This is a genomic window from Paenibacillus sp. JDR-2 (assembly GCF_000023585.1).
In the GTDB taxonomy this organism is placed as follows: Bacteria; Bacillota; Bacilli; order Paenibacillales; family Paenibacillaceae; genus Pristimantibacillus.
This window is the reverse complement of the sequence record NC_012914.1, coordinates 6893088-7123773: the sequence shown is the minus strand read 5'-3', so window position 1 is coordinate 7123773 and position 230686 is coordinate 6893088. Positions and strand designations below refer to the sequence as shown.

Sequence of the window (230686 nt, the reverse complement as noted above, 5' to 3'; positions counted from 1 at the left end):
CGGAAACGGCAGTATATGGTACGGTTATTTACGCGATTTCCCAGAAAGAAAGAAACGGGAGTTTGTCAATTGGCTATTCGACGTTCGTAACGGTCTCGACGTTTTACTTGGTTGCAGTGGTTGTCATTATTGTTCTGTTCTCCCTGCTATTCGATGTTTCGGTAAGGTCTTACATCTTGATTCATATAATAGCGCTTGCCGTAGCCGGAGTCGCCGCGGGATTGGCGGCGCTAGCCGCCGGCAAGTCGGTGGAGGATGATAACATCACTGTCCAGACTCAGCACATGCAAAATATGCAGTATGCATTGCGCGATGCCGTGCGGCAAATGCGGGGCAGGGAAGAAGCAGAGCTGCAGCGCGACCTGGAGCGGCTGGAAGAAAAAGTCCGCTTTAGTGATCCAGTCTCCCATCCTACCATGCTAGATGATGACCGCCGGCTGGTGACCGAAGCGGAGCGGCTGGCAGCTGACATTCGCAGCTATGCGGAACTGTCCGAGCGGGTGGAGACTGACTCGTTCAGCCGTCGAATCCGCGATCTTTCGGATTTGCTGAAAGATCGCAACGAGAGGCTAATTCAACGAAAATAACGAGCGGAGGTTTGCTTGTGCACAAGTCGGTAAATGTTAAAATTCATGGTGCGATCATATTATTCAGTTTCTTGATTTTTTTCCCGGTGGGAATCATCTTGCTTATTATTCGATACGCTCTTCATGCGAAGTACAATTATTTGAGGGAAAAGGACGACAGGCTGGCGGGACACTCTTTTTTAACGCTGTTCGGGCTCGTGATGCTGATGTGTATGTTGGCGGGCGTAAGCGGTGACGGTTTACTCGTCTCCTTTATTGGATTTTTTATTTTCCTTGGAATACCTGCTATCCTCTTTTATGCTGTCGCATCTTCACGCAAAAAGAAAATGGATAAATTGTATATGGCGTACTATCATCTAGTCATCGAGCAAGGGAACACTTCGATTGCTGTTTTGTCCCAATCGACCGGTGTACCGGTTCAAAAAGTAAGTGAGGATATCCGCTATATGATCGTCACCGACCGGCTTCCGGGGGCTAGTATGACTAGCATGGGGGATATTACACTATCCAAAACCAGCATGACAGACAGTTGGAACACCGTAGAGGCGGGTGTGAAGACAAATAGAACGAATAATAACGGGGATATCGTGTTGCCCGGCATGACGATAAAGAGTATGGCTAGTGGTGGGGATATCGAGTTACCCGGCATGACGATAAAGGGTATGGCAAATGGCGGAGGCATTGTGCTACCCGGCATGACGATAAACAGTTCGACTACCAGCAGTGAGATTGAGATAAATATAGAAATAGGCGATGATGGCATTGGCACCGCCCAGCAGGCTGCGGCTGCAAAAGCATCTGACGATGGGCCTAAAAGCGTAGTCTGCTCCGGCTGCGGCGCTAACGTAAACCTATACCCAGGCAAGTCACAGGAATGCGAATTTTGCGGAAACGTTATAAACGGCAGTTAAGGTGGATTGCCCATAACTCGCTTAACTGCCGATAAAGAGCCGCCAATAGTCAGCGTGAGAGACAGAAGCAAACAAGGCTGAGCCGAGGTAATCCGGTTCAGCCTTGTTTGCTTGTCTTCCAGACGAGAGGCAAATAAATAGTGTCCACAATCTCGAGAATAGCTTCGTCAGTCAGCGGTGTATGAGTAGTGAGCAGCTCGTACCGCACAAGGTCGACGGGAAGGGTGATCACGCGTTCCGGCAGCCCTTCAAGAATGACCTCGCCCCGCTTTTCGGCGTTTTTCAAGATATTCGTCATGGCGATGGACAGCGGATCCTCCGCTCTTGGCGATAGCGTCATTTTGGCATGGAACTCGTCTCCGTGCAAATCAACCATCAGGCCGTGAATGGTCTCGGCTCCAATCAGCTGCATGGGCTTAATAATCCGATCCATTAAAGAAAGAACATCATCCCGCAAGCTGCCCGTATCGGGAGTGTCGAGCGAGGGCTTTGGCATATGCTTGATCATTGCGGCGATGACCAGCTTCGCCTTATTCGGCCACCTGCGGTAAACGGCGGTCTTATTTGTTTTGGCCCGGGTCGCAACGGCCTCCATCGTCATCTTGGAGTAGCCGGTTTCCCGCAGCTCCTCCCAGGCAGCGGTCAATATGGCGTTCTCCAGAACGTCCCCGCGCCTCCGCGATCCCCCCGCTTGTTGTTCCTCGTTGTTCTTTTTGCGATCTTGCCGCGAATCCGTCATATCTTGTTCCAACTCCCGCGTTGTGTTAGGACAACGTCCTTCTAGACTCTTGTAAATAGTATATTGCATTTTCGCTAGAATTATAATATTGTATTGAAATAAGGTACGGTACGTACCGTACCCTAAATTGCGAAGAGGTGAACAGCCATGGCCAAAAGCCAAGCGAAGGCAGTCAAAGCTCCAAAGGAAAAGATTGATCCCGGCATTTTAAAAATCGCGCTTATTCTTGTTCTTGGAGCTATTGTTCCCTTGCTGGACTCAACCATGATTAACGTGGCGATCAATACGCTTACGGTCGATTTGCACAGCACGGTATCGACCACACAATGGGTGATTACGGGATATGTGCTCACGATGGGATTGGCGGTGCCGGTATCGGGATGGGCCATACAGCGGTTCGGCGGGAAGAACTTATATCTGTTCTCGCTGGTGGTGTTTCTTGTCTCGTCACTGCTATGCTCGCTGGCCTGGAACACCGAAAGCTTGATCGGTTTCCGGTTATTGCAAGGAGCTGGAGCGGGATTGCTCGTCCCTACGATAACGAACGTGCTTGTTCAATCGGCAGGAGGACGCGGGCTCGGAAGGCTGATCGCGCTTATTAGTATCCCAACGCTGATCGGTCCGATTCTTGGTCCGGTCATTGGCGGGCTAATTATGGACAACATGAGCTGGCGCTGGATCTTCTATGTAAACATACCGGTTATGCTGGTTGCGCTCTGGCTGTCCTGGCGGCACATTCCCAAGAGCGAAGCAGCCGCAGGAAGACCGAAATTTGATTTTCTTGGACTTTTGCTATTGTCTCCGGCATTCGCGGCTCTCATCTATGGGATTTCACAGATTAGCTCCGAGGGGCTTTCATCGGCAGGGGCCATGATTCCGCTGGCGGCCGGGGTTGTATTGACGGCTGCCTACATCGTATATGCGTTGCGCACGAAACAAGCTCCATTGCTTGATTTGCATCTTTTCCGTTCCCGGCATTTCCTGGCATCCAACATCATTTTGTTCTTCTCGGGTATGGTCATGAACGGTGCCTTGCTGCTGCTCCCGCTCTATTACGAGCAGGTCCGCGGCGAAAGCGTACTAACGACGGGGCTTCTCTTGATTCCTCAGGGGATTGGGATGCTGCTTACGAGGAGCTGGATTGGAAAACTGGCCGACCGCGCAGGCTCCAGAAACATTGTGCTTGTCAGCTTGGCGGTCACGCTGGCGTCCAGCATTCCGTTCGCTTTTGCGGGAACGGATACGAGCCATATCGTGCTGAGCGTGGCACAGCTTGTACGCGGGGCGGCGATGAACGGCATTTTTATTCCGATTATGGTCTCCGCTTATGAAGGACTGCAGAGGGAGCAAATTCCGCATGCCAGCATCTCGACGCGGATCTTCCAGACGATTGGGGGAGCATTCGGTTCCGCAGTCCTGGCAACGGTTATCGGACACCAGCTAAAAAGCGGTGCCGGCGGGAGCCTTGCCGCCCTTGCCGATGCTTATCAGGTCGCTTTCTGGTGGTCGGTCGGTTTTGCGGCCGTTTCCTTCCTCCCGGCCTTATTATTGTCTAACCGCAAGAAACAACAAGAGACGTAAGCCGAATTCCGCTCACGAAGGAAACTTTACAGGCAGAAGCTTTCTATAAAACATTTTTTGGTATAATATCTGATAGATTAGGAATCCTGTTAATAGGAAAATTTCGCGAGAGAAGAGGAATAGGAATGTCCTACACCGTTGATTTTAAAAATGTGTCTACCGTTGGCTTGGAGTCTTCGCCTGTAGTAGAAACGCTAGCTGGTCTTCGTGCGAACGAAGCTCGATATTTCATGAACAAATACAAGCATGAATTTACGGTTGTACCCGCGAGCGAGAGTCAAGAAGCTCTGGATTACGTGAACCGAATCTTGAAAGAGCGTAATATCGAATTCTCGGCAAAACCGCTCGAAACGTCGCAGTTCCAAGTGGAGAATATCAAATTTACCTACGTCTTCTATGAGGACGGACTGGCTCTCAACGTTATGTACACGGTAGATGATGCGAAGAAGCGGGCCGTTGGCTTCAAGCTTTCCGAAGGGATGGAAGTGCCGCAGGAGCTGGAAGGGAAGTTCAAGTTCGCCAGACAGAAATCCAAGCTGGCCGGTACGATCCGCGGTTCGTTTTTTGTCATTAAAGGCGAATACTAAGAAAGTTTTTGGTAAAATAAATGGACGGGCGGAGCTTAGTTGCCTAAAGCATCCTCCGCCCAATACCAACAGGCCACTCTTTTTATAAGGGGTGGCTTTTTGTCGTTCATAATCTAATTAAATGTTGTCAACAGTATGATTGACAAAACCTCGTTTTCCTTTTGTTGTTCTGGAAGCGGGCTTGAATTACGATGATAGTAATCCGGCGGCACTGCCGGACCGGTAAAAAAGAAAGCGATTTTATAGAGGAGGAACCCAAATATGCAGCAAGTGCAAAACAGTTCTCCAACCGGAGGTATCCGGGTGGGAGTCCAGAAATTTGGACGTTTTCTCAGCGGTATGGTCATGCCCAATATTGGTGCTTTTATAGCATGGGGGATCATTACGGCGTTGTTCATCCCTACGGGTTGGCTGCCTAACGAAACCCTTGCAAAGCTAGTTGATCCGATTATCAAGTATCTGCTTCCGCTTCTGATCGGTTATACGGGCGGTACGATGATTCATAAGCAGCGCGGCGGCGTTATTGGCGCTCTGATGACAATGGGCATCATCGTTGGTACGGACATCCCGATGTTCCTCGGGGCTATGATTTGCGGTCCGCTGGCCGCATGGGTATTGAAGCAATTCGATAAATCAATCGAGGGGAAAATCAAATCCGGCTTCGAAATGCTGGTGAACAACTTCTCGCTTGGCATTATCGGCGCAATTCTTACGCTGATTTCTTATTCCGGCGTTGGTCCGGTTATCGAACAGTTAACCAAAATTCTATCTAACGGTGTGGAGTTCCTGGTTAACCATAACCTGATCCCGCTGGCTAACATTATTATTGAACCTGCAAAAATTCTGTTCCTTAACAATGCCATTAACCATGGCGTTCTGAGTCCAATTGCATTAGAAGAAGCGTCCCGGACGGGGCAATCGATTCTCTTCATGCTGGAGTCCAACCCGGGTCCAGGCCTTGGTATTCTGCTTGCTTATATGATTGCCGGCCGCGGCTCGGCGAAGCAATCGGCTTCCGGCGCAGCGATTATTCACTTCTTCGGCGGTATTCATGAGATTTACTTCCCGTACATTCTGATGAATCCGCGACTGATTCTGGCGGTTATTGCCGGGGGCGTTACAGGTACATTCACCTTCTCGCTGTTTGGTGCGGGTCTTGTTGCTCCTCCTTCGCCGGGCAGTATCTTTGCTTACATTGCCATGGCTCCAAAGGGCGGCCTTCTTGCAGCTTTGAGCGGTATCGTAACCGCTGCTATTGTTTCGTTTGTTATTGCGGCTTTGCTGCTTAAGACAACGAAGAAAGAAGCCGAGGACGGAGACGATCTCGAACAAGCTTCGGCAAGAATGAAGGAAATGAAGGCGGCAGGCAATACGGCGGGTGCGGCAACAGCAGTTGCGGCTCCGCAAGCTGTTGAACATGCTGAAGCAGCAAGCGATACGGTCAAAGCGAAAGAGGACGTTCATAAAATCGTCTTCTCCTGCGACGCGGGCATGGGTTCCAGTGCAATGGGCGCATCCATTCTTCGCAAGAAGATGAAAGCCGCCGGTTCGGACGTTACCGTCATTAATACGGCAATCAGCGATATTCCCGGCGATGCCGATATTGTTATTACGCATAAAACGCTGACGGACCGCGCTAAAATTCAGGCGCCAAAAGCCGAGCATATTTCAATAGATAATTTCTTGAAAAGTCCGGAGTATGACAAACTCGTAGACCGGCTTTCGTAAGAAACCTTTCTCATCAAGGCTGCCAGCGCTGGAGATTATTTTCCGGCGTTGGGGCCATTCTATCGTTATAGGAAGGGTTGTGTGAATGCGTATATCCAGCCGGTCCCGCCGAATTCTAGAGCTGCTGCTGCGGAACGATCACGATCTGACGGCGGCGCAAATAGCAGAAGAGATTCAGGTGAGTTCCAGAACCGTACACCGAGAGCTGGCAGCGGTAGAGGAGATCCTGCGTGCCGAAGGCGCAAGGCTGCTTAAGAAATCAGGCTCCGGCATACGGCTTCAGGGTGAGCAAGCGGCGCTTGACCGATTAGCCCAGCTCGTATCCGTGTCGGAGGAGATCGAGTTCTCGCCGGAGGAAAGACAGATTTATTTACTTTGCCTCCTTCTCGAGAGCGAGGAGCCAGTTAAGCTGTTTACTCTGGCGCATGAATTCAAGGTGACGATTCCTACCGTAGCCAATGATCTGGACGATCTTGACCAATGGGTACAGAGGTTTGAAGTTACCTTGACCCGGAGAAGAGGTTACGGGATAGAGCTTACCGGCCAGGAAGAGCACCTTCGGGAGATGATCCGCCAGATCATCAGGGACCGGTTCGAAGATACGGAGTTGATTTCCAGCCGCAACGAGCTTCCGGCCCATTCCCTTGACCGGCGGCTGCTTGCGATTGTTGGTCAATCGGAAATGGAAGCTGTTGAGAAAATCCTATGGAGCTGGGAAGAATACGGGGGCAGCCGCTTAAGCGAGAGTGCTTATACCGATCTGCTGATCAGGCTGTCTATTGCGCTGCGGCGAATCAGAGCGGGCAAGACGGTTGAAGCTTCATCCGTTGAGGCATTACGTCAGGAATCCGATGCGGTATATCTGACGGAGAGGTTAGCTGCTTTGACGGAACGAACTTTTCCGCCGTCAGAGACAGCTTATATCGGCAGGCTGCTGCGTTCAGTCCAGAGCGACGATCTATCCGTGCTCCCTGCGGATGACCTGGTCTTAACCGATACGGTGCGTTCCCTGATTGAGTATGCGCAGCACGCAATGGGAGCCGATTACAATAAGGACCGCTCTCTGCGCGACGGACTATTCCTCCATTTGAAGGATGCGTTGCAGAGGCTGAATGAAGGCACGAATATCCGAAATCCGCTTCTTGATCAGATCAAGAAGGATTATGCGTCTTTATTCAACGTCGTTCGCAAAGCGGCAAATCGCGTCTTTACCGATATGGTTGTGCCGGATGAAGAAGTCGGATTCCTCGTTATGCATTTTGGAGCATCGCTGGAACGGCTGAAGCAGCTGCGGCAAAATGTCCGCGCCATTCTCGTCTGCTCAAGCGGCATCGGCTCCTCCAAGCTGCTGCAGATCAGGCTCCAGAAGGAGCTTCCGGAAATTCATATCGTTGACCGCGTATCGTGGTACGAGGCATCAAGGACGGAGAAGGACAAATACGATCTGATCATTTCCACGGTAGATCTGCCTCTAAACGGTGAGCAATATATCAAGGTCAGTCCTCTCCTGACGCAGGCAGAGACGGACCGGTTGAGAGTTTTCGTCCAGACGGGCTTAATCCAGAAGAGGGACGGCGCACTGACCAAGGAAGAGAAAGCGGTAAGCGAGGCCTCTACCTTCGAGCAGCTAGTCAGCCTAAAGACGACGCTCGATGAGATGGTAAGTCTGATCAGGCGCTTTGAGGTTATTCAGATTAAGGAGAAGAGCGGGGTCTTGCCGGTTATTCTGGAAGAAGCCTGCACGCGGGAAGAGGCTAAAGGCGTGCTAACGAATTCCGGTCTAGTGGCTGAGCGGCTAATGCAGCGTGAACAGAGCGGCAGTCAGATGATACCGGGAACCGCGGTAGCGTTATTTCATACCCGCGGCGAAGAGATAACAAGGCCATCGCTCTCGTTATACCGATTAGAAGACCCACTTACTTTGGAGATGGCATCGCCATCCCGTTTAAGCCACTTTTTATTAATGCTGGCGCCCCGGACCTTAACGAAGGAAGCGCTCGAGGTACTAAGCGAAATAAGCGCCATGCTGCTCGATACGGTCATGATTGATTTGCTCGAAGCGGGCAATGAAGCGGAAATTAGAGATTATTTAACCATACATCTTAGAATGTTTTTCAATATAAAAGCGGAAGCGAGTGACGTACAATGAGTATTTTGTCTACGGATAAGGTGAAATTGAATGCAGCAGTAAAGGATAAATTCGAAGCGGTTCGTCTGGCTGGAGAACTGCTGGTTAATGCCGGTCATGCTGATCCAAGCTATGTGGAAAGCATGGTTGAACGCGAGCAGTCCCTATCTACTTACATGGGCGGCGGCCTTGCTATCCCTCACGGAACAAACGAATCGAAGGGCTCCATCAAATCGACGGGTCTGTCCATCGTTCAAATTCCGGCTGGCGTTGATTTCGGCGAAGGAAATACCGCGCATTTGGTCATCGGAATCGCGGCGGTTGGCGACGATCATCTGGACATTCTGACGAATGTAGCGATGGTTTGCTCCGACGACGACAATCTGGAACGGATCTTGAAGGCTTCCACTGCCGAAGAGATGATCGAGATCTTCGAAAGCGGGATGGAATAATGAAGGCTTTACATTTTGGAGCGGGCAACATCGGACGCGGCTTTATCGGACTCCTTCTTTCGCAATCGGGCTATGAAGTTATTTTCTCCGACGTCAACCAGGCGCTTGTTACGGAGCTTCAGAAGCGCGGAGCCTACTCGGTAACGCTGGCAAACGAAGCCAAGGATCAACTGCAGGTGACGGGCGTAACCGCTATTGACGGAACAAAAATAGACGATGTTACGGCAGCGGTGGCGGAGGCCGATCTAGTGACTACAGCCGTAGGGGTCAACATCCTGAGGCATATTGCGGCGGGCATCGCCCGCGGGATCGAGAAGCGGATCGAATCCGGGGGAGGCCCGCTGCATATTATCGCCTGCGAGAATGCTATCGGCGGCAGCACCCAGCTGAAAGAGCATGTATTCGGACATCTCGATGAAGAGACAAAGGCGAAGGCATCGAAGCTTATTGCTTTTCCCGATGCGGCCGTCGACCGGATTGTTCCGATTCAGCATAATGAGGATCCTCTTGAGGTAACGGTTGAGCCGTTTTACGAGTGGGTCGTAGACGAAACCGCGATGTTCGAAGGGTACAAACCGGTTGCGGGTGTTCATTACGTAAGCAATCTTATGCCTTATATCGAGCGCAAATTATTCACGGTGAACACGGGGCATTGCGCCGCAGCTTACCTGGGAAGCCTTCGGGGATACGAGACAATCCAGCAGGCGATGGCTGATGAAGCAATCGTTGGTGAAGTGAAGGCGACCTTGAGGGAGACGGGGGCCGTACTTGTTGCGCAATATGGCTTTGACCAAGCAGAACATGACCGATATATCGAGAAGATTATCGGACGGTTCCGCAACGACCAGTTGACCGACGAGGTTACCCGCGTTGGACGGTCGCCGATCCGCAAGCTGTCGCCCAATGACCGTCTTGTGAAGCCGGCTTTGCAAGCCCATGAGCAAGGAATCAAGCCCGTTCAGTTAGTAAAAGTAATGGCGGCGGCGCTTAACTTCGTTAACGCCGATGATCCGGAAGCTGTCGAGCTGCAGCAATCGATTAAAGATAAGGGTATCGGACAAACCGTGTCGCATTATACTTCGATTCCGGAAGGACATCCGGTATACGGGCTGATCATTGAAAGCTACGAAGCTGTTGCAAATCAGCGTTAAGAACAACGTTTGAGAAAAACAAACATTAGTGAGGTATGCAGTATGGCTAATATAATTACCGGTGTTGCCGCATCTCCCGGAGTTGCTATAGCAAAGGCGTTTCGGTTCAACCATTCACCATATATCCCGCAGCAGCAGACGATTACGGATGTTGAGGCGGAAGCCGGCCGTTTCCGGCAGGCAATCGAGAAATCCAAAGGCGAGATCGAAGAGATCCGCGTAAAAACCGAGCAAAGATTAGGCGCGCAAAAAGCGGAAATTTTCGAAGCGCATCTTTTTCTGCTGGAGGATCCGGATCTTGTGGATTCGGTGCTCGACAAAATCGCAGACGAGAAGCTTAATGCGGAATATGCTTTGCACGAAGTGACGACAGCCGTTGTCGAGATGCTTCTTGAGCTGGACAATGAGATGGTCCGCGAGCGCGCAGCCGACGTCAAGGATGTCTCCGGGCGGGTAATGAGTCACCTGATCGGCAAGCCGTATGCTTCGCTGTCCGGCATTTCCGAGGAGACCATCATCCTGGCAGAGGATCTGACGCCATCGGATACCGCACAGCTGGACCTGACCTATATCCGCGGCTTTGTAACGGAGATTGGAAGCCGTACTTCGCATTCCGCTATTATGGCAAGATCGCTTGAGATTCCCGCGATAGTAGGCGCGGGCCCTTCGGCAGCAGCTGTTGCGGATGGCGTCCTGGTTATTATGGATGCGACGGAAGGTAAGGTGATTGTGGATCCTTCGGAAGAAGTACTGGCCGAGTATCAGGAGAAAAAGAAGCAATACGATGAGCGCAGAGTACGGCTGAAGCGTCTTGCACAGCAGCCGTCGGTAACGGCCGATGGCGAGCATCTCGAGCTTGCAGCAAACATTGGCAGCATTGAAGACCTGGAGAAAGTGCTGGAAAACGGCGCCGACGGCGTGGGGCTGTTCCGCACGGAGTTTCTCTATATGGGGCGCAACTCGTTCCCTACGGAAGAAGAGCAGTTCCAAATTTACAAGCATGTGCTTGAGAAATTAGACGGCAAACGCGTCGTTATTCGTACGCTGGATATCGGCGGAGACAAGGAGCTTCCTTATCTGGAGCTGCCGAAGGAAAGCAACCCTTTCCTGGGACTGCGTGCGCTTCGTTTATGCCTCAAGCGGGAAGACTTGTTCCGTACCCAGCTCCGGGCATTACTCCGGGCAAGCGTGCATGGCAAGCTGAACATCATGTTCCCGATGATTGCTGTGCTGAGCGAGCTTCGCGAAGCAAAGCGTATTCTTGAGGAAGAACGCGCGAAGCTGGAGCAGGAAGGGGTTCAGGTGTCGGGCTCGATCGAAGTGGGCATGATGATCGAAATTCCGGCTGCCGCGATTGGAGCCGATATTTTTGCCAAGGAAGTAGATTTCTTCAGCATCGGTACAAACGACCTGATCCAATACACAATGGCAGCCGACCGTATGAACGAATCGGTGGCTTATCTGTATCAGCCGTATCATCCTTCTATCCTGAGACTTGTGAACATGGTCATCAAGGCGGCTGAACGGGCTGGCATTTGGGCCGGCATGTGCGGCGAAATGGCGGGCGACCAGACGGCCATCCCTCTCCTTCTCGGAATGGGATTAGACGAGTTCAGCATGAGTGCGGGCTCCATATTGCCTGCCCGCGAGCTGATTGGGCAACTGTCCAAGCCGGAATGGGCAGTTCTGGCGGTTGAAGCCCTTGCCATGAGCACGCAGGAAGAAGTGCAACAATTCGTTAAGCAAAGGAGACCACAATAATGCTATCGCAAACCTATACCGTTATCCATCCATCCGGGTTCCATGCCCGTCCTTCAAAGCTTTTTGTTCAGGCGGCATCGGAGTTCCCTTGCAATGTGAATCTGATCAAAGGAACTAAGAAAGTAAATGGCAAAAGCTCGCTTGGCCTGTTGACCCTAGGTCTGGCAAAAGGCGACGAGGTAACGCTGGAAGTGGACGGCGAGCGCGAGGAAGAGGCGCTTAACGCTCTGGGCGCTATGCTGACCAAGATTTACGAAGAATAGATGCAAATAGAAGAAGGCCCGCTGCAGCTGCAGCGGGCCTTCTTCTATTTTATGGATGCCTTACTCCATGACAAGGCCGCCGGTAACGGGCGTGTAGGTGCCCGTCAGGAACCGGGCGCCATCCCCGGCGAGAAAAGCAATAACCTCCGCCACATCCTCCGGCTCGGCAATCCGGCCAAGCGGGGTAAAGCTGCCTATCACGCGGCTTTCTTCTTCCGATATCATGAAGGCTTCATCGAACCTGACGAATCCGGGTGCCACAACATTGGCGGAGATCCCGTAGGGGCCAAACTCTTGCGCAATATACCGGGCAAAGGTATCCAGGCCTCCCTTAGCTGTACCAAAGGCGATATATTGCGGGGTAGGATCTTTTCCTTCCGTGCTGGACAGGTAAATGATTCGGCCGGATTGCTGCTCCGTCATTACTTTTATTACAGCCTTCGTTGGCTCAAAGACGGCTTTTAATTCGCCGGTCAACTGACTTTCGAAGGATTCCCAAGAGAGCTCGGCAAAGCTGGCCGCTTCGGCTGATTGACTTGCGGCGCATACGAGTACATCGATTTGTCCAAAGGTATGAATGACGGTCTGGGCAAGCTGTTCCATTTGCTCCTTGCTGCGTGCATCAGCCGGAATGGCTATGGCCTCGCCGCCATTATCCCTGATTTCGGAGACCACCGCGGTTAAATCCCTTTCGAAATCACTTACTGCAATCTTCGCCCCTTGTTTGGCGAGCTGCATGCAAGCCGCTCTCCCGATCCCCTGGGCACCACCTGTAACAACCGCTACTTTTCCTTGCAAAGACATGATGAGCAAGCCTCCTTCAGAGTGACTTATTCCTGCTCCAACCCGCCGTACTGACGCGCGATAGCCAGAGCGGTCTGTTTAATCTTTGCCGCAACCGAGGCGGGCTCGAGCACGATAACATCGGTCATATAATGAAGAATGTTACGGATCAGCCAGTGCTCGCTCGAGTAGGTCATCCGCACAATAAGCTGTCCGTCCGGCAGCCGTTCGATATTTTTCTCGTCGAAATGGTCCATTACGGATAGGGCAGCCGCCGCTTTAAACCGCAGGACGGCAGGGATTCCCTCGCTTTCGTCTCTTCTCCGGGCTGAATTCCACCGGTCGTTCAGCTGTTCCAGCGATTCTGTCCGTCTAGTAAAGGTGCCGGCTTGAATACTCAATTGCCGGATACGCGTCAGCTTGAAGATGCGGTAATCCTCGCGCAAGCGGCAATAGCCGTGAAGATACCAGGCATAGTTCTTCAGAACAAGGGCCATAGGCTCGATCTCGCGCTCCTGCTCGCCGCCGGTTCTGCTCGTATAGTGAAACCGGATCAGCTTACGGTCATTAACAGCTTGACGGAGCTGGTCATACCGCGCTTGATCCTCTTCGCTGTTCTTCCAAGGGGTGAAATCCACTTGAATACGGTCTCCTTCACCTGTACGGCCTTGCTCGGCCTGTGCCACCATGGCGCCAACCTTGCTAAGGAGGAGATCCATATTCGAGCGGTCATAAGCGTTTGTTGATTCCAGTCCGCGCAGCGCCGTGAAGAGAGCGGTCAGCTCATCAAAGGACAAGAGCTGCCGGTCCAGCCGGAAGCTGTCCATGATCTCGTAACCGCCCTCCATGCCGGTGTAGGAGACAATGGGAATGCCAGCCTGACCAAGCGAATCGAGATCGCGATAGATGGTACGCAAGGAAACCTCCAGCTGCTCCGCCAGCTCCTGCGCCTGTACCCGCTTTCGATTAAGCAACAAAATCGTAATGGCCATTAACCGTTCCAGCTTCATCGTTATCTCTCCCAAACCGGCATGCTGCAGCATGCCGTTATATGATTAGTGTGCGGCCGCGAATTCTTCGCCTTCGGCAGCCGCCTCCATTTTATCCTTCGACATCAGGAATGCCGCAACTAACGCTAATGCTGCAGGGATCAGGCTCCAGGCAAAGGTCGCGCCAATAGAGCTCGACAGCCCTGCCGTTATCGTATCCAGAAGCTGAGGATCGACGGTCTGCCGGAATGCCGGATTTAGCAAGGAATGCGGATCGTTTAAATTCAAGCCAGGGGGAACCGTGCCGTTACTAAGCAATTCGGTAAGCTTTGAGAGCATGCTGTGGCTTTGAATAATCCCGAAGATCGTAATGCCAAGCGACATGCCAAGGGAACGGTTGAAATTCAAGGTCGAGCTTGCCGCGCCGCGCTGCGCGGCAGGGAACGAATGAAGCACCGAGCTGCTTAATACCGAGAAGGAAGCACCAATTCCAAGACCAATCAAAATCATGATTCCCGTGATGAAAAGTCGAGAAGATTCTACCGTAATTTGCGATAGCAGAGCAAGGCCTATGAACAGGATGGACAGCGTTCCTATCATAATCGTCCGGTACTGCAGCTTCGTCATGAGGAAGCCGCCTAACGTTGCGGTGACAACCGAACCAACCATCATGGGCAATAGGGTTAGACCGGAGTTAGAGGCGGAGCCGCCAATGACGCCCTGCACGTAGATCGGGATAAAAATTGCTGCCGTCATATAAGCCGCGCCGCTAAGCATAGCGACCAGATTGCTTGTGGTGTACAGTCTGCTGCGGAATAAGCCAAACGAGATGATAGGTTCGGCCGCTTTTCTCTCGACCAGTACAAGCAGGAAGGCAAGAACGGCAAACCCGGCAAACAGACCGATAATTTGCGGAGAATCCCAGGCATAGGTTTTGCCGCCAAGCTCCAGCGCGAAGATAAAGCAGACAACAGCTCCTACGAGAAGGATGGATCCGGCCCAGTCAATACGCTGCCTCGAATGAGCTGCCGATTCCTTGTAGAACAAGGCAATCATCAGCAGGGCAATGAAGCCAAGCGGAAGGTTAATGTAGAAGATCCACGACCAGTTGAGGTGATCCGTAATATAGCCGCCAAGCAAAGGGCCAACTACGCTGGATAAGCCGAATACCGCTCCAAACGCTCCCATCATTTTGCCGCGGTCCTTCGGGGACACCACATCGAACAAAATCGTAAACGCAATGGATACCATCGCACCGGCTCCAACTCCTTGGACAGCCCGGTAAATGCTTAACTCAATAATCGAATGGGCCATGCCGCAGAGCGCCGAGCCGATCATAAACACGATAATCCCAAAGATGAAAAACCGCTTGCGGCCGTACATATCGGAAAGCTTGCCGAAGATCGGCATACAGGCCATTTCCGCGACCATATAGGCGGTAGTGACCCAGACGAACTTATCGAGTCCTCCCATCTCTCCTACGATTGTGCCAATCGCCGTTGACACAACCGTGTTGTCCATGGATGCCATCAGAATGGCCAGCAGCAGTCCTCCAATGATGGCGCCTAGTTTATTCGTCATTCCATACCATTCCTTTCTTCTTCCTGAATTGATTGCTGAACAATCATCTGAGATCATCATAAGCTACCCTTGTTGACAACAGTGTGTCAGGGAAGAAAGGCTTCTTAGTTAATTATTTTAAAAAGTTGGGCAGCAAAAAATAGCAGGCGCCTCTTGGGCACCTGCTATTGGTTTAAGGAATCTTTTTAGTTCATTTTAAGAATAGGCTTAATGACCTCGCCTGTCTTGGACGCGGCAAACGCATCGTTGATTTGGTCGAAATCAAAGTATTTCACAAGCTTATCGAACGGGAATTGTCCGTTCTTATAGTACGAAATAAGCTTTGGAATAAACGTATGAGGAACGGAATCGCCTTCGGTTACGCCCATAATTTTACGGCCAAAGCCCGTAATCTCCATAAACGGCACTTCAATATTCGCCATTGCCGCCAGACTGACCATTTCGCCCAGCTGCGCCAAGGAGCGAATCGCCTGCAGCACGACAGGTCCTACGCCGGTTGTTTCCACGACATAATTAACGCCAGTGCCCGTAATGCGCATTAATTCCTCTTGGGCATTCACTTCTTTGCCGTTAATGACATGCGTGGCACCAAGCTCTTGCGCCAGCTTCAAGCGCTGCTCGTGCACGTCCACGACGATAATTTTCTCGCAGCCTGCAATTTTTGCGGCCATTACCGCGCTTAAGCCTACTCCGCCCGCGCCAAACACCGCAATGCTTGAACCAAAGGTTGGCCGCAGCACGTTTAATACGGAGCCTGCTCCCGTTTGAATGCCGCAGCCAAGCGGGCCAAGAAGAGCCAGTTCGACATCTTTGTCGACCTTCACCAGATTGCGTTCATGCACGATGGCAAAGGTGCCGAACGAGGATTGTCCGAAGAAGTTGGACACCTCGGCGCCGTGATGATGCAAGCGGGAAGTTCCGTCCTCCATTTTTCCGCCCATGTTCAGCGGCATAAATTGATAGCAGTAAGCGGGATGACCCTCTTTGCAGTTCTTGCACTCCCCGCAGGAAGCGAATGACATGACGACATGATCGCCTTGCGCAAAGCCTTTGACATTGTCGCCGACGGCTTCAACAATGCCCGAGCCTTCATGGCCCAGCACGGCCGGGAACGGCGTCATGCCCGTATCGCGGACCGTTGCGTCCGTATGGCAAACTCCGGAAGCTACGATTTTGATAAGCACTTCATTTGCTTTTGGCGCGGCTAATTCGATTTCTTCAAGTTCAAACGGCGAGCCGATTTCTTTGGTCAATGCGGCTTTAATCTTCATGGTTGAAACCCCTTTCAGATGATCTACTTCAATTATAAGTAGATTCTCCGAAGCGCCACAGTTAGAGAAAAGTATAAAACGACCCTGCTCAAAAGGATAAAATTGATTGTTTGACTATCCTTTAGTATAGTTTTGGGCATAGGACTAAAGGGGGACTGGGCATGGATGCAAGCCTGGATAAAGAGCTGTTGTATATTCAATCGATGGACTCGGTAAACGAGAAGCTGTCGGAGTTGTTAAAAGCGTTTCGGAACCATTTCCCTTGCCAGCTTGTCCATTTGTTCCGGTATTCGATATTCGACCAACGTATGGACGGAATCTTCACTTGCGAGCAGGGAATGATTAAAGCGATATCGCATTGGCATGACGATGTACGGACGATTCCCGTCCTTTATGATGCGCTTCAACTGAAGAGGGTTGCGTATTTGGATGGAGAAGCCTTTCAAATCCGGCTGTCGTCGAAATATACGCTGAATGAGCCTGTAGAAAATATGCTTGTATTGCCCATACTCGTGAACAACGTCATTATTGCCTTTATGTGCGCCATTAATATTCAGTTTGAATATAACGACGAAATGAACCGCTATGTCCAGGGCTATGGGGAGCAGATGAAGCAATTGCTCCATCTCAAGCATTCGCCGGCTGCGCGTGCAGCCTATGCGCTTAGCGAAAAAGAGCTGCGCGTGATGCAATACATTGCGGACGGTTTCACGACGAAAGAAATCGCTCCTTTTCTTAACATTGCCGAATCCACTGTAAAGTATTTCATAAATAACGTCATGCTGAAAACATCCAGCCGCAACCGGACGGAGGCGGTAGCCAATTTGTATCGGGCAAATCTTTTATTATAAGGAAAAGGCGCTACAACAGCAGCGCCCTGTGAATTTTAACGACAGCTTTCTTAATTGGCGAACCGTCGCCCATGCCCGGACGATGAACGTCATCAGGGAAAAAGACGGCGTACATACCCGGCTTCATTGCCAACAATTGCTCGTCGGCTTGAGGGGCGTATAACGCATAGTCGTCCGCTTCGTCATAAGGCTGGGATGGAATCATACCCTCTCGCAGCGGCGACCATCCGATCTGCTCGGAACCTTCGATTAAATAATGAATATCGAGGTATTGCTCATGCTTTTCCGCAACCTGCTCCTCTTGGCTCTTCGTATCGAAGGACATGAAGTTGATATAAAGCTGGTCACCTCGCAGCTCCAGCCTGCCCTCCGGCCATTCCTTCTTCTCGCTCCATTGGCGCAAAGCCCGCAGGGCTTCGTCAATTACGGCATAGCCGCCGGAACTATAATCATTCTCCCCGGATAATAAACCAAGTATCATAATGGCCTGTTCCCCTTTCTGCCTTTCAGAACAGCTTGACGGCAACCGCCGCCGACGTGTTCTCCTTGTTTACGATGGATGCTTCATAGGTGCGTTTAAAATATTCGACATACAGCACGTCAAGCAAATAGAGCTGCGCGATCTTTGCCGATAAGGAGCCGCCCTGCAGCGGTCCTTCGTTGGCCCCGCACAACAAAGTGATGTCCGAATAGGAGGTCAACGGCGATTTGACGAAGCGGGTAATGACAATAATCGCCGCTCCCCGTTCTTTGGCTTTTTTTGCGACCTCAATGGAATCCTTGGTTGAACCGGAATAGGAAATAATAATCGCGACATCCCTCTCGCCCATTAGAGCAGCCGACATCGCCTGCTGATGCGAATCAACGGAGCAGCCGGTCTTGTTCGTAATGCGCATGAACTTGTTGTTCGCTTCCATCGCTGTCATTAAGGACGAGCCAACTCCGTAGAAAATAAACCGGTCGGACCGGATAAGCAGATCAATCGCCCGGTTGATGCTGTCCAGCTGAATAAGCTTGAACGTTTCATTTAGTGCATTGATGTTGCTCTGAAGCGTCTTGGAGACGGCGTCCTCCAGCGTATCCTGTATTTTTACCTGGCCGGAGAGCTGCGGAATTTCATTATCCGCGGAGATGCTGTGGGCGAGCGCAATCTTGAACTGCTGATAGCCTTTAAAGCCCAAGGCTTTGCAAAACCGAAAGATGCTGGCCTCCCCTACGCCGCAGCCCTCGGCCAGATCCGTAATCGACATATAGACGACGGCATCGGCATGCTCCAAAATATAATCGGCTGTTTTTTTCTCCGTGGCCGTAAACCGGTTGTAGTGAGAGTGAATCGTTGAGGTAATGCTGATCTCCCGCAAATCGTCCCCCCTAGCTTAGAAACAAGGATGCCGCCCCAAGCAAGCCGGCTTTGTTGCCCAGCGCAGCCGGACGGATGGAAACTCCCGCGAAGCTGCTCATAATCAGCGATTTGGTTCTCGCTTCTACGCGTTCTACTAGCGGCAGCTGCTCCATAACGCCGCCGCCAACAACGATAGCCGCCGGGTTAAAGATATGAATCAAGGAAGCGAGGCCAAGGCTGACCTCGTCAATCCATCTATTCAAGATCCCGCCCAGCTGCTCATTGCCCTGTTGAATCAACTCGAATAACGTTCTGCCGTTGACGCAGGACGGATCGGCCTGCCGCGCCTCGTTTACCAGGGCGGTTGTGGAGGCGAAGCTTTCATAGTAGGACGACGGATGCGTGAACATATGGCCGAACTCCGCCGCAACCCCATTCGCTCCTTTATAGAGCCGGTTGTTAATGACAATAGCGCCGCCTATGCCGGTTCCAAAGGTAAGACATAAGAAATCTGCAATGTCTTTGCCGGCGCCGTAACGGGCTTCGCCAAGCGCCGCCGCGTTTACGTCGTTTTCCACCTTTACCGGCACGTCAAAACGTTCGCCAACGATCTTGCTTATCTGCATGCCGGTGTAATCCGGAATATTCGCATTGGCGTAGACGATAGAGCCTTCCTCGGCGTTTACTTGTCCGGCCGTACTGATTGCGATGCGGTCATAACCCGAGTATGAAGACATCTGCTCCATCAGCCGCTTAATGACATGAGGCCCGCCCCGGGCACTCTCCGTGGAATACTCCGTGAACCGCTCAATGTTCCCGTGCTCATCGCAAAGACCAAGCTTTGTTTGGGTGCCGCCGATATCCGCCGATAGAATCCGCATGAGACCTACTCCAGCGCTTTCAGAAAACGTTTCGTAATGTCCATCGGCCTTGTAATAGCCGAGCCAACAACGGCGGAATACGCGCCAAGGTCAAACATGGCTCGCAGCTCCTCCGGCGTCGAAATACCGCCTTCGGCAATGACGGGTACGTCCAAGGTTTGCACCAGCTTGGTAATCAGTCCGAAGTCAGGAAGCACTTGGCCCTTCGTTGCTTCCGTGTAACCGCTTAACGTTGTGCCCACGCAATCGAAGCCAAGCCGGACGGCTTGCAGCGCTTCCTCGCAGGTCGAGCAGTCCGCCATAAACAGCTGGTTCGGATACTTCGCTCGGATGCGGGGGAACAGCTCGTCGATCGTCGATCCGTCCGGTCTTACTCGGTCCGTAGCGTCCATGGCGATAAGCTCAACGCCTTCCTCGCAGAGAGCATCCACTTCTGCCATTGTTGGCGTAATGAAGACGGGACAATCCCCGTATACCTGCTTAATAATGCCGATAATCGGCAGGTTAACCCGCGTCTTGATCTCGCGGATGTCCTCCACGCTGTTCGCCCGGATGCCAGCCGCTCCGCCAAGCGAAGCGGCATAGGCCATTTTCCCCATAATAAACGGGCTGTGCAGCGGTTCTTCGGGAAGCGCCTGACAGGAGACGACCAGCTTTCCTTGTATTCGCTCAAACAAGTTATTCATGCCAATGACCTCTCTCTTCTCTCAATGTATGAAGCTATTCCTTAATGGCACCGGCCGTAGCTCCGGAAGTGAAGTAGCGCTGGAACAAAATAAAGATAATCAGCATGGGAACCGCCGCAACGGTTGCTCCCGCCATTTTGTAAGCAAAGTTCGGATTGAGGTCCTGCATCAGGGTCGCGGTCCCAACCATCAGGGTCTTCATGGTCTTCTCCTGGCCGATCACAAGCTGCCACAGGTAATCGTTCCAAATCTGCACGAAGTTCAAAATAAACAAGGCACCGATGCCCGGCTTGACGATAGGCAGCATGATTTGCAGGAATACCCGCCACTCCCCGGCACCGTCGATTTTGGCCGCTTCCCGCAGCGCATCCGGCGTACTGTCGAAAAAGCCCTTCAGCAGGAATACCCCAAATGCGCCGGCTACGTTAGGCCAGATCATACCGTGGAAGCTGTTGACCATGCCGAAATCCTGCACAATCCGGAATAGGGGGACAATCATAATTTCTTTTGGAATCATCAGGCTCGAAATAAACACGATAAAGATGATCTGCCGGCCTTTGAAATGGATCTTCGAGAACGCGTAAGCCGCCATCGAGCCAACGGCAATGACGAGAATCGTCGTGGCTCCGGCAACAAAGATACTGTTGAACGTCCATCTTAAAGCGGGCTGGTTCCGAAAAATATCGAAGTAGTTGGCGAAGGTAATGGAAGCGGGCCACCAGTCCGGCGGCATCTTCACCACATCGGAGCTGTTTTTCAAGGAGCTGGTGAACAGCCAATATAGAGGGAACAAGCTGATTACCGCAAAGAAGGTAACCAGAATATTCGACACCAGATCAAAGGGCTGCAGTTTATTTGCTTTCTTCGGTTGCGACATCATGATTTCAACTCCTCGCTTCTACTTCTGTTTGAGCATGGCCTTTAATTGAGGGATCGACAGCAGCAAGGTGATGGCGAACATGATAACGCCAACTGCGGAAGCTATGCCAAGCTGGTTGTATTTGAACGCGTTATTGTACAAGTAATACATGAGGGTGACGGAACCGTTGTTAGGCCCGCCGCCTGTGAGAAGCTGAATAACGACGAAGATCTTCAGCACGGCAATAATGTTGATGATCGTAATGTAGATCGTGGTCGGTTGAACCGAAGGGATCAGGATTTTCGTTATAACCTGCCATCTGCTTGCCCCGTCCACCTCGGCGGCTTCGAAGAGGTCCTTGGATACCCCGATCATGGAAGCGATATAAAGAATAATCGACTGACCAACGTTGCCGGCGAACGTCACGAAGATAATAACGGGCATTACCGTTTGCGTATTGCCGAGCAGATTGACCGTACCCAGCCCTGCTTCTTTTGCAAAATAGGAGATGAGGCCGTTAGCCGGATTAAGCAGGAAACTCCACACCATACTCATGACGACCATGGAGACCATGACCGGTATATAGTAACTTCCCCGGATGAAGGAAACGTACTTGGCATTTTTATCGAAGATGGCGGATGCCACAAACAAGGCAAAGCCTACGGTTAACAGAACGATAAATACAACAAACACGACCGTATTCACGAGCGCTTTGAAAAAGACGGGATCATTAAACAAAGCTGCGTAATTGTCGAAGCCTACAAAGCTTTCATTCTGGTAATTGATTTTATAAAAGCTGAGCCGGATGCCTTCCAGTATCGGATACACGAGAAAAGCAAGGAAAATGAGCATTTGCGGTAAAATAAACAAATAGCCGGTAAGGTTCTCTTTCACAAAACTGTTCCGAATGCGCATGGTGGCTGCCTTTCCGATTAGCGGCTCTTCTTGCTTTCCCGAAGACGAAGAGCCGCTGATCCTGTTTATTTGTCTAACCTAGCTATTTCTTATAAATGACCGAGTTTTCTTTGTTGGATTGAATAACCTTATTCCCGTTAGCTACATAGTCTTTAATGGCTTGCTCAGGCGTTTTTGCCCCCATGTACAAAGCCTGCAGCTCCGGATAAAGCGCCTCGCGCAATTGGCTGTAGCCCGGAACGTTGCCGCTGAAGTTGAAAATGTATTTGGAGTTCGCATCGTAGGCCGCAAAGAAAGGATTCTCGCCGCTCAGCTCTTTAATGACCGATGCGCGCACCGGAATGCCGTTTTTCGACGATTTCACGAGCTCCGGATCGCTGGAGAAGAACTTCACGAAGTCTTTGGCCACTTCGGTTTTCTTCGGATCTTTGGATTGGAATACGCTTGCGCCAACGACGTAAGTGAAGGTCAGCGGATCGCCGCTTTCCGAAGGAATATTCGCCAGTCTGACATCGAACTTAGGAGAAGTGCCGCTTGCCATGTTGGCTTTAATGCCGTTGAACAGAACCGGGTTCGTAAAGCTGATGGCGAGCTGCTGGTTTTGGAACATGGCGTTTGCGTCATTGGAGGAGACGGATTCAGCACCCGGGTTTGTATACTTGGCGTCGTAGATTTTCTTCAGCCATGCCGCCGATTTAACGCCGTTCTCGCCAAGCACGATATTGCCGTCCTTATCGAAGAAGTCCAAACCAAACATTCTCAGGTAAGACAGGTTCCAGGTATCTCCCTGGTTGTTGACCGCAAACAGCGCCATCGGGTATGCGTTGGAGTATTTATCTTTAGGAAGCTTGGTCTTGAGGCCTTCAAGAATTTGCTCGTATTCGGCAAGCGTCCAGGTCTTGATCTCGTTCTCCCCGCCGACGTATTGCTCGAGTCCGGCTGCCTTGAACATATCCGCGTTGTAGACGAGCGTTCCCGGATTGTTCTGGAACGGGTAGAAGTAAATATCGTCGCCAAACGTCACCATATCCCAGTAGTTCTGGGCGATATCGCTCTTCGCATTGTCGTCGATGATGTCGGTAAGCGGCTCAAGCGCGCCGCGGTGCACGTAGTCGCCCATGGCGAATGTGCTTTCGAAGAAGACGTTTGGAGCGGTTCCGCCGTTAAGATTGACATTCAGCAGCTGGTCGCGCTGATCGCCGGCGATGACCTCCACTTTAATGTCCGCGTCATATTTGTCGTATTGCTCGGTAAATTTCTTGGCCGCGTATTTCAGGAAGCTGTCGTAATCGGCGCCTTGCTCGGTTGCATCCAGCACGCCTTTCCATTGCGGAGTCAGCCATACGTTAATCGCGACCTTTTCTTTACCTTTCGAATTACCGCCGCCGTTTGCGCTTGAACCTTCGTTTTTGGCATTGCCGGAGCATCCCGCGAGCAAAGCCATAATCGTTACCGCGGTAATGCCCATGGACCATTTCTTCATCTTTAACCGCTCCCTTTTCGTGTTAGGATCTGATCTGGCAGTGGACTTTTCTAGCGAACAAAATTGGCAATGGCCTTATCGATGCTGGCGACAATCTGCCGGATCTTCTCTCCGTCATCGCCGCTGAGGTTCTCGAGCGGAGCCCGAACGCCGCCAATGTCTACCCCTCTTGCGCGAAGCACTTCCTTGATGCCGGCATACATCGAGCCGTTTAAGGAACAAAGCGCAATGATGAGGTCGTTGATCGCGCTTTGAAGACGCGTAGCTTCTTCCAGCTTGCCTTCCTGCAGCAATACGTTGGCCTCCAGGAACAACTCCGGCATAGCGGCATAAGTGCCGCCGATTCCGCCTTGCGCTCCCATCATGCGGCCGGCCACGAATTGCTCGTCCGGACCGTTAAAGACGATAACGCGGTCACCGCCGACGGATTTAAACCGCTCGATGTCGAGCGCCGGCATAGACGAGTTCTTTACTCCGATAACCTTGTCGCTTGCAAGCAGCTCGCGGAATACGGCAGGCGTTAACTGGTAGCCCGTTGTCTGCGGAATGTTATAGATGATGAACGGAAGCGGGGTTGCATCCATAATGTCGTTCCAATAACGAATGACCGCGCTGTCCGGCAGCTTGAAATAAATCGGCGGTATAGCGGAAAGAGCGTCATAACCAAGCTCTGCGGCATGCTTCGCCAACTCGATGCTGTCTCTGGTGGACGGTGCTCCAACGTGAGCGATAAGCGTCATCTTGCCCTTCAGGCTTTCCGCCGCGTAAGCGAGTACCGCTTTTCTCTCTTCGATACTTTGATAAATGCACTCGCCAGAGCTTCCTCCTACGTACACGCCTTGTACCTTCTTGGCTAACAAATAGGACGCAAGTTGTCCGGTCCGATCCTTTGAGATGTTTCCGTCATTGTCGTAACAAGCGTAAAAAGCTGGAATGATGCCATGAAATTTTTGCAGGCTCACGGTTAGTCCCCCTATTGTTCTTGAAGTAATTGGAGGATTATTTTCTCTCCTTGGGAACGGATGAAAATAATTTTCTCCCTTTTGGAACACAGCGTTCCGATCGTTGGTTTGAACTGCGGTAAGGACTGCCGGCTGTCCTTAGCTAACGTTTTAACACAAAAAATCAGCTTTGCCTGCGGTTTCGGGCGATGAGGTAAAAAATGAACCTTGGGGTGTAAAAAGAGAGGTATCCCTGTGGGAAGCGCTTCCAAAATGGCGGAAAAGAAAAAGTCCCGCCGCTTGGACGAGACTTTCAGAGGTTTTAGTTAACGCGGGGAGTCAGGAATCGCTTTGGCGGCAGGGAACCGAAGGGTCACCTTCGTACCTTGCCCAGGCTGGCTTTCAATCGCGAGTCCATATCCGTCACCGTAATAATAGCGGATGCGGTCCTGCACGTTTTTGACGCCGATATGCGTGCTGCCAAGCGTATCCTCGGCCGCTTCGTTCAAGCGTTGACGGAGCTTTGCGAACTCCTCTTCCTTCATGCCGGCACCGTTATCCGTGACTTCAATATGCAGGGCTTGTCCGGAAACAAAGGCGGCTATTTGAAGACTGCCCTGGCTGCTTTTGCGCTCCAAGCCGTGAACGATGGCGTTCTCCACAATCGGCTGCAGCGAGAAATGCAGAACCGGAAGCGTTTCGGCGCCGGGTTCGATTTTTTCCGAATAGCTGATCTTGTCGCCAAAGCGCATTTGCTGCACCTTCACGTATAGCCGGGTATGCTCCAGCTCCTCCTTCAGGCTTACGATATCTTTGCCTGTCTGAATATGAATGCGGAACAGCCGGCCAAGTAGGCCCACCATATCCGCAATATCCCGCTGCCCCGCAATGATAGCCTTCATCTGGATCGACTCAAGCGCGTTGGCCAGAAAATGCGGGTTAATCTGGCTCTTGAGCGCTCCGTATTGCGCTACCTTCTGCTGGGCAAGAGTCATGGACGACCGTTCGATATGCTCCTGCAGATCCTCCACCATTTTGCGGATACCCTTATAGAGCACGCCGAACTCATCCTGCCGCTGCGTGCTGAGGTCGACGTCGAACTTCCCAAGCCCAACCGCCCTGACCTGCTTGCTGAGCTGAATAATCGGCTTAGTGACGCGTTTGGACAGCATAATCATGAACAGCAGCGCCGTAACGAGGGAGCATAAAGCGCCCCACAGCAATATTTTGCGGAACATGGCCGCATCCTTTGTCATGTTATGCTCATCCATGTACTGAATAACCTTCCAGCCGGAGAAAGGCGAAGTAATAAAGTTCAGGTAAGAAGGGACGCCGTTCATGGCGGAGTAATAGTTCCCCGTGTACGTCTGCAGCTTCGCTTGACTGCCCGGCTGCCCAAGATCCTTCAGCAGCTGCTCCTGATTAGGGTCCGAGGAGTAGACGATACCGCCCTCGTCATCGAGAATAAGAAAATTCCGGTTCGTATTCTCGGACAAGCTTAAGATCTCGCGAAGGGAATCAAGCCGGATATCGACCAGGATGACGGCCAGGTTGGATCTGGTTCCCGTCTTGTTGATGACCCTGGCGATCGAAATGACCGATTCGGAAGAATTCGTCCGCAGAAAAGGGGTATGCGCGCCAAACAAAACCGCCTTGCCTTGCGAATGGAGCGTTTTCTTATACCAGTCCTGGTTGAATACATCGTCCGTGTTATAGTCGGATTGATTAAAGTCCGCCGAATAGAAGATCCGGCCGCCGGCAAATACCTGCACGCTATCGACGTTCTTGACCGTAAGCTCAATACGGCTGATAAATTGTTCTATGACGCTGCCGTATTTGATGCTGATATCGCTTGGATCCGTATTCTTGTTCTCCGACCAATGGACAAGCGAGCTTTGCAGCTGGCTGTCGAGCTGGGCGGTAAGCGTGCCGGTCTCAATGCTTTGCAGGTATTGATCGATATTGAAGGACAAATTGTTCAGAATAAGGTTGGCGCTGTTCTGATATTCGTTTTTTACCGTTTGAAGCGAGAACAGGTACACGATGCCCGACATGATCGTCAACGGTAGGGTAATAATGCAAATCATAAGAATGAAAATCTGATGATTGACGCGCAATTGTCTGAATCCGCCCAAGCTTCTCACCGCCTTTACGACCTAAATATAACACTGTTTATAACATTTGCTACTGCAATGATAATATAGACGAGATGACGTAAAAAAAGGGGAATGTCATGTAAAATCCGGGGGATTCTCCCCATTTTTCAAATAAATTATGCTTAAACGGCAGGAGACGGGCAAGCTGCAGCTGCTTGTCTCTAATCAGGAGCAGGGGGAATAGATATGGCAGCACCGAAGAAGAAGGCAACGATTATAATGACAATCTTGTTAGCTATGCTTACGGCAGCCTGCAGTTCCAACAACAACGCACCGGGCAACAAGACATCAAGCGAACCGCAGACAACCGCATCGGGCGGCAGTGAGGCAACGCCGGAAGCCAAGCCCGTAGAGATTACATGGTGGAACTTTCCCAACTTCCAGGCTTTAGACGGAGAGGTTGGCAAGTACGAGAAAGAAATGATTGCCGCATTCAACCAGAAACACCCGGAAATCAAAGTGAATCTTGAAATGATTACGTTTGACGGAGGGCCGGAGAAGCTGAACGTGGCGATTGCCTCCAACTCCGCTCCCGATGTCATTTATGACGCACCCGGACGAATTATCGACTGGGGTAAAAAAGGGCTGCTCGCACCGCTCGACGACATGATATCAGGCGAGGTGCGCAGCGATATTCCGGAAGCGTTCTGGAAGCAGTCCATGGTAGGCGACAAAACGGTTATGTACCCGATTAACACGGCTCCGTTCATGATGGCCGTAAACAAAACGGTATTCGAGAAAATAGGCGCCCTGGATTTGCTTCCGCTGGACCGCAAGGACCGCGTATGGAGCTTTGACGAGTATAAGGCTGCGCTGCAAGCGGTGAAAGAAAAGGCTCCCGACGTTATTCCGTCCGTCTTCTTCGCCAAGAGCCAAGCCGGCGACCAAGGCACAAGGGCGTATATTGCGAACCTGGGTCTTTCCTCTTTCCTGAAGGATGATCTCTCCGCCATTGCCATCAATACGGACCAAGCCGGCGCGGCGCTGGATTGGATCGCTCAAGCACAGAAGGATAAGCTTGTCATTTCGGGCTCCGCGGCGCTTGCGGCATCCGATGTCAACGATTTGTTCCTGCAAGGCAAGGTGGCATTCTCCATCAACTACTCCGCCGTGTTGAAAGCGCAAAACTCGACGATCAAAAAAGCGGAGTTTGAAGAAGCGTTGCTGCCGTTCCCGACGCTGGACGGATCGGCGCCTAAGCTGGAGCCTTACTTGGGAGGCATGGCGATCTTCAACAACGGAGATGATGCCAGAATTCAAGCGGCAAAAACGTTTATCGATTTTGTAGCCAATGATGAAGTATACGGCAAGAAAAACCTGATTCAGACCGGCGGCTTGTCCGTGCGCAATTCGATTACGGGCCTGTACGACGATGAGGAATATGCTTACTCGGAGCTCGCCCGCCAGTTCATCACGGCACCTCCAACCATCGCGGACGGTTATGCGGAGATTCGCACGTACTGGTTCCCGGCGCTGCAAAGCGTTCTGTTAGGCCAGCAGACCGGCAAAGAGGCGCTGGACAGCTTCGCGAAAAGCGCCGATGAAGCGATTGCGAAAGCCAAAGCCCAGTTGAAATAAGAAGGCGTGCTACTGAGCAGCGCACAGGCTTAACGACATAGAAGCCAAGCTTGCCCCGGCTTATATGCGCTTGTGCGCTGCTCTTTTGTTACCAGAAAGGAAAGGAGAGACTCATCATGCTTTTAACGGCTCTAAGATCCAAACGCTTGTTATGGCGCGAATGGCTGGCCAGCTATTTATTCCTGCTTCCCGCACTTGCCTTCTTCCTGCTGTTCGTCGCTTATCCGATGCTCAGAGGCGCTTATATCAGCTTGTTCGACTACAGCCTGAATCGATTCGAATTTATCGGCCTCCGCAATTATGCCGATCTGTTCCGCGATAAGACTTTTTTGAAATCGATGAAGAACACGATCCTTATCGTTCTTATTACCGTTCCGGCGGTTATTGCCTTTTCGATTTTCGTATCCAACACGATTTACCGGAAGAGCGAGCTGGCGAGATCCTTCTTCCGAGGCGTGTTCTACTTGCCGGCGGTGTCCTCGGTTGTCAGTATCACCGTGGTATGGGCCTCTATCTATGATCCGAATTACGGCATTCTGAACTATGTAACCAGCTTGTTTGGAGCGGAGCCCATTGCCTGGCTGGGCGATCTCCGGACGGCATTATTCGCGATAATCGCGGTGCTTGTGACGACCTCCGTCGGCCAGCCGATTATTTTGTACGTAGCCGCTTTGGGGAATATCCCAACCTCCTACATCGAAGCCGCTCAAATTGACCGGGCTACTCCTGGACAAATATTCCGGAAGATCATATGGCCGATGCTGATGCCAACGAATCTGTACATTATCGTCATTACGACGATTAATACGTTCCAGACCTTTGCGATTGTCCAGCTCCTTACCGCTGGGGGGCCGCTTAACGCTACTTCGACCGTCATGTACGGCGTGTACGAGAAAGCGTTTATGCTGGGATCGTTTGGCGTAGCAGCCGCGATGGGCATGATTCTGGCGGTTGTCATTGGCATCATTTCGCTCATTCAGTTCAAATTTTTGGGCAGCGACGTTGAGTACTAGGAGGTAAGCTCATGAATGCATACATGCCGTTTCGAAAAAAACCAAAAAAGCTGATCTCGAATATCATGCTTCTTGCGGTGGCTCTGTTTTTTATTTTTCCCTTCTATTGGATCGTCACCGGCGCCTTCAAGGTGCAAAACGTGGCAGTGGCTATTCCGCCGGAATGGTTCCCGCACGCTCCAACGCTCGATAATTTCACGGTTCTGTTCAAAAATCCCGTCTGGCGCTGGACCTTCAACAGCTTCTTTGTTGCCGCGGCTGAGATGGCGGGCGTATGCCTCGTAGCCTCCATGGCCGGTTACGTGCTGGCAAAAAAGCAGTTTCCCGGACGGAAAATCATTTTTACGCTGTTTGTCGCAGCCATGGCTTTGCCTAAGCAGGTTATTCTGGTTCCGCTATTTACGATGATTGCCGACTTCGGTTGGATCGACCATTATAAAGCGTTAATTCTGCCCGCAATTGGCTGGCCCTTTGGCATCTTTCTCGTTAAACAATTCGCGCAGACCTTGCCCGGAGAGCTGCTCGAGGCGGCCAAGGTAGACGGCTGCACCGAGCTTAGGCTTTATTACAGCATCGTGCTTCCGCTGCTCAAGCCCGCGCTTGGGGCGCTTGCGATCTTTACCTTCATCAATGCCTGGAATGATTATTTCAGCCAGCTCATTATGATCCGGTCTACCCCTATGATGACGCTGCCGCTCGGCGTCGCAACGCTGAAGGGTGAATATACGACGCCGTACGGCGTGCTGATGGCAGGCGCGGCCTTCGCCTCGCTTCCGATGATTGTAATCTTCCTGTTGTTCCAGAAAGCCTTCACGCAAGGCATTACGATGGGGGCCGTAAAAGGGTAAAAGTAACTTAGAGCATGATTTGATGCAGCAATCCTCCATACATTGGACTTCCTCCAGTGCAAGTGGGCTATCCCTTTGTCACCTAGTGACGAATGGATAGCCCACTTTTTTTAATGCATGATACCGAGCTGCCTCCGATAGTCGGTTGGCGTTGTGCCCGCCACAAGCCGGAACATTTTCACGAAATGCTTGTAGCTCTTGTAACCGCACATCGTGCATACATCGGTCACAAGCCGATTAGTGTCGCGAAGCAGCTTCTTGGCGTAATCAATGCGAATTTCGGTGACAAAGCTCAAATAGTTCTGATTCAGCTTCGACTTGAACAGCCGGCTTAAATAAGAGGGGTTATAGAAGAAATGATCGGCCACCATCTGCAAGCTGAGCTCCTGATCAATGTTCTTCTCGATAAACCCTTTTATTTGGTTGAACACCGCATTTTCCTGGGATGACTGGTGAGTCTGTTTAGAGTAAACATCGTTCAGATGAACGACCCATAACGCCAGGTATTCGAACAGGCTCTTGAGGGTCCTGTAGTCATGGACAAAAGACAAATCAAGAAGCTTCTCGCTGGATACTCCCTGGACCGGTATGCCCTCTTTGTGGGCAAAGCGCAGGGTGACGTTAATAATCTCCTGCAGGAATACGAGCCATTGTTCCGCCTGAATATGGGGCAGAGCCTTCTCCGATTGCTCGCATAACCTGTCCATCAGCTCGCCGGCAGCAACGGAGTCTCCTTGCTCCAGGCAGGCCTGCAGCTTCTTGCGGTCATCCGGGTGAAGCGAGACGAAGCGGTCGCCGCCTGCCGGGGCTTCATCAGCCGGCAAATGGTCGGCTGATATCAACCATTGTCCGGGTGAAGCAAAACGTTGGAGCAGGCTCAGTCCGGCAGATTTGAGCGCTGCTCCTGCTTTTGCCAGATCGGACGTTGCAGGCCCTACGGAGAGATAAAGCCGAGTATCGGGATGGATTGGATTCAGGGAAGAGGATAACCGCCTGCTAAGAAGCTGGTCTGCCCCTGAAGGATCGGATAGTCCTGCGAGTACCAACAGAACATAGAGCCTGCCTCTGCTCATGTAGCCCATAAGCCGATGCCCCGGGGAAATCTCGGCAGCTGCCTTGCCTATAAGCTGCTCCGCTGTCTGGCGCCATTTGCGCTCCTGTTGCAGTCCGCTGCGGCCAAAACAGCTTGCCGCAAGCGTCACGTAAGTCAACTCTGACTGCTCATTAAATCCAAGCAGTTGTCTCCAGCCCGGTATATCGGATAGGCTTCCGTCCATAAGCTGCTTCACAGCCTGACCGTATTGCCATTTCGTTAGCTCGGCGGCTTTTGCCTCGAATTCCCGCTTCTTCCGCCGCTCTTCCCGCTTCTGCTCCAACCGGTTGATGCAGGCCGTTATCGCCTCCATGCTGACGTCATACTCCAGCGGCTTAAGCAAATACTCCTGAACAACGCCTAGACGGATAGCCTCCTGCGCGTATTTGAATTCGTTGTAGCCGGTGAGAATGATAAAGCTGGCATTCGGAAGCAGCGGCTTTAACTGCTCGATCATTTCCAGCCCGTTCATCTCGGGCATACGAATGTCGGTCACGATTAAATCCGGCTCTTCCCGCAGAGCCACGTCTACGCCGGCCTTGCCATTCTCGGCCTCCACAATTCCGCCGACGCCGAGCTGCTCCCAAGGGAAATAATGCTTTAAGCCAGCGCGAATAAGCGGTTCGTCTTCGACAATCATTACTTTTAGCATGGCATTCACCCGGATTCGAATTTTACGAAATATTAAAATAATTATACCGGAAAGGCAGATTGGCTTGAATCGGGCTACGGGATAAGCGTAAAGAATGGACCGGTTATGTCAATTTTGAGGGATACGTGGCTTTAAAATATAAGGCTAACTCAGAAGAATGAAGAGAGATCGTTGAAGTTAGCGGAAAGAATAATTAGATTCAGTATAGCGAAGACGAGGGCAGGTGCTGTTTTGCCGAAAGAATCACGCGCCTTGAGATGAACGAAGCAGGCAACCAGCATTGTAATGGCTAACCAAATAACGGCCAAATCAAGTATCCCGTTATCCCAATAGCCAGCGCATAAAGCCGCGGCACCGATCAATTGGACGAAGCCGGTAATGATGCGGAATTCCCGGGATAGTCCAAGATGCGTAAAAATGCCGGTCCAATACTTGGCTCCGAGAACCTTGGCGGTACCGGAGAAAAGATAGTAGGCCAAAAGCAGGCTCTGAAGAACAATCGTCATAACAACCATATTCATTCCTCCTCTTCATTTAAAGGGGTAAAGTATCGTTCAATGAAACTAGATCCAGGCTTTTTATACGGTCGGGATCGGAGATCACGTCAATTCCAACAATCTTCCCATCCGCATAAGCGAGAGCCAGAACGAGAAGCAATTGGCCGCCAGGCGATACGGTAACGCCAACCTCTCCGTTAATAATTGCGGCTCGCGCAGCTTTGGCGCGCCCAAACATTAATTGCTCGGCTACCGCATGCGTGCCGCGTACTTCGTTCGGAGAGGCTTCGCGATCGGATCGCAGCACGACTTCCGGGTCGAGTACTTTCAGCAATGCGTCAAGATCGCCGCTCCTCGCCGCCACAAGAAAGGAATCTACAAGTCTCTTCTGAACAGAAAGGTCCGTGCCGGATGAAGTCTTTGCCCCTTGAACGCGGCGGCGCGCACGGCTGGCCATTTGTCTCGCGGCTGCCTCTGACCGGCCAATAATTGGGGCGATCTCGGCATAAGGTATGGCAAAAATGTCATGAAGCACAAAAGCAACCCGTTCACCGGGGCTTAAAGTGCTGAGCACGACAAGCAAGGCCAGCCCGATGGAATCGGCCATCAGCATTGCACTCTCGGGATTGCCTTCCGGTCTGTTATCGATAGACTTCCCGATATCGTAAGCCTCTATCGGTTCTTCGCGCCTTGCTTTGCGAGAACGCAGCATATCGAGGCATACTCTCGAAACCACCGTGGTCAGCCATCCCCCTAAATTTTCAATGGCTTCCGTTTCGGAGCGGGTTAACCGGAACCACGACTCCTGAACGGCATCCTCTGCTTCACTCCAGCTTCCAAGCATCCGGTAAGCAACCGAACGCAAATGGGAACGATGGGCTTCGAACTGATCCGTCAGCCAACTTGAATCAGTCATCGACAACACTCCCTTCTAATTTGCTCTCATTGGGATGACGTATCGAGACAGCCCGATGTGACAGAGTATAATAAAATTTTTAAAAATGCTTATGAGGTTAAAGCGATGCATACTCGCATGAAATAACATCGATAACACGCTTGCCCCAATCCGAAGCCTCCGTGCCCGGCTCATTCCAGGCATAAGTAATAAGCGCCTTCCATAGGGCCCAGCCGCGTGCGCGGTTAACGGTATCCTGGTCGGCATTCATGGCGCTCAGAAATACTTTGCGGCTGGCCTCGTCAAAAAAGTTCCATGCCATGACCAGATCGCTGGAAGGGTCGCCAACACCCATGGTTCCGAAATCAATGACGCCGGACAGCTGGCCATTCCGCGCAAGCAGATTGCCTACGGCTACGTCGCCATGAAGCCATAGCGGAGCCGCTTCATATTTCGTCGCAAGGGCAAGCTCCCAAATCTCGGTTAGAAGCTTCCGGTCGTACTCCTCGCCCAGCTTCTCGATGACCGGTCTGGAGTCGGAATCGTATACGGCTAAGTTTCCCCCGCGATGGAAGTTTTGTATGCCTGCCGGGATGCCGTCCTTTGCATCAATGGCTTCCAGTTCCTTCAGAAAGCCGGCGAGGTCTTCGGCAAATTCGTTGAGGTCGCGGATATTGGCGTACGTAACGGTATCGCCTTCGAGCCAGCGGTTAACGGACCAGGGAAGAGGATATTCCGCGGTAGGCTTGCCTTGCGCAACGGGAGCGGGTATAGGCAGAGATAGGAGAGGCTTAAACACGGGAAGCCAGATCAGCTCTTTCGCAACAGCCGAGGCGTACCGTTCGTGACTCGGCAGGCGTACCGTCATGTCGTTGCCCAGCCGATAGGTACGGTTATCGTGTCCGCTTTTTTCCACGGGCATTATCTCTAAGTCCTTCCATTCCGGAAATTGACTGCCAATTAATCCACGCACCAGCTCGGTCGTAATTTCAATCATATTCTCGCCTCTTTTCTTAATTAATCGCTGCATCGTATTGGTACCTAGATCATAACAACCCGTCTTAGTCATATCAAAGGAGAAAACGGCTATAACGCAAAAAAAACGCCCAATGAATGTCGCGAAGTGCACGGGCATTCATTAGGCGTTTATTTATTTTGCTTGAAGCAGCAGCTCGACTGCTTTGACGACGGATTCTCGCAGGGCATCGTGACTCTTCGCCGCTTCCGGGTTGAGTCCGGGGCCAAAAGGATTGGTTGCCGCCCAAGAGGTCGCAATCGTCATAATGGACGTGAGAAGAAAAGCGGGGGGAAGGGCTGAGCTTATCCTGCCGTTTGCTTGCGCTTTGCTTATTTTGTCTATCTTGTGTTCATGGGCGACATCGCGTACGGGGAGACTGCTGACCGTATTCTGCTCCAGCGTGAACCACATAAGAAGCCGCATAATCTTTGGATTCGCCATAGCGAAATCAAATACGTTGACGGCAAAGCCCGGAATATCGTCAAACGAGAAGGGAATGCCTTCAAACGCCTGGTCGAGGTGCTTTTGAAGAACCGTGGTGAAGAGCGTCTCTTTATTCTCGAAATAAATATAGATCAGATTTTTATTGCAGCCGGCGGTTTTGGCGATGCGGTCGACCCGTGCCCCGGCAATGCCGAAAGTGGAGAACTCGTCCATGGCGGCTTCCAGAATCCGTTCGCGCGTCGCTTCGGCATTTCTCATCGGTAATCATCCTTCGTTCATTTTTGACCTAGTATAGCATACTTGACTAACCGGTTAGAAAGGACTATATTTAACTAACTGGTTAGTTATATACGCTGATCAGAACCTCCATGAAAGAAGGAATGAACGATGGCACAACGGACTTGGTTTATTACGGGGATTAGCAGCGGCTTTGGCCGGCATATGACCGAGCAGCTTCTGGAGCGCGGCGACCGCGTGGCCGGTACGGTGCGTAATCTGGACGTGGTGGATGATCTTAAGGAAAAGTACGGCGATCTTCTGTGGGCGGCTCATCTTGACGTGACCGACACCCCGGCTATTTATACGGTTGTTAACCGGGCCTTCGATGAATTGGGTACAATCGACATTGTTGTCAGCAATGCGGGTTACGGCCTTATCGGCGCGGCGGAGGAATTGACGGATGAACAGATTACCCATCAGATTAACACCAACCTTGTTGGTTCCATACAGCTGGTACGGGCTTCCTTGCCACACTTGCGCGCACAGGGCGGAGGGCGCATCATACAGCTCTCAACGGTAGGCGGACAAGCCGCGTTCGCGGGCGGGTCGCTCTATCATGCGACGAAGTGGGGAATTGAGGGCTTTATCGAGGCCGTGAGGCAGGAGGTCGCTCCTTTTAATATCGGCGTTACAATCGTGGAGCCGGGCGGAGCGCGCACGAACTTCAGGCATCATAGCATCAAGCTTGCTTCTAGAATGGAAGCATACGATATCACTCCGGCAGCTCAGGCAAGAAAGATCGTAGAGGATAAAACAGCCGTCTCCATCGGGGACCCGGCCAAGATGGCAGTCATTATGATCGACAGCGTTGACCAGCATCCCGCACCCAAAAGAATTGCCCTTGGCAGCGACTGCTATCAGGTCATTCATCAGGCGCTGACCGGCCGTCTTCAGGAGCTGGAGGCGCAGAAGGAGCTCGCTTTCTCAACCGATTTTCCGAAGGAAGACTAAGCCAAGGAACGTATACCGTGATTATAATTGCCCTCTACCCGGCTGCTGGCCGGGCGGAGGGCTGTTTTTTTGGCGCCGTGTTGCGTGGCTTAGAAACGGCCAATGGCAACCAAGGCGGCTAGCAGGAAGAAGACAAGGTTTACGCCTAGCTCCCTGTATTCCTTGCGTGCAACATGGAGTGCCGCGCCAAGCAAGACAACAACGGCAAGCGCGGCAGCCGCGACCGGCGTCAAGATTGGCGCAATACCAAGCGCCTCGGGAAGAAAAACTCCAATACTTCCAAGCAGTTCCGCCAGCCCGATAAAGGCGACAAATCCCTTCGAAAGGTCTTTGACCCAACCCCAAGAAGCCATAGCTTTTTCGTATTGAAAAGCTTTTAACCAACCTGAGAAAATAAAACCTAGGGCAGTAAGTGCCTGAATAATCCATAATGTGATATTCATCAAAAATGTTGACCTCCTGATCTCTGATAGCTGTCCTGTAAGTTATAATAGACCCGAGCCAACGAGAGAAGGAAGTAGGCACTTTATCTAAACAAAGTAAATAAAAAGTTACCTAGCGCAGCATAAGGGGGGGAGAGGCCATGAAGCAATATTGCAAATTCGAATCGGCACTCGATATATTGATCGGCAAGTGGAAGCCCGTTATTCTACTCCAGCTTCTTACCAACGGGACGATGCGTTTCAGCGAGCTTCTTAAAGCCATACCGGACATTAACAAACGAATGCTTACCCAGCAATTAAGAGAACTTGAGTATAATGACATCGTTCATCGCGAGGTGTACAACCAGGTTCCTCCAAAGGTCGAATATTCGATTTCGGAGTACGGTCAAGGATTAAGCAAAGTGCTGCAGGTTATGAACGATTGGGGCGAGGATCATATTCAGCACATGGAGTTGCTGCACGGGGCGGGACTTTCAGGGGAGAAGTCGGAATAAACGGATATTCCTCGCCTATAAATTGCGCAATAACCGAAGGCAATCCTGTATACTAATATGTGCTAGATCAATAGAGTTAATTGGGGAGGCTTACATAAGTGCAACGAGCAATAAAAAAATCCGCAGCACTCGCACTCGTTTTTTGTTTATTAATCAGCATATTTCCGCAAATGATATTCGCGGATGCGGAAAGTTCGTCAAAGGATTTCCTATCGTTCTCGGTGGAAGGGAATCCGGGCGTTATTGATAACGCGAATCATACGATAGAGGTCGTCGTTCCTTACCGTTCGGCTGTCTATAATATGCTGGAGAGCTTTACGGTTTCCGACGGCGCAACCGTGCTTAATCATACCAGCGATTTGACGCGTACGGATTATTCGAGTTCGAGAGTCTTAACCGTTGTCGCGGAGGATAACAGCACCCGGGATTACACGGTAACGGTTACAATCGGGCCAAGCAATCTGAGGTCCATTACATCGTTTAATTTATCCAATCCTGCAGTGACGGGTTTTATCGACGATGAAGCATTTTTAATTTATCTCTACGTTCCGCAAGGTACGGATCTGACAGCCTTGAAGCCTACATTCACAACGGATGACGGTGGGGCTAAAGTGTTAGTGAATGAGGATATTCAAGTTAGCGGCGCGAGCGCGCAGGATTTTACGAATCCGGTAACGTACACCGTGCAAGCGTTGGATGGCAGCACGCGTAACTATATCGTCACCGCCGCTATTCAAAGCGTTCCTAGCACGGCTAAGGAAATCACCTCCTTCGGTTTGTCCTCGCTTTCGTCCATCGGAACGATCAATGAGGCTAATCATACGATAACGCTGACCGTTCCTAACGGGACGGACCGGACGATGTTAGTCCCTACCTTTATTACGACGGGTACTAGAGTCACTGTAAATTGGGGACAGCAAATCAGCGGAGAAGACGTTGTTGATTTCTCATCGCCTGTAGATTACGTCGTTTTTGATGAAGCGGGCGACACCCAGACTTATACGGTTACGGTACAAGAAGCGGCTAGCGACGCCGGCACAACCAAAGATTTGCTTACCTTTGGCATAGACGGGGTGACGGGTATCGTGGATGAAGCCGCGCATGCGGTAACGGTTGTTTTGCCAACCGGAACAACGCGCCGGAACAAAGTCGCTTCGTTTACGACAAACGGTCAGTTCGTAAAGATCGGCAGCATCCTTCAAGCTTCCGGAACTACGGCAAATGATTTCACCGTTCCTCAGACGTATACGGTATTTGCCGAGAACGGATTGACTCAAAATTATGTCGTGAACGTAAAGCTGGCAAATGAACTGACTTCCTACAAGCTCACCTCCCCGGTACAGGTGAATGGTGTAATCGACGCCAATACTCATACGATTACAATGGCCGATATCCCGAATGGAACGGATCTTAGCGCCGCCAAGGCGGAGTTCGTTACGACAGGGGATCACCTTGAAATCAATGGGATTGAGCAGCAATCGGGTGTAACGGCAACGGATCTAAGCTCTTCCCCGATTATTTACGCGGTGGATTCCGAAGGCAACGCTATCCCTTACACGGTAGTTCTGACGTTTAAGGCATCGAACCCTTCTACTTCGAACCCTTCCGTGCCAACGGATCCGAAGCCTTCTGCGTCAACCTTCAAGACGGTAGTAGACGAGGAGAAGTTGACGGCTGATCTGAAGGGCAAGGTTGAGCAAGCAATCAAGAACCCTGCTTCCACTCCATTCTCTGACGTGAGCCAGCATTGGGGCAAAGCCAATATCGATCTGTTCGCCGCGATGGGCTTTATTACGGGGTATCAGGACGACACCTTCCGCCCGAATGCTTCGATTACGCGCGCGGAATTTTCGGCGATGATCGTTAGGGTGTTCCCGTTCATCGCGCAAAACGGTACAAAGGCCTTCACCGACGTGAAGGAAAGCTACTGGGCGGGTCAAGATATTAAAGCATTGGCCGCGAGCGGAATCATTACGGGCTATGCAGACGGTACGTTTAGACCCGATGAAGTGATTACGCGTGCCGAGATCATCGCCATCCTCAGCCGTATTGTGGACTTCAAGGCGGCAGGCTCGGAGCAGACCGCAAGCTTCAATGACATCGCGGGCGTCTGGAATGCCGACGACATTCGCGGCGCGGCATCGGCGGGTATCGTTAATGGCCGTGCGGAGGGCATCTTTGCCCCGCAAGAGCAGTCGACCAGAGCGGAAGCTTTGAGCATGATTGTGCGCGTTCTGGATCTGAATCCGGACATTAAAGCCTTACTTGGCCAGTTTAAAGCTTAAAATAAACAAAGAAACCATGCTACTTGCGCAAGGAGGCATCGCCTTCATTGCGGTAGCATGGTTTTTTTTGCGTGCAAATATCCGAATGCCCAGGCTAATCTTTCTTGTTGTAGAAGAATCGCGATAATAAAATGCCGATGAAGCCAAGTCCCATAAATAAAACCGCTTTAGCAAGTAAGGAGACGCTTGGCAGATCCATAAAAATGACTTTCATCAGGGTCAGGAATAACAGGGCGAGACCTGTCAGCCTTGCTTTCTTTATTTGTTTTTTCAGTCCGTATCCGATTACCGCAACCGAGTAGACGACCCAAACGGCCGATACTAAAAGATGCTGCGCGTTTGTGTTGAGATCCTTCGTTAATACATTCGTTACTTCGGTAAGGAACGTCAGGAGGGCTAAACCAATGCCATACCAGAGGACAAGCAAGGCCTCCTTGGTGCTTCTGCCAACGCCAAAGCGAGAAACCATCTTAATTAAGCAGCCCAATGTTACGAGCAAAACGATCCAAATGAGCGTTGCCATCGAGACGATGCTGTCCATGAATCCCATTACGGTATCGAGTCCAAGGATGCAGCCAATCAAATAAATGACAATGCCGTTGATTTGCTGCGTGAGCGACTTTACAACGAATCCGAGCCATAATGCCGCAACCCCTTCAATCAATAAGACTACGGGCACGGATTCAGCCGGTAGGAAGTTAGCCAAGCTGAACAACAGGGCATAGCTTGCAACCGTTAAGGCGTAAGGAACTTTATCTTTGCTCTCCTCTTTCTGTTTCTTCAAGAACCAGAAAGCTATCAGAGCGTACATGGCAAAGAACGCAAGCATAGCCACGTTAAAGGCCAGTTCCGAATACGACAGCTTAAACCACAGGGCTGTTAGTGCAAAGCTTGAAACGAGCAGTCGAAGCTGATGCCGGATCAGCGGAGTTTTGGCGAAAATAGAGAGCAATAGCACTAATTGCTGTGCGAGTATCCCTAGTGCAACGATTTTCTCATTCCCGTCCGCAATTAACTCATAAATCGCGAATGCGATTTGCAGCAAGACAAAGGATTGATAGAATAATGCCGCATATTTTCTGCCTAATGCAAAGACCATAAAGCTGACGAACAGCAAAGCCTCGTACACGACAAAAAATATGACGGACGGATGATCGCTATTTAGCAAAAACGGCGTTAGAACGCCTGCCGCGCTCGCCAGCATAGCCAAAGCCTGTGATCTCAGGTTATGGGAGAACAGGACTCCCAAAACGACAAACACGATATTGAGGATGAATGCCACAGGCACGTTCATTAATTCATATAGGCCGTGGGCCGCAAAGGTAGTGAGCATGCCAATGCCGATGGAGCCTCCGAATAAAACCTGCGCAAGCAGCGGCCTCTTGGCCTTCTGCTGCCTGAATCCGACGAATATAAAAGCTCCGCAGGCCACATAACCAAGGATACAGCGCATGGTCTCCGTCAGGAACCCGCCATCGACGGCTGCTTTGAATCCCCAGATGATGCCGATAAGAAGCACGAATAAAAAGATTCTCGGCAGCCATACCCGCGCAATCAGATGCTCCCAATCGGGCTTTTCCTTTTTTATTTCCTGTTTCTGCGCAGCAGAATGCCCTACTGGGGTATACGGAGCTCTTGGCGAATTTTTGGGAAGGACAGGCGGGACGTAAGGCTTGTATAAGGATTGTTTGCTTTCCTTTAATTCCGTTATTTCTTTTTCCAGCTCGGTAATCCTTGCCTCCAGTCTGCTTACTCGATCATCAAGTTCCAATTAGGCAGCCTCCTGTTTTGCCAAAAATGGTCATTCTTCTAAGTATACACACATTTATGATAGTACAGGAAAAGGATGGGAGGGAAGAAGCCCAAGCGAATTTGTGCCGGACATTACAAAAACAAGCATATCCTCGATCTGCTTATCGGCATTGCTCGAATGCTGATTGTTGTACCAGTATCTTGTGGCGCTGTAAATCGACGAGCCAATCATATGAGCGGCCGGCTCTATCTCTCCGATATCCGCGGACGCGGCTTGCTTTTGCAGCATCTGGAGGAGCATTTCATGCAGCTGCTTCTTCACCTTATCCTCAACAACAGCAGCGATAGACCGCGTGTCAATCTTGCACTGCTTATAAAACAATATTTGGAACTCGCATAGCAACGCGATAAGCTGTCTTGCGGAATCCTCGTTAAAGGACTGGCCGGGCGGAATCCGCTCTGATGCGAGGAGCGCAAAACGTTCGGTAAGCATGTCATCCAGCAAGGCAAACTTGTCTACATAATGGGCATAAAACGTTGCCCGATTAATAGAGGCTTTCTCGGCGATATCTTTCACCGAAATCGCTTCAAACTCTTTTTGCTCTGCTAAAGCCATAAAAGCTTCTTGTATCAGTAATCGTGTTCGTATCACACGGGGGTCCGTTCCTTGCTGAAGCGGCATAAAATGGATTCCTTTCCTATCGTCCGCCATCATATTTGACGTTATGTTGCCTAAGCAACACAATTGATTTTTTGATGATTGAACGAATGCGTATTGGGTCTTACTATACTATCATGCAGGTGTTGCTTTTACGACAGTAGTTGCCTGTTGCTTAGGTAGAGGAGAGGATGTCCCATATGACCATAACTGTACAACGGCAACCCCGTATTCTTATATTTGGCGCGGGCGTAATCGGCAGCACCTATGCGGTTAAATTCATTCAGGCAGGTATCGATGTCACCATGCTTGCCCGTGCCAATAGGTTCAAAACCTTAAATGAGCATGGTCTTCAATACATGGATAAAGGGAACTTAAAGTCGGTAAAGGTTCATGTTATCGAAAAGCTCTTCAATGACGACATTTATGATTTTATTTTTGTGCCCGTCCGGTACGACCAGTCGGAAGCGGCGCTGCTCGCGCTTAAGGATAACCGGAGTCCAAACATTGTAACGATGACTAACACCTCATCCGGCTATTCTTCCTGGTTGAACATCATCGGAGACAGACTATTGCCCGGCTTTCCCAGCGCGGGCGGACAGATTGTGGACGGGTTGCTGCACTCCCAATTTGGCCCGCGCATTATACAGGCGACGATGTTTGGCGAAATTAACGGTCGAAAAACGGAACGGACCGCGGCACTCGCCCGGTTGTTTAGAATGGCAAATATCCCGTACACGATTGCAAAGGATATGACGGGCTTCCAGATTACCCATGCCGTGCTGCAAATCGCTATGATCAATCAGTTGTATGTCGACGGTAAAAGAATGGACCAGGCCGAAGCTCAAAGCAAAAAAACCGCGCATCAAATGACAACCTCGCTTAAAACCTACCTGAAGGCATTGAAGAGGTCTGGAGTGCAGCTTTCTCCGGCCATGTTCGGATGGGCTTTGATCGTGCCCGATTCCATATTGGATTTTGTCTTTCTCAAGCTATTAGGAACGAAGCTTGTGGGCGAGGTTCTGTTTACGGATTACGCGGACAATGCGTACGGCGAGATTGAATTATTGAGCAAAGATTTTAGCTTATGGTTGAAAGATCAAGGAGTTATTCTATAGAGCAAAACCCGCAAACAGGGCGTCTTTAGAAGCGCTGTTTGCGGGTTTTAAATAAAAAGGCTTGCATTTCCATTCCAAATGTCTTAAAGTTAAGATAATTAAATTAAAGATAATACATGCATACATCAATTATACATAGAGGAGGCGGGCGAAATGAACGATTTCGTATCCGTAGTTACTGAGAGAAGATCCGCAAACAAATTTATTAAAGGGGTTTCCATTGAGGATAAAGAGCTGAATGAAATTTTTGATCTTGTGAAGTACGCGCCGTCATCCTTCAATCTGCAGCATGCTCATTATATTGTGATTAGGGACGAAGAGATGAAACAGAAAGTGTATGAAGCGGCTAACAAGCAGTATAAAGTACAAACCGCTTCGGCCGTTATTCTGGTTCTCGGCCATCTGGATGCGCATCGCAATGCGGCGGAGATCAATGAAGGGCTGCTGCATCTCGGCGTTATTAATAAACAGGAGTTTGATCATACCGTCGAGTCCGTGCAGCAATTTTACGAAGAGCGCGGCGAGGCATTCAAACGGGACGAGGCGATCCGTAACGCGAATCTATCCGCTATGCTGTTCATGCTCGCAGCCAAAGAGAAAGGCTGGGATACGAGCCCAATGATAGGCTTTGATCCGGAAGCCATGGTGAAGGTGCTGGACGTGCCGGATCGTTATGTTCCCGCGCTGCTCATAGGCATCGGGAAAGAGGATACATCGAACCGCCGGGTACGCGGCTACCGCAAGCCGGTTGGCGAGTTCGTCAGCTTTGAGCGTTTCTAATGCGTGGTAAGGGCGTCCATCATATGGACGCCCTTTATTTTTGCATCGGAACGGTACTCCTGTTGGAGGTAAAATGATAAAGTTGAGCATAGGAGGCGATTCAAGGCTATGCAAAATGAGGAGAAAATTTTCAATACCGCGGTCGAAGCCACTCTTGAAGCGATCGGAGGCAAATGGAAGCCGGTCATTTTGTTCCATCTTACATTCGGCAAGAAGCGTAATGGCGAATTCCTGCGCCTAATTCCCGACATATCGCAAAAAGTACTGACGCAGCAATTAAATGAACTAATGAGGGATGGAATCATCAACCGCATTTCTTATAATCAGATACCTCCGAAAGTTGAATACGAGTTAACGGATTACGGGTGGAGCCTGAAGGATATCCTGCATGCGATGTGCCGGTGGGGCGATGGGTATATCGACAAAAAGTACGGCGGCAAAGGCAAGGTATTGTTCCAGCCTCCGGTATCCGATAACGAAATTAAGGAATGACCTTCCGCTGGCGGAAGTCCTCGAATATGTCCATAAACATTTTCTCCGTATCGATATAGTCATGAAAACCGAAGCGGCGGGCTTTTGAGCCGTCGGCAAAGAAGTCGTAATCCCAGGAAAACACGAAATCCCCGAACCGCCAGGAGGAGACGTCTTTATAGCCCAATTTCTGCAAATCGTATTTATCAATCATGGCATTCCAGAGAGGTTCTTTGTCCGCCATAACGACCTCAAGCGACATCGGTAACGGAGGAGCGGTCTCCAGGCCGAAATAGGCGGCGATCTTCGGCCAAAGCTCATTCCACCTGAACAGGTCGCCGTTGGTAATGTTAAAAGCCTGATTGGCGCAGCGTTCGTCGGTAGCCGCCCATACGGTTGCGCGGGCAAGCAGATTCGCATCGGTCATCTCCAGCAGGCTGTGATAAGCGCCGGGCTTCCCAGGGAAACGAAGCGGCAGCCCAAGCTCCTTGGACATCGAAGCGTAGACGGCGATAACCATCGCCAGGTTCATGGGATTCCCTAGTCCAAAACCGGCAACAACCGATGGACGAAGGGCCGACCATGTCCAGCTGCTTTCCGGTTGCCGCCGTTCAAGAAACTGCTGTTGATCGACGTTAAATTCGGGCGGCATATGATAGGCATCCGTCTCGCGCGCCGGCGTCTTGAAGGGACCAAGATGCGCCCCGTACACTTTATAGCCTTGCATGAGGCTGATATGCTGCAGATTCCGCGCAATCGGTTCAATGGCATTGACTACATTTACGAGCATGGCAAGGTTGGGAGCTACAAGCTCAGCCCACGTAGGCCGATCCTGATAGGCAGCGTAAAAGATATGCGTAACGGCGGTCAGGCCGCTTAACTTCTCCCCGGTATCCTCTTCGTCCAGTAGGTCGGCCGCGATATACCGCACCCGCTGCGAATCCTCTCCGCCGCGGCGCGACACGCCGATAATATCCCACTCGGAAAGCGTCCTCAGATAATCAATGAGATTCCGTCCGATCACGCCGTTTGCGCCTACGACCAGGGCTGTTTTGGATGCGTCCGTTGTTTTCATCTAACATTCCTCCTCTGCTTCTGATGACTATTGTGAAACAGAAAAGGGAAGCCGTGAAGTACGCACTTTCAACTCCTATACGCACCTTCAAGTAACCATGGAAGGGCCGGGATCGCCCTGTTTCATGCCCTCTGCTATAATGGAGGTCAAGAAAGGGGCTGCTTTGTTTTATGTCGCCTAGAAACGTAGAGAAGGACCTCATGCAAAGGGAGAAAAGAGTTAACCACATTCTTGATTCCGCCCTCGAGACCATTGCCGTTAAAGGGATCGGTTCGGTAAGCATCAACGATATCGCTGCGGCAGCGGGCATGAGCATTGGCAACATGTATCATTACTTTAAATCGAAAACCGAGATTATAAGCGAGATTCTGCGAAGAGGACAGACGGGATACGGGGATCATGTCACCCGAATTGCAGAACAGGAATGTCCGGCTTTGGAAAAGCTCCTTATGTTAGCTGAATCTTGGCTTGCTCTTGAAAATAGCTGGGCTTATACAATCCTTATTCATACATCACGTCTATCGGACGCTTCCTCGGAGGAAATTCGGAAGGCTGTAACGGAACGTTTCACCAACAACCTTGGGCCGGTTGCGGCCATGATGAAGCAGGGCCAGCAGGAAGGGCTTGTTGTCAGCGGCGATCCGCTGGAGCTAGCCTATTATTTCGTAAGCTTGATTCAGGGCTTAACCCTGCAGAAGGTGCCTGGTGCGGAAGTGCCGATCCTTGCTCGTGCGAGCTCGATTGTCGCTCTGTTTGCGGCAAGGACCAAGCAGTAGGAAAAGCGGGTTGCGCGGCAGTGCAGAACTCGCTTTTTTTTGTGATTGACAACAAATGGGGGCCACTGCTACAATTTAGCCAATAACAAACCGAGCGATTATTCGGTTTGTGGAAAAGTACGCCAGAATATCGACTGGACATCCAGAGATTGATAAGGGTACAAGTAACGAGGGCAGATGCCCTATTTTTTATAATTATAATTCCAAGTAAATCGGTGTGAAAAATCTAGATTAAGCTGGAGGCGGCATTTATGCTAACGATTGAGCGTTTAAACAAAACGTTTGCTGCTCCCGCGGGACCGGTAGTAGCGCTAAGCAATATTCGGCTGCAGGTAGAGCGGGGACAATTCATTACCTTTATCGGACCAAGCGGCTGCGGCAAGAGTACTTTGCTCAAGATCGTAGCAGGGCTGGATACGGCTTATGAAGGAACGGTGGAGTTAAACGGCAAGGCCATTACGGGGCCGGGCGTGGATAAAGGGTTTATTTTTCAAGAGCCTAGGTTGTTTCCATGGTTGACCGTCGAGAAAAACATTGCCGCCAACTTGTCGCTTGGCAACGCGCAGGTCCGCCGTCAGGTCGACGAGCTGATTGAGCTGGTCCGTCTGAAAGGATTCGAGAAGGCTTATCCGAAGGAGCTGTCCGGCGGGATGGCCCAGCGGGTTGCGATTGCAAGAGCGCTTCTCCGCAAGCCGGAGGTTCTGCTGCTCGACGAGCCGTTCGGAGCGCTGGATGCCTTCACCCGCACGCATATGCAGGAGGCGCTGCTGGACATCTGGCAAAACAGCAAGACAACGATGCTGTTCGTTACGCATGATTTGGACGAAGCGGTATTCCTCGGGGAGAAGGTCGTTATCATGAACCCGCGTCCCGGCCATATCCGCAATGTCATTAACGTTGATCTTCCCTACCCGCGCAAGCGGACGGGAGCAGCCTTCCAGGAGCTTCGCTCGAAGGTGCTTGGCGAGTTTGAGAAGGTAGAACAGCCGCCCCTCTTTGATCAGGGTGCAGGCATTTAATCGGAAACTTGAGGGAGATGCAGATATATGAGAAAAACATACGGTTTGATAACGGCAATCATCGCTTTGGTCCTTATCGTAGCGGGCTGCGGCAATTCCAATAACAATACCGGCGCTAATAACAAGCCTGCCGAATCGGCTGGCGCTTCGGCGAATGCGGAAGGCAATGCCTCGACTGCCCCGGCTTCCTATGACGGCGTAACCGTTAAGATTGGCGTGCAGGGCAAAGGCGGTCTGTTCGGCAAAGCGCAAGAAGAGAAATGGTTTGAAAATGCCTTTGAAGCATTGGGTGCCAAAGTGGAATGGGTAGAGTTCCAGAGCGGTCCTCCGATGATTGAAGCGATGGCTTCCAATCATCTCGATTTTGCGGGCATGGGCAACATGCCTCCGATCGCCGCGCAGGCGGCAGGCGTTGATTTCACGATCATCTCACAGCTGCTTGACGGTAAGAACAACGTGGCGATCATTGTTCCGGCGAACAGCGACATTAAGAGCATTGCCGATCTGAAAGGCAAGAAGGTAGCGGTAACGAAGGGAAGCAACGCTTATAACTTCCTTTACCGGGTACTGGATAAAGCAGGTCTGAAGCAATCCGATATTCAAGAGATTCAATTGCAGCCGGATGAGACGCAGCCTTCCTTCGAGGGCGGCAAGGTGGACGCATGGGCGGTATGGGACCCGTACATTTCCCTGAATACATTGAGCGGCAAAGCCCGCGTGCTGGCAGACGGCGAGAGCGAAGGCGTATTGTCCCCGTCGTTCCAGCTGGTTCGTTCGGAATTCGCGAAGAAGTATCCGGACCTTGTGACGTTGTATCTGAAGACATTCGAAGAGGCGCGTAAATGGGAAGCTGACAATCAAGACGCAGCGTTCCAGCGTTACGCCGACGAGCGCAGCATTCCGCTCGAACTGGTGAAGGGCATTCAATCCCGTTCGACCATGATTAATATCCCGGTAAGCGACGAGACCATCGCCGATCAGCAAAAAACGGCCGATTTCCAATACGAATTAGGCACCATCCGCAAACAGATTAAAGTGGCAGACGTGTTCGACAACCAATACATCGAAAAAGCTCTTAAGTAAAGAGGTGCAATCATGCAGATAACGAGGAATAAGCTTGCGTTGCGCGCGGTTCATGTGCTGATCGGAATGATGGTTCCGCTGGCAGTATTGGTCATCTGGCAGATCGCGTCCTCAAACGGCTCTGTGAATGCCGTGCTGATTCCTCCTCCAAAGGACATTGTGGACGAATTCGGACGCATGCTCTTCTCGGGCGAGCTGCTGAGCAACCTGCGCGTTTCGGCGGGGAGGGCAGCGCTGGGGTTCCTGATCGGCGGGGGGCTTGGCTTAGTGGCCGGATTATGGGTAGGCTTCTCGCTCAAAGCCGAGCGGCTGCTTGATCCATCGCTGCAGCTGCTCAGGACGCTGCCTCACCTGGCCGTTGCCCCGCTATTTATTTTGTGGTTCGGGTTTGGCGAGACGTCCAAAATCCTGCTGATCGCGAAGGGGGCTTTCTTCCCTCTCTACGTGAATGCCTTCCTTGGCGTTCGTTCCGTAGACCGCAATTTGTTTGACGTAGCGCGCGTGTTGGAATTTACGAGATGGCAGACGATTACGAAGCTTATTCTGCCTGCTTCTCTTCCTTCTCTCTTTCTAGGCATTCGGCTCTCCATCGCGGTAAGCTGGCTTGGCCTGGTTGTGGCCGAGATGATGGGCTCCAGCTCCGGCATCGGTTATATCATTAACGACGCGCGATCGTTCTCGCTGACGTCCGTTATTTTCGTAGGCATTATTGTGTTCGCGGTAGTTGGCAAGGTTACCGATTCGCTGGTAAGGCTGGCGGAGAAGAGACTGTTGCGCTGGCGGGATTCCTTAGGCGGGGAGGGATAAGGGGATGAGTGCAAACGAGGTGACATTAGGCTCCAAAGCCGGCGGAAGGCAAGCGGCGATTGGCCGAAAGCGTCGGGCGGGAATGCCGAAATGGCTGTACGGCTGGGTACTGCCCGTTATCGTGCTGGCCTTGTGGGAATCGGCATCGGCGCTTGGGCTTGTATCCGAGTCGGCATTGCCGGCGCCATCCCGGATTGCGGAGGCTTTCTGGAAGCTCTGCGTGGACGGGGATATGGCGAAGCATGTATCTACAAGCGCGATTCGGGCAGGCGGAGGCTTCTTGCTGGGCGGTGCCACGGGACTATTTCTTGGCGTATTTACCGGTCTGGGCAAATGGGCGGAGCGTACGCTTGATCCAAGCATTCAAATGCTGCGGACGGTTCCGCTACTTGCGGTAATTCCGCTGTTCATTCTTTGGTTCGGAGTAGGCGAATTCTCGAAGGTACTGCTTATCGCGTTAGGTTCCTTCTTCCCGCTTTACTTCCATACGCATCTTGGCGTGCGCAGCGCGGACCGCAAGCTGTACGAGGTGACGCGCATTCTGCAATACTCTAAGCTTCAACTGCTGACGAAGCTGATTATTCCGGCGGCGCTTCCGAATATTTTGCTTGGCGTCCGGTTATCCGTCGGGACCTCCTGGCTGCTGCTTGCCGTAGCGGAGATGATGGGCGCAAGCGCAGGCGTTGGCTATATGATCCAGGATGCCCGAGTGTATGGGCAGACGGACATTGTGTTCGTTGGCATTATCTTGTTCGCTCTGGTCGGCAAGCTGTCGGATTCGGTAGTGCGGCTGGTAGAGAGAAGATGCCTGCGCTGGAACAACAGCTATAAAGGTTAATTATAGATCGAAATTTTACTTGGAAAGTAGGGAATGGGCATGAGTCGACAACGACAAGGGCAGCTTCATCTGGGTGCTTTTATTTATTTCACGGGTCATCATCATGCCGGCTGGCGTCATCCGGAGTCCGGCGTGGAGCGAATGTTTGATATCGAATGGTATAAGCGGATCGCTAAGTCGGCGGAGAAGGGCAAGTTCGATATGATCTTTTTCGCGGATCTGCTGCACTTGATTTATCCAAGCCGCGCGGCGGCGGGCATGCTCGACCCGGTGGCACTGTTGTCCGCTTTATCTACGGTAACGGAGAAAATCGGTCTGACGGCAACGCTGTCGACGACTTATAACGAGCCTTATAATGCGGCTCGCCGTTTTGCAACGCTTGACCATTTGAGCGGCGGCCGGGCCGGCTGGAACATCGTAACGTCCCAGGTCGATACGGAGGCTCGCAACTTCGGCAGGGAAAAACATCCGGAGCATGCGACTCGCTATGAGATGGCGAAGGAATTCGTAGACGTTGTAACGGCGCTGTGGGACAGTTGGCCGCAGGAGTCGCTTGTAATGGACCGGGCATCGGGAACGTTCGCGGATGAGTCGAAGTTTCGTGCCGCCGATTACGGCGGACGGTTCTATTCCGCGCATGGGCTGCTGAATGTGCCGCGTCCGCCGCAAGGCTACCCGGTTCTTATTCAAGCGGGTTCTTCAGGGCCTGGGCAGGACTTTGCCGCAAGTATTGGCGAGGTAATCTTCACGGCGCAGACCTCGCTGGCTACCGCACAAGGTTTCTACAAAAGTGTAAACGAGAAGCTCATTGAGGCAGGGCGGGAGCGGGGAAGCCTGCTAATTATGCCGGGCTTGTCGCCCATCCTTGGCTCGACGGTGGAGGAAGCCCGCCGCAAGGAGCGGGAGCTGCTGGATCTGATCGATCCGCAGGAAGCGGTCATGATGGTATCCGGCATGCTTCAGACGGACCTCAGCAAATTCCCGGCCGACGGTCCGCTGCCTGATATTCCGGATCCGGTGGAAGCGAGCAACGGCATGAAAAGCCGCGTTCAGCTCATCATGGATCTCGCCCGCAAAGACAACTTGTCCATTATCGAGCTTGGCCGCAGACTTCTTGGCGCCCGGGGCCATATGCAATTCGTCGGCACGCCGGAGCAGCTTGCGGATCTGATGGAAGAATGGTATGACGGTTACGGCTGCGACGGCTTTAACATCATGCCGCCGGTATTGCCGGGCGATCTGGACGATTTCGTGGAGCAAGTCGTTCCGGTGCTTCAGCACCGCGGACTCTATCGTGAGGAATACGAGGGTTCGACGCTCCGCGAGCATCTAGGGCTGCCGGTGCCGTCGGTCGATCATTTCAAGAGATTAGCCGGTTTGCAGCAGGCGTAAGCCATTTTCATATTAACGGACTATCACATGACAGGTTAAAGGCACCCGAAGGGGTGTCTTTTTTTTGTCCTAATGAGCGGGTAGGCGTTTTATGGTATATTCAAGGAAGACGGCTATGGACTTAGGTAATAAACCATTCCAAAGGAAGTGCGAACAATGAATCTAGAAGAGGTCATGCAGGAGCTTGAAGGGCTTGGCAAGGAAAGAACCAAGAAGATTTACATGGGCAATGGCGCGCACGAACCGTTGTTTGGCGTGGCGACAGGCGAGATGAAGCCTATTTTCCGCAAAATCAAACTTAATCAGCCGCTGGCTGATCAGCTGTACGATACAGGCAATTACGATGCCATGTATTTCGCCGGGATCATTGCCGACCCAAAGGCGATGACCGAGGCGGATTTCGAGCGCTGGATCGACAGCGCGTATTTCTATATGATCTCCGACTATGTGGTGGCGGTCACCTTATCCGAGACGGACATCGCCCAAGAGGTGTCGGATAAATGGATTGCAAGCGGCGAAGAGCTGAAGATGTCGGCGGGGTGGAGCTGCTACTGCTGGCTGCTTGGCAATCGCAAGGACAGCGAGTTCTCCGAGGAGAAAATCGCCGGTATGCTGGAGCGGGTGAAAAATACGATTCACGAATCTCCCGAGCGGACGAGATATTCGATGAACAATTTCCTGTACACGGTGGCGATATCCTACAAGCCGCTTCATGATAAAGCGGTAGAGATCGCGAATGAAGTAGGTCCGGTAGAGGTCGGCCAAGGCAATAAAAGCAAGCTTATCAACGCTACCGTTAATATCGAGAAGTTTCTGGGTAGAGGGCAGGTTGGTTTCAAACGCAAGTATGTAAGATGTTAGGCTAAAAAAAGGCACCGGGATTCCGGGCGCCTTTTTTTATTGGTTTTATTTCCTCCACCTTGGGATGAGCTGAACTCGCCTTAGTCCTGTTCAGTCGGCTTGGTTTCCTGGACGGTGCCAAACGGATGATGCGGCGGAGCATAGATGACATAAACCTTAAGCGGTTCGTTACCTGTGTTTATGACATTGTGCCACGTTCCGGCAGGGACAAGAATGGCATAGCCCTCGTAAGCCATGGTTTGAAAGTCCAGATGCTCTTTGCTTTCACCCATTTGCACCAATCCCTGTCCCTTTTCGATTCGAATAAATTGATCGGTTGTCGGATGGACCTCCAGCCCAATATCTTCGCCAACATTAATACTCATCAATGTCATTTGAAGGTAGTTTCCTGTCCATAATGCGGTACGGTAGTTCCTGTTTTGCTTGGTTGCCTCCTCCAGGTTCACAACCAGCGGGCTTGTTCCGTAGTCCTTTAGCGCAATCTCTCTGTAGTGCGCGTTCGGCACGTTATAGCTCCAATTGTAATAACGGGGATCCCAATAATAACCCCAATAGTTATTAGGCCATTGATCATAGCGGTAAGGATAAAAGTACATCCAAGCTCTCCTCTCGACAAAGCGATATATTCATCGCTTTATCCTATGCATGCGCCTACCGAAAGGGGATGAAGCTTTTCCTGATACGGGTTTTTATCCAATTGCTTTCCAGTTCCTTCTTCTTGAGAAAAAAGTGAACTCCTTTGAGTATTTCTTACGTATATGCATTAACGGACAAGAGAAAATTACTCATACCGATTATGTTCGAAGAGAGGGGAATCCGCGTTGGAATCGATCTGGCTGGAGTATGCGTGGGCATTGCTGATCCTGATAGGATTGGAGGGCTTGTTATCCGCCGATAACGCACTGGTGCTTGCGGTTATAGCCAAGAACTTACCGGACGCTCAGAAGAAGAGGGCGATTAACTACGGAATTATTATGGCGTTTGTTTTTCGTTTTGGCGCTCTATTCGCAATATCTTTTATTGCGAATGTCTGGCAGGTACAGGCGATTGGCGCAGCCTATCTGCTATACCTGGGTTTAAAGCACATCATTCAAGCGCGTTTTGGCAAGAAGAACGAGGATGTTCACAAAGACGAGAAACAAAAAGCGGGTTCGGGCTTCTGGCCTACGGTAAGCAAAATCGCTATCGCGGATCTCGCGTTTGCAATCGACTCTATTCTGGCTGCGGTAGCTCTTGCACTTGGTTTGCCTGATTCTCCGCTTGGCGAGTTTGGCGGTATGGACGGAGGCAAATTCATAGTCGTCTTGCTTGGCGGTATTGCGGGTCTTATCTTAATTAAGTTCGCGGCAACCTGGTTTGTGAAGCTGCTGGCCGATCGTCCGGCATTGGAGACTACGGCGTATGCCATCGTAGCTTGGGTTGGGGTGAAGCTGGCGGTGATTACGCTGGCCCATGAAGACATCGGCATTCTGGATCATGATTTCCCTCATAGTACGGGCTGGACGCTTGTGTTCTATGGCGTGTTGGTTGCTATTGCGCTGCTCGGCTGGTTCGCTCCGGGGAAGAAACCGCGGAAGGCAGAAGCCTCTTAAGAGAGATTTAGCCCTAAATTTCGTAAAATGCCTTCTATTGAGGTAATATAGAAGGTATTGTTCAAAGCATAGAAAGCAGGGTTATGAATAGATGACGATTTCAAATACGCAGCGTTACCGCTTTAGCGAAGCGCCAATATGGCAAATAAACAGACAATATTACGAAGAAGAAGGTTTGAGGGCCTGGAATAACGACCAGGTTCCTCAATATATAACGAGTAATCCAATGATCGCGGCCGCTTATGCCGAGATGCTGTTCGGATTTCTTCAGGACAGGGCTAATCAGGGACAATGCCATGAGCCTGTTCAGATCGTGGAGCTTGGAGCAGGAGCGGGACGGTTTGCTTTCCATGTGCTGCATGAGTTAAGCCGTTTAATAGACTTTGCGGGAATTGCGGTGCCGCCGTTCCGGTATATCATGACGGACCTTGCAGCAAACAATGTGGAGGCTTGGCAGAAGCATCCTGCTCTTCAGACTTTTATCGAACGGGGAATGCTTGATTTTGCCCGGTTTGATGCTGTGCAAGATTCGGAATTATTACTGGCCGCATCCGGAGAAACCATCCGCAGGGGAGACTTGAAGCAGCCTCTCGTCATTGTGGCGAACTACTTTTTTGACAGTATTCCGCAGGAGCTGCTTTATATAGGCGAAGGTCGGGTTTTTGAGGCCGATGTGTTGGTAAAGTACCCTGAAAACAAGGATTCGCTTAAACCATCGGAGCTGCTGTCGCAAATCGCCTTGAGCTACGAGCTCCGGCGCGCACCGCAGTACGAGGATGCGTCTTATCCTTATCGCGACGTTATCGCCGTCTATCAGGAGCAGCTGGAGGACTCGCATATTTTATTCCCTGAAGCCTCTCTGGCTTGCCTGGACCGGCTGAATCAGTTATCGCAGGCGGGAATCGTGCTGCTGACGGCGGATAAAGGGGATCACCTGCTCGAGCACTGGAGGTTCGCGGAACCGCCGGAGCTTGTTTTTCATGGCAGCTTTTCTCTGACGGCAAACTATCATGCGATGGGGGAAGTGTTAGAACGGAGCGGTGCCTTGGTCATGTTCCCTTCGCATCACTATGACAATATCAATATCGGCTGCATGATCAGCGTGAATTCGCCGCAGGACTATTACCAGACAAGGCTGGCCTACCGCCGGTGCGTGGAGCGATTTGGACCGGATGACTTTTACAGTCTGAAGTGGTGGATAGACCGTTATATCGAAGATATGGGGCTTCGGCAAATTCTAAGCTTCTGGCGTCTTGGCGGATACGATGCGGAATTCTTTATCCAGAGCACGAAGCAGATTTCGAGTCTGCTGCCGGATGCCCTTGATGAGGAGAAGGAAGATATTCTGCTCGGAATCGAACGGATGTGGTCGTCGTATTACGTGATGGAGCAGAAGTACGATCTGGCGCTTGAAGCGGGTCTGGTGCTGTTCGAAATGGACATGTACGGCGAGTCCAAACGGTTCCTGGAGATTTCCGTTGAGGAAGACGAAGAGGAGATTGTTTCCACCGTCTTTTATTGTCTTGCAATATGCTGTTTCGAGCTGGAGCTGGAAGAACAGGCTTTGCATTACTTAGGGGAATTGCTGAGGCTTGAGCCTGAGCATGAGGAAGCAAGGGCATTGATGAAAAATTTTGAGCTCGCATAAAAAGCCGCTTGAATGAGCAAAACCTTGACCGGTTAAACCTTGTTTTACAGGAAGGTTAACAGGAAGCTTCGGGAGAGGCACGGGTTTCTGTAGCGTTCGTTCGCCTTGCCATCCGGGCATTACAACGTATAATGAGAGACAAGTAGATTTCAGATGAAACGTGAGAGGATGGGTATCATGTCAGTCGGAATTTTAGCTCATTTGCTTGGAACTTTGCCTTATAAGGAATTGGCGGCCAAGATTTCCGCTAACGGATTTCCGTATGTTCAATTAGCGCTGGGGAAAGCGTTCTCCGATGTAGACTCTCGGCTTGGCAAGCTAAGCCCGGGGCTCGCCCAGGAGGTAGGCGGCGCATTTGCGGATAATGGCGTCCGCATTGCGGTACTCGGCTGTTATGCAAGTCTGGTCGATCTCGATGACGAGGTTTACCGCCATAATGTGGACCGCTTCAAAGAGCATCTTCGGAATGCGCGGCATTTCGGCGCTCCGATTGTGGCGACGGAGGTTGGCGGAATAACGGATCCGGAGCGCCGCGCGGAGCACATAGAACGGTTAAACCGTGCGCTTGAGGAGCTTGTTGAAGAGGCGGAGCGCTGGGGCGTAACGATTGGGCTGGAAGCAGCTCAAGGACATATGATCGATACGGCTGAAACATTGGCCGAGACGATTGAACGATTTCCATCCTCTTGCGTTGGCGTCGTGATGGATCCTTGCAATTTGATGAACCCGGCCCGGTTCGAGAATCAGGATCATACGGTCCGCGAAGCTTTCCGTTTGCTTGGCCCGCGCATCGTAAGCGCCCATGTGAAGGATTTGAATCGCGCGGCAGACGGTGCCTTAATAGAAACGGCGGCTGGCCTTGGCGACCTCAACTATCCTCTATTCTTCGAGCTGCTTGAACAGCACAAGCCGTACGGCTTTGCGACAATGGAGGCCGTAAGCGAATTGCAGATGGCGGAAGCCGCAAGGTTTGTGCGGGAAGGCCGTCTGGCTGCAAGAGGCAAGTAGCGAAATTTTAGATATGTAAAAGCCGCGAGCGAGTTTCGCGGCTTTTTTATTGCATTAAGTGAGTATACACGACGAGGCGCTTTTCGTGTTCTTTTTTCAGCCGATTGTATTTTCCGGTACAGGTAATCATGTTTAACCTTTTTCCGTTCGTATCGCCGAAAATTTTATCGAGCGGCGCTTCAGCCGTGGAGTAGGATTCAACAGCATCGACCGAATATACGAGATACTTGCCGGACGAGTCGGAAAGGACGACGGGATCACCCTGCTTCAGCTTTTTTAGGGGATAGAAAATAGCGGGCCCGGTATAATTATCAACATGTCCCGCAATAATAGCATTGCCCTCTTCGCCCGGAAGAACTCCATCAATAAATAATCCGGCAATATCACTGGATGCAGGCACGTCTAACTGTCCGTTATCCAGCAGTCCGACAGGCTCCACGGGAGCTTTTATCCCGACAGACGGTATCCAGATCCGATTAGGTACAATAACGGGAGTTTTTGCATCTATGTGTTTCGGCTTCGCTGGAGTCTTTAACTCCGCCGCATGCAGCGGTACCGAAGTAGGGGAAGGGACGGGCAGCGCGGTTTCGTTGTTTGTCTGGCTATGTTGCTTGGACGGCTCGGACGTGCAGCCTGTTAGCAATAGGATCAGCACCAATATCAAAAAAACATGACGATTGCTCATATTATTCATCCTCTGTAGGGAGAGGAATAGAGAACTTTCTCTATTCCTCCGCTGTCAGTGATTGCCTTATTCGCTAACGCCGCCGTAGCCTGTTTTAGGCAATGCTTTTGCGCGCAGCTTTTGCTCTTTTGCTTTATATTCCTTGGCATGCAGCTTATGAACGTTGGACTCGGACTTTGCGCGAAGCTCATGCGCTTTTGCTTTGTGCTGCTTCGCATGCATCTTATGTTCTTTTGCTTTGACCTTGTGTTCCTTCACATGCATTTTGTGCTCTGCTTTTTTAGTTGCCGTTGGTTCCGCGGCCGATGCGGATGCTGCTGTTGCTGCGGACACGGTCAGGAAGAGGCATGTAGTTACTGCGATCATTGCTGCTTTTTTCATTTGTAATTCTCTCCTTAAGCCGAATATGTTTTTTCCCCCTGATTAAGGTTAACTGTAGAAGTAAAAATATGAGTGGATTTTGTTTCCGCCAAAAAAAGCACATTCCCCAACCTGCACGCAGGCAGAAGGAGTGTGCTTTTTTGGCGTTTGGGCTATTTTACTAGCCGGACCGTTGCAGTCATTCTAGGGTCTCATTACGTCTAGTAAAAAAATATCGCATGAATGAAAAATAATTGGGCACTCAGTTGTATTACAAGTGAAAGGAGGTGCTGAGGTGTACAATTCATATGAGCTCAATGAATCTGTGCGACGGGCCTTGGATCTATATTCGCGAAGCATGATCAAGATTGCTTTCGCTTATTTGAAAAATATAGCTGATGCGGAAGAAGTGACGCAGGAGGTTTTCCTGACGTATCTGCAGAAGCGTCCTGTCTTCGAGAATAGCGAACATGAAAAAGCATGGTTGATTCGAACAACCATCAATAAGAGCAAAAATATGCTGAAGACCGGCTGGTTCAAAAGCAGAAACCCTGTTCCCGAAGACCTGAGCTACCTCCCCAAGGAAGAAAATGAGGTTCTGCAGGCGGTGCTCTCCTTGGACAAGAAGTATCGGATTCCGATCCATCTTCATTATTACGAAGGATATTCGATCCAGGAGATTGCCGTTATTATGCAGGCGAAGGCCGCAACGGTAGGAACCTGGCTGGCCAGAGGACGCGCACTCTTAAAAGATAAGATTGGAGGCCTGGAGAATGAAGAAATCTGTCTATAAGTCCGCGATGTCTCAATTGCGAACCAGCGACGACTTCAAAGAAGCAACCTATCAGAAGTTAATGCTGGAATTAGAGAAGACTTCACATAACCCTACAAATCAAAAGGAGCCGATTAAAATGGAAAAAAGCAAAAAGAAATTGACAGGTTGGACAGTAGGTATTGCAGCAGCAGCAATCTTGGCGGTTGGCGTAATTAGCGTAAACCAGAATCAAAATAACCCAGCCTCCACGCCAACTAATCAAGAGCAGACAGCTGAAGCAACATCCAAGCCTCCTATCATGGGCAAAGTGGCTGTTAACATCGATGGCGTTATTTCCGAAGTAAGCACGGACGGAAAAAGCTTCAAAGTAGGCGATCTGTGGGTAGAAGTAACGGACAAAACGCAGCTGGGAAGCAGCGAGCCAACAGCGGCAGCGCCATCCCAAGAGCTGCTCAATAAAGATTTTAAAGCGGGCGACATCGTATCCGGTTATACTTCCCAGGATGTAAGCACGGGCAAAGTTACGGCTGACGTGATCTACAACCTGATCGCGCCTGAGAAAGAAGAGGCAGGCAAGCCTGCTACTACAGGAAAAATGGCGGTAAACATTGACGGCTTTATCTCCGAAGTAAGCGCCGACGGCAAAAGCTTCAAAGTTAACGATGTATGGGTAACGGTTACTCCTGACACGATCATGGGAATCACGGAGCCAACAGCCGGCGAACAATCCGATGAGCTGCTTCAAAAAGAATTCAAAGTAGGCAACGCGGTATCCGGCTTTACAACGGAAGATCTGAGCTCCGGCAAAGTAAATGCAACACGTATTTACAATAACTTCGCTCCGCAAAAATAATAGTTGAGCCGGCAAGAGGCGCCTGTCCGCAGGCGTCTTTTCTTTTTTTTACGACCTGCAGGCATCTCGGAAAAATGAACAATTTGGACACTGAAAGACCCGTAAATGTCTATATCCGACATTGCTTAAAGAATAACCGCTCTCTATAATAATTGATAATGAATATCATTATTAAATTAAAGGGGAAGTCGGTCATGTTCATTCAGTCTATCCGAAGCCGTACAGCGCTTCTTGGTGCATTTCTATTAATGACGGTTTTATTAGCCGCATGCGGCAACTCGAACTCGAACTCCAATTCGAATGAGGCATCTCCTTCTGCGAATTCGGCTGCAACGGAGTCGCCGTCGGCTACGCCTGCTGCAAGCGAGGAACCGGTAACCTATACCTATAAGGACGCGCTTGGCCGTGAGGTCGTCATTCCGACTCATCCGCAGCGGGTCATTCCGACGCAATACCTGCCGGAGATGATCGCGGTTGGGATGAAGCCGGTTGGCGTAGCTTCGCATTTGCTGACTAACTTTATTGCCATCAAGGATCAACTCGACGGAATTGAAGATATCGGCGCAGCGAATGATCCGAGTCTGGAAAAAATTCTTACGCTGAAGCCCGATCTTATTATCGTTGCCGAATGGAACAAGGACCAGCTGGAGAACTTGAGCAAGATCGCGCCAACAATCGTTATTCAATGGGCGGATCATGATGCCTTTGAGCATTTTAAGGAGACTGCGGCTGTTCTGGGACTGAGCGATAAGGCGGATGCCTGGATAACGGCGTATAACAAGAAGGCCGAAGACGCACGCGCTGAGCTTGCTTCCTCCGTGAAGCCGGGCGAGACGTTTGGGGTAGTGGCGATCGGCGGTTATGAAATGAATCAATTGCGTGTTTACGGCGATTCAAACGTAGGCTTCACCCTGTTTAATTCCCTGCAGTTCCCGATGACCGATACGGTAAAGACGGAGTGGGCGAAGGGCAATAACGAGAATGGACTTAATATTTCGCTGGAGAAGCTGTCGGACTTTGCCTCCGCGGACCGGCTGTTCCTCGTAACCTTCGACAATGATCCCGATTTTGCTAAAACGGTGAATAATAGCGGCTTGTGGAAGAATCTCCCGGCTGTAAAAAGCGGCAAGGTCTATAACGTAAATCCGGATCTGTGGTTCTCCTATGATGTCATGTCATTTAATGCCCAGCTGGATGACGCCGTTCAGATTCTGAGTCAATGATAATTAACGGTTCGCCGGAAGATCCTTACGGAGCTACCGGCGGACCTCTTTGTCTATTTAAAGGAGGTTGGCTGTCATGCTCCCGCTGATGTATGCGTGGTCGGATTCAAGACGGATTGTATGCGAGGGGATAAGTGTTCATAGCAGCTGGATGTCGGCCGGATACACGCTATTTGCCGTGACCGGAGGGAAAGGCAAGCTGTGGGCAAATGGCAGGGAGTATGTTCTGTCGCGCGGGAAATGCCTGGTGTTCGGGCCGGGTATTACGCTGCGGCTGACTCATTTGCCATCATCGGTACTTACTGTTCAGGAGCTGGTATTCGATTGCGTCTCTCTCACGCAGGCTGCTCCGGAGAATATACCAGCCTTGGAGCTGCCGGAAGGAGAGCTGTTACCGGGATCATTCATTCGAATCGAAGAGCTGGCCGGTATGTTATTCGACAACCGCGGAGACAAGCAAGGATTAGCCGCATACGGCAATCATGCCAGGTTCCAGGAGTTGATCTATCTTGTCTTGTCGGAAGGACAGGCGGGCGAGGAGCGGGCGTCCCTAGCGGCAGTGGAACGGACGATTGAACTCGTGCAGCAGAAGGCGGCAGGCTTTACCCTTCAGGAGCTGGCCGACGAGACAGGACTGTCCGCAAGGCAATATTCGCGGATATTCAGACAGCTGACCGGACAAAGTCCGATTGATTATCAAATTGAACGCCGAATGGAGCATGCCAAATCGCTGCTGACCGATTCGGGGCAGTCTATTCATCAAGTTGCCCATGAAGCGGGCTTCCGCGATCCGTTTCATTTCAGCCGCAGCTTCAAGCGGCATACCGGCGTATCTCCGCGGCTATACACGCAACTGAGCAAACAGACGGTACGACTGGTATCGCATCAATTTTTGGGCGAAATGCTGGCCTTGGATATCCGCCCGGTAGGCGCGCCGAAGCAGCTGCTGGACTGTCGGTTTTATGACGGCTACACCGAAGGTATACAGGCTGTCGGCGACAGCGTGGTCACTCCGTATATGGATGTATTGTCGGAGCTGCGGCCGGATATGATCATTACCTTCGACGGCCATCATTTGCAGCGTTACTCCAAAATCGCGCATACGCTGGATGTAGCATGGAGGATGCCGTTTTTTGACCGGTTCCGCCATATCGCCAATCAATTGGGCAGACTGGAATTGGCGGAACGGTGGATGGAGCAGTATGGGAGGGCGGTCATTAGAGCCCAGGAGAAGCTGGCTCCCGTTCTGGCCAAAGGGCAGACGGTTTCCCAGTTTTGGATGAGGGAGCTCCCTTTCCAATTCGATGCTTATCTGGACGTTGGGGTGCTTTACCGGGATCTTGGTTTGAAAGGGCCTCCGGCCATTGAGGAGGCGCGGCGATTGCCGGGGCATCCATTCAAGATACAAGTTCCGCTGGATCAATTGTCCGCTTATGCGGGCGATCATCTATTTGTCGTTATATCGTCCGACGAGGAGTCAAAGAGGGAGTTTCTCAAGCTGACCGAAAGCCCGCAGTGGAAGCGGCTGGAGGCCGTCCGGCAAGGCCGCGTCTACTTCATGAATGTGGACTGGGTACGCGAGGACCCCTTGTCCAGCATGCGAATTCTGGAGGATGTTGTACGTCTTATGGGTGCTAATGCGTGACGGCTTTTTTCACGTGAAACATTATATAACATAAAATAACCCAAATCCCGGCAGCCTTGCTGCCGGGATTTAGTTGTCTTTAAGCAATTATTCCCTCTTCTCCTGTTATAGGAGATCCCTACGGCCGGCGGTGGTTTCGACCGTCATATCCTCCTGTGCGACCACTCCTTTAAGCCTAGTTACATGAGCGCAATTAGGTACTTTAGCCCCGCATATAAACTTGGAAAATTAATCTATAATGAAGGAAACATTTTTCGATATTAATCGACATATTTTCTCAGAAAAGGTGAGTTGATCTATGTTTTCTCCTTTCCATAAGAAGAAAGAGCAGCAGCAATCGCGAGAGGATCTTGGGATAAGGAGGGACGTGGAGGAGCCTCAGGAGGAAGTGTCGGCAGGTCTAGCCAAAGCGGAACAGAGCGATGAGTCTTCAGGCTCGGTTCTCATTAATAAGGGCCACTTGGACAAGCGGTCGCTTGATCTCGTATTTGCCGTTGAGCAGATGATTAAAGCCAAGCAGCATGTCGAAATGAGCCATAATGACCTGCAGGACCGGCTTGGGCACGCGAATGGTCAGATTGACCGTCTGAACAGGGATTTGAAGAACCTCGGCAAGGTTATCGAGGAACGGGAAAAGAGCATTCTGGATCTGGAGAAGCGGCTTAGCGACAAGAATCTGAAGGTTGATCAGATGATGGATGACTACCGTGAGCTTCACGCCGCTTTATCCGGAGAAATTGAGGAGCTTAAGAGCGTTATCGAGCTTGAGCGCCAGAACTATGCCGGCCTCTTGCAGAAGCACAATGAAACAACCGCGGAAAAGAACAAAAAGATTAACGAACTCGAGGAGAAGAATACGCGGCTGGAAGCCGAGCTCTCCCAGATGAAACAGAAATTTGATGCCCTCCGTCAGGAGAAGACGCATCTTCTTAACATTGTAAACGACTTTACGAACCGGCTGACGTCTCCGTTTGCACCAAACACAAGCTCTATGGATGGTGGTTCATCCGATTAAAGTCATGCCGGGAACGGGAGAAGAACGATATGGGGATGGAGACATACAGCACGCAGGTGTTGGAGCTGCTGTCTCTTGGGAGGACCTCAAGCGGTATTAGCCAAATGAAGATCGGCGTCACCCAAGACGACAAGTATGCAACCTACGTAATCGAAGTTGACGAGTTTACGTTTCTTGAGCTTGAAGCACTGGGGCCATTACATGGAGACAGGATTCGAATCTCTCCTTACTCCAAGTGGGATCCTTACCGCAATTCGTATTATAGTTCTTTTATTCGTACGACAGGCAGTACCCGCGTTCCGTTATATTTTGCTTGCAGCGAAGACTATATTGCAATGATTAGACAAATCCGCCAAGGGGAGCTTTCGCCTGTATCGCCGGCAAAAGAAGATCAAGTAGTCCAAGCGATCTTGATGCCCGTTCCCAATCGGCCGGATCCAAGAAGCGGCTTTGCTTCGCGTATGCCGAAGGTTGCGGTTGCTATTCTCATCATGATTGGACTGCTGGCCATACTTTCGATCGCTACAGGAGGCAAGGTGGATTCCGCACGCTTGCTTGGCGGTCAAGTGGCGAAGGCCGAGGTGACAAACGGCAATTCCGGCATACCGGTTGCCTATGCTTCATCCTCGGTGAACAATACGGCAATCACTCATGACACTGCCGCTGTAGTAACGGCTGATCAGCCTGTTCCTGCACAGAATCCGGTACAGCCCGAGTCCCGTGAAGAGAAGCCGGCCTTCAAAATCATCGCTATCGATGAAGACAAGAAGTTTTTCGGTTTGCCGAAGGAATATGTGGCTTTAACCTTTGACGACGGGCCGTCCAAGCTGACGAAGGATATCGTTGATATCTTGACAGAGCAGAACGTACCGGCGACTTTCCTGTTCGTCGGGCAAAATGTGGCTCATCATAAAGAGGCCGTCACGTATGCAGCCGGGCACGGCATGTCCATCGGCAATCATTCCTGGGATCATAGCGTGCTCACCAAATCTACTTTGCAAGAGCAGAACGAGAACTTGTCCAAAGCGAGCAAAGCGATTGAAGCGCTGACTCATAAGCCCGTTACTTTATTCCGCCCGCCGTATGGTGCGGTCAATGATGATCTGGTCTCCGCGGCCGATAAGCAGCAAATGAAGACATTGCTGTGGAACCGGGACCCGGAGGATTGGAATGCGAAGACGCCGGAGGATATAACCGCCTACTTCCATCATGTTGAAGCCGCTGGCGGCATCTATGTCATGCATGAAGACAAATACACGGTACAAGCGCTTCCCGCTATTATAAAATATTTAAAAGGCAAGGATTTAACGTTTGTTGCCTTCAAGTAACATAACCTTACTTATATGGTTCGCAGCGAAGCACCCTTTTGGGTGCTTTTTTTTGGTTTCTGCAAATAAAATTTCGGCTGAATCGAAACAGCAGGTTTCGGCGTTAAAGTGAAGAAAAATTTAATCTAATGCAAAAGCTTTGGTCGATTTTGCAGACTGCCATTCGTTGAACCTATAGAGCCCAGTACCATCGGCTAACCATAATCTACGGGTAAAGGAGAATATCGTTATGAAATTCCTTTGTTTGGGTTATTTGAATGCGGAGAAAATGGATGCACTTCCCAAGGAAGCGATCGCTGAAGTCATGAGTCAATGCACGCCTCATCTTGAGGAGCTCTATGGCACGGATCAGGTTCTTATCGATGCGGGTCTCGGTACGGAAGCCAGGAGCCTGCGGCGGGCAGGCGGGAAGGTGAAGGTGCTGGACGGTCCTTTTACCGAGACGAAAGAGATGATTGGCAGCGTGTTTATTATTGAAGCAGAGAATATGGAAGAAGCGGTACGGATTGCTTCCCTGCATCCGGCCGTGCAAGTAAACGGCGGTGAGCCTTTCGAATGGGGAATTGAGATCCGGCCGATTCATTATTATAAAGGCTGAGCTAAGCCTAAAGGACAGAGAAGTAGCTCATGGACTCCTCGAATAAAATGGAGGAATCAGGCGTTTCCTCTTCTTTGGCAGCCGCGGCCGAATTGTCCAGGTTCGATAAAGCCATCAGCACAAGCTCGGTCTTGGCATCGCCCCATACCTCTCGGTTCAGGACAGCCGTATTCCGGGCGTCCGCAAGAGATTGCCGGTTTAGCTTGCAAAGAAAATCGCCCCAGGCAATGATGTCAAAGTGCGGAGCATCGGTCGTAATGACGCATTCGCCCCAGCCGGTTTCCGATCCGCAGGACATGCTGAGGAGCCCGTAATGGCTGTTGTCTCTGCATAGATGATAAAGCTGAATTCCAGAAATGATGTCTGTGTTCATGGGTAACAATCCTTTCTTTTCTTGCGCGTTTGAAATTAATAGAATCTTACTCCTAATAGGGCGCGCTGTAAAATCAGACAGGGATAAATTCGCGTCAAATCCGGTCAATTAACCGAATCCGGCAGGATTAGACCAGGTAAACCGAAATAGCTGTCCATTTTAAAGCGAGGATTCTCGCTAAAATAACGCTTTTCACTTTCTTGAAGGAGGATCAGGTTATGAATAAGGAGCTGCTCCGCGAAGGACTGTCCGTTATAGCTCAGTGCAAGCCGAAAACGGGCGATATTTGGGAGGCTCATTTCGGCGCGGCCGCGATTGCGGGTTACTTTCTCATTCAGGGGAATGGGATTAAAGGAGAAATGGCGGGACGGATAATCGACCAGTCTTTCGCTATGCTGGCAGCTCATCCTTATTCGTCAGGGCAACCAGACATCCTGATCCCGGAAATGGAATACGCAGCAGCTGCGAACATGATCTTGGCCGCTCTGGAGCCAACGATTGGGGAACTCCATTGGGTAGGCCACCATGTCATCTATTCAGCGGCTAGCCTGCTGGCTCTTCGGGAGCTTGGGAGCTGGGGGGCCAGGGAAGATATCGAAGGAATATGCCTGCTTATCCGATCGTTTGAGAGAACGATTCCCGGACGCTCGTGGCTGGGCTATAAAACCTCGGAGGTGAAGCGGCTGACCGAGGAAGCGGAAGATCGGTTCCCGATTATCGAAAATGCGGAGCAATTATCGCAGTTCATCCTGGACGAACTGGCATCCTTTGAGGTTATTTATAAAGCGGAATCCCATCATGATCTGATCGGGCATATGCTGACGTTCTCGCATGCTTTGAACGTCCTTGATGATCTTGGTTATACGGAATATTTTCGCCGGGGTCTGCCAGCCGTCCTGAAGCTGGTCAAGGCATTGCGATACAGCCGTCATTTGTCGATGGAGGATTCGGTTCCGCTGTACTCGCCTGTCGATCGCCTGCCTCTTATCGAAGCTGGTCGGTCTGAATATCTTCCGCTCGAGCCTGAATATTGGGAGCGGGATTATGCCAAGCTTGATTGGGATTTCGGACACGTATTTAAGTTTTCCCACAGCTTTTATGATCACATCCGACGGGTACAAGATCCTAAGCCGGAAGCGTTCGAGAATTTCCGCTCGGTCGTCTGCAGCTAAAGAAAGAAGACTCCCTGCAACAGGGAGTCTTCCTCGCTTTATTCTTTATTCCGCTTCGGCTACAAGCGTGAAACGCTCGTTCGCATGCTGCGGATTCTCGATTTCATCCAATACGGCGATGGCATAGTCGGCATAGCTGACGTAGCTTTGGCCTTGGCTATTGGTGATGACATGATCGAGACCCTTCGTATACGCACCGGTTCTTTTTCCTTTTGGATCGAAGAAGGCAGCGGGGCTGATATACGTCCAGGTGATGGAGTTGGTGTTCTTAAGCTCATCCAGCTGTTTGCCGGCGTTTGATGCCGTCGGATAGATGAAAGCCGGGAATTCGGGAGTGTCCATCAGCCTTGTCGTCTTCTGCTCGTCGACGTAAAGGCTTCCGGCGCCGCCAACTACGATAAGCTTCGTTCCTGGCGCATCCTGCAGCGCAGCGTTCAGCGCTCTTCCGGCATCCACATAGAGATGCTCTTCGCCTTCAGGGGCTTTAAACGTATTAACCACCACATCAAAAGGCTTCAAATCCGCACCGGTCAGGTGAAAAATGTCCTTCTCCAGAATGCTGGCATTCGAATCGCCGATTTTGGATGCGTTCCTAACGATAGCCGTTACCTCGTGGCCTCTCTCTTGGGCTTCCTTCATAATTAAGCTGCCGACCTGTCCGTTAGCGCCGATAATACCGATTTTCATATTTATTCCCTCCGAATTTTATGGATTAGTTGTGTGATTTCGCATACACTAATATTATTTCTTTAGTTCGATTTTTTAAAGTAGTCACTATTTTATTACATAGTCATAAAAACAATACCATGTATGAAACGAGGGATTGGAATGGCTCGCAGCTCGTTTGAAGGCGAAATTCCGGAAGAGCAGATAGAGGTATGTCCCGTTACGGACACGCAAAATGTGATTGCAGGCAAATGGAAGATCATTATATTGTGGCATTTAAGGGAGACGCGGCGGTTCGGAGAGCTTCAGCGCTTGGTGCCCGGCATCTCGAAGGCCATATTAACCAGTCAGCTCAGAGAGCTGGAGAAGGATCAGATGGTCAACAGGGTGGTGTATCAGGAGGTTCCCCCCAAAGTCGAATATTCCCTTACGGAAGCGGGGGAGCAGTTTCTTCCGATTCTCGAAAGTATGGGCGTTTGGGGGAAAAAGTATGCGGCGCGGCGCAAATCCTGAAACCTGCCTGCCGCACTATCCGTCTGAATAGATATAAGCGGGACGGAAGGAGCTCTGGACATGCGATTCATGCGATTAGGGATAATAGCTCTGGTCGGCGGCGGTTTGCTTGCCTCTATTTTGATTGGATTTATAGTCTTGCGGTTTGGCGGCGCGTTGTCGCAGGAGGGCAGCCCCGTGCCTATCCTGTCTGCTATAGCAAAGCTGGATTATTCGGACAAGGATCATGTGCGGTTTGCCACCACGGATATCGGCAGCAGATATGTCTCTGCTAATTCCGGACAGGACCGGTATGCACCGGTTAAGGCCTGTATGAAGCAGTATGGCTGGTCTTTCAAGGAGCAGATGGGCTCCGGCCTGATTTTTGAACGAAACGGACAATCTTCTGTCATTGAGACAAGACTCTATTCGAAGCATTACTATCTCTGGGATATTCCAAATGAAGTGATAAGCTGAAGTTATAAGAAACCACGCCAAAGTTTGGGGTGGTTTTGTTGTTTTTCGTGCGGTCCCGGTTCGAGAAAGTGGAGAATAGTTCAGGGAATGGTTAAAAAATCATATGGAAATAGCGTCGATTATAGCTTCAAACTGTCGTATAATAGAACTAGACATTTTATCTATTTATAAACCTGTAGCATAGAAGTAGTTCATTTTTTGATCAGAAAAGATGTGTGAGAAATTTCACGAGCGTGAAACATCCTTTCTGCAAATCGAAAGGTTAAGGACGGTTAACATGAGCAAACAAACGAAAACAGACGTAATTTTGATTGGTGCCGGCATTATGAGTGCTACTTTGGGTTCTTTGCTGAAGGAACTGAAGCCAGAGTGGGAAATTACCGTATTCGAGCGCCGCGCAACAGCCGGTGAAGAAAGCTCCAACGAATGGAACAACGCAGGGACAGGACACTCCTCCCTATGCGAGCTGAACTACACGACGGAGAAGCCGGACGGTTCCATCGACATTAGCAAAGCGGTCAAAGTCAATGAAGAGTTCCAGGTATCGAAGCAGTTCTGGTCTTATCTCGTAAACAGCAATCTGATCCGTAATCCGCGGGACTTTGTTGTACCCGTTCCTCATATGAGCTTTGTGCAAGGGGAAAAAGACGTTACGTTCCTGAAGAAGCGTTTTGCGGCATTGTCCGGCAATCCATTGTTTGAAGGCATGGAATTCTCCGATGACCCTGCGAAGCTGGCAGAATGGATTCCGCTTATGATGAAAGACCGCAAAGTAAATACGCCAATTGCTGCAACCAGAATTGAGTCCGGGACGGATGTCAACTTTGGTTCTTTAACACGTATTCTGTTCAATCAATTGAAGCAGCAAAACGTGGACATAAACTATAACCATAATGTAGATGATATTAAACGTGCAAACGACGGCACTTGGGAACTGAAAGTGCGCAATCTGCAAAGCGGCAGCTCGGAACGCATCAATGCGAAGTTCGTCTTTATCGGCGGCGGCGGCGGAAGCCTGCACCTGCTGCAAAAATCCGGCATTAAGGAAGGCAAAGGCATCGGCGGCTTCCCGGTAAGCGGTCTGTTCATGGTCTGCAAGAAGCCGGAAGTGGTGGCTCAGCACCGTGCGAAGGTATACGGCCAAGCGCCGGTTGGCGCTCCGCCAATGTCCGTGCCGCATCTGGATACGCGCGTTATCGACAACAAAGAGTCGTTGTTCTTCGGTCCGTTTGCGGGCTTTACGCCAAAGTTCCTGAAATTCGGTTCCAACATGGACCTGATTACATCCGTCAAACCGCATAACTTAACGAACATGCTCGCGGCAGGCGCGAAAAATATGTCCCTGACCACGTACCTGATCAAACAGCTGATGCTGTCCAAAGAACAGCGCATGGAAGCCTTGCGCGAGTTCATCCCGAATGCAAAGAGCGAAGATTGGGAGCTGCTCGTGGCTGGCCAACGCGTACAGATTATTAAAGAAACAAATGCAGGCAAAGGCACTCTGCAATTCGGTACGGAGGTTATTAGCGCGGCTGACGGCTCGATCGCTGCCCTTCTTGGCGCTTCGCCGGGCGCATCGACAGCCGTTTCGGTTATGCTCGAAGTAATCGGCAAATGCTTCCCGCAGCATATCAAAGAGTGGGAGCCTAAGATCAAGGAAATGATTCCGTCCTACGGAACGAAGCTTCTGCAAAACCCTGAGCTGATCCAGCAGATCAATGCAACAACGAATGCGGCTCTTGGACTCGCAGGCAAAAAACAAACGAGCTCGGCGTTGGCATAACGCATGTTTAGATCGCCCTTTAACTGGCTTCCCAAAGCCAGTTAAAGGGCGATTGTTTATTTCAAGGGCAGTTCTCAAATGACGACGGCTTGTTGTTCATTTTATGAAAATAGTATATTATTTCATTCAATGAAATAATTGAACAAATATATAGGGTGAGAGGGAGATATTGTGATTGTAACGAAGACAAAGCGAGGGACTAACCTTGAAGATGTACAGGAGATGAATCGTTCATTGGTCATTCGCCTCATGCGAAGAAGGGAGGTATGCTCCAGGGCGGAATTAACCCAAGATTCTGGACTTAATCAGTCGACGATTACGAATATCATTAATGAGTTAATCAGTTGGGGGATTGTGGTAGAGACGGGTGTGATAGAAGGTAAGAAAGGGCGGCGTTCCATCGGTATCAAGCTGAATTGCGAGCCTTACAAGATTATTGGAATCCGGCTCGCAAGGAAGTCGATAACGGTTGCGTTGTATGATCTGGGGGGCAGCGAATACAAGAGACAGCAAATTCCCATCAACATGGCTGACGGTTCAACCAATGCCTTCAATCGCATGAAGGAACTGATTCGGGATATGATGCAATCAAATGCTGTCGGGAATGTGATAGCGATTGGCGTGGTTACCCCTGGTCCGCTGCTTCGGGACGAGGGCCGGATCGGTCTGATGACGTATTTTCCGGGGTGGGAGAAAATAAACATTCAGGAGGAGCTAATGCAAGAGTTCGAGCTCCCCGTCTATATGGAGCATGACGCCAAGGCGGGGGCGCTTGCGCATTGGTGGTTCGGAACCCCCCTTCAGGAACAGGGCGTTATGATCTACGTGGCTGCAGGCCAAGGCGTGGGAGCAGGAATCGTCATCGAAGGAAAAGTATTCCGGGGATCGCTTGGTATGGCGGGTGAGATCGGCCATATGAGTATCGATTACAAGGGCCAGCAATGCGAATGCGGCAATAGAGGCTGTCTTGAGCTATATTGCTCGACCTCGGCTTTGCTGCAAACCTTAAAAAAAGAACATGCCTCGTTGAAATCGATATGGCAAGAGCTGAAGGAGGTCAAGAGCGGCGAGACGAGAGAAGCGGTTAGACAAGCTGCGTGGTATCTTGGCTTTGGTCTTGTTAACATCATAAACACCTTTAATCCGGATCGGATTATTCTGGGCGACGAAATGGCTGAAGCCGGGGATTTGCTTCTTGATACGGTGAAATCGGTCATTAAGGAGCATGTACTGCCCGATGTCTATAGTCAATTGACGATAGAGCTTGCTTCAGACGACATGGATACGATGCTTGTCGGCTCGGCAATCGTAGCGATTGAGAGTATATTGGATAATCCCTCTAGTTATTTGAAGCAAAGCTAAAATATATATCCGTATGGGAAGCCCGGTCAGAGAAATCTGACCGGGCTTTTTTGATGCCTCCTTTACCTCCGCATAAAGCAGTTCAAGTAGATCGTTGGAAAACGAGAAAAGGGATGGAAAAATTATTACTTGATTAAATCAATAAATGCATTTATAGTAATAATGTAAACAGTAAAAATAAACAATGTTTCATTAATTGGAGGCCGCAGCATGTCGTTACTGATGGGGATTGATATCGGAACCTCAAGCGTGAAATCCATGATCATGGATCCTTCAGGCAAGGTACTCGGATTTGCGCAGATGGAGTATGACATCAATATTCCTGTCTCAGGATACGCCGAACAGAATCCGGATGAATGGTGGGAGTTGGTTAAGAAGACAAGCGCTCAAGCAATGGCGGGAGCTGGCATAGACGGAGGGGCGTTAGCGGGAATTGGGTTTTCCGGTCAAATGCACGGGTTGGTGGCGCTAGATAAAGAAGGTCAGGTGCTTCGGCCATCCATTATATGGTGCGATCAGCGGTCAATCCCTCAGAAGGCCATATTGGAATCCGGACTTACGACGGAACAGCTAGGACATATGATTCAGAACTCCGTGTCGACCGGATTTCTTATCCTCTCGTTGATGTGGATCAAAGAAAATGAACCCCAAATCTATAGCCGTATAGACCGGGTTATGCTGCCGAAGGATTATGTCCGTTACCGGTTGACCGGTGAAATCGGCACGGACACGACGGATGCCTCCGGCACGTCGGCTTATGATACGGCATCCCTTCGATGGTCGGATCCATTGATCGCATTAGCGGGACTGGATAGCAGTATGTTTCCGAAGATCGGTAATCCATGGGAGATAGCGGGATACGTTACAAGAGCGGCCGAATCCGAAAGCGATTTCATTGCGGGGACTCCCGTTGTATACGGTGGGGCGGATCAAGCCATGCAAGCGGTTGGAAACGGTATTATTAAACCTGGCAACCTTTCCGTTACGATCGGAACCGGAGGGCAGCTGTTTACGGCTATTGATCAGCCGGCCTATGATAGGAAGCTTAGGACGCATACTTATGTTCACGCGGTTCCAAACCGGTGGTATCTGATGGGGGCGACGATGAGCGCGGGATTGTCGTTGAAGTGGCTGGCTTCCCAGGTTTTGAACAAGCAGGATTACAAGGCACTTGACCGGATGGCTAAAGAAGTTCCCGCGGGAAGCGAGGGGCTGCTGTTCCTGCCCTATCTGACCGGTGATCGAACTCCCCATATGGATCCGCAAGCAAGCGGGATGTTCTTCGGGCTCAAATTGGAACACAAGGACGCGCATCTGATAAGAGCGGTGCTTGAAGGGGTATGTTATTCGCTTCGCGACGGCGTGGAGATTATTCGTTCGCTTGGGGTTGAGCTTGAGAGAATCATCATCTCCGGGGGCGGTGCGAAGAGCCTGTTATGGAGCCAGATTCTTGCCGATATTTTGCATCAGGATGTTTATGTAAGCATGACGGAGGAACAGGCATGCGTGGGTGCGGCAATCATGGCCGGAGTTGGCGCGAAGCTGTATGATTCCGTTGAGCAGGCTTGCCAAACCGTCGTTAAGCTGCACGAAAGTCCCGTGCGCCCAGACCCTATGAACCAGGCGATTTATGACCGATACTATACCGTCTATAGCAAGCTTTACGAGATTAACCGGGAGCTCTTTCCCATGCTGAATAACAATACTAATGTGAATGGAGTGTCAAAATGATGATGAACGCTACTGGTGGCGGCAACTTTATCGAGCTTAAGAATAAACAGGCTGAGCAATCCTTGAGCCTGGGAAATCTCAAAGCACTGACAATTGGAGCATCTGTGAGGGGAGGAGACAAAAGCGAGGAGCTGCTCCGCATTCAAGGCGATGCACAAGCCGCCGCGATTCGCTTCTATTCCGAAGAACAGGCGGAAGGCAAAGGGTTATTCCTGGTTGTTGACTTCCATACGGATGCCAAAGACAAACCGCTGACGTTATCCGTTCCATGGCAAGCGATTGGCGCGGGCGAGCATGATCTCCTGCTTCGCTATGGCGGACACATCGTCGAGTTGTTCGTAGACGGCGTTCTGATTGACGAGGACTGGCCGATGGGCTCCGTTCAATTGGAGAATGCAGCAGCACAGTGCTTTGATGGGACGCTTAAGGCGACAATCTGGGCTTACGCCTTGACAGAAGAAGAGCGCGGCAGCCTTATTCAAGATAAGCCAGGTCTGGAAAGCCGGGAGACGCTGTACCTGGGAACGGAGCCGGAATCCATCCAGTACTGGAAGCCAAGGGGATTCAATACCGGGGTTGGCGATTGCATGCCTTATTTCGACGGGGAAACGTTCCATGTCTACTACCTGTTCGATCGTCGGGGTCATGCGAGCAAATGGAGCTTGGGCGCGCATCAATGGGCGCATATGTCGACCAAGGATCTGAAAGACTGGACGCATCACCCTATGGCTGTTGCCGTGACAGAGGAATGGGAAGGGTCCATTTGCACAGGTTCCGTTCTGAAGGAGAACGACGTTTATTATGCCTTTTACGCCGTTCGGGCAGTGGACGGCTCACCGGCCCAATTGACCTATGCGGTTAGTAACGACGGCATTTCCTTTACCAAGACCGAGGCTTACATAAACATCTCTAACCGGTATTTGCTATCCTCCGTCCGTGATCCTCATGTATTCAAGGACGAACAGGGCGTGTATCACATGCTGGTTACGACAAGCTTAGTAGACGGCGTCAAGCATGAGGGATGCCTCGCCCATCTTGTATCAAGCGATCTGCGGAATTGGCAGGAGGAAGAACCGTTTATCGTGCCGGGTTACCACGGTGAGCCGGAGTGCTCGGATTATTTTGAATGGAACGGCTTATATTACCTGATCTTCAGCAATGACGGTCTCGCCCGCTACCGGTATTCCAAAGAGCCGTTTGGACCTTGGCTGCGTCCGGCGATGGATACGATTGACAGCGTTCAATTGCGTGTACCGAAGACGGCCGCCTTCCCTGGAGGAAGAAGAATGGTTACGGGCTTCTTGTCCGGACCGGGACGATACGGCGGCGAGTTGATCATCCGGGAGCTTGTTCAGGAAGAGGATGGATCGCTTGGACTGAAGCTGCCTGCCGAGTTTGCCGGTTTAACAAGCCAGGTTGTGACACGGCAAGAAGAACTCGTTTCCTTATCCAACTTAAACGGGTTTTCCGAGCAGCTGCTCGGAAAGGTGGAGGGCGACTATGAGCTGACCTTCGAGGCCGTTCCCGAGCACCCTACAATGTTCTACGGGTTTTCCGTAGCGGGGGATTCCCATTTCAAACAAGGCAGCGATATCCGGTTTGAGCCTTCCAATCGCAAGCTTGGCGTTCATGATACGGTCTGCGTAGGCTTCCAGGAGGATGAGGTTTCGTCCATCTATCACGTGAAGGAATTAGAAGGCCGCGTCCATGTTGAGGCGACCGTAAAGGAAGGTTTCATCGACATTTGCGTAAACGGTAAACGAACCTTCATCAGCCGTATTAACAGAGAACATGCTTATCTGCGATTCTTTGCCCAATTCGGAACGGTAAGCTTCCATAACATCACGATTCGATCGGTTTAGAGCAGGTAACAAGGAGGAATGCACCATGCACAGCAATGGGATGCTGGCTAATATGCGGAGGAGATGGCAGCTTTACGTGCTGCTCCTTCCGTCCGTCTTGTACATCTTGTTGTTCCATTACGTCCCCATGTACGGCATTATCATCGCTTTTAAAGATTTTAAATCCAGCATGGGCATTATCGGGAGCCCTTGGGTTGGGATGAAGCACTTCGAAGCCTTTTTTGATTCTTTTGTCTTCGAGCAGATCGTAACGAACACGGTTAAGCTAAGCGCGTTTTCGCTGTTAATCGGATTTCCCATTCCCATCCTGTTCGCCCTGCTGCTGAATCAGATTCGAAACCGGCTTGCGCAGCGATTTGTGCAAACGGTTACTTATGCACCGTATTTTATCTCTACCGTCGTCCTCGTGTCCATGCTGAACGTATTCTTAGCTCCCAGCACGGGGATTATCAACAATTTCATAACGTTGTTTGGCGGCGAAGCCGTCAACTTCATGGCGAGGGAAGAATGGTTCCGCACGGTCTATATCTCCTCGGGCATCTGGCAGACAATGGGCTTCAGCGCCATTATTTATCTTGCGGCGTTAAGCGGCGTCAACCCGGAGCTGCATGAAGCGGCCACGGTTGACGGCGCAACGAAGCTGAGGCGGATCTGGAATGTCGATCTGCCGTCCATTCTTCCGACGATCACGATTCTCTTCATTCTCGGCATCGGCAGCATCATGTCCGTAGGCTGGGAGAAGGCTTTCCTGATGCAGCAAGGCATGAACCTGCCGGTGTCGGAGATCATTTCCACTTATGTATACAAGGTTGGCTTGCTTAATGCGCAGTACAGCTTTGCTACGGCGATTGGCCTATTTAATTCGATAATTAACTTTACGCTTCTTATCTTTACAAATTACGCATCCAGAAAAATGTCCGGAAACAGCTTATGGTAGCTGAATGGAGGAATCAAGACAAATGAAATCCTTGTCCCTGGGCGACAAAATTTTCACCGTATTCAACTACACGCTTATGGCAGCGATTACGCTGTGTATCCTTTATCCGCTCTACTTCATCGTTGTTGCGTCATTCTCGGATCCCAACATCGTCAATCGCGGAGGAATTCTGCTCCTGCCGGAACGTTTGTATACGGAAGGTTACGCGAAGATTTTCGACTACAAGCCGCTTTGGACCGGTTATCTAAATTCCATTATTTATACCTTGTGCGGCACCCTGGTTAATTTGGTCTTCACCCTTACCGGCGCTTATGCGCTCTCGAGAAAAGATTTGGTTGGCCGGAAGCCAATCATGCTGTTGTTCATCTTTACGATGTTCTTTAGCGGAGGACTTATTCCGAGCTACCTTCTCATAAATAAGCTTGGAATTATGGACACCATGTGGGCATTGATTCTGCCTGCTGCCGCGTCCGTGTGGAACATTATCATTACGCGCACCTTCTTCCAGAGCACCATTCCGGATGAACTGCTGGAAGCTGCCGTTATGGATGGCTGCTCGGATTTCAAGTTCTTCTTGTCCATTGTTCTGCCTTTATCAAAAGTCATCGTGGCGGTCATGGCTCTATTCTATGGCATCGGGCATTGGAACTCGTTCTTCGAGCCGCTGATCTACATCACAAGCGATGATAAATTCCCGCTGCAGGTTATTTTGCGGAACCTACTGATTACGAACGAGGTTGGAAACGAGATGCTGTCGGACGCAATGTCCATGGCCGAACGCCAGCGTATTGCAGAGCAGCTGAAGTATGGCGTTATCGTAGCATCATGTCTTCCTTTGCTTACCGTATATCCGTTCCTGCAAAAGTATTTCACGCAAGGGGTCATGATCGGTTCCATTAAAGGCTAATGGCGTGTTTGTCCCTGTTCCATACTCGGGCAAGGAGGTGAATGCGCGCTTTTAAGTCTTGGTCATCCATTGCAATCGGGGAGTCAACTTAATTCAAGTGAAGGGGAGAAGAGAAACAATGAAGAAGATAGTCGCTATTCTATGCACGGCCATTATGCTGCCGGGGATTATGGCGGGTTGTTCGTCAGGCAGCAACAATGAATCTTCGGCTAATAACAAGACAGCGGAATCCGCGAATGCAAAGGGTAATTCTGAAGCTCCCATCCGCATCGTTCGTCCTAAAAGCCCGCAAAATCTTCCTGCAAAAGATATGATCTGGTACAAAAACTACACAAAAGTATCGGGCATCGATATTGATTGGCAGGAAATACCGCAAGAGTCCTCCTCAGAGAAAATAAACTTGATGCTGTCCACCGGAGATCTGCCTGAGGCGTTCATGCAATCGCTGAACACCAGCATGATCATGAAGAATGTGGATCAGGGCATCTTCCTTCCGATCGAGGATTACATTAAAGATATGCCGAATTTCTCCAAGGTATTGGAGAAGCGGCCGGAATACAAGTCGTTAATAACCGCGCCGGACGGCCACATATATGGACTGCCTTACATTGAGGAGATGTTCGGCCTAATTAGCAACCAGGGCATCCTGCATATTTACAAGCCTTGGCTGGATAAGCTCGGGCTGCCGATTCCCAAGACAATCGACGAATACCGCGATACGCTTAAGAAGTTCGTGGAATCGGACATGAACGGCAACGGTAAGAAGGATGAAATCGGACTGGCGCTGGCCAACAAGGATGTAACCTCAGGCATTGGACATTGGCGCAACGCCAACGACTTCGGCCAGTTCTTTGGGCTATGGGGCCAAGCAGACCGCAACGACAGCCTTGGCGTGGATGAGAACGGTAAAGTGTTCAGTACCTCCACTACGGAGGCCTACAAGACCGGTATTAAATACTTGCACGACATGTACAAGGACGGCTTGATTGACGAGGAGTATCTGATTACGGACAGTCCGAAGCTGCAAGCCAAATTGCGTAATCCGGATGTCATCGTCGGCAGTGTATTGACCTTCTCGATCAGCGATATGGTAGATAAGGAACGTGCCAAGGATTATGTAGCCGTACCTTATCTGACAGGTCCGGGCGGAGAATTCGGAACGCGCGAGAACCTTGTCGAGATGCATAATCCGGTAGCTTTCGTTCTGACCAAGGCAGCGAAAAATCCGGAGAGAATTCTGAAATGGGCGGACGGCCTGTACGATCCGAGCTGGTCGGTTCAGACCAACTGGGGCCCGCTCGGCTATCAGTACAAGAAGAATGACGCGGGAGTTATGGTGTTTGACGATTTAAAGGACGGATTGAAGACGTATAGCGAAATGCGCAGCCGGAATACGATTGGCGGGGGTTCGCCTGTCGCCGTATTGACGGATTACTATGATACCGTGGTGGAATATCCGCAGGACGCCAAGCGTCTATTGGATGACATGAAGGCCGTTGGTTTCATAGACAAGCATCTGAACGATCCTTATATTCCGCACACCATTTTCTACGAGCCGGAAGTAGCAGATAAAATGGCGCTGCTCTCCGCTCAAGTCTATCAACTGATGGACAATAATCGTCGCAAGTGGATAACGGACGGCGGCATTGACCAGGAATGGGATAAATATCTGAAGGATCTCGATAAAGCAGGCTGGTATGAATTAATCGGTTATGTGCAAGAAGCCTACACCCGATATCTTAAGAATCAATAAGGCAGACATCTAAATTCGACAGCCATTATTCCAAGGAAAAAGGAACCATCTGCGGCGATGCCGTCAGCTGGTTCCTTTTTTTTTCGCACGCTACTTCAAATGGAATAAAAGCCGGATGAGCCCATTCAGCTTTTTGATGCGGCAGTTGTGGAAGGCGGCGATCTTCCATTCCCCGTTTTGTCTCACCAGCACGTTGGTGTTAATGGAGTCGCGGCTCGCGGGCGCTTTTTTCTGCCAACGCATCAGAACGGATCCGGTTGCATGCGCAATAGCCATGTCCGGCGAAATAAAACGCAGCTTCATTTCCCGCAAATCCGCAATCATCTTGGATCCGCGCAGCGGGCCGTCCCATAAAGCTTGATGAGCGCTATCAATCTCGCTCCGGCCTTTCAGATGCTCGCCAAAGAAGGTGACATAGTCGGCATCCGGGGTAAAAAACGCGCTATAAGCCTTGCCGTCGCCCTGATCCCATGCCCTGTACAGGGACCGAAATACATTATGAATGGCTTGAATATCCTCTTGTTGACCCGGCATTGGCATCCATCCTTCCCTTCCAGACATTTCTCTCTGCCACTGATTATAAAATAATCCTGCAGCCAGATAATCGCCCGTAGGAAGGAAGCTGCCTCAGACTTTGGTCGGAACAAAGAGCTGGCCTATCAGTTCCGTCCTGCACGGTGACGGTATTCCGTCGGGGAGCAGCTGGCTTCCTTGCGGAATGCCTTGGCGAAATGGTTCGTATCGGGGAAGCCGACAAGCTCGGCAATTTCCTTAATCGCAAGGTCCGTTGTGCCCAGGAGAGATTTGGCCTTCTGCATCCGTTTGCGGTTCAAATATTTGAGCGGCGGAACCGCGAAATGTTTGTTGAAATAACGGACAAGATAGTTGGGGTGGAGATGGACATGCTTCGCAAGCTGCTCCAGCGTCAAAGCTTCGGACAGATTAGCTTCGATAAATGCTTCAATCTGCTTCAGCCTCTCGATTTCGCCAAGCCGCCCCGGCACGAATTTCAGATGCGTATCGGAATGCGAGAGAAACAAGGCGATAATTTCGAGCAGAATGGCCTTTTCCCGTATTCTTGCCAGGTAAGAGCGATTCTGATACAACTCTACCAGCTCCCGGAACAGCTTCGTCAAGCTATCCGTATGGTCGGGAGAGATGTCGAGAATAGGAGGAATCTCCAGCCACTGGAACAGATCCATTTCGCCCATCGTGGCCGTGAAATGGCACCAGTATTTTGAATAAGGGCGGTCACTGACAGCGGAGTAGGATTGCAGAACATGAGCGGGCATATGGACCAGCTGCCCGGGAACGGGGCGGTAATCCTGGCCGTCGATGTTCAACCAACCCTCGCCCTCGCAGATCAGATAAAATTTATTGTAGGACGGGATATAATCAAGCTCGCGCCATTGGGGCGAGCATTGGGTATAATAAGCTTCCTCCAGATGAACCTGCAGATGCTGGAGCATTTCGTTAAGAAACTCGTAATTAGAATTGAGCAACATGAAGCGACACCTCGAATTAGGTTAATCTAATCCCCATACAAGCTAATTTGCTGCCTATATCATATCACAAATGACCGCTAGACTAGGGGGTATAACCTAAGCTTTTGGAGGCGATCTAGTCGTATGAGTCAATCAAATATCGAGCAGCGTACGGAACGAACCAAGTGGTTCCTGCAGGACCGGTTCGGCATGTTTATTCATTGGGGGTTGTATGCAATTCCCGCTCGCGGGGAGTGGATTCGGAACGGGGAACGGATCAGCGTCGAGGATTATCAGGTCTACTTCGACGAGTTTAATCCGGAGCGTTACGATCCGAAGGAGTGGGCAAAGGCAGCCAAAGCGGCAGGGATGAAGTATGCGGTGCTTACTGCCAAGCATCATGACGGCTTCTGTCTGTTCGACAGCCAGCTGACCGATTATAAGTCTACCAATACGGCATGCGGTAGAGATCTGGTCAGAGAGTTCCTGGACGCTTTCCGCGCGGAAGGACTTAAGGTGGGGCTGTACTACTCGCTGCTGGATTGGCATCATCCCGATTATCCGGCATACGGCGACCGTCATCACCCGATGCGAGACAATGAGGCGTATAAGCGCGGTCCGGAACGGTTCGCGGGCTATCTCGACTATATGCACGGCCAGGTGCGCGAGCTGCTTACCGGCTATGGCAAGCTGGACATTATGTGGTTCGATTTCTCCTATGACGAGATGAAGGGCGAAGCTTGGCGCGCAACCGAGCTGATGGAGATGATCCGTTCCATTCAACCGCATATCATCGTCGACAACCGTCTGGATGCGGGCGGAGAAGGGGGCGGATCGATCTATACGAATAATCCGAACCTGTACGCGGGGGACTTTGCCTCTCCGGAGCAGATCATTCCGCCAAGCGGCGTTACGGATGAAGAGGGCAACTCCATACCGTGGGAAGCTTGCATTACTCTAAATAATAACTGGGGTTATAGCGCGTCTGATTATACGTACAAGTCAGCCAAGACGGTTATCCGCAAGCTGGTCGAGTGCGTCAGCAAGAACGGCAACCTGCTCCTCAATGTTGGACCTAATGCCAAAGGAGAGATCCCGCGCGAGTCATTGGACATTTTGGAGGAAGTGGGGGAATGGCTCGGCAAGAACGGCGACAGCATTTACGGCTGCGTGGAAGCCGGTCTTCCTAAGCCGGAGTGGGGCCGGTACACGCGCAAGGGAAACAAGCTATACGCGCATTTGCTCGAGGAAAGCATCGGACCAATCGGCCTCGTGGGTCTGGCCGGCCGCGTGAAGCAGGCGAGACTGCTGTCCGACGGCTCCGAGGTATTTGTCACTCGTCCGTGGAATGTGCATCTGTTCGAGAAGGATGCCTTCTTCAACTTCGCAAGACCGGAGACGGCTACTTATCCGCTCCCGGATGAGCGGAATACCGTTGTGGAGCTTACGCTGATTGACGAGGAATAGAACCCAAAGAGCGGCTGTGCGAACAGCCGCTCCTTTTTTACATCCCATCCTTATTGGCAGCCCTTTCAAACCTCTACCGTAACCGGCGCTTCCTCCTGATAGCAAATTTCGGCGAATAACAGGCCAAGATCGCTTACGGTAAGCTGCAATTGCTGAAGGAGGAGCAATACTTCTTCCGTAATAGTATCGCCATGGCGCTGCTTGCCCGCCCGGATGCTCGACAACACATCGCTGGTCTGAATGGACAAGTTCTTTATGGAATGATGCAGCAATGGATTTCTCTCAATATAGCTGGCGAGCGAATTGATGCCGAACCGGACCGAACGGGGGAATTCGGCGTTGAGCAGAAGAAACTCGGTTACCTCCGTCAACCGTACATGGTGGGCATGAAACTTGCGGAAGGCATCGTAACCGCCGCAGGATTTCAGCAGAACAAGAAAACGGTTATAGCGGAGCTCCTCATCCAGCAGCTTCTCGTCCTGCTGCATATTCCGGTAGGTGGCATGGATGATCCCGACCGTGCCATTCATCCTCTCCACAAATTTACCGGTTTGAATGAAGTTCCAATTCTGTCCCCGTACCATCGTAGCGTCGGCAGTACCGTTAAACAGAGCCAACTGCTCGCTAATATGCTTATAGAACAGATAGGGAGACTGCAGCATCAGCTTGCTGACATCCTGCTCCTTCAGCCATAAGTAGAAGGTGTTCATAATATCCCACAGCTCCCCCGGAAGCAAAGGTCGGAGAGTGCGAATATGGTTTCGAACCTGCTGAATGCTGGAGTAGATGCTGTCCGGATTCGTCCGGTCAAAAGTCAGATCATGAAGGACAACCCACTCATTAGCCTGATTGTTCAGCTCAGGGGTATGGCCGACGGCCGAAGCGAGCCGCTCCCAGGCGTAACCCTCGTCAGTTTCCTTCAGCTCATGGCGCATACTGTAGTAAATATTGATGATTCGGGCATAATTGTCCGCCCGTTCCAGGCAGCGCCCGATCAGGAACAATAATTCCGCATAGCGGTTTATCATCTCAATCACCTCATCATTAGTTGGTGTTATTACCCTAGCACCCATGTATCCTTTGTTCCGCCGCCTTGCGAGGAATTCACGACAAGCGAGCCTTCCTGAAGGGCGACGCGGGTCAATCCTCCCGGGACCACATAAGAAGAATCGGAGCCCATAAACGTAAAAGCACGCAAATCGATGTGCCGGGCACCGACGCGGCCGTCAGTCAGCGAAGGGCAGCAGGACAGCTTTATCGTAGGCTGAGCGATATAGCGCTCCGGATGCCGGGCGATTTTCTCCGCGAAAGCTTTAATGTCTTCTTCCGTAGCCGTAGGGCCGATCAGCATGCCGTACCCGCCCGACAAGGACCGCTCTTTGACAACCATATCGGAGAGGCGGGACAGGACATATTCTCGTTCATGGGGCCGTGTCAGGATATAGGTCGGAACGTTATTCAGAATGGGCTCTTCCTTCAGGTAGTAGCGGATCATATCGGGCACGAAGGCATATACCGCTTTATCGTCGGCAATTCCGGTTCCCGGAGCATTGGCCAGCGCGACATTGCCGGCAAGGTACGCGTCCATTAGGCCTGGCACGCCAAGCAAGGAGTCTTTGCGGAATACCTGCGGATCGAGAAACTCGTCATCGATACGCCGGTAAATGACATCCACTTGCCGGAGTCCCTGGAGGCTTTTCATATATACGATTCGGTCCTTCACGATTAGATCATTGCCTTGAACTAGCTCGATCCCCATTTCCTGCGCCAGGAAGCAGTGATCATAATAGGCGGAGTTATAAATGCCGGGGGTCAGCAGGACAACAAGAGGGTCGGGCTTGGAATGGGGAGCCAGGCTGCGAAGACTGCCAAGCAGAGCATTCATGCCGCGATCAATGCTGCGAATCCGATAATCGAAAAATAATTCCGGGAACAAGCTTGTCATTAAAGCGCGGTTCTTATAGACGTAAGACAGGCCGGACGGTGTTCTCAGGTTATCTTCGAGTACGTAATACTCACCGGATTGACCGCGGATAATATCGATGCCGGATAAAGGGATATATACGCCGCCCGGAACATCGACGCCAACCATCTCCGGCACATAATAAGGGTTGTTCAGAATCATGTCGCTTGGAATAAGCCCATCTGACAGGATGCTCTGCTCATGATAGATATCCCGTATAAAAAGGTTTAACGCTTTAACCCGCTGCTTGAGACCCTGGCTTAGAAGAGCCCAATCCTCGGTAGTGATCATTCTCGGCAGCAGGTCGAAAGGAATCGTTCTTTCCCGGGAGGAATCCTCGGGATTGTTGCTATATAAAGTAAAGGTAATCCCTTGCGTAACCATTTCCTCCTGCATTAAAGCGTCGCGGGACTTTAACTCTTCCAGCCCCATTTTGGCCAGCCGCTGCAGCATTGTCCCGTAGTGAACCCTGCCTTTTCCCCGCCCCTCGAACATCTCATCGTAAAAAGCCGGATGCTCGTAATCAGCGAAGAGCTGGTTCATGTTATCCTTCATCATTAGCATGGCCATGATTAATATCCCTCCATTGTTCTTATTCCTTGTTCCATCTATTAGAGTGTGAATTTAACTAACATTTGGATAACACAGCAAGTATAGAGCAGGGGGTCACTGGATGTATGTCGAAACCCCTTGCTTAAATGTGTCTATTTTGTGACAATTTGATTTTGCATGTTTACTTCTAATTTTTGCTATATTCACTTCTTTGCTGGAATAGTAAGATATAGGAAATAAAAAGTGAGGTGCATGCATGAGGTTTACGATTCGAAGCAAGCTGCTGATCAGCTTCTTATCCGTTGCTTTTTTTGTGGCCGCGGTGAACATAACCGCGTACATTTACAACGACAAACTGAATCAATCCTTCGATAATCTCATTGACCAGCGGGTAGCCGTCTTAAATAAGGCAACGGAGATTCAGTACCTGGCCGTACAGCAGACCAACAGCTTAAGAGGGTATCTGCTGACGGAGGATCCCGAGTTTATGGAGGAGCTGCGAAATTCAAATACCGCAATGACCGGACTTATCGGCGAGGTCGAGGAACTAATCGTCCGGCCGGAGGTCAAGCAATCCTTTCAGGAGCTGGCGACCACCGATGCTTCTTTTGTAAGAAGCTCTGAGGAGCTGCTGGCCAACCTGGAGAAGAATCATGATCAGGCGGCCGCCTTGGCATATTTTAAAACAACCACGCTCCCGTTAGGCGAGCAGTTAGGACCGCTCTCCCAGAAGTTTGTGAAATACCAGCAGCAGCTGCTGGAAGAGGACCGGACAAAGAACGCCTCCATGGTTGATTTCGTTAACGCCTTGACGGCTATTCTTACGGTTATTACCTTTCTGTTAACCCTGCTTATCGGACTCCTGCTATCACACCGCATCACGAGCAATCTCTTCAAAATTACGAGCGTTATTACCGGCTTTAATCATGAATCCAAAACATCCTCGAATATCCCGCATATTGAAGTTCGTTCCCAAGACGAGATCGGAGATATTGCCCGGTCCTTTAATGAAATGGCGATTACGCTGAACAAGTACTCCATTCTGGAGCAGGAGCAGCGCTGGCTCGAGACTAATGTTGCCGATATGGCGACCCGGTTCCAGGGCATTAATAACCTGGAGTCCCTGGCTCAGCTGTTTATTACGGCGATTACCCCGCTGGTTGATGCCAGTTATGGCGTGTTTTATCTGAAAGACGGCACGGGCCGGCGCCATCAGCTGAATAGATTGGCATCTTATGCGTACCAGCATTCGGCTATCGGAGTAGATTCCTTCAGGAACGGAGAAGGGCTTGTCGGACAAGCCGCCCTGGAGAGCCGCACCATTCTGCTGACCAATGTACCCGACAATTACATTCAAATCACATCCGGATTAGGGAAGGCGTCGCCTGCAAGCCTGCTCGTTATGCCGGTTCAGTTCGAAGGCCAGGTTATTGCCGTCATGGAATTAGCGTCGTTTGGCGCCTTTACTCCAATTCAGCAATCGCTGCTGCAGCAGGTATCCACTCACTTGGGAAGCGTGCTTAGCAGTCTGCAGGGACGCATGCAGGTCGAGCAGCTGCTGGCGGAATCGCAGGTGCTGACGGAAGAACTGCAGACCCAGTCGGAAGAACTGAGAGGCATTAACGAGAAGCTGGAGGAACAGAACAAAAATTCCGAGCAGAAGACACGAGAACTGGAGAAAACGAAGACCCAGCTGGAGGAGAAGGCCAGGCAGCTGTCGCTTAGCTCGCAGTACAAATCCGAGTTTCTGGCCAATATGTCTCATGAGCTTCGGACTCCGCTGAACAGTTTATTGATCTTGTCCAACATACTGGCCACCAATACCGAAGGCAACCTAAACGATCATCAAGTGAAATACGCCTATACCATTCACCAATCAGGCAATGACCTGCTGCAGCTGATTAACGATATTCTCGATTTGGCGAAGGTGGAAGCGGGCAAAATCGATCTCGTGCACGGTAAAGTCTGTCTTCATGAAATAAGTGAGTTCGCCGAGCAGCAATTCCTACCGGTAGCCCGTCAGAAGGGGCTTTCGTTTAAGACGGTAGTCGATGCCGATCTGCCGCAGACGCTATACACGGATGAACAGCGGTTAATGCAAATTATTAAAAACCTGCTCTCTAACGCCTTTAAATTTACCGAACGGGGCGAGGTAAAGTTTCATATTCACCATGCGCAGTCGGGATCGCGTGCAAAAGGAGGCATCGCCTTCTCTATTATCGATACGGGTATCGGCATTCCGAAAGAGAAGCAGGAGCTGATCTTCCAGGCTTTCCAGCAGGCGGACGGAACAACCAACCGGAAGTACGGCGGCACGGGACTTGGTCTCTCGATCAGCATTAATATGGCGCAGCTGCTGGGCGGCGCTATTCATGTAACCAGCGTGCCGGGTAAAGGAAGTGTATTCACGCTCACTCTTCCGAGTGAAGAGGCGTCCGAGAGCGCCCTCGGCCCATCCGTCGTTCAGCAGGAATCCGCCGCGGCCGTCGCCCAGCTGACCGAACCGGAAGGAATGATGGGGACGGAAGGCGAGGACGCCGGCTTGGATGAGGCGATCTGGGTAGGCAAAAAAGTATTGATTGTCGACGACGATATGAGGAACATTTACGCCACTACCATCGCCCTTGAGAGCAAGCAGGTAGAAGTGCTTTTTGCCGAGAACGGACTTTCGTGCTTAAAAGTGTTGAAGGAGCATCCGGACGTGGATCTTATCCTGATGGATATTATGCTGCCTGAAATGGATGGCTACGAGACTATGCGCGCGCTGCGGCAAATGCCAGGCTTTGGCACTCTTCCGATTATTGCTTTAACGGCCAAAGCGATGAAGGACGATAAGGACAAATGCCTCGAAGCGGGCGCGTCCGATTATATGAGCAAGCCCGTCAAGCTGGAGCAGCTGTTTGCCCGCATCCATTCTTGGCTGAGCAGATAGGTGGTAAGGCGTCATGCTTACGAATGAGAAGGAACCGATAGATGAACGGGAGCAGCTGGAGATTGAACTGCTGCTGGAGGCGTTGTACCGGTATTACGGGGTGGATTTCCGGAACTATGTGATGCCGACGATCCGTCGAAGAGTATGGAATCGGATCCGGGCGGAACGTCTGAGGACGATTTCCGGCCTGCAGGAGAAGGTGCTGCATGACCGGCAGGCATTCGAGCGGCTGGCTAATGACTTTTCCATTAATGTTACCGAGCTGTTCCGCGACCCCAGCTTCTTCAAGGCATTCCGGGACAAGGTAGTTCCCCGGCTGAAGGATTATCCCCGCATCCGCATCTGGCATGCCGGCTGTTCAACCGGAGAAGAGGCCTATTCGATGGCGATCCTGCTGCATGAGGAAGGACTGCTGGAGAAGACAAGAATTTATGCGACCGATATGAACGAAGCGGTTATTGAGGAAGCCAAGCTGGAGTCCTTTCCGCTCGACCGCTTGGCCTCGTATGCCCATAATTACGCGCAGTCAGGCGGCAGGAAATCCATTAAGGAATACGTGTCGGTTACGAGCGACCGCGCGGAATTCCGTCCTTTTCTGGGGGAGAAGATTACGTTCGCCCAGCATAACCTGGCGGTAGACGAGTCCTTTAACGAGTTCCACGTCATTATTTGCCGCAATGTCATGATTTACTTTAACTCTTATTTGCAGAACCGCGTGCATGAATTGTTTTACGAGAGCTTGTCCCCTTCCGGCTTCCTTGGTCTGGGGCATAAGGAGAGCATAACTTTTACCAGCTTCACAGACTGTTACAAGGAGATGGAAGCAAATGAGAAGCTTTACCGCAAAGTTAAATAACGCCGTATCCAAAGTGAATATTCTAATGGTTGACGACCGTCCGGAAAATTTGATTGCTCTTGAAGCGATTCTGGCTTCCCCGAACTACAGGCTGTACTCCGCTCATTCCGGCGAGGAAGCGCTGCGTCATGTGCTGACGACAGACTTCGCCGTTATTTTGCTTGATGTTCAGATGCCAGGGATGAACGGCTTCGAAACCGCCAGCCTGATCAAGATGAGAGAGCGATCGAAGCATGTGCCCATTATCTTTATTACGGCAATCAGCCAGGCAGCAGAGCATGTTAAGCATGGCTATTCGGTGGGAGCGATCGATTATATTTTCAAGCCTTACCATGCCGAAACGTTAAAAATGAAAATCGAAGCTTTCGTCCAGCTCTATCAATACCAGGAGCATATCAAGCTGCAGAATGAACTTCTGAAGGTCATTGGCGAAACTTCGAACGATACCATTGTCACCGTTGATGAAGCAGGCATTATGCAAACCCTGAATCCCACGGCAGCCAAAATGTTTGGTTATGCTCCGGATAAGCTGGCGGGCCGTCCAATCGATGAGATCGTTCCGGCGCTGTCCTCCTTCTTTCATGCCGAGACGAATCACGGCGCAAGAGTAATCGAGACAACGGCGCTGCGCAAAGATACGATTCCTTTCCCCGTAGACGTTCAGATCGGAAGAGCAAGTATCGTGGGGCAGCAACTTTATGTCTGCTCGATCCGCGATGTAACCGACCGCAAGATGATGGAGGAGGAGCGGTTCCGCAAAATTTTTGACACGATCCCCTGCCTAATCGCCCTGAGATCATTAAAGGATAAGCGTTATATCAATGTGAACGAGAGCCTGTTGCAAGCGATGGGCTATGAAGGGAATGAAGTCATTAATCAATCGGCGGACATGCTTCAATATATTTTAGACTCAGACGACAAGGGGGCTGAACGTCATAATCCATGGCAGCCGGCGCGTAATGTCCGGATTCGGTACATGACGAAGACGGGCGATCTGCGGGACGGATTGCTCTCGAGCGAGGTAATGCAGGTTCATGGCGAGGACTGCCTGCTAAGCGTTGTAACGGATATTTCGGAGCGCGTGTTTTTGGAAAAGGAGATTACCCGTCTCGACCGGCTTAATATTACAGGAGAGATGGCTGCGGGTATCGTGCATGAAATCCGCAACCCGATGACGACCGTCCGGGGATTTCTTCAGCTGTCGAGAAACAATCCATCCAAGGAATATACCGACATTATGATTGAAGAGCTGGACCGGGTACATAACATTGTGACGGAGTTTCTATCCGTGGGCGCGCAGGCTCCAACCAGCCGCAAATCAAAGCAAATCAATACGGTAATCGAGACGCTGTACCCGCTCATTCAGTCGAAGGCGTTAACCGGCAATCATGATATTGCCCTCGATTTGGGAGAATGCCCGCCGATTCAGCTCGATGAGAAGGAGATTCGCCAGTTGGTGCTTAATCTCGTATTAAACGGATTGGATGCCATGCCTTCAGGCGGTCGTTTGAAAATCAGGACTTACTCGGATACCAAGCAGGTCGTTATGGAGGTCAAGGACCAAGGCGGCGGCATTAAGGAAGAGTTCCTGGCGAAGCTGGGAACGCCATTCTTCAGCACCAAGGCGAGCGGCACCGGCCTCGGTTTATCCGTCTGCTACGGCATTGCCGCTCGGCATGACGCCGTCATTAAGGTGCAGACCGGCGAGCAGGGCACGACGTTTTTTGTGCATTTTAAGTTGTAATCTTACGGGAAAAAGACCATACCTCCTGCCTCGCAGGGAAGTATGGTCTTTTTGCGCTTATGCGGCAGCACGCCGCCTCCGTTATCGTCAACGGGTATCCTCGGCGATGTGCTCCAACGCTAGCTAACTAGTTACTTGAAGTGCAGTCATTCGCTAACGTTGTACAAAGTGCAGCATAATGGGGCAATTAGTCTGGTAAAAGGAAATATCCTGCACGAAGTGCAGGGTATTAGAGGAAATTAGCGCGAATAGGCTCAAATCGGCGAATTATCATGCACTCTGTACAGCATAATTTAATCGCTCTAAGCAAAATGGGTAAATATGCTGCATTTCATGCAATGTACATCAACTAGTAGCCTGCAACCTGCTAGACCATCCTCACAGCTGGAGCCGCTCCATCCCGTTCATGTACTTGCGCAATGCCTCCGGAATACGGATCGAACCGTCCTCCTCCTGATGAGTCTCCAGGAGAGGGATGAGGATCCTTGGCGAAGCGACAGCCGTGTTATTAAGGGTATGGCAAAATCGTAGCTTTCCTTGGGCATCCCGGTAACGGATGTTCGAGCGGCGTGCCTGGAAGTCGAGCAGATTCGACGACGAATGGGTCTCGCCGAAAGCTTGGCGGCTTGGCATCCATGTCTCGATGTCGAATTGCTTATAGGTTTTTTGCGACATATCTCCCGTGCATACCGCCATAACGCGATAAGGAAGCTCAAGCTGCTGCAGGAGATCCTCCGCATTTTGCGTAATCTCTTGCAGCATCTGCTCCGATGCCTCTACGCTGTCTTCGCAAATAATGACCTGCTCGACCTTCGAGAACTGATGAACCCGGTATAAGCCATGCACATCCTTGCCCGCCGAGCCCACCTCGCTGCGGAAGCAGGTCGAGGCGGCTGCCAGTCGAATCGGCTTGCTCGCATCAACGATTTCATTATCGTAGAACGAGATAAGAGGAACCTCCGATGTGCCCACCAGATATTTGTCGCCGCCATCGATCCGGTACGTCTGATCTTCCCCAAGCGGGAAGAAGCCAGTATTAAATAGTGCTTCCTTGCGCACCATCAGCGGTACCTCCAGCAAGGTGAAGCCTCTAGCCATAAGCAAATCAAGCGCAAGCTGCTGTACCGCACGGTGCAAGGCAGCTCCGGCTCCGGTCAAATAATAGTTGCGGCTGCCGGCCGTTTTGACCCCGCGGGGGATGTTGATCATTTGGTGAAGCTCGCCAAGCTTTACATGATCCTTGATTTCAAAGTCAAAGATCGGCGGCTCGCCAAACCTTCTTACCTCGACATTATCCTGATCCGATTTTCCAATCGGCGTGTCCGGCGATACGATGTTCGGAACAATCTGCATAAGGTCCGCGTACTCGGCTTGAACGGCTCTCTGCTCTGTCTCCAGGCTGGCGATGCGTTGGTTTATTTCTTTCATGCGAAGCTTTTTCTGCTCCACATCCTTCTCGTCGCTGCTATAGATGGAGAGGTTAATCTCCTGGATCGTCTGATTCCGTTCCTGGCGAAGCTCCTCAATTTCCTGCTGCAGTCTACGCCGCGCATCATCCACTTCCACAAGCTGCGAAATGGAGATTGCGATCCCTTTCCGGTCTGCGACCGTTTGTACCTCTTCCCGGTTGTTTCTAATCCATTTGATGTCTAGCATGGCAACTCGCTCCTCTTCAATAAGAATACAAAAAAGCGCTCTAATCGTCCGATTGGGACGAAGAGCGCTTGTATTCTCGCGGTGCCACCCAAATTGATTAAACAGGAAGTTTAATCCACTTAGTTCCGCGGTAACGGGCGGGTCCGGTTAACTTAGGGAGAACGGTAATTCCCCTTGACGAGAACGCCTCCGAGTTGGATTCTCTTCATCGGCCTAATTTCGTTTGAATTTTTACTAGTATAGCTTATGCTGCTATTTTTATTCAAGTGCGAATTTAAAAACCTACGGGTTAATGCTGCTGTACAGGGGCAAGAGAGTAGAAGCGCTCGGTTTTATCCAACGTTTCTCTAACCTTCTCATCCCATACATAGCTCAGTTCAAACGTCCCCTCCTGGAAGAAAAGCGGGAACCGGCGCGCAAACCAGCTTTGCATCGGAAGCTTTAGGGCGTCATCCTTGTTCACCCAGAGCAGCTCGCCTTCTGGCGGGTTCTCGAGCAGCGTGCCTTCAAACGAAGTCGCCAGGTAGTTGAAGACCATATATCTCAGGTTCGTGGTGGGGTCGCAAAATTCCTCAAGGCCCTTATAGATAATGTCCTTTACGATCAAGCCGGTTTCTTCCCGCACTTCGCGGATGGCGCCATTCACGAGGCTTTCCGGGAAGTCTACTTTGCCGCCCGGGGCGATATAGCCGGGAAAACCCTTTTTGTCTGGCCTATTGATTAAAAGTACCTTATCCTTATCTTGAACCATACACATCGTATACATTTTATAGGTAATGGACATATTGTGCCTCCGCCTATTCTATTGGACTAGGATTGATAGATTTATTGTAACATAGAGGTTTTCTCGCCACTATTACAGAAGAAGGGGGTATCATCATGCAGGGATATAATGTTCTCATGGTATACAGCAGGGATATGAGCAGACTCCTAATGTGCAGGCGTCTGAAGGATCCCTACAAAGGATTAAGTAATCTGGTTGGCGGGAAAATCGAGCCCGGCGAGACCGGGTTGGACGCTGCTTACCGGGAACTAGCGGAAGAAACCGGTATTACGCAAGAGGATATCTCCCTTATGCCCGTTATGGATTTTAAGTATTACTTGCAGAACTGTTACGTGGAAGTGTATGCCGGGCGATTGAAGCGAGAAAACGTTGCCGTCGCCGGCGACGAGAATGAGCTGTATTGGTCGGACCTCGATTGCAACTTCTTCGATATGACCCTATACGCAGGCGAAGGGAATATCGGGCACATGATCGAGCAGGTCAATTTGTACAGGGATAAAATAGTTGGGGAATAGGAGTGCCGCTGCGGTACTCCTTTTTAGTTATAAACAAGTTTGCCCTTGCCGGACAGGAATCCGCTCTGCTATATTTGTTAGTAACAAGTTGTTATTATCAAAGTAAAAATAACAATAGATGAGGGTGTGAGCAGCTTGGAACGGCTGGATCCAAACGGATTAACCGAGCGTGACTTTATGGAGCAGTATAAGCCCGGGGACTATGAGCGCCCTTCGGTTGCTGCGGATATGGTTATTTTTACGGTAACCCATACAGAGGAAAACAATTACCGCAAACTGCCCGAGAAGGAGCTTCGGTTGCTGCTTATTCAGAGGGGCGGTCATCCGTTTCTGGGGCAATGGGCTTTGCCTGGCGGTTTTGTACGGCCTCATGAAACAACGGAGGAGGCTGCGGTCAGGGAGCTTCACGAGGAGACGGGAGTCGATAACGTTTATTTGGAGCAACTATATACGTTTAGCGATATCGGCCGGGATCCCCGAACTTGGGTCATGAGCTGCTCTTACATGGCACTGGTGAACAGTAAAGAGTTAGAGCTGAAGGCAGGAGACGATGCGGCGAACGCTGCATGGTTTAAAGCATCGTACCGGCTGATCAGGGAGCAAAAGGAGTTTGTTGAGGGCGGATATGCCAGGACGCTGCAGTATGAACTCCTTCTGAGCTCCGATTATGCAGAGCTGAAGGCAATGGTGGAGCGTACGGATACCGTTACGGAGGCAGCAACAAAAACCGCTTACAGCATAGTGAGCAACGACGGATTAGCTTTCGATCATGCCAAAATCATTGCCTATGCCATTGAACGTTTGAGAGGCAAGGTGAACTATACCGATATAGCCCTTCATCTCATGCCTAAGCTGTTTACGCTAACGGAACTGCAGCAGGTGTATGAAGTTATTTTGGATAAAGAGCTTTTGAAAGCGGCGTTTCGGCGCAAGATTGCGGACCTCGTGACGGAAACGGATCACTATACGGAAAACTCCGGTCACCGTCCATCCCGTCTCTATCGAAGAAAGATGGAGGGATTTGAATGAAATACGGCATTGAACAATTGCAGAAAGAGCATGCCGTCGGCGGGAAGGGAAGGTTTCTGTTCTTCTGGGGGCACACGCCTTCCGAACCCGGCAAGATTGACAAAAGCTGCTTAAGCCAATGGTGGATGAGTCCATTCGTTATCGATGGGGTTCCGTATTCATGCTCCGAGCAATACATGATGGCGGAAAAAGCCCGGCTGTTTCAGGATGGGGAGATATTGGCCGCAATCCTGCAAGCGAGTGATCCGAAAGAGATCAAGGCTTTTGGCCGGTCAGTGAAAAACTTCGATAAAACGCTATGGGAGAGCCATTGCTACGGGATTGTGAAGAAAGGGAACCTTGCTAAATTCTCGCAAAATGCTCAGCTTGGACTAATTTTGAAGACAACGGATAACTCCATCCTGGTTGAAGCCAGCCCGTACGACCGGATTTGGGGTATAGGTATGGGGCAGTCGGACTCCAATGCAGGAAATCCGTTAAAGTGGCGCGGAAAGAACTGGCTTGGATTTGCGTTAATGGAAGTAGGGATGAACTGTTTAACGAAAGAAGGGATAATCATGAACCGTAGAGAAATTGCACAGGAGACATTACTGATTCAGCAGCAAGGCTATTATAACTATAATGGCATTCAAGTTAACATAGCGGAAGCGCAGAAGTTATCGGAGGACAAAAGCCGGCTTTTTACGCCGGAAGAAGGCGTAAGCATAATCGGTAATTTACGGGTGCCGGTAAAGGGAGCGTCCCAACCATCTATTTACGTCACGAATGAGGCTACTGTTCAAGCAATAATCCGCTATGCTGAAACGGGTGCCGAACGGGTAGGAGTGCTTAACTTTGCAAGCGCCAAGAATCCCGGCGGCGGATTTCTGAACGGAGCAATGGCACAAGAGGAGAGTTTGGCTGCATCAAGCGGATTATACGGGACACAACTGCGTCATGGGCGCTTTTATTCCGCCAACCGGGCTTACCGATCCATGATGTACACCGATCATGCGATTTACTCTCCCGATGTCGTATTTTTCAGGGATACCAAATTTAACCTCATTCGTCAGCCTATACGGGCCTCGGTATTGACCCTTCCGGCCGTAAATTACGGGCAGGTTGTGCAGAAAGGCGAGAATAAGCTTCAAGCGGAACGCGTTATGAAAGACCGCATGCGGCTGGCGTTAGCTGTTTTTGCCCATCAGGGGGATACCAATCTCATTCTGGGTGCTTACGGATGCGGTGTATTCGGGAATGATCCGGTAAAAGTAGCAAATTGGTGGCATGATCTATTGGAAGCCGAAGGTTACGGCACATGGTTCTCGACGATTACCTTTGCCGTACTTGATACGTCAAAGGATCGTAAATGCTATAACGCCTTTGAACAGGTGTTTCGAGTAAAGGAGCAAAGCCAATGAGCGAACACGACATTATAAAACAAACGCGGCTGCCCGTAACGGTAAGCGGCATGGTGCGTGATCTGCGTAAGCTAGGCATACGGGAGGGTGACCATCTTCTTGTCCATTCCTCTATGTCCAGCTTAGGCTGGGTATGCGGCGGTCCGCAGGCGGTTGTGGAGGCCCTGCTGCAAGCCGTTGGGGCTGAAGGCACGCTGGTCATGCCGGCGCAGTGCGGAGACTGGAGCGATCCCGCCGAATGGGGAAATCCTCCTGTTCCGCAGGAATGGCTAGAGATCATTTATAACGAAATGCCCGCTTTTGATCCGGCTATAACGCCAACACGGGGGATGGGGCGTATTGCCGAGCTGTTCCGGACTTATCCGGGCACGTTAAGGTCGGAACACCCTCAGGTATCCTTTTGCGCGAATGGCAAGTATGCGGAGTATATTATATCCGGTCATCCGTTAACGCCCCAGTTCGGGGAGGCTTCCCCGCTTGGCAAGCTGTATGCGGCAGGGGCAAAGGTGCTGCTGCTCGGCGTTGGCTTCGACTCCTGTACGAGCCTGCATCTTGCCGAGACAAGGATTGACCGCATGCCTGCGAAAAAGATGGGGACGGCCATGCTGGTCGATGGGGAACGTTCCTGGCGATGGTTCACGGATTATGCGTATGACTCGGGTGATTTCGATGAGTTTGGCGCGCAATTTCATAGCGGAGTTCAGCGCGGCAAGGTAGGTCAGGGTGATTGCAAGCTGTTTGAAATGAAGGCAGCGGTTGATGCCGCGGTTCAGTGGCTGCCAAAGCATCGGCATTTCACTTAAAGGTAGAATGGAGCTGGCGATATGATCGAAAGATTGATGTTCAGGGCAGCATGGAGAGAGGGGCTTCAGGAGGAAGGCATAGCGGCTCTACAGCAGGATGAGCAGGTTATCCGCCTCGTGAAGCAGGGGCGTTTGATGACGGCAGCGGCTTTTTATTGGAATCATAATCTCTTTCTTTACTATGAGTGCACGGACGGCAAGCTAGCCCCAGAGGAAGTTGCCGGTGCGGCGGAGCCTTACTTGACGGATTGGCCGGGACAGGCAGAGCCCCGCAAATGGATTCGGATGATGGATGTCTTTCACTTTAACGAACCTGCGGACCGGGAGCATTGGCTTCGCAAGCATCCGGTGGAGAGAAGAGTGGGGCGCGTTGCCCATCTGAAGCCGGAGATGATCGGGAGCTACGTGTATTACCATTACCAGCTTCAGGAGGAGCGGGCTTTCTTTGGTCCCAAGTACGAGATTATCGGAATCCACGAGAATCTCCTGTTCGGCTATCAGGAATTCCCGAATGTGACGGAGGAGCCTGTTAAGCCGGGTCGTCTCCAAACAACGGGAACACCGGAGAACTGGAGTGACTCGAGGATGGATTTGCATTTCCAACCGTGGGAAGACGGGCACCTGTTTTTCAAACCGATTGAACGGATTTATGCTTATTACATAGATGATATTACCGTATAGAAAATAATGTAAAAAAATGGCCGTGCAGCTCCGCTGAGCGGCCTTTTGTGTTGTTATCGCGGGGGAAATCCTTGCGCAACCTATAGTTGCGGCGCTTCGCAACGAATGCTCGCTTTACTTCGTACAATGAAATCAGCATGATGTGGGTACATAAGTTGCGTCAGAAAGGGGTAATTCGTAGTGGTGTTCGGAGAGAAGCTCAAGGCCATGAGACAAAGCAAAGGGTGGCCGCAGGATGAACTAGCCGAGAAGCTGTTTGTCAGCCGCCAATCGGTGTCGAAGTGGGAAAACAATCAGAACTATCCCAGTATCGAGATTATTATCAAAATAAGCGATCTCTTTGGCGTTACGATTGACGAATTATTAAGGAGCGATGAAGAGTTGACGCAAAAGGTGATTAAGGACAGCAGGCAGCTTGCCTATCCGAGGCTTAAGGCATCATTTGATCTTTTATTCCTGCTGGGCGTGCTACTGCTTGTCATTAAGCTTGTTGTGCTGGGGCTAAACAAACTGGCCGGTACGGATATTACCATGCTTGGCGGAACGTGGTTCTGGAACTTTGCTCCCCTTGTTCTGATGGTGGGTGCGGGGATTGGTTCCGGTATTGTAAAAGATAAATACAAAGAAGAATAAATATACAGATTTTATAATCCATATCTTGTAAAATAGGGTGGTAACTCTACTTTGGAGGTTGATGGAATGGATCAGGTCTTTGAAGCCATCCTGGTTAGCAAGCCCTCTTTTCAAGCGGTCGGAATTAGGTGGGAAGGAACGTTTGAGGAAGCGGGAGAGGGAGGTATCCGTGCCGTTCAGACGGAAGTGATTCGAAGGTTATCGGAAATCAGGCATGTTGTACAACCGGACATTTTACTCGGCTTATCCTATCATTATGAAGGCGACAGCTTTATTCACTATGCGGCTCTCGAAGTCGAACAAGTGGAGGATGTCCCTGAGGGTATGGCAAGCGTAACCGTTCCGGATCTGACCTATGCCATGACCGAGCACAAGAAGGAAGACAATATCGACTCCTCTTATACGAACATTTTCGCCTGGATTGAGAAGCAGGGTTATCCGTTACGTAAAGGTGATGTCACTCATTTTGAGCGGTACCGGGTGGCGCAGGATCCTTATGCCAAAAACCCCGAGTTTACGATTATGATACCGGTTGATCCAAAAGTATAACCCTATAATTACGAAGCCTCCGCAGATCCTGTCTGCGGAGGCTTTTTTGTTTTATCGACTGGCAGTGGCGGATACTGTCGTTAACGGCAGGCCGGATTTGCGATACGATACCGCTTCATACTCGTCCAGACGACTGTCGGTAATAATCTCGTCAAATTCATCGAGTTTCGCAAAAATCGCAAGCGAATTGTAGCTGAACTTGTTGGAATCGGCCAGCAGAATCGTTTTTCCCGCGGCCTCCATGGTGGTCTGCCGGACGCCGACAAGATTCGGAGACCAAGCCATGGCGCCCTTTGTCAGAGAAACGGCTTCGCAGGTCAAGAAGGCCGCATCGACAGTCAGCGACTGCAGCATTTTCTCCGCATAAATGCCGTCCAGGCTATACGCCCATTTGCTTATTCTTCCCCCCGAGCAATACACGTCGAAGCTGCCGAATCTCTCTTCATTGGACAGCATAAGAGCCGTATGCAGATCACGGGTAATAATCTTAAGCCCTTTAAACCTCTCTAATTCATCCACCATGGAAGCCACGGTTGTCCCTGCATCCAAAATAATGCTCATGCCATCCTGAATATGCTTGACGGCTTCCTTGGCAATGGCCAGCTTCTCCGCCTTATGCTCATTTGCGCGTTGCTCGTATTTGGCGCCCATGAACCGTTTTACCTTGACGGCGCCCCCATGGAAGCGCTGAATTTTCCCTTCCGATTGCAGAAGATCGAGGTCGCGGCGAATCGTCATCTTGGATACGTTAAACTGCTCGGCAAGCTCGAGGATCGTTAACTGCGGCTTTGAATCCAGCAGCATCATAATTTCGTGACGGCGTGTTCCGATTAGCATGATTGATCTCCTCCTAATAGCTTCCTCAAGCATAACTTATTATGTTATGTATTTGTTCAATTGTGTGAAAATTCTGTATACAAACTTTCGTTTGTGTGATATAAGGTGAATATGAGGTTAATTCGTGTTACTTAAGTGTGACTTTAGTTTACTTAATATTCAGAAAATTTGCTAGACCCTCATGGAAATCGATTATTTCCGTCAATTCGTTGTTATCTATTCTAACATTAAAATTTTATTAAAGAGGTGAGTGTTTCATGTTCTTTCGTTATCAGGGAGAAGCTTATGACCGCCGTTTCCTGCCAAGATTGACGACTAAAGAGATTGCGGCCATGAACAAAGACGATGTGCTGCTTGTGCTGCCCATTGGCGCGGTGGAGCAGCATGGTCCGCATATGCCGGTCTTTACGGATACGCTGCTTGGCGAGGCGATGCTGACTAAGGCCTTCGAGCATTTGCCCGAAGATTCGTCCATTTGGCTGCTGCCATCCGTAAGTTACGGAAAAAGCACGGAGCATGCCGGCCATCCGGGGACCATCACCCTGTCGGCCAAGACATTAATGGCGGTACTGGAGGATATCTCTTCTTCCCTTGCCCGAAGCGGCTTCCGCAAGCTGCTGCTTTTTAATACGCATGGCGGCAATGCGGATCTGCTGGGGATGATGGCGAGGGAAATCCGGATAGCGACGGGGCTTGAGGTCTACCGGCTTGATCCCGGGGCTGTCGGCTACAGCGATTCCTTTACGGATGAAGCGGAAAAAGCTTGCGGCATTCATGCCGGCGATGTGGAGACGTCTCTTGTTATGGCGACATGTCCGGGCTGGGTTCACGCGGAGCTTGCGCCCCGCGAGATGCCGAGGTTCCCGGATTCCCGCTATTTTTCATTCCGGTCGAGGTCCTTTGCCTGGGTGATGGACGATATTTCGGGCAGCGGAGTGGCGGGAGACGCCACCAAAGCCACGGCAGATAGAGGGACGGCGATGCTGGAGACTGCCGGACCGCTTCTGGCGGAAGCTCTGCTGCACATTGCTTCGTTTGGCATGGCATCACTGAAGAACGGATAGGAGGAGGATCATCATGACAACGATGACTGGAGCCAAGGAATGGGTAAGGATGGAGCGGCTGTCCAAGGTATATCCGAACGGAACGGTAGCGGTGAAAGAGGTTGATCTGACGATCCACGAGGGGGAATTCCTTTGTTTCGTCGGGCCGTCCGGCTGCGGGAAATCGACGATCTTCAAGATGATTACCGGGTTGTCCAATCCGAGCAGCGGTACTCTGCAGGTTATGGGGGCATCGGCAAGCGTTGCCCGCAAGCGGTCCGATACGGCTTTTGTTTTTCAGGATCATACGCTGCTGCCTTGGAACTCTGTCATTGATAACGTGACGCTGCCGCTGGCGCTACGCGGAGTACCGCGAAAGGAAAGACAGCGGGAGGCAGAACGCGTGCTGGAGATGGTTGGCCTGAAGGACCATATGCGTTCCATGCCGCGCGAGCTGTCCGGCGGGATGAAGATGCGGGCATCGATTGCCCGTGCCTTGGTGGCAAGGCCTAAGCTGCTGCTGATGGATGAACCTTTTGGAGCGCTTGACGAAATTACGCGCCAGACGCTGCAGATCGAGCTGCTCGAACTATGGCGGCAGGATCCGGAAATGACCGTGCTGTTTGTTACCCATAACGTATTTGAAGCTGTGTTTCTGTCGACCCGCATCGCCGTCATGACCCCTCGTCCGGGCAAGGTGTCCGATTTAATTGACGTACCGGTGCCGTTCCCGCGCGACGAGTCATTCCGTACAACGCCGGAATTCGGGCAAATTGTCCGCTCCGTGTCGCAGGCTCTTAAGCATTAGAGAGGAGGAGAAGCAATGTTAAAGGATTGGATAGTTGAAATGCAGGCAGCGGTCGGAGAAGAGAGGCTGCTGTCGGATCCCGGCCAGGTAGAGAAATTGTCCAAAGACTACTACTGGTATTCCCCCGTACTCGTCCCGCTGCTTCAGGATAAAAGGGCGGAGGCGGTTGCCATTCCGCATTCCGTGGAGGAGACGGCGAGCGTGCTCGCTTACGCATGGAAACACCGGGTTCCGGTGACAACCCGCGGCGCGGGTACCGGCAACTACGGTCAGGCGGTTCCGCTCGAAGGCGGCATTGTTCTTGATCTGAGCAAGCTCGACAAGGTCATTGAAGTAACCGATACTTATGCGCGCGTGCAGGCCGGAGTTCGGCTTGGCGGGCTCGAGAAGCTTCTCCGTTCCGAGGGGAAAGAGCTCCGGATTTACCCGAGCACTTACGTGAAAGCAACGGTCGGCGGCTTCGTAAGCGGCGGCTCGGGCGGGATTGGCTCCATTACCTGGGGCAACCTGTGGGACGGCAACGTGCTGGAGGCGGTTATCCTGACGGTGGAAGAAACGCCGCGCAGGCTGACCGTCAAGGGAGACGATTTGATTGCTTATATCCATAATTACGGAACGACAGGCGTGCTTGTTGAAGTCGTGATTCCGATTGCGGCAAAGGTGGAATGGACGCAGACGGTTACGCAGTTCGATGATTTTGCATCGGCCGCACGGTTCTCCCATGCGGTTGCGATGGATGATTCCATTCGCAAACGGCTGGTTGCTCCGGTCGAATGGCCGATTCCAACCTTTTTCAAGCCAATCGCTTCAAAACTCGAAGCCGGCTGCAGCGCTTGTCTACTCGAAACGGAGCATGGCAGCGAAGAGCGGCTTGCGGCGCATGCCGGCGCATTTGGCGGCCGAGTCGGCTACACCATCTCCCCTGAACAGTACCGTAAAGTAATCGGGCTGTCCGATTTTACTTGGAACCATACGACGTTATGGGCGCTTAAGACCGACCCGACGCTGACCTATTTGCAGGCGGGCTTTGACAAGGAGCGGTTCCTCGATCAGATAACGCTTATTAAAGAGCAGTTCGGCGACGAAGTGCTGATGCATCTCGAATTTATACGCACGGCGGGCGTTGTTGTTCCCGCGGCGCTGCCGATTGTCCGATATACGACGCATGAACGTCTGTACGAGGTTATTGCCTTCTTCCGGTCCATTGGCGTTCGGATTAATGACCCCCATACCTGGATCCTGGAGATGGGAGGACGCGGAGAGTGGGATGCGATGGTGAACGCCAAGCGTGCCAACGACCCCCGCGGACTGTTGAACCCGGGCAAGCTGCAAACGCCGGTTGAGAGTATTTCGAATCAGGAGGGATAAGCGATGCGTGAGGAGACAATCACCAGCCCGGATTTATCGTTTGGAACGAATGCGGGCACAACAACCAAGCTGCGTACCTCGTCACTGAAAAAAGTATGGAAAAGAATAGGTCCGCCGTCTATCGCCTTTATTCTGTTTATCGGCGCATGGGAGCTGTTCTGCCGGTTATCCGGCCTGAAGCCGTATTTGCTTCCTAAGCCTTCGGATATTGTACTGGCCGCCTCCGAGAATGCCTCGAATTTGTGGGTATCCGTGTATACCACCATTACCGAGGCAGTGCTGGGATTCCTGCTCAGTATTCTTCTGGGGATTGGTTTTGCCATTCTGCTTGCCAGCTCCAAGCTGATTGAACGAAGCATCTACCCTTACGCCATCATCATGCAGACGATTCCGATCGTTGCCATCGCCCCGATTATCGTCATCTGGTTTGGAGCAGGCATGAATGCCATCATCATTATTGCTTTCCTGATCGGATTTTTCCCAATGCTGTCCAACACCCTTATCGGCCTGAATTCAACCGACCACAACATGAAGAATCTCTTCTATCTCTACAATGCTTCTCCCCTGCAGACCATGTTCCGGCTTCGTATCCCGGCCGCGCTTCCTTATATCGTGGCGGGACTCAAAATCTCTTGCACGCTTGCCGTAATCGGCGCGATTGTCGGCGAGTATATTGCCGGCATCGGCGGGGGCAACGGCGGATTGGGTTATGCCATAACCGTTGCGTCGTCCCGCCTGCAGACTGCTTATTTGTTCGCCTGCGGTTTATCCGCATCCTTGCTCGGCATTGCGTTCTTCCTGCTCGTGAACGCCTTCTCCAAGTGGATGTTAAGCTCCTGGCATGAATCCGAGATGAAATCTTCCGAAGGTTAGAGGTGAATTCTCTTGCGCACAGAAACGCTGGAAGCTATTAACGTAAAGCTGCCGTTGCAGCAAAGCAATGACCTGTACACGGTCAAAGTGCGGGAAGGATGCTGGACGGCGGTTGAACGCCAGGACGGAGTGATTGCCTCCTCCGCTCATCTGCCGATTCATGCGCTGTCGTTCGACGAATTAAAGGCAGCCACATTGCTTGATCTCGAAGGCAAAGTGATGCTTCCGGGCTTTGTGGATGCCCATATGCATCTCGACAAGGCATATTCCCTGCCTTGGGTACGCAACCGGTCCGGCACGCTGCTGGAGGCCATCGAGAATTACCGGGCGGCATCGCCGGCCTTCACGAAAGAAATGATCCGTGACCGCATTGTGAAAGCCGCGCTCAGCTCTGCTTCCTTTGGCTCGGCGGTGCTTCGCAGCCATCTCGACGTGCCGGTTCATCTTGGCCGCGAGATGGCGATGCGGACGATCGAAGCGGCGCTGGAGGCCCGGGAGAAGGTCAGCGGAATCGTAGACATTCAGTATTTCCCGATGTTCTTCTACGACCCTGCCTATGAACGGGAGCTGACGGAGTTTGCTTCCGAGACGCTTCGCATGGGTATAGACGGAATCGGCGGGGCGCCGCATCTGTCGCCTAATCCCGAGACCAATGTGGGTTGGGCGTTCCGGCTGGCTCAGATGTTTGATAAGCCGATCGATCTTCATACCGATGAATCGGATAATCCGGACACGAAAACGATCGATATTTACTGCGATTATGTGAAAGCAGGCGGATACGGCGGCCGGGCAACGGCCGGCCATCTCTGCTCCTTGTCCGCGATGGAGCATAACGAAGCGGAACGGCTGATTGCGAAAATGGCGGATGCGGGCATAGCGGTGGTTACCTTGCCCGCCGTTAATCTCTACCTGCAGGGACGCGGTGACCGAGGCAACGTACGGCGCGGCGTCACCCGCGTCAGGGAGCTTGAGGAAGCGGGAGTTACCGTTGCCGCGGCTTCGGACAATATTCAAGATCCTTTCCACCCGTTTGGCAGAGGGGATCTGCTGCAGATTGGGCTGATGACCGCCTATGCGGCTCACTTGGCGAAGGAGGAAGATATCGTCACCGTGCTTCGCATGTTGACAACCAATCCTGCCAAGCTTGCCGGTCTTGCGCAATACGGAATCGCTCCGGGTAATCCGGCAAGCTTTGTTGTCGTGGATGCCTGCTCGGAGGAAGAGCTGTTCCAGGAGCTTCCGTCATCGCGGTGGGTATTTAACAAGTCGAAGTGGACGTTTGCCTCCTTGCTTAGTCGGTTCGGCATAGAGCCGAGTCTGTCGGGATCGCCTGCATAGATCCAAAGTAGACATAAAGTCTGGTGTTTATCCGCTGCCAGAGGGATGCGCATATAGAGAAGAAGAGGATAGGCTTATGCTTTCGGAGTGAAAATCAATCCATTTTAGGGGGAAGAGAAACATGCTGACAAAAACGGGATCGAAGAAAACATTAGGCGGAATGACGGTGCTTCTTGCCGCAGCGCTTACGTTGTCCGCTTGCGGCGACAGCAAATCATCCGGGGATTCGAAGGAGCTGACCAAGGTCAGCCAGGTGACCAACTGGTTCGCGGAGCCGGAGCATGGCGGGCAATATGCCGCGCTGGACAAAGGCTTTTACAAGGACGCGGGTCTCGACATGACCATTCAATCCGGCGGCCCCGGCATCTCTTCCACCCAGATTGTAGCTGGCGGGAAAGCGGAGTTCGGCATGGGTCAGGCTGACGAAATCCTGCTGGCGCGTCAGAACGGCATTCCGCTCGTGGCGATCGCGGCGACCTTCCAGAAGAACCCGCAGGGCATCATGTTCCATAAGGGCCAGTTCAAGGACATTACGGAGCTGAACGGCAACAAAATTTTTGTCGGCAGCGGCGTGGTGTTCTGGGAGTACTTAAAGAAAGCCTACAGCCTTGATAAGGTAACGGAGATGAAGTATACCGGCTCGCTGGCTAACTTCGTAGCGGATCCGAAGGCGGCCACGCAAATCTATATTACATCCGAGCCTTTCTCCATGCAGCAGGAGGGCGTCGACGTCGATTACTTCCTGAACTATGATCTTGGCTATAAGCAGTACGGCAACGTTCTTTATACAACCGAGGATTTCCTGAAGAAGCATCCGGATACGGTAAAAGCCTATGTGGAGGCGTCCATTAAAGGCTGGGACTACTACAAGGATCATTCCGAAGAGATCAACAAAGTGATGCAGGAGAAAAACCCGGATCTGAAGCTTGAAGCGATGGCGTATGGCGCTAAAGCGCAGGAGCCGCTTGTGTACGGCGGCGATGCGGAAACCAACGGCGTTGGCTACATGAGCAAGGACATTTGGTCCGGCCTGCAGGCGCAGCTGGTGGACATGGGGCTCTTGAAGGAAGCCGAGCCAATTGAAGATGTGTTTACGAACGAATATTTGCCGGGCAAGGGAAAATGACAAATTAAGTAACGGAGCCGCTGCATGCCGGCATGCGCGGCTCCGGTTTTTATAAGGAGAGATCGCCATGGCGAACGTGCTTGTCATTTACTTCAGCGCATACGGACATATTCACCGGATGGCGGAAGCCGCCGCGCAAGGTGCTGAGACCGAAGGGCATACGGCACGGCTTGTCCGTATTCCGGAGTTCCGCCATCCGGACAATGTAACCGCGCTGCTTGATCATCCGGACCGCAGACGGCCAGCGGAAGACAGCCGGCTGTCCGGTACGTTCCGGGTTGGGGCCCGCTGGGAGAAGTACGAAGCCGCTCAGGCTGTTCAGCAGTCGGTACGCGAAGCGACGGCGGACGATCTCCGCTGGGCGGACGGCATTGTCTGGGGCTTCCCGACCTACTATGGCTCCATGCCGGCGCAAGTCAAATCCTTCCTCGACCTGTCGGGCAGCCTATGCGCCGGCGGAGAGCTGGAAGGGAAGCCAAGCGGCGTTATGACAAGCGCCGGATCTATTCACACGGGTCACGAAGCAACGATCCTGACGTCTATCATTCCGCTGCTGCATTTCGGAATGGTGTACGTCGGATTGCCGTATTCGCAGAATCCGGAATATTTGACCGCGGACGCCATTGGCGGGTCCCCTTACGGCCCTTCGACGCTGGCGGGACCGGACAGCTCAAGAACGCCGGATGAGCGCGAGCTCCGGATGGCTGGCAGGCTAGGCGCGAGGGTGGCGAGATTTGCCGCGGCAACCAAAGGCATAAAATGAATGGCGGGGATACGATGACGATACCATTGGATTTGCTTGTTTCCGGGGTTAGGCTGCCCGGCAGCGGAGAATTAACGGATCTGGGCATTAAGGGCGGCAAAATAACGGCAGTCGGCAAGCTGGCCGGGGCCGCCGCCAAGAGGGTCTTTCAGGCGGAAGGAAGGCTGCTGATGCCTCCTTTTGTTGAACCGCATGTACATCTGGATACGACCTTAACGGCAGGCGACCCGGTCTGGAATGAGAGCGGAACGCTTGCGGAAGGCATCTCGGTATGGACCTCCCGCAAAAAGCAGCTGACCCGCGAAGACGTTCTAGCGAGGGCGGAACGTACGTTGGAACTGTTTATCGGCTACGGCGTGCTTTATCTTCGCGCGATGGTTGATATAGGCGACTCAAAGCTGACGGCTCTGCGAGCGGTACTGGAGCTGAAGGACAAATATAAAGACAGGATGCATATGCAAGTCATCGCTTTTCCGCAGGACGGCCTTGTCGCTTGCCCGGAAAATGAAGCCAGGCTGGAGGAAGCGCTGCGGCTTGGGGCTGACGGCGTATCCGCGGTTCCGCATCTGGAGCGGACCCGCGAGGACGGGGTATTAAGCCTCCGCAAAGCCTTTGCTCTTGCCGAGCGGTACAGCGCCTTTATTCATGTCTTCTGCGACGAGACGGACGACGAAGCTTCGCGTTATTTGGAGGTATGCGCCTCGCTTACCCTAACGACCGGGCTCGGCTCCAAGGTGACGGCCGCCCATGCCAATGCCGCGGCGTATTACAATGAGCCGTATTTTCAGAAGCTGCTTGGGCTGGTGAAGCAGTCCGGTCTTTCCATTGTGGCCTGCCCGCTGATTAACAGCGTTATGCAGGGGCGATACGATGCTTCTCCAAAGGGGCGAGGCATTACGCGGATTCAGGATTTCCACCGGGCCGGGGTTAACGTCGCTTTGGCGCATGACGATATTCGCACCCCTTTTTATCCGCTCGGAACGGGAAATCCGCTCGATGCGGCGCATATGGCGGCCCATCTTGCCCATATGTGCGGCCGTCGGGATCTGAACGATATAGCCGGCATGATTACGTACGGCGGGGCAAAAGCAATGGGGGTCGTTGACTACGGTTATGAGCAAGGAATGCCTAGGGTTGGGGATCCGGCTTCCTTCCTGCTGTTTGATGCCGATGACGCAGCCGAGCTGATTCGTACCCGGTCTGCCCCGCGATATGTGTTCCATCAGGGCAGGCTGGCAGCGGAAACGGTGCCTGCTATTACGAAGCTGCTGCACGCGGCGAGTGATGAAATGGCCTACTCAAGTTATGAAACAGGAGTAAGATTATAAAATTTTAACTAAATTTTAGGTCGACGCGACTATTCAAAACCATGTTTATCTCCTTGATAATCGGGTGTAATCGTTATTGAGGAGGGATTCAAATGATTCGCAATCAGAAGCTTAGTCTTGTAAACAGGCCATTTAAAATGTTTATTTCCGTCTTTCTTGTCTTTCTTCTATTTGGCGCAACCGTTGTGCCCGCCTTTGCGGCCAGTCCGGGGAAAACCGTAAACGCGTCGGCTACCTTGGCGTATAGTCTGAAAGGTCTCAAGCACAATCTGGCCGTCCAGAAGGCCTATATCGCATCCAAGTATCTTTACGTCACCCAGCGCTCGGGAGGAACGGTCTATTTATCCAGATTACTGATGAATGGACGCACCGCTACCTACGTGGACGAAATGACGATTACCAATTCCGGCCACGGCCAAACGCTCGATATGTACACCTACAACAAGGTCGATTACTTCTATTTCAGTTCAAAAGCGGACGCATTAACCTCGTACGACTGGTCGCTTCAAGTAGCCCGGCTGAAATACTCGGCGGGCAAGAAGTATGATTATACGGGGCTTCGCCGGTTCACCTACTTGAACTATGCGAACAAGACCGGCAAGCGACTAGGCGATACCTATCGCGTGGATGGCGGCGGGAACAGCGACTATACGATTTTTCGCGTACAAACGTCCCAAGGCAGCGTTACTTGGTCGATCTATAACACGGCTGCTCTGAACCGGCTGCTGGACAGCAATGAACAGGTGCGTATGGACAGCGCGGCAGCTAAAAAAGCCTGCGTAGCCAGCTTCACCCAAACAGGCAGCAATATCGTGAGACCAAACGGATCGTTCCAGGGCATGGATATGCTAGGAAGCACGAAGATCTTTACGTCGGGCGGGGCGGAAGGGCAAACGCCAAGCGTCGCCTTGATGTCCAAAACAGGGGCATACAAATCCCTCGTCAAGATTACGAATGTGGGGAAACACGAGATCGAAGGCGTGCAGACGAAAAACGGCAATGTTTACTTTACGATCGTAACGGATCCCAAAAACAAGAAAGACACTCAGAAGGTCTACTACGTGCCCGAGAGCAAATTTAATTAACCTATGCAAACAGGGCTGCCCCGTAAGCAATCTGCTTCGGTGGCGGCTCTGTTTGCATAACTGGAGGACACGCCGCATAAGACGTAAGGTAGCTTTACTTCGGCAATAGGGAGGGAACAAGCGGTGAGCAAGAGGTTCCTGAATTCTCCGACGGCCTATGCGCTTGGGATGTTCGCAATGATGATCCCAAGCCAGGCCTTTGCGTCTTTTTTCAACTACTACTATGTGGAAAAGCTGGGGCTTAGCCTTGGGCTGGCTACCATTGCGCGTACCGTCTATCTCATCTGGGACGCGGTCAACAATCCGATGGCCGGCTATTTGTCCGACCGGACCCGCACGAAATACGGCAGGCGCAGACCTTGGATATTTTTCTCCACGCCGGCGTTTATGCTTGTCTTCATCATGGTGTTCTCCGTTCCGGAGGGACTTGGCAATACGGAGCTGTTCATGTGGCTGCTGACTTCGCTGATCCTGTTTGAAGGAGTTGCAACGCTTCTGTGGGTGAATTACGGAGCGCTATTTCCGGAGCTGTTCGAAGGGGACCGGCTTCGCGCCAAAGCATCCGCCGTCCAGCAGGGCTTTCAGATTGCGGCTATTCTGATCGGAACGGCGCTGACGCCAATTCTTTACGGCTGGATCGGTTTTGGCTGGATGTCGGTTGTGTACTCGCTTGTATTCGGCATCTTTATGACCTGGTTCGCTTTGTCCGTCCGGGAGAAGGAGAGCACCCATCAGGAAGCGCCGCTTCCCCTGATTGCCGCCTTCCGGGAGACGCTGACGAATAAACCGTTCTGGATCTTTAATATATCCGGCTCCTTCGCCCAGACGGTGAACGGCTTGCTTGCCGCCCTGCTTCCGTTCTATGCGAAATACAACCTGCATATCTCGGAGGGCGAGGTGTCCATCCTGATGGGGGCCGTCTTTGTCTCCATTATTCCGCTTGTCGCGGTCTGGTACCTGATCTCCCGCAGGCTTGGCGGTCTGCACAGCTGGCGGCTGGCGCTCGCCGTTTACGGGCTTTCCGTCATTCCGCTATGGTTCGCGGGCAATCTTGGCAGCGGTATTCTCGCCGGCATCCTTGTTGGCTTCGGGATGGCGGGATTTCTTGTTACGCCTGCGATGCTAAGCGGCCGGATTATTGACCTCGACGCGGAGCGGACCGGCAGACGCAGAGAAGGGATTTATACGGCGGTAGCCGGTTTTATTACGCGGTCCAGCGGCTTGATCGCGGCGGTTGCCTTCTGGATTGTTGGCCTTATGTACGGCTACCAGAGCGGCGACGAACCCGGTTCGCAGCCGGAGACCGTATTCCGGGTGCTGATCTGCGTGGTTCCCCTTATTTTGCTTACGGTATCCTTTGTCATTTCCTTGTTCATGAAGAATTTAGAGGAGCCGGGTCAATCGAAACGTCCGGTGTGATATGATAATGGCAAAATCAAACCAAGGGGAATCGCATGAAGCAAGTAACGATTGGCATGTTCGCGCATGTGGATGCGGGCAAGACCACGCTGGCGGAACAGCTTCTTTATCATACGAACAGCATACGGGAGCGGGGCCGGGTCGATCATAAGGATGCCTACCTCGACAGCCACGATATTGAACGGGCGAGAGGGATAACGGTGTTTGCGGATCAGGCTGTTATGACCTATAACGGCGCGACTTATTACTTGATCGATACGCCGGGCCACGTCGATTTCTCGCCGGAGATGGAGCGCGCTATCCAGGTGATGGATTATGCCGTCCTGGTCGTGAGCGCCGTGGAGGGCGTGCAGGGACATACGGAAACGGTCTGGCAGCTGCTTTCGAAGCACCGCGTACCGACGTTCTTTTTCATCAACAAAATCGACCGGACCGGAGCGGACGTTAACCGCGTAATGGAGGAAATTCAGCAGCATCTGACGCAGGATGCTTGTCTGATGACGGACAGCTTTGCGGGCGGCGTCTTGGGAGAGCCGTTAGTGGAGAGTCTGGCAGAGAGGGATGAGCGGTTATTTGATGCATTCCTCTCCGGTGAAGGCGACCGGGCCTTCTGGCTGCAAGCTTTGCAGGACATGGTAAAGAACAGCAGGTTATACCCATGTGTTGGCGGTTCAGCCCTGCAGGATACCGGCGTGAAGGAGTTCCTGGAGCAGCTTCATCTGCTTACGACGGCCGACTATAACGGACAAGCTCCTTTTGGAGGAAGAGTCTATAAAATCCGTCATGACAAGAGCGGTACCCGTTTAACCTATATCAAGGCTTTAAGCGGTACGCTCAAGGTTCGCGAAGAGCTCTGCTATGGCGGCGGGGATGGGCAAATCTGCGAGAAGGCAACCAGGCTGATGCTCGTGAACGGCAGTAAAATGCAGGCGGTTGATCAGGTGTCGGCCGGGGACCTATTTGCCGTTATCGGGCTGTCCGAAGCGGACGCGGGACAAGGCGTAGGACTCTACTCGGACAAGCTGTCCTATGATCTGGTGCCCGCTTTGACGTCAAAGGTCATATTCTCCGAAGCCCTCCCCGTGAAGGATGTGCTGAAGGCGTTCCGCATTCTGAATGCGGAGGACCCGTCTTTGAACGTTGTCTGGGAGGAGACGCTGCAGGAGATTCATATTCACGTGATGGGCGTTATTCAGCTCGAAGTGCTGCAGCAGCTGGTGAAGGACCGTTTCGGCTTTGACGTGGATTTTGGCAGTCCGGAAATTTTGTACAAGGAGACCATCTTGAGGCCCGTAAAAGGCTATGGTCATTTCGAGCCGCTTCGGCATTACGCCGAGGTGCATCTGCTCTTGGAGCCGGGCGAGCGGGGCAGCGGCATCACGTTCAAGAATGCTGCCCACGTGCATGACCTGAGCATAGGCAATCAGAATCTGATCGAGACGCATCTGTTCGAACGCGAGCATCACGGGCTGTTGACGGGCAGTCCGCTAACGGACGTGCAGGTCACTTTGCTTACGGGCGCCGCCCATAACGAGCATACGCATGGCGGAGATTTCCGGGAGGCTGCCTTCCGGGCACTCAGGCAAGGGCTCGAGAAGGCGGACAATCTGCTGCTTGAACCGTTTTACGGGTATAAAATCAAGGTTGAGCTGGACCATCTGGGCAAGGTGTTGTCGGATTTGCAACGTGCTTCAGGCCAGTTCGATCCGCCTCAGACCACGCAGTCCCATGCGGTGGTTACGGGCCGGGTGCCCGTCGCGACTTTTATGGATTACAGCACGGAGCTCGCCGCCTTTACGCATGGCCGGGGCAGCATTCAGCTGATCTTCGCCGGTTACGACCGCTGCCATAACGAGCAGGAGGTCATTGAGCGGAAAGGCTACCGGAAGGATGCGGACCCTTTATATACGTCCTCGTCTATTTTTTGTGCGAAAGGCGCCGGTTATGCGGTAGCTTGGGATGAGGCGGAAGCAAAAATGCATTTGCTCTAGCTGTTGATTGTTGAATGGATAAAAGGAAGGCCGTTTTCCCTTAATGAGGGTAAACGGCCTTTAGTGCTTTTAGCATCGCTTCAGCCTGCTCGGGATCTTTCATTAAGACCTTCCTGTACTCGATCATCCAGTCGAGTGTTTCAAGGATCTGATCATATTCGGCCTTCTTGCGCTCAATCTCGACTTTCTTTTGTCCGATCCATTCGATGATTTGCTGATTCGTCTTCGTATTCGTATCCTGATCCTGAAAGAGCTCCTTTAATTCGGTCAGCGAACAGCCGAGGCCCTGAAATTTTTTGATCATCCGGAGACGCTCAATCGCATCTTCGGTATAGCTGCGATAGTTGTTCTTCTCCCGCTGGACGTGGCGGTTGTCGAGCAGGCCTTCCTTTTCGTAAAAACGGATCGCGTGGACGGATAGGCCCATCATTTCCGCTAACTCCTGAATTTTCATGCTTCTCTCTCCTAAAAGGAAATACCGTTATCAGGGTCTTGCCTTAGAGTTCACTCTATAGTTTATGCTTTAGTTGTTCGGCAAATCAACTACACAAAGCGAATGCTTTCGAAGTAAGAATCACCACAAGTGATTTTTCCTTCATCCTTTGTGTGGTAATTCTTTTTAGGAGCGATCCACTATGCTTATATTCTTAACCGGAGCAACCGGCTATATTGGTACGGAAGTTGTTAGAGAGCTGATCGAAGGCGGTCATCAGGTTGTAGGGCTTACCCGTTCCGATAAAGGTGCAGCCTTATTGGTAGAAGCCGGTGCGGAGGCGCACCTTGGCACCCTTGAGGATCTCGATAGCCTTCAGCGCGGCGCCGCTGCCGCAGACGGCGTCATTCATTTGGCATTCCGTCATGACTTTTCGGATTTTGCCGGCTCGCTTGCCATGGATCTTCGCGCAGTTGAGGCGATGGGAGCCGTGCTTGAAGGCTCCGGCAAACCGTTTGTAATTACGGCTCATGCCAATGGCATCGAATCGGAGAATGCGGTATTGGGGCTAGCCGAGCGCGGGGTGCGGACATCCATTGTGTCGCTTGCCCCATCTGTACACGGAGAGCGGGATAAAGGCTTTGTACCGCAGCTCATTCAGACGGCCCGTGCGAAAGGGTTCTCCGCGTACATCGGCGACGGCGTAAACCGCTGGCCGGCTGTGCATCGCATCGATGCGGCATCCTTGTTCCGGCTCGCCGTGGAAGCTGCGCCGGCAGGCTCGAGGCTAGACGGAGTTGGCGACGAAGGGATCGCGTTCCGCGACATTGCCACGGTTATCGGACAGCATTTGAACGTGCCGGTACGCAGCATTTCCCGTGAGGAGGCTGCTGCCCACTTCGGTTTCCTGGGCATGCTCGCAGGGCTTGATATTCCACGTTCAAGCGAACAGACGCAGGAGCTGCTTGGCTGGAAGCCAACTCATCCGGGACTGCTCGAGGATCTGGAGCAAGGACACTATTTTGGCGTTTAAGCGTTTCACCTATAGATAAGGCCTTGTCAGGGTCTTATTTATTAAGAAAAGGAATAAACCAGCACAAATAAGACCCTGCCAGGGTCTTATTTGTTGTTTAGATGGCGAAATCGGAGTTGACCCGGCAGTTCTGCATGGCAACGGGTGGTACCGCAGATTATCGGTATAAAAGAAGGCTGTACCAGTTGTCCCATTCCGAAGGTCCGGGGGGACAGACGAGCGGGGCAAGGTTAGCGCTGCAGCCCTGAAAGCCGTCGCCGCCTGCAATAATAGTGAGCGCCGGATAGGCTTGGCGGCACTGGGTAATCCATTTTTCGACGGATCCTGCCAGTGCCGGGTTATTGAGCGAGATGGCAACGATTCCAATATTTTTAGCCCCAATCAGAGCTGTAATATCGTTTAAGGGTGTGTCCGGTCCCAGATAGATGACATCATGGCCTTTATTCCGCAGAAACAGGCTGAAGAGCATAAGACCCATCTGATGATGCTCTCCCTCCGGACATAAGGCGACAGCCCTTGGAAGATGCGGATTCAGCGGCAAAATTCTTATGAACTGGGTGCATCTTTGGATAATGATCTGGGAAGCGAAATGCTCCTGGGCAACCGAAATGACACCATTTTCCCATGCCGTGCCGATTTGTCTCATCACGGGAGTAAGAATATGGTGGAAGACCTCTTCATGATGGAATAAGGAAAAGCATAAATCGATGACCTCATTGGCCTGGACGGTATTCATATCAACGAGCTCGCGGCAGAGCTGTTCGCTCAGGCTGGTGAAGCGGTTCGGCTCGCTAAACGTCCGGGTTGACGAGGTAATCGCCTGCTTGTTCCGGTAAAGGGTGACGGCTTCGCTAATCTTCAAGTGACAGCTGTCCATCTGCTGCTTGATCCAGCGTAGAGTATCGATATCCGCGTCCCGGTATAGGCGGTGGCCGCCTGCGCTTCGAACGGGCTCGGTAATCTGATATCGGTTCTCCCATGCCCGGATGGTAACAGCGGGAATCCCAACTAACTGGGATACTTTGCGAATACTATACATACGCTTACACCTCAGGTTTTATTATACATAAGTTGTACGGAAAGCATAGAGGATTCGGCTCCCTCTCCTGCGATCGCTTCCTTGCGATGGAAATATGATTTATGTATAATTTTAACTAAAATATTATACGTAAATTATACATTGGAAGTAGAAGGTGATCCGATGCTTACGGCATCCCATGATCAGCATTCCAGATCTCAAGTATTGGATGTGCATTACGTTCTGGCGGCAATGGAAAAGTCGCTGGCAATGATTGAACTAAGTACGGACGGGAAAGTCCTGTGGGCGAACGATAATTTCGCTCGGGCGATGGGGTATGAAGCGGACGAAATGCCGGGCCTCATGCACAGGCAGTTTTGTACGCCCGAGTTCGTGAACAGTCCCGGTTACCGGGAGCTTTGGAATAACCTTCGGAGCGGTCGGATTTTTCAGGAGAAAATCTCGCGTGTATCCAAGGACGGCCGGTTATTATGGTTCGAGGCTACCTATATGCCGGTGTTTAACGCTGAAGGACATGTAGAGGGAATTCTCAAGGTTGCGACCGATATTACCGAGAGGGAGAACGCTACCGCAAAGCTCATAGTTGAATTGCAGCAGATGGCGCAGGATTTGCTGGAACGGACGGAAGAAGGGATTGCCGGAAGCAGACAGATCGAGCAGATCATAGAAGGCGTCGCTTTGGAATCAAGCGGGAACATGAAGGTGCTTGGAGCGCTGGAGCATGAGACGGAGTCCGTGCGAAGCACGATTCATAATATCCGGGAAGTGGCCAAGCATACGAATCTGCTGGCTTTGAATGCGGGGATTGAAGCTGCGCATGCCGGCGAGCATGGCCGGGGCTTTAGCGTGGTCGCGACAGAGGTCCGCAAGCTGGCCAAGCAGGCGGACGAAGCTGCCAAGGCCGTCCAGGCTAATTTGGCCGGAATTGCTGCCGAGGTTGGGAATATCGCGAAAGGAATGCGCTTGTCGCAGGAGATGATCTTGGAAAGCCAGCAGCGTGCCCGGAAGGCGGTCGGCGAGTTCACCCAGATTGGAGAATCCGCATATCAGCTGGAGGAGAAGGCTCAGGATTTCAAAAATACGATTTAGGATGGAAAAGCGGTTGTGCAGGGTGTAACCCCGGTCACAACCGCTTTTTGTCATTGTCACAGCGTACAAACAATTTTGTAGCTGCCCGGCTCCGCCCGGAAGCCCATCAGATCGCGGTTTACGCGCAGCATGGGAATATTCGCCGAGTCGTTATGCGTCCGGAGATACGGAGAGCCGGCTGTTTTGGCGGATTGCAGGCCAAGCAGCTTCAGGGCAAGGGCAATACGGCGGCCGCGGTATTGCGGCAGAACGCCGGTGTATTCGTGGTACATCGCCCCCGTCTGTTCGTTATGCTGCAGGCTTACCACGCCAACGTAGCGTTCGCCGTCCTTGGCGATATGAACCCATTCCGGACGAACGCCGGGCAGTTCGAGGGTCCATTTTTTCCATTCCTCAAACCAGGGGTAATCACCCGAATAGCCGGGAATATCGTGGTGCGTAATTTTGTAAAGCTCATGCAGCTTGCGTTCATTATCCTCGCCTGGTTCCTCCGCCAATGTAACGAAGCGTATACCGGCACGCTCTGCATCGCCAATGGAAGCAAGCAGCTGCTCATCCGCGGTATACTCCCGCAGATCAAGCACGGACTCGAAGGACAACCGTTCCTTGATATAGCCATGCTTTTCCGCAAAAGCAAGAGACCTTTCGTCCGTCTCCTTCATGTTGTAGTTCATCAGGCATGAAGCTTTGACCTCCTGCGCCCAGGCATGAAGGGTGCCGTATATGGCAGTGCCAACGCCTTTGCCGCGGAATTCCGGATGGACGATTAACGTGTAGATCAATGCGCCGGGCTCCGTCCAAGGTGCGCGCCAGGCTATGGCATAAGCGATGATTTGTCCGTTCTCGTCTTCGGCTACCCACTTGGGACGGTCCCATCCCATTAGCTCGCCTTGCTCATTATAATGCAGCTGGCCCGGGGGGATTTTGTCCTCGTCCTCCTGCAGCCGTTCTGCCGTTGTTGGTTCCGACCATACCAGATTGACGAGAGGCGCTACGGCCTGAAAGTCTTCGGGCTGTCTTATTTTGCGGATCATAAAGTTCATATTGACCACCACCGTTATTGGGATAATCCTAGTATGGCATACCTTTTATTCCAGTGGTTGGAAATAATTAATTATAATGAAACTTGCTCATGCTTCGTCCGGCGGATGAACCACTCCACAATAACGAAGTTCACGATAAGGGCTGCCCAAATGTTATTGTCCAGCACATCTTCGATCATTCCCATACGGCCATCCGGCAGAGCGAACCGATGCAAAAGCAGGTACAGAAGGATCAAGAGCGGCACCAGGGCTCTGGCGCTGACCGCCGTTAAAGTCATGGCCAAGCTGCGGATCATCCATTGCTTATGCGACTGCAAGTCCCTTTTCCTTGCAGAACGGTAACCCATTGCCGTCGTGACCAGCCACAGCAGATCGAGGAAGAGGAAGGATAACGTACGGCCGAAGTCGGGTTCGTAACAGGACACGATTAGGGCGAGTCCGCCGCTTAGGAATACCGAGCCTATATATACTTTGCCAAGAAGGATATGCAAGGACGGTTTGTTCCGTCGCAGCGTGCGGTGAAATTGCAGAAATCCCGCTAGCATAGCTATAAAGGCTAGAATGATATGGCTAACTAAGGCAGGATATTGAATCGTCCTTGAAGAAACCTCAATACGGCTGCTTGCCGGATTTAAAGCAAGGTACGGGATAACAAACGGCAGCATTATGGCGATAGACAGCAACAGCAGAATCCACCAGCTTTTTTTCATCGAAACGCTCCTTCGGGATTGATGACCCTAGTATAGCCGGCGGATGTTTAGGGGCTCTAAAAACTTTCTAAAAAAACGATAAAGCATAAGAAGAGGGAGCTGCCCGGCGGGCATCTCCCTCTTTAATTCAAAAGCGTGCAGGTCTGTTCCGATTGCCGTTGTTTGGACGCGAACCGGAGAGAAGCACTTTGCGCAGCGCTGTTACGCCGGCCGCGATAGAAAGAATAAAGCAGATGCCTGCGGCTACCGGCAGAAGTGACCACTCCGTTAGAGAGTGACCGTTCAACGTCTGCCACCCGATCGCGATTAGACCAAGCAGATAAGTGATGCCGGTAATATGAATCAGGTTAGTAGCTTTGGCGCGGGAACGCTCGACTAGCCAAGCGACAATCGGCACGGCCTGAAGCGCATGGAAGCCAAGCCCGTGCAGCCAGATAATGTTGCCGTCCGCGCCTATAAATCTACCCTGGTTCATGGAGATCCAGATGCCAGCGGCAAACGATACGGTGACGGCAATCATGGCATAGCGAACGCCCAGTGCCATCCCGGGCCGAAGCTTATAAGCCTTCGAACGGAAGAATTGAACGCCAAGGTACAGATAAAACAAAACGAGAAACAGGGCAACAAACGTGAAGACATTGCCGACCGTTTGGTCGAAGAACGAATCGCTGTCAACGAATCTCGGATTAACGCCGCGGAAGTTTTGAATCGTCTCCGCCCCATAGGAGTAAAGAGCAAGCCCGATATACACCCTTCGGAACAGCGCCCGGCTTCGCGCCTTCAATCCCGATAATGGCGCAATTGCCGCGGTAGATAGAATAAAAGCGCCAAGGGCCGCATCAAAGGAAAAGGCCTTTGAAACATCGCCTCCGGGCGAGACTTCCCCTCCGTTCATAAGCACCCATACTCCGCAAAACGCCGCTAGAAGAAACCCGAGAAGGCCAGTCAGAACAAGCCATTTCTCCCCCTCGAACAGCTTCGGCTTTTGATTTGTCGCTTGATTTACATAGCTTTGCATTTTATCTCGTCCCTTCCCGTAAATGTATATCCCTAATTTACTGGAAAGGACTTACAGCCAATAATGGACCCGCGGCTAGATTTCGAGCGGCCTTAAGAAGGTTCTTTTCTCGGGCGGAGGTCTTAGGGGATTCGTCTACTCGTATGTATAGAGGATATTAGGGATGAGGTGGAGCATGAGAAATATGTTGTTATGCGCGGCAATTCTTCTCCTGGCCGGTTTAATGCTAGGGGCTTGCTCTTCGACTAAAGGACAGGAAAGGGATGCGGTTGCCGTAAACGTAAAGGTAATCGATAAAGGCAAAGGGGATGAGGGGCAGTACTGGATTATGATGGCTTACCCCGACAAGAAAAAGTTGAAAAGCGTGGATAAAATTATTTTGGAGGAGAGCGTGTGGAATACCGTTCAAATCGATCATAAATATACGGTACGTTATATCAGGCAGGAAGACGGAACCTACTCTTTCTCTGCGATAACTCCTTTAAAAGATTAAGAGAGTCAGCCGCGGGGCTGACTCTCTTTCTATTTTTAACTGATGCTGTTAGCGGGCTGCATGGCGAGTTCGGCAAGCTGTTTGCCAATGGCGCTGACATCCTGCAGGATATTGCTGAGCACAATAACCGCCGTCTGCTGTTCAATAAACCGGAGCAGGACGGAGGAGAAGCCGGGGATGCCGCCGCTATGGCAAACAAGCTTGCCAAATGGCGTATCTTGAATGATCCAGCCGCAGCCGTATTGAAAATCTCGTTCTCCCTTGACCGGAGTAAACATGAGATCGAGAGAAGGTTTGGTCAGGAGCTGCTCCGTATAGAGTGCCTGATCCCATAAGTGCATATCCTCGATGGTTGAGATAATGGCTCCTGCCGCGTAAGCATTGGAAGGATCGAAGGCTGGCGCATTGCTAAAATGTCCTTCTTCATCCTGATGATAACCCGCAGCGCGGTTGAGCAGAATGTGGCTGGGCTGATCCACCTGAGTATGGTTCATGCCAAGCGGACGGAAGATGTGCTCCTGCAAATAGTCCGCGTAAGACTGCCCGGTTATTTGCTCCAGGATGGCTCCAAGCAGGATGTAACCGGAGTTGGAGTATTTGTACTGCTCGCCCGGAGCGAACTCCGGCTCTTTGTGGGCGAAGCGCCCGATAAGAACCTCCGGTGTCGAAGGGTTCGCAGCCCAGTCGAACATGGAAGGATCATCCGTATAATTGGGAATGCCCGATGTATGCGTCAGTAGATGATGAATGGTGATAGCATTGCCGCTCATCTGCTGCGGGAAGAAACGGCTGACCGGATCATCCAGCCTGAGCAGGCCTTTTTCCGCCAGCTGAAGGATGGAGACCCCCGTAAAGGTTTTGGTTATCGAACCGATCCGGAATTTGGTGTTAGTCGTATTATCCGTAGCAAGCTCCATATTTGCTTGTCCCCATGCATCGGAATACAGGATGCTGCCGCGTTGCGAGACGAGTGCGGCTCCGTTAAACTTACGCTCGGGAACAAGGGGTTGCAGCAACGCGTGAATCTGCTCTCTTACATTGGCCACGATCATCTCTCCCTCTGGTCTTCATCACCTCTCCATATTAAGTATAAAAATGGAAATATACAATGTTTTTTCCTGTTGTCAGGCAGGCTTGGATTGCTGCTTTTCCGCCGAATCCGTGCCCGTTACAAGACCGCCGAGCCGGAACGTGACGAGAGAGAGAACGATACATACCGCGGAAAAAATACCGATGGACGCATAACCCGCAAAGTGAACGTACAATAGGCCGGCCAGCCAGGCGCCAAGCGTATTCGCGCCGTTCATGGTTGAGTTGGCGAGGCTGGAGATGGTTCCGCGGATCGATGCGTTAAGGGCGGTGAGCAGGCTCATAACAAGAGGGAAGATGACGCCCAGAACGGTGAAGATAACGAAATAGATCATCACCGCAGGCGACAGGCCGGTATGCGGACCCACGATATACAGCAAAGCGAGCAAGAGCATGCCGGCGGTAACAGTCCGCGTGCTGCCGAGCCTGCGGATGACCGAGGAGCTGATGATGCTTCCGAGCAAGGTGCCGCATCCAAGGCCCATCATGACGTTGCCGATTCCGCCTATGGACAGCTCGAAATGGTCAGCCATCCATTTGCCGATAAAAGCCATTGCCGTACCGCTTCCCAAATGGAGCAGAAGGTAGGCGAGGAAGCCGCCTCTTGTTCTTCCGTTCGTGATTAACGGCATATACCGGCTGAAGATCGAAACGCGTGATTGGCCGTTAGGCTTCATATCGGGAAGGAGCAGAAAGGCAGCGACCGCAAGAAGCAGGGAAAATGCGCCGATGCTCCAGAATGGGACGGGCCAATCGGCTGCGGCCAGCCAGCTCCCGATTGGCACGCCAAGCGCTTGGGCTGCGGCTAGTCCGCCAAAGGCGACGCCCATCGTCTTCGCAATCCGCTGCGGAGGCATAACGGCGGGAATGGAGGCCCATACCTGCGGAGCGGTGAAGGCGGCGCTGACGCCGGCGAGGAAACGGAACAGCAGCATCATCCAGTAATTGTCCGCAAAGCCGCATAAAGCGGTCGAGACGGAGAAGGCGGCCAGCCCGCAGATCATGACCGTTCTGCGGTTCCAGCCATCGGATAAAGGGCCGGAGACTAGCGCGAACAAAGCCGAGCCTAAGGTGTAGGCGCCAATCATCCAGCCGGCAATGCCGGTTGATACGCCGTATTCCGCTTGAAGCGTCGGGAGCAGCGGAGAAATAAGAAACGTGTCGGTGCCAATCATAAACATAACAAGGAAAAACAGAACGGAGTATTTAAGCATTTTTTTCGCTCCTTTAGCGGTGGTATTGCTTGATGCCCTTATCGTAACGGATAATAGTGACACATTCTGTCATGGATATTGAATAAGGAGGAAAGATGTTATGCCCAAATCCAAACGGCTCATGGAGCTGATGATGACGGTCAATCGGAAGCGGCGGTTCAAGGTGCAGGAGCTGGCCGATGAGTTTGGCGTTTCGAAACGGACGATTCTAAGGGATTTGCAGGAGCTAAGCGAGCTGGGCGTGCCTTTATATTCGGAGGTTGGGCCGCATGGAGGTTATCAGGTATTAAGGGAGCGGGTGCTGCCGCCCATTGCCTTTACGGAGGAGGAAGCCGTGGCGATGTTCTTCGCCGTGCATGCGCTGCGGCATTACTCCTCGCTGCCGTTTGAGACGGAATCCGTCTCGGCGCTGAACAAATTTTATCTTCATATGCCCGGCGACGTGCGGGACCGGATCGACAGCATGAAGCATCGGGTGGATTTCATTACGCCAACCAGGCGGGGCGATGCGCCTTGCCTGGCCGTACTGCTGGATGCGGCGGTGCATCAGAAGGTGCTGGATATCGAATATGAGACAAAGGGCAGCGAGGCGGGCTGCCGCAAAATCCAGCCGGTATGCATCTACGCCCATAACGGTCTGTGGTATTGCACGGCGTTTTGTTTCCTGCGCGAGGGCTTCCGCGTCTTCCGCTGCGACCGGATCCGCACCGCTTCGGAAGATACCTCCGGTACGGAAAAGCGCGAGCTTGGCGAAATCCGGCTAAGCCGCAAAGAGGCCGTTATGCCAGAGAATCCGGTCCGTCTGCAGGTGGAGCTCAGCCGGGCCGGAGTACAGCGCTGCGAAGCGGAGCTATGGCTGGCCCCGATGCTGCAGGTCCGGGAGGAAGGGAGCGGCAGCATTGATGCGGATGTATCCCGCGGTGACATGTCCTTTTATACCGAATTTCTGATTGGACTTGGTTATGAAGCAACACTGAAAGGCCCCGAAGAGCTGCGGGAAGCGGTCCGGGATCGGTTAACCGGTCTGCTGGACCGCTACCGGTAACTCGAAAAGCAATGAAGCAAGATCCCTCTGCCTGACGGCAGGAGGGATCTTTGGCATAGGCAGGCGAAGCAAAATGAGATGACTGGCGCATAAAGGGCGGAGCCAACAGATGAGCTAGGACTATTGTATAGTCGCATTTTATTTACCTTATATATCCATTAATGGTTGGTTATCGCGAAACCGACTCGAAAGGTGAGACTCTTGGCGTATTCATCCTCTGTCAGGAGCATTCCAACCTGCGGGTCGCAGAGAATAATCCTCCGGGTCTTTGGAATCTGGTTGATAATTAGACAATTGTTTATTATTGGAAACGGTTATTTTATTCCATGAAACGAGGAGAATCGACATGACGATAACGAGACAAACGGTAGGGGGCAAGCTGGCCATTCTGTTCAGCTTTGTACTGCTTGGGCTGCTCTGCATGCTGGCCATCGCGGACAAAGCATCCGCCCATGGCTACATTTCTTCGCCTGCCAGCCGGACGCTGCTCTGCAGCCAAGGCGCGAACAAGGATTGCGGAGCGATTCAGTATGAGCCGCAAAGCGTAGAGGGCATCGGCGGATTTCCCGCAGAAGGTCCAACTGACGGTAAGATTGCAGGAGCGGGCAAATATACCGAGCTGGATGCCCAGTCGGCCAGCCGCTGGAAGAAGGTCGACATGAAGGGTGGCGACAATACGTTTACCTGGAATTTTACGGCCAATCATATTACGGAGAAATGGGACTATTACATTACGAAGATTGGTTGGGATCCGAACAAGCCGCTCACGCGCGACCAGTTGGAAGCGAAGCCCTTCTGTACGATAGACGGCGGAATGAAGAAGCCGGAGATGACGGTTACGCATAAATGCAAGGTACCGACGGACCGGACAGGCTACTACATTATTCTTGGCGTATGGGAAATCGGTGACACCGTTAATGCCTTCTATCAGGCGATTGACGTCAATCTGACGCAAGGCGGCGGAACAACGACTCCGGATCCGGATATCCTGCCTAACTTCCCGGACAGCGTATGGTGTTCCGGCCATACCGACAGCAGCATCACGATGTCTTGGTCGGCATCCACGGCATCGGCGGGCATTAAAAACTACGAATTAATCCGTGATGGAAAAGTGGTAAGTACGCCGACAGGAACAAGTTATACGGATAGCGGCCTGCCTGCGGATTCGTCTTACTCGTATACGATTGTGGCGGTGGATAACAAGGGTAACCGCTCGTCGGCAAGCGCGCCGGTATCGGCTAGTACGCTGCCTGCCGAAACACCGGCGCCGGATACGCAGGCTCCAACCAGACCGGCGGGACTTACAGCCGGCAATGTAACGGACACTACAGCAGCCTTCGGCTGGACGGCGGCCACCGATAATACCGGCGTTGTGAAATACGAGGTGTACAGAGGCGGATTACTAATCGGCACGACGGCATCCACCTCCTATTCGGACAGCGGATTAAAGCCATCCACCGCATACGCGTATACGGTTATTGCACGGGATGCGGCGGGTAACCGCTCGGCAGCAAGCGCGGCCTTGACGCTTACGACGAAGGTAACCGTCGTTAATCCACCGACGGTTACCGGTACATGGGACAGCACGAAGATATATTTGGCTGGCGATATCGTGACCTACAACGGCATTGAATATAAGGCCAGCTGGTGGACGCAAGGCGAGTTGCCTGACAGCTCGGATGTATGGAAGCCGGTATCGGCAGCTGCCGTACAGACTTGGAATAGCGCAAAGGCTTATAACGGCGGCGACCAGGTTGTCCACGAAGGACATACGTACAAGGCAAAATGGTGGACGAAAGGCGAAATCCCCGGTCAGGCCGGGGTATGGGTATTAGTCAAATAGCAAGAGTGGGCTGTCCGTCGAGGACAGCCTTTTCTGTAGAAGGCCACTGCTGGAGGTTTTTTACCATTATTTGTCGAACTAAAGGGCGGAATGACCATTTTCGCAGGTAGGGAGAGCTGACCGAATGAGCAATACGATTAGTATGGAGAAGCTGATAGATTGGGGGCGTTTTGTTAAGGTCGCGTACGGGATGTACGCGCAGAATCATCTGTCGCCGGTTAAGCCCGCTGACTTCCCGGCAGGCTGGGAGCTGGTGGCCAACCTGACAATGACGCCGCATCTCGAGAAGATGCAGGAAAGGGAATTCGGAGGCTTTATTGCAAGATCCGTGGACAATCCGCTGCAGCAGGCGGTGGTGATTCGCGGAACGGAAAGTCCGCTGGACTGGCTGTCGGACTTCGAGTTCATACTCGAGACGTTCCATGAGGTACCAAGCGGCGGCAAGACGGAGCAAGGATTTACGAATCTATACCGCGGCATGATGGTGGAATACGTTGATGCGAGTATTCCTTCCGAGTCGCTGATGGCGTCCATTGACGCGCTGCCGCAAGGCACAAAGCTTCTTGTGACCGGGCATAGCCTTGGCAGCTCGCTTGCTACGCTCCATGCTTTTCTCGCCGGAAGCAAAAACGTGGATGTCGAGCTCATAACCTTTGCCTCGCCGCGGGTTGGCGACAATAGCTTTGTTGAAGCCTTCCAGCGGATGAATATCCCGAATACCCGCATATTCAATAAGCCGGATATCGTGCCGCAGGTACCTGTGGAGATCGCGGGCTACCGCCATCTCGAGCCTGGACTCGAGATTAACTCGGTATTATATCCGATCAAGCATTCCATCCCTTGTTATCATGCGCTCAGCACCTACCTGTACGTAATGGGAGATGCGGAAGCTAATATTTCGAAATGTAAAACCACTCCGTAAGGAGTAGAAAAAACGGGACACCTTACTTTATGGGGAGTCCTGTTTTTGTTTATAATTAATTGAACAACAGGAGCGGGGGAGAATAGTCGTCATGAAGGAACGGGAATTTCAACAGTGGATTCAAGATTTTTACAAAAAGCGGGGCTGGTCCAGCTATGGTCCGTTTGAACGGATGGCTTTCCTGACGGAGGAAGTTGGCGAGACGGCCAGGGTGGTAAGGACGATTGAGATTGGACGGGACCGCCCGGATGAGGCTGCCCAGCCGGCCGAAGTGCTTAAGCAGGAATTGATCGAGGAGCTTGGGGACGTATTGGCGAATGTCTATATTCTTGCGGGGATCTACGATCTTTCCATAGAGGAAATTCTTAAAGTGCACAAAGACAAGCTGAGCAAGCGCTACAGCCAAGAATAGCAGGGGGATAATCATGAACAAAATTTGCGTATTTGCCGGCTCCAATGCCGGAATAAGTCCGGAGTACGGACAAGCGGCAACCCAGCTTGGACAGCTGATGGCTGCTCAAGGGATCGAGTTAGTATACGGTGGCTCCCGAATCGGCTTGATGGGGCTTGTTGCCGACGCAGTGCTGGCTAGCGGCGGCCGAGTTACCGGGGTCATGCCGCGTGGCCTGTTCATCGGCGAGATGGCGCATAAAGGTCTAACGGAGTTTATTGAAGTGGGGAACATGCATGAACGGAAAGCTCTGATGTCGGAGCTGTCCGATGGCTATATCGCGCTGCCTGGCGGGCTCGGAACCTTCGAGGAATTGTTCGAGGTGGCAAGCTGGGCGCAGCTTGGCATCCACAAGAAACCGGTTGGCATTCTGAACGTGAAGGGCTTCTATCAGCCGATCGCCGATATGCTGGAGCAGACGGTCTCGGCGGGCTTTATGCGGGATACGAATCTGGGTCTTATGCTCTTTGAAGAAAATCCGTCCGTTCTGTTGGACCGCATGGCCGCGTACTCGGCACCGGAGCAGGCGAATAAATGGGCGGAGCTTCCGAAATAATCGAGATTTGCTGTTAGTAGGCAAGCTTTGACAGTATCAAACAGCCGATACCCCGAAGGGATTGCTATAATTAGGGCTACAATGGATTTCGTCCAGCATAATGAGGCGTTTGTACCCGGTAGCTCGAGCTACATTGGATTTACTGTAGTATAATCAGTTCATTTTGGGGCGATTTGGGCTCTTTATGCTATTTTTGCTGGAGTGAATCCAACGTAAGCAATTTCCTTTGAAATGGGGGGTGTCCCATAAGTCATGAAAATGACGATGGGACACCCCTGTTTTTTGTTTTAGGTAAACCAGCTGCCTGCGCATTAAATGTTCTTCCAATCGCCATTGCTCAGGGATTCCCTTTAATAAACGAGGTAAGGTAGGAATCCCTGAGTAAAAGCGACCGCTGACGCTTCTCCAGAATCATTTAATGCTCCGTCTGCCTTTAACCTGTTCATGAAATGCTCAAACAAAAAGAAGCCAACCCTTGTTAAAATGGAGGTACCACCCAACCATTCTAAGTAAAGAGAGGCTTCTTTATGTACAAAGAATATAACATGGATCAACTGTCCTTGCCAATGGACTTGCAAGAAGATATCCCCGAAAATCATCTCGTACGCGTCATCAACGATGCGGTCAATCGCTTAGATATGAAGCTCTTCACCAAAGCTTATCCCGGAGGTGGCCGGGACAGCTATCATCCAAAGATGCTCATGAAAGTCGTTATCTATGCGTACACACAGCGCATCTACTCCTCTCGCCAAATTGCCAAAGCCGCACGTGAGAATATCATGTTCATGTGGCTGGCTGCTAGGCAACGTCCAGATTTCCGTACCATTAACCGTTTCCGTTCTGAGCGCATGAAAGACGTGCTCGAGACCGTCTTCACGGCAGTTCTTCAGTTTCTCAAGGAAGAAAACTACATAAAGTTGGAGCATTACTTTTTAGACGGAACAAAAATCGAAGCCAATGCCAATCGTTACACGTTTGTCTGGGGCAAGGCTGTCGTCAAACAGAAGATGAAGTTGCAAGAAAAGGTGCAGACCTTGTTCGCTGCTATTGAAGAAGCAGAGAAACAGGAAGATCAGGTGCTGAATAACTTGGACCTTCCAGAGCTCGGAGAAGCTTCAGCCATTACGAGCGAAAAGCTGGAGCAGGCTGTTCAGCAATTAGAAAACAAGCTTCAAGAAAAGCCGAAGGACAAACCGCTAAAGAAAGCTGTTCGCCTTGTCCGGAGGGATCTTCTGCCTCGCCTGCAAAAATATGAAGGGCAGCAAGAAACGCTCGGAAGCCGAAACAGCTTTAGTAAAACGGACACCGACGCCACATTCATGCGCATGAAGGAAGACCACATGCGCAATGGACAATTAAAACCTGGATATAACGTGCAGATCGGAACAGAAGATCAATTCATTCTTAGCTACAGCATTCATCAACGTCCCACAGATACACGTTGCCTGAAGCCGCATCTAGACAAAGTAAAAGCCTCATTAGGGCAATTGCCGGGAACCATCATCGCAGATGCAGGTTATGGCAGCGAAGAAAACTATGCTTATCTGGAGTCCGAAGAACAACGAGCACTTGTGAAATACAATACTTATCACAAAGAAAACACGAGGGCATGGAAACAAGATATTAGTAAGTTCGAGAACTGGCTCTATGACGAGAGCGAAGATATCTGGACCTGTGCGGCTGGTCAGAAACTGCTATTCCGTTATGAAAGCAAAAGCACGACAGAGAGCGAATATGAAATCGTTACGCGTAACTACCGCAGTATCTCTTGCGAGGGCTGTCCGCTAAAGGAAAGATGTACAAAGGCCCAAGGGGATCGAGAAATAAAGGTCAGCATGGAATATCTTCGACTCAAACAACAAGCAAGGAAACAATTAAAGAGCGAGGAAGGACATGCCCTGTCGGTTCGACGAATGCACGAACCCGAGAGTGTATTTGGCCAAATAAAAAATAATCGGGGATTCCGCAGATTCCTACTTCGAGGCTTGCCGAAAGTTAGCCTGGAGGTCGGGTGGCTTTCGCTTGCCCACAATTTGCTGAAGAAAGCAGCAAGAACAAAAATAGTGCTGCAAGGGTAACCCTATGCAGCACTATTTTCATAAGAATCACTCTTTATTTACTAATGCGAGCCATCTTTAAAGTGAGCAATCACCTTTTGAGACTGCCTCCATTTTTTACTTAAACTTTCGTATACTGCTTTATCAGGTTCGCAAGCTCGCTCCAATGCTCGCAGTTCTCCCAATGGAAGGAGGCCGGCAGCTCGGCCGTCTCTTCCCACGAACGCTTCGCCAGATAAGGCTTCAGCATTTGCTCTACGCAGATGGCCTGCATGATCGTTCTCATCCGGAATTGAAGCGGGTAACGCTCCTCCGCCGAGATCGGCTTGAAATAGGTGGCCGCCATGTAGTCGACAAGCGCCTCGCCTTTTTCCTGCTCCTTGTGCTGGTTCCACACCTGCTTGATCTCGTCGGTTAGTTCTCTCCAAGGCGTGCCTGCCTTCGGATAAACAATGCCCATCGTTGCCGCATCCTTGTACGTCCAGAGCGCCCACGATACATCATGCTCTTCGCACAGATCGAGCATATCTTCGATAATCGTCATCTGGAAGTCGATCTGCTCTTGCTCGAATACAAGGCCAAGCTCGCCGCACCAGACCGGACGCTTGTATTTCTCGCGGATGCTGACCAGCTTGCCGAAGGCTTCGGCGAAAATCTCTTTCCGGCGCTTACGGTCCATCTCCGGCGTAAGAACGGCCGGCTCGTCCACAAACGGGTAGAAGTGGAATTCGTACGCCACCTGCGGGTCGTCGATCGGATCAATCATCGTAAAGTCGGTCGTGAACTTGTTGCCTTCGATAAAGACGATATGATGCTCGTCGTATTGGCGGATCTCCGCGATGATCTTCTCATAAAACTCGTTAAACACCTTCGCATTGGTCACTTGCGACGGTTCGTTGACGATGTCGTAAGCGGCAATCCAAGGCTGCTCCTTGTAATATTGGGCGATATGGCCCCACAGCTTGATTACCGTATCGCGCAGCGCGGCGTATTCCCAGAACAACGGCAGACCGGAGTTCGTATCGCAATGCCAGTCCGGATTTTGTCCGCCCGGTACGGAGTGGAGGTCAAGAATCGCGTAGATCTCGTATTTCTCGCAGAGGTTCACGATATGATCGAGATAGGCAAAGCCTTCTTTTTTGTAGACGCCGGGGTTCTGGTCATCGATGAAATATTTATAGTTGAACGGGATGCGCAGATGGTTTACGCCAATGCTTTTCAGGAACTCAAAGTCCTTCTCGTCCACAAACTCCAGCAGGAAGCGGTCGAAAAATTTGGCTGCGCGTTCCTCGCCGTACACCTCGCCGAATGCTTTCTTGATCATCGTATCGGTGCCGGGAAGGCCAATCATGAAATGCTCAAGATTCATCCAAGAGCCCAGTCCAAAGCCCCGGAAAAAGATTTTTTCCCCGTTCACGACAAAATCCTCGCCGCGCACTTGCACAAAGTTGTTCAGGTTAGTTGTCATGTATAATACCTCGCTTGTAAGATTAGTTTTTCATGCCGGTCGTAGCCACGCTTTGAATAAAGAACCGTTCCCCGATCAGGAACACGATCACCATCGGGATCGTTGCGAACACCGTGCCGGCCATCAACAGGCCGTAATCCATCGTGTGCTCGGTCTGGAACGCCTTCAGCCCAAGCTGAAGCGTCTTCAGCATATCGTCGTTCAAGTAAATGAGCGGAGCCAGATAGTCGTTCCACATAAAGGTGAAGGTGAAGATGGCGAAGGTAGACAGGCTTGGCGCGGACAGCGGCATAACGATCTTCCAGAAAATCTTCCACTCGTTTAAGCCGTCCACCCGGGCTGCTTCGTTTAGTTCGTTCGGCAGGCTGAGGAAAAATTGACGCATCAGGAAAATGCCAAAGCCGCTGAATAATTGAATAAGAACATAACCGGTATGCGTGTTGTACAAGCCCAGCTTGCTGATAATCGTGAACTGCGGAACCATGATCGAATGCCAAGGCATCATCAGGTTCGTCATGAACAGGATAAAGATCGTCTGCTTGAACGGCACCTTCAGCTTCGCGAAGGCATAAGCCGCCATCGAGCAGATCACAACCTGCAGGATCGTTATCAGGACTGATAATTTAAGAGTGTTCAGGAAGTAGCGGCCGAACGGGATCGCCGTCCATACCTCCTGATAGTTGTTTAGATACAGCTTGCTGGGGATCCAGTTCATCGGATTGTTGAACAGATCCACGTCCGTTCGAAGGGAGGTCGAAATCATCCATAAGAACGGAAACAGCGTAGCGATCGAAAAGGCGGTTAACACGATGAGTAAGAAATAGCTGCCGAACTTACCCCATTTCGATGCAGGGACATCCATTATGAGCACCTCGCTTCCATCTTAGTAAGTCACCCATTTTTTCTCGAGCCGGAATTGAATAAGGGAAATAACCATGATAATCAGGAACAACACGGTCGACATCGCCGCGGAATAGCCCATCCGGTAGTTGACGAACGCTTCCTGGTAAATACGGAATACAAGGACGTTCGTGGAACGGCCCGGTCCGCCGTCCGTCATGACCGATACCAGGTCAAACACCTGGAAGGAGTTAATAATCGTTAGAATGAGAACCATAAACAGGGTTGGCGAGAGCGACGGCAGCGTAATGTACAGAAACTGCTTGAAGCGGTTCGCCCCGTCCAGTCTGGCCGATTCGTACAGATGGGTCGGAATGCCTTGAATGCCCGCCAGCAAAATAATCATGTAGTAGCCGAAGCTTTTCCATACGGCAACCACGACAATGGCGATCAGCGCCCACTTCGAGGACATCAGCCATTGCGGCGGATTGGCAATGCCTATCGCTTCAAGCATATGGTTGATTGGCCCGGACATCGGGTTAAACAGCAGCGCCCAGACGATAGCGATCGATACCATCGATGTGATTTGCGGAAAATAAAAGGCCATGCGCAAATATTTGCGCAGATGAAGGACCGAGTTCAGGGCGATAGCCGCAAGCAAAGCGAGCAGCATCGTTAACGGAACGAACAGGACGGTGTAGAGAAGATTATTTTTGAGGGATACGATAAAATAATCGTCCTTGAACAGCTTTACATAGTTATCAAAGCCGATATAGTTGGCCTTTACGTTAAAGCCGCCGTAATCGGTAAAGCTCATGACAAAGCCGTAAACGAGCGGGATTAAGATAAAGACGGCAAACAGCGCAAAAGCCGGAAGAATAAACAGCGTTCCCGTTAGATACGGCTTGAACTGAGGCAGTCGTCTGCTGGTCATGGAAGTACCTCCTTGCTGGTTATTAAAGCCAATTGTTGCCTTGAAATAAGATCGGCTTCCGTCACGAAGAAGCGGAAGCCGATGATTGCTTAGCTAGAGTGCGCGTTACTTATTAAGAACAGACTTGCGGGCATCCATATAGTTCTTGATGGCTTTCTTCGAATCGATCTCCTGGAACAGGAACAGGTCGCGCTGCTCGTTGTATACCCGGTTGATCTCGTCGATTTGAGCGATAGGCTGATTCTCGATAACTGTATTGGCTTCGAAGAAGTAGCCGCTGCCTTGAATGCCGGTTGCGCCAAGGAACGCGTCCTTGGTTTTGTCGCTGGAGTAAGCCGGCAGGACGCTCGACTGCGCGATGATGGATTCGCCTTGCTCGCCGGTCAGGAACTTGACGAACTCGAACGCGGCGTCGGCATTTTTGCTTGCCGGGTTAATGCCGATGAAGGTACTCACGCCGCCTACGGTAACCGGATCGGTGGTTCCTTCCGGAAGAGGCAGCGGTGCCATGTCAAAGTTGATGTTGGTTTTGCCGCTTTCGATATCGGCCTTCAGCATGTTGACGGTCCATTCGCCGTTAACCAGCATAGCGACGTTGCCACTCTCGAATTGCTTAATCCAGTCGACGCTTTCGCCGTTCATTTGCTTATAGCTCATATGGGACTGATCCTTGTAATACAAGCGGTCGAGGAAGTCCAGCCAGCTGCCCACGTCATCCAGGCTATCGTCGAGAATGGTTGTTCCTTTCTGGAGAGCGCCAAGCGGTGCCGTAAGCCAGTCTGCAAAATAACCGCCCCATTGCTTGCCGGCTCCGTCGCCTTTGGTCAGCTGCTTCGCCAGATCCGCGTATTCATCCCAAGTTATTTGGGTCGGATAAGGAATGCCTTCTTTATCAAAGATAGCTTTGTTGTAGAATAAGGCGTATTCGGAAGTCCGGTAAGGAAGGGCGTTATATTTGCCGTCTGTCAGCAGCTCGACAATGTCCTGGTAGCTAGGGCCGTAAGCGCCAACGTCGAGGTTTGCCGATTTGATGCGGTCGGTCAGGTCGACCAGCTGGTTTTTGGAAGAGTAGAGGCCAAGGCTGGACGTACCGTTAATGCTGTACAGGTCCATTTTGGAGCCGCCGGTCAGGTTGTTCATAATTTTCGTGTTGTACTCATCCGCATTGTTGCTGATCGTGTTCATCTTCACTTGAATGCTGCTGTTCTGCGCGTTGAAGGTATCGACAACCTTCTGCATGTAATCGGCTTCGTCCGTCCAAGTGTAATATTCCAAAACCGTCTTGCCGCCGCCGGCTGCATTGTTTTGCGTATTTGTATCGTTCGAGCCGCATCCGGCAGCGGTTACGCCAAGAGCGGCAATAAGGGCCAAGCTGAAGTAGCTGCGAGTTTTCATCGTGATGTTCCCTCCTAAGCTTTGTAGTCCTTTTATAGTAAATCCGCCCGGCCAATCCGGTAAGGTTGAAGTTTTATCATCGCCTGAAACAGGAGGAAAGGGCTGAATTCGCATGAATTGCCGGGGATGGGCGGAAGGATAAAGAGAGGTGGTTGTATAAAACTTCAACCTCTACAGCAGCGCAAAGATCAAATAAAATAGATTTTATTTGGTTGATTTGGTTTGAAAGGATGGCTTCCATGTTTATTTTCTTTGTGTTTCTCTTGTTTATTGCCATCGCGGTATTCTGCCTGACCCAACAAAAATATACGAAAGCCACGTTGTTCATGCTGCTGATGGGCTTGTCCTATCTGATTGTCGTAACCTGCATTATTACGTACATGAGCAAGGACGCTTATTATTACAACAGTATGGATAAGTATTTCGGCATCAAAAAAGGACTGCAAAACCAGCTGCTGTTCCTGCCGGTTTCCCGGCTGGCGCTTATCCGGATTTTTCACCTGTTTACGCTGTTGTTCCTGTATACCGGGCTGCTCTCGGCATTGTATTTCGCCTATGACTTGAGCGCTAAACGCAGCCGCTGGCTGCTTGCTCTCGTCGCGGTACCTTGCATTTTGCAGGCGGTTATCTATGATCCGGTGTTCTACGAGCATCTGTACTATAAGCTTTATCCGGACTATATGTCCGCGCAGCGGATTCAATCGCTCTATGAAACGATGCATAAGGTAACTCTGTCGTTGAATACCTCGTATATTGCGGCGGGCATTCTTTTGCTGCTGTATGCTTTGTATAATGCCCCGAAAGTCCGTCTCATAAGAAGCAACATCCTGATGATTATTATCTCGTACGTATCGGTTCATATAACGTACTTATACATGAACTATTGGGCTCCCAACATTCTGGTGCAGGTGTCTAAGGCGGCGCATTTTGTCCGGTACAAACCGATTAATTTGGTAGGCAACCCTTCCATCTATTCGCTGCTGCCGTATGTCTCGGGGTTATGCTTGTTTATCAGCTTATACAGCATCTACATGTACGCGCGGATCCAGAACAAGATTAATAATCAGGAGACGATTATCTCGCGCAATATCGATTCGGCGCTGTTAACTTCCCGCGTATTCAGCCACTATATGAAGAACGAGCTGTTAGCGATTAAGGCGCAGACGGAATACCTGGAGAGCTTATGCGAGGAGCAGCCGGAGTTGGTGGAGGAGCTGCAGGTCATTGAACAGCGTTGCAATAAGGTCTATACTCGCCTTGATGCCATTCATCAGAAGAACCTGAAGTCCAGAATCGAGCTGGAGCCGGTCTCTTTGTTCGATCTGCTTGATAAGCTGCTGGACGAGATGAGTACGGAGCTGAAGCCGGTAGGGGTCCATTACGCACGGTCCCAGCGGCAGCTGATGATTATGGCCGATCCTTATTATTTCTCCCAAGCGGTAGAGAATATCGTAACGAATGCGGCGGAAGCGCTGGAGTTCGTCCCGGAGAAATCCCGGCAGATCGATATTCGGGTCAACGTGAAAAACAAATGGGTCGAGCTGGTCATCCAGGATAACGGACCCGGTATTTCGGAAGAAAACCTGGCGAATATTTTTCAGCCGTTCTATTCGTCCAAGCCTACGGCGACCAACTGGGGAATGGGGCTGTCGATCTGCCATACGATTATTACGGCCCATGGGGGCAAGATCAGCGTGGACAGCAAGGCTGGAAGCGGTACGGCGTTTCATATTGTCATTCCTTTACTTTCATTGGACAAGCAGGAGAGGAGATGAAGCAGCATGAGCACGCCGATTAAAGTACTGATTGTAGAAGACGATCCCTTAATTTGTAAGCGATATCAGATGATCCTGTCGAAGGACGAAGAGATTGAATGCGTTGGCCGGGCGGCCAGCGGATACGAAGGCACGATGCTGGCTGCGCTTAATAAGCCGGATGTGATCCTGATGGATATCGAGCTGGAGGATAAACAGGCGGGGCTTCGGGCGACGTCCGAGATTCTGAACTATATGCCGGATATCAAGATCGTGATGCTGACCGTGTGCGAGACGGACGAAACGGTATTCCGCGCTTTCGAGCTTGGGGCAACCAACTATTTGCTGAAAAATATGCCGGCGGAGTCGATTATCGAGGCGGTTAAGGATGCCTATTACGACCGGCCGTCCCTGCATTCCAATATTGCGGGCAAGATTACGAAGGAATTCAAGCGGATCAAGACGACGGAAGACAGTCTGCTGCATAACTTTTATATTTTTACCCAGCTGACGCCAACCGAGCTGGAGGTGCTGGAGCTTCTGATGAAAGACTACACCCGCCAGGAAATATGCAAGCTGCGCCATGTGGAGCCTTCAACCTTGAAGTCGCAGATTAACAGCATTCTAAAGAAGTTTAACAAAAGCAGCGTACTGGAGATTGTGGAGCTTCTGCGGGAGCTTCATATTCCGGAGATTTTGTCGCAGCGCAAGGCAAAGAACTAGAAAAGAAGCCCTCGGCATTTGGGGATGCCGGGGGCTTTTCATGCCGTGAATTCTTCATGTTGAAAGCAGCTTGATCTTATTAGCTGAACCGCTTGATATCACTCACCGGAGAAAAGCCGAACAGGCGCGCATATTCCCGGCTGAATTGGGAAGGGCTCTCATAGCCTACCTCAAACGCGATATCTGCCACATGGGTAGATTCGGTTAACAGGCGACGGCGTGCTTCCTGCAGTCGAATTTGCTTCTGATACTGTACCGGGGTCATGGCGGTCACTTCTTTGAAGTGACGATATAACGAGGAGGAGCTCATGTGCGCCAGCTCAGCTAGTTCTTCGATACGCAGCGGTTGGTTGTAATCCCTCTTGATCCGCTCGACCACCTCTGCAATGGAGGCGTAATTGCTTCCAGCCATGGCAATCTGCTTGAACACATCCCCTTGATCATCGCTAAGGAGTCTGTAAATAATCTCACGTATGACGAGGGGCGCCAGTGCCGGAATGTCCTTCGGCGTCTCTAACAGGCCTACCAGTCTGACGGCTGCATCGAGGAGAGCATTATTCATTTTTCCTACGAATAGCCCTCTGTGATATCTATTGGTGCTGTCGGGAAGTAATTCCGTCTCCTTCATGATCTGAAAGATTTGGCTGGCCTCTAAATCTAGACGAATCGCTAAGTAGGGGGATTCAGGAGAGGGCTGAGTAGCCCGGCCGGTTATCGGTACATCCAGCGACACCGCCAGGTAATCGGATACCCCGTATTGGTAGCGCTCATCTGCGAGCATGATAACCTTCTCGCCTTGAGCTACAATGCATAGCGAAGGTTTTTGAATTCTGCATATCGGAACCTCGGAGCGGGAATCGCGGACCAGATGCAATGAGGGGATGGGGGTAGAATGGTCGCCATCTGCACCAGAGAACTTCTCGACGAGTTGCGCAAGCTCCAACTGTTTATTATATGTTTTTTGAGCGTCATCTAGCATGTGCATCCCTCCCATTACTGTGTTCCATTATAAATTCTTGAACTCTATTTGTTAAGCGGAGTGAGAATAATAGGCAAGGACGTGAGAATAATATTCTAACGGAATTTAGCCTGGCGGGAGCATAATAAGTTTGTTCCAACAGACCTGTAGCAATTGCCCATATACACAGTAGTGATTATCCATTGGAGGGGAAAATATGCAACATGCTAAAGTATGGTACGTGACCGGTGCTTCGAAAGGACTGGGACTGTCCTTGGTGAGAGAATTGATTAAGCGCGGATATAGAGTCGCTGCAACTTCACGTAACATAGAAGATTTAAAGCAGGCTGTGGGTGAGGTGTCAGAAGGACAATTCCTGCCATTGGCGGTTGATCTGACACAAGCGGGTTCGATTCAGGCATCCGTGAACAAGACGTATGAGCAGTTCGGGCAAATAGATGTGGCCGTTAACAATGCAGGCTATGGTATCGGCGGTGCGATTGAGGAGCTGTTGCAGAAGGAAATCATGGCCAACTTTGAAGTCAATGTATTTGGTCCGATTAATGTCATTCAAAGTGTACTGCCCTATATGCGGAAGCAGCGATCAGGGCATATCTTCAATATTGCCTCAATTGCCGGCTTCGCTCCGCATATGGGCTGGAGTGTGTATGCAGCGACGAAGTTCTCGCTAATGGGATTGACGGAGGTGCTTGCTCAGGATGTGCAATCTCTGGGGATCAAAGTGACGGCAGTAGCACCCGGGGGATTTAGAACCCAGTTCAATAAGGCAGATTCCCTGGTACTGTCTGCCAATAAAATTGAGGATTACAGCGAGCTTCACTCTGGGCACAACCAGTTCGTAGCGACAGACGGCAAGCAGCTTGGCGATCCTGAAAAAGCGGCAGAGGTGTTCATTGATCTGGCGGAATCGTCGAATCCCCCGGTCCAATTGTTCCTGGGCAGTGATGCTTACCGGAGAGCGTCCGAGAAGCTGGATCAATTGCGGGAAGAATTGGAAGCGAACAAGGGCATCAGCTTCCGTACTGATTTTGAATAAGCGGTGATCACTATCCTGTGAAGAAGAATAGGAGTCGGTGTTCTAAATATGTTAGCTTATGATTTGGCTGAAGCTAGCTGCAATTGCCGTATAACCAAAAAGACAGCGAGTATCCGCTATCGGGACTCGCTGTCTTTTTATATTTACTGATAAAGTTCAGTAAACGAACTTCCTTTGGACGAGATAGCTGAAGGCGAACAAGAGGACCTCCGTCATCAGCTTGGCAATAAACAGCGGGATTCCTATGCTCTCGTGAAATAGATACAGGAGGGCGTAGTTGGCTACCAAAATAATGACCACAAGAGAGAAATACCGGGGAAGCGACTTTCGCACCGATATCCCTTGTCCATCGTTAAACACATAGCGGCGGTTCATCGTAAAGTTGAAGATCGAGCTGATTACCCTAGCCCCGATGACTGATGCGAGCAGGCTTCCCGTCATCCATTGCAGGAGGAACAGCAGCACGAAATCGATAACCGCCGAGAAGCCCGATGAGGTGACGAACTTCAGGAACGGGAAATAGATTTTGGCCGAATCCGCTAGCGGACGAAAGTGGGAGGACTTATTGTTCTCCAGATAGACCGTCTCGATCGGCACCTCTACAAAATCATAACCCGCCTTGGGCGCTTCCAGCAGCATGTTCATCTCGTATTCGAACCGTTCGCCCGGCACTTTGCATAGCCAGTCGAGCATCTCGGAGGAGTAGCCGCGGAGGCCGGTCTGCGTATCTTGAATCGGCTTCCCTGTCGCCAGCGCGTAGACCATCCGTGTCGCCGAATTGCCAAAGCGGCTGCGCAGCGGCACTTTGCCGGTAAATTGCCGGCTTCCGAGTACGATATGATTGCGGTTTTTGCGCACGGCATCGGTAATTCTGAGGATATCCTCGGGCAGATGCTGGCCGTCGCTGTCAGCGCAGATTACGCCGTCCGTGCCGCCATGCTGCCGGACATAATCGAAGCCGGTCTTGAGCGCGCAGCCCTTGCCCTGGTTAACGGGATGCCGGAGCACCGTGCAGCCTGCTTCCGCGGCCGAATCGAAGATCGGCTTATATCGCTCTCCGCTCCCGTCATCGACAATCAGAATGGAGGTGCCTTCGGTCTCCTCTTTCAGATGATGAATAAGCGTGAGCAGTCTTTCGTCCGGCTCATACGAGGGGATAAGTATAGTCATTGGTTATGCCTCCATTTCTTAAGATTGCGGAATATAGATAATGTCGCTTACGCCTCGTTCATTGCCCTTGCCGAGCGGATTGTTCACGACGCGTCCCATGAAATACATCGTGGATGAGCCGCCGCCGTCGAGATTGTAAGCTTCGGTCGCACCAAGCTCCTTGAACAGGTCTGCGAATTCCGTCAGCGTCATGCCGCGGCTGTAGCCGGTGCTTCGTCCGTCAACGACAACAAACACGTAATGGTTCGCGGAGATCATTCCGATGCCGGTCCGCGGGTTCGAGTTTTGGATCGAGCGGTTGCCGAAGTTTTTATCGATCTCCACATGGCTGAAGTCGCCGGCGATTTCGCCGTCTGTAACGAGGGCCGGGCCAAAGGAGAAAGCGTTTGTTACCCCTTGCGCGAGCAGGTCGTCGGTTGAGGTTTCTTCCTCGTCGTAGGACTTCATCGTGCCGTCGTTAAACATGGCCAAGCCAATCCGTGCGGGTTCGTCCCTGTAAACGGTGCCGTTGCGGATAACAACCCCGTCGCTGCGGAAGCCGTAGTAATCGCCGTTAATGGCGAACACCGCATTGTTATTGGATGCAATGGTTGAGGTGTTCTGGGTGATATTGGTGCCAAATGAATCCTTGGCGAAAGCGGTAAGCAAGTTCATTTTGCTGTTAAACGCGACGTCGGCGACATAGTAAGTGATCATATCCGAGCCGGAGCCGGTCTCCACCTTCTTGATGCTGATCGTCTCGTTGTCATCCTTGTAATTCCAGTCATCGTATTCGGCATCCGTAGATGTCGTTGAAGTGGAGGTGCCGCTGCTTGTGCCGGAGCTTGAGGTTGAGTTAGAGCCGGTTCCAGAGCCAGAGTCAGAGCTGGTGCCGGTGCTGGTCCCCTGCGTGATGGAGGTGCCAGGCGTTACTTTCACCTCGACATGCTCGATTAAGTACCGGTCGGCAAGCTTGTACAGAATGGCTGCTACGATAAGCAGAATAACCGCTATAGTGGTCAGAATTTTGGATTTGCGCGTGCGGAAAATCGTAATCAACTCCTTAGTAGGCATTTTGCCTGAACGTTATGGAGTTATTTTAGAGCGGGAACCTTTAGTCAAACTTAAATGGTGAGGGTGGGATATGAGGGCGGATTGGATCGTCGGCGGGAGGGGAGCTGGGGTATCGCCTTCGGTCGCTGTTGCCGGCAGGAAATTTCGGTTGGAATCCGCTTTAGCGGATATTTCCCGCCGGCAAAGGCGAACGCTCCGCTCCTCAGGCGATACCCCAGCTCCTTTTCTCCACCTGCAGCCCAAGGATCCTCCCTCATAATTTGGGATGGGGGAACAGGAGGGACAGGACATATTCTAACGAAACGTCGTATCGCTATTTGATGAAAAACGGGAGTTTTTCGAATCTAACGAAACGTCATATCTCTATTTGACAGATTAGGGGCACAGAAGTGGGTCAAAGCAGGGAATAGCGATACGTAGTTTCATTAGAAATTCTGGATAGCCTATTTGGGGCAAATAAGAATATGTAGTTTCGTTAGCGGTTTAGCGATACCGATCAGCTCGCGAATAGGCAAAAGTACGGCAAGAATGAGGGGAGCAACGGAAGTAGAGGTTAGTTTAAAAATAAACCGCGAAAGTGTAGGTTAAGGAGCTGCGAGTATATTGGCGGCATGCGGGTAGCTGAGGTTACCGGGCAAAAATGGTCTGCGGAGAGAAGACAGACCAATGGAGCCGGTCAGAGAATGGTTAGGGGACAGGTGGAGGGCTAGGTTAATGGGGGATTTGGCAAGGTTGCCAAAGGAAACTCTGTCCGCTCGTCAGGCCGCCATACGCAAAAAACGGCCGTGCAGGTGAACCCTGCACGGCCGCTCCAATCTAGTGACGTTCAACCGGGAGCTGAACGGAGAACGAGGTGGTCTCGCCCGGCACGCTTTTAGCGTGGATTTTTCCTTTGTGCTGCTCGACGATCGCTTTGGCGATGGCGAGGCCTAGGCCGTAGCCGCCGTGTTTGCGGGAGCGGGAGGCGTCGGCGCGGTAGAAGCGGTCGAAGATTTTGCCCAGATGCTCGGGCGGGATGCCCTCTCCGGAGTTGGTGACGTTAAGCACCACTTCGCTGCCGTGTTTTTTCAGCGTGAGGTCGATCTTGCCCTTGGTATTGGTATACTTGATGGCATTATCCAGCAGAATGAGCGCTACCTGCTTCATTTGCTCCACGTTGCCGTTGATGGACAGCTCCGGCGAGATGTCGTAGCTAAGCGCAATGTCCTTCTCGAAGATGACCGCTTCGAGCGTCAGAATAACGCTCTCCACCGCCTCGCTTAAGTTGAACGGAGCGAAAATCACATTTTCCCGCGCATCATCCATCTGAGTCAGGTACAGCAGATCGCTTGTCAGCGTCCGCATTCGCTCCGTCTCCGACTTGATATGATGCAGCCACTTTTCTTGATTGCGGATCAAGTCATCGTTGTTGGACAGCAGCACATCGGCGTTCGTATTAATAACGGCGAGCGGCGTCCGCAGCTCATGGGACGCGTCCGCGATGAACCGCTTCTGCTTGTCGAAGGCTTCCTTGACGGGCGCAATCGAACGGTTCGCAAAGTATCGGCTCGTGAAATAGATGACGATAAGCATAATGAAGCCTACGGCAAGGAACGTATACAGAAGCGTCATCAGGAACTGATGCTGATTCGTGACGTCCAGGAAGACGACCGAATAACCCTCCATAACCTGCTGCACGTCATAGGCCCAGCGGTTGCCGTCGAGATTAAACTCGCCGCGGTCGGAATCGCCCGATGAGGCGGCTTTGATGGCAAGCGTATAGAAGTCGCTGTCCATATCGAAGCGGGAATCCGTGTTCGTAATGTTCCAATCGGCATCCGTCGTAAGCGCAAAAGATACCGAACGCTCCGGCGGCGGACCGGCCTTCATTTTGCCGTCGGGAACCATCATATCCCCGCGTCCATGGCCACCGCCTCCACCGCTGTACTTGCCGCCCTCGGGGCCTTCCTGCTTACGGTAAAACTCCGATATTTGAATAAGATCCTCATTCATGGTCTTGCGGTTGTTCTGATAGGTAATCGTATAAATGGAAGAAAAGGCCAGAATCATAATGAAGCTGATGATCACCATATTAACGATCAGGAAGCGGTTGCGCAGCCGATTAAACATCAGGAGGTCGCCTCCAGTACGTAACCAACGCCCCGAATGGTGTTAATTTTTACGCCGGATTGCAGGAACACAAGCTTTTTCCTTAAGAAAGAGATATAAACCTCCACATTGTTATGCTCCACGTCCGAATCAAAGCCCCATAGCTTCTCGATAATCTGTTCTTTGGAAGTGACCGCGGTTTTCCTTGCAATAAGAAGCTCCATTAATTCGCTTTCCTTCAGGATTACCTTAAGCTCCTTTCCTTTGCACATCAGCTTCAGGTTGGAGGTGTTAAGCTCGATATCGCCGTACTTCAGACCATCCTCCGGAACAACCTCGCCCCTTCTTCGTAATGCCGCCCTGATCCGCGCCAGCAGTTCTCCGGTCGAGAATGGCTTGGCTACGTAATCGTCCGCTCCGTAATCCAGCCCGGTAATCTTATCGTTTATTTCTCCCTTGGCGGTAAGCATGATAACCGGGGTCGCAATACCTTCCTCGCGAAGCTTTTTCAGCACCGTAATCCCGTCCATCTCCGGAAGCATGATATCCAGGAGCAGCAGATCATAGATGCCGCATAAGGCGTTATCCAATCCCGATTGACCGTCATGAGCGACGTCCACGGAGTAATTATTCTTTTTCAAAATTTGAGATAAGGCGTCGGCCAGGTTGACCTCGTCTTCTACAATCAGTATTCGCATGAAGCATTCCTCTTTTCGTTAGCGCTGACTTTGTAAACTTATTATAAGTAGGCAACCTTTAATCAATCTTAACTTTGCTTAATCCCCAATTCCAGCCGAATTTACATTTACAAACATTTAAGATTCATTAAAGGTTGCCCTTCTAAGATACAGTCATGAACAGGCGGCAAGCCAAAACGGAAAGGAGCCTGAACCCATGGCTATTGAGGTGTTTAACCGTTATGAAAGCAAGTATTTGATGGACAGCCAATCCTTCCACGAGATTTATAACAGGCTGCTTAATTATATGGAGCTCGACGAATACAACAAGAATAATCCATTCTACTCCATAAGCAATCTGTATTTCGATACCGACCAGCATTCGATTATCCGAAACAGTCTGGCGAAGCCGAAATACAGGGAAAAGCTCAGACTGAGGGCATACGGGGTTCCAAAGCCGGACGCCAAGGTGTACTTAGAGCTGAAGAAGAAAGTGTTCGGCCTGGTGAACAAGCGTAGAACGGGATTAACGCTGGATGAAGCGTATGAATTCGTCCGCACGGGAGTTGAGCCGGAGCTTAAGCCTTATATGAACAAGCAGGTGATTCAGGAGATCAAGTATTTTCTCGGGCGGTATGAACTGCAGCCCAAGGTATACCTGGCTTACGACCGGATTGCGATGTTTTGCAAAAACAACCGGGATCTGCGGATCACCTTCGATACGAATATCCGCTCAAGACGTTATGATCTGTTGCTGGAAGCCGGCGACCACGGGGAATTGCTGATGGCCAAGGACCAGTGGCTGATGGAAGTAAAAGCCGAGAAGACCGTGCCGGTCTGGCTCGCCCAGCTGCTGTCGGAGCTTGGAATGTTCCGGACGGGCTTTTCGAAATACGGCAACGAATACCGAATGAATATCCGACACGAAGAACGAATAAAGGAGCGCCTTTTACTATGATTGATTCTCTTTTCTCCACAACAGCATCCGTGACCGAATTAACCTTCGGCCAAGCTATGTTGACGCTGTTATTATCCTTTGCGCTTGGCGCAATGATCAGCTTTACCTATATGAAAACGCAATCCGTTTACACGCAGAATTTTGCTCTAACGATGATTGTCCTGCCGACGATTGTTGCGATTATTATCCTGTTGATCGGCAGCAATATCGCCCGCGCGTTCAGCTTGGCCGGCGCCTTCTCCATTATCCGGTTCCGAAGCGCGCCCGGCGATCCGAAGGATATCGCTTTTGTCCTGTTTACGATGGCTTCCGGCCTTGCCTGCGGTGTTGGGGCATACGGCTACGCGGTGCTGTTCACGATTGTATTGTGTCTCCTGATGTTCCTGCTGAAAGCCGTCAAGTTCGGCTCGAAGTCGTCCACGCAGAAGCTTCTTAAGGTAACGATTCCGGAAAATCTGAGCTACGAAGAAGCTTTTACCGAAGTCTTCAACATCTATAACGTGCAATACGAGCTGAAAAAAGTAAGAACAACCGAGCTTGGCAGCTTGTACGAGCTAGTCTATGCCGTCACGCTTGAACCTTCCCTGAATCAGAAGGAGCTGCTGGACGCCATCCGCTGCCGGAACGGCAATCTCGATATTTCCTTAACGATGGCTCCTACGGGAGCAGAAGCTTAAACCAATCCATTTACCTAGAGAGGAAGAGAAACGATGAACAATAAAAAGAGATTAGGCAAATTGGCTTTCATTCTATTATGCGCGGCGGCCTTGTCGGCATGCAATAGCCAGACGAACGCGGGAGCCAATACGACGGGCAGCACGGGTTCGGCTACTACTAGCGAAGCGGCGGCAGCTGTCCAAACGGCAAAATATCAGCTGGATGATACCGTTGAATACGACGAGGACGATACGTATACCGATTGGAGCACATCCGATGTGACGAACATTGCCTTAAACGGAACTACGGCTACGATTGATGGCTCCGGCGCGGAAGTGAAGGATGGCATCATTACGATTACGGCTGCCGGAACCTACGTAGCCAGCGGCAAGCTGGATGAAGGTCAGATTGTGGTTAATGTAGCCGATAAAGGCGTAGTCCGTCTGGTCTTGAACGGAGCAGAGATCCATTACAGCAAGAGCGCTCCGATTTACGTGGAGGAAGCGGGCAAGCTGATCTTGTCCCTGCCGGAGGGCACTAACAATGCGGTATCCGACGGAACGGACTATGTCTTCCCGGATTCGGAGACCGACGAGCCTAACGCAGCTATCTTCAGCAAGGACGATATGACGATTAACGGCACGGGCAAGCTGACCGTGCAAGGCAACTACAACAACGGGATTGCGAGCAAGGATAAGCTGAAAATCACCGGAGGAACGTTTGATATTCAAGCGGCGGACGATGCCGTAATGGGGCGCGACCTTGTGGCGGTGAAGGACGGAGACTTCACGCTGGATGCAGCCGGCCACGGTATCAAGACAACGAATGATACGGAAGGCGAAGAAGGAATCATTGTCCTGCAAGGCGGTACGTATAACATCCAGTCCGGCAAGGATGGCCTGCACAGCACAGGTGGTTTGTCCATCTCAGATGGAGATTTGACAATAGCAGCCGGCGATGACGGTATCCATGCCGAGACAGCTTTAGAGATTGCGGGCGGCAGCATTGATATTACGAAGAGCTATGAAGGTATCGAAGCAGCCGATATTACCATTGCAGGCGGAGACATCAAGCTGGCGGCGAGCGATGATGGCGTAAATGCGGCAACAGGCGCAGACAGCTCCGGCGGCGAGGGCGCGGCGCCAGGCGGCGGCGGTCAACAGGCAAGCGGTGCTTCGGAAGGTCTACTCACCATCAGCGGCGGCAACCTGTATGTGGACGCTGACGGCGACGGTCTTGACGCAAATGGTTCTATCGTTATGACAGGCGGCACCGTTATGGTAAACGGTCCGACCGAGAACAACAACGGCGCACTGGACTATGACGGCACCTTCAACATGACAGGCGGCACGCTTGTTGCGGCGGGCAGCTCCGGCATGGTGCAGGCGGCATCGGACAGCTCGACGCAAGCCGGCATTCTGATGATGTTCCCTGAGACTCAGCAAGCGGGTACGCTGGTTCATCTGGAAGACGAGTCCGGAAAAACGATTGCTACTTATGCACCGACGAAAAACTATCAGGCGGTCTACATCAGTATGCCGGATCTGGCAAAAGACGCTTCCTACACCATCTACTCGGGCGGCAAGTCGACGGGTACGGCAACGAATGGTCTTTACGCGGACGGTGAATACAGCGGCGGAACAAAAGTCGTATCCTTCACGGCTTCCTCCCTCATCACGTGGGTCAATGAATCAGGCGTTACGGAGGCTCAAAGCGGATTTGGCGGCGGTATGGGCGGCGGACGCGGCGGTCGTGGCGGCATGGGCGGCGGTGGCGGCCGGGGCATGGACGGTCAAATGCCGCCGTCTGGCGCCGCTCCACCGGATGGCACGGCGCCAGACGGCGCAGCCCCTCCGGATGCTCCCGCAGCTACAACTACAGCACAATAACGATTATATGGGGCGCCCATCGGGCGCCTCTTCGTTTTTGACCGAAATCATCCGCGTTTCCTTGGGATTTGGCCCGTTCATATGCCTCAGACCAGGTATTAGAGGAGGCGTTATTCACATATATTTAACCGATTATACGACGGATATATCGGGGTGTTATTGTGCAAGAACGACCAAGCTTTTATTTGCTGGCGCCATGTCTGACGGATCCGCTTCTCACGAAGGATATCGGCATCATTCCGTACCTGATGCAGAAATACAGAGGCTACAAGGCGGTCTATGTCACCTATCTCCCAAGCGGCGGCGAGCCTTTATGGCCTTCATTGTCGAGCTTCGAAGAAGAGGTAGAGTTCGAGTACGTCGAGCCGTCATTTCATTACCGTCCAGACCGGGCGATGGATACGGTTTTCGGGGCGAACTTATGCGATTGCCGCGATGATCTGGTTCGATATGTAGGGTGTAATGCGACAAAAATCGACGTTTTATACCTTTTTGGTTTTTATCCGTTTTACTACGAAGCGGCGGCGAAATATAAGGAACTAAACCCTTCCGGCACGATTTATTTGAAGCTGGACGCCAATATCATATGGGTGAACAAAACGCCAATGACAGAGGATTTCCGACGTTTTCTGAGTTATTGCGACGTGATCAGCAGCGAGACGCTTGCTCCCTATATATCGGATAAATGGTCGGTGCCGGTTCATCGCATCCCTAACGGCTATCACTTTTTCGGAAAGGAGCCGGATCTGCCCGTAGGGTTTGATGTGAAGGAGGATTATATCCTGACCGTCGGGCGGCTTGGCATACCGGAGAAGGCAACGCATGTGCTTCTCGAAGCCTTCCGGATGGCTCAGCCTTATATTCCGGAGAGCTGGAAGCTTGTGCTAGTAGGGAAGTTGGAGGATTCTTTCCAGTCCTATCTTTATTCGTATATGGCGAATTATCCGTGGCTCGCGGACCGGATGATTCTGACGGGGTTTGTGCAGGATAAGGAGACTTTGCATCAGTGGTTCCGGAAATCCAAAATTTTCGCCCTGCCGTCAAATGTTGAAGCCTACGCCCATGTGCTTGCGGAAGCTAAAATACACGGCTGTTACTTGCTCGCTTCGGATATTGCATGCTGCCGGGACGCTGCCACGAAGCAGGAGGACCGAAGCGTCCACTTGGATGATTGGAACAAGCAGGTAAATTTGCATCTGGCGTATGGCTCGCTGCATGCGGTTGGATACAGCGCCGGCCTCGCCCAGCGGATGATCGAAATATGCCATGCGAAGGACCGTCTGCGGGAAGCATCCGCGGGTACGCAGAGGGATGCGGCTGAGCATTTCGACTGGGTGAAGCTTTGCGGTCGGCTGGATGATCTGCTGCGGAGCAGCAGGACGGAGCGAACGGCATATTGATTTTGCCCGCTTAATTTGGGATAACTAGAGAGGAGCTCTATTAGACAGACGGGGAGATATCAATTATGTTCAATTCTTATGAAGTATCGAATTCGCAGTTCGGAGAGTCATTGCCGCAGCAGATCTATAGACATATCTTGAAAAAAATTATCGCCAAAGAACTGAATGCCGGAGACAAAATCGTCGAAGAGGACATAGCCAAGGAGCTTAACACAAGCCGGGCGCCTGTCCGGGAAGCGTTGTATTTGCTGCAGGTTGAAGGGATTGTCGAGCGTCTTCCGCGGCGCGGGACGATTGTGAAGCCTTTTACCCAAGCCGAGATTGAAGACTACAATACGTTGATGGCCGAGCTTCTTCGCGTTGCCGTTATGTACGGGCAGCAGAGATGGACGCCTGAATATAAGGAAATGCTGAAGAAATATGCCGCGGATACGGATGCTGCCTGCGAGCAGGGCAATGTGCGGGAATACGAGATGAAGGCGGAGCGGGTGCTGCGGCATGTTGTGTTCGTGGCGGACAATGTGGCGCTGGCGAAGTTTTACGAGAAAGCGAGCCTGATTCTGAACATCTTTGTTGAAGTGAAATGGAGCGAGCAAAAGATCAAGGAATTCCACGCCCCGTTTCAGCGGTTTACCGCGTCTATTCTGGCATCGGAATACGAAAAAGCGCAGACTGCAATTTATGAGTTCCTGCTGGCAGGGATTAAATAAAAAAAGGGAATTGGAGTTAATGGAAGAGTTTTTTAGGTTAAATTGTCGACAATCGACAAAGTGATCTGTTAAGATAGATTTGTAAGCAACTTGCTTACGCGACATGAATGATTACAGTTGGTTCATCACAAACTGCGTAAGGCCATTCTTTCGTTAAAGCTTACGTAGCAAGAATAGCAACAAAAAAGCGTTCAGAGGAGTGATTACAATGCAAAAGTTTGATTTTACGGATAAAGTAGCGATCGTGACGGGTGCAGGCGGAGGTATCGGCCGCGCAGCATCGCTTGCTCTTGCCGGGAACGGCGCAAAGGTCGTTGTAGTTGACCTGTCGGAGGAAGCCGGGAACGAGACGGTTAAGCAAGTCCAGGCAAACGGCGGTGAAGCCGTATTTATAAAAGCAGACGTAACAAAGGAAGAGGATATTCGGGGTTACGTGGCTCAAACGGTCGAGAAGTTCGGGAAGATCGATATTTTCCTCAACAATGCCGGCTGGGAAGGCAAAATACTTCCATTGGTCGAGTATCCAACCGAAGTGTTTGACAGCTTGATGGCCATTAACGTTCGCGGCGTATTCCTTGGACTCAAGCATGTGCTTCCGCAAATGATCGCTCAGAAGAGCGGCGCTGTCGTTAATACCGCATCCGGAGCAGGGCTTTTGGCTACACCAAACATGGTGGCCTATGGCGCAAGCAAGCATGCGGTGCTTGGCATGACCAAGACGGCTGGCGTTGAAGCGGCTCCTTACGGTGTACGCGTTAACGCGGTATGCCCGGGCGTTGTAAATACGCAAATGATGCGCTCGATCGAAAGCGGCTTTGGCAAGGGTAATCAAGAAGCGGCTGAAGCGGCAAGACAACAAATGGCGAACACAACGCCGGACGGCCGATATGCCGAGGCGGAAGAGATCGCCAACCTGATGATGTATCTCGTATCCGACCTTTCCACTCATATTGTTGGACAAGAATTCGTGATCGACGGCGGATCGATTTTGACCTAATTGCGGATTTGCGCATTCCTACTACAACTTCAAAGCAAAGGGGATATTTATCATGGCAGAACAAGACGGCAAAGTAATTATTATTACTGGCGGCGCAAGCGGTATCGGTAAACAAACGGCTTTGCAGCTGTCGGCAAAAGGCGCATCGCTTGTTATTGCGGACTATAATCTGGACGGCGCGAATGCGGTTGTCGCAGAGCTTGAAGCGGCTGGCGGCAAAGCGGCGGCCTTCAAGGTAGACGTATCGAAAGGCGAAGAAGTGAAAGCACTCGTTGATTTCGCGGTAGAGAAATTCGGCACGTTGAACGGGATTTTCAGCAATGCGGGCATTGGTCTTGTGAAACCATTCCTCGAGATGGATCCGGAATCGTACCACCGCGTTATTGATGTCGACCAGCATAGCGTTTATTACGGCATGTATTACGGCGCGAAAAAAATGGTCGAGCTGGGCGCCTCAGGTACGATTGTGAACACCGCATCGATCTACGGTACAGCGGCTGCGATGGGCAGCTTCAACTATAATGCAGCCAAAGCTGCTGTCGTTATGATGTCTAAATCCGGTGCTCTCGAGCTTGCCGACTATGGCATCCGTGTTGTAGGCGTTGCTCCCGGCTTTATCAATACGCCAATTCTCGGCAACGACGAAGCGATGAAATCGGCGCTTGGCGCTCAGCATATGCGCGGTCAGCTGATTCAGCCGGAGAAAGTGGCAAGCGTAGTAACGTTCTTGTTCTCGGACGGAGCAAGCGCGATTAACGGCCAGACCATTCCGGTGGATGACGGCTTCCTCAGCTTCAAAACGAAATAATGGATTAGAGTGGCCGCTACCCGTCAAGGGTAGCGGCTTTTTTATTTTCGTATGGATTCGCTTGAACAGAGGATCGATGGCAGCATCGCAGGGCCGTAAATTCTGTTAAGGTCCCTTAGAGGCCTTAAGCGTGGAAAAAGAGCGGCTAGTTAAGAGGTTAAGACCCATTAGGGACCTTAAATTCGCAAAAAAGGCAGACTGGGGCGCTAAATGGGATGCTGGCGTCGATGTTAAGGTCCCTTAGGAACCTTAAGCCTGAAAAATATGCCGGTGTAAGCATCTTTAAGGTCCCTTAGGGACTTTAAAGTCGGAGGCTGGTTAGACAAAAAGGACACGCATGACAAGCTTAACCTTTCAATAATGTAAGGAAACGTAAGGTTAATCGATAGCTGCAGAATTCCCTCCTTTGTTACGATGAGATCAAATCAACAGGGAGGGCTTATTTATGAGCTTGCGACGGTTTGCTTTCAATAACGTAATCCGCAATCGGAGGATTTACGCGGGATATTTTCTAAGCAGCGCGTTTTCGGTTATGGTGTTTTTCGTCTATTCGATATTTGCTTTTCATCCGGGACTCGCCGATGGCACGCTCCACATGAGCGTATCTACCGCCATGCATTTCGCGGAATCGGTCATTTACGTCTTCTCGTTCTTCTTCGTGCTGTACTCGATGGGATCATTCCTGAAGACGCGAAAGAAGGAGTTCGGCATCCTCATCATGCACGGGATGACCAGCATGCAGCTGCGCCGTCTCGTGTTTATGGAAAATATCGTGATCGGCTTTGGCGCTACGGTAGCGGGCATTGCGGCCGGGCTTGGCTTTGCCCAGGTCATTCTTCTCCTGTCCCAGAGGCTGCTTAGTCTCGATGAAAGGCTGCCGTTTTATTTTCCCGCCAAGGCGATTGTATTGACCGGGGCGGCTTTTATGGCGCTGTTCCTGCTGATCTCGTTATTCACGGTGACCGTGCTTCGGAACAACTCGCTTATTGATCTGTTGAAGGGCTCGAACAAGCCAAAGCCGGAGCCGAAGGCGTCCGCGCTGCTGTCCTGGTTTGCGCTGCTCTTGATTGTTGGCGGCTATGCCGCTGCGCTGGCGGTCAAGGGTATGGTCGTCTTCTACGCGATGATTCCGGTGACGGTTGTCGTTATTATCGGTACGTACTTCCTGTTCACGCAGCTGAGCGTATACGCCGTCCATAAAGGCCGCAAGAGCCGTTCGATTTTCTGGCGGAAAACAAACATCGTCCTGTTATCGGACCTTGCTTACCGGATGAAGGATAACGCAAGAACGTTCTTTATGGTGGCGATTCTGTCGACGGTGGCTTTCTCCGCGATTGGCTCGTTGTTTGGCTTCAAATCGATGTATACGGATGTTATTCGGAACGATAATCCGTTTGCCATGAAGTACACCTCGTATGACAAGCCTTCCGAGCAGGATGTTGCGATGATTGAACAGACGCTGAAGGATGCGGGATTGTCTTATCAATCCTATGCGCTCACCATTAAAAATGTGGAGACGAAGGACGGCAAGCGGCTTTCCGTCGTGCCGCAAACCGCCTTTAATGCGCTCGTAACGGCAGCCAAGGGGACGAAGTCCGATGTACAAGGCGATGAAACGGCTATTGTCCACTACAACGGCACGATGATGGGGGCAGCGGAGCCGGAGCTGACGCCGGTTACGCTGAAGGAAGCGGGGCTTACGCTAAAGCCCGTGCAGACGATTGATACGCCGGCTATTCAGGCAGGACCCGACTATTACGTGGTGCCCGATGAACGGTTTGAGCAGATGAAGAAGTCGGAGAACGTCATTTACCAATATGCCTTTGACGTATCGGGCTCGCATGAAACGCTGAAAAAGGCGGGAGAAGAGATTGACGGCAGGCTTGGAAAAACCGATAACTGGTTTATGGGCGTGGATTACGCGCTGTACCAGCAGGATCAGATTTTTGGCGTCGTCTTGTTTGTCGGATTTTTTATCGGCATCGTATTTTTTGTGGGAGCGGGCAGTTTTCTGTATTTCCGCCTGTACACCGACCTTGGCGAGGATAAACGGAAGTTCCAGGCGATCCACAAGATTGGGCTTACGGACCGCGAGCTGTCGGCGATTTTAACGAAGCAGCTGATGATTCTGTTCTTCGCCCCGATCGTAGTGGCCGTCATTCACGGAGCGGTTGCCCTTACGGCGATGCAAAATATGTTCGAGTACAATATGATGAAGCCGTCGCTGACGGTGCTGGGATCTTTCGTTGTTATTCAGCTTGTCTACTTCCTCTTTATCCGCACCAAATATATTTCTAATGTAAAATCGGCTTGGGGGTTGCACCTTACGTAACGTCATGTTTTACAATAGAGCTACCGGTATGAAGCTAGCGTCCACGAAAGGGCTGAGCATGAACAATCTTTGGAAAGTTGGAGACCTCGCCAAAATGACGGGGCTGACGGTCAGAACCTTGCGCTTCTACGATCAGATCGGCTTATTCTCGCCGTCGGGACAGACCGATTCCGGTCACCGGCTGTACGACGAGTCCGATCTGTCCCGTCTGCATCAGATTCTGACGCTGAAGGAGCTGGGCTTGTCGCTGGAAGAGATTAAGGCGACCTTATCGGCGAAGCAGATCAGCCCTCTGGAGATGGTGACGCTGCAGAAGCAGCGGATCAAAGAGCAGATAACGCGGCAGCAGAAGCTGCTTGAACAGCTGGAGCATGCCTCCAAGCTGCTCATCGGCAAGAAGGGCCTGACGGTGGATGATTTTACGGGTCTTCTGCAGGCGATGAAGATGGAGTTCGAGAAGCCCGTGCTTGAGAGGCGCGTCAGCTGGGAGCAGCACTTGAACAAGCTGGGCAGCCTGCTTGAGCGGGGACAAGACGAGCCGTAATCGAAGGGACTACGCTTACGAAGCATGAATGGCTTCACAATTCATTAAGTTTACGCTTACGAAGCATGAATGGCTTCACAATTCATTAAGTTTACGCTTACGAAGCATGAATTGCTTCACAATTCATTTAAGGAGGATCATTCACTATGACCGAAAGATTTGTTAAGCATGCAACCTTTGTTGTTGAACGTACTTACAAGACTGGCGCGGAGCGGGTATTCGAAGCTTTTGCCGATCCGGAGGTAAAGGGTAAGTGGTTCTCGAAGCCCGATCAATTCGAATTCCGGGTAGGCGGGCGCGAGTACAGCAGCGGCGGGCCGCCGGAGGGACCGGTCTTTACCTTTGACGCGGTCTATCAGGAGATTGTACCGGCCGAGCGTATTGTCTACACGTACACGCTGGATATGAACGACACGCGGATGTCCGTTTCGACGACTACAATCGAATTGTTCCCCGTGGACAGCGGAACAAAGCTGGTATTCACCGAGCAAGGCGCCTTCTTCGACGGGCATGATACGCCGGAGATACGCGAGCATGGCACAGGCGAAATGCTGAATGCGCTGGGCAAGCTGTTTGAATAGAACATGGAGGAAGAGTCTCTAGGCAGAGGCTCTTTTTTTTGCGCCCAAAAGCCGATTGCATTGGGATAGCCGTTCACGGTATTTTAGTTATACAAAAGGAAGAGCACGCAGGGGGCAGCACATGACGAACATAACGATAGAGGTTGTAACGGATGGCAACATTGAGCCTTGCCGGGAGCTGTGCAACGAGCTGATGGCCTTCCAGCAGTCCAGGGCTGTCATGGCTCCGGAAATATTCTACCGGATGAACTTTGATACGCGGATGCGCAGAAGCTATGACGGTGCGCTTCATACCCATGTTCTAATCGTGAGGGATGAAGGCGTACCGGTTGGCTACGCGTTCTCGACGGTAGAAGATCTGGAGCCAGGGGATGATAAGCTTCCCGCTTGGGCTCCTAACCGGGATTTGGCTGACAGCATGGGTTTTTACCCGGACTGGGTAGAGCTTCCGAAGAAGATTGGCTTCCTCAGCAATTTGTATTTGCGTGACGGCTACCGGAGCATGGGACTGGGCAAAAAGCTGTTCGAGTCTTCGATAGAATGGCTGGAGAGCTTTCCGGGCGTTGACCTGCTGTTCATCTATGTATCGAATGGCAATGAAGATGCGCTTCGTTATTACCTGAAGCACGGCTTCACCTACAGCCATGAAGTGTTTGGCGGATTCATAAAGGCGGTTTACAAAAAGCTGGAAAAATAATAAAAGAAGCCACTCCTCAAAAGAGGACTGGCAAAATTATCGGGTATACGGCCGCTTGCAGCAGGTTTAGCAGGTTCACTGCCGGCCAATATAGAAATAAGGAAGTAGTAAACGACAGGGGGAGGTTCGACGGTGGCAACAACAATAGCAGCTAAAGCGGAAATGATGATCAGGCGTCCGGTGAGCGAAGTGTATGAGGCTTTTATCGATCCGGCTATTACAACGAAGTTCTGGTTTACGGGAAGCAGCGGAAAGCTGGAAGCGGGCAGTCAGGTTGAGTGGTTCTGGGAGATGTACGGAGCTTCGGCACCGGTCCGCGTACTGGAGCTTGAGACGAATAAACGCATTGTCATCGACTGGGGAACAAGAGCCGAATGGACGTTTACCGCCTTGTCCGAATCGGAAACCTTTGTGACCGTTACCGATTCCGGCTTCCAGGGAGAAGCAGAGGAAATCGTGCAGCGGGCGATTGGTTCAACGGAAGGCTTCACGATTGTATTATGCGGAGCAAAGGCCTATCTGGAGCATGGCATTCAGCTCGGTCTCGTACACGACAAAGCGCCTTATGCGCATGTGAAAGAATCGGAGGTTACCCATGAGCAAGACGATCGTGGAGAAGTTGAATTTACATAAGTATAAAAAAGCAGCAATTCTTCATCAGCCGGAGGGCAATGATGCCTTGGCAGGCTTGGAGCAGTACGAAACAGAGCTGCAGGCGGGCAGCCGTTATGACTTGATCTTTGCTTTTGTCCTGGATATGCCTTCTTTGCAGAAGCTGATGAGTGAAATTATAGAGAAGAACTATCTGGAGGAGAGCGGTTATTTGTATGCCGCCTATCCGAAGAAGGGCAATAAAGCGTATCCGACCTACATTCACCGGGACAGTCTGTTTGAAGGGCTGGGAGCGAGCGAGGAAGATGGCTATATCGGGAACAGCGAGATCAAATTTGCGCGTATGGTGGGATTGGATGACGTCTTTACGGTTGTAGGCTTCAAGTCCGAAGCCCGGAAGAAGGGAGCATCATCCTCTAAGAAGCCAAGCCAGAGTGTGACCGACTACGAGGCTCTCGTGTCCCAGGTAGAAGAGGAGCTTCGGGAGAATCCGGAGACTCTGGCGTTCTTCCGTTCGCTTACCCCGGGGTACCGCAAGGATTGGGCCCGTTATGTGTTTAGTGCCGTACAAGAGGAGACCAGAGCCAAACGGAAAGCCGAGATGAGGGTTGTTCTGGGAGAAGGCTACAAGAGTATAGACCTGTACCGGAGAAGAGAGGGATAAGGATGAAGACGGAGCTGGGGAAAGCGATGCTGGAGCGGGTGCAGGGCATTTGCTCCGCATTGCCGGAGGTAGACCAAATCGTTGACGGATTTGGGCATGACGTGATGAAGGTAAAGGGCAAAACCTTCATTATGATGGGGGAAGGGCATAACAGCGTCCTGCCGAGCCTGTCGATCAAAGCGACAAAGGAGCAGCAGTACCTGCTGCTTGAGCAGGGCGGCTATGTCAAGACGCCTTATATCGGCCATCATGGCTGGGTATCCGTTGATATGGAAGCGGGTCCGAATTGGGATGAGCTGACCGTGCTTATTCAGGAAGCTTATTTGCTGGCCGCGCCGAAGCGTCTGGTGAAGCAGGTGTTGGAAAGTGTCGCAAGATAACGGAGATAAGTAAACAGCGTATGGGCTACCAGCCCATACGCTTTTTTAATGAGTTGATTTGGGCAAGATGATGCCGGCCATGCCATTCAAAGCGTTGTATCGCCGTATCCAGCGTCATAAGTCCGGTTGTCGGGCTCGTAAATGTTCTTGCAAAGTCCCATGACTGCATCCCTTGCAGCAGTACGGCAAACCGGCTGCGCAGCGCTTCGATCAGAACAAGCGAGTCCTCAATGGGTGCTTCGTAGTCGTTAAGCTCTGCCCACATGTTCTGCCGGTACGTGGAAGCGGCCGGATTGTCCTCGGTCATTGCTTTCTTGAACCGGATATAGGAGTTCATATCGTTATCCGCCAGATGATGAACGACTTGCCGGATCGTCCAGCCGCCGGGGCGGTAAGGAATTGCCAGCTGATCCTCGGACAGGCTTTCCACCGCTTTCCGAAGCCGCGACGGCATCCGCTCAATCTCTTTCATCCAATTGCTGCGCTGCTCGGCCGATGGGTCGCATGTTTCTTCGAAAGGCCCGATCGGATACCGCAATTTGTCCGTGCTCATGTAAAAACAACCTCCGCTTTCGCAACTTGAAATTTATTTTGCACACATTGACAGACTTTCAATAACCATTTATAGTTATTCAATGTGATATTGAGAATCATTATCGTAATTAATGCCATTCAAAAATAAAAGGAGCTAGACCATGAAAAAGTTTATTCCTGCAATTATGCTGCTTGTACTTGTTGTTGTTCTTAGCGCATGCGGCAGCAACAAAACCAACAACACGAACAATGCAAATAACGGTTCCGCGGCAGCTGCCGAAACACCTGCGGCAACAGAATCCGCTGCGGCGGAACAGCCGGCATCCGGAACGGTTACTTACCAGTCCGAGAGCGGCCCGGTTGAAATTCCCGCTAATCCAAAGCGCATCGTAGCACTGGCTTACGCACCGAATATGATCTCCATGGGCGCTAACATTGTTGGCGTAGACCAATGGACCAACATGAGCCCGCTCTTCACCGACAAGCTGAAAGGCGTTGAGGTCGTATCCGATGAGGATCTGGAGAAAATCATCGAGCTGGATCCGGACCTGATTGTGGTTGGGACAGAGAGCAAGAATGTTGCCAAGCTAAGCGAGATCGCTCCTACGGTTGCTTTTACTTGGGGGAAGCTTGATTACCTGAACCAGCAGCTGGAAATCGGCAAGATTCTTGGCAAAGAAAAAGAAGCGCAAACTTGGGTTGACGACTTCAAATCCCGTGCTGCCGCAATTGGCGACGAGATTAAAGCCAAGATCGGCGAGAATGCAACCGTATCCGTCATTGAGACGGACGCGAAGAGCTTCTACGTATTTGGCGACCATTGGGCACGCGGCACGGAAGTATTGTACCAAGCAATGGGTCTGAAAATGCCTGAGAAGGTAGCGAAGGATGCTCAAGGACCTGGCTACTACACTTTGTCGCAGGAGCTGTTGTCTGAATATGCGGGCGATTATATCGTACTCAGCAGAAGCAGCGCGAACGACAATGCCTTTATGAATACGGACACATGGAAGAACATCCCTGCGGTTAAAAACAACCATGTTATCGAAATCGATACGGAAGCATCGTCTTACAGTGATCCTACTACGTTGGAAAGCCTGCTTGCAATCTTCAAAGAAGGCTTCCTGAAATAAGCTCCAAAGAGCAAGCGCCCTTCAGAATCATCTGGAGGGCGCTTTTGTTCACTAAATTAATGGCTCATGCTTACTTTTTTCTCGCCTTCCGCTCCCTGATCACCTTCAGGCGGCTTGGTGCGTTTCACAAACAAACCGATAATAATGGCAGCAATGGCGACAATAAGACCAATCCAGAAGGCGTCATGAATACCTGCGACCATACCGTGAGCCTGCTCAGCCGGCGAGCCCGGATCGGAGGAAGTCTTCAGATAATCTTTGGTGCCGTTACTCATAATACTGATGAACAGCGCTGTGCCGATAGCACCCGATACTTGCTGCAGGGTGTTCAGGATCGCCGTACCATGCGGATAAAGATGGCGCGGCAGCTGGTTCAGACCGGAGGTTTGAGCCGGCATCATCACAAGGGAAATACCAACCATCATAATAATATGAATCATGATGATATGTCCTTTGCTTGCCGTGGCATCGATACCGGTAAACATCCATAGCGAGATCGCCACAAGGATAAGGCCAGGCGTTACAAGAATACGAGGACCGAATTTATCGAACAATACACCGGAGATCGGAGCCATAATGCCGTTCACAATGCTGCCCGGAAGCATAATGATGCCGGAAGTGAATGCCGTCATCAGAAGTGCGCCTTGCAGGAACATTGGAAGCAGCGTCATTGTCGAGAACAATGTCATCATAAGAACGAAGAGCAGGATCGTTACGATGGAGAACATCGGCGATTTGAAAGCCCGCAGGTCCAGAATCGGAGCCTCCAGTCTCAACTGGCGCAAGATAAAGATAATGAGCGCTACCGCGCCAACGGCGATCGTCCAGATAACCACCGGATCCGACCAGCCTTTCTCGCCCGTCGAGCTGAAGCCGTATACAAGTCCGCCGAAGCCGATCGTGGAAAGCAGAATCGAGATAATATCCACCTTAGGCTTCGTAATATCCGATACGTTCTTCAGGAACATAAAGGAGAAGATAATCGACAAAGCCGCAAGAGGAATAACGAGAATAAACAGCCAGCGCCAGTTGAGCGAGTCCATAATAACACCGGACAGAGTGGGTCCGATGGCCGGTGCCGCCATAATGACAAGCCCGATCAGACCCATGGCTCCCCCGCGTTTTTCAGGAGGGAAAATAACCATAATGGTGTTCATCAATACGGGAAGCATCAAACCGGTCCCGATGGCTTGAACAATCCGTCCTACAAGCAGAACGCCAAATTCGGGAGCAACGGCCGAAATAACCGTACCCGCGAAAAACAAGGTCATGGCGCCTATAAACATCTGCCTGGTTGTAAACCATTGTTGAAGCAATGCCGTTACCGGAACGAGTACGCCTACAACAAGCATATAAGCCGTTGTGAGCCATTGAATGGTTGAAGGGCCAACTTCAAAGGCTTTCATTAACTCCGGAAGCGCGTTACCTAGCAGTGTTTCATTCAGAATGGCGATAAAAGCGCCAATTATAATTGTAGCGATAATGGGCCCGCGCTTAATATTCGTTAAGTCGGGGGCAGAGCTGGATCCGCCAGCATGAGAAGCATTCATGGATAATGGCCTTCCTTTCCTTCGCTTTTCAACGAAAAGGTATGTATGTTAGTTTGTTTAGGCTCGTCGGACGGTATGCGTCCATGTTTTCCCCTCCGAGGATCTTTATTTGGCCCAATTTCCACTTTATCACAGGGTGCTAGGCCGAGAAAAGGGCGTTAGGCGGTAACAAATGTGTATAATTTATTTTGTTGTAAATGAAGAAAGGGCGCCCTGCGGGGTGCCCTTTTGTTCGATTACAGAAATGCCTTCGAAGGATCGGATTCGGTGTAAACCGAGATCATGACTATTGCGGTATCCCTCCCAATATTTTTCACCGTATGGGGGGTGCATGCATTCCAGCTAAAGGAGTCGCCGGCGCTTAATTCGGCGGCATCCTCGCCTTGCTCGATATAGATCGTTCCTTGGATAACGACATGGACTTCTTCGCCCTCATGGGCGTGATTTTCTCCGGTTGATGCACCGGGCGGAAGCTCAACGATCATCATATGAACATTTTTGGTGGAGCTCAGGTGGGAGACCTTCAATTTGTCCGGCCCGCTTGTCGTTATCCGGCGCCCATCCTTGCGGACGATCTGCATCTTTTCCTTTTTGTCCAGCAGCAAATAGGCTAGCGGAACCTTAAGCGCATTCGCAATGCTCTCCAGCGTTGTGATCGACGGTGAAGTTTTATTCGTTTCGACCTGGCTCATAAAACCTTGGGATAAGCCGGTTTCTTCGCATATTTGGGCAATCGTGATGTTCTTCCGTTTACGGATAGCCCGAATGGCGGAGCCGATATCCATGACGCAGCTCACTCCTCAAAAATATTAGTCATACATAACTAATATTTATATTAACAATTTTCCGATTGACAGGCTAGTACTCGCAGCGTTATATTTCTTATATAAAATAAATATTCACATTACTAATATATCTGAAGCGAATGGAGGGTTGTCCAATGAATGCAGTCTTTGAGTATGATGTTCATCTGCCGTCCAGTTTGGAGCCGGGCAGAACGTACCCCACGATTTTTACGCTTCATGGCAAAGGTTCAAACGAGCGGAATATGCACGGGTTGGTTGAATCCCTTTCGGATGACTTCATTATTATCGGTATCCGGGGCAATCTCCGGCTTGGAGCAGGTTATCAATATTATGAGCTCAAAAGCCTCGGCAATCCGGTTCGTGACTTATTCGATCAAGCAGCCGGGCAGCTGGAAGCCTTTATTAAGGAAGCAACGGCCCAATATCCGATAGATCCGCAGCAACGCTATCTGCTTGGTTTCAGCCAAGGGGCGATTCTGGCGATGACGCTGGCGCTTACAATGGGCAGTGAGTTGAGAGGAATTATAGCTCTGAACGGTTATGTGCCCGGTTTTGTGAAGGAAGAATATGCGTTGCAAAGCGTGGAGCAGGTAGCTTTCTTTATATCGCACGGCGAATATGATTCGGTATTCCCGGTCAGCATCGGATACGAGAACGAAGCTTATTTCCGGGAGATTGCCCCCAAGCTTACCTTCAAAACGTATAAGTCCGATCATGGCGTTACCGAAGAGAATCAGCGGGATTTCCTGCAATGGATCAAGGAAGACGCAAGAATGTAAATCATATCTATAAGGAGTGAACGATTATGCTTCCATCGTATTTCTTTGCGCATGGCGCGCCATCGATTGTGTTAGAGGATAACAGCTACACGGAATTTCTGAAATCCTTCGCTGCTAATCATCCGAAGCCAAAGGCTATTGTTCTGTTCTCGGCCCATTGGGAGGAGAATGTACAGGCAGTTAGTGCTGCTTCGACGTACAGCACGATTTACGATTTTGGCGGATTCCAGGATGAGCTGTACCGGATGACTTATCCGGCGAAAGGGGACCGTTCTCTGGCGGACCGCATCGTGTCCCTGTTTGAATCGCAGGGCATACAGGCGGTAACGGACGAAGAACGCGGCCTGGATCACGGAGCTTGGGCGGTGCTGAAGCTCCTGTATCCGGATGCGGATATCCCGGTTATTGCTTTATCCGTGAACCGTTATTTGACGAACGAGCAGCAGTATCAGATCGGCAAAGCGCTTGCCGATCTTCGGGAGCAGGATGTTCTGATCATCGGAAGCGGGGGAACCGTTCATAATCTGCGGGCTTTGAACTGGCGTTCGGATGGCGTGGACGATTGGGCGGCAAGCTTTGATCAATGGCTGCAGGATCATCTGGAGGCATGGGATACGGATGCGTTGTTCCAATATCGCGCATTAGCTCCCTATGCGGCGCAAGCGGTACCGACAAGCGAGCATTTTATTCCGCTCCTGCTGGCCATGGGCGCAGGGGACGGCACCCGCCAGGCGAAGCTGCTTCACCGCAGTTACCAATACGGTAATCTAAGCCTCAGCTGCTGGGAATTTGAATAATCAACACAAAAAAGCCCAAGACCCTTGTTAAGCAAAGGTCTTGGGCTTTTGTTCAGCCTATGCTTTATTCCTCTTCTTCCTCCACGATAATCCGTACCGTATTGGTCAGGAGACCGGCCCGGAAGCAGGACGTTCCGAAGCGGAATTCGAACAGAACAGCCGCCAGGTTAATAAGGATGCCGCCCACCGGTTCAGCCAGAACGTTCACCTGGAAGGTTAACCTCCGGGTTGAGCCCGGACCAATGGTGCCAAGCGGGATACCCGCTTGAGGGTCGGGCTGCGGAATACCGTCAACGGTAAGGCTTCCCGACACGAATTGCAGCTGGTTGTCGAGCGGATCGTAGAAGATGACGTTGGCTGCCGTAATATCCGTTGACAGGTTTGTAAGCATGACATTGTAATGATAGCTGTCTCCGACCTTCACGATTTGCGCATCCGCTGTTTTGAGGAAAGTGGCAAAGTCGGAAGCCCGGATCATGCTGACCGGATTCGTAATGGTATTGGACTGGAACGTCCGCGAGACAATCTGTTGATTCGGCAGCAGGAAATCGGCTTTTACCTGGCTTGTGTTCGTCAAGGAGCCGCTGCCCCTTACAAGCACGTCAAACCGGATAAAGGCATTCTGATTCGGAGCGATAGGGCCAAGATTAACGCCTTCGTTCGGATTCGCATCCAGCCTAAGGACATTGTTGACCCTGACGGTACCCGGTATAAATAAAGCGTTTGACGGCAGGACATCGGTGAATACGGTTCTTCCCGACACGGCGTTGCCATTGTTCACGACAAAGACCGTGTACGTAATCCGCTGCCCCACGAATAAGGAAATATCAAGGAAGGCCTTGGATACAAGAAGATTAGGCGCATTTGGAGCTGGGGTATTCGGAACCGTGACAAAGCTGGTTGAGATAATCGGCTGAACGGTTCCTGTCAGAACCGGTACGGTCAAGCCGACAATTGGCGTAAGCGTAATGCCTGGAACGGTAACCTGCTGACTAAGCAGGACGTTTCCGCTAGGGCCGGTGATCGGTCCAAGGTTAGGTACTTGACCCGGCGCTGGCGTTACGCCCGGTTTAAAGACGGGAAGCACAGGGAGCATAAGTCCGGGAACGGGAGTGACGCCTTGCGTAGTGGTCAAGGATACATCACCCGGCGTACAGGTTGCCGGTACGGTGCCTGGCGGGACGGTAACAACAAAGCCGGCATTCGTAATTTGTCCGTTTGGAGGATAACCCGCAACAAAAGCCTCGAATTGAATGGTCACAACCTGCCCTACGTTGATTATGCCAATGACGACCTGCTCTGTAATATCTACGCCGCTGAATCGGCCCCCGTCAATGAACAAGCTGGACGGAATAAATTGAACGCCCGGAGGAAGGACCTCGACTAACAAAGCTTCTCCTGGAGCAGTGCCTACATTAGTGACAGTAATCGTATAAGTAATCGTGTCCCCGATTTGCGCGGTTGAGACATTAGGCGTTTTGGTCGCTGTAATGATTGGTCCCGTAATGACGGCCGGTGTCGTTGTAGAGGTAGAAGTTGTGGTTGTTGTCGTTGGCACAGGCGTCGTGGTCGTTGTTGTTGTCGTTGAAGTAGTAGGAACGGCGGTTGATGTACTCGACGTTGACGTGGTGCTTGTTGTCGAAGTTGTTGATGTCGTTGACGTCGTGGAGGTCGTTGAGCTGGCAGTGGTAGTCGTTGTTGTTGTTGTTGTTGTTGTTGTCGAAGTCGTCGGTCCGACCGTACCCGGCAGGCAGCCCATAAACGGTATATTATGCGCCTCTAGCGTGCCGCCTACATTCGTAAGCGATTGGGCGACCAGCGTGCCGTTAATATTGCCGAAGCCAATAGCCTCCCAGTTCGCATATGGGGCAAGTACCGAACCAAGAATCGAGAGGTTCTGGTTAAAAGCCGTGGTAGCCTGATAAAAGTTCCAGAGAATGAATTGTCCTTCGGAAGGATCGGGGGTAGCCCCATTGCGGAAAATCTGATAGCTTCCGAACCCCACATTATCATCGCCAACGTTAATGAGAACGGTTGAGCCTGCCGGAGCTATGATGTTAATGCCGTTCGCCGTATCCAGCTTCAACCCGTTGCCGTCCACGTTGTTGCCGTTAAACATAAATATGTTAAGAGCCGGATCCGTTCCGATGAGGAAGATTGTACCGAAGTTATTGACGACGGATCCGTTTACCGGCAAGGCGGCAAGGTTAAGGGATAACTGTGCCAGCGATTGTTCGGCCCCGTCAAAATCAATTGGCGTACTTACCAGGGGTTGGCCGGGTACACCGTTATTATTGGTCATCGTATAATTAATGACCGTGCCGGCAGGGAATATCACGGTATTCCCTGCGAAGTTTGTTCCCCCCGTAATATCAATATTTCCCCGTACGATAAGATCCGATCTTGTTGTGGATACGGGCAGCTTATCGCCTATCCCATAGCTGTTGTAAGTCGCATTGCCGCCAACGGCTACCCTCCCCTCCGAATCAACGAAGGATTGCGTATGATCGCCAAACAAAAACAAGTTGAAGCCATTGGCTATCCCTAGGTTGACACAGGCCATTTTCGTTATCCCCTCCTAAGTACGGTAATCAGCCCTCTGTATGCACACCTTACATACCTATGCATAATCCCTAATATTCAGGCATACAAGACAGTATTTACGCGAAAAAAAGGGGGGCGAGCGTTGAAGGTTGCGATTCTGACCATGTTCAACGGGTTGTCGAAGACCTATTCCTTAGTCAGCGTTGTGGAGGAGCATCTGCAAATGCTGCTTGGCGGCGGAGTAGGCGTTAAGGTGCTCGTCAGTCAAGACTGCCCGGATTCCGAGCGGTACGGCATCTATAGCGATGAGCGGATTGAATGGATCAAAATAACGAACCGGCTGCATGGCAAGCAGATTCATTGGGTGGATTATACGCAGCCTACGGGAAGGGTTCATCCAAGCTTCTTCCAGGAGGCAGAGGCCGTTGCAGACAGCTTATACGAGGCTTTATCGGATGTGGAGGTTGTATTTCTCCACGATATTCTGTACCAGGGCTGGCATCTCGTTCATAATATTGCGGTCCGTCAGGTGCAGGTCCGGCTGCCCCGGCTTAGATTCCTTGCCATGACGCATTCCTATCCGGCCGTCAGGCCGCAGCGGATGGACTGGCCCCTCTCGGCAAGATTTCTGCCGCTGCCGAATACCACCTATCTGTACCCGGCCGAATCGGGATTACCCGCGCTCGCAGAGCAGTACAAGGTCCCGCTTGAGCGATGCAGGGCGATCCCGAACAGCCTGAATCTGTTTGGCGAAATGGGAGAAGAGGTACAGCGGCTTGGAACGCGGACCGATCTGTTGTCACCGGACATTCTGGCGGTTTATCCGGGCCGGCTCACGACAGGCAAGCAGATGGAGAAAGCTGCTGCGCTTCTGGGGGCAATAGGATCGGTGTCGGGTAAACGGGTGAAGATGATCTTTTGCGATTTTCCGTCTCTCGATATCGAACCGGCTGCTTACAAACGGAGAATCCGAAGCGAAGGAGAGCTATACGGTCTTGGCGGGGAAGATCTTGCATTCACCTCGGACCTGGGTTGGCCGGACGGCTTCCCGCATTCGGGGGTCATGGATCTGTTTACGTTGAGCAATTTATTTCTATGCACCTCCTATTCGGAATCCTTTGGGCTTATTGTGCTGGAGGCGGCAAGCCGGGGCAATATGCTTGTCCTGAACGAGGCGGTGCCTGCGCTGGAGGAGCTGGGCAACCGGCTTCAAGCGTATTTTATGAGGTGGAATGCAAGGGGGTTCGGCATGGATACGAGAGAGACCTACCATCCCTCGGAGGAGGCGTATTTGCGCGAGCATGCGGGACGAATCGCAAGTCTGATGGAGAATAATCAAGTTATTCGGGCCAAGACCATGATCCGCCGGCAATACAATCCGATGTGGATCTGGGAGAACCGGCTAAAGCCGTTAATTGAACATAGGCCCTAAGAGGGCATTAAAGAAAGGCTCTCCTACCCGGAGAGCCTTCTTCTTGTTTCCATGAATAATTTGGCATCGTTGTTGGGAATGAATAACATATCTTTTTCCCCGTACGAAGGGGAGATCAGGAACGGAATGATTAGCTTATGAGTGGAAAGGCCAGCAAAATCAATATCGTCCAGTTGCTTATGATATTTGCTTTAACCAACGGTCTTATCGATCATGTCATCATTAATCCGATGCTGCTGGATGCTTCCGGGCGGGATGCATGGATTACGGTTATCGTGACAGGGGCCGTTTTTGTCGTATGGTGCCTGCTGCTTGCTTGGATGATGAAAAAATCCGGCCAACAGAAGTGGCGGAAGTGGATTTCGGATAAGACTCATCCCGTTGTGTCATGGATTCTGATTATTCCGGTCTGCGTCATTTTGTACATGATCGGGGCAACAACCGTTCTCCATACCGTGAAGTGGAATACAACCAACTACCTGCCGGCTTCCCCGGCGCTGGCGCTTGTCCTTACTCTGGTTATTATCTGCTTTTTCATTACGGTATGGGGTCTCCGCTCTATTGCGGTAACCGCGGGCGTCTTGTTTCCCATTGTCTGCGTATTGGGGGTATTCGTCAGTGTCTTTAACCACTCGGAAAAAGACTACAGACTGCTGACTCCGATTCTGGAGCACGGGTGGGAGCCTGTTGCCAACGGCATTTTGTATGCGTCAAGCGGTTATATCGAGGTTATATTTCTGCTTCTGCTGCAGCATAGGCTTAGCGAAAAGATCAAGACATGGCACATCCTCGGCTACAGCCTTTTTATCGTAGGAATCATGCTGGGACCAATCGTTGGCGCCATTACCGAATTCGGTCCTAGGGAGGCTGCCAATCAGATGACCTCCCCTTACGAGCAGTGGCGTCTCGTGAAGGTGGGGCAATATATCGAGCATGTCGATTTCTTCTCGATCTTTCAATGGATGTCGGGGGCTTGCATCCGCATTTGCATCGCGGTGTATCTCTTGACCGATGCTCTGAAGATGACGGGGAGAGTCCGCAAATGGACAACGGCTATTATTATGGCCAGCTACATTTATGTTGGAATCATTCGCACGAATGATTATTCCTATTACCAGTGGATGTACAAAGTGTTTTTACCTATTTCACTTGTTATTTTGCTGGTTGTAACACTGATATGGATGGTCATCACCTTGTTTGCCAAACCATACCGGAAGGATGAGCCACAATGACGGCACCCGCAGGCAGCGTAAGCTGGAACGAAGAACGATTGAAGCAGCTATATCAGGGATCGGCTGACGTATTCGTCAAGCCATGCCGCTTCGGAACCAGCGACAAGCCTTCCGTTGTACTCGTGTACGCGAATGCTCTCTGCGATACGGGGCAGATTCACGAGTTTGTCCTGCCTGTTCTTACCGAGTATTACGAATCGTCGGGAAAGGCTTCGGCAGAAGACATCCACCAGATGATTTCCCGGCTGTCTCTGTTCACTTATAAAGAAATCCCTACCGAGGAAGATATTGATGAAATTGTATTCGAGGGGGGACTATTTCTTTATTTCGTTCAGGAGAAGCGTTATTTCAATATGGGAATCAGCGACCGCCCGCAGCGGATGCCAAGCGAATCCAGCACGGAAATTTCCATTAAAGGCCCCAAAGACGGCTTTATTGAAGATATGTCCGTCAATGTGGCGCTCATTCGCAAACGGCTCCGCAGCCATTCCTTGTACGTGAAGGAATACACAATCGGCAAGCGGACGAAGACAAGACTGTCCCTGCTCTATTTCGAAGACATTATTAGTCCGAAAATATTAAATGCGGTGCATAAAAGCCTGCAGTCTATCAATACGGACGGTCTCTACAGCATTAACCAGCTGGAGGAGGCCTTAACCGGCTCGAGGTACAAGCTTCTCCCGCTGCTGGATTATACGGGGAGACCCGATTACTGCGTTAATGCCTTACTCTCCGGCAGGTTTCTTATTGTTATGGATGGCAACCCGTTAGTTATCGTAGGACCAGCCGGATTAAGCCTGCTGCTTAAATCGCCGGAGGATATTCATTTCAACTACACCTATGTTTCCTTTGCACGGCTGATTCGTATTTTCAGTCTTTTCATTACAGTATTCCTGCCGGGAATCTGGGTCGCGCTAATGGCCTTTCATCAGGATCAGCTGCCGTTCCGGATTATGGCAACCATATCGGTATCCCGCCTCGGCCTTCCGTTCTCCGCGCAGATCGAGATGTTTATCCTGCTAATGCTGCTGGAGATCTTCCGTGAGGCCGGTGTCCGGCTGCCGACTTCCATCGGTCAGACCTTAACGTCGATTGGCGGTCTCATCATTGGCGATGCCGCGATCCGCGCGGGGCTGGTGTCGCCGTCGGTTGTTGTGATTGGCGCGATTACCGCGGTCTCGGGAGTAACGCTGGTCAATCAGTCGTTAAGTACGGTCGTCAGTATTATCCGCCTGTTCTTTTTCCTGCTGTCTTCCTTCCTCGGCATGTATGGGGTTATCCTCGGGATCGTCCTATTCATTGCGCTTTTGGGAAGCCAGAAGTCATTTGGGGTAAGTTATCTTGCTCCTCTATCGCCTCTAAAAATCAAGGATGTTGTAGCTTCGTTCCTCCGGCTTCCTTGGTTCTTAATGAAACGGCGTCCGGGCGTCCTGCAAAATCAGGATGACGAGCGGTAAGGAGTGGAATAGGATGCGGTTAATTATCGGAAGGATGCTTGTTTGTTTGCTTGTCGTTGGTTTTCTGCCAAGCTGCGCGAACTCGAGGGATATTCAAAATATGGCTTATGTCACCGCGCTTGGGGTGGATTACGTGAACGGCGAATATAAGACGTATGTACAGGTGCTAAACTTCTCCAATATCGCGAGATCCGAGAATACGTCGCTGGGCCAGAAGGTGCCGATCTGGATCGGAACGGGGCACGGGGAGACGCTTGCTCTCTCGCTTGCCGATACGAACGAAACCTCGCAGTTTCCATTGTTCTGGGGTCATCTGAAGGCGGTGGTTCTAAGCGAGAATCTGATGAGGCGAGGCGGGAAAGAAACATACGCGACGTTAAACAGGCATTACGAGGTCCGTTATAACGTGCTAGTATTCGGCACGAAGGAGAAGATGGAGGACATTTTGACGCAAAAATCGATTTTTAATCTGTCCCCGCTTGATACCATTATGTACACAAGCGTGCAGAACCGCAGCCAAAGTCCTTATGTCATTGCCTCCTACGGCAACCGGCTTATCGCCAATATGAATGAGCCCGGCAACTCGCTTTACATCCCTTCCATTTCGATTAACAAGCACACATGGCTGGAGGAAAAAGCCGGACGCGGGATGTTTGAGATGAATGGGGCGTACTTTTTCGATAAGGGCAGAATAGTAAATTGGATGTCTTTGGAGGAGCTCAAGGGACTGAGATGGGCTACGGAAAAAATCAATAGAACAACTCTTCAAGTGCCATTGGAGGACGGTCATAAAGGAGCTATCCTATTCGCGCATCCCTGGATGAAAGTCATTCCGAAGGTACAGAGCAACGGGGACGTCAAGTTTGATCTTAAGGTTACGGCAAAAGGAACGATCAGAGATTCCGAAAATGCAACGATTGCGGAGATGGAAAAGCAAGCAGAGAAGGCTATAGTAGCTGAGATTAGAGAGACATACCTGATGGGACTGGCGAAACATTGCGATCCCTTCAAGTTGGAAGAGACGCTGTACCGGGAGCGTCCGCGCTTGTTCCACCAGCTGACCAAGGGAGGCTTCTTTTTCCTGAACGAGCATTCCCTTGGCCGCGTGCAGGTTACCGTAAAGATTGCAAGCACAGGGAAGTATAAGGAGATTGTGAAATAGGTCTACATCGTTTGGCCGCCGTCGACGGTGATCATCTGGCCGGTCATGGCCTCCTGCTCCAGCGAAGCGCAGATCAGCTGCGCAATATCCTCCGGAGTTGAGATCTGCTGCAGAAGCAGGTTAGGGGCGAGCTGCAGCATTTGCTCCTCCCGGCCGGCCCACCATCTTGTCGCGACGGCGCCCGGCACCACGCAGTTGACTCTTATATGCGGAGCCAAAGCCCGCGCGAGGGATTTGGTAAGGCCGTGGACGGCGGCTTTGGATACCGCATAAGGCAAGGACGAGCCTAAACCGGTTGTACCGGCGATGCTGCCGACATTAACGATGGCGCCCCGTCCTTGCTTTTTCATGCGGGTAGCAGCTGCTCTTGCGCAAAAGAACATGCCTTTTACGTTGACATCAAACAGCTCGTCCCACACTTCTCCGGTTGCGGCGTCCAGGTCGGAGAACGGAATGTGGCGGGTGATGCTGGCATTGTTCACTAGCAAATCCAAGGTGCCGAAGCGTTGGACGATAATCTCGACCATGTCTTTGACCTCCTGATCCTTCGATACATCCGCCTGAATGGCCATCGCCTTTCCGCCCAGGCTCTGAATAAGCTGTACGGTTTCCTCTGCTTCTTGCCGGGAACGGGAGTAGTTGACGGCAACAGCCGCTCCTTTACTGGCTAATGCCAGACTGGTCGCCCGTCCGATTCCCGTTCCTCCTCCGGTTACAAGCGCTGTTTTATGCTTCAGTTCCATTTGATAACCTCCTGCTTCTTCATTTAATGTCATTGTATAAGTCGCTGTACGATTTGTATAATTGAATAAAATGAATGGTTTATTCAATAAAATTGAATCCATCTAAAGGAGCTGGAGAAGCCAATGGATCTGAAGACCTTAAAGACCCTGCACGCCATTGTCCGGCATGGCAGCTTCCATCAAGCGGCGGCGGAGCTGAGCTACGCCCAGTCGACGGTAACGATGCAGATTCAGAGGCTGGAGGCGGATCTAGGCGTACAACTGTTTGAACGGGGGAAGAAGATCCTGCTGACGGAAGCGGGAAGGCTGTTTTATGAGCAATCCCTGGATATTGTCCGCCGGATGGAACGGCTGCAGAGCAATCTGGCCGAGCTGCAAAACGGCGAAGCCGGGAAGCTTAGGCTTGGCGTAACGGAGCCAACGGCCAGCTGCAGGCTGCCGCAGCTGCTTATGGCATTTATGAACGGGAATCCGAAGGTAGAGATATCTCTTGAGATTGCCAGCACGCCTTTACTGGTGGACGGACTGAGACAAGGCGATCTGGATTTTGCGCTATGCTCTGCGCCGGAGACCGTGGAGGATTTATATTTTCACCCTCTGTTTCAAGAAAAATTTGTTTTGCTGCTTCCGGTGAATCATCCGCTAGCCGGCCTGGAACACATCAAGCTTAGCGACCTGGAAGGGCACCGGCTGCTTATCACGGCGGCAACCTGTCCCTACCGGAAGAAGCTTGAGAGGGTTCTGCAGGATAACGGGCCTCTATCGATCGAGACGATGGAGATCGGCAGCATGACGGCGTTAAGGCATTACGTGGCAAGCGGCTTTGGCATCGCCCTTGTTCCGCTTTCCGCATTGGAGCCATTGCCCGGAGGTACGCAAATAGGGGAGCTTCAGGACGTATCGATAGACATGCTGATGGGGCTGGCCAGCCGTACCGCGCCGTTATCTCCGGCAGCCGCAAAACTTTACGAGAATTTAAGGCAGTCTTTGGAAAGGATTTAGACCCCTGCATAGAGAAGGAATGATATGGAAACGATAGTGCAAGGTTCAAATCGTTTAACTATCTCCTAGAAAGAAGGTATATCATGTCTAATCTGAATATCGGGATTATTTTGGGAAGTACTCGCCAAGGACGCGTATGTCCGCAAGTAGGCGAGTGGGTGAAGGGTGTTGCCGATAAACGCGGCGATGCTAACTATGAAATCGTAGACGTCGCAGACTACAAGCTGCCGATGTTTGGGGAAGTGGATGCTTCGGAGCAAGCAGGCGCTTGGAATGCGAAGCTGGCGGGCCTCGACGGTTTCGTGTTTATCGTAGCGGAATACAATCACAGCATCACGGCTTCCTTGAAAAATGCGCTCGATTTCGCGCGTGATGCTTGGAACAACAAAGCAGCCGGCATCGTGAGCTACGGATCGGTGGGCGGCGCCCGCGCGGCTGAACATCTTCGCGGAATTCTCGGCGAGCTGTCGGTAGCTGACGTACGCGTTCATCCGGCGCTGTCGCTGTTCACGGACTTTGAGAACGGCTCGGTATTCAAGCCGGCTGATCTTCATCTGACGAACGTAAACGGCATGCTGGACCAGGTTCTTGCCTGGAGCGGCGCGCTTAAGACGCTTAGACAATAGATGATTGCCTTACGAAGAGCATCCTCCCCGGAGGATGCTCTTTTTTTTGTTAATTAACGGTATATGTAACCTTCTTGTCATATTTAACGTCAGTAGCAATGACCGTTTCCGAATTAATTACCTTACATCAAGGAGTGTGCTAGACGTGAAAAAACCATTGTTATTACTATTATTTACGGTTATCGCAATTCTGACATTGAACGCCTGCTCGGATGGGGGCAGCGGCCACAAAGCTCCCGCAACCGCTTTAACCCCGAAAGAAATGGCGGAAAAGCTTGTGCAGCCATACGAGCAGCCGCGGCAGGCCGAGCTTGATGCTGACGGGGTGAAGAACCTGTACCATCTGGATCCGGCTCTTCTCGAAGCGTATTCCATCAACACCCCTCTAATGAACGTGAAGACCAACGAAGTTGCGGTTCTGAAAGTGAAAGACGCCAAAGACCTGGAGACGGTTAAGAAAGCCGTGGAGCAGCGCGCGGCAGACGTTCAGAAGCAATTCGAGAGCTACTTGCCCGACCAATACGAGAACGCCAAAAACTATAAAACGGCCGTGCAGGGCAGCTACGTGTTATTCGTTATCGATGAGCATGCGGATGAGATGGCAGCCGCTTTTAACGCCTTCTTCGAAAAGAAGTAGCCGGCTATGGTATTTAGCAGCCTGTTATTCCTGTTTATTTTTTTGCCGGCGGTATTCCTGCTCTATTGGCTGTCGCCGCGAAGAGGGAAAAATCTGATTCTGTTCCTGGCCAGCCTCGTCTTCTACGCCTGGGGCGAACCGGTCTATATCGTCATTATGCTGATTTCGACGGTGACGGATTACAGCTTTGGTCTCTTGTTAAGCAAGCCGGAGTGGGGTCCGAAGCGGCGCAAAGGAATCGTGGTCGCCTCGGTTATCGTGAATCTGGCGCTGCTGTCGTATTTCAAATACGCCGACTTTGCGGTCAGCAACCTCAATGCCTTGCTTGGCACGGATATTCCGCTGACGGAGCTGGCGCTGCCGATCGGCATCTCGTTTTATACGTTCCAATCGATGTCGTACATTATCGACGTGTACCGGGGCACGGCGAAGGCCCAGCGCAACTGGATTGATTTCGGTACGTTTGTGGCCTTGTTCCCGCAGCTTGTCGCGGGGCCAATCGTGCAGTACAACACGCTGGCGGAGCAGTTGAAGGAACGCCGCGTGACGATGGAGATGTTTGCGGAAGGAGTAAGGCGTTTTATTATCGGTCTGGCCAAAAAGGTGCTCCTGGCCAATAATATCGGCTTGCTCTGGCATGCGGTTTCGGATGCCGATGCGGGCACGCTGCCGGTATTGACCGCATGGCTTGGCATTATCGCTTTCGCGTTCCAGATTTATTTCGATTTCAGCGGCTATTCGGATATGGCGATCGGGCTTGGCCTGATGTTCGGCTTCCGGTTCAACGAGAACTTCAATAAGCCGTATACGGCGCAAAGCATTACGGATTTCTGGCGCAGATGGCATATATCGCTCAGTACTTGGTTCCGGGATTACGTCTATATTCCGCTTGGCGGCAACCGGAAGGGACTGCCGAAGCAGCTCCGCAACATCCTGATTGTCTGGCTTCTGACCGGAATCTGGCATGGGGCGGCATGGAACTTCATGCTGTGGGGTTTGTATTTCGGCATTATTCTTATTTTCGAAAAATGGGCCGGTCTACGCCTGCTCTCCCGCGCGCCGCGCTGGATCCGGCATGTCTATGCCAGCCTGCTTATTCTGATCGGGTGGGTGCTCTTCGCCTTTGACGAGCTGCCGAAGGCAGGCGGCTATCTGAAAGCGATGTTTGGCTTAAGCGGCCAGCCTGTCTGGAATGACGGGACGGTGTACTTCTTGTACACGAACCTGGGTTTGCTTGCGGTGCTTGTTCTGGCTTCAATCGCCTGGAGGAAGCGGACGGCGCCCGCGCGGGAGAACGGCAGCTTATCGGCCGTCTGCTCGCTGGCCGGCTTTGCCTGGCTGTTTGTCCTGTTCTTCCTCTCCGTCTCTTATCTCGTCGACGCGACGTTTAATCCGTTCCTGTATTTCCGTTTCTGACAGCAAGGGGGACATCCATGATGAAAAAACAAACCGACCGTCTGCTCGCCATCTGGTTTATCGCGACGATCTTTGTTCTCGCCCTAATCTTCCTCTTCTCGCCGGCGAGAAAGTTCTCCGAGCTCGAGAACCGGTATTTGCAGGCGGAGCCCAAGCTGACCTGGGACCATCTGATCTCCAAGCAGTTTGCCGAGGAGACGGAAACGTTCGTCACGGACCATTTTCCGCTTCGCGGGCAGTGGGTATGGGTGAAGTCGCTCTCCGAGCAGCTGCGGCTTCAGCAGGAGAACAACGGGATTTACAAAGGGAAGGACGGCTACCTGCTCGAGAAGTTTACGAAGCCGGATCCGGCCTTGCTCGCTCAATATACGGATGCCGTGAAGGGCTTTGCCGCCTCTAGCCCGGATTCCGAGCTGACGTTGCTGCTTGCTCCGACCTCCATCGGCCTTTATCCGGATAAGCTTCCTTGGAAAGCGCCGCATGACCGGCAGGATCAGGTGAACGAAGCGGTAGGGAAAGAGCTGCAGGGACTTGCCAATCTGACGTATATCAACGGGTTCGACGTTCTGATGCCGCATGTTTCCGACCGGATCTATTACCGGACCGACCACCACTGGACGACGCTTGGCGCTTATTATGCTTACGAGGCTTATGCGAAGCAGATGGGCTGGACCCCGCATCCGCTATCGGATTATACGGTCAAGACCGTTAGCGATTCCTTCCTCGGGAGCTACCATACGCGCGGACAATTCAGTTTGGTGAAGCCGGATCCGCTGCAGGTCTTTTTGCCGAAGAAGCCGGTGGCCACGTCGGTGTATGTAGCGGATACCGATACGACCTCAAGCGGCTTGTACGACGAGAGCTTTCTCGCGAAAAAAGATAAATATTCGTATTTCCTTGGCGGCGTTCATGCGCTTATGACGCTGACCAGCGATATTCCGGAGGGCGAAGAGGATCTGGACAAGCTGCTTGTGGTCAAGGATTCGTATGCCCATAGCGTCTTGCCTTTCCTGGCGCAGCATGTCAAAGAAATTCATGTCATTGATATGCGCTATTACAACGGCAGCATTAGCGAATACATGAAAGCGAACGGCATCAGCCACACGCTTATGCTGTTTAATACGGCAACCTTCTCGGAGAACAACGAGATTCTCAAGCTCAGCAAATAATCGATATAACAAGGGAGAGTTTTTACATGAAAAAACGTGCCATCATTGTTCTTCTCACCACTATGATTATGGGCGGCGTGCTAAGCGCCTGCGGCGGCAATAACAATAATAGCAGCAGCAATACGGCAGCATCGCCAACTCCTACGGCTACGGCCCCCGCGGAAGAAAGTCCGTCCGTAAGCCCGGATGCGCAGCCAAGCGAAGAAGCATCGGAGACTCCGGCCGAAAGTCCGTCGGCGAGCGCAAGCCCGGATCCTTCGCCAAGCGCTTCAGCCGAGCCAAGCAAAACGCCGGCGCCTTCGAAGGAACCGGCACCAAGCGCGAAGCCTTCCGAGCCGGCTAAGAAGCCGGCGGCAACGCCTTCGCCAAGCGCGAAGCCGTCCGCTACGCCAAAGCCGACGCCTAAACCAACGCCAAAGCCAACCGTCAAGCCTAGCCCAAGCCCGTCCGCGGAGGCTGCGGCAAATGATATCATCGAAGCGATGCTGAAGGCTGTTGAACAGCCTGCCTTGATGGCTATGTCGGCTGACGATGTGAAGAACCAATACGGCATCGATACCTCGACGCTTGCCGATTTCTCGGGTCGTATGCCCCTTATGAACGTAAAGACAAACGAAATTGCCGTATTTAAGGTGAAGAAGGAGAAGGATATCGACGCGGTGAAGAAAGGCATGGTCAGCCGCGCCGAAGCGGTTCAGAAGCAGTTCGAATCGTATTTGCAGGATCAGTACGAGAATGCGAAGAACTACAAAATTGTCGTGCAGGGCAACTACGTCCTCTTCGTTATCTCGGAGAGCGCGGATGATCTCGTGAAAGCATTCAAGGCTGCGGTGAAAAAGTGAGAAAAAAAGATGCCGTATAATTTGACGCGTTAGATTCATCCTATTTGGGTAAGAACTGGCGTTTAAGGAGGTTACCCAAATGAATGAATCCCTGTTCCATTTGTCTTATATCGTGTTGCTTGGCGTACTGCTCGCGCTGGGGCTTGGTTGGATGGGATGGTTGATCTACCATCGGAGGAAGAGGAAAGCGCGATAAACAAAAAGCCATGAACTCCGTCATAGGAGTTCATGGCTTTTTTTCGAATAGTAACCGGCTATTTAATCCCGAAACGGATAAACGAATCCACGATATGCCGGCGGAGAAGCAGGTAGATAATCAGGATTGGCAGACAGGAGACGGTGGTGGCGGACATCAGGGAGCCCCACATATTCGTGTCGGAGTTGACGAACAGCTTCAGGCCGATCTGAATCGGTGAATGCTCCATCTTTTTCGTAATCAGCATCGGCCACAAATACTCATTCCAAGCATTAATGAACGAGATGATGCCAAGCGAAGCGATTCCCGATTTGATGTTAGGGATAATGAGCCTCACCAAGATGTCCCAGTCGTTCATGCCGTCGATGCAGGCCGCTTCGATCAGAACGCTTGGGAAAGACTGAAACGATTGATAGAGCGACAGAATGGCAAAGGTGGATACGCAGAACGGAAGCACGATGCCAAGCATGGAGTCATTCAGTCCCAGGTCGTTAACCAGAACATAGTTCGGAATCATAATCGCCTGGAACGGAATAAGCCAGGTCAAGCTCAGAACCGAGAAAATCAGACCTTTGCCGCGGAATCTCCAGCGTACGAGAGCGTAAGCCGCAAGCAGGCTGGTTGCCAGCTGAAGCAGCGTCATCGTAATGGAGATGGCAAACGAGTTAAAGATCATCCGTACAATCGGCATCTGGGAAAACGCATACGTATAGTTGCTGAAGGTCGGCGCATTCGGAAAGAAGCTGTCCGTAAAAATCTCGGAGTCGTTCTTCAGCGAAGAGATGACCATCCAGTACAGCGGAATAATCGCTATGATACACATCAGTGCCAGCGCCCCATGTCGCAGGAACGCCAGTACCGGGGAACGTTGGTTCATCGAACATTCTCCTTCACCGTTAATTGTCGTAGAACGACAGCTTGCGCGACGCTGCATTCATAAGCAGCGCGATTACGCCAAATATAAAGAAGAAGACTAGCGCCGCTGCCGAGCTGAAGCCTGCATTCAAGTTCGAGAACGCGAAACGGTACATTTCGTAGTAAATGTTCGTAGAGGTACCGTATGGACCGCCCGTTGTTAAAATATCGATATAAGCAAATGTCCATTGACTGGAGAACAGGATACTCATCATCATCATGAACATAATCATTGGCGACATGAGTGGAACGGTAACGTTAATGAATTGGCGCATGCCGGACGCGCCGTCAATGGCAGCCGCTTCGTAATATTCCCGGTTAATGCCGGTTAGGGCGGCCGAGAACATAATGACGCTGAAGCCGATCATTTTCCAGCCCGTAATGAGCAAAATAATCCACTTCGCGAAATTCGCGTCGGAGAAAAAGGCGATGGGCTGATCAATCAGGTTCATCTTAAGCAAGATATGGTTGATTACGCCGTTCGAGGGATGGAATAACCACCGCCAGATGGCGCTGACCGACACGGGAGCCAGAATCATCGGAATAAAGAAGATGCCTCGGTAAAAGTTTTTCATCTTGCCGTTCATATTGTTGGTGACGACGGCAAGGACAAGCGGGATCAGAATGGAAAACGGAAGCAGTCCTACCGTATAAAATACGGTGTTGCCAATGGAATCAAGGAAGGCCGGGTTGTGAAACAGTTTATCGAAGTTTTCCAGCCCGACGAATTTCTTGTCTGTACCGGGGACCATATTCCACTTGTGAAAAGCCAGGTAGAACGTCGTAACGAGCGGTTTGTACATCCAGACGGACAACAGGATAATGGCAGGAGCCAAGTAGACGAACGGTTTGAGCAGCCGCCATAGCTTGGCTTTATTCAGACGTCTTCTAGCAATTGCGGGACTCCCCTTTAAAGGGGGGGCATACGAGTTTTCGAATGTTTGGCTCATAACGATTCCTTTCCTACGGAGAGTTACGCTCTCCAAGTGTTATGGCTGTTCATTAAGGCATTAAGCCGTTGATTTGATCTTGCGCTTGTTTAAGCGTTTGTTCGACGTCTGCGTCCGTCGAAACGGATTTTACGATAGCGTCGGTGAAGGCTGTTACCATTTCCGTTGCGCTTTCGCCAGGCCAGATGGCGACCGGCTGAATGCGGGACAGCTGCTCCAGGTTGATTTTGTAGAGCGGATTTTGTTCAACGAAATCTTTCAGGCCGTTCGGGTCGTCGGCAAGTTTCGTGCGAAGCGGCAGGTAACCGATTTGGGACGTGATGATGGTATACCCTCTGTCGCCCGTAACGAACTTGATGAATTCCCATACGGCCGCATTTTTCTCGGGAGAATCCGGACGAACGGCAAGGACGGAGCCGGAGTTGACGGGGATGGATTCCTTATCGCCGAATTGCGGAAGAGCGCCGCCGTACACTTTCCAGCCGCCGGCTTCGGAAGCTTTCTTGATGCCGCTGTACAGCGATGTGGAAGAGACGTACATGCCGAGATTGCCAGCCATAAATTGCTCGGAAACTTCCGTGTCCGTGCCTTTAGCCGATGCGCCGTTCATGTACAGGTCTTTCCACATGGAGATCGCATCGACGCTTTCTTTATTAGCGAACTCCGCTTGCTTGCGGTCTTCGGACAATACGCGGCCGCCGTTGCTCAAGATCAGACCTTCCGTTACCCAACCGTTCTGAGGCGAGAGGCCAAAGCCGTCTTTGCCGGTCTTTTCTTTGATTTGCAGCGATGCTTTTTTAACGTCATCCCAAGTTTTTGGCGGGTTAGCCGGATCAAGACCGGCTTCTTCGAACAGCTTGCCGTTGATGAATACGATAGGCGTGCTGAAGGTGAAGGCAAGCCCGTACATTTTGCCGTCGATTTTGCCAAGCTCAAGCGCATTTGGCGAGATGTCCTTCAGATGCTCGTCCAGCTCTGCCTTAGGGAATACGTCCTCGTAAGCCTTGAAGCCAAGACCAAGACGGGAGCTGTCGAGCAGATTGAACGTATGTTGCACGACATCGACTTCTTTGCCAGCCGAGATATCCGCTTTGTACTGTTGAAAAGTGGCGTCGGGCACCCCTTCAACAATAACCCCTTTTTCTTTGCCAACCGTGTCGTTGAACTCTTGGATCAGCTGCTCCATGCCGGCTTTCATCGTTGGGTAAGCAAGGCTGTAGGAGTAGAAAGTAACCTTTGTCGGATTAGCCGGATCAAGCTTTCCGAGCTCTGCTTGATTGGCTGCTTGATTGCTCGAATTCGCCGCCGCGTTGCCGGACGCGTTGTTCGAACTGCTGTTTGCTCCGCAGGCACTAGCCATGATAAGCGAACCTACCGTCATAAGCGCGATAGCGCCTTTTGCCAGACGTTTCATAATGAGTGTTTCCCTCCGCTATAGTAGAAGTTTTTAATTTGATCTATTCCAAGCAATAATCTTGAATCCGTTGTTTCATAGCCTCGTCAATGCCGAATTCCTCCAGCAAATAACGGTCAAAGCTCTCATACTCGCGGATAATGCTGTCGAGCGTAGCCTTCAAATACATTTCTTGCAGCAGCATCGCTTCTTCGATTTTCCGGAGCTCTTCGGCACTGACATATTTGGCTGCCATGTCGAACATCTGCTGATGGAATTTCTCAAGAGTTACATTTGACAGCAGGTAATCCTCCAGCACCGTTTCATAAGGTACGCCAAGGGTCAGCAGAATCAGCATGCTGCCTACGCCCGTGCGGTCACGGCCGCCGGCGCAATGCTGGACAAGCGGCAGATTCGCTTCCGGATTTGCAAGAAGCTCCATCAGCTTCTTGTAGGAATCATTCCGGATCGGAAGAGCGGCGTAAAGATCATGAAGCATGTTCTCCGAGAACTGGTTGTGAAGCCCGCTGGCGAATACTTTCTCGAGATCGAGACTTGGCGCATCTTCCGCGGCTGCGTTCGCGGGAATACGGATGTTGACCGCTTGTCCGATCTGCGGATCGGGCTTTTGCTCGGCTTCGCCGCGATTGCGGTAATCGAAGACATGACGCAGATTATAAGCTTCAAGGATGCGGTGATCTTCCGGCGTAAGTCCGGTTAATTCCGCGGCACGGAACAATAAGCCTTTCTTGACCTTACGGCCGCCCTCTGTTCGGTAGCCGCCCATGTCCCGGAAGTTAAAGACGCCTTCCAAGGGAAGCAGACCTATTGGCATTACTTGATTCGTCATGGGGAGAACCCTCTTTCTCTTAGTTGTGGGCCATCAAAGCTTCAATGGGGAAGCGGAAAAACTCATCCTGCATGCCTGGCATAACAACGGTTTGTACCGTAACGCCTTCTTCGTAGACGGAGACAATGTTGTAGCCGCAGAAATCGACCATCTTGAAATGATTGTCTTCAGCAGCTTCGCCGCCGAAGGCTGTTCCTGTTGCCGCTACGTGGCAAATGCCTTTATAAGTCCCTACGTTGTTCGTATGCACGTGGCCGGCTACGACGCCAATAACGTCCGTGCCTTCCAGCACGTTGCCCAGCTGATCGCGGTTCGCAAGCACGTGGTCGGCAGGCATGCCGTTAATGTTCAGCATCGGATGATGCAGAGCTACGATTGTGCCATTCTCAGCCGGCGTGCTGAGCGTATCTTCGAGCCATGCCAATTGCTCGGCGTCGATCTCTCCGTGATGCTGGCCTTTCACTTGGGAGTTAAGGCCGATCAGGCGAACGCCTTGAATCGTATGGGAGTAGTAGTAGGCTTGCTCGGAAGGCTCCTCCTTCAGGAAGCCTTCGCGGAACGGAGCGCGGTGGTCATGGTTGCCAAGGACGACATGGACAGGCACGCCAAGCAGGGCGGAGCCTTCGTCAACAATCGTGCGGATGTATTCGTAGTCCTGAACGTTGCCTTCATGCGTCAGGTCGCCAGTGATCACAACAAATGCCGGGGATACGGAGGCTGTTTTGATATGCTCGAATACGCGTTTTACTTTGTCAGCCAGATTAAACTTGGCAAAAGGATTGTCTACTCCCGGCGCATTCATGTGCGTGTCTGTCAGGTGAACGAACTTCAGCTTTTCCATCGTAAGAACCCTCCTAAAAAGAATGATCACACAAACAGCTTCGCTGTTCATGATGATTCTTGTTTCGAAAGCATAAGCTAATTTTTTTTGAAAATGATGGGTTGCTTAGTGCTCGTGCGGCTCATAGTTCCCGATCTCGTCAACGCCATCCAGATGGATAACCCGGTAGGATGGAACACCGCTTTTCATCGTTACCCAGAGGATCAGATTCTCGTCCGAACGGTTGCCGCCATGCGTCAAGCCTCCGGTACGGCCGAGCTGAATATATTGCTTGGAAGCCTCTTTTTTGCTGGTATATTCAAGAGAGTGGAAGTGGCCGGCAAATACGGTGTGGGAGCGGCCTTCAAGCATGCGCTCAAGCTCCGCGAAATCCGCATTATCCGATTTCCAGCCCGGTTTATGCATCGTCACGAACGTGTGTTTCGCGTCTTGGTTGTTCTCCAATACTTCTTGGAAGAAGGCTAACTGCTCTTCGCCGATGCCGATATTAAGCTTACTCAGCTCGGCTGCTCCTTCAGGCGACATCGCTGCCATTCCGCTGAATAATTGTTCCAGAGGAGTAGTAGGATTTTGCTTGAACCGTTCAGTAGCTTGTTTAATCGTATCCATAACGGCATCCGGGAACTCTTGTGGAGGATTCTCGGTATTGACAACCAAATAGAGGACATCATTCAAGCGGAATGCATAATATTCGAAGCCTTTGCGTGCTCTCCATACCTCGGCCATCATCGGATTGCCGTAATCATGGTTGCCGACAACCTGGAAGAACGGAACGCCTGTCGCCCCGATTTTGGCATCAATCTCGTCCCACTCTTCGTGTACGTTAGCCGGGTCTCGCCAGTAGCCTTCGATCAAGTCGCCAACGGAGAGGATAAAGCTTGGCTTCAGATCAGTCAGCAGGTCGAGCGCTTTCTCGAACACGCCGGGTGTAGCAAGACCGCAGCGGTCGCCTACAACCGCAAAGGAGAAATCTCCTGCCGGCAGCTGCGGCAGCTCGCCAAACCAAGGGCGTTTGTCTGTAGCAAAACGTTTTTCGTCGAACCAGATCCCCGAATTGGATTTACCTAATTGAATGGTTGTCATCTTTTACGTTACCTCCTCGAATCTCTTATCTTCCCATTTAGTATGCAGGTTGTATGTAAGTTGTGTGTAATCGTGGGATTGAATATTTGTAAAAAAGCAAAACAAAAAAACCGGAAAGTCCTGAGGACTTCCGGTTGCGGGTCTGGCAGCTATTTATTTCATCAAGCCATGAAGAATGAAGTGTTCGTGGGTATCCGAGTACTGCGAGGCGACGGCGGTTTTAGCCGCGGCTGTATCGCCGGCCTTAATGGCTTCAAGAATACTGCGGTTCGTTTGAATGGAACGGCTTGGCTGATATTGCGGATATTTGATGCGATAGGATACGGTGCTGAACACGTAACGGCCGCGGTACAGCTCCATAATTTGCAGCATGCTTTCATTATGGATCGTCTTAAGGATGGTTTCGGTAAATTGCAAAGTACTATTGTAGTAGCCGTAGAAATCCTTTTGCTCCAAGGCGGATTGCTGCTGCTCGAGCACTCGTTCCATAGCTGGTATATCGAACTTTAGCTGCCGTTTGGCGGCTGTGTCCAGCACGAACAGCTGCATGGAGACAAGAACCTCGTACATCTCGCTGAATTCATGGGCGGATACTTCCTTCACCATAACCCCCCGTCCACGGAAGGAGCCTACAAGCCCTTCCCGCTCAAGCAGGGAAATTGCGGCGCGGACCGGCGTTCTGCTCATCCCAAGCTGCGCGGCAAGCTCGTTCTCCGAGAGCATGGAACCCGGCATGAATTCAGCCCGCATAATCCGTTCCCGGATTTCACGGTAAGCAATAGATTCTAATGAAGTGGAGGACATAGCGTATTTTCCTTTATCTGTTTTTTAGACTAATAGTACCAAATAACCGGAAAGCAATGCTATAGGCAAGCTGATGTCAGCCGATCGTGCCGCCATCCACTACGACATCGATAAGGCGGTAACCCTCGCTGCCGCTCTTGATAATCAAATCCCCTTTAATATGCAGATTCCGCAAGGTAACATCCGGAGCCGCTATCGTAACGTCTCCGTACACCGTCTCGACGGCGGATTCAAGGCCGTAAGTACCCGGAGCCGAGTAAGTCCGGTTCACGATGCCGGACTTCAGCAGTCTGTCGATCATGCTGACAGCGCTTGCACGAGTGACCGGCTCCGTCGGCCGGAAGGTGTCGTCCGGGTAGCCCTGCACAATTCCTTTTTCCGCTAAGTTGGCAACGGCTCCGCGGCTTGCTTCCGGGATCCGATCATTGTCACTGAATGAGGTGTCCTGTTCTCTCGGAAGCTCCAGCTGAACCAGGGTTGCGAGCATAAGAGCCGCTTCCTCCCGGGTAATGATCTGCTCCGGTCTTATCCGGCCGTTGCCTCCCTCGGGTATGTAGCCTGCTTGAACGGCTTTGCCTATTTCGGTATAAAACCAGTCGGAAATCTTAACATCTTGATAAAAGAAGGGGGCAGCGTCGCTCAATTCGAAAGCTCTGTTGATCATTGATACCATCTCCGCCCGGGTCACGGGCATCTCCGGTTTAATCGTCCCGTCCGGATAGCCCTGCAGCCATCCGAGATCGAGCCATTCCTTTAAAGCCGGGGCGGCCCATGACTGCTCCGCTTCTTCGTATGCCGCTTGGGAGGCGGCATAGCCCGTTATTGCAAAGGTAAAGAGACAACCGATTAGCAGCGGCACAACGGCTTTCCATCGACTCATCAGGATCGCATCCCTTCAAAATGTAGTCCTCTATTAAAGTGTACGAGAATCTAAATGCAATAGCTGTCGAATGGAAGTGGAAGGCATAGGAAACAATAGGGGCACGAAGAATGACAGATAAAGGATGGATCCGAATTGGCTAATCCGTTTCGAGTGTTTAAGAAGGACCTGGGTTATTTTCTGAAAAACAGGATGCTTATCATTACGTTTCTTGGCGTTTCTATCGTGCCGATGCTGTACGGCGGGTTCCTGATTAAGGGGAACTGGGATCCTTACGGGAAGCTTCAGAATTTGCCGGTTGCCGTTGTCAATCTGGATAAAGGCGCGGAATATCAAGGGAAAGCGATGAATGTCGGCGAGGATTTCGTGAAGGAGCTGAAGGAGAATGAGACCTTCGACTGGCGCTTTGTCAGCGAGCAGGCTGCCCGCGAGGGGATGGTCAGCAACCAGTATTATGCGACGATTACGATTCCGGACAATTTCTCCGAGCATGCGTCCTCTTTAACAAGCGACACGCCTCAGAAGGCGGACATTATCTTCGAATCGAACAGCTTTTATAACTTTATATCCGGGCAGATCAGCGAAAATGCGACAAAGGAGCTGCGAAACAAGCTGTCGCAAAATCTGACTGAGGCGTATTCGAGAAGTATGCTCTCTCAATTCTCGGAGCTTTCGAGCGGTCTTTCGCGGCTGGCGGCCGGAGCTTCGGATCTGCATGACGGTACGTTGCAATTAAAGAACGGTGCGGGGACGCTAAGCGGCAAGCTGCAGGAGCTGTCGGGCGGTGCGGCCAAGCTTCACGCCAGTGTCGGCCAGCTGGAGAGCGGGGCATCGGAGCTGAATGCGGGGCTGTCGAAGCTAAGCAGCAGCGCGGAGACTTTATCAACCGGAGCTTCGCAGCTGGGTACGGCTTCAACGCAGCTGAAGCAGGGAGCCGATAAGCTGGCGGATGGATCGGGGCAGCTGAAGGACGGGATCCAGTCCGCCAAGAGCGGAGCGGATGATCTGTACGCCGGCCTGCAGCAGTCCGCAGCCGGCAGTAAGCAGTTGCAGACGGGGCTTACCGCATCGGCTGCCGCCAGCGAGGCGCTGGAAGACGGCAGCGCCCAGGTAGCTGCGGGCCTCAAGCAGCTGGCGGAGAACAACGCCGAGCTGGCTGCCGATCCGGCGATGCAGAAGCTGCTGGCGGCAAGTCAGGCGGTAGCTGGCGGCGCGAAGGAGCTGAGCAAGGGCCAGCAGGAGCTGCTTACGGGCAGCCGCACCTTAAATGCCGGGCAGCAGAAGCTGCTTGCCGGCAGCAAGCAGCTAAGCTCCGGGCAGAGCAAGCTGCTGCAAAGCGCCTCGCAGCTGGCGTCGGCACAGGATCAGCTGCGTGACGGCTTATCGCAAATGGCGGCCAAATTCCCGGCTTTCGTATCGGGCAGCAAGCAGCTTGGACAAGGCGCAGGCCAGCTGGCGCAAGGGTCGGAGAAGCTGAAATCCGGTATCTCGCAGTTCGAGGCCGGCGGTGCTTCGCTTGCAAGCGGTGCCTCGCAGCTGGCCTCCGGTGCGGGCGAGCTGACAACCGGAGCCGATAAGCTGGCCACCGGCTCACAGCAGCTGGCGGACAATTTGGCGAGTGCCGCCGAGCAGACAGCCAGCCTCAAGGCGGACGAGAAGACGATCCAGATGATTGCCGAGCCGGTTACGATTGTGGCGAATGACGACCGCAAGGTGAGGCTGTACGCGAACGGGATTGCCCCGTATTTTCTGTCCATGGCCTTGTTTGCGGGCTCGCTTGTCTTTACGACGATGTTCTCGGCAAGACAGTCTTCTTCGGCCGAAGCGGACGGGTTTCCTTTGTTCCTCAGCAAACTGCTCACCTTCGGCGTGATGAGTCTTGCGCAATCCCTTATATTAAGTACGGTTATTCTATACGTGCTGGGATTAAAGGTGCAGAGCGTGCCGCTATTTTATCTGTACACCGTATTAACCGGGTTTACTTTTATGTTTGTTGTTCAAGCCTTTGTGACCTGGCTCGATAATCCCGGCCGGTTCGTTGTGCTGCTGCTCATGATTTTTCAACTTGTCTCAAGCGCGGGCACCTTCCCGTATGAGCTGCTGCCGGGCTGGGCGCAGGCGATGAATCCTTGGCTGCCGATGACCTACAGCATCCGCGGCTACAGGGATGTGATCTCGAGCGGCGACTTTGCTCATATGTGGGCGCAGGCCGGGCGGCTTGCCTTTTACGTTGTGATCTTTATCCTTCTGACGAGCCTATATTTCGCTTTGACGAAGAAGCAGCGGGACGAGCAGCTGATGCCGGTTAAGATCTGAATGAGGATGTAAAAAACAAGCTGCCGGTCTCCAAGGACCGGCAGCTTCATTTACTTTTTAAGCCACTTGAACAGGGATTTCTTGCTTCCTTGCCCGGCATCGAGCAGCTCGTTTCTGCGGGCTAACGTATCCTCATGCTGAGGATCAAGATCGAGGATACGGTCGCATACGGCTAAGGCTTCTCTCGACTGGTCGCCTTCCATCAGCATGATCAGCTTGATATGAAGCATGGATACATGGTCGGAATGCTTTTGCAGGCCCTCCTGAAGATATGCCTTTGCGATTTCCTTCTTGTCCTGCATGTAATAAGACCACGCGAGGAAGTCGTAAGCATCGCTGTTGCCCGGGTCCAGCTCCAGAAGCTCCAAGCCTGTCTGGATACAGGCTTCAAAGTTCTGGGCGTGTGTAAATAACGCTTGGAGCTTGGTTTCCCTGGCCTCAATGGCGTTTGGATCAAGCTCGATAACCTTGTCCAAATGCTCGATACACTCTCTCCAAGTAAGGTTATCATTCAACAAGAGCGCTAATTTATAACGGTAGCTTGGCCACTCCGGATTATAATCGACGGCCATCTGGTACGCCTCGCGGGCGCCTTCACTGTCTTCTTTGTCCCTATGGACATCCCCAATGACATGGTAAAATACTTCCGGTCTTGCGGCTCCGCGGTTAATGACGGCAAGGGCCAGCTTTAAGGCTTCATCCGGCTGGTTATTGAGATAATAACTAAGCACGGCATAATAACAAGCCTCCTCTTCCTTCTGATACTCTTCCGTTAATTTGTTCAGCTCCAGAAGCGCTTCCTGGTATTGATCCAGATCATAATGGCAGATTCCTTTGAGCTTGACGGCTTCCTTATGGTTTTCGTCCAATTCAAGAGCCTGTTCGCATGCCTGAATGGCTTCCTGGTAATTCTCCTGCAGTTTTAAAGCTCGCGCTTTCTGAACATACAGTTGGCCGTCCTTCAAATCAAGCCGGGCGGCACGGTTAAATACATCGAGGGCGTTATGGGATTGCTCCACGGCATTATACAGCTTCATTTCCGTAATATAAGCTTCCATGTAAAATTTGTTCCGTTCAAGAGCAGCCTCGCAGGCTTCGTAGCACTCCTGATAACGCTCGAGATTCAATAAGGCTTCTGCTTTGTGTCTATAGGAATTGGACATGGAGGGCTCGTAGGAGACGGCTGTTTCCGCGCTTGCCAGAGCCTCCTCGTAACGTTCCAGACGGTTCAGCACGAAAGCCATGTTATTGTAAGCGATAGCCTCGTCCGGCTTAAGCCGGATCACTTCGTTATAGTAGGCGATGGCCTCTTCGGTTTGACCGAATTCCTCTACAAGATCGGCTTTCCACATGAGGAGGTCGACTTCATTCGGGAACAGGCTCAATGCTTTGTTCACCGTCGAGAGAGCCAGCTCTCTCTTCCCGAGACGGGTGAGCGCTTGCGCCATCTGCACATACAATCTGACGGAGGGATGCTTCTCCTCTAATTCCGTAAGCAGCTGGTAAGCCTCTTCGAGCTGATGGCAGGCCAGGTAAGCCGCAACGAGCTCATGCCCGGCTTCCATATTCTGCGGTTCATCGTTATATATCGCGTTGAGTTCGTCAATGCGGAAGCGGTAAGCGGAGAGGAGCAGGTTAATGACCTCTTCGTCATGCGGCAAAATGTCGTCCAGCTGCTTCAAATAGCCGATGGCCTCGTGATGCAGGCCAATGCTTACCGCGCATTTTCCGAGAGAGAACAAGACATCGGTAGCCTCCGGTCTCAATGGCAGAATCGATTGATAGCCGGCGTATGCTTCTTCATAATGGCCCATGCGGTACAACAAGCCGGAACGGTAGTAAATCGCATAATAATCTTGAGGATCCTGCTTGGTAAGCCCGGTTAAATGATCTAGAGCCAGTTCGAGCCTGCCGACGGCCATATCGTATTTCGCTCTCAGTATCAATAAATCAGGGTGCCCGGGATCAATCCCTTGCGCCTTGTTCAGAGCTTGCAGTGCTGTATGGTAGTCAAATTGCTCAAGGGTATTCATCCCCTCGAAATAGTGGCTGATAAAAATATCCTGCTGACCGTTCTCGCATTGCTTAAGCTTATCGTAACGGAAGAAGTTATCCCGTTTGATCCTTCCCATGAGATAGTCGACAAAGCCTTCCGTATAGCCTTCAAGCAGCTGTTCCCTTTTCCTGTCCCAGCCGAACTGTTCATTGCACGCGGCCCATACGGCATGGGGGAGATAATAATGATCGGCGAAAAAATCCAGCAATATCCGGCTTGCTTCCTCGCTTGTATCGAGATGGTGGCAAATCTCGCTCTCAAGCAGCAGCTTCCAGTTACCCGCGTTCACTCTGGCGTTGTAATCCCGGTAAAGCTTCTCAACCTGGCTTTTGAACTGGAGCAAAGGATCATCCGGGCCGTCTGATTCGGCCCCGCCCGATTGGCTGTAAGCAACCGCCTGTTCATAGGCCTCGCGAAGCTCTTGAAATTCCGCCTGGTGAGTTTCGGGCGGGTACATTTTGACAAGACGGGTATAGGCTCTCTTGATCGCCGTTTGATCCGTCGTAGGCTCTAGCCGTAGCACTTCGAAAAAACGCATGGTTTATTCTCCTTTGTCTTCTATGATTTCAAACGCCGCGAGTATGATTTTGCGCTGCTCGCCAATCATCTTTGGATCCTGTTTATCAAGAACGTCTTCGAATTCCTTCAGCAGAGTAGCCACGTCTTTCCGATCGTCGCCAATCCGCTCCTCGAAGAGACGTTCTCCCTTGGCGATAATCCACTTGTTTTCCTGCTGCTCTCTTGGATGAATCTTGATAGCGGACAAGCGTTCAATCCGGCTTGCAATCTCTTCGCGTGTCATCTCGCCCGGGTTTTTCTCGATCGTTATGCTTTTCTTCGCACCGCTCGAGATGACGGTCACCTCGACCTCCAGCAGCCCGTTAATGTCGTAGGTATACCGGACGTCGATTCCTTCCTGACCGGCGGGTCTCGGAGGAATAGGCACATTAAGCTCTCCCAGATAGATATTATCCTTGGCGAACCTTCCTTCACCTTGCAGGATATCGACTTTAATCATGGTCTGGTTGTCGGTAATGGTATAGAACTTTTCCACTCGGCTTGCGGGAATAACCGTATTGCGTTCGATAATCGGGAAGAAGTGGCCGGCTTCCTGCAGCCCATGCGCTTTTCTTACGGATATGGAGGTTCCGAGAGTGAATGGACATACATCGGTCAGAATAACTTCCTTCAGGCTGATATGCCGTTCTTTAAGCCCTGCTTGAATGCCCGCGCCGGCGGCAACCACTTCGTCGGGATTTACCTCCGCGTAAGCCAGCTTGCCGAACAGCTTGCTGACAAACGAACGAATAAAGGGCAGTCTTGTCGCTCCGCCGACGAGCAGGATGGCATCCATATCGCGGACCTTCAGCTTGGCATCGGACAATGCCCGTTCAATCGGTTCCCGGAGCTTCTGGAGAAGTGGCCTTGCCGCTTGCTCGAACTCGTCCAGGGTTATATCCATCGCAAGCAGGTTGTCTTCTTGCTGGAAGCTGAGCGTAACCATTTTGTTCTTTAGAAAAGCCTTCTTGGCCAGCTCGGCCTGCTTCTTCAAGCGGGCATAGCTTTTCTCGTCGCCAATCGTATCCGCCGTAAGCTGATGCTTCCTTAGAAACAGATCAACAAGGAGCTGGGTGAAATCCTCTCCGCCCAGATAGTTGTTGCCGGCAACGGCGCGTACCTCCATGACCTCGTCGAATAGCTCGAGGATGGATACGTCAAAGGTACCTCCCCCAAGGTCAAAGACGAGAAACTTGGTATCGGCATCGCGCAGATGCAGCCCATAGGCGATTGCGGCGGCGGTAGGCTCCGAGATGAGTCGATCAACCCGCAGGCCAGCCAGCTCCCCGGCCCGTTTGGTCGCCTTCCGCTGGAGGTCGTTGAAGTAAGCCGGAACGCTGATGACCGCTTCGTGAACGGGCTTGCCAAGCGCATGCTCGGCATCCTCTTTCAAGGCTTTAATAAGGAGAGCGGACAACTCTTCCGGCAGAAATTCTTGGTCGCCGAGCTTTAATTTCTTTTTTGTTCCCATATACCGTTTAAAGACGGAGGCGCTCATGCCGGGATGGGTGATTTGTCTTTCCAGGGCGATTTGTCCGATTACAAACTCGCCGTTCTCGTCTATGCTAACCGCTGACGGCGTCAGAGACTGCCCCAAAGCATTAGGAATAATAACGGGACCTTGTTCGGTCCAGTAAGACACTAAACTGTTCGTTGTACCCAAATCGATTCCGATAATCGTCATAAATCCTCCACGTTCGCGGTTATTCGTTGTTTATGTACATAATTTCGCTTACAGCTTATACAGCTCCTGCCTATAAATGGTTAATCTACGGTAAAAATCAGCAAAATAATAGCCCGCAAGAGGCCTGATGGCCAACTTGCGGGCTGTATATAAGAATGGAATTAGAACGGGAACAGGCGGCGGTCCTTCTGGACCGATACCCATTTGGCCGTCGTGAATTCTTCGAAGCCGATCTCGCCATGGTAGTGGCCGATGCCGGAAGCCTTCTCGCCGCCAAAAGGAGCTTTCATGTCCATGTTGATCGTCGTGTCGTTGACATGGGTCATGCCGCTTTCGAAAGCGCGGGCAAAGGCAACGCCCTTGTCCAGATCCGTCGTAAATACGGCGCCGGACAAGCCGTATTCCGTATCGTTTACGAGCGCCAGCACTTCGTCATCCGATTCAAACGGAATGATCGAAGCGATAGGTCCGAAGATTTCCGTTTGGGCCAGGCGCGATTTCGGATCCACATCGGCAAAGACGAATGGCGTTACAACTCCGCCGATTCGTTCTCCTTCGAGCACGAGGCGCGGCAGCATTACGCTTGGTGCTTCGCTTACGAGCGTGCTGCCGGAGTTATTGGCTGCTTTTCTGGGCGAATACCCGAATGTACATATCCGGCAGGTGATGGAGCCTATCGCCACCATGAGGAGGCTTTGTTATCTTGATTCTCGTTTCCGTCATAAACCACTATTCGAATCGCCCGGAAAAACGGATGATTTCGGGTACAGCGACTCGTTTTTTGTCGTCTATCGCGGGCCTTTTCAAGATGCTCCGTGGCTGGCGGCTTTCTTCTGGATCGCGCTTATATTACTTGCTTCTATTATAGCGCTTACAATTTTCAAGATGCTCTGGTTTGCCTTGCGGCAAAGGAGCTTGACCTCCAATAGGTAGTCTTATGGCGAATTTTGTGATAACATATTGACTTAAAGAGAACGTGAACGAGTACATACGCCCATTCCGTTCGGGCCGATAGATCTGCCGGTTGGAACCGCATAACAGCAGTTGAATTGGGTATGATTGAAAGGTCTAGTCATTTATCTGAGGAGGATTTAACAATGGCATTGGAATCAATGAAAGACATGCTGAACAAAGCTTTGCAAGGCGGTTACGCTGTTGGTCAATTCAACATCAATAACCTGGAATGGACGCAAGCGATCCTTGACGCTGCTCAAACAGAGCAATCCCCGGTAATCCTGGGCGTATCTGAAGGCGCGGCTCGTTATATGGGCGGCTTCAAAGTGGTTACGAACATTGTATCGGCTTTGATCGAAGAAATGAAAATCACGGTTCCAGTTGCAATCCACTTGGACCATGGCTCCAGCTTTGAAAAATGTAAAGCAGCGATCGACGCTGGCTTCACTTCCGTTATGATCGACGCTTCGCATGATCCGTTCGAAGAGAACGTTCGCATCACTAGCGAAGTTGTTGCTTACGCTCATGAGCGCGGCGTTTCCGTTGAGGCTGAACTGGGTACAGTTGGCGGCCAAGAAGACGACGTTATTGCTGAAGGCGTAATCTACGCTGACCCTAAAGAGTGTCAAGAGCTGGTACAACGTACAGGTATCGACTGCCTGGCTCCAGCCCTCGGTTCCGTTCATGGCCCTTACAAAGGCGAGCCTAAACTGGGCTTCAAAGAAATGGAAGAGATCTGCCAAACAATCAAGCTTCCACTCGTATTGCATGGCGGTACTGGTATCCCTACTGAGCACATCAAACGTGCCGTATCCCTGGGTACTGCAAAAATCAACGTGAACACAGAGAACCAAATTGCGTTCACTAAAGTTGCTCGCGAGATCTTGACTAAAGACTCCGATGTATACGATCCGCGTAAATTCCTGGCTCCAGGCCGCGAAGCGATCAAACAAACCGTTATGGGTAAAATCCGCGAGTTCGGTTCCTCGAACAAAGCGTAAGAATGATATAAAAAGGCTGAACGGCTGCCTCTCGCGGCTGTTCAGCCTTTTTTTCGTGGTTGAAAGTGACGGCGCTCCGCTATAATAGAGTCAAATCATAGGGACAGGGTGATCTAGGTGAATAAGACAGCAGCAGAAGGCAACAAGTTCATGAAAACGCATACGGTAAATACGGCCGTTATTCCCGCGACAAAGCTGGAAGAGGACAGCTACGACTGGTGGGAGCGGCACGAGCAGGTACTGCGGATCAAGCCTGAGATTAATCCGGAAATTGTTCTGATCGGCGATTCGATTACGCATTTCTGGGGAGGTCTTCCGGTCTCCGCAAGCCAGCATGGAACGGGACAAGCCTGGGAGTCCGTGTTTGGAGGCCGCCGCGTCCTTAATCTCGGTTTTGGCTGGGATCGGACGCAAAATGTATTGTGGCGTCTGGATAACGGGCAGTTCGAGGGACTCTCTCCGGAGTGGGTTGTTATTAACATCGGCACGAATAATACAAGCGATACCGAAAACGCACGTTCCAGCACGGCGGAGGAGGTCCGCGACGGTGTACGCGCGGTTGTTGAGCGTGTTCGCCGGCATGCTCCTGCCGCAAGGATCATTCTGATGGCGGTATTCCCGCGCGAGGAATCTCCGGAGGATCCGCGCCGCAAGCTGATCGGCCGGATGAACGAGCTGTATGCGGAGCTGGCCGCTGAGCTGGGATTAATCTTCCTTGATATTGGGCCGTCGATGTTAGCCGAAGACGGAACGCTGCCGCGCGGGATTGCTTTTGATACCTGTCACCTGACGGAGCAAGGCTATCAGCTGTGGGCGGATGCGCTGAGCAAGGTTATCGGGCCAAAGTCGAATTAGAGTAGGGGTTGCCGACCGCCATCGTGACAAAAACGTCACTTGGAACGATCTTACTTCGATGGATGCCTCTCTCCGATCTGTCTATATTAAAGATAGAAAGAGGAGAGGGGCTTAGTGATGGAGATGGAGACGGTTATCCAGACAAAAAACTTATCAAAGAGCTACGGGGCTACTCCCGTATTGAAAAACATTGATCTGACGGTCCAGCCCGGCGAGCTTACGGCGATTATGGGTCCTTCGGGATCGGGCAAATCAACGCTGATGAACGTGCTTTCCACGATTGATCGGTTCAGCGGGGGCGAGGTATGGATTGAGGGGAAATCGCTTCTTGATATGAAGAAGAAGTCGCTTCGTCAATTCCGCCAGGAGCGGATGGGGTTTATTTTCCAGGATTATAATCTGCTCGACACGCTGACGGTGAAAGAAAATATCCTGCTGCCCCTGTCGCTGCGCCAGTTCAAGGCGACGGAGATGGAGGAGCGGCTCATGCCGATTATCGAGGCGCTCCACATTGAAGGGCTGCTGGCGAAGTACCCAAGCGAGATTTCCGGCGGGCAGAAGCAGCGCGTAGCCTCGGCGCGGGCGATTATTACGGAGCCGGCGATCGTATTTGCCGATGAGCCGACGGGCGCGCTCGATTCGCGCTCGGCGACCCAACTGCTTGAGCAGCTTGTATCGCTTAACGCGGCTTTTAACACAACCATACTGATGGTTACGCATGACAGCTATGCGGCGAGCTACTGCAAGCGGGTTGTATTCCTCAGGGACGGGGCGGTCGTAAGCGAGATTTACGCGGGTGAACAGAGCCAGAAGACTTTCTACGAGCGCATTCTGGAGACGCAAAGCCTCATAGGGGGCAAGCTGCGATGAGCCTGTTCGATCTGACGATCCGCAATGTCAAACGCAACTTCCGCCTGTATTCCATTTATCTGATGTCCATGATTATCGGCGTTATTATTCAATATACGTTCTCTTCGCTCATGTACAACGGAGACATTATCGATGCGCTGCAGAACCGGGAGCTGTTCCGGACCGGGGTAGCCATTGCGTCCGTCGTTATCTTCCTGTTCATTATTTTCTTTATCCTGTACGCCAATTCGTTCTTCATGCGGCAGCGGAAAAAAGAGTTCGGCATGTATCTCCTGTACGGCCTGAACGAGCGGCAGCTTGTACGGATGGTTTTCTACGAGACGCTTGTAATGGGCGCTATCTCGCTGGTTATCGGGATATTGCTCGGTGGGCTGCTGTCGAAGCTGTTCGGCATGCTGCTTATGAATCTGATGCAGTATGATCAGGTCATCTCGTTGTCCTTCCCGATTGGAGCAATGGCGACGGCAGCCGGGGTTATCCTTCTGATCGCGCTGATCGTCAGCGCGCAAAGTTACATTTTGGTTAACCGCGTGCAGCTGACGGAGCTGTTCCATGCCAAGCAAAAGGCGGAGAAGCCGGTACGCGTATCCCCCGTGATGGCGATTCTGGCCATTCTGCTGATTGGCCTCGCCTTATTTCTTATCTGCAGCGGTCAATATTCGGCCGTTTGGCAGGATTACGGGGTCTTTAGCCTGATTGCTACGGCCATAGGCATCGTTGGAGGAACGTACCTTTTCTTCCGTCAGTTTGCCGGATGGCTGCTGCAAATGATCAGCCGCGGGCGCAAGTACCATGAAGGCAATACCGTCCTGTGGACGTCCTCGCTCCGTTTTCAAATCCGGGGCAACACGCTGAACCTGACGTTTATCTCCTTGTTCAGCGCGGTGATTGTAATGCTGCTCTGTTTTGTAACGATCAACTACAAGGTGCAGTTCGAAGCGGTTGGCATGAACGTGCCGAATGCAATCGCCTATGAAACCCTCGATTCAGCGGCCAATCAGAAGATTGACGAGATGATCGAAGGCTCCGGCCATGAAATCAACTATCATCTGAAGCCTGAGGCCCTGGTTGCGGAACCGGTGACGGACCGTGGGGTAGCCTTTGACAACCCGGAGTATTATGTTCCCGGCCTGTGGCTGATCGCCGAGAAGGACTACAATGAACTAATCGGTCTGCGGGGCGATAAGCAAAAGGTAGAGCTGAAAGGAATGGAGGCTGTTGCCCTCTCCCAAGGCTCTGATTTTCCGAAGCATTATGCAGCCGGAGAGATGCCTGACTTCACGGTAAAAGCGGATGGCGAGAAGACCTTTACGATCGTGGAGAAAAAAGACTATGCTTACCTTGGCTGGGCTACCGACCCGGTACTGTCCATGGACAAGAAGCCCCCGGTGTTTGTGGTTTCGGATGAGGCTTACGGGCAGCTAAGCGGCGGGACGGAGAAAAAAAGCTTCGAGATTTACGGGCTATCGGACGCCAAAAACGCGGAGAAATTATCCAAGCAAGTTCATGGCATTGTTGTCGCCCAAAACAAAGAAGCTTACTACTCCTCGTTTGCGGATATCTATTCGAAGCAAATCGAGAGCTCGTCCCTGCTGCTGTTTGCCGCCGGCTTCCTGGCTCTGATCGCTACCTTCGCGCTGGCGAGCGTCATCTACTTCAAGCAGCTGCGTGAAGCAACCGACGAGAGGCTCCAATATGCCATCCTGCGCAAAATGGGCATCCACAACCGCCAGTTCCGGAGCGTAATCCGCAAGCAGCTGCTGTTTGTCTTCCTGCCGCCAATCGTGCTTGGGATGTTGTACAGCTGGACGATTATCAAATATTACATTCTGGACTCGGTAACGGATTTCCCGGAGCTGCCGGGCATCGTGTGGAGCATCATTGGGGTATTCTTCTTCATTTATCTGGTGTTCTACTTCTCGTCGGCCAATCTGTATTACCGAATTATTAATCAGAATCCGTAAGCGATGGACATAAGCCATTAAACACCGTAAGTTGGATTTGCTCCAATGAATTCAGGATCGAAAGGGCTGTCCCATCGTCAATTCATGACGTTTGGGACAGCCCTTTGTTAAGTTCGCTGAAGCGTATCCAAATAAGGGTCATGATGCTTTGGAAAATGGATCGTGAACACCGAGCCGCTGCCCGGTGCGGACTCGCAGGTGATGTAATGCCCCAGCTTTCTGGATAGCTCCTGGGCCAGATATAATCCCATGCCCGTCGACTTGGCATGCGTGCGGCCGTTTAATCCCGTAAATCCCCGGTTGAAGATGCGAGGCATATCCTGGGCATCAATGCCGATACCGTTATCCCGAAAGATCAGCAGCTTCTCCTCGGCAGTGAAGGCGGCCTTCACGCTGATCTCCCCATGATCCCTTGTATATTGCAGGCTGTTCGTTATGATCTGATTAATAATGAAGAGCAGCCACTTAGAATCGCTTTGGACGACGGTGGACGGGAGGTCGAGCTGAACGCGGATTCTTTTCGAGATAAACGACTTCGAATGGGCTTTGATGACATCCTTAACGAGCGGCTCCAGATCGCAATTAACCATCTCATAGTCCTGATTGAAGCTGTCGAGCTTCGCGTAATACAAGGCTTGATCGACATAATGCTCGATCCGCGACAGCTCTTCGTTCAGGCTTTGCGGATCAACCTCGGTCTGCTGCATCAGGCGGAGTACGGAGATAGGCGTCTTGATCTCATGGAACCAGGAGATGATGAAGTCGTAATATTCTTTCTGCCGCGCCTGCACTTCGTTCAAGGAACGGATATGGGCGATGCCCGATTCCTCCAGCGTATCCCGGTAAGCTTCCGCCTCGAGCGACAATGGCTCGGCGTCCTCGCTTTGCATCCGGCGGATCGCCTGCAGGTTCCGCGTATAGCGGTAGGCGGTAAAAGCGGCAAGCGAGAGCACGACTAGCGTAAGCGCGTAGAAGAACGTCGGCCAATGCCAGGACGATTGCGGATCCGTGGCGAATACCGCAACCGTCAGCAGAAAAGCGATGCCGTATAATAGAAAATAAGGCCGTTCGTATTTCAGGAATCGCCAGAAGCTCATTCGATGATATACCCCATTCCTTTACGGGTCGCGATAAAGTCCTCCAGCCCCAGCACCGCGATTTTGCGGCGCAGCCGGTTGACGTTTACGGTCAAGGTATTATCGTCGATAAACTGCTCGTCATTCCACAGCACCTGCATCAGATCATCGCGCGAGACGATCTTGCCAATGCTGCGCATCATCGTCTGCAGAATAATAAACTCGTTGCGCGACAGCTCGGCCGTCTGGTCCCCGTACTGCACGGAGGAATTAGACAGATGGAAAACAAGCTGCCGGTGCGACATTTGCAGGTTGTCGTCCTGATACGTATAATTGCGGCGGAGCAGCGCACTGACCTTTGCCACCAGCACGCCAAGGTCAAACGGCTTTTGCACGAAGTCGTCCCCGCCCATATTAATCGCCATAATAACATCCATATTCTGATTGCGGGACGAAATGAAAATAATCGGTACCTTCGACGCCATGCGGATTTGCTGGCACCAGTAAAACCCGTCAAACACGGGCAAATTGACGTCAAGCAGCACCAAATGCGGCTGCGCGGCCTCGAACTCGCCAAGCACGTTATCGAAGGATGTCAGCTCGATTGCTTCATACTGCCATTTGCGTAACGCGTCGGCGACAATCCGCCGAATCTTCTCGTCGTCTTCAATAATCATAATCCGAAACAACGGCTTTACCTCCTGCTCCAGGCGGGCTTGTATAAGGTGAATTATATCATTTTCAAATGGCGAAAGCCCCTCTATGCGGATATAGAGGGGCTTTCCGATATCATTTGGAAACGGTCGAGGCTGCTTTTTCGCCGCTGATGCGGGAGCGGGAGCTTAGAACGAGAATAAACGGAATCGCAACAACCGTAACGACGCAGGCCACGATAAACGTATCGTTCATGGCGAGGACGGAGGCGGTCTCCTGCAGGGAGGTTTTCACCCCGCCGCTTGAGCTAAGCTCGGTGAAATGCGTCTGCGTCCGGACCGAGTAAACCGAGCTGAATATGCCAATCGCGAAGGAAGCAATGACCTGGCGGAGCCAGTTCGTAATCGCGGAAGCATGCCCGGTAGACTCCTTCGGAATGGCGCTCATCGAGAGCGTCATGATATTCGGAGACGAGAAGCCAAGCCCGACATAACGGCAGATCATCCAGCCGATGATAAACGCGTAGGACGTTGTCAGGGATAGACGGCTGAATGCCCATGTCGCGATGATGAGCAGAAATGCGCCGCCAAGCAGCGGATATTCCGGACGGATTTTCCCGTGAAGCCTTCCCGACAGGAGAGAAGCCCCTATCATAAGCAAAGCGCCCGGCAGCATCATAAGCCCTACCGTCAAGGAGGAGGAGCCAAGGGCATTTTCCATATAGATTGGGAGCAAGAAGGCGCCCGCGTACAAGCCGATGGTCAAAATACAGTTGACGACAATACCAAAGGTGAAGGTCGTATGCCGGAAAACCCGGAGATTAAGGAGAGGCGCTTTCGCCGTAAGCTCCCGCCGGATGAACAAGGCAATGCTGACTACGCCAAGCGTAATCCATAGGATTCCCCAGCCGGAAAACCAGCCGATTTTATTCCCTTGCGTGAAATACATCATCAGGGATGTGCTGCCCGTTACGGCAGTGAGCAACCCGGCTAGATCCAGGGAGCTGCCTTTGTTGACCTGCTGCATCGGCAGGTAACGGGAAGCCAGCACGATCGCCAATAGCGCAAGCGGGATGTTCATGAAGAAGATGGCCTTCCAGCCGTAATACTCCGTGAGTAGACCGCCAAGGGTTGGGCCAATGGCTGGAGCAAACATGCTGGCTACGCTCCATAGACTGACGCCAAGCGCTTGCTTTTCCGCCGGAACCGCCTGATAGACGATAGTTAACGTTGCAGGCAGAATCGCCCCGCAGAACAGGCCTTGCAGAATCCGGAAGAGGACAAGGGAACCGATATTCCAAGAGCAGCCGCACAAGACCGAGCAAATGAGAAAGCCGACTAACGAGAACATATAAAGCCGCTTATAACTGATTTTATCCCCCAAGTAACCAACAATAGGGGCAATTGACCCCATGGCGAGCATAAAGCCGGTTGTTACCCACTGCGTATCGTTCAGGTCCGAATGAAGATCCTTCATCATGAAGGGCAGGGCAACCGTTACCGTTCCCGAATTCAAGATCGAAGAGAAATTGCCGAAAAAGATCGCGAGTATAACGAACCAGAACCGGTTGTCGTCTTGCTTCGCATTCATAAAATACCTCACACTCCACTTATTTTCGTGAGGTCGATTATAATATAATGAATTCAGATGGGATACCATCTATTGTTGATGGTAATATAAGCAACGCTAATATAAAGAGCAGAGGTCGTCCATGAATATCGAACAATTGGAATATGTGAAGGAAGTATTCGAGACGAATTCCATGTCGCTGGCCGCGCAGAATCTTCATGTGTCCCAATCCGCGATCAGCCAATCTATTTCGCTCTTGGAGAAGGAAATCGGCATTCCGCTCTTCAAGCGTTCCCGTAACGGAACCGTGCCGACCGAGGATGGCATAACGATCATCAAGAAGGTGCTCGAAATTCTGATGAAGGTCGACGAGATCAAGGAAGAGGTGCAGTCGATTACTTCCGTTTATAAAGGCGAGCTGGTCATCGCGACGATCCCGAGCTTAAGCATGACTTTTTTGCCCAAGACGCTGGCGAGGTTTAAGAAGGATTATCCTCAAATCAAAGTGATGGTTATTGAGCTGGAGAGCCGGATAGTCATAGACCGAATCGTCCACGATAAAGCTCATCTGGGATTAATCTCGCTTAACCCCTATACGAGCGACGGACTGCCGGAACCGATTGCCTTCCACTCCTTTCAATACAAAGGGGAGCTGCAAGCGATTGTACCCCGGGATTCGGTGCTGGCGCTTAACAAGGAGCTTATGCTGAAGGATTTGGCCAATCATGCGTTTATTATGTCGGCAAGCAGCTTCTGGGACGGTGTGACGGAGGATATTAAGCAGGTGTGCGGCGGGATTAACGTTATTTTCACGACAACCAACCCCGAGGTCATAAAGCGCAGCGTCGCGGAGGGCCTTGGCATCAGTCTGATGTCCAGCCTTATGCTGAGGGATGATCCTTATGTGGAGAGCGGAAGGATTGTAGCGGTCCCGCTGGCCGGTTATCGCCTGGATGCGAGCGGCACGTTTGGCGGCATCTATTCGAAGAGAGGCAGCCAGCAGCGGCTGGCCCGGAAGTTTCTCGATTATATTGAAGTTTAGATTATATTGAATTAAAAAAAACGCCAGCCCAATGGGCTGACGCTTGTTTGATAACAATTAAATTTTAGTAAGCCGTCCAGCCGGCATCAGCCGTTACAACGGTACCGTTCACGAAGCTGGAATCATCCGAAGCCAGGAACAAGGCAACTTTAGCGATCTCTTCAGGTTCGCCTGCGCGAGGATTCACCTGAATGCCAACCATAGCGCGTTCCATGCCGAACGGACTTGGAGCATTGATTGAAGTGCCGATATTCGTATTTACGCCGCCGGGAGCGATGGCATTGCAACGGATGCCTTGCGTGGCGTATTGGAAGCCGACGTTTTTCGTAAGACCAACAACGGCGTGCTTCGAGGCGGTGTAAGCTGCGCCGGCACGGGAACCAAACAGGCCGCCGGCGGAAGCGATATTTACGATAACGCCTGCTTTTTTCTCCAGGAAGAGAGGAAGGACCTTGCGAATGGTCCGCATTGGGCCGGTGGCATTGATGGCAAAGATGCGCTCCCACAGCTCGTCCGTCAAATCGGCGGCAGGGACAAAGTTGTCCATAATGCCGGCATTGTTAACGAGAATATCGACCGTGCCGAATTTCTCTACCGCCGTATCGATCAGCTGCTGTACATCTTCCTCTTTCGCAACGTTGGCTGCCACGGCAACCGCCGTACCGCCTTTTTCCTCGATTCCGTCAACGACGGTTTGAGCGGTTTCCGCGCGAAGGTCGGATACGACCACCTTTGCTCCTTCCGCGGCATACAACTCGGCAATCGCCTTGCCCATACCCGAAGCGGCGCCCGTAATAACTGCAACTTTACCCGATAGTCTCATCGTTAATTCCTCCCGGTTTCACTTGGTTTGTATGCATGTCCTTCATGCGAAGGTTTAAAAAAGTGTTTTTCAACAGCTGTCGGTTATAAGTACAACTGTTTGTTTTTAGTATAATAAAGGTGTGGAGCAAGCCTCAATCAGTAAAACCTCGCGAAATGTGCGTTAACGAACAAACCGCCGCCGTTTGTTGAAAAAAACTTTTTGGAAAAAGGAAGGGATGGCATGCGTGATCATCATAGCAAAGCTGTCGATCGCCGGGTGATCCGCAGCAGGGAGGCGTTAAAGCAGGCGCTGCTCACGCTTATGAAGCAAAAGGATTTCGATGACATTTCCATTACGGAGATTGTGGAGCTTGCCAATTATAACCGCGGGACCTTCTACTCGCATTATGAGAGCAAGGAAGCCCTGCTGGACGATATTATTCACGGTCTGATCGGGGAACTGCTGCAGTCGTTCCGCGCTCCTTACGAGAACGAGGAGTATTTCCGCATTCATGAGCTGCCTGCCCATTCGGTTAAAATTTTCGAGCATATTCAGCAGCATGCCGAGCTGTACACCCTGCTGCTGAAGAGCAACGCGCATTCCCATCTGAGAGAGAAGATGTTCGTTGCCATTCAGCAGATCTCAAGGGATGAGCTGGAGCACCCGACTCTGGAAGGAATAAATGCCGAGCTGCTATCCGTTTATTCGAATCATGCGCTGCTAGGACTGATCTTCTACTGGATTGAAAACGGTCTGCCTTACTCTCCGGCTTACATGCAGGAGCAGCTGGTGAAGCTTATTCAATGGCGGCCGTCTGTCGCCAAGACAAAAAAACCGGGCAAGCCGTAAGGCCACCCGGAACCGTTCAATTCTTATACGAATGCCGATATAAAAGAGAAAGGGTATTTATAAAAAATGATGTCGAGAATGCCTGGAAAGGCTGAATGATAAAAGGAGAGTGGAAAGTTATGAAGCAAAACAAATACGATGATCCGGATTTTTTCGATAAATATAGTCAGATGGCCCGTTCAATCGGCGGCCTGGAGGCTGCGGGGGAATGGCATGTCCTGCGCACATTGCTCCCGGACCTGAAGGATAAGAGGGTACTGGATCTCGGCTGCGGCTACGGCTGGCACTGCCGCTATGCGCGGGAGCAAGGCGCTCGTTCCGTTCTGGGAATTGATATATCGGAGAAAATGATCGCGCGCGCCAAATCATTTAACGCGGATGCCGCGATCACCTACCGTCAGGCGGCTATCGAAGATATCTCCTTTGAGCCTGGAGAGTTTGACGCCGTCATCAGCTCGCTGGCGCTCCATTACGTGGAGGATTTCGAAGGGGCATGCCGCAAGATTTACGATAGTCTAGCTCCGGGAGGAAGCTTTGTCCTGTCCATGGAGCATCCGGTCTTTACGGCCGTTGCCGCACAGGACTGGCATTATGGCCCATCGGGCGAGCGGCTGCACTGGCCGGTCGACCATTATCAGGATGAAGGCTCGCGTATCGCCCGTTTTCTGGACTCCGATGTCATCAAGTATCATCGCACCTTATCGTCCATTATGAATGCACTTATCCAGGCGGGATTCCGCATGACGGAGGTTGCCGAACCAGGCCCTTCGCAAGAGGCCTTGGATCAATATGCCGAGATGAAGGATGAGACGCGGCGTCCGATGTTCCTGCTGCTGGCAGCGCAGAAATAGAAATTTCAGGAACCGTCCACAATTGCTGTTATTTGTGTTACGATCAGTTGCAAAAGCCAATCTTTCATAACGGAGTGCACCAAGTATGGGAACGCCTTATTCCGCTGCTTTGACGTTGATGGTTACAGCCGGTGTTATCAATATCATAATGGGTATTTACGTGTTCATGAACCGTTCCAAGCAGGCAATGGCGAGGACCTTTATTGCGATGTGCTTTCTGTCGGCCATCTATATATTTGGTTCTGCTTTAGAGCTGTCTGCCGGTACGCTAAAGGAAGTGAAGTTCTGGATTACGGTCGAATACTTTGGGATGCCTTTTATTCCGCCGGTTAGTCTGATGCTGATCATGTATTTCCTTGGAATGGAAAGGTTATTGAAATGGCAGATGCGGTATTTGATGTACCTGATGCCGTTTATTACGCTTGTGCTTGTTATGACAAACGACATGCATCATTTCTATTACCGTTCCGTCGAGTTGCAGATAGGCGAAGGTATTCATAAAGTCGAATTAAATGCGGGGCCTTGGTATATCATTCAGGGTGGTTATACGTTTGGCTGCATGATTGGCGGAGTGGCTCTGCTGCTGATCTATTGGAACCGGATGCGTTCCTCTTACCGTCTTCAGCATATTACGATGATGGTGGGGCTCCTCCTGCCGATAGCCGGAGATTTTCTCTACTTGGGCAACCTGACGCCGGACGGCATTGACCCGATTCCCGTCATCATGGCCATTACAGCGGCTTTGTATATGTGGGGGCTGGTATCGAAGGGAATGCTGAACGTTGCGCCGGTCGCCAGGGATACGCTGTTTGAGAGCATGAACGACGCGGTACTGGTATTAGACCGGAATAACCGTCTGGTCGACTTTAACCCGGCCGCCGCAGCTATTCTCCCGGAGCTTACTACCTCTGCGCTTGGGCAGGCGATTGAGCCGCTGCTTGCCTTGCATACGGATCATTTGATGCTCGACCTGGATGCGGAGGCGGGCGGAGATATGCCCCATATCTACGATGAGGTGAAGTGGACCGTTGGCATGCAGTCCTACTATTATCAGATCCGCTCTTCTTTTATCCGGAAGAGAAGGGGCCCTGAGACGAGCAAGCTGATCGTTATGATTGACATAACGGAGAGAGTGCGGCTTCAGGAGCAGCTTCGGGTGCTTGCTTATCATGACGGTCTGACGGGGATTTTTAACCGTCTTCACTTCATTCATTTAAGCGAAGCGCTCCTGCACCAATCGGCTGAGCAGGACGAGCCGCTTGCCCTGCTCCTGTTCGATATCGATCATTTCAAGCAGATTAACGATGCTTACGGCCATGATGTTGGAGACCGCGCCTTGCTGCATGTCGTCGACATCTGCCGGCAGCTGCTTCGTCCGGAGGACGTATTTGGCAGGTATGGCGGCGAGGAATTTGTAGTCGCAATGCCGGGTTTGTCCCATGAGGAAGCGGAAACCGCTGCGCAGCGGATCCGCAGCGAGATTGCCGCGCAGACTATCGCGGCGGCGACTTCCGAGCCTCCTCTTTCCGTGACGGCGAGCTTTGGCGTTGCCATGGCGGGAGCAGGGTGCAAAGAAGCGGGAGGAGGCATTAATCAGCTGCTGAAGGCAGCCGACAATGCTTTGTACGAAGCCAAGAACAGTGGACGGAACACGGTCCGTTCAGCCCATATAGAGCCAGGCAAAAAAGCGCTTCTCCGTTAACGGAGAGGCGCTTTTTTGCCTTCTAAGAGGTTATAAGTTTTTTCCTATATATCTGCCTTAGACTCCGAATTGGAACGGGCCTTCCCGCCTAAGGACGGCGAAGCCGTTTCACCTTGCGTCAGTTAGTGTCGAAAAGCCGCGTAAATACGCGTATATAATAGAAATCTTGTCTGTAATGGAGGAAAAAGGAGGATTTTAGTGGATAAAATCGTATTATAGGGAATACGGGAACTAGTAAATGTTGTAAGTGAGCGAGGGGAGGTCCATGATTGTTTCGCGGCAGGAGCTTTGCGGTTTATTTCGGAATGATTCTATTGCTATTATGCGCGGGCTGGCTTGTATTTCTGCGGAGAGATTCCTTTACCGGGGCGGCCGTTAGCCATATTCTTCAAACGTTAGCTGCTCTTTACGCGGCTGTCCTACTGCTTAGGGCTTCCAGCAAAGAGACGAAGTACTGGTTATTTTACGGCTTGGGCCTGCTGGTTTATTTTGTTGCCCAGCTCATCTGGTCTATTGTGACGCTTATTAGAGGCGCCGAGCCGGATTACCTGGGTATTCCGGAGCTGCTATGGAGACTTCAATATTTATTCTTTCTTATTGCTCTCTATATGCAGTACCAGCAGCGCCGCTCCAACCTTGCGCTTCGATTCATACTCGATATCTTATTGTACGGCACGATGGCTTCCACGCTTTATTGGAACCTTCTGATTGAACCGATCCTGTCCCATCATCATGTTAACCGGGATGTCGTGGGATATCACATGTTTAACTCGTCCTTTAATGCTGTCATCGTATTTCTTCTGCTGTTCTTCAGCTGGTACGGCAAAAAGATCATTTCCAGCAGGGCTAATAGGTTTCTGCTCAGCGGATTTTTGATCAAATTATTGGGAAACACGGCATTTGTCTATTTATTGTCCTACGCTGCGGCAGGCGAGCAATGGTCCTGGATTGCGGACTTCTGCTGGTTTATCGGCATGATGTTTATCGGCTTTGCCGCTCTGCCGGACAAGGATCCGCTTGGTGCTTCCCTCCGGCCGGGCAACGAGTCCAGGCAGACCTTTATGAGGCGTTACGCGCTTATTATCTTTGTCTGCGCGGCGCTTATCGCCGTCATCTGCCGGCTGGGCGACTTCTCGATTATTAGCGTAGGCGCGATTGTAGCCGTTGTGCTGCTTGCTATCCGGCTGTCGGTGGGCATTTACGAGTTGGAATCGGCCGGGGCCGCTCTCATGCAGTCGCGGGTCAATTACGATAATTTCGTGGAAAGCTCGCTGCTTGGCGTGTTTATTGAGCAAAATGGCCGATTGGTCTATATGAATCCGCAAGGGGAGAGCATGTTCGGCTGCGAGCCGGGACAAATGCTTGGCCAGCCGCTGGCAAGCTTCCTGCTGGAGGCGGAACGTGACCGGTTAAAACAGGAATTTAACATGATCTGCCGGTTGAATCAATCCTCCCGGCTTGCTCTTGCCGCGCGGAAATCCAATCAAAAGGATCTGTTCCTTGAGATGCAGGCGGCTCCCGCCTTCTTCAAAGGAAAACCGGCTATATCCGGACTGCTGCTGGATGTGACGGAGAGCAAGCTGTCGGAGCAGCATTTGATCCGGTCGGAGAAGCTGTCCGTTATCGGCCAGCTGGCGGCAGGGGTTGCCCACGAGATTCGCAATCCGTTGACCGCGCTGAAAGGGTTCACCCAACTGCTCCACCGGAGAACAACGGACCAGAACCGCCATTATTTCGATATGATGCTGACCGAGCTGGAGCGGATTAACTATATCGTAGGGGAGTTTATGCTGCTGTCCAAGCCTCATCAGTGGCAGCAGATAAGCAGCTGCGACATGAGTTCGCTGCTGGACGATATCATTCCGATTATGCAGTCGCAGGCGATCATTACGAATGTCAGCATATCCGCGGAGAAAAGTCAGGATTTGCCTATTGTCCAATGCGATGCCAACCAGATCAAGCAGGTGCTCGTTAACCTGATGAAAAACGCGATTGAAGCCATGCCTAGCGGTGGCGAGCTTCATGTGCATATGAAGAAGGACCATAAAGGCTATATGGTTATTGATATTATCGACCAGGGAGTTGGCATTCCCCAGCATGTCATTGACCGGCTGGGCGAGCCGTTCTATACAACCAAGGATACGGGAACCGGACTTGGACTCACCGTATGCTTCAAAATCATTCAATCCCATGGCGGCACTCTATCGATTACGAGCGAGCCGAATATCGGAACGACGGCTACCATCCGGCTGCCGGCTTAGCTTAAACGGAAACAACCCCTTGGACTGCTGCAGTTCAGGGGGTTGTTTCCGTTTAAGCTTAAATCCGGATATCGAGATTATTGCCGGTCGTGCCGTTAAGCGCCGGGTTGTTCCGGCTGGTGTTAACGCCAAGCTGGCTGCTGGCAGCCGTTTGCTGGTTCATGCTTTGCTGCTGGCCTGCTGCCTGGTTATCCGCCTGCGATTTCTTCTGGGCGATTTGCAGCTGAATTTGCTGAATCTGCTGCTGCAGCTGCTGGGCTTTTGTTTGCTTGGTCTTCTCGTCATCCTTGCTCTGCGCAACTTCCTTTAACTGCTTCTCGAGACTTTCCAGCTGTTTCTCCAGCGAGCTGGTGTCCGAAGTGCTGCTCTGGGACGTATAAGTTGTGCTTGATTGCGAGACTGATGATGATGAAATATTCATCTCCGCTCACTCCTTCCGCGTAAGTCTTCGTCTACATGAAGGTTATCGGTTTCGAACATGAACGGAGGATGAACACAGCCTGAATGTTAGCTGAATGTGTTACGGATTCTTGGAGTCCGTGCGGTGAACAGACCAAGGATCAAAGCAAGGCCAACCAAGATGGCGCCTACCCATGGCAGCGCGCCTAGGGAAAGATGGGTAATGACCCAGCCGCCGATAAAGGCGCCGGAGGCATTGCCGAGGTTGCCGGCCGAATGGCTGGACGTGGAAGCCAGTGCCGGCGCGGACTGCGCCAGACTCATAATCCGTACTTGAAGTCCCGGGAATACGGCAAAGGATGCCGCCCCCCACAGGAAGATCGTAATTACGGCGGCGATCTCGTTATGAACGGTAAAGGTGAAGATCGTCAACACAACCGCTATGGTCAGATAAAGGCCAAGAATGGAAGGCATCAGCTTCCAGTCGGCCAGCTTGCCGCCAACCATATTGCCGACCGTTACGCCGATTCCGAACAGAATCAGAATCCAGGTCACGCTGTGCTCCGCAAAGCCGGTAATATCCGTAAGGAGCGGCGTAATATACGTAAATACCGCAAACAGTCCGGCGTTGCCGAGTGCCGCGATTAGCAAATAGACAAGCAGCTTTGGCCTGGCAATTGCCGATATTTGCTTAAGGACGCTGACCTGCTTGCTTAGCTTAAGCTTCGGAATGAAAATAATAATGCCGATAAGAGCGAGGACGCCCATGACGGCAATAGCGCCAAAGGAAGCGCGCCAGCCCCAGTTCTGGCCGATATACGTGCCGATCGGGACGCCGATAATGTTGGCGATCGTGAGGCCGGCCATCATAATCGAGACGGCTCCGGCCTGCTTATCCGCTCTTACGAGCTTGGAGGCAATAACCGCGCCAACGCCAAAGAAGGTGCCGTGGGTCAGTGCCGTAATTATCCTGGCGATCATCAGAACGGCGTAATTGGGTGCTACAACCGACAGGCCGTTGCCGAGAATAAAGAGCAGCATAAGAATGCAGAGCAGCTTTTTCTGCGGAATCCGGCTCGTCAGAATCGTCATAATCGGAGCGCCGACGGCTACGCCAAGGGCATACATCGTAATGAGCTGGCCGGCTGCCGAGATGCTTACATTCAGGTCGCTAGCGACATTCGGGAGAATGCCCATAATGACAAATTCGGTCATGCCGATTGCAAAAGCGCCAACGGTCAGCGACAGGACGGAGATCGGAAACGGCTCCTTCCCGGCTTGCCCTTTCATGGCTTGCTTGCTGTTTAATTGTTGCGAGACTTCCATAAGGTAAAGCCAACCTTTCTGATGAGCATACATCTTGTTGAATAATAAACCCTATTATTTCGCTTCGCGGGCATATAAGCAAGAACATTTTTTGTAAAATTACTGGTAAGATAAGAAGTAAGGGCTTACATCTCAATAGGGCAGAGGATGGGGTTAAAAGTGGGCAAAAAAGGGCTTTACCGGGACTATTTTTTGCATGCGGATATTATGATTATGACAGCGGTGTTGATCGGTTTGGCAGCATGGGCCGTGATTGCAAGTCTGACCTGGTACAGTCCGCTATTCTTCGTGGCCGGCCTTATCGGCTTTATGTTCAGCGAATATTTGACTCACCGGTTCTTCTTTCATCTGAAGACGCCCAAAAACCCGTTATTCCTCAAATTTCTGAAGCGTCTGCATTACGATCATCACACGGATCCGCATGATTTGAAGCTGCTGTTCCTGCCGGTCTGGTACAGCCTTCCCAACCTTGGCGTATTTGCGCTCCTGTTCTACCTGGTCGCGGGCTCAGTGGACTTCACTCTCGCCTTTGCCGCGGGGCTTGTGGCGATGCTGCTCGTTTATGAATGGAAGCATTATGTCGCGCACCGGCCGATACAGCCGAAGACGAGATTCTGGAAATGGAATAAGCGGATGCATCTGCTCCATCATTTCAAGAACGAGAATTATTGGTACGGGGTATCGACGCCGCTTGTGGATGCTCTCTTCGGAACCCTTAAAGAGGAGAAGGACGTACCGACAAGCGCCACTGCGAAAAACCTGGAAAACCGCGGCCGGACGATGTCGTCCTGACCGCATGAAGGAGGAAAAGGATGACTGCAGGACAATTAATCGGAAAAGGCATGACGGCCGAGGTCTACGAATGGGGCGAGGCACAGGTCGTGAAGCTTTATTACGGAAACATTCCGAAGGATTGGCTTCATTACGAGTCGAGGATTGGCACGGCCGTTTATCAGGCCGGCGTGCCTTCGCCGGAGGTTTTTGGACAGGTTGAGGTGGAGGGAAGAAGCGGGCTGGTGTACGAGAAAATCGCGGGGCAATCCCTCTTGGCTTTCATGCTGGGCGATATGGATCAGGCGGAACATTACAGTATCCTTCTGGCCCGTCTTCATGCCGATATTCACCGCTGCAGGGCATCCGGGCTGCCTAGGCAGAAGGATCGGATGGCTATGTTTGTAAGGCAGTCCGCTTCTTTTCTGGGAGATCGGGTAGAGCCGGTATTGGAGGCGCTGGAGCGTCTGCCGGATGGCGAATCCGTCTGTCACGGCGACTTGCATCCGGATAATGTGCTCCAGGCGGGAGATAGGCTGACGGTAATCGACTGGATGGATGCCAATTCGGGAGACCCGCTATGCGACGTGGCCAGAACCTCCATGATGTTGCTGTCGCCGTTTGTTTCCATGCCTCCTTTGTCTATCCCTTCGGATACCGGCCAGCGGCTGAACGAAGCCTATTTGTCCGAATATTGCAGGCTGACGGGAACGAAGAGAGAAGCAATTGACCGCTGGCGTCTGCCGGTTGCCGCGGCAAGACTCCGCGAGCGAATTCCCGGCGAGCAGGAATGGCTGCTGACCTATATTGACCGGGAGCTTGAAGCCTGCAAATGAAAAAAGCCGCCTTTTCCGCTTTATGCAGGAAAAGGTGGCTTTTGTGCTTCCAGATTCTAATTTGTAATTACACTGCGTTTAAAGCAATTTCTTCATCGTTGTCATTATTGAATGCTTCACGGTCGAATTCGCCTTCGGAATTGGCTACGAGAAGGGCGGTAACCGATGTACCCGTTGCGTTAACGGCCGTACGGGCCATGTCGATCAGAGCTTCAACGCCGGCAACAATCGCAAGCGCCTCAAGCGGAAGACCAAGCGCGGTAAGAACAACCGTTGTCGAAATAACCGCAGGTCCGGGAACGCCCGCAACGCCAATGGAAGAGATGATGCTTACCAATACAAGCACGACGTAATCGGTCAGGCCTAGCTCGATGCCAAATGCCTGCGAGGTAAAGACGACAACAATCGCCGGCCATACGCCGCCGCAGCCGTTGAAGTTAACGGATGCGCCAAGCGGTGCAACAAAGCTTGCGATTTTCGGCGAGACATGGAGACGTTTCGTAATGACTTCCAGGTTAATGGGCAGCGTAGCATAGCTGCTTCGGGTCGTGAAGGCTACGGCCACCGTCGGGTACACCTTTTTGAAGAACTTGAGCGGGTTAACCTTTGCTACGAAGAGCACCAGACCTCCGAATACAAGCACAAAATGAATAATAAGGGCGACATACGAGGTTACGATAACGCTGCCCAGTTCTTGCAGGGTGTCCCAGCCGTATTTGGCGGCAACGCCTGCAATCAGGGCGAATACGCCGTATGGCGTAAGGCGGATGACGAATTTAACGACCTGATGCAGCACTTGGGTAGCCGACTTGATCAGATCGCGGACAGGCTTGACGGCCTCTTCGTTTTTCGAACCAACCTTAATGATGGCTACAGCCAGGAATATCGCGAAGATCAGGATCGGAACAACCTTGCCGTCCGCCGCTTCGCTAACCGGGTTGGAAGGGACAAGGCTAAGAATAACATCGGAAAACGTAGGAATCTCGCGCGTTGCCGCATCGCTTGCGGCAGGCTGTTGGATGCCTTTGCCCGGGTTGAATACCAGAGCGGTCAGTAAGCCGATAACGGATGCGATACCGGTTGTGCCAAGGAACCAGGCAAACGTCTTGAAGCCGATTTTGCGAAGGTAGTCCAGGCTTGTGAGCGAAGCGATACTATTTAATACAAGAACAAAAACGAGCGGAATAACAAGCATCCGGATCAAGCTGATATAAATGCTGCCGAAGGTTGTGATCCCTTTGATCTCCAGGGAATCAAGGCTCTGGAACAGGATCCCGACGACAAGTCCCAGCCCTAATCCGACAAGCACCCGAGTGCCGAAGCCGACACGTTTGCGTGCCAAGAAATACAGAATAGCAAAGACAAAGATTGCGGTAACAAAGCTGTACCAGTTCGTCTCGATAGCCAGCAGCAGGTTGTTATCTATTTTATCCATCTTACTATTACCCCCTAATCCAAGTTGTTTGATTGGAATTACAATTCAATAATTTACAAACGTCCGAAGCAATTGTCAATTGTTTTTTTGGTAAACAAAATTATAAATTATTTGAAAAAAATAAATCCGACTATTTCTATGGGGAATTATTAAAAAGGGTTGACATCCAATCTCTGACATCCTAAGATAGGGTTAGAAATCGGAACTTCATAACGTAATTCGGATAAGAAATTAGTCGACTGGACCTCCAGAGATTCAATGTTCAAGCATCACTAGATGCGGGCATTGGATCTTTTTTTATGCCTAATTACTGAAATGAGCCGCCTAAAACCAAAGGGGAAAGGATGAGTTTCATCATGAAAAAATGGTTTAGCTCCAAATTAACAGTTACTTTCGTAGCCGCAGCCGTAGTCTTCTCTTCGCTGACATATGCCGCCGTTTACGCGAACAAGGACACTTCCGGCACGGAGCCGGCTGCAGCAGAGGCTAAAGAGCCTGCAACAACAACTGTTGGGCAACAGCCGCAAGCAGACACAACCAATACGGCCGTAGCAGCTGAACCGCAGGCGACAGCGGAGGCAACAACTGCAGCTGCCGAGCCGGCAGCAGCTGAGGCTCAAGCTCAGGAGCCAGCCGTTCAGGCAGCAGAGGTTCAATCGGCACAGACGGCAGCTGCACCTGCAGAGGAGACGAAAGCAGAAGCGAAAACAGCCAAAGCAAGCTCCACGGAAGCCGTCCAAAACGCTTCCACTCCGGCTTCAACATCTACATCTGCAGCTTCGAAGCCAGCCACAACTAAAGCTTCCGAGCCAGCGGCATCCTCCAAGCCGTCCACAACTTCAGCTGCTCCCGCAGCAACACCGGCTCCAGCCGCAAAACCGGCCCAAACCACGCCGGCTGCAAGCAAACCGGAAGCTTCGGCGCCTGCCGCAAGCAAATCGGATGATTCGGGCAAAAAAGTAACGTTTGTAAAGCAAGAAGAGTCGCAGCCTAAGACGCCTGCCGTAAAAACGCCGGCAAGCAGCTCGTCCTCTTCCGGCTCGACAAGCTCCTCCGGCGGATCCTCCACGTCTCCTTCTACGGCGCCTTCGTCTTCGGATGAGGATTGCGCGGTAGACGGTGAAGAAAGCTGCTAATCGGCTTTTTATCAGACAAATGGGTCAAATAGGGAGAGGAGTATATGCACATGAAAACATTTAATCGCACACTATCCGTTCTGCTCGCCTCCGCGCTTGTGCTGCCGGTCTTCCAGGCCGGCACGGCACGCGCCGCGGAAGTAAGCAGCTTTAATAGCGCAGTCAGCCATTATGATTACTTCAGTGATGTTTACCCGCATTTGGACGACGCGAACCATATTCTCAAGACGGTTACTTACGAGGATCTGGTTACGCTGCTCGATAGCAAAGGTACATATGCCGTCTTGTTCGGCGGAGCCTGGAGCGACGAGACGCAGGCGGATATCGGCTTCATCAACCAGGTTGCGAAGCAATATGGCGTAGATACCATTTACAACTTCGATACGAAGCTGGATGGCGAATCGGTTGATATTGCCGAGCAGCAGGCTGCCCCATATACCAAGGTGGTAACCTCCGGAACGACAAACACAACGAACTTCTACGATTTCAACGAGCTGTATGTGGAGCTGGTAGACAAGTATTTGACGAACCTGAGCGCCAATACCGATGCTACTATCACTTACAGCAAGAAGTCGCCTGAAAAAGAAAGCGGCGGCACGGTAACAACGCCTTCTACGGTCATTGCGAGCGGCGAGGCGAAAAAAATCGAGTCTCCGTTCCTGTTTATTTATGACAAGGATCACAAGGATGGCGAAGGCAATGCCGCGCCGATTATCGCTTCGCTCGAGAAGCACGGTTCTTCCGCGGATTACAGCTGGAACGATTTCCTGACGGCCGATCCTAACGACGGCAATGCGCTGGATACGGCGAAGGTCGACAGCTATAAGGCACAGGTGCTGAATGTATTTAATAAAGTGCCTGCTGCCGATTACGACAGCCTCACCAATTGGGACTTTATCGCTCCGGCGTTTAACAAGCATGAGGATCAAACGGTAGGCCGCGACATATTCCCAACGCATGAAGAGAACGGGCAAGTCGTCGGCGATGACGGCGAGCTTGTCTACGAGCATATTACTTACGACGAGTTAACGCACTTGCTTCAAAATAAGGGTAACTACGTCATCCTGTTCGGCGGCTCTTGGTGCCCGAATACGCAAGCGGCAATCCGCTTCATCAACGAGTATGCGAAGAAGTACAACGTTGACAAAGTCTACTTCTGGGATACCAAGCTGGATGCGGGCATCTCGGTGCTTGATCCAAGCGCGGATCCGCATAACAGCACTTTCCTGCAGGTGCGCGATACGAACCATCCATTGGCGAAGCTGTATGTGGATCTGGTCAATACGTACCTGACAAACATCAAAACGCAATACCTGCCGGCATCCAATAACGTCAACTACACGGACAACGGCAATAACATTGTTGCTAATAAGCTGCAGGTTCCTTACCTGTTTGCGTACAACAAGGACAATGTGAACGCTGACGGCAGCAAAGCGCCAATCCTTGGCCACGTGGAATTGATGTACACCTGGAAAAACATTCAGCCGGATTATGCCGTAGCTGACGGCACGGTCCGCAATCATACGAATTACACAAACGCGCTGAACAAATTGCTCACGCGTCTGGAAGCAACGCCAACCGGCCTGACCGGCGTAGCGCCAACGTCGAGTTCGAACAACAACGGCCAAATTACGGGCACAACAAACAAAGCATTGGAATACAAGCTGAAAAGCGCGGCAGATTCGGCATACACCGCGGTATCCGGCGACGCGATCACAGGTCTTGCGGCTGGTACGTACTCGGTTAGATATGCGGCGAAAAACGGCTTTAACGGCCCAACAAACGCTCAGACGGGACCAACGGCGGTTCCTTACGCAGCAGGTCAGGCGGTAGACGTCATTGTTCCGGCTTATGACGGACCAACAACCCCTACGACGCCTACGACGCCAACAACGCCTACCAATCCAACAACGCCAACAACACCAACAACACCGGTTGAAGAGGTAAATGCGGTAAATTCGGTGACGGTTACCGGTACAACCGATTCGGCAACGGGCGAGACGGTTGCGGCGGTATCGGCAAGCGATGTAGCAAGCCTTATTACGAAAGCGTCCAAAGCGGAAGCGGCGGGCAAAGCGGCCGTGATCGGCTTCCAGGTGCCTGGAACCGCGGATACAACGTCTACGCAGCTGACAATCCCTAGAGACTCCTTCAACCTGATTGCATCGGGAACGAATGCGGCGGTGAAGGCGGATCTGTCGGTCGGCACCTTAACCTTCGATTCCAAAGCGGTAGAAAGCATTAGCGGCAACGCCTTGTCCGGAGATATCAGCGTGATCGTATCGAAGTTCGAGCTGACGGAAGAAGGCAAGGCCGTATTGGGCGACCGTCCCGTTTATGATCTGTCTCTCTTTGCCGGCGATAAGCAAATCTCGAATTTCGGCGGCGGCAAGGTGCAGGTAAGCCTTCCGTACACGCTGAAAGCGGGCGAGAATGCCGAATCTATCGTGGTGTACTACTTATCCGATTCCGGCGAGCTGCAAACGATTCGCGGCCATTACAATGCGTCAACGGGAACCGTGGATTTCGCAACCACTCACTTCTCGCAATACATTATCGGCTTCAATAAAGTAGGCTTTGTGGACGTTCCGGCGACAGCTTGGTTCCATCATGCGGTCAGCTTCCTGGCTGCCCGCGAGATTACCGGCGGTACCGATGCCGATCACTTCAGTCCAAATGCGGAGCTGACAAGAGGCCAATTCATCGTCTTCCTGCTGAAGGCATACGGAATCGAGCCGGAAGCAGCCGGCGCGGCGAACTTTGCCGACGCAGGCAATACGTACTACACGAATTACCTGGCTGCTGCGAAGCGTCTTGGCATCGCGACAGGCTCGGGCGATAACAAGTTTAATCCGAATAACAAAATTACGCGTCAAGAGCTGTTCACGCTGCTATACCGTTCGCTTGAGCAATTAGGCGAGCTGCCAACGGCCAAAACAGGCGCAGCCGTATCCTCCTATGCGGATGCCGCCCATATTGCGGGTTATGCGCAAACGGCCTTTGCAGCACTTGTTGAGACTGGCGTTATTAAAGGAAGCGGCAATAAGCTGAATCCGGAGGGCGTATCGACAAGAGCCGAAGCGGCGCAAGTGCTGTATAACCTGTTGTCTCAATAAATAGAAACTTGAAAATAGAGACTCGAAGAAGAGGTGGGCGGCCGACTTGGCCGCCCCTTTTTCCAATGCTGAGCCTTTATAAGTTTCATCTTATAAAATTGGCTTAGAATTCTCCGGAATGAAACGCGCTTCCCCGCCTAAGAACGGCGAAGCCGTTTCACCTTGACGTGGCAGGTGAAATGTAATGGATATTTTATTAGCTTTCTCGGCGGGACTGCTGTCCTTCTTATCGCCTTGCGTTCTTCCTCTCATTCCGGTCTATCTCAGCTATATTGCCGGTACATCGGCTACCGATCTGAAGAACAGCCCCAATAAGCTTACGGTTATCTCGCAGACGGTGCTGTTTATTCTCGGCTTCTCCATCCTGTTTGTCCTGCTCGGGATATCCGTCAGCACCGTCAGCCGGTTGTTATCCGAGCATATGCGGCTTGTGCAGCAGATCGGCGGAGCGCTGATTGTTGTTTTTGGCCTGCATATGACGGGGCTGCTGCGAATCAAGCTGCTCTATTCCGAGAAGCGGTATCTGCCAAGCGGATCACCCGGAAAAAAAGCGGGAGCACTCGTATTGGGTATGGCATTTGCCGTCGGCTGGACGCCTTGCATCGGGCCGATTCTATCCTCTATTCTGATCTACGCCGGAAGCATGGCGACCCTTGGGAAGGGAGTGCTCCTGCTGTCGATGTACGCTTTGGGACTTGCCGTTCCGTTTCTGCTCTCTGCCGTGCTGATCGATAATCTAACCGCGTATCTCCGAAAAGTGACGAAACATCTCCCGAAGATCTCGGTTGCAAGCGGAGTTGTCATGATGTTGATGGGCGTACTTGTGTTTACGAATCAGCTGGAGGTATTCAGCAAGTATGCCGGTCTTATTCAACTATAGGGAGGAAAGTTAGCCGTGAAAAAATCAACCTGGATTCTGATCGGAGCCGTTGTCGCGTTTGTGCTGCTCTCGCTATACGTCACCCATAACTACAGTATCAAGACGGATGCTGCCGTTTCGGCAGCGGAAACGAGGACAGAGACAGCCAAAGAGCCTGCGGTTGATTTTACCCTGAAGGATTTGGACGGCAAGGAGGTAACGCTGTCTGGACTTACGGGAAAGCCCGTCTACATCAACTTCTGGGCGACCTGGTGCAAATGGTGCGACAAGGAGATGCCGGCGCTGGAGAAGGTGTATCAGGATTATAAGGATAAAGGGCTTGTCGTCCTGTCGGTTGACGTTGGAGAAAAGCAGGGGGATGTGGCGAAGTATATCGCGGAGAAGCAATATCATTTTCCGGTGGTGCTGGATTCGGATAAGAGCGTTACGTATGCCTATGGCATTAAATCCATCCCTGTCTCTATCCTCGTGAACGAATCGGGCGATGTGGTTTTCAAAAGGGTTGGCCATATGACAGAGGAAGACATGCGGGCGGCAATTGATCCGCTGTTTCCATAGAAAAAGTGCGAGCCTGTATAGGCCCGCACTTTTTTTCTTTTTGCCCAAATCAATTATTTTGCCGAAGCACCGATTTCCTTGCGGACAATCGGCGCTACTTTGGTGCCAAGCAGTTCAATGGCGCGCATCATATCCTTATGCGGAATCGAGCTGGTGTCGACATGCAGGAAGAAGCGGGTTAAGCCCAGGTTTTTATGCAGCAAAATAATTTTCTCCGCTACATACTCTGCTTCGCCAACATAAAGCGCACCACGCATGCTGCGCGCCGCATCGTAAGCTTCGAAGGTGTATGGCGGCCATCCGCGTTCGCGGCCGATTACGTTCATCATTGCCTGCTGGGCAGGGTAGAAGAGCTCGGTTGCTCTCGTATCCGTGTCGCTAATGAAGCCGTGCGAGTGCGAGCCGATTTGCATCTTTTTCGGATCATGGCCGGCACGGATATAAGCTTCCTTGTAAAGCTCAACAAGCGGAGCGAACCGCTCCGGCATGCCGCCTATGATCGCGAAGCAGACCGGAAGGCCAAGTACGCCCGCGCGGATCGCCGACTGCGGGTTGCCGCCGGTTGCAATCCAGACCGGAAGCGGGTCCTGCACCGCACGCGGGTAGACTGCTAGGTTATCGATCGCGGCGCGGTGATTGCCTTGCCAGCTGACTTTCTCTTCCTTCGTAATTTGGAGCAGCAGCTCCAGCTTCTCGTCGAACAGCTCGTCATAATCCTCGAGGCTGTAACCAAAGAGCGGGAACGATTCGATAAACGAGCCTCTGCCCGCCATAATTTCGGCACGGCCGTTCGAGATCGCGTCAACGGTGGAGAAGCCTTGGTACACGCGCACCGGGTCGTCCGACGATAATACGGTAACGGCGCTTGTCAGACGGAGATGCTTCGTCTGCGCGGCCGCAGCCGCAAGAATGACATGAGGCGCGCTTGCCGCGTAATCCTGCCGGTGATGCTCCCCGATCCCGTATACATCAAGGCCAACCTGGTCGGCCAGAATCATTTCTTCAACGCTATTGCGGATCCGTTCCGCGTGGCTGTAAGCCCCGCCCATACCCGGATGAGGTTTTGCTTCCAGAAAGGTACTAATGCCAAGTTCAAAATGGGTTGCCGATTCGGTCATATAAGTCCGCCTCCTTTATTTCTTCTAGTGTACTAAGTTTTTAACAGTTTCTCAATTATAGTAAGCAAGTTTCCTTGAAAAAGATTAGTGAGCTGGTAATGACGGCACAAGAACATTATTCTGTATTGTTTGCTAAGTTCGTCCGAACCATGTTGCGGACAAGCGGAAAGCCGTGAAACTTATGGTGCACCATTTTCCATTTGGTTGCGTATCTTTTGTGTGGAAAAGGGGTGTTTCTTTGTTGGTTACGATGAGCTGGAAGCAGTTCAATGAGCTTGGGGACGACGAGTTAAGGCGGGCTTGCATACGGCCGGTGGCTGATCAAATCCGAGGCAAAAGCATGGCGGTAAAGTCCGAAGCGATTGCCAGACTTAACCGTTCGCAGAAAGCTTTGTTTATGTACAGTGCCTGGCACGACCATGCAAAGCATTCGCCGATGGAGCTGTACTGCTGGTCAGCCCATATACTCAGTCAGCCCGGATACGCGGCTGGCGTCTGGAAGGCGCTTCGTTTTTTCGGAGCGGAGACGATGCACGGCATTCTGGAAGAGCTTCGCTTGTTGCTTGATGTTCATGTGGTTCAGCAAGGCCGTGCCTTAAGCGAAGTAACCTTTAAGGATCTCGAACTGGATGATAAGCTGTGCCTTAATATTGAAAACTGTTACGGACGGTTTATGGCAGAGGCGCCGGACTGTCTTCAGAAGCTTGCGCAATATATCCGCGCTCATGCGGATGATTTTATAAGCTTTTTACCGAAGGAGGGGGAGTCATGAATGATTTGTTATTGGCCATACCCGAGCTGCAAGACGGCATGAAGCTGGAGGCCATTCAGAAAGGGTACTCCGGGGACAGCAAGTATATCGCTTACGACCGTCACGGTGAAGCGGTGTATGTGCTCCGAACCTATGCGCTCGAAGAGGAAGCAAGGAAGCAACAGGAATTCCGGGTGCTTGAGCAGCTGCGGGAGCAGGAGGTTATGTGCTCGTTGCCGATTGCGATGGGTAAGCTGGAGGAGCTGAGTCTTGGCTACATGCTGTTGTCTTACATCGAAGGCGGCGATGCGATAGACGAGCTTCCGGCCTTAAGCGTAAGCAGGCAGTATGAGATTGGTCTGCAGGCGGGAGCCGAGCTGCGCAAAATCAATCGGATTGAGGCGCCGGCATCTATCGAGCCTTGGGAGACCCGCGTACTCGCGAAATACAGGCGGTACCGGGAGGGCTATGAACAAAGCGGCGTTACGGTTGCATTCGAGGGGCAGCTGTTTGCCTTTATCGAAGCGAATCTTGGGTTGTTGAAAGGGCGCCCGAACAGGCTGCAGCATGACGATTTCCATACCGGCAACCTCATCGTGAAGGACAGGCGGTTGTCCGGCGTCATTGATGTGAACCGGTTTGACTGGGGAGATCCCGTGCATGAGTTTCTGAAGGCAGGTTTTTTCAGCGTGGAGGCCAGTATTCCGTTTGCGGTTGGTCAGATCGACGGCTATTACGGGGAAGGGGAGCTTGAGGATTCCTTCTGGGCTTTATATTCGCTTTATATCGCGCTGACGATTCTGTCCTCGATCGTCTGGATTCTTCGCGTACGTCCGGAAGAGCTCGGCGATATGCTGGCCCGGGTAAAAAAAGTATGGGAGGACCATGACGGCTTTGAGCGTTTGGTGCCGAAGTGGTATTCCGAATATAAACGGTAAGGAAGAAGAAGAGCCTTCACGGGGAGTGGAGGCTCTTCTTCTATTTACGACTTGGCAGGAGGCATCTCCTTTAATCCAAACGATACAAGCGGTCCAAAGTTGATGACGTTCATCATAATGAATGCCATCTGCTCCGGCGATTGATCCAGGTCGCATTCTATCCAATGCATAAGCATGCCGAAATGCGCGGAGGTCATATAAGCAACCACGTAGTCCCGGCGGATGTTCAGATTAGCTTCGGGAATATCGATCTTCTGGTAAATATGCCGGGCCATCAGCTTGCGGAATTGAATGGCGTAGGAGAGATCGCCCTTAGGGCCAAACATTACCTTCAAGAAATCGGCATGCTTCGCAAACTCCTGAAAGATCCTCACCCCAAGCGGGTAAGGCACCCGGCGGTCGGCATATTCCATTGCCGTGCGGAAATCGAGTTTTTTTACATACTGTTCGATGCTTTTGAATACGTGATCCTTGAGCTGCTGAAGTACATCGGGCACATCCCGGTAATGCAGATAGAACGTCCCGCGGTTCAGGTTGGCATGGTTTGTAATATCGGTAACCGTTACATGCTCAACGCCCTTCTCGGCGATAAGAGCCATCAGCGAATCATAAATCTGCTGTTTCGTTTTTGCTTTTCTCCGGTCGATTTTCTCGGACATAACAGCTTCTCCTCTACGATTTCTCGACGATAATGAACACTGCCCCGCCGAAGTGGTGAGTAATAAACAGTACGGTGAGGAATGATTATTGTATTTCCCTTGTCTCTCATTATAATTAACAACGTGATCACTAATCAACACGATGTTCATTTATATAGAGATGGGAGATGGAGATTTATGAATATTTTTAAACAAAAAATATTATGGCTTGGCGTGCTGGTCATTACGCTTGTGCTTACGGTATTTGGACTTGCGATGATGGGGTCCGTCATTGGATCCAAACCGCATGACGTACCGGTGGCCTTGGTCGTGCAGGATGAGCCCGTTGATCTGCCGACCGGAGATAAGCTGGCCGTAGGCGAAATGATCAAGCAGCAGCTGACCTCTAATACACAGCTGCCGATCAACTGGAAGATAGTCGGCTCGGAAGAAGAAGCGCGCAAAGGGCTGGACTCGCGCGATTATTACGGCGCGCTTGTGCTGCCGAAGGATTTAAGTGCTGGAGTAGCATCAATGATGGGGCCGGCACCTGCCCCCGCAACCGTGCAAATCATAAGCAATGAAGGCATGAATTCGCAGGCGGCAACGGTTGTGAAGCAAGGGCTCGGCCAAGTGATGAAGATGGTATCCCTCGAGTTGTCGAAATCGGCCCTTGAGCAGCTGTCCCAGCGCTCCGAGCAGATTCCGGCTGCTACGGCATCGGCACTGCTCGCACCTATTCAAGTGAAGGAAGAAGCCGTTCATCCGGTTGGCGCTAATAACGCAAGCGGCAACGCGCCGGGACTGCTCACGCAAATTATGTGGATTGGCAGCCTGGTGACGGCGATGATGCTGTTCCTTGCCAGCAATAATGCGAAAAAAGCGGCTGGCCGCAAATGGCCGGCTCATCTGATGCAGCCAGTCATTGGCCTGGTGCTGATCGGTGCCGCTTCCGGCCTCATCGTTTGGATGGCTAACGCCTGGTACGGCATGGAGCTGTCGCATGCCACGGATACATGGCTGTTCTTATGGCTGAGCGGTTCGGCGTTCTACATGCTGCAATCGATGCTGCTCAACTGGATTGGCTTCCCGGCAATGGCGATTCTCGTCCTGCTCATGTTCTTCTCGATGCCAATCCTGAACATGCCGGTCGAATTCCTGTCGGATACGACGCAAAACCTGCTGTACTCGTGGACACCGCTTCGCTTTGTAGCGGGCGGACTGCGGGAAACCATGTACTTCGGCGGGCTCGAGGCCGTCAGCTCGAACGCGGCTGTCTTGTGGAGCATTGCGGGCGGATGCCTGGTTCTGCTGCTTGCCGCAGGCGTGAAAAAAGGAAAAGCGGCATCGGCGCAAACCGCCGCTTCTATATAAAATAATAGCGATGGACACCCCTTTTCCGCGCCAATACAACCTTCGGGCAGCATTTTCGCGCAACAGTGAGTATACCTCACTAATTAGTGAGGTATTTCACGCTCAGACGTGCCCTGGGCGGGCAATTACGCGCAATAGTGAGGGTAACCTCATAGTTAGTGAGGAGCAATGTGCGCATTAGGTGGAGTGGCTCACTATTGCGCATTTGGAGCTGGTCCGAGCACCACTTTATGGCAGAAAAGCTCACTATTAGTGAGCTTTTCTGCTCTATACATGCCTGTGGCGGGCATTTTCGCGCAATAGTGAAGAAACTCACTAATTAGTGAGGCCCCCCACGCTCAGACGTGCCTCGGGCGGGCAACTGCGCGCAATAGTGAGGGCAGCCTCATAGTTAGTGAGGAGCAACGTGTGCATTAGGTGGAGATACTCACTATTGCGCATCTGGAGCTGGTCCGAGCACCACTTTATGGCAGAAAAGCTCTATTAGTGAGTTTTTCTGCTCTATACATGCCTGTGGCGGGCAATTACGCGCAATAGTGAAGAAACTCACTAATTAGTGAGGCCCCCCACGCTAAGACGTGCCTCGGGCGGGCAATTACGCGCAATAGTGAGTCTACCTCACTAATTAGTGAGGCATTCCACGCTCAGACGTGCCTTGGGCGGGCAATTACGCGCAATAGTGAGGGTAACCTCATAGCTAGTGAGGAGCAACGTGCGCAGTAGGTGGAGATACTCACTATTTCGTGCTTGGCCTACTCCGAGCACCACTTTATGGCAGAAAAGCTCACTATTAGTGAGCTTTTCTGCTCTATACATGCCTGTGGCGGGCATTTTCGCGCAATAGTGAGTCTACCTCACTAATTAGTGAGGCATTCCACCGCTCAGATGTACCTTTGGCGGCATTTATGCGCAATAGTGAGGGTAACCTCATAGCTAGTGAGGAGCAACGTGCACAGTAGGTGGAGTGGCTCACTATTGCGCATTTGGAGCTGGTCCGAGCACCACTTTATGGCAGAAAAGCTCACTATTAGTGAGCTTTTCTGCTCTATACATGCTTGTGGCGGGCATTTTCGCGCAATAGTGAGTCTACCTCACTAATTAGTGAGGCCCCCCACGCTCAGACGTGCCTCGGGCGGACAATTACGCGCAATAGTGAGGGTAACCTCATAGCTAGTGAGGAGCAACGTGTTGCAGTAGGTGGAGTGGCCCATTATTGCGCATTTGGAGCTGGTCCAAGCACCACTTTATGGCGGAAAATTATTTGATCGGTACATCGGCACTCTAGTGCGCCGACTCCGCGTCCCCGCGGTTTGAAGCCCAAGGTGCAACTACTTCGTGTAATGGCTCGTCCAAGAGGTTACAATAAGAGTTGGAATAAACAAGAAAATGGATAAGGAATGATGTGCAATGGGGATGCAGCGCACAACGATCTTGATTGCGGAGGATGACCCGGATATTGCGGAGCTGATTGCGCTCCATCTAGGCAAGGAAGGCTACCAGCTGCTGAAGGCCGCTGACGGGAGAGAAGCCGTCCGTCTCGTTCAGACGAATACAATCGATCTGGTTATTCTCGACATTATGATGCCGCATATGGACGGTTACGAAGTGGTTCGCGTTATTCGGGAGCAGCAATACCGGATGCCGATTATTTTTTTAAGCGCCAAGACGTCCGATTTCGATAAAATATCCGGCCTCGTCATGGGCGCCGACGATTATATGACCAAACCGTTTAATCCGATGGAGCTGCTCGCAAGAGTAAATGCCCAGCTTAGACGCTTCAGGCAGCTGAATCAGCCGGTCGCCGCTCCAACTCATGCGGCTTCCGCCATTGTGGCGGGAGGGCTGACGATTGACCAGGAGCAGCGGAACGTTACCTTGTACAATGACCGGATTGATCTGACGCCGAAGGAATTCGATATTCTGTATTTGTTGGCCAGCCATCCGAAGAAGGTATTCAGCGCGGAACATATTTTCCAGCAGGTATGGGGCGAGGCCTATTACGAGAGCGGCGGCAACACGGTGATGGTTCATATCCGGACATTACGCAAGAAGCTTGGCGAGGACAAGCAGCATCAGCAATGGATCAAGACGGTCTGGGGGGTAGGTTATGCCTTTCAAGGCTAAAAAGTTACGCAGCTTCCGCACCCGGATGATCGAACTGTTCGTCATGAGCCTGCTCATCTCTGGAGCGGTGACGTACCTGATTTACAGGCTGCTGAAGTCTTACTACAACCAACGAGTCCGTTATGCCGACGATCCGATCGTCCAGGCCCGCAGCTGGCTTAACGATATTGGCGATTTGAATTTCTTCCTGATTTTCTTCCTGCCGTTATCGTTCTTCTTCTTTTATTTATTCACCAAGCCTTACGTCTCTTACTTCAAGGAAATATCGACAGGTATTCACCGGCTCGCCAACGGGGATTTCACCGGAAGGGTGATGGTTCCCTCCGATGACGAGTTTGGCGTTATTGCGGGGGACTTGAACGTAGCGGGCGAGATGCTGCAAAAGGCGGTGGAGCGGGGAGACTTCGCCGAGAGCAGCAAGGATCAGCTCGTGCTTAATCTTGCGCATGATCTGCGGACACCTCTCACCTCGGTGCTCGGCTATCTGGATTTTATTCTGCGCGACGAGCAGCTGTCCCTTGAGCAGGTCCGGCATTTTGCCGCTATCGCGTTTAATAAATCCCAGCGCTTGGAGCGGCTGGTGGACGAGTTGTTCGAGGTTACCCGGATGAACTACGGCATGCTGACGCTGGACAAGAAGCAGATTGATTTGTCCGAGCTGCTGATGCAGCTGAGCGAAGAGCTGTACCCGGTGTTTGTGAAGAGCCGACTGACGGCAAGGCTGGAGCTTCCTCCCCATCTCGTGATGGAGGCGGACGGCGAGCTGCTCGCCCGGGTATTCGAGAATTTGCTGACGAATGCCGCCCGTTACGGGCAGGATGGCGAATATGTAGATATTAAGGGAAGAACCGAGAACGGCCATGCCATTCTAGAGATTATCAATTACGGCGATTCGATCAAGCCGGAGGATCTGCCGCATCTGTTCGATATGTTCTACACCGGAGACCGCGCCCGTTCTCCCGAAGGCAGTACGGGGCTAGGGCTGTTTATCGTCAAAAATATCGTCGAGCAGCATCAAGGCATCATAACGGCGGAGAGCAGCACGATCCGGACCGTATTTACGGTTAAACTACCGATTTAAGAAAAACTTTAACTTTTACCCCACTTCTTTTTAAATAGTGTCCTATATCCTTAGTTGCATGAACAAAACAAAGGAGAATGGGCCATGAAGAAGTGGGTTTTTGCGTTTATCCTTGTCATCCTGTTAAGTTACGGGATCTCGCAGCTTAATGTAAAAAGCGCCGGGGAAGACAAGGTTGATATAGAAAACGGGTCGCTGCCGCAGCAAGACAGCAAGATGATTACCGTGAGCAAGGAGCAGATGTATAAGGGGGATCTGCTCCTTGTGAATAACGACTATGCTCTGCATCCGGAAGGGATACGTTCGGATATCGTCTCGTTATCGGATCGTCAGGATCTGGTCCAAGGCTACGGCCTGCTTGATCCGTCGATTCAGCTGTCCGAGTCGGTGGCAAAGGACTTTGGCGAGATGGTGAAAGGAGCGAAAAAAGACGGTGTGGAGCATTTTCTCATCAGCAGCGGCTACCGCGACGCGGAAAAGCAAGACCAGCTGTACCGCGATATGGGGCATGACTATGCGCTTCCTGCTTACCACAGCGAGCATAATCTCGGCTTATCGCTGGATATCGGTTCAACCACTGCAAAGATGGACGAGGCCGAGGAAGGCAAGTGGTTGAAGAAGCACGCATGGGAATACGGGTTTATTTTGCGTTATCCGAAAGGGAAAGAAGACATTACAGGCATTCAATATGAACCGTGGCATTTCCGTTATGTCGGGAAGGCGCATAGCGCCATCATGTATAAGCAGGATCTGACGCTGGAGCAGTATCTGGACAAGCTGAAGCAAACGAAGGCCATGTCGATTACGGCAGACGGTCAAAAATATACTGTCGCCTACTACCCGATGGTCGGAAGCGGTGCCACCATTCAAGTGCAGAACGGCAAGCCGTACGAGGTATCCGGCAACAATTACGACGGCGTAATCGTAACGATGTACGCCTAGATAAAGTTATTGTAAAGCGCGCTTAGAGCGCAACTGTAGACGGTAAAAAACCGTATTACAGTTGCGCTGCAGGCGCGCTACTTTTTTTATACTTATAAGTGCCCTTGTTCCTGACGATATTCTTACTGTACTGTTGGATTATAGTAGGGAAGAACTAGAATTGAACCGTGAGGTGAGAATTTGAGCAATATGAATTTTCAGGTGAATCTACAAGGTATTATTGATCTCTTATCCAATCATTTGTATTCCGATCCGGGCGTATTCGTCCGCGAGCTGCTTCAGAATGCGGTGGATGCGGTGACGGCGAGAAAGAGACTTGGACATATAACGGAGGGGAAGGTAGCGGTAGAGCTGTTCCCGTCCTCGCATACGATCTCTTTCATGGATAACGGCATCGGTCTTACGGAATCGGAAATCGAACAATTTCTGGCGCGGATCGGAAGCACAACAAAGAAGGCGGATCAGGACTCGGCGGACGATTACATCGGCCAGTTCGGCGTTGGTCTTCTGTCCTGCTTCGTCATCAGCGACGAGATTGTGCTTATTACACGGTCCGCCCTCGATGGCGATTCGCTGGAATGGCGCGGCAAGCCGGATGGCACCTATGTCACGAATAAGCTGAAGAGAACGGTTCCGATCGGAACAACGGTGTATCTGAAGCTGAAGCCGGAATACGAGGAATACGCCGAGTGGTATAAGATGTACCAGCAGCTCGAGCGATTCGGCAAATATTTGGAGACGCCAATCGTGCTGACGGAGGACAAGGACAGCCGGCAGATCAACGATACGACTCCTCCTTGGCGCATGAGCCAATCGGAAGCGATCTCCTATATCGAGGACAGCGAGTACGAGAAACCGATGGATATTATTCCTCTGAAGTCTCTGATCGGAGACACGGAAGGGATTGCTTATATATTGCCTTATTCCGTCAGCCTGCAGGACGAGAAACGCCATAAGGTATACCTGAAGCGCGTCCTGCTGTCGGACAAAATGAACAATATTTTGCCGTCATGGGCCTTTTTCGTCAATGGCATCATTAACACAAACAGCCTTCGGCCAACGGCGTCGAGGGAGTCGTTCCAGGAAAACGACCTTTTCTACGCGGTACGGGATGAGCTTGGAGTCTGCATCAAGCGGTATCTGATAGAGCTCGCTGACAATGATCCGGAATTATTCGCTCGGATTGTGCTTATTCATTATGCTTCGATTAAAACGATGGCTGCCGAGGACGAAGAGCTATATGAGCTGTTTATCCTGCATTTGAGCTTCGAAACGTCATTCGGCGATCTGAAAATGGCCGATATATTGCGTAATCACCGTACCGTTATGGTCACTTCCAGCTTTGACGAGTTCAGGCAGGTAGCCCGCGTGGCGAAAGCCCAGAACATGATGGTCATTAACGGCGGTTACGTCCATGACCTGGAGCTGGTTCGGAAGCTTCCTTCCATTGACGAGCAGGTGCAGGTCAGCGTGCTCGATATTCTCAGCTTCTCCAGCCGCTTCGAATCGCTCGGCCGGAGCGAGCGGGATGAAGTGCAGCCTTTCCTGGACCTGGCGGACCGGCTTCTTGCGCCGTATCAATGCCGCTCGTTGATCAAATGGTTCGAGCCCGCGGACATTCCCGTCCTCTTCAACATTAATCAGGAGGTTAACTTCTTCAAGATGATGGAGGAGAGCGAGGAGCAGGCGAACACGCTGTTTGCCGAGGTTATTCACGTGATCAAGGACGAGTTGTACGAGAAGCCTTATGCAAGACTGTGCTTCAACTACAATAATCCGATTGTCCGCAAGGCTATCGCATCCGGTGATCTTAAGCTCCAGCAGAACAGCATTGAGCTGTTATATACGCAGGCGCTGCTTATGGGGAACCATCCGCTCAGCAGCGAGGAGCTAAGACTGATGAACGAGTCGCTGCTTCAATTCATGAATATGGGCCTTGACCGGAACGCCGAGGTCGGCAGATGAAGAACCGTTTTCAGGAGCTGAGGCGCTCGACATGGTCCATGCCGGATGGCAAGCAGAAGCTGGCCGTTCTGGAAGAGATGATCCGAGTCGCCGACCGGTATATGACGGAAGAGGAAGCTTATCATGCGAGAATGGACTACTCCAATGCGGCACCGGAATGCGGTTGTCCGGAGCGGATGCTGGTCTCCTTCTCCTGGTGCTTGTCGAAATTCGAGAATAATCCTGGCGAGTATTCGAACTTTTATATTATGTGGCATTATAAATGGGTGCTCGGATACGTTTGGCGGATGCCGGAATTAAGCCTGGAGCAGATTGAGCGGATTTACGAGGATTTTAAGGAAAAATGCGTCACCTACGGCTATAGTCTCCGGGTGTATTATCAGAAGCGGGTTAGTCTCATGCTATGGCAGGGTAAACTGGCCGAAGCGGCAGATTACTACAAGAGCTGGAGAGCCGCGAAGCGGGATTCCTTATCGGACTGCAGCGCCTGCGAGCAGAATATGTTTGGAAGCTATCATTTCGCGATTAATCATCATAAAAAAGGGCTCCAATCCCTGAAGCCTATCCTCGAGGGCAAGATGTCCTGCCGTTCGATCCCGGAGAGCACGTACAGCGAAATGATGATGCCGCTGCTTAAGCTTGGGGAATACGACCGGGCATTGGAAACCGCGAAAAAAGCCTACCGTGCCCTTAAAGGGCCGTCCTATCTCGAGGAGTACGGTACCTTCCTGCAGTTCTTCACCGTAACGGATATGCCCAAAGCCGTAAAGCTGTATGAGCAGACGATCCGGTTAGGTCTAGGCAGCAAGCTTGGTTGGGACCGGCTGCAATATATGTTGTCCGTCCGTATTTTCCTGAAGGAATGGAGCAAGGGTAAACGGAGGAAGAAGCTTGCCGAGTCGGAGACCGTTACTTTAGCCTGGTTGGATGAAGAGATCGAGCGTCTGGCACAGGCGTTTAACCGCCGAAACGGCAATACCTTCGTGGAAGATCTGGTTCGGGAAAAAGAAAAGATGGCTGCGCGCCTGCAGACCGCTTACGGAACCTAATAATAAGCTGCTCCCAAGCAAAAAAGGCTTAGGGGAGCAGCCTTTTTTTTGTCGCGGAGCTCTAACGAAACGTCATATTCTTATTTGCCCAATTTTGAAGGATTTTTGAGGCTAACGAAACGTGGTAGCCTTATTCGGCTCTTTGAAGCTGAAGTGGCAGGTAATTAGGTGCAATAGCGTGTCTACGTTTCGTTAAATCAGCAGAATCCTGAAATGGAGGCAAATAAGAGTACAGAGGTTCGTTAGAGCCGGATTAAGGGTTAGAGCTTATGGAGATACTACTCCTTACCAGTTGACAGTGGCGGTCGCAAGGTACATAATAGCACTAGAATGAACGTTCTATCTAGTGGATCGATCTTAACCTGTTGGAGGAAGCAACATGTTCGAACAATACAACAAAGTACAGAAAGCCGTGCTCGAGACAACGCTGCAGATTATTATCCGCAAGGAGCTTCAGGCTACTTCGATGGCTCTTATCGCCAAGGAGTCCAAGGTATCGACGGGCAGCATTTATCATTATTTCAGCAGCAAGGAAGAAATTATTAACGAGCTGTACACGTCTATCGTTACGTATAACGGCCAGTTCGTCCAGGAAGGCTTGAACCGGGAAGGGACGATCCGGGAGCGGTTCAACTGGGGTTGGGAACGCGTGATCGAGACCAGCCGGCAGTATCCGGAGGGATTCCAGTTCATCGAGCAGTATTCCTTCTCGCCGTATATTTACGAAGAGGTGAAGCAAAAAGCCTACAACGGCGGCTGGTGCGCACCGATGAACAAGCTTTATGCGGATGCGATGGAGCAAGAACTGTTCAGAGAGATGGACCCAAAGCTGCTTGTCCAGATGCATTACGGCTCTATGGTCTACATGGTGAAAAGTTATTTGCAGGGCAATTCGGATTTAACCGATGCCGGGATTGGGCAGGCGATCGAAGTATGCTGGCAGGGAGCCATCAGAGGGTAACGCCGTTAATGAATGGTGAGCAAGGCTTCTTCCGCCGCGGCCTTCAAGGCCGGCTTCTGGGTTCACTAGAATGAACGTTCGGTCTAAAGTTTGATAATTAGAGGAGAGAATCATAATGAATAAAACGATCTTGATTACAGGAACAAGCAGCGGATTAGGCAAGCTGACAGCGATCCATTTCGCTAAGCTGGGATGGAATGTGGCGGCAACGATGCGCACGCCGGAGAACGAGACGGAGCTGACGCAGTACAGCAACGTGAAGCTGTTTAAGCTGGACGTAACGGATGTGGAGCAGGTACGGACTGCGGTAGCCGATGCGATTGAAGCTTTTGGACGGATTGACGTTGTGGTCAACAATGCGGGCGTTGGCGCTTATGGAGCCTTGGAGCTGGCGAAGGAAGAGACGATCGACTGGCAGTTCGGCGTTAACGTGCGCGGACCCATTAACGTTATTCGTGCGATGCTGCCTCATTTTCGCGCGAATAAATCGGGGATGTTTATTACAATCAGCTCGTTTATGGGCGTGACAACAGCCGTACCGACCGGTTCTTTATATAACATGTCCAAGTTTGCCCTGGAAGGATTAATCGAAGGCTTGTATTACGAGCTGAAGCCGCTTGGGATTGAGCTGAGACTGGTGGAGCAGGGCGGTTCGTCGGGCAATAACTTCGTGAACAAGATCGCCTGGGGTCAAAGCGGGGAGATTACCGATTATGACGAGATTACCGCAAAGGTAAAAGCGATGATGGGCAGCCGTGCCGTAGACGAATTAGACGATCCGCAAACGATTGCAGATGCAATCGCTCGCTTGGCCTTGGGAGAGAGCAAGCAGTTCCGCACGCTGGTGGGAGAAGCTGCCCATCAATTGACGGATATGAGAAAATCGATGCCGATTGAGAAGTATTTGGAACAAATCGCAGCGCAGTATCAATAATGCAAGGTAAGGAGAAAAGCCGGTCACGTCTTAGGACGTGGCCGGCTTTTTGCTGGTCCAATGCGCGGGACGGCTAAGTGCGGGCGGAAGCTTGGTGTCCGCATTGCCCTTTGCCGCTTGGAGCTGGACTTGGGTGAGGAACAGGCTTTCGCTTAAGTCTGCTCCGCTCAAGTCGGTATCCCGCATATCGGCGCCGATCAGATCGGCATGGCGAAGGTCGGCACCGCGGAGATCGGCCGCGATGAGATAAGATCCGCGCAAATTAGCGCCGCGAAGATCGGCGTTCTGCAGCTTGGCGCCCATAAGGTCGGCGCCGCGTCCAATCGTTCTTTTTCTTCGGGCATCGGTCTTGGCATTTGGCGCTTTAGCCCGTACGAGCTCGCTTGTCTTCAGCAGCAGGGTATTCACCTCGGCCCGATGAGCGGCAAAGTCCAGCTTGAGCAAGGCTTCCGCATCCAAGCCGGTGAGGCGTTCCGTCTCTTTCCAAGCGGCATGCAACTCCGATTGGAGCGGCTTGGCCGCTGGATTCTCATGCGCTTCGGCTAAATACCAGAGAAGCTCCTGCAAATGCCACATTACGGGAAAAGCTTCAACCATAAGCTTTGCTGTCTGCGGATCTTCCCGCCAGCTGCGTCCGCCGAAGGTATGCTGCGACAGCTTTTGTCCGGCGCCAAAGCAGTCGTACACCGTACAGCCGCGAAAGCCCTGCTGCCGAAGCTTGGTATGAATGCCGCAGCGGTAATCGTTCTGCAGATTACGGCAGGGTTGTCCGCTTTGTTTATCTATGGCAAAGTCCGCCGAAACGGCAAAAGGGAGCGCAACGCAACATAACCCAAAGCAATTGTCGCAATCCCCGCGAAGGTGTTTGCGGTCAGGGATCATTTTTATTCCCTCCTTGTAGGGTCTACTCTTTCAATTTTAACGGATGGAAGGCGTGATAGAAACGGATAAAACAATTATATTCCTTTATGTGGAAGTGCTGCTCGTTTATGATAGAGATACCGAAAAAGAGAAGGGGACCGGTATAAAATGACTAATCAGCCGATGGCTGTCAGCTCGGTGCTGGCGCCTGACTATTTAATGAGCTGCCTTAGCGGGCAATATGAGCTTGGCCA

At 51.5% G+C, this 230686-nt stretch carries 212 protein-coding genes (2 of these 212 only partly in view); 135 read left to right on the top strand and 77 right to left on the bottom strand.

Annotation, left to right across the window (positions count from 1 at the left end; genetic code table 11):
* Positions 1-587 carry the 3' portion of a hypothetical protein gene (locus PJDR2_RS31330; RefSeq protein WP_015847770.1) on the top strand. It extends 145 nt beyond the left edge of the window, so the window shows 587 of its 732 coding nt (coding positions 146-732); its start codon lies off the left edge, out of view; its stop codon occupies positions 585-587.
* A gap of 17 nt (positions 588-604) precedes the next feature.
* Positions 605-1498, top strand: coding sequence for a hypothetical protein (locus PJDR2_RS31325; RefSeq protein WP_015847769.1), 894 nt, complete (start codon positions 605-607; stop codon positions 1496-1498).
* Between the two features lie 97 nt (positions 1499-1595).
* Here PJDR2_RS31325 and PJDR2_RS31320 read toward each other — a convergent pair whose 3' ends face one another.
* Positions 1596-2237: a TetR/AcrR family transcriptional regulator gene (locus PJDR2_RS31320; RefSeq protein WP_015847768.1), complete on the bottom strand. Its 642-nt coding sequence runs from the start codon at positions 2235-2237 to the stop codon at positions 1596-1598.
* Between the two features lie 147 nt (positions 2238-2384).
* On the opposite strand from PJDR2_RS31320, the gene PJDR2_RS31315 reads away from it, so the two are divergent.
* From PJDR2_RS31315 to PJDR2_RS31280, 8 genes are all read left to right on the top strand, one after another.
* Positions 2385-3818 carry an MDR family MFS transporter gene (locus PJDR2_RS31315; RefSeq protein ID WP_015847767.1) on the top strand — a complete coding sequence of 478 codons (1434 nt, stop codon included), beginning with the start codon at positions 2385-2387 and terminating at the stop codon, positions 3816-3818.
* 125 nt (positions 3819-3943) lie between these two features.
* Positions 3944-4405 (top strand): hypothetical protein, encoded by a 462-nt coding sequence (locus PJDR2_RS31310; RefSeq protein WP_015847766.1) that lies wholly within the window; start codon positions 3944-3946, stop codon positions 4403-4405.
* A 261-nt stretch (positions 4406-4666) separates the two neighbouring features.
* Positions 4667-6133, top strand: a complete 1467-nt coding sequence (locus tag PJDR2_RS31305) for a PTS mannitol transporter subunit IICB (protein WP_015847765.1) — start codon at positions 4667-4669, stop codon at positions 6131-6133.
* A gap of 85 nt (positions 6134-6218) precedes the next feature.
* Positions 6219-8282: a BglG family transcription antiterminator gene (locus tag PJDR2_RS31300; RefSeq protein WP_015847764.1), complete on the top strand. Its 2064-nt coding sequence runs from the start codon at positions 6219-6221 to the stop codon at positions 8280-8282.
* Positions 8279-8713: a PTS sugar transporter subunit IIA gene (locus tag PJDR2_RS31295; protein ID WP_015847763.1), complete on the top strand. Its 435-nt coding sequence runs from the start codon at positions 8279-8281 to the stop codon at positions 8711-8713. Before PJDR2_RS31300 ends, PJDR2_RS31295 begins: the two co-directional genes overlap by 4 nt.
* Positions 8713-9864, top strand: a complete 1152-nt coding sequence (locus tag PJDR2_RS31290) for a mannitol-1-phosphate 5-dehydrogenase (protein WP_015847762.1) — start codon at positions 8713-8715, stop codon at positions 9862-9864. Before PJDR2_RS31295 ends, PJDR2_RS31290 begins: the two co-directional genes overlap by 1 nt.
* 42 nt (positions 9865-9906) lie before the next feature.
* Positions 9907-11625, top strand: coding sequence for a phosphoenolpyruvate--protein phosphotransferase (gene ptsP / locus PJDR2_RS31285; protein WP_015847761.1), 1719 nt, complete (start codon positions 9907-9909; stop codon positions 11623-11625).
* Complete coding sequence (locus tag PJDR2_RS31280) at positions 11625-11888, top strand: HPr family phosphocarrier protein (protein WP_015847760.1); 264 nt, start codon at positions 11625-11627, stop codon at positions 11886-11888. The genes ptsP and PJDR2_RS31280 overlap by 1 nt, the downstream gene beginning before the upstream one ends.
* A gap of 60 nt (positions 11889-11948) precedes the next feature.
* Here PJDR2_RS31280 and PJDR2_RS31275 read toward each other — a convergent pair whose 3' ends face one another.
* The 4 genes from PJDR2_RS31275 to PJDR2_RS31260 form a co-directional block, all read right to left on the bottom strand.
* Positions 11949-12692, bottom strand: a complete 744-nt coding sequence (locus PJDR2_RS31275; RefSeq protein ID WP_015847759.1) for an SDR family NAD(P)-dependent oxidoreductase — start codon at positions 12690-12692, stop codon at positions 11949-11951.
* A gap of 26 nt (positions 12693-12718) precedes the next feature.
* Positions 12719-13681 carry a helix-turn-helix transcriptional regulator gene (locus PJDR2_RS31270; protein WP_015847758.1) on the bottom strand — a complete coding sequence of 321 codons (963 nt, stop codon included), beginning with the start codon at positions 13679-13681 and terminating at the stop codon, positions 12719-12721.
* Positions 13682-13726: 45 nt separating this feature from the next.
* Entirely contained in the window at positions 13727-15241 is a 1515-nt protein-coding gene (locus PJDR2_RS31265) for an MDR family MFS transporter (protein WP_015847757.1), read from the bottom strand.
* A gap of 185 nt (positions 15242-15426) precedes the next feature.
* On the bottom strand, positions 15427-16512 hold the full coding sequence (locus PJDR2_RS31260) for an NAD(P)-dependent alcohol dehydrogenase (RefSeq protein ID WP_015847756.1): 1086 nt from the start codon (positions 16510-16512) through the stop codon (positions 15427-15429).
* Positions 16513-16673: 161 nt separating this feature from the next.
* Between PJDR2_RS31260 and PJDR2_RS31255 the strand changes: the two genes are divergently transcribed.
* Positions 16674-17363 (top strand): helix-turn-helix domain-containing protein, encoded by a 690-nt coding sequence (locus PJDR2_RS31255; protein WP_015847755.1) that lies wholly within the window; start codon positions 16674-16676, stop codon positions 17361-17363.
* 10 nt (positions 17364-17373) lie between these two features.
* Here the strand turns inward: PJDR2_RS31255 and PJDR2_RS31250 are convergent, their stop codons facing one another.
* From PJDR2_RS31250 to PJDR2_RS31210, 9 genes are all read right to left on the bottom strand, one after another.
* A complete protein-coding gene (locus tag PJDR2_RS31250) occupies positions 17374-17844 on the bottom strand; it encodes a YhcH/YjgK/YiaL family protein (RefSeq protein WP_015847754.1) in 471 nt (156 codons plus the stop codon).
* Positions 17845-17869: 25 nt separating this feature from the next.
* Positions 17870-18724 (bottom strand): MurR/RpiR family transcriptional regulator, encoded by an 855-nt coding sequence (locus tag PJDR2_RS31245; protein ID WP_015847753.1) that lies wholly within the window; start codon positions 18722-18724, stop codon positions 17870-17872.
* A gap of 10 nt (positions 18725-18734) precedes the next feature.
* Complete coding sequence (locus tag PJDR2_RS31240) at positions 18735-19586, bottom strand: ROK family protein (RefSeq protein WP_015847752.1); 852 nt, start codon at positions 19584-19586, stop codon at positions 18735-18737.
* Between the two features lie 5 nt (positions 19587-19591).
* Entirely contained in the window at positions 19592-20272 is a 681-nt protein-coding gene (locus PJDR2_RS31235) for an N-acetylmannosamine-6-phosphate 2-epimerase (protein WP_015847751.1), read from the bottom strand.
* 34 nt (positions 20273-20306) lie between these two features.
* Positions 20307-21152: a carbohydrate ABC transporter permease gene (locus tag PJDR2_RS31230; RefSeq protein WP_015847750.1), complete on the bottom strand. Its 846-nt coding sequence runs from the start codon at positions 21150-21152 to the stop codon at positions 20307-20309.
* A gap of 18 nt (positions 21153-21170) precedes the next feature.
* Complete coding sequence (locus tag PJDR2_RS31225; protein WP_015847749.1) at positions 21171-22046, bottom strand: carbohydrate ABC transporter permease; 876 nt, start codon at positions 22044-22046, stop codon at positions 21171-21173.
* Positions 22047-22128: 82 nt separating this feature from the next.
* Positions 22129-23529 (bottom strand): ABC transporter substrate-binding protein, encoded by a 1401-nt coding sequence (locus PJDR2_RS31220; RefSeq protein ID WP_015847748.1) that lies wholly within the window; start codon positions 23527-23529, stop codon positions 22129-22131.
* A gap of 50 nt (positions 23530-23579) precedes the next feature.
* Positions 23580-24491, bottom strand: coding sequence for a dihydrodipicolinate synthase family protein (locus PJDR2_RS31215; protein ID WP_015847747.1), 912 nt, complete (start codon positions 24489-24491; stop codon positions 23580-23582).
* Positions 24492-24796: 305 nt separating this feature from the next.
* Positions 24797-26605 carry a cache domain-containing sensor histidine kinase gene (locus PJDR2_RS31210; protein ID WP_015847746.1) on the bottom strand — a complete coding sequence of 603 codons (1809 nt, stop codon included), beginning with the start codon at positions 26603-26605 and terminating at the stop codon, positions 24797-24799.
* 207 nt (positions 26606-26812) lie between these two features.
* Between PJDR2_RS31210 and PJDR2_RS31205 the strand changes: the two genes are divergently transcribed.
* From PJDR2_RS31205 to PJDR2_RS31195, 3 genes are all read left to right on the top strand, one after another.
* A complete protein-coding gene (locus PJDR2_RS31205; protein WP_015847745.1) occupies positions 26813-28204 on the top strand; it encodes an ABC transporter substrate-binding protein in 1392 nt (463 codons plus the stop codon).
* A 116-nt stretch (positions 28205-28320) separates the two neighbouring features.
* Positions 28321-29217 (top strand): carbohydrate ABC transporter permease, encoded by an 897-nt coding sequence (locus PJDR2_RS31200; RefSeq protein WP_015847744.1) that lies wholly within the window; start codon positions 28321-28323, stop codon positions 29215-29217.
* 11 nt (positions 29218-29228) lie between these two features.
* Positions 29229-30065, top strand: a complete 837-nt coding sequence (locus tag PJDR2_RS31195; RefSeq protein ID WP_015847743.1) for a carbohydrate ABC transporter permease — start codon at positions 29229-29231, stop codon at positions 30063-30065.
* Positions 30066-30175: 110 nt separating this feature from the next.
* Here PJDR2_RS31195 and PJDR2_RS31190 read toward each other — a convergent pair whose 3' ends face one another.
* From PJDR2_RS31190 to PJDR2_RS31170, 5 genes are all read right to left on the bottom strand, one after another.
* Positions 30176-31810 (bottom strand): response regulator transcription factor, encoded by a 1635-nt coding sequence (locus tag PJDR2_RS31190; RefSeq protein WP_015847742.1) that lies wholly within the window; start codon positions 31808-31810, stop codon positions 30176-30178.
* A gap of 149 nt (positions 31811-31959) precedes the next feature.
* The gene (locus tag PJDR2_RS31185; protein ID WP_015847741.1) at positions 31960-32325 is read right to left on the bottom strand and encodes a DoxX family protein; all 366 of its coding nucleotides are present in this window, start codon (positions 32323-32325) and stop codon (positions 31960-31962) included.
* Between the two features lie 19 nt (positions 32326-32344).
* Entirely contained in the window at positions 32345-33223 is an 879-nt protein-coding gene (locus PJDR2_RS31180; protein ID WP_015847740.1) for a sigma-70 family RNA polymerase sigma factor, read from the bottom strand.
* Positions 33224-33320: 97 nt separating this feature from the next.
* Complete coding sequence (locus tag PJDR2_RS31175; RefSeq protein ID WP_015847739.1) at positions 33321-34199, bottom strand: aminoglycoside phosphotransferase family protein; 879 nt, start codon at positions 34197-34199, stop codon at positions 33321-33323.
* A gap of 153 nt (positions 34200-34352) precedes the next feature.
* Positions 34353-34922 carry a TetR family transcriptional regulator gene (locus PJDR2_RS31170; RefSeq protein WP_015847738.1) on the bottom strand — a complete coding sequence of 190 codons (570 nt, stop codon included), beginning with the start codon at positions 34920-34922 and terminating at the stop codon, positions 34353-34355.
* Positions 34923-35051: 129 nt separating this feature from the next.
* On the opposite strand from PJDR2_RS31170, the gene PJDR2_RS31165 reads away from it, so the two are divergent.
* Positions 35052-35894 carry an SDR family oxidoreductase gene (locus PJDR2_RS31165; RefSeq protein WP_015847737.1) on the top strand — a complete coding sequence of 281 codons (843 nt, stop codon included), beginning with the start codon at positions 35052-35054 and terminating at the stop codon, positions 35892-35894.
* 89 nt (positions 35895-35983) lie between these two features.
* Here the strand turns inward: PJDR2_RS31165 and PJDR2_RS31160 are convergent, their stop codons facing one another.
* Positions 35984-36337, bottom strand: a complete 354-nt coding sequence (locus PJDR2_RS31160) for a DoxX family protein (protein ID WP_015847736.1) — start codon at positions 36335-36337, stop codon at positions 35984-35986.
* Positions 36338-36477: 140 nt separating this feature from the next.
* Between PJDR2_RS31160 and PJDR2_RS31155 the strand changes: the two genes are divergently transcribed.
* Both PJDR2_RS31155 and PJDR2_RS31150 read left to right on the top strand, forming a co-directional pair.
* Complete coding sequence (locus PJDR2_RS31155; RefSeq protein WP_015847735.1) at positions 36478-36831, top strand: winged helix-turn-helix transcriptional regulator; 354 nt, start codon at positions 36478-36480, stop codon at positions 36829-36831.
* Between the two features lie 98 nt (positions 36832-36929).
* Positions 36930-39116 carry an S-layer homology domain-containing protein gene (locus tag PJDR2_RS31150; protein ID WP_015847734.1) on the top strand — a complete coding sequence of 729 codons (2187 nt, stop codon included), beginning with the start codon at positions 36930-36932 and terminating at the stop codon, positions 39114-39116.
* 94 nt (positions 39117-39210) lie between these two features.
* On the opposite strand, the gene PJDR2_RS31145 is transcribed toward PJDR2_RS31150, so the two are convergent.
* Complete coding sequence (locus PJDR2_RS31145; protein ID WP_015847733.1) at positions 39211-40887, bottom strand: DUF2339 domain-containing protein; 1677 nt, start codon at positions 40885-40887, stop codon at positions 39211-39213.
* A 54-nt stretch (positions 40888-40941) separates the two neighbouring features.
* Positions 40942-41484, bottom strand: coding sequence for a TetR/AcrR family transcriptional regulator (locus tag PJDR2_RS31140; RefSeq protein WP_049790097.1), 543 nt, complete (start codon positions 41482-41484; stop codon positions 40942-40944).
* Positions 41485-41726: 242 nt separating this feature from the next.
* Between PJDR2_RS31140 and PJDR2_RS31135 the strand changes: the two genes are divergently transcribed.
* The 3 genes from PJDR2_RS31135 (at position 41727) to PJDR2_RS31125 (ending at position 43916) form a co-directional block, all read left to right on the top strand.
* A complete protein-coding gene (locus PJDR2_RS31135; protein ID WP_015847731.1) occupies positions 41727-42644 on the top strand; it encodes a ketopantoate reductase family protein in 918 nt (305 codons plus the stop codon).
* 153 nt (positions 42645-42797) lie between these two features.
* Positions 42798-43424, top strand: a complete 627-nt coding sequence (locus PJDR2_RS31130) for a nitroreductase family protein (protein ID WP_015847730.1) — start codon at positions 42798-42800, stop codon at positions 43422-43424.
* A 108-nt stretch (positions 43425-43532) separates the two neighbouring features.
* Positions 43533-43916 carry a winged helix-turn-helix transcriptional regulator gene (locus PJDR2_RS31125; RefSeq protein ID WP_015847729.1) on the top strand — a complete coding sequence of 128 codons (384 nt, stop codon included), beginning with the start codon at positions 43533-43535 and terminating at the stop codon, positions 43914-43916.
* On the opposite strand, the gene PJDR2_RS31120 is transcribed toward PJDR2_RS31125, so the two are convergent.
* Positions 43906-44970, bottom strand: a complete 1065-nt coding sequence (locus PJDR2_RS31120) for an SDR family oxidoreductase (protein WP_015847728.1) — start codon at positions 44968-44970, stop codon at positions 43906-43908. The genes PJDR2_RS31125 and PJDR2_RS31120 overlap by 11 nt on opposite strands.
* A 170-nt stretch (positions 44971-45140) precedes the next feature.
* Here PJDR2_RS31120 and PJDR2_RS31115 point away from each other — a divergent pair, with 170 nt between their 5' ends.
* The 7 genes from PJDR2_RS31115 (at position 45141) to PJDR2_RS31085 (ending at position 51746) form a co-directional block, all read left to right on the top strand.
* On the top strand, positions 45141-45746 hold the full coding sequence (locus tag PJDR2_RS31115) for a TetR/AcrR family transcriptional regulator (protein WP_049790096.1): 606 nt from the start codon (positions 45141-45143) through the stop codon (positions 45744-45746).
* Positions 45747-45997: 251 nt separating this feature from the next.
* Positions 45998-46765 carry an ABC transporter ATP-binding protein gene (locus PJDR2_RS31110; protein WP_015847726.1) on the top strand — a complete coding sequence of 256 codons (768 nt, stop codon included), beginning with the start codon at positions 45998-46000 and terminating at the stop codon, positions 46763-46765.
* A gap of 27 nt (positions 46766-46792) precedes the next feature.
* Positions 46793-47848 (top strand): aliphatic sulfonate ABC transporter substrate-binding protein, encoded by a 1056-nt coding sequence (locus PJDR2_RS32790; RefSeq protein ID WP_015847725.1) that lies wholly within the window; start codon positions 46793-46795, stop codon positions 47846-47848.
* A gap of 12 nt (positions 47849-47860) precedes the next feature.
* Positions 47861-48655 carry an ABC transporter permease gene (locus PJDR2_RS32785; protein ID WP_015847724.1) on the top strand — a complete coding sequence of 265 codons (795 nt, stop codon included), beginning with the start codon at positions 47861-47863 and terminating at the stop codon, positions 48653-48655.
* A 4-nt stretch (positions 48656-48659) separates the two neighbouring features.
* Positions 48660-49493, top strand: coding sequence for an ABC transporter permease (locus PJDR2_RS31095; protein WP_015847723.1), 834 nt, complete (start codon positions 48660-48662; stop codon positions 49491-49493).
* Between the two features lie 33 nt (positions 49494-49526).
* Positions 49527-50885, top strand: coding sequence for an LLM class flavin-dependent oxidoreductase (locus PJDR2_RS31090; RefSeq protein WP_265525093.1), 1359 nt, complete (start codon positions 49527-49529; stop codon positions 50883-50885).
* Positions 50886-51041: 156 nt separating this feature from the next.
* Positions 51042-51746 carry a DNA alkylation repair protein gene (locus PJDR2_RS31085; RefSeq protein WP_015847721.1) on the top strand — a complete coding sequence of 235 codons (705 nt, stop codon included), beginning with the start codon at positions 51042-51044 and terminating at the stop codon, positions 51744-51746.
* A gap of 80 nt (positions 51747-51826) precedes the next feature.
* Here the strand turns inward: PJDR2_RS31085 and PJDR2_RS31080 are convergent, their stop codons facing one another.
* Positions 51827-52342, bottom strand: coding sequence for a cupin domain-containing protein (locus PJDR2_RS31080; RefSeq protein ID WP_015847720.1), 516 nt, complete (start codon positions 52340-52342; stop codon positions 51827-51829).
* A gap of 225 nt (positions 52343-52567) precedes the next feature.
* Here PJDR2_RS31080 and PJDR2_RS31075 point away from each other — a divergent pair, with 225 nt between their 5' ends.
* The 3 genes from PJDR2_RS31075 (at position 52568) to PJDR2_RS31065 (ending at position 55994) form a co-directional block, all read left to right on the top strand.
* Positions 52568-53338, top strand: coding sequence for a TerC family protein (locus tag PJDR2_RS31075; RefSeq protein WP_015847719.1), 771 nt, complete (start codon positions 52568-52570; stop codon positions 53336-53338).
* 91 nt (positions 53339-53429) lie between these two features.
* Entirely contained in the window at positions 53430-54986 is a 1557-nt protein-coding gene (locus tag PJDR2_RS31070) for an SAM-dependent methyltransferase (protein ID WP_015847718.1), read from the top strand.
* A 177-nt stretch (positions 54987-55163) separates the two neighbouring features.
* Complete coding sequence (locus PJDR2_RS31065; protein ID WP_015847717.1) at positions 55164-55994, top strand: sugar phosphate isomerase/epimerase family protein; 831 nt, start codon at positions 55164-55166, stop codon at positions 55992-55994.
* 46 nt (positions 55995-56040) lie between these two features.
* On the opposite strand, the gene PJDR2_RS31060 is transcribed toward PJDR2_RS31065, so the two are convergent.
* Together PJDR2_RS31060 and PJDR2_RS31055 are read right to left on the bottom strand one after the other, a co-directional pair.
* Complete coding sequence (locus PJDR2_RS31060) at positions 56041-56688, bottom strand: class F sortase (RefSeq protein WP_041613727.1); 648 nt, start codon at positions 56686-56688, stop codon at positions 56041-56043.
* Positions 56689-56745: 57 nt separating this feature from the next.
* Complete coding sequence (locus PJDR2_RS31055) at positions 56746-57060, bottom strand: hypothetical protein (RefSeq protein ID WP_015847715.1); 315 nt, start codon at positions 57058-57060, stop codon at positions 56746-56748.
* 274 nt (positions 57061-57334) lie between these two features.
* On the opposite strand from PJDR2_RS31055, the gene PJDR2_RS31050 reads away from it, so the two are divergent.
* The 7 genes from PJDR2_RS31050 (at position 57335) to PJDR2_RS31020 (ending at position 64476) form a co-directional block, all read left to right on the top strand.
* Positions 57335-57832, top strand: a complete 498-nt coding sequence (locus tag PJDR2_RS31050) for an RNA polymerase sigma factor (RefSeq protein WP_015847714.1) — start codon at positions 57335-57337, stop codon at positions 57830-57832.
* The gene (locus tag PJDR2_RS31045; protein WP_015847713.1) at positions 57813-58667 is read left to right on the top strand and encodes a DUF5666 domain-containing protein; all 855 of its coding nucleotides are present in this window, start codon (positions 57813-57815) and stop codon (positions 58665-58667) included. Before PJDR2_RS31050 ends, PJDR2_RS31045 begins: the two co-directional genes overlap by 20 nt.
* 194 nt (positions 58668-58861) lie before the next feature.
* Positions 58862-59890: an ABC transporter substrate-binding protein gene (locus PJDR2_RS31040; protein ID WP_041613725.1), complete on the top strand. Its 1029-nt coding sequence runs from the start codon at positions 58862-58864 to the stop codon at positions 59888-59890.
* Between the two features lie 76 nt (positions 59891-59966).
* Positions 59967-61535, top strand: a complete 1569-nt coding sequence (locus PJDR2_RS31035; RefSeq protein WP_015847711.1) for a helix-turn-helix domain-containing protein — start codon at positions 59967-59969, stop codon at positions 61533-61535.
* A 298-nt stretch (positions 61536-61833) separates the two neighbouring features.
* Entirely contained in the window at positions 61834-62550 is a 717-nt protein-coding gene (locus PJDR2_RS31030) for a hypothetical protein (RefSeq protein ID WP_015847710.1), read from the top strand.
* Between the two features lie 29 nt (positions 62551-62579).
* Complete coding sequence (locus PJDR2_RS32260) at positions 62580-63878, top strand: polysaccharide deacetylase family protein (RefSeq protein WP_015847709.1); 1299 nt, start codon at positions 62580-62582, stop codon at positions 63876-63878.
* A 229-nt stretch (positions 63879-64107) separates the two neighbouring features.
* Entirely contained in the window at positions 64108-64476 is a 369-nt protein-coding gene (locus tag PJDR2_RS31020) for a YciI family protein (protein WP_015847708.1), read from the top strand.
* Positions 64477-64483: 7 nt separating this feature from the next.
* Here PJDR2_RS31020 and PJDR2_RS31015 read toward each other — a convergent pair whose 3' ends face one another.
* Positions 64484-64849 carry a hypothetical protein gene (locus PJDR2_RS31015; RefSeq protein WP_015847707.1) on the bottom strand — a complete coding sequence of 122 codons (366 nt, stop codon included), beginning with the start codon at positions 64847-64849 and terminating at the stop codon, positions 64484-64486.
* A gap of 218 nt (positions 64850-65067) precedes the next feature.
* Between PJDR2_RS31015 and PJDR2_RS31010 the strand changes: the two genes are divergently transcribed.
* Positions 65068-66021, top strand: a complete 954-nt coding sequence (locus tag PJDR2_RS31010) for a hypothetical protein (protein WP_015847706.1) — start codon at positions 65068-65070, stop codon at positions 66019-66021.
* Positions 66022-66066: 45 nt separating this feature from the next.
* Here the strand turns inward: PJDR2_RS31010 and PJDR2_RS31005 are convergent, their stop codons facing one another.
* Positions 66067-66708 (bottom strand): NAD(P)-dependent oxidoreductase, encoded by a 642-nt coding sequence (locus tag PJDR2_RS31005; protein ID WP_015847705.1) that lies wholly within the window; start codon positions 66706-66708, stop codon positions 66067-66069.
* Positions 66709-66849: 141 nt separating this feature from the next.
* Between PJDR2_RS31005 and PJDR2_RS31000 the strand changes: the two genes are divergently transcribed.
* The 9 genes from PJDR2_RS31000 (at position 66850) to PJDR2_RS30960 (ending at position 77991) form a co-directional block, all read left to right on the top strand.
* A complete protein-coding gene (locus PJDR2_RS31000) occupies positions 66850-67200 on the top strand; it encodes a winged helix-turn-helix transcriptional regulator (protein WP_015847704.1) in 351 nt (116 codons plus the stop codon).
* A 60-nt stretch (positions 67201-67260) separates the two neighbouring features.
* Positions 67261-67656, top strand: a complete 396-nt coding sequence (locus PJDR2_RS30995; RefSeq protein ID WP_015847703.1) for a hypothetical protein — start codon at positions 67261-67263, stop codon at positions 67654-67656.
* 211 nt (positions 67657-67867) lie between these two features.
* Positions 67868-69439 carry a malate:quinone oxidoreductase gene (locus tag PJDR2_RS30990; protein ID WP_083778231.1) on the top strand — a complete coding sequence of 524 codons (1572 nt, stop codon included), beginning with the start codon at positions 67868-67870 and terminating at the stop codon, positions 69437-69439.
* Between the two features lie 222 nt (positions 69440-69661).
* Positions 69662-70801 carry an ROK family protein gene (locus PJDR2_RS30985; protein ID WP_265525092.1) on the top strand — a complete coding sequence of 380 codons (1140 nt, stop codon included), beginning with the start codon at positions 69662-69664 and terminating at the stop codon, positions 70799-70801.
* A 210-nt stretch (positions 70802-71011) separates the two neighbouring features.
* Positions 71012-72532 carry a xylulokinase gene (gene xylB, locus PJDR2_RS30980; RefSeq protein WP_015847700.1) on the top strand — a complete coding sequence of 507 codons (1521 nt, stop codon included), beginning with the start codon at positions 71012-71014 and terminating at the stop codon, positions 72530-72532.
* Positions 72529-74394, top strand: coding sequence for a glycosyl hydrolase (locus PJDR2_RS30975; RefSeq protein WP_244935569.1), 1866 nt, complete (start codon positions 72529-72531; stop codon positions 74392-74394). Before xylB ends, PJDR2_RS30975 begins: the two co-directional genes overlap by 4 nt.
* A 25-nt stretch (positions 74395-74419) precedes the next feature.
* Complete coding sequence (locus PJDR2_RS30970; RefSeq protein ID WP_015847698.1) at positions 74420-75331, top strand: ABC transporter permease; 912 nt, start codon at positions 74420-74422, stop codon at positions 75329-75331.
* 22 nt (positions 75332-75353) lie between these two features.
* Positions 75354-76238 carry a carbohydrate ABC transporter permease gene (locus PJDR2_RS30965; protein WP_015847697.1) on the top strand — a complete coding sequence of 295 codons (885 nt, stop codon included), beginning with the start codon at positions 75354-75356 and terminating at the stop codon, positions 76236-76238.
* Between the two features lie 118 nt (positions 76239-76356).
* Positions 76357-77991 (top strand): extracellular solute-binding protein, encoded by a 1635-nt coding sequence (locus PJDR2_RS30960; protein WP_015847696.1) that lies wholly within the window; start codon positions 76357-76359, stop codon positions 77989-77991.
* A 90-nt stretch (positions 77992-78081) separates the two neighbouring features.
* Here the strand turns inward: PJDR2_RS30960 and PJDR2_RS30955 are convergent, their stop codons facing one another.
* The gene (locus PJDR2_RS30955; protein ID WP_015847695.1) at positions 78082-78525 is read right to left on the bottom strand and encodes an SgcJ/EcaC family oxidoreductase; all 444 of its coding nucleotides are present in this window, start codon (positions 78523-78525) and stop codon (positions 78082-78084) included.
* 125 nt (positions 78526-78650) lie between these two features.
* Positions 78651-79496, bottom strand: a complete 846-nt coding sequence (locus PJDR2_RS30950) for a helix-turn-helix transcriptional regulator (protein ID WP_015847694.1) — start codon at positions 79494-79496, stop codon at positions 78651-78653.
* 123 nt (positions 79497-79619) lie between these two features.
* Between PJDR2_RS30950 and PJDR2_RS30945 the strand changes: the two genes are divergently transcribed.
* Entirely contained in the window at positions 79620-80942 is a 1323-nt protein-coding gene (locus tag PJDR2_RS30945; RefSeq protein WP_015847693.1) for an alpha-L-fucosidase, read from the top strand.
* Between the two features lie 65 nt (positions 80943-81007).
* On the opposite strand, the gene PJDR2_RS30940 is transcribed toward PJDR2_RS30945, so the two are convergent.
* Together PJDR2_RS30940 and PJDR2_RS30935 are read right to left on the bottom strand one after the other, a co-directional pair.
* Complete coding sequence (locus tag PJDR2_RS30940) at positions 81008-81970, bottom strand: alpha-E domain-containing protein (protein ID WP_015847692.1); 963 nt, start codon at positions 81968-81970, stop codon at positions 81008-81010.
* 29 nt (positions 81971-81999) lie between these two features.
* Positions 82000-83475, bottom strand: a complete 1476-nt coding sequence (locus tag PJDR2_RS30935) for a circularly permuted type 2 ATP-grasp protein (RefSeq protein ID WP_015847691.1) — start codon at positions 83473-83475, stop codon at positions 82000-82002.
* A gap of 238 nt (positions 83476-83713) precedes the next feature.
* Here PJDR2_RS30935 and PJDR2_RS30930 point away from each other — a divergent pair, with 238 nt between their 5' ends.
* The 3 genes from PJDR2_RS30930 to PJDR2_RS30920 are packed head-to-tail and all read left to right on the top strand — an operon-like array spanning position 83714 to position 88989.
* Entirely contained in the window at positions 83714-86389 is a 2676-nt protein-coding gene (locus PJDR2_RS30930; protein WP_015847690.1) for an ATP-binding protein, read from the top strand.
* Between the two features lie 13 nt (positions 86390-86402).
* Positions 86403-87245, top strand: a complete 843-nt coding sequence (locus tag PJDR2_RS30925; protein WP_015847689.1) for a CheR family methyltransferase — start codon at positions 86403-86405, stop codon at positions 87243-87245.
* A complete protein-coding gene (locus PJDR2_RS30920) occupies positions 87217-88989 on the top strand; it encodes a PAS domain S-box protein (RefSeq protein ID WP_015847688.1) in 1773 nt (590 codons plus the stop codon). The genes PJDR2_RS30925 and PJDR2_RS30920 overlap by 29 nt, the downstream gene beginning before the upstream one ends.
* Before the next feature lie 378 nt (positions 88990-89367).
* On the opposite strand, the gene serS is transcribed toward PJDR2_RS30920, so the two are convergent.
* Both serS and PJDR2_RS30910 read right to left on the bottom strand, forming a co-directional pair.
* Positions 89368-90645: a serine--tRNA ligase gene (serS, locus tag PJDR2_RS30915; protein WP_015847687.1), complete on the bottom strand. Its 1278-nt coding sequence runs from the start codon at positions 90643-90645 to the stop codon at positions 89368-89370.
* Between the two features lie 289 nt (positions 90646-90934).
* On the bottom strand, positions 90935-91429 hold the full coding sequence (locus PJDR2_RS30910; RefSeq protein ID WP_015847686.1) for an 8-oxo-dGTP diphosphatase: 495 nt from the start codon (positions 91427-91429) through the stop codon (positions 90935-90937).
* Between the two features lie 95 nt (positions 91430-91524).
* Here PJDR2_RS30910 and PJDR2_RS30905 point away from each other — a divergent pair, with 95 nt between their 5' ends.
* The 7 genes from PJDR2_RS30905 to PJDR2_RS30870 all read left to right on the top strand — a co-directional run bounded on the left by PJDR2_RS30905 (position 91525) and on the right by PJDR2_RS30870 (position 97039).
* Complete coding sequence (locus tag PJDR2_RS30905; RefSeq protein WP_015847685.1) at positions 91525-91944, top strand: NUDIX hydrolase; 420 nt, start codon at positions 91525-91527, stop codon at positions 91942-91944.
* Positions 91945-92079: 135 nt separating this feature from the next.
* Positions 92080-92973, top strand: a complete 894-nt coding sequence (locus PJDR2_RS30900) for an NUDIX hydrolase (RefSeq protein ID WP_015847684.1) — start codon at positions 92080-92082, stop codon at positions 92971-92973.
* A complete protein-coding gene (locus tag PJDR2_RS33795) occupies positions 92970-94373 on the top strand; it encodes a TIGR02452 family protein (RefSeq protein WP_015847683.1) in 1404 nt (467 codons plus the stop codon). Before PJDR2_RS30900 ends, PJDR2_RS33795 begins: the two co-directional genes overlap by 4 nt.
* Complete coding sequence (locus tag PJDR2_RS30885; protein ID WP_015847682.1) at positions 94370-95176, top strand: aminoglycoside N(3)-acetyltransferase; 807 nt, start codon at positions 94370-94372, stop codon at positions 95174-95176. The genes PJDR2_RS33795 and PJDR2_RS30885 overlap by 4 nt, the downstream gene beginning before the upstream one ends.
* 21 nt (positions 95177-95197) lie before the next feature.
* On the top strand, positions 95198-95857 hold the full coding sequence (locus tag PJDR2_RS30880; protein ID WP_015847681.1) for a hypothetical protein: 660 nt from the start codon (positions 95198-95200) through the stop codon (positions 95855-95857).
* A gap of 180 nt (positions 95858-96037) precedes the next feature.
* Positions 96038-96490 carry a helix-turn-helix domain-containing protein gene (locus PJDR2_RS30875; protein ID WP_015847680.1) on the top strand — a complete coding sequence of 151 codons (453 nt, stop codon included), beginning with the start codon at positions 96038-96040 and terminating at the stop codon, positions 96488-96490.
* Between the two features lie 66 nt (positions 96491-96556).
* Complete coding sequence (locus tag PJDR2_RS30870) at positions 96557-97039, top strand: GyrI-like domain-containing protein (protein ID WP_015847679.1); 483 nt, start codon at positions 96557-96559, stop codon at positions 97037-97039.
* A gap of 51 nt (positions 97040-97090) precedes the next feature.
* Here PJDR2_RS30870 and PJDR2_RS30865 read toward each other — a convergent pair whose 3' ends face one another.
* Positions 97091-97876, bottom strand: coding sequence for a DeoR/GlpR family DNA-binding transcription regulator (locus PJDR2_RS30865; RefSeq protein WP_015847678.1), 786 nt, complete (start codon positions 97874-97876; stop codon positions 97091-97093).
* Positions 97877-98133: 257 nt separating this feature from the next.
* Between PJDR2_RS30865 and PJDR2_RS30860 the strand changes: the two genes are divergently transcribed.
* From PJDR2_RS30860 to PJDR2_RS30810, 11 genes are all read left to right on the top strand, one after another.
* Positions 98134-98940 (top strand): creatininase family protein, encoded by an 807-nt coding sequence (locus PJDR2_RS30860; protein ID WP_015847677.1) that lies wholly within the window; start codon positions 98134-98136, stop codon positions 98938-98940.
* Between the two features lie 13 nt (positions 98941-98953).
* The gene (locus PJDR2_RS30855) at positions 98954-99727 is read left to right on the top strand and encodes an ABC transporter ATP-binding protein (protein ID WP_015847676.1); all 774 of its coding nucleotides are present in this window, start codon (positions 98954-98956) and stop codon (positions 99725-99727) included.
* Between the two features lie 15 nt (positions 99728-99742).
* A complete protein-coding gene (locus tag PJDR2_RS30850) occupies positions 99743-101095 on the top strand; it encodes an FAD-binding oxidoreductase (protein WP_015847675.1) in 1353 nt (450 codons plus the stop codon).
* 3 nt (positions 101096-101098) lie between these two features.
* Complete coding sequence (locus tag PJDR2_RS30845) at positions 101099-101968, top strand: ABC transporter permease (RefSeq protein ID WP_015847674.1); 870 nt, start codon at positions 101099-101101, stop codon at positions 101966-101968.
* 12 nt (positions 101969-101980) lie between these two features.
* A complete protein-coding gene (locus tag PJDR2_RS30840) occupies positions 101981-103306 on the top strand; it encodes an amidohydrolase family protein (RefSeq protein ID WP_015847673.1) in 1326 nt (441 codons plus the stop codon).
* Positions 103307-103427: 121 nt separating this feature from the next.
* Positions 103428-104432: an ABC transporter substrate-binding protein gene (locus tag PJDR2_RS30835; RefSeq protein ID WP_015847672.1), complete on the top strand. Its 1005-nt coding sequence runs from the start codon at positions 103428-103430 to the stop codon at positions 104430-104432.
* A gap of 67 nt (positions 104433-104499) precedes the next feature.
* Positions 104500-105195 (top strand): NAD(P)H-dependent oxidoreductase, encoded by a 696-nt coding sequence (locus tag PJDR2_RS30830; protein WP_015847671.1) that lies wholly within the window; start codon positions 104500-104502, stop codon positions 105193-105195.
* A gap of 14 nt (positions 105196-105209) precedes the next feature.
* Entirely contained in the window at positions 105210-106523 is a 1314-nt protein-coding gene (locus PJDR2_RS30825) for an amidohydrolase family protein (protein WP_049790196.1), read from the top strand.
* Between the two features lie 92 nt (positions 106524-106615).
* A complete protein-coding gene (locus tag PJDR2_RS30820; RefSeq protein WP_015847669.1) occupies positions 106616-107608 on the top strand; it encodes a helveticin J family class III bacteriocin in 993 nt (330 codons plus the stop codon).
* Positions 107609-107731: 123 nt separating this feature from the next.
* Positions 107732-109027 carry an MFS transporter gene (locus PJDR2_RS30815; RefSeq protein WP_015847668.1) on the top strand — a complete coding sequence of 432 codons (1296 nt, stop codon included), beginning with the start codon at positions 107732-107734 and terminating at the stop codon, positions 109025-109027.
* Positions 109028-109062: 35 nt separating this feature from the next.
* A complete protein-coding gene (locus tag PJDR2_RS30810) occupies positions 109063-111018 on the top strand; it encodes a GTP-binding protein (RefSeq protein WP_015847667.1) in 1956 nt (651 codons plus the stop codon).
* 40 nt (positions 111019-111058) lie between these two features.
* On the opposite strand, the gene PJDR2_RS30805 is transcribed toward PJDR2_RS30810, so the two are convergent.
* Positions 111059-111472 carry a MerR family transcriptional regulator gene (locus PJDR2_RS30805; protein WP_015847666.1) on the bottom strand — a complete coding sequence of 138 codons (414 nt, stop codon included), beginning with the start codon at positions 111470-111472 and terminating at the stop codon, positions 111059-111061.
* 181 nt (positions 111473-111653) lie between these two features.
* Between PJDR2_RS30805 and PJDR2_RS30800 the strand changes: the two genes are divergently transcribed.
* Entirely contained in the window at positions 111654-112484 is an 831-nt protein-coding gene (locus PJDR2_RS30800; RefSeq protein WP_015847665.1) for an SDR family oxidoreductase, read from the top strand.
* A gap of 157 nt (positions 112485-112641) precedes the next feature.
* On the opposite strand, the gene PJDR2_RS30795 is transcribed toward PJDR2_RS30800, so the two are convergent.
* Positions 112642-113523: a MerR family transcriptional regulator gene (locus PJDR2_RS30795; RefSeq protein ID WP_015847664.1), complete on the bottom strand. Its 882-nt coding sequence runs from the start codon at positions 113521-113523 to the stop codon at positions 112642-112644.
* A 162-nt stretch (positions 113524-113685) separates the two neighbouring features.
* Between PJDR2_RS30795 and PJDR2_RS33790 the strand changes: the two genes are divergently transcribed.
* The gene (locus PJDR2_RS33790) at positions 113686-114612 is read left to right on the top strand and encodes a methyl-accepting chemotaxis protein (protein WP_015847663.1); all 927 of its coding nucleotides are present in this window, start codon (positions 113686-113688) and stop codon (positions 114610-114612) included.
* A 56-nt stretch (positions 114613-114668) separates the two neighbouring features.
* On the opposite strand, the gene PJDR2_RS30785 is transcribed toward PJDR2_RS33790, so the two are convergent.
* From PJDR2_RS30785 to PJDR2_RS30775, 3 genes are all read right to left on the bottom strand, one after another.
* A complete protein-coding gene (locus PJDR2_RS30785; protein ID WP_015847662.1) occupies positions 114669-115655 on the bottom strand; it encodes a GNAT family N-acetyltransferase in 987 nt (328 codons plus the stop codon).
* Between the two features lie 71 nt (positions 115656-115726).
* Entirely contained in the window at positions 115727-116365 is a 639-nt protein-coding gene (locus tag PJDR2_RS30780) for a DUF2306 domain-containing protein (protein ID WP_015847661.1), read from the bottom strand.
* 127 nt (positions 116366-116492) lie between these two features.
* Positions 116493-117383 carry a hypothetical protein gene (locus tag PJDR2_RS30775; protein WP_015847660.1) on the bottom strand — a complete coding sequence of 297 codons (891 nt, stop codon included), beginning with the start codon at positions 117381-117383 and terminating at the stop codon, positions 116493-116495.
* A gap of 175 nt (positions 117384-117558) precedes the next feature.
* Here PJDR2_RS30775 and PJDR2_RS30770 point away from each other — a divergent pair, with 175 nt between their 5' ends.
* Positions 117559-117876, top strand: a complete 318-nt coding sequence (locus tag PJDR2_RS30770) for a hypothetical protein (protein ID WP_015847659.1) — start codon at positions 117559-117561, stop codon at positions 117874-117876.
* Between the two features lie 35 nt (positions 117877-117911).
* On the opposite strand, the gene PJDR2_RS30765 is transcribed toward PJDR2_RS30770, so the two are convergent.
* Together PJDR2_RS30765 and PJDR2_RS30760 are read right to left on the bottom strand one after the other, a co-directional pair.
* A complete protein-coding gene (locus tag PJDR2_RS30765; RefSeq protein ID WP_049790094.1) occupies positions 117912-118922 on the bottom strand; it encodes a serine hydrolase domain-containing protein in 1011 nt (336 codons plus the stop codon).
* 78 nt (positions 118923-119000) lie between these two features.
* Positions 119001-120179, bottom strand: a complete 1179-nt coding sequence (locus tag PJDR2_RS30760) for an MFS transporter (protein WP_015847657.1) — start codon at positions 120177-120179, stop codon at positions 119001-119003.
* A 100-nt stretch (positions 120180-120279) separates the two neighbouring features.
* On the opposite strand from PJDR2_RS30760, the gene PJDR2_RS30755 reads away from it, so the two are divergent.
* From PJDR2_RS30755 to PJDR2_RS30730, 6 genes are all read left to right on the top strand, one after another.
* Positions 120280-121224 carry a helix-turn-helix transcriptional regulator gene (locus PJDR2_RS30755; RefSeq protein WP_015847656.1) on the top strand — a complete coding sequence of 315 codons (945 nt, stop codon included), beginning with the start codon at positions 120280-120282 and terminating at the stop codon, positions 121222-121224.
* A 346-nt stretch (positions 121225-121570) separates the two neighbouring features.
* On the top strand, positions 121571-123067 hold the full coding sequence (locus tag PJDR2_RS30750) for a lytic polysaccharide monooxygenase (protein ID WP_015847655.1): 1497 nt from the start codon (positions 121571-121573) through the stop codon (positions 123065-123067).
* A gap of 124 nt (positions 123068-123191) precedes the next feature.
* The gene (locus tag PJDR2_RS30745) at positions 123192-123989 is read left to right on the top strand and encodes a lipase family protein (protein WP_015847654.1); all 798 of its coding nucleotides are present in this window, start codon (positions 123192-123194) and stop codon (positions 123987-123989) included.
* A 91-nt stretch (positions 123990-124080) separates the two neighbouring features.
* Positions 124081-124401, top strand: a complete 321-nt coding sequence (locus PJDR2_RS30740) for a MazG nucleotide pyrophosphohydrolase domain-containing protein (protein ID WP_015847653.1) — start codon at positions 124081-124083, stop codon at positions 124399-124401.
* Between the two features lie 13 nt (positions 124402-124414).
* Positions 124415-124996: a TIGR00730 family Rossman fold protein gene (locus tag PJDR2_RS30735; RefSeq protein ID WP_015847652.1), complete on the top strand. Its 582-nt coding sequence runs from the start codon at positions 124415-124417 to the stop codon at positions 124994-124996.
* Positions 124997-125523: 527 nt separating this feature from the next.
* Positions 125524-127074 (top strand): IS1182 family transposase, encoded by a 1551-nt coding sequence (locus tag PJDR2_RS30730; RefSeq protein ID WP_015847651.1) that lies wholly within the window; start codon positions 125524-125526, stop codon positions 127072-127074.
* Between the two features lie 100 nt (positions 127075-127174).
* On the opposite strand, the gene PJDR2_RS30725 is transcribed toward PJDR2_RS30730, so the two are convergent.
* The 4 genes from PJDR2_RS30725 to PJDR2_RS30710 all read right to left on the bottom strand — a co-directional run bounded on the left by PJDR2_RS30725 (position 127175) and on the right by PJDR2_RS30710 (position 131690).
* Positions 127175-128521 (bottom strand): glycoside hydrolase family 5 protein, encoded by a 1347-nt coding sequence (locus PJDR2_RS30725; RefSeq protein WP_015847650.1) that lies wholly within the window; start codon positions 128519-128521, stop codon positions 127175-127177.
* 22 nt (positions 128522-128543) lie between these two features.
* Positions 128544-129383 (bottom strand): carbohydrate ABC transporter permease, encoded by an 840-nt coding sequence (locus tag PJDR2_RS30720; protein ID WP_015847649.1) that lies wholly within the window; start codon positions 129381-129383, stop codon positions 128544-128546.
* Positions 129384-129404: 21 nt separating this feature from the next.
* A complete protein-coding gene (locus PJDR2_RS30715) occupies positions 129405-130295 on the bottom strand; it encodes a carbohydrate ABC transporter permease (RefSeq protein ID WP_015847648.1) in 891 nt (296 codons plus the stop codon).
* A gap of 105 nt (positions 130296-130400) precedes the next feature.
* Complete coding sequence (locus PJDR2_RS30710) at positions 130401-131690, bottom strand: ABC transporter substrate-binding protein (RefSeq protein WP_015847647.1); 1290 nt, start codon at positions 131688-131690, stop codon at positions 130401-130403.
* A 239-nt stretch (positions 131691-131929) separates the two neighbouring features.
* Between PJDR2_RS30710 and PJDR2_RS30705 the strand changes: the two genes are divergently transcribed.
* Positions 131930-133465 carry a sensor histidine kinase gene (locus PJDR2_RS30705; RefSeq protein ID WP_015847646.1) on the top strand — a complete coding sequence of 512 codons (1536 nt, stop codon included), beginning with the start codon at positions 131930-131932 and terminating at the stop codon, positions 133463-133465.
* A gap of 6 nt (positions 133466-133471) precedes the next feature.
* Positions 133472-134167, top strand: coding sequence for a response regulator transcription factor (locus PJDR2_RS30700; protein WP_015847645.1), 696 nt, complete (start codon positions 133472-133474; stop codon positions 134165-134167).
* A 79-nt stretch (positions 134168-134246) separates the two neighbouring features.
* Here PJDR2_RS30700 and PJDR2_RS30695 read toward each other — a convergent pair whose 3' ends face one another.
* Complete coding sequence (locus PJDR2_RS30695; RefSeq protein ID WP_265525091.1) at positions 134247-135152, bottom strand: AraC family transcriptional regulator; 906 nt, start codon at positions 135150-135152, stop codon at positions 134247-134249.
* Positions 135153-135342: 190 nt separating this feature from the next.
* Between PJDR2_RS30695 and PJDR2_RS30690 the strand changes: the two genes are divergently transcribed.
* Positions 135343-136182 (top strand): SDR family NAD(P)-dependent oxidoreductase, encoded by an 840-nt coding sequence (locus tag PJDR2_RS30690; RefSeq protein WP_015847643.1) that lies wholly within the window; start codon positions 135343-135345, stop codon positions 136180-136182.
* Between the two features lie 156 nt (positions 136183-136338).
* On the opposite strand, the gene PJDR2_RS30685 is transcribed toward PJDR2_RS30690, so the two are convergent.
* From PJDR2_RS30685 to PJDR2_RS30670, 4 genes are all read right to left on the bottom strand, one after another.
* Entirely contained in the window at positions 136339-137352 is a 1014-nt protein-coding gene (locus tag PJDR2_RS30685; protein ID WP_015847642.1) for a bifunctional glycosyltransferase family 2/GtrA family protein, read from the bottom strand.
* A gap of 18 nt (positions 137353-137370) precedes the next feature.
* Positions 137371-138405: a phosphodiester glycosidase family protein gene (locus tag PJDR2_RS30680; protein WP_015847641.1), complete on the bottom strand. Its 1035-nt coding sequence runs from the start codon at positions 138403-138405 to the stop codon at positions 137371-137373.
* A gap of 816 nt (positions 138406-139221) precedes the next feature.
* Complete coding sequence (locus PJDR2_RS30675; RefSeq protein WP_015847640.1) at positions 139222-140514, bottom strand: sensor histidine kinase; 1293 nt, start codon at positions 140512-140514, stop codon at positions 139222-139224.
* Positions 140514-141191 carry a response regulator transcription factor gene (locus tag PJDR2_RS30670; RefSeq protein ID WP_015847639.1) on the bottom strand — a complete coding sequence of 226 codons (678 nt, stop codon included), beginning with the start codon at positions 141189-141191 and terminating at the stop codon, positions 140514-140516. The genes PJDR2_RS30675 and PJDR2_RS30670 overlap by 1 nt, the downstream gene beginning before the upstream one ends.
* Positions 141192-141387: 196 nt before the next feature.
* Here PJDR2_RS30670 and PJDR2_RS30665 point away from each other — a divergent pair, with 196 nt between their 5' ends.
* From PJDR2_RS30665 to PJDR2_RS30600, 14 genes are all read left to right on the top strand, one after another.
* A complete protein-coding gene (locus PJDR2_RS30665) occupies positions 141388-142128 on the top strand; it encodes a polyphosphate polymerase domain-containing protein (RefSeq protein ID WP_015847638.1) in 741 nt (246 codons plus the stop codon).
* On the top strand, positions 142125-142805 hold the full coding sequence (locus PJDR2_RS30660; protein ID WP_015847637.1) for a DUF4956 domain-containing protein: 681 nt from the start codon (positions 142125-142127) through the stop codon (positions 142803-142805). The genes PJDR2_RS30665 and PJDR2_RS30660 overlap by 4 nt, the downstream gene beginning before the upstream one ends.
* Positions 142806-142838: 33 nt before the next feature.
* Positions 142839-144674 (top strand): carbohydrate-binding domain-containing protein, encoded by a 1836-nt coding sequence (locus PJDR2_RS30655; RefSeq protein ID WP_015847636.1) that lies wholly within the window; start codon positions 142839-142841, stop codon positions 144672-144674.
* 161 nt (positions 144675-144835) lie between these two features.
* Positions 144836-146074: a glycosyltransferase family 4 protein gene (locus PJDR2_RS32255; RefSeq protein ID WP_015847635.1), complete on the top strand. Its 1239-nt coding sequence runs from the start codon at positions 144836-144838 to the stop codon at positions 146072-146074.
* 65 nt (positions 146075-146139) lie between these two features.
* Entirely contained in the window at positions 146140-146784 is a 645-nt protein-coding gene (locus PJDR2_RS32250) for a GntR family transcriptional regulator (RefSeq protein ID WP_015847634.1), read from the top strand.
* A 208-nt stretch (positions 146785-146992) separates the two neighbouring features.
* Positions 146993-147781, top strand: a complete 789-nt coding sequence (locus PJDR2_RS30640) for an SDR family NAD(P)-dependent oxidoreductase (protein WP_015847633.1) — start codon at positions 146993-146995, stop codon at positions 147779-147781.
* A gap of 52 nt (positions 147782-147833) precedes the next feature.
* Positions 147834-148589: an SDR family NAD(P)-dependent oxidoreductase gene (locus tag PJDR2_RS30635; RefSeq protein ID WP_015847632.1), complete on the top strand. Its 756-nt coding sequence runs from the start codon at positions 147834-147836 to the stop codon at positions 148587-148589.
* Between the two features lie 445 nt (positions 148590-149034).
* Positions 149035-150921, top strand: a complete 1887-nt coding sequence (locus PJDR2_RS30630; protein ID WP_015847631.1) for an FtsX-like permease family protein — start codon at positions 149035-149037, stop codon at positions 150919-150921.
* 58 nt (positions 150922-150979) lie between these two features.
* Positions 150980-151465, top strand: coding sequence for a MerR family transcriptional regulator (locus tag PJDR2_RS30625; protein WP_015847630.1), 486 nt, complete (start codon positions 150980-150982; stop codon positions 151463-151465).
* Between the two features lie 146 nt (positions 151466-151611).
* Entirely contained in the window at positions 151612-152046 is a 435-nt protein-coding gene (locus PJDR2_RS30620) for an SRPBCC family protein (protein ID WP_015847629.1), read from the top strand.
* A gap of 121 nt (positions 152047-152167) precedes the next feature.
* Positions 152168-152743, top strand: a complete 576-nt coding sequence (locus PJDR2_RS30615) for a GNAT family N-acetyltransferase (RefSeq protein WP_015847628.1) — start codon at positions 152168-152170, stop codon at positions 152741-152743.
* A gap of 132 nt (positions 152744-152875) precedes the next feature.
* Positions 152876-153376, top strand: coding sequence for an SRPBCC family protein (locus PJDR2_RS30610; protein ID WP_015847627.1), 501 nt, complete (start codon positions 152876-152878; stop codon positions 153374-153376).
* A complete protein-coding gene (locus PJDR2_RS30605; protein ID WP_015847626.1) occupies positions 153339-154019 on the top strand; it encodes a YdeI/OmpD-associated family protein in 681 nt (226 codons plus the stop codon). The genes PJDR2_RS30610 and PJDR2_RS30605 overlap by 38 nt, the downstream gene beginning before the upstream one ends.
* Before the next feature lie 2 nt (positions 154020-154021).
* A complete protein-coding gene (locus PJDR2_RS30600) occupies positions 154022-154399 on the top strand; it encodes an MmcQ/YjbR family DNA-binding protein (RefSeq protein ID WP_015847625.1) in 378 nt (125 codons plus the stop codon).
* A gap of 25 nt (positions 154400-154424) precedes the next feature.
* On the opposite strand, the gene PJDR2_RS30595 is transcribed toward PJDR2_RS30600, so the two are convergent.
* Positions 154425-154952, bottom strand: a complete 528-nt coding sequence (locus PJDR2_RS30595) for a YfiT family bacillithiol transferase (protein WP_015847624.1) — start codon at positions 154950-154952, stop codon at positions 154425-154427.
* Between the two features lie 142 nt (positions 154953-155094).
* Between PJDR2_RS30595 and PJDR2_RS30590 the strand changes: the two genes are divergently transcribed.
* A complete protein-coding gene (locus tag PJDR2_RS30590) occupies positions 155095-156066 on the top strand; it encodes an iron-hydroxamate ABC transporter substrate-binding protein (protein ID WP_015847623.1) in 972 nt (323 codons plus the stop codon).
* A 56-nt stretch (positions 156067-156122) separates the two neighbouring features.
* Here the strand turns inward: PJDR2_RS30590 and PJDR2_RS30585 are convergent, their stop codons facing one another.
* Together PJDR2_RS30585 and PJDR2_RS30580 are read right to left on the bottom strand one after the other, a co-directional pair.
* Positions 156123-157616, bottom strand: coding sequence for a DHA2 family efflux MFS transporter permease subunit (locus tag PJDR2_RS30585; protein ID WP_015847622.1), 1494 nt, complete (start codon positions 157614-157616; stop codon positions 156123-156125).
* Between the two features lie 236 nt (positions 157617-157852).
* On the bottom strand, positions 157853-158401 hold the full coding sequence (locus tag PJDR2_RS30580) for a helix-turn-helix domain-containing protein (RefSeq protein ID WP_015847621.1): 549 nt from the start codon (positions 158399-158401) through the stop codon (positions 157853-157855).
* A gap of 155 nt (positions 158402-158556) precedes the next feature.
* Here PJDR2_RS30580 and PJDR2_RS30575 point away from each other — a divergent pair, with 155 nt between their 5' ends.
* Entirely contained in the window at positions 158557-159201 is a 645-nt protein-coding gene (locus tag PJDR2_RS30575; RefSeq protein ID WP_015847620.1) for an alpha/beta hydrolase, read from the top strand.
* A gap of 26 nt (positions 159202-159227) precedes the next feature.
* A complete protein-coding gene (locus PJDR2_RS30570; RefSeq protein ID WP_015847619.1) occupies positions 159228-159998 on the top strand; it encodes a DODA-type extradiol aromatic ring-opening family dioxygenase in 771 nt (256 codons plus the stop codon).
* 64 nt (positions 159999-160062) lie between these two features.
* Here the strand turns inward: PJDR2_RS30570 and PJDR2_RS30565 are convergent, their stop codons facing one another.
* Positions 160063-162561 (bottom strand): choice-of-anchor A family protein, encoded by a 2499-nt coding sequence (locus tag PJDR2_RS30565; protein WP_015847618.1) that lies wholly within the window; start codon positions 162559-162561, stop codon positions 160063-160065.
* Positions 162562-162684: 123 nt separating this feature from the next.
* Between PJDR2_RS30565 and PJDR2_RS30560 the strand changes: the two genes are divergently transcribed.
* The 4 genes from PJDR2_RS30560 (at position 162685) to PJDR2_RS30545 (ending at position 167825) form a co-directional block, all read left to right on the top strand.
* A complete protein-coding gene (locus tag PJDR2_RS30560) occupies positions 162685-163974 on the top strand; it encodes a hypothetical protein (protein WP_015847617.1) in 1290 nt (429 codons plus the stop codon).
* A gap of 137 nt (positions 163975-164111) precedes the next feature.
* Positions 164112-165206, top strand: coding sequence for an endospore germination permease (locus tag PJDR2_RS30555; protein ID WP_015847616.1), 1095 nt, complete (start codon positions 164112-164114; stop codon positions 165204-165206).
* A complete protein-coding gene (locus PJDR2_RS30550) occupies positions 165203-166663 on the top strand; it encodes a spore germination protein (RefSeq protein WP_015847615.1) in 1461 nt (486 codons plus the stop codon). Before PJDR2_RS30555 ends, PJDR2_RS30550 begins: the two co-directional genes overlap by 4 nt.
* A 13-nt stretch (positions 166664-166676) precedes the next feature.
* Positions 166677-167825, top strand: a complete 1149-nt coding sequence (locus tag PJDR2_RS30545; protein WP_015847614.1) for a Ger(x)C family spore germination protein — start codon at positions 166677-166679, stop codon at positions 167823-167825.
* A gap of 2 nt (positions 167826-167827) precedes the next feature.
* Here the strand turns inward: PJDR2_RS30545 and PJDR2_RS30540 are convergent, their stop codons facing one another.
* A complete protein-coding gene (locus PJDR2_RS30540) occupies positions 167828-168568 on the bottom strand; it encodes an SDR family NAD(P)-dependent oxidoreductase (RefSeq protein WP_015847613.1) in 741 nt (246 codons plus the stop codon).
* Positions 168569-168691: 123 nt separating this feature from the next.
* Between PJDR2_RS30540 and PJDR2_RS30535 the strand changes: the two genes are divergently transcribed.
* The 6 genes from PJDR2_RS30535 (at position 168692) to PJDR2_RS32245 (ending at position 174260) form a co-directional block, all read left to right on the top strand.
* Positions 168692-169570 (top strand): LysR family transcriptional regulator, encoded by an 879-nt coding sequence (locus tag PJDR2_RS30535; protein ID WP_015847612.1) that lies wholly within the window; start codon positions 168692-168694, stop codon positions 169568-169570.
* 83 nt (positions 169571-169653) lie between these two features.
* Positions 169654-170196, top strand: a complete 543-nt coding sequence (locus tag PJDR2_RS30530) for an NADPH-dependent FMN reductase (protein ID WP_015847611.1) — start codon at positions 169654-169656, stop codon at positions 170194-170196.
* A 145-nt stretch (positions 170197-170341) separates the two neighbouring features.
* Complete coding sequence (locus PJDR2_RS30525; RefSeq protein ID WP_150106584.1) at positions 170342-170833, top strand: DUF4358 domain-containing protein; 492 nt, start codon at positions 170342-170344, stop codon at positions 170831-170833.
* 6 nt (positions 170834-170839) lie between these two features.
* Complete coding sequence (locus PJDR2_RS30520; RefSeq protein ID WP_015847609.1) at positions 170840-172249, top strand: MBOAT family O-acyltransferase; 1410 nt, start codon at positions 170840-170842, stop codon at positions 172247-172249.
* A 17-nt stretch (positions 172250-172266) separates the two neighbouring features.
* Positions 172267-173418, top strand: a complete 1152-nt coding sequence (locus tag PJDR2_RS30515) for a DHHW family protein (protein ID WP_015847608.1) — start codon at positions 172267-172269, stop codon at positions 173416-173418.
* A gap of 26 nt (positions 173419-173444) precedes the next feature.
* Positions 173445-174260: a DUF4358 domain-containing protein gene (locus PJDR2_RS32245; RefSeq protein ID WP_015847607.1), complete on the top strand. Its 816-nt coding sequence runs from the start codon at positions 173445-173447 to the stop codon at positions 174258-174260.
* Between the two features lie 254 nt (positions 174261-174514).
* On the opposite strand, the gene PJDR2_RS30505 is transcribed toward PJDR2_RS32245, so the two are convergent.
* From PJDR2_RS30505 to PJDR2_RS32235, 8 genes are all read right to left on the bottom strand, one after another.
* Positions 174515-175333 carry a carbohydrate ABC transporter permease gene (locus tag PJDR2_RS30505; RefSeq protein ID WP_015847605.1) on the bottom strand — a complete coding sequence of 273 codons (819 nt, stop codon included), beginning with the start codon at positions 175331-175333 and terminating at the stop codon, positions 174515-174517.
* A gap of 19 nt (positions 175334-175352) precedes the next feature.
* Positions 175353-176321 carry a carbohydrate ABC transporter permease gene (locus PJDR2_RS30500; RefSeq protein WP_015847604.1) on the bottom strand — a complete coding sequence of 323 codons (969 nt, stop codon included), beginning with the start codon at positions 176319-176321 and terminating at the stop codon, positions 175353-175355.
* Positions 176322-176373: 52 nt separating this feature from the next.
* On the bottom strand, positions 176374-177735 hold the full coding sequence (locus tag PJDR2_RS30495; RefSeq protein ID WP_015847603.1) for an ABC transporter substrate-binding protein: 1362 nt from the start codon (positions 177733-177735) through the stop codon (positions 176374-176376).
* Positions 177736-177778: 43 nt separating this feature from the next.
* Positions 177779-178564, bottom strand: a complete 786-nt coding sequence (locus PJDR2_RS30490) for a tyrosine-protein phosphatase (RefSeq protein ID WP_015847602.1) — start codon at positions 178562-178564, stop codon at positions 177779-177781.
* Positions 178565-178583: 19 nt separating this feature from the next.
* On the bottom strand, positions 178584-179405 hold the full coding sequence (locus PJDR2_RS30485; RefSeq protein WP_015847601.1) for a metallophosphoesterase family protein: 822 nt from the start codon (positions 179403-179405) through the stop codon (positions 178584-178586).
* Positions 179406-179510: 105 nt separating this feature from the next.
* Positions 179511-180488, bottom strand: coding sequence for a metallophosphoesterase family protein (locus PJDR2_RS30480; protein WP_015847600.1), 978 nt, complete (start codon positions 180486-180488; stop codon positions 179511-179513).
* Between the two features lie 153 nt (positions 180489-180641).
* Complete coding sequence (locus tag PJDR2_RS32240) at positions 180642-181292, bottom strand: GntR family transcriptional regulator (protein WP_015847599.1); 651 nt, start codon at positions 181290-181292, stop codon at positions 180642-180644.
* 76 nt (positions 181293-181368) lie between these two features.
* Entirely contained in the window at positions 181369-182172 is an 804-nt protein-coding gene (locus PJDR2_RS32235; protein ID WP_015847598.1) for an S-layer homology domain-containing protein, read from the bottom strand.
* Between the two features lie 135 nt (positions 182173-182307).
* On the opposite strand from PJDR2_RS32235, the gene PJDR2_RS30465 reads away from it, so the two are divergent.
* Entirely contained in the window at positions 182308-184488 is a 2181-nt protein-coding gene (locus PJDR2_RS30465) for a YhgE/Pip domain-containing protein (protein ID WP_015847597.1), read from the top strand.
* A gap of 50 nt (positions 184489-184538) precedes the next feature.
* On the opposite strand, the gene PJDR2_RS30460 is transcribed toward PJDR2_RS30465, so the two are convergent.
* The 3 genes from PJDR2_RS30460 to PJDR2_RS30450 all read right to left on the bottom strand — a co-directional run bounded on the left by PJDR2_RS30460 (position 184539) and on the right by PJDR2_RS30450 (position 189472).
* The gene (locus PJDR2_RS30460) at positions 184539-187082 is read right to left on the bottom strand and encodes a tetratricopeptide repeat protein (RefSeq protein ID WP_015847596.1); all 2544 of its coding nucleotides are present in this window, start codon (positions 187080-187082) and stop codon (positions 184539-184541) included.
* A 3-nt stretch (positions 187083-187085) separates the two neighbouring features.
* The gene (locus PJDR2_RS30455; RefSeq protein ID WP_015847595.1) at positions 187086-188786 is read right to left on the bottom strand and encodes an Hsp70 family protein; all 1701 of its coding nucleotides are present in this window, start codon (positions 188784-188786) and stop codon (positions 187086-187088) included.
* A 161-nt stretch (positions 188787-188947) separates the two neighbouring features.
* Entirely contained in the window at positions 188948-189472 is a 525-nt protein-coding gene (locus PJDR2_RS30450) for an aldehyde dehydrogenase family protein (protein ID WP_041613720.1), read from the bottom strand.
* Between the two features lie 411 nt (positions 189473-189883).
* Here PJDR2_RS30450 and PJDR2_RS30440 point away from each other — a divergent pair, with 411 nt between their 5' ends.
* The 4 genes from PJDR2_RS30440 to PJDR2_RS30425 all read left to right on the top strand — a co-directional run bounded on the left by PJDR2_RS30440 (position 189884) and on the right by PJDR2_RS30425 (position 194430).
* The gene (locus PJDR2_RS30440) at positions 189884-190741 is read left to right on the top strand and encodes a class II fructose-bisphosphate aldolase (protein WP_015847594.1); all 858 of its coding nucleotides are present in this window, start codon (positions 189884-189886) and stop codon (positions 190739-190741) included.
* A gap of 117 nt (positions 190742-190858) precedes the next feature.
* Positions 190859-191596, top strand: a complete 738-nt coding sequence (locus PJDR2_RS30435; protein WP_150106583.1) for a GDSL-type esterase/lipase family protein — start codon at positions 190859-190861, stop codon at positions 191594-191596.
* Positions 191597-191719: 123 nt separating this feature from the next.
* A complete protein-coding gene (locus PJDR2_RS30430) occupies positions 191720-192466 on the top strand; it encodes an ABC transporter ATP-binding protein (RefSeq protein ID WP_041614832.1) in 747 nt (248 codons plus the stop codon).
* Positions 192463-194430 (top strand): ABC transporter permease, encoded by a 1968-nt coding sequence (locus PJDR2_RS30425; protein ID WP_015847591.1) that lies wholly within the window; start codon positions 192463-192465, stop codon positions 194428-194430. Before PJDR2_RS30430 ends, PJDR2_RS30425 begins: the two co-directional genes overlap by 4 nt.
* Before the next feature lie 107 nt (positions 194431-194537).
* Here PJDR2_RS30425 and PJDR2_RS30420 read toward each other — a convergent pair whose 3' ends face one another.
* From PJDR2_RS30420 to PJDR2_RS30410, 3 genes are all read right to left on the bottom strand, one after another.
* Positions 194538-195527 carry a sensor histidine kinase gene (locus tag PJDR2_RS30420; RefSeq protein WP_015847590.1) on the bottom strand — a complete coding sequence of 330 codons (990 nt, stop codon included), beginning with the start codon at positions 195525-195527 and terminating at the stop codon, positions 194538-194540.
* Positions 195524-196195 (bottom strand): response regulator transcription factor, encoded by a 672-nt coding sequence (locus PJDR2_RS30415; RefSeq protein ID WP_015847589.1) that lies wholly within the window; start codon positions 196193-196195, stop codon positions 195524-195526. The genes PJDR2_RS30420 and PJDR2_RS30415 overlap by 4 nt, the downstream gene beginning before the upstream one ends.
* A 100-nt stretch (positions 196196-196295) precedes the next feature.
* Positions 196296-197750: an MDR family MFS transporter gene (locus PJDR2_RS30410; protein ID WP_015847588.1), complete on the bottom strand. Its 1455-nt coding sequence runs from the start codon at positions 197748-197750 to the stop codon at positions 196296-196298.
* A gap of 121 nt (positions 197751-197871) precedes the next feature.
* On the opposite strand from PJDR2_RS30410, the gene PJDR2_RS30405 reads away from it, so the two are divergent.
* The gene (locus PJDR2_RS30405; protein ID WP_015847587.1) at positions 197872-198771 is read left to right on the top strand and encodes a LysR family transcriptional regulator; all 900 of its coding nucleotides are present in this window, start codon (positions 197872-197874) and stop codon (positions 198769-198771) included.
* A gap of 64 nt (positions 198772-198835) precedes the next feature.
* Here the strand turns inward: PJDR2_RS30405 and PJDR2_RS30400 are convergent, their stop codons facing one another.
* Entirely contained in the window at positions 198836-199594 is a 759-nt protein-coding gene (locus PJDR2_RS30400) for an SDR family oxidoreductase (protein WP_015847586.1), read from the bottom strand.
* Positions 199595-199816: 222 nt separating this feature from the next.
* Between PJDR2_RS30400 and PJDR2_RS30395 the strand changes: the two genes are divergently transcribed.
* From PJDR2_RS30395 to PJDR2_RS32230, 4 genes are all read left to right on the top strand, one after another.
* On the top strand, positions 199817-200425 hold the full coding sequence (locus PJDR2_RS30395) for a TetR/AcrR family transcriptional regulator (RefSeq protein ID WP_015847585.1): 609 nt from the start codon (positions 199817-199819) through the stop codon (positions 200423-200425).
* 119 nt (positions 200426-200544) lie between these two features.
* Positions 200545-201276, top strand: coding sequence for a class I SAM-dependent methyltransferase (locus PJDR2_RS30390; RefSeq protein WP_015847584.1), 732 nt, complete (start codon positions 200545-200547; stop codon positions 201274-201276).
* A gap of 85 nt (positions 201277-201361) precedes the next feature.
* Complete coding sequence (locus tag PJDR2_RS30385) at positions 201362-202978, top strand: histidine kinase N-terminal 7TM domain-containing protein (RefSeq protein WP_015847583.1); 1617 nt, start codon at positions 201362-201364, stop codon at positions 202976-202978.
* A gap of 269 nt (positions 202979-203247) precedes the next feature.
* Positions 203248-205239, top strand: a complete 1992-nt coding sequence (locus PJDR2_RS32230; RefSeq protein ID WP_015847582.1) for an ATP-binding protein — start codon at positions 203248-203250, stop codon at positions 205237-205239.
* 58 nt (positions 205240-205297) lie between these two features.
* Here PJDR2_RS32230 and PJDR2_RS30375 read toward each other — a convergent pair whose 3' ends face one another.
* Together PJDR2_RS30375 and PJDR2_RS30370 are read right to left on the bottom strand one after the other, a co-directional pair.
* A complete protein-coding gene (locus PJDR2_RS30375) occupies positions 205298-205660 on the bottom strand; it encodes a FlxA-like family protein (RefSeq protein WP_015847581.1) in 363 nt (120 codons plus the stop codon).
* Positions 205661-205746: 86 nt separating this feature from the next.
* Positions 205747-206964 (bottom strand): MFS transporter, encoded by a 1218-nt coding sequence (locus PJDR2_RS30370; protein WP_041614827.1) that lies wholly within the window; start codon positions 206962-206964, stop codon positions 205747-205749.
* Between the two features lie 147 nt (positions 206965-207111).
* Here PJDR2_RS30370 and PJDR2_RS30365 point away from each other — a divergent pair, with 147 nt between their 5' ends.
* Positions 207112-207756, top strand: coding sequence for a sterol desaturase family protein (locus PJDR2_RS30365; RefSeq protein ID WP_015847579.1), 645 nt, complete (start codon positions 207112-207114; stop codon positions 207754-207756).
* 20 nt (positions 207757-207776) lie between these two features.
* Positions 207777-208571 carry a phosphotransferase family protein gene (locus PJDR2_RS30360; protein WP_015847578.1) on the top strand — a complete coding sequence of 265 codons (795 nt, stop codon included), beginning with the start codon at positions 207777-207779 and terminating at the stop codon, positions 208569-208571.
* 67 nt (positions 208572-208638) lie between these two features.
* Here PJDR2_RS30360 and PJDR2_RS30355 read toward each other — a convergent pair whose 3' ends face one another.
* Positions 208639-210006: a dicarboxylate/amino acid:cation symporter gene (locus PJDR2_RS30355; protein ID WP_015847577.1), complete on the bottom strand. Its 1368-nt coding sequence runs from the start codon at positions 210004-210006 to the stop codon at positions 208639-208641.
* Between the two features lie 356 nt (positions 210007-210362).
* Here PJDR2_RS30355 and PJDR2_RS30350 point away from each other — a divergent pair, with 356 nt between their 5' ends.
* From PJDR2_RS30350 to PJDR2_RS30335, 4 genes are all read left to right on the top strand, one after another.
* Positions 210363-211142 carry a hypothetical protein gene (locus PJDR2_RS30350; RefSeq protein WP_041613718.1) on the top strand — a complete coding sequence of 260 codons (780 nt, stop codon included), beginning with the start codon at positions 210363-210365 and terminating at the stop codon, positions 211140-211142.
* Positions 211143-211192: 50 nt separating this feature from the next.
* Positions 211193-214258 carry an S-layer homology domain-containing protein gene (locus PJDR2_RS30345; RefSeq protein WP_015847575.1) on the top strand — a complete coding sequence of 1022 codons (3066 nt, stop codon included), beginning with the start codon at positions 211193-211195 and terminating at the stop codon, positions 214256-214258.
* A 184-nt stretch (positions 214259-214442) separates the two neighbouring features.
* The gene (locus PJDR2_RS30340; RefSeq protein ID WP_015847574.1) at positions 214443-215138 is read left to right on the top strand and encodes a cytochrome c biogenesis CcdA family protein; all 696 of its coding nucleotides are present in this window, start codon (positions 214443-214445) and stop codon (positions 215136-215138) included.
* Between the two features lie 15 nt (positions 215139-215153).
* Positions 215154-215696 carry a TlpA family protein disulfide reductase gene (locus tag PJDR2_RS30335; RefSeq protein WP_015847573.1) on the top strand — a complete coding sequence of 181 codons (543 nt, stop codon included), beginning with the start codon at positions 215154-215156 and terminating at the stop codon, positions 215694-215696.
* Between the two features lie 53 nt (positions 215697-215749).
* Here the strand turns inward: PJDR2_RS30335 and PJDR2_RS30330 are convergent, their stop codons facing one another.
* Positions 215750-216814, bottom strand: coding sequence for an LLM class flavin-dependent oxidoreductase (locus tag PJDR2_RS30330; RefSeq protein ID WP_015847572.1), 1065 nt, complete (start codon positions 216812-216814; stop codon positions 215750-215752).
* 238 nt (positions 216815-217052) lie between these two features.
* Here PJDR2_RS30330 and PJDR2_RS30325 point away from each other — a divergent pair, with 238 nt between their 5' ends.
* Together PJDR2_RS30325 and PJDR2_RS30320 are read left to right on the top strand one after the other, a co-directional pair.
* Entirely contained in the window at positions 217053-217586 is a 534-nt protein-coding gene (locus PJDR2_RS30325) for a hypothetical protein (protein WP_150106582.1), read from the top strand.
* Complete coding sequence (locus PJDR2_RS30320; protein WP_015847570.1) at positions 217583-218503, top strand: aminoglycoside phosphotransferase family protein; 921 nt, start codon at positions 217583-217585, stop codon at positions 218501-218503. The genes PJDR2_RS30325 and PJDR2_RS30320 overlap by 4 nt, the downstream gene beginning before the upstream one ends.
* A 44-nt stretch (positions 218504-218547) precedes the next feature.
* On the opposite strand, the gene PJDR2_RS30315 is transcribed toward PJDR2_RS30320, so the two are convergent.
* Complete coding sequence (locus tag PJDR2_RS30315) at positions 218548-219162, bottom strand: TetR/AcrR family transcriptional regulator (RefSeq protein WP_015847569.1); 615 nt, start codon at positions 219160-219162, stop codon at positions 218548-218550.
* 177 nt (positions 219163-219339) lie between these two features.
* On the opposite strand from PJDR2_RS30315, the gene PJDR2_RS30310 reads away from it, so the two are divergent.
* From PJDR2_RS30310 to PJDR2_RS30275, 8 genes are all read left to right on the top strand, one after another.
* Positions 219340-220515: a YhgE/Pip domain-containing protein gene (locus tag PJDR2_RS30310; protein ID WP_015847568.1), complete on the top strand. Its 1176-nt coding sequence runs from the start codon at positions 219340-219342 to the stop codon at positions 220513-220515.
* A 1413-nt stretch (positions 220516-221928) separates the two neighbouring features.
* A complete protein-coding gene (locus PJDR2_RS30305; RefSeq protein WP_041614824.1) occupies positions 221929-222639 on the top strand; it encodes a response regulator transcription factor in 711 nt (236 codons plus the stop codon).
* The gene (locus PJDR2_RS30300) at positions 222623-223720 is read left to right on the top strand and encodes a sensor histidine kinase (protein ID WP_015847565.1); all 1098 of its coding nucleotides are present in this window, start codon (positions 222623-222625) and stop codon (positions 223718-223720) included. The genes PJDR2_RS30305 and PJDR2_RS30300 overlap by 17 nt, the downstream gene beginning before the upstream one ends.
* 84 nt (positions 223721-223804) lie before the next feature.
* Positions 223805-224662 carry a D-Ala-D-Ala carboxypeptidase VanY gene (locus PJDR2_RS30295; RefSeq protein WP_015847564.1) on the top strand — a complete coding sequence of 286 codons (858 nt, stop codon included), beginning with the start codon at positions 223805-223807 and terminating at the stop codon, positions 224660-224662.
* A 189-nt stretch (positions 224663-224851) separates the two neighbouring features.
* Complete coding sequence (locus PJDR2_RS30290; protein WP_015847563.1) at positions 224852-226627, top strand: HSP90 family protein; 1776 nt, start codon at positions 224852-224854, stop codon at positions 226625-226627.
* Entirely contained in the window at positions 226624-227676 is a 1053-nt protein-coding gene (locus PJDR2_RS30285) for a hypothetical protein (protein ID WP_015847562.1), read from the top strand. The genes PJDR2_RS30290 and PJDR2_RS30285 overlap by 4 nt, the downstream gene beginning before the upstream one ends.
* A 379-nt stretch (positions 227677-228055) precedes the next feature.
* On the top strand, positions 228056-228637 hold the full coding sequence (locus PJDR2_RS30280; RefSeq protein ID WP_015847561.1) for a TetR/AcrR family transcriptional regulator: 582 nt from the start codon (positions 228056-228058) through the stop codon (positions 228635-228637).
* Positions 228638-228752: 115 nt separating this feature from the next.
* Positions 228753-229571, top strand: coding sequence for an SDR family oxidoreductase (locus PJDR2_RS30275; RefSeq protein ID WP_015847560.1), 819 nt, complete (start codon positions 228753-228755; stop codon positions 229569-229571).
* A 30-nt stretch (positions 229572-229601) separates the two neighbouring features.
* On the opposite strand, the gene PJDR2_RS30270 is transcribed toward PJDR2_RS30275, so the two are convergent.
* Positions 229602-230453 (bottom strand): pentapeptide repeat-containing protein, encoded by an 852-nt coding sequence (locus PJDR2_RS30270; protein WP_015847559.1) that lies wholly within the window; start codon positions 230451-230453, stop codon positions 229602-229604.
* A 147-nt stretch (positions 230454-230600) separates the two neighbouring features.
* Between PJDR2_RS30270 and PJDR2_RS30265 the strand changes: the two genes are divergently transcribed.
* Positions 230601-230686, top strand: partial view of a phosphotransferase gene (locus PJDR2_RS30265; RefSeq protein WP_015847558.1) — the 5' portion only. Its footprint extends 916 nt past the window's final position; only the first 86 of its 1002 coding nucleotides appear in the window; the start codon lies at positions 230601-230603; the stop codon falls past the right edge of the window.

Excerpts from the sequence above, each read along its gene's own strand:
- PJDR2_RS31165 (WP_015847737.1), top strand. The coding sequence starts at position 35,052 with ATGGCACAACGGACTTGGTTTATTACGGGGATTAGCAGCGGCTTTGGC.
- PJDR2_RS30640 (WP_015847633.1), top strand. The coding sequence starts at position 146,993 with ATGCAAAAGTTTGATTTTACGGATAAAGTAGCGATCGTGACGGGTGCA.
- PJDR2_RS30585 (WP_015847622.1), bottom strand. The coding sequence starts at position 157,616 with ATGAATGCTTCTCATGCTGGCGGATCCAGCTCTGCCCCCGACTTAACG.
- PJDR2_RS31010 (WP_015847706.1), top strand. The coding sequence starts at position 65,068 with ATGAATAAGGAGCTGCTCCGCGAAGGACTGTCCGTTATAGCTCAGTGC.
- PJDR2_RS31320 (WP_015847768.1), bottom strand. The coding sequence starts at position 2,237 with ATGACGGATTCGCGGCAAGATCGCAAAAAGAACAACGAGGAACAACAA.
- PJDR2_RS31265 (WP_015847757.1), bottom strand. The coding sequence starts at position 15,241 with ATGACGAATAAACTAGGCGCCATCATTGGAGGACTGCTGCTGGCCATT.
- PJDR2_RS30905 (WP_015847685.1), top strand. The coding sequence starts at position 91,525 with ATGCAGGGATATAATGTTCTCATGGTATACAGCAGGGATATGAGCAGA.
- PJDR2_RS30555 (WP_015847616.1), top strand. The coding sequence starts at position 164,112 with ATGAGTGGAAAGGCCAGCAAAATCAATATCGTCCAGTTGCTTATGATA.
- PJDR2_RS30290 (WP_015847563.1), top strand. The coding sequence starts at position 224,852 with ATGAATTTTCAGGTGAATCTACAAGGTATTATTGATCTCTTATCCAAT.
- PJDR2_RS31070 (WP_015847718.1), top strand. The coding sequence starts at position 53,430 with ATGACGATTTCAAATACGCAGCGTTACCGCTTTAGCGAAGCGCCAATA.
- PJDR2_RS30345 (WP_015847575.1), top strand. The coding sequence starts at position 211,193 with ATGAAAACATTTAATCGCACACTATCCGTTCTGCTCGCCTCCGCGCTT.
- PJDR2_RS30820 (WP_015847669.1), top strand. The coding sequence starts at position 106,616 with ATGATTCGCAATCAGAAGCTTAGTCTTGTAAACAGGCCATTTAAAATG.
- PJDR2_RS31115 (WP_049790096.1), top strand. The coding sequence starts at position 45,141 with ATGTCGCCTAGAAACGTAGAGAAGGACCTCATGCAAAGGGAGAAAAGA.
- PJDR2_RS30485 (WP_015847601.1), bottom strand. The coding sequence starts at position 179,405 with ATGGAAAAGCTGAAGTTCGTTCACCTGACAGACACGCACATGAATGCG.
- PJDR2_RS30855 (WP_015847676.1), top strand. The coding sequence starts at position 98,954 with ATGACAACGATGACTGGAGCCAAGGAATGGGTAAGGATGGAGCGGCTG.
- PJDR2_RS31030 (WP_015847710.1), top strand. The coding sequence starts at position 61,834 with ATGTTTTCTCCTTTCCATAAGAAGAAAGAGCAGCAGCAATCGCGAGAG.
- PJDR2_RS30395 (WP_015847585.1), top strand. The coding sequence starts at position 199,817 with ATGCGTGATCATCATAGCAAAGCTGTCGATCGCCGGGTGATCCGCAGC.
- PJDR2_RS30500 (WP_015847604.1), bottom strand. The coding sequence starts at position 176,321 with ATGAGCCAAACATTCGAAAACTCGTATGCCCCCCCTTTAAAGGGGAGT.
- ptsP (WP_015847761.1), top strand. The coding sequence starts at position 9,907 with ATGGCTAATATAATTACCGGTGTTGCCGCATCTCCCGGAGTTGCTATA.
- PJDR2_RS32250 (WP_015847634.1), top strand. The coding sequence starts at position 146,140 with ATGTTCAATTCTTATGAAGTATCGAATTCGCAGTTCGGAGAGTCATTG.
- PJDR2_RS30970 (WP_015847698.1), top strand. The coding sequence starts at position 74,420 with ATGCACAGCAATGGGATGCTGGCTAATATGCGGAGGAGATGGCAGCTT.
- PJDR2_RS30365 (WP_015847579.1), top strand. The coding sequence starts at position 207,112 with ATGGGGTTAAAAGTGGGCAAAAAAGGGCTTTACCGGGACTATTTTTTG.
- PJDR2_RS30515 (WP_015847608.1), top strand. The coding sequence starts at position 172,267 with ATGATGAAAAAACAAACCGACCGTCTGCTCGCCATCTGGTTTATCGCG.
- PJDR2_RS30540 (WP_015847613.1), bottom strand. The coding sequence starts at position 168,568 with ATGGAACTGAAGCATAAAACAGCGCTTGTAACCGGAGGAGGAACGGGA.
- PJDR2_RS33795 (WP_015847683.1), top strand. The coding sequence starts at position 92,970 with ATGAAATACGGCATTGAACAATTGCAGAAAGAGCATGCCGTCGGCGGG.
- PJDR2_RS30400 (WP_015847586.1), bottom strand. The coding sequence starts at position 199,594 with ATGAGACTATCGGGTAAAGTTGCAGTTATTACGGGCGCCGCTTCGGGT.
- PJDR2_RS30490 (WP_015847602.1), bottom strand. The coding sequence starts at position 178,564 with ATGACGAATCAAGTAATGCCAATAGGTCTGCTTCCCTTGGAAGGCGTC.
- PJDR2_RS31005 (WP_015847705.1), bottom strand. The coding sequence starts at position 66,708 with ATGAAAATCGGTATTATCGGCGCTAACGGACAGGTCGGCAGCTTAATT.
- PJDR2_RS30495 (WP_015847603.1), bottom strand. The coding sequence starts at position 177,735 with ATGAAACGTCTGGCAAAAGGCGCTATCGCGCTTATGACGGTAGGTTCG.
- PJDR2_RS30530 (WP_015847611.1), top strand. The coding sequence starts at position 169,654 with ATGTCTAATCTGAATATCGGGATTATTTTGGGAAGTACTCGCCAAGGA.
- PJDR2_RS31225 (WP_015847749.1), bottom strand. The coding sequence starts at position 22,046 with ATGCGCATTCGGAACAGTTTTGTGAAAGAGAACCTTACCGGCTATTTG.
- PJDR2_RS31185 (WP_015847741.1), bottom strand. The coding sequence starts at position 32,325 with ATGGTTGTTATGACGATTGTTCTTCAGAGCCTGCTTTTGGCCTACTAT.
- PJDR2_RS30305 (WP_041614824.1), top strand. The coding sequence starts at position 221,929 with ATGCAGCGCACAACGATCTTGATTGCGGAGGATGACCCGGATATTGCG.
- PJDR2_RS31240 (WP_015847752.1), bottom strand. The coding sequence starts at position 19,586 with ATGCGGATTCTATCGGCGGATATCGGCGGCACCCAAACAAAGCTTGGT.
- PJDR2_RS31080 (WP_015847720.1), bottom strand. The coding sequence starts at position 52,342 with ATGTACTTTTATCCTTACCGCTATGATCAATGGCCTAATAACTATTGG.
- PJDR2_RS30805 (WP_015847666.1), bottom strand. The coding sequence starts at position 111,472 with ATGAAAATTCAGGAGTTAGCGGAAATGATGGGCCTATCCGTCCACGCG.
- PJDR2_RS30360 (WP_015847578.1), top strand. The coding sequence starts at position 207,777 with ATGACTGCAGGACAATTAATCGGAAAAGGCATGACGGCCGAGGTCTAC.
- PJDR2_RS30375 (WP_015847581.1), bottom strand. The coding sequence starts at position 205,660 with ATGAATATTTCATCATCATCAGTCTCGCAATCAAGCACAACTTATACG.
- PJDR2_RS30985 (WP_265525092.1), top strand. The coding sequence starts at position 69,662 with ATGAATCGTTCATTGGTCATTCGCCTCATGCGAAGAAGGGAGGTATGC.
- PJDR2_RS30775 (WP_015847660.1), bottom strand. The coding sequence starts at position 117,383 with ATGCAAAGCTATGTAAATCAAGCGACAAATCAAAAGCCGAAGCTGTTC.
- PJDR2_RS30960 (WP_015847696.1), top strand. The coding sequence starts at position 76,357 with ATGAAGAAGATAGTCGCTATTCTATGCACGGCCATTATGCTGCCGGGG.
- PJDR2_RS30995 (WP_015847703.1), top strand. The coding sequence starts at position 67,261 with ATGCGATTCATGCGATTAGGGATAATAGCTCTGGTCGGCGGCGGTTTG.
- PJDR2_RS31055 (WP_015847715.1), bottom strand. The coding sequence starts at position 57,060 with ATGAAAAAAGCAGCAATGATCGCAGTAACTACATGCCTCTTCCTGACC.
- PJDR2_RS31200 (WP_015847744.1), top strand. The coding sequence starts at position 28,321 with ATGCTTTTAACGGCTCTAAGATCCAAACGCTTGTTATGGCGCGAATGG.
- PJDR2_RS30990 (WP_083778231.1), top strand. The coding sequence starts at position 67,868 with ATGTGTGAGAAATTTCACGAGCGTGAAACATCCTTTCTGCAAATCGAA.
- PJDR2_RS30800 (WP_015847665.1), top strand. The coding sequence starts at position 111,654 with ATGCTTATATTCTTAACCGGAGCAACCGGCTATATTGGTACGGAAGTT.
- PJDR2_RS31300 (WP_015847764.1), top strand. The coding sequence starts at position 6,219 with ATGCGTATATCCAGCCGGTCCCGCCGAATTCTAGAGCTGCTGCTGCGG.
- PJDR2_RS31190 (WP_015847742.1), bottom strand. The coding sequence starts at position 31,810 with ATGCTAAAAGTAATGATTGTCGAAGACGAACCGCTTATTCGCGCTGGC.
- PJDR2_RS31290 (WP_015847762.1), top strand. The coding sequence starts at position 8,713 with ATGAAGGCTTTACATTTTGGAGCGGGCAACATCGGACGCGGCTTTATC.
- PJDR2_RS31310 (WP_015847766.1), top strand. The coding sequence starts at position 3,944 with ATGTCCTACACCGTTGATTTTAAAAATGTGTCTACCGTTGGCTTGGAG.
- PJDR2_RS31045 (WP_015847713.1), top strand. The coding sequence starts at position 57,813 with ATGAAGAAATCTGTCTATAAGTCCGCGATGTCTCAATTGCGAACCAGC.
- PJDR2_RS31305 (WP_015847765.1), top strand. The coding sequence starts at position 4,667 with ATGCAGCAAGTGCAAAACAGTTCTCCAACCGGAGGTATCCGGGTGGGA.
- PJDR2_RS31120 (WP_015847728.1), bottom strand. The coding sequence starts at position 44,970 with ATGAAAACAACGGACGCATCCAAAACAGCCCTGGTCGTAGGCGCAAAC.
- PJDR2_RS30355 (WP_015847577.1), bottom strand. The coding sequence starts at position 210,006 with ATGGATAAAATAGATAACAACCTGCTGCTGGCTATCGAGACGAACTGG.
- PJDR2_RS30710 (WP_015847647.1), bottom strand. The coding sequence starts at position 131,690 with ATGAAAACTCGCAGCTACTTCAGCTTGGCCCTTATTGCCGCTCTTGGC.
- PJDR2_RS31000 (WP_015847704.1), top strand. The coding sequence starts at position 66,850 with ATGGCTCGCAGCTCGTTTGAAGGCGAAATTCCGGAAGAGCAGATAGAG.
- PJDR2_RS30950 (WP_015847694.1), bottom strand. The coding sequence starts at position 79,496 with ATGTTGCTCAATTCTAATTACGAGTTTCTTAACGAAATGCTCCAGCAT.
- PJDR2_RS30600 (WP_015847625.1), top strand. The coding sequence starts at position 154,022 with ATGAAGACGGAGCTGGGGAAAGCGATGCTGGAGCGGGTGCAGGGCATT.
- PJDR2_RS30785 (WP_015847662.1), bottom strand. The coding sequence starts at position 115,655 with ATGAACTTTATGATCCGCAAAATAAGACAGCCCGAAGACTTTCAGGCC.
- PJDR2_RS30340 (WP_015847574.1), top strand. The coding sequence starts at position 214,443 with ATGGATATTTTATTAGCTTTCTCGGCGGGACTGCTGTCCTTCTTATCG.
- PJDR2_RS30685 (WP_015847642.1), bottom strand. The coding sequence starts at position 137,352 with ATGACTATACTTATCCCCTCGTATGAGCCGGACGAAAGACTGCTCACG.
- PJDR2_RS30745 (WP_015847654.1), top strand. The coding sequence starts at position 123,192 with ATGAGCAATACGATTAGTATGGAGAAGCTGATAGATTGGGGGCGTTTT.
- PJDR2_RS30390 (WP_015847584.1), top strand. The coding sequence starts at position 200,545 with ATGAAGCAAAACAAATACGATGATCCGGATTTTTTCGATAAATATAGT.
- PJDR2_RS30935 (WP_015847691.1), bottom strand. The coding sequence starts at position 83,475 with ATGGCCATGCTAATGATGAAGGATAACATGAACCAGCTCTTCGCTGAT.
- PJDR2_RS30455 (WP_015847595.1), bottom strand. The coding sequence starts at position 188,786 with ATGACGATTATCGGAATCGATTTGGGTACAACGAACAGTTTAGTGTCT.
- PJDR2_RS31085 (WP_015847721.1), top strand. The coding sequence starts at position 51,042 with ATGAATCTAGAAGAGGTCATGCAGGAGCTTGAAGGGCTTGGCAAGGAA.
- PJDR2_RS30505 (WP_015847605.1), bottom strand. The coding sequence starts at position 175,333 with ATGAACCAACGTTCCCCGGTACTGGCGTTCCTGCGACATGGGGCGCTG.
- PJDR2_RS31195 (WP_015847743.1), top strand. The coding sequence starts at position 29,229 with ATGAATGCATACATGCCGTTTCGAAAAAAACCAAAAAAGCTGATCTCG.
- PJDR2_RS30405 (WP_015847587.1), top strand. The coding sequence starts at position 197,872 with ATGAATATCGAACAATTGGAATATGTGAAGGAAGTATTCGAGACGAAT.
- PJDR2_RS30320 (WP_015847570.1), top strand. The coding sequence starts at position 217,583 with ATGAATGATTTGTTATTGGCCATACCCGAGCTGCAAGACGGCATGAAG.
- PJDR2_RS30850 (WP_015847675.1), top strand. The coding sequence starts at position 99,743 with ATGTTAAAGGATTGGATAGTTGAAATGCAGGCAGCGGTCGGAGAAGAG.
- PJDR2_RS30715 (WP_015847648.1), bottom strand. The coding sequence starts at position 130,295 with ATGACCAGCAGACGACTGCCTCAGTTCAAGCCGTATCTAACGGGAACG.
- serS (WP_015847687.1), bottom strand. The coding sequence starts at position 90,645 with ATGCTAGACATCAAATGGATTAGAAACAACCGGGAAGAGGTACAAACG.
- PJDR2_RS32240 (WP_015847599.1), bottom strand. The coding sequence starts at position 181,292 with ATGTCCTCCACTTCATTAGAATCTATTGCTTACCGTGAAATCCGGGAA.
- PJDR2_RS31065 (WP_015847717.1), top strand. The coding sequence starts at position 55,164 with ATGTCAGTCGGAATTTTAGCTCATTTGCTTGGAACTTTGCCTTATAAG.
- PJDR2_RS30755 (WP_015847656.1), top strand. The coding sequence starts at position 120,280 with ATGCCCAAATCCAAACGGCTCATGGAGCTGATGATGACGGTCAATCGG.
- PJDR2_RS30270 (WP_015847559.1), bottom strand. The coding sequence starts at position 230,453 with ATGATCCCTGACCGCAAACACCTTCGCGGGGATTGCGACAATTGCTTT.
- PJDR2_RS30570 (WP_015847619.1), top strand. The coding sequence starts at position 159,228 with ATGCTTCCATCGTATTTCTTTGCGCATGGCGCGCCATCGATTGTGTTA.
- PJDR2_RS30780 (WP_015847661.1), bottom strand. The coding sequence starts at position 116,365 with ATGAAAAAAAGCTGGTGGATTCTGCTGTTGCTGTCTATCGCCATAATG.
- PJDR2_RS30315 (WP_015847569.1), bottom strand. The coding sequence starts at position 219,162 with ATGTCCGAGAAAATCGACCGGAGAAAAGCAAAAACGAAACAGCAGATT.
- PJDR2_RS30625 (WP_015847630.1), top strand. The coding sequence starts at position 150,980 with ATGAACAATCTTTGGAAAGTTGGAGACCTCGCCAAAATGACGGGGCTG.
- PJDR2_RS30615 (WP_015847628.1), top strand. The coding sequence starts at position 152,168 with ATGACGAACATAACGATAGAGGTTGTAACGGATGGCAACATTGAGCCT.
- PJDR2_RS31015 (WP_015847707.1), bottom strand. The coding sequence starts at position 64,849 with ATGAACACAGACATCATTTCTGGAATTCAGCTTTATCATCTATGCAGA.
- PJDR2_RS30975 (WP_244935569.1), top strand. The coding sequence starts at position 72,529 with ATGATGATGAACGCTACTGGTGGCGGCAACTTTATCGAGCTTAAGAAT.
- PJDR2_RS31315 (WP_015847767.1), top strand. The coding sequence starts at position 2,385 with ATGGCCAAAAGCCAAGCGAAGGCAGTCAAAGCTCCAAAGGAAAAGATT.
- PJDR2_RS31135 (WP_015847731.1), top strand. The coding sequence starts at position 41,727 with ATGACCATAACTGTACAACGGCAACCCCGTATTCTTATATTTGGCGCG.
- PJDR2_RS30705 (WP_015847646.1), top strand. The coding sequence starts at position 131,930 with ATGTTTATTTTCTTTGTGTTTCTCTTGTTTATTGCCATCGCGGTATTC.
- PJDR2_RS30830 (WP_015847671.1), top strand. The coding sequence starts at position 104,500 with ATGGCGAACGTGCTTGTCATTTACTTCAGCGCATACGGACATATTCAC.
- PJDR2_RS30825 (WP_049790196.1), top strand. The coding sequence starts at position 105,210 with ATGACGATACCATTGGATTTGCTTGTTTCCGGGGTTAGGCTGCCCGGC.
- PJDR2_RS31270 (WP_015847758.1), bottom strand. The coding sequence starts at position 13,681 with ATGAAGCTGGAACGGTTAATGGCCATTACGATTTTGTTGCTTAATCGA.
- PJDR2_RS31255 (WP_015847755.1), top strand. The coding sequence starts at position 16,674 with ATGGATGCAAGCCTGGATAAAGAGCTGTTGTATATTCAATCGATGGAC.
- PJDR2_RS30275 (WP_015847560.1), top strand. The coding sequence starts at position 228,753 with ATGAATAAAACGATCTTGATTACAGGAACAAGCAGCGGATTAGGCAAG.
- PJDR2_RS31260 (WP_015847756.1), bottom strand. The coding sequence starts at position 16,512 with ATGAAGATTAAAGCCGCATTGACCAAAGAAATCGGCTCGCCGTTTGAA.
- PJDR2_RS30885 (WP_015847682.1), top strand. The coding sequence starts at position 94,370 with ATGAGCGAACACGACATTATAAAACAAACGCGGCTGCCCGTAACGGTA.
- PJDR2_RS30770 (WP_015847659.1), top strand. The coding sequence starts at position 117,559 with ATGAGAAATATGTTGTTATGCGCGGCAATTCTTCTCCTGGCCGGTTTA.
- PJDR2_RS31020 (WP_015847708.1), top strand. The coding sequence starts at position 64,108 with ATGAAATTCCTTTGTTTGGGTTATTTGAATGCGGAGAAAATGGATGCA.
- PJDR2_RS30925 (WP_015847689.1), top strand. The coding sequence starts at position 86,403 with ATGCTTACGAATGAGAAGGAACCGATAGATGAACGGGAGCAGCTGGAG.
- PJDR2_RS30575 (WP_015847620.1), top strand. The coding sequence starts at position 158,557 with ATGAATGCAGTCTTTGAGTATGATGTTCATCTGCCGTCCAGTTTGGAG.
- PJDR2_RS30845 (WP_015847674.1), top strand. The coding sequence starts at position 101,099 with ATGCGTGAGGAGACAATCACCAGCCCGGATTTATCGTTTGGAACGAAT.
- PJDR2_RS30450 (WP_041613720.1), bottom strand. The coding sequence starts at position 189,472 with ATGGTGGCGATAGGCTCCATCACCTGCCGGATATGTACATTCGGGTAT.
- PJDR2_RS30385 (WP_015847583.1), top strand. The coding sequence starts at position 201,362 with ATGGGAACGCCTTATTCCGCTGCTTTGACGTTGATGGTTACAGCCGGT.
- PJDR2_RS30635 (WP_015847632.1), top strand. The coding sequence starts at position 147,834 with ATGGCAGAACAAGACGGCAAAGTAATTATTATTACTGGCGGCGCAAGC.
- PJDR2_RS31035 (WP_015847711.1), top strand. The coding sequence starts at position 59,967 with ATGCTCCCGCTGATGTATGCGTGGTCGGATTCAAGACGGATTGTATGC.
- PJDR2_RS30860 (WP_015847677.1), top strand. The coding sequence starts at position 98,134 with ATGTTCTTTCGTTATCAGGGAGAAGCTTATGACCGCCGTTTCCTGCCA.
- PJDR2_RS30955 (WP_015847695.1), bottom strand. The coding sequence starts at position 78,525 with ATGCCGGGTCAACAAGAGGATATTCAAGCCATTCATAATGTATTTCGG.
- PJDR2_RS30655 (WP_015847636.1), top strand. The coding sequence starts at position 142,839 with ATGAACAATAAAAAGAGATTAGGCAAATTGGCTTTCATTCTATTATGC.
- PJDR2_RS30910 (WP_015847686.1), bottom strand. The coding sequence starts at position 91,429 with ATGTCCATTACCTATAAAATGTATACGATGTGTATGGTTCAAGATAAG.
- PJDR2_RS30675 (WP_015847640.1), bottom strand. The coding sequence starts at position 140,514 with ATGTTTAATCGGCTGCGCAACCGCTTCCTGATCGTTAATATGGTGATC.
- PJDR2_RS31175 (WP_015847739.1), bottom strand. The coding sequence starts at position 34,199 with ATGATTGAAATTACGACCGAGCTGGTGCGTGGATTAATTGGCAGTCAA.
- PJDR2_RS30370 (WP_041614827.1), bottom strand. The coding sequence starts at position 206,964 with ATGGAAGTCTCGCAACAATTAAACAGCAAGCAAGCCATGAAAGGGCAA.
- PJDR2_RS31140 (WP_049790097.1), bottom strand. The coding sequence starts at position 41,484 with ATGGCTTTAGCAGAGCAAAAAGAGTTTGAAGCGATTTCGGTGAAAGAT.
- PJDR2_RS30605 (WP_015847626.1), top strand. The coding sequence starts at position 153,339 with ATGAGCAAGACGATCGTGGAGAAGTTGAATTTACATAAGTATAAAAAA.
- PJDR2_RS30310 (WP_015847568.1), top strand. The coding sequence starts at position 219,340 with ATGAATATTTTTAAACAAAAAATATTATGGCTTGGCGTGCTGGTCATT.
- PJDR2_RS32245 (WP_015847607.1), top strand. The coding sequence starts at position 173,445 with ATGAAAAAACGTGCCATCATTGTTCTTCTCACCACTATGATTATGGGC.
- PJDR2_RS30440 (WP_015847594.1), top strand. The coding sequence starts at position 189,884 with ATGGCATTGGAATCAATGAAAGACATGCTGAACAAAGCTTTGCAAGGC.
- PJDR2_RS30545 (WP_015847614.1), top strand. The coding sequence starts at position 166,677 with ATGCGGTTAATTATCGGAAGGATGCTTGTTTGTTTGCTTGTCGTTGGT.
- PJDR2_RS30550 (WP_015847615.1), top strand. The coding sequence starts at position 165,203 with ATGACGGCACCCGCAGGCAGCGTAAGCTGGAACGAAGAACGATTGAAG.
- PJDR2_RS32785 (WP_015847724.1), top strand. The coding sequence starts at position 47,861 with ATGCAGATAACGAGGAATAAGCTTGCGTTGCGCGCGGTTCATGTGCTG.
- PJDR2_RS30680 (WP_015847641.1), bottom strand. The coding sequence starts at position 138,405 with ATGCCTACTAAGGAGTTGATTACGATTTTCCGCACGCGCAAATCCAAA.
- PJDR2_RS31250 (WP_015847754.1), bottom strand. The coding sequence starts at position 17,844 with ATGATACTTGGTTTATTATCCGGGGAGAATGATTATAGTTCCGGCGGC.
- PJDR2_RS30660 (WP_015847637.1), top strand. The coding sequence starts at position 142,125 with ATGATTGATTCTCTTTTCTCCACAACAGCATCCGTGACCGAATTAACC.
- PJDR2_RS31125 (WP_015847729.1), top strand. The coding sequence starts at position 43,533 with ATGCAAAATGAGGAGAAAATTTTCAATACCGCGGTCGAAGCCACTCTT.
- PJDR2_RS30750 (WP_015847655.1), top strand. The coding sequence starts at position 121,571 with ATGACGATAACGAGACAAACGGTAGGGGGCAAGCTGGCCATTCTGTTC.
- PJDR2_RS31040 (WP_041613725.1), top strand. The coding sequence starts at position 58,862 with ATGTTCATTCAGTCTATCCGAAGCCGTACAGCGCTTCTTGGTGCATTT.
- PJDR2_RS30740 (WP_015847653.1), top strand. The coding sequence starts at position 124,081 with ATGAAGGAACGGGAATTTCAACAGTGGATTCAAGATTTTTACAAAAAG.
- PJDR2_RS31235 (WP_015847751.1), bottom strand. The coding sequence starts at position 20,272 with ATGAATAACTTGTTTGAGCGAATACAAGGAAAGCTGGTCGTCTCCTGT.
- PJDR2_RS31130 (WP_015847730.1), top strand. The coding sequence starts at position 42,798 with ATGAACGATTTCGTATCCGTAGTTACTGAGAGAAGATCCGCAAACAAA.
- PJDR2_RS30665 (WP_015847638.1), top strand. The coding sequence starts at position 141,388 with ATGGCTATTGAGGTGTTTAACCGTTATGAAAGCAAGTATTTGATGGAC.
- PJDR2_RS30760 (WP_015847657.1), bottom strand. The coding sequence starts at position 120,179 with ATGCTTAAATACTCCGTTCTGTTTTTCCTTGTTATGTTTATGATTGGC.
- PJDR2_RS31090 (WP_265525093.1), top strand. The coding sequence starts at position 49,527 with ATGGGCATGAGTCGACAACGACAAGGGCAGCTTCATCTGGGTGCTTTT.
- PJDR2_RS30725 (WP_015847650.1), bottom strand. The coding sequence starts at position 128,521 with ATGACAACTAACCTGAACAACTTTGTGCAAGTGCGCGGCGAGGATTTT.
- PJDR2_RS30835 (WP_015847672.1), top strand. The coding sequence starts at position 103,428 with ATGCTGACAAAAACGGGATCGAAGAAAACATTAGGCGGAATGACGGTG.
- PJDR2_RS30350 (WP_041613718.1), top strand. The coding sequence starts at position 210,363 with ATGAAAAAATGGTTTAGCTCCAAATTAACAGTTACTTTCGTAGCCGCA.
- PJDR2_RS30965 (WP_015847697.1), top strand. The coding sequence starts at position 75,354 with ATGAAATCCTTGTCCCTGGGCGACAAAATTTTCACCGTATTCAACTAC.
- PJDR2_RS30735 (WP_015847652.1), top strand. The coding sequence starts at position 124,415 with ATGAACAAAATTTGCGTATTTGCCGGCTCCAATGCCGGAATAAGTCCG.
- PJDR2_RS31170 (WP_015847738.1), bottom strand. The coding sequence starts at position 34,922 with ATGAGAAATGCCGAAGCGACGCGCGAACGGATTCTGGAAGCCGCCATG.
- PJDR2_RS30930 (WP_015847690.1), top strand. The coding sequence starts at position 83,714 with ATGAGGTTTACGATTCGAAGCAAGCTGCTGATCAGCTTCTTATCCGTT.
- PJDR2_RS30535 (WP_015847612.1), top strand. The coding sequence starts at position 168,692 with ATGGATCTGAAGACCTTAAAGACCCTGCACGCCATTGTCCGGCATGGC.
- PJDR2_RS30300 (WP_015847565.1), top strand. The coding sequence starts at position 222,623 with ATGCCTTTCAAGGCTAAAAAGTTACGCAGCTTCCGCACCCGGATGATC.
- PJDR2_RS31060 (WP_041613727.1), bottom strand. The coding sequence starts at position 56,688 with ATGAATAATATGAGCAATCGTCATGTTTTTTTGATATTGGTGCTGATC.
- PJDR2_RS30865 (WP_015847678.1), bottom strand. The coding sequence starts at position 97,876 with ATGCTAATCGGAACACGCCGTCACGAAATTATGATGCTGCTGGATTCA.
- PJDR2_RS30630 (WP_015847631.1), top strand. The coding sequence starts at position 149,035 with ATGAGCTTGCGACGGTTTGCTTTCAATAACGTAATCCGCAATCGGAGG.
- PJDR2_RS30425 (WP_015847591.1), top strand. The coding sequence starts at position 192,463 with ATGAGCCTGTTCGATCTGACGATCCGCAATGTCAAACGCAACTTCCGC.
- PJDR2_RS30480 (WP_015847600.1), bottom strand. The coding sequence starts at position 180,488 with ATGACAACCATTCAATTAGGTAAATCCAATTCGGGGATCTGGTTCGAC.
- PJDR2_RS30430 (WP_041614832.1), top strand. The coding sequence starts at position 191,720 with ATGGAGACGGTTATCCAGACAAAAAACTTATCAAAGAGCTACGGGGCT.
- PJDR2_RS30330 (WP_015847572.1), bottom strand. The coding sequence starts at position 216,814 with ATGACCGAATCGGCAACCCATTTTGAACTTGGCATTAGTACCTTTCTG.
- PJDR2_RS30940 (WP_015847692.1), bottom strand. The coding sequence starts at position 81,970 with ATGATAAACCGCTATGCGGAATTATTGTTCCTGATCGGGCGCTGCCTG.
- PJDR2_RS32790 (WP_015847725.1), top strand. The coding sequence starts at position 46,793 with ATGAGAAAAACATACGGTTTGATAACGGCAATCATCGCTTTGGTCCTT.
- PJDR2_RS31160 (WP_015847736.1), bottom strand. The coding sequence starts at position 36,337 with ATGAATATCACATTATGGATTATTCAGGCACTTACTGCCCTAGGTTTT.
- PJDR2_RS31180 (WP_015847740.1), bottom strand. The coding sequence starts at position 33,223 with ATGACTGATTCAAGTTGGCTGACGGATCAGTTCGAAGCCCATCGTTCC.
- PJDR2_RS30420 (WP_015847590.1), bottom strand. The coding sequence starts at position 195,527 with ATGAGCTTCTGGCGATTCCTGAAATACGAACGGCCTTATTTTCTATTA.
- PJDR2_RS30795 (WP_015847664.1), bottom strand. The coding sequence starts at position 113,523 with ATGTATAGTATTCGCAAAGTATCCCAGTTAGTTGGGATTCCCGCTGTT.
- PJDR2_RS31155 (WP_015847735.1), top strand. The coding sequence starts at position 36,478 with ATGAAGCAATATTGCAAATTCGAATCGGCACTCGATATATTGATCGGC.
- PJDR2_RS31295 (WP_015847763.1), top strand. The coding sequence starts at position 8,279 with ATGAGTATTTTGTCTACGGATAAGGTGAAATTGAATGCAGCAGTAAAG.
- PJDR2_RS30410 (WP_015847588.1), bottom strand. The coding sequence starts at position 197,750 with ATGAATGCGAAGCAAGACGACAACCGGTTCTGGTTCGTTATACTCGCG.
- xylB (WP_015847700.1), top strand. The coding sequence starts at position 71,012 with ATGTCGTTACTGATGGGGATTGATATCGGAACCTCAAGCGTGAAATCC.
- PJDR2_RS31095 (WP_015847723.1), top strand. The coding sequence starts at position 48,660 with ATGAGTGCAAACGAGGTGACATTAGGCTCCAAAGCCGGCGGAAGGCAA.
- PJDR2_RS30670 (WP_015847639.1), bottom strand. The coding sequence starts at position 141,191 with ATGCGAATACTGATTGTAGAAGACGAGGTCAACCTGGCCGACGCCTTA.
- PJDR2_RS30920 (WP_015847688.1), top strand. The coding sequence starts at position 87,217 with ATGAGAAGCTTTACCGCAAAGTTAAATAACGCCGTATCCAAAGTGAAT.
- PJDR2_RS32260 (WP_015847709.1), top strand. The coding sequence starts at position 62,580 with ATGGGGATGGAGACATACAGCACGCAGGTGTTGGAGCTGCTGTCTCTT.
- PJDR2_RS30460 (WP_015847596.1), bottom strand. The coding sequence starts at position 187,082 with ATGCGTTTTTTCGAAGTGCTACGGCTAGAGCCTACGACGGATCAAACG.
- PJDR2_RS30590 (WP_015847623.1), top strand. The coding sequence starts at position 155,095 with ATGAAAAAGTTTATTCCTGCAATTATGCTGCTTGTACTTGTTGTTGTT.
- PJDR2_RS30700 (WP_015847645.1), top strand. The coding sequence starts at position 133,472 with ATGAGCACGCCGATTAAAGTACTGATTGTAGAAGACGATCCCTTAATT.
- PJDR2_RS30720 (WP_015847649.1), bottom strand. The coding sequence starts at position 129,383 with ATGGATGTCCCTGCATCGAAATGGGGTAAGTTCGGCAGCTATTTCTTA.
- PJDR2_RS31220 (WP_015847748.1), bottom strand. The coding sequence starts at position 23,529 with ATGAAGAAATGGTCCATGGGCATTACCGCGGTAACGATTATGGCTTTG.
- PJDR2_RS31110 (WP_015847726.1), top strand. The coding sequence starts at position 45,998 with ATGCTAACGATTGAGCGTTTAAACAAAACGTTTGCTGCTCCCGCGGGA.
- PJDR2_RS30810 (WP_015847667.1), top strand. The coding sequence starts at position 109,063 with ATGAAGCAAGTAACGATTGGCATGTTCGCGCATGTGGATGCGGGCAAG.
- PJDR2_RS30870 (WP_015847679.1), top strand. The coding sequence starts at position 96,557 with ATGGATCAGGTCTTTGAAGCCATCCTGGTTAGCAAGCCCTCTTTTCAA.
- PJDR2_RS31280 (WP_015847760.1), top strand. The coding sequence starts at position 11,625 with ATGCTATCGCAAACCTATACCGTTATCCATCCATCCGGGTTCCATGCC.
- PJDR2_RS30880 (WP_015847681.1), top strand. The coding sequence starts at position 95,198 with ATGATCGAAAGATTGATGTTCAGGGCAGCATGGAGAGAGGGGCTTCAG.
- PJDR2_RS31205 (WP_015847745.1), top strand. The coding sequence starts at position 26,813 with ATGGCAGCACCGAAGAAGAAGGCAACGATTATAATGACAATCTTGTTA.
- PJDR2_RS30695 (WP_265525091.1), bottom strand. The coding sequence starts at position 135,152 with ATGCACATGCTAGATGACGCTCAAAAAACATATAATAAACAGTTGGAG.
- PJDR2_RS32235 (WP_015847598.1), bottom strand. The coding sequence starts at position 182,172 with ATGAGTCGATGGAAAGCCGTTGTGCCGCTGCTAATCGGTTGTCTCTTT.
- PJDR2_RS30565 (WP_015847618.1), bottom strand. The coding sequence starts at position 162,561 with ATGGCCTGTGTCAACCTAGGGATAGCCAATGGCTTCAACTTGTTTTTG.
- PJDR2_RS30280 (WP_015847561.1), top strand. The coding sequence starts at position 228,056 with ATGTTCGAACAATACAACAAAGTACAGAAAGCCGTGCTCGAGACAACG.
- PJDR2_RS30285 (WP_015847562.1), top strand. The coding sequence starts at position 226,624 with ATGAAGAACCGTTTTCAGGAGCTGAGGCGCTCGACATGGTCCATGCCG.
- PJDR2_RS31230 (WP_015847750.1), bottom strand. The coding sequence starts at position 21,152 with ATGATGTCGCAACCGAAGAAAGCAAATAAACTGCAGCCCTTTGATCTG.
- PJDR2_RS30520 (WP_015847609.1), top strand. The coding sequence starts at position 170,840 with ATGGTATTTAGCAGCCTGTTATTCCTGTTTATTTTTTTGCCGGCGGTA.
- PJDR2_RS30730 (WP_015847651.1), top strand. The coding sequence starts at position 125,524 with ATGTACAAAGAATATAACATGGATCAACTGTCCTTGCCAATGGACTTG.
- PJDR2_RS30945 (WP_015847693.1), top strand. The coding sequence starts at position 79,620 with ATGAGTCAATCAAATATCGAGCAGCGTACGGAACGAACCAAGTGGTTC.
- PJDR2_RS30295 (WP_015847564.1), top strand. The coding sequence starts at position 223,805 with ATGAAGAAGTGGGTTTTTGCGTTTATCCTTGTCATCCTGTTAAGTTAC.
- PJDR2_RS30690 (WP_015847643.1), top strand. The coding sequence starts at position 135,343 with ATGCAACATGCTAAAGTATGGTACGTGACCGGTGCTTCGAAAGGACTG.
- PJDR2_RS31275 (WP_015847759.1), bottom strand. The coding sequence starts at position 12,692 with ATGTCTTTGCAAGGAAAAGTAGCGGTTGTTACAGGTGGTGCCCAGGGG.
- PJDR2_RS30580 (WP_015847621.1), bottom strand. The coding sequence starts at position 158,401 with ATGGATATCGGCTCCGCCATTCGGGCTATCCGTAAACGGAAGAACATC.
- PJDR2_RS30595 (WP_015847624.1), bottom strand. The coding sequence starts at position 154,952 with ATGAGCACGGACAAATTGCGGTATCCGATCGGGCCTTTCGAAGAAACA.
- PJDR2_RS30620 (WP_015847629.1), top strand. The coding sequence starts at position 151,612 with ATGACCGAAAGATTTGTTAAGCATGCAACCTTTGTTGTTGAACGTACT.
- PJDR2_RS33790 (WP_015847663.1), top strand. The coding sequence starts at position 113,686 with ATGCTTACGGCATCCCATGATCAGCATTCCAGATCTCAAGTATTGGAT.